We start from the raw sequence: 230,686 nt of genomic DNA on the forward strand, positions 1-230,686 counted from the left end.
CCTGAAGATTCAGGACCGTAAATTTCAACGATCCGCCCCATCGGCAAACCACCGGCACCTAAAGCAATATCCAGCGAAAGAGACCCTGTAGAGATCGTTTCAACATCCATGGCACGGTTATCACCAAGACGCATGATTGACCCTTTACCAAACTGCTTTTCAATTTGTCCCAGTGCCGCGGCCAGTGCTTTTTGTTTGTTCTCGTCCATTACGTTCTCCAGACAGTCACTTTCAAATATTAAGTCTATGGGTTGTATCCCCGAAATATGTTGGATGATTATACTGTAAATTCATACAGTGTCCAGACCTGTCGATGAATTTTCCTGACGGGTTTGAATCCTTGGGATCATATCACTTTCAGGTCATGACTTGATACGGCATGTCATTTATTCAATGCCATGAACAGCAGAAATCGGCAGCTCAAACAGTCGCTGTTTTTATGACTGTGGGGCACGCTCATGTATCAAATAATCATGAATCGTCTGCAAAGCATGGTAAACCGCTTGTGAACGAACTTGCGTGCGACTCCCTGAAAAATGTACAGTTTCAACCTTATTCCAACCCGAACGTGTTTTCCAAGCAAAACAAACCGTTCCCACAGGTTTCTCCACACTACCGCCGCCGGGCCCGGCAACGCCACTCACTGAAACGGCCAGCGATGCCTGAGAATGTAATAAAGCCCCCGTCGCCATTTCTAAAACGGTCTGCTCGCTGACAGCCCCCCACTGTGACAGCGTTTCCTGCCGAACCCCCAGCATTTGCTGCTTAGCTTCATTACTGTATGTGACAAACGCACGATCAAACCAAGCTGAACTCCCGGCAATCTCGGTAATCGCAGTGGCAATACCACCACCGGTACAAGATTCAGCCGTCACCAAAACATCGCCACATGCAACAAGTAATTCGCCGATACGTTGGCTTAACGTTTCATGTAATTCCATTCATGTCCTCTCTGTATTGCAATTGGATCATCCTAAGCGCTCACTCAATCAAAACTCTTGCTCTGAAATCGCCCCAATAAAAAATGGCAGCCTTTGCTGCCATTGACAAATAAATCCGGTCATTGAATAGGCTAGACCGGATATTGATGATATCCAAGTTGCTCAGAAATATTTTTGCCGGCCTGATGCAGTAACCCGACGTAGTAAGACATCCGTTTTTCATCGAAACGAATCGTTGGAAACGAGATCGACAAACCGGCAATAATATTCCCAAATCGGTCATAAACAGGTGCAGCAAGACAACGTAAACCAGATTCTTGCTCTTCATTATCTTCGGCAAAATGGCGTTCTCTGACATATGCCAATTCTGCTAATAACTGATCAACATTCTCTAATGTTTTATCGGTATGCTTCACAAATTCAACAGATTCGAGAACCTGACGAACAAAAGACTCATCTCTCTCAGACAGTAAAACTTTACCAATCGCGGTACTGTAGAGCGGATTGCGTCGCCCGATACGGGACTGCATTCTTAAGTTGTACCCTGAATCAATCTTATGGATATAGATAATTGCACCGTCATCCAGAGCACCCAAATGCACCGCTTCATTCGTTTTTTCAGAAATACAATTCATCTCTTTATCAGCAAGAGAAACAAGATCAACGTACTCAAGTGATTTTGCACCGAGCTCAAACAGTTTCAGGGTCAGCGAATATTTATCGGCCTCTCCTTCCTGAGAGATATATCCCAGAGACTTCATCGTCTGCAAAAAGCGGTAAGTCGTCGCTTTAGACATCATTAAACGTTGAGATAATTCAGACACTCCGATTTCTTTTTGTTCGCCTAATGCCTGAAGAATACTAAATACTTTCAATACCGAGGAAACGGCTTCTGGCTGGGTAGATTTCTGCATGAATAATCTATTCCTACAAGTTGGTCTTCTTCTCATTATAACGAAGAGATATCAGAGAGCCAGTAATTTAAAAAAGCCATTTCAAAAATTTAGAACCAGAGCCGGTCTATCACAAAATAAATACATGAATCATATTTTATGAAAAAGCGTTTCAAAAAAAATTGCCAGTTATATTTTTTTTGTGTAATGTAAATCATACAAAACGTGAACGATCATGATTCATTCGCGCTGCATGTTACCACTGGAGGAAGCAGAATATGATTCTCGATTCATTCAACCTGCAAGGAAAGGTTGCAATTGTCACTGGATGTGACACAGGATTAGGTCAGGGAATGGCATTAGGTTTAGCAGGTGCTGGCTGTGATATTGTCGGAGTCAACATTGCTCACCCCACAGAAACAATTGAAAAGGTTCAAGCACTCGGTCGAAAATTTGTTGCGATTCAAGCAAACTTAATGAAGCTGGATGATATTCCGAATATTATTGATCAAGCCGTCACTGAACTTGGGCACATTGATATCTTAATTAACAACGCGGGTATTATCCGCCGTAATGACGCGATTGAGTTTTCAGAACAAGACTGGGATGACGTCATGGACATCAACGTGAAATCAGTATTCTTTATGTCTCAGGCGGTCGCCAAGCAATTTATTGCGCAAGGCACTGGCGGCAAAATCATCAACATCGCTTCAATGCTGTCTTTCCAAGGTGGTATTCGTGTTCCTTCCTATACCGCATCAAAAAGTGGTGTGATGGGTATTACGCGTCTCATGGCCAATGAGTGGGCGCAACATCAGATTAATGTTAACGCGATTGCACCCGGTTATATGGCAACCAATAACACGGCAGCACTTCGAGCTGATGAATCGCGCAATCAAGAAATTGTTGAACGGATTCCGGCGGCACGTTGGGGACTTCCTGAAGATTTGGCCGGACCATGTGTGTTCTTGGCATCGCCAGCATCAGACTATATCAATGGTTATACCATTGCCGTTGACGGTGGCTGGCTGGCTCGTTAATTCGGAAAATGGGTAGAAGTAATCCACCGAATCGGGAATCGAAGCTGATTTCCGATTGATGGTCCTTCCGTCAAATGAAAGAGGGGAAACATGTTCATTTATAACCAAGACGTTGCGCTGGAAGATCTTGGGAGTGGCGTATCACGAAAAATTCTTGCCTACAGCGATAACATTATGAGTGTCGAAGTTCATTTTGAAAAAGGGGCTGTTGGTCCGATGCATAACCACCCTCACGAACAGCTCACTTATGTATTGTCCGGTGAATTTGAGTTTACGATTGGCGATGAAACAAAGATCGTCAAAGCAGGGGACGTCCTTTACAAAGAGCCCAATATTATGCACGGATGTGTCTGTCTCGAACCCGGTGTATTACTCGATAATTTCACGCCGATGCGGCAAGATTTCCTCAAATCATAAATCTACATTGCGGTATTGACCGCAGGAGCATAAACATGAAAATCGCGTTAATGATGGAAAACAGTCAAGCGGCTAAAAACGCTGTGGTACTGAATGAGTTGACTCAAGTCGTCACACCACAAGGTGACTCAGTCTACAACGTGGGTATGAGTGACGAAAACGATCACCACCTCACTTACATTCATCTCGGCATCATGGCAAGCCTGCTTCTGAATTCAGAAGCCGTAGATTTTGTTGTGGCCGGATGCGGCACAGGGCAAGGAGCGATGATGTCACTCAACATTCATCCCGGTGTTGTATGTGGTTACTGTCTAGAGCCGTCCGATGCATTTCTGTTTAACCAAATCAACAACGGTAATGCCCTCTCGCTGGCCTTTGCTAAAGGCTATGGCTGGGGCGCAGAACTGAATATCCGCTATATTTTTGAAAAAGCATTCACCACGGGTGAACGTGGGCAAGGTTACCCACTGGACCGTGCCGTGCCACAAAAACAAAATGCCGGGATCCTCAATCAGGTCAAATCTGCGGTTGTCAAAGATAACTACCTCGATTCGTTAAAAGCGATTGACCAAGCATTGGTCAAAACCGCAGTGTCAGGACCTCGCTTTCAGGAATGTTTCTTCGACAATTGTAAGAAACCAGACATTGCAGCATACGTACGTGACTTGCTGAAATAGTTTTCACTGATTGATCTACCTACCTACCGACTAAAGATTAAGAATCAGTTGTTTGTCAGCCTGCCATAGGCTGACTTTTTCTGTGCGAAGTTCCCGAAGCTATGCCATGTGAGTTTGGATGATGTTTCGTACCAAGCAATCAATAAAAAGATCTTAATCACATAAAAATGAAACATTATTTTATTTTTTATCAATAGAGAATAGAATTATCTTTTCACTCGGTTGTTATTCTCAGGAGCTTTTATGTTGCCAATAACTCAGGTCGCCATTATTGGTGAATGTATGGTTGAATTGCAGCGAGCCGATGGCCAAGTCAAACAAGGGTTTGGCGGGGATACGCTCAACACCGCAATCTATCTTTCGAGATTAACTCACTCGCGAGGGATCACCACCGCTTATGTCACAGGCTTAGGAAAAGATCCATTCAGTCAAGATATGCTCGACGCATGGCAGCAAGAAGGCGTTGACACCAGTTTGGTTGCCGTTTCCCCTGACAAATTGCCCGGTATTTATGCCATCGAAACCGCTGCTGATGGTGAGCGCAGCTTTTACTATTGGCGTAATGACTCAGCAGCAAAATACTGGCTACGGCAGCAGACCCCAACCGAGCTTGCAGCACGCTTAACGCAATATGGTTTAATTTATTTAAGCGGTATTAGTCTGGCAATACTGCCCACAGACTGCCGCGAAATTCTACTGGAATCCCTACGCCTCTGCCACCAAGATGGCATTGCCATTGCGTTTGATAATAATTATCGGCCAACGCTGTGGGAGAGTGCAGAAGATGCCCAATATTGGTATACCCAAGTATTATCTATTACCGATTTTGCATTTCTGACCTTTGATGATGAAGCCTCACTTTGGGGTGATACTCACGTTTCCCAAACACTAGCGCGCACGCGCAACCTCAATGTCAAAGAAATCGTCATCAAACAAGGGGGAGAAGCCTGCCTTGTGGCAAGTAAAACGGCCCAATGGTCAGTCGCACCGACGCCCATCGCACAGATTATTGATACAACAGCGGCCGGTGACTCTTTTAGTGCCGGATATCTCGCTGCTCGACTGCTGGGTAAATCTTGCGAATCATCGGCTCAATCAGCCCATCAACTTGCCGGACGGGTTATTCAACATCGTGGCGCCATTATTCCCAAACAAAATATGCCTGAGATTGAGACACCAGTTGATATGGAAACAAGGTAAACAGAATCGCTCGAAGATTCAGTATCGGATAATAAGGAAACAAGATGAAAAAACTCGAACAACAGTTAGAAGCCATCGGTGTCATTCCGGTGATCGCGCTAGATGATGCACAAAAGGCCGTCAAACTGGCACAGGTGCTCATTGAAAATGGTCTGCCTTGCGCTGAAGTGACTTTCCGGACAGCCCAGGCAGCACAAGCCATCGCCAGTATGCGTGAAGCATATCCGGAGATATTAATCGGGGCAGGAACGGTACTCACCCCAGCTCAGGTTGACGCTGCAATAGATGCAGGTGCGGACTTTATTGTCAGCCCGGGGTTTAACCCAACGACGGTGAAGTATTGCCAGCAGAGACAAATCGCTATCATTCCGGGGGTCAACACGCCCAGTCTGGTTGAACAGGCGATGGAAATGGGACTAGAGACACTGAAGTTCTTCCCTGCCGAGCCATCGGGTGGTACCGCAATGCTCAAAGCGATGTCAGCCGTCTATCCAGTGCGTTTTATGCCAACGGGAGGCATTAATCCTCAGAATGTGAAAGATTATCTGGGTATCCCAAGCGTACTGGCTTGTGGTGGTACATGGATGGTTCCTAATCAGCTGATTAATGAAGAAAAATGGGATGAACTGGCAGCACTCGTGAAAGAAGTTGCTAACATCATTCGCTAAACCCGCTGACTCAACAAACCATCGCGAATCGTTCAACACCGGTGTGAATCAATCCGGTGTTTTTCAGGCGAGGTTGTTACCGAGAAAGAGGTCTCTCTCACGCAATCGGCCCCGTTGACATCGCCATCTCAGGATAAGGTTGCTCGTAGATAACATCTCGGTCGTACACAACTTTGATCTCTCCGGCAATACGTTGTTCTCCATGTAAATAGCCACCAGTGGAAAACAATGGCGGGAGCTGCGCATCGCACTGTTGATAGGCCGCTTCTATCGCCACTAGAGCATAGGGAATCGGATCATCGAGCCGTGCATTTTCCTGTTGAGAGTGTGCCGTAAACAAGCCACTCTCCGCATGATAATGTCGCGTCAGTAAATTTTCCGCGACTGAATCGGCCAAATGTAATACCTCGGCGACGGGATGATGTTGATTCAGTTCTAACAGTGCAAAAATCAGATACGCCGATGCACATGTGGTCGTTTGGGCGAGACGGATGGGGACAAGCGTGACCGGATCAAGCGCGCCTAAATCGAATCGCGCAAACATGCGGCTCACCAGACGGTATAACTCAGGGTCCTCCGTCAGGAATGCCGCTTTCATCAACGGGAATAAATAAGCCGGATCAGCGGACTGACGCGACAGTGTCGTGCCTTTATTACCATAGTAACCATCCCGGACAAATGTATACCCTGTCATATCCTGACCGCTATTCCACATCGGGATCATCTGATTATTGTGTTCATCCCAAGCATAGCGAAAATAAGCTTTTAATCCGTCACAGACCCACGCAAGCCACTGCCGGTCACCGACTTGCTCCGCACAAGCCATCATTGCCAGCGGATTATCCATGATTAATGGCCAACAATCCCGAAACAATACATTGGCTTCACGGGCAATCGCGCCAAACTCCGGGCCAAACTGACGAGCCGCCCGATCGCCAAACCAAGAGTATGTTAAACGATCATTGTCCGGGACGGGCTCACGCTGTTGCGGAGAAGAAAACTGATAAACCGGCATCCCCGTCTCTGGATGACGAGCCAAAACAAACTGATGATATAAATGCTTTGCCCAGTTTAAAGCATCTTGATCACCGGTATAGCGATAGTAATGAACAGCCGCATAGATCAAATCGGTTGACGCATTCACAAAGGTCAAACCGACGGTTTCCGGTAGATGTGGCCATTGGCGTGGATCCACGACCGGTTCCGGCGCATGCTGTTGAAAAATATTCTCGGGAAACGGTCTACCATACTCACCGTGTCGTGTGAGATCCAGCTTTTGCCAATCGGTCACATGGGCAGCCCAAAATCCTTTCAGATAATGCTTTGTCACCTCAGGTCGAATTTGATGTAGCAGGTCGTAATAAGGAAAATGGTGCTTCAATTCATGCACACGGGCTTTGCTCTCCGGCCCTTCCGGATGACCTGAATTGAGATCAACAAACAGATGTCCGCCCCAGTGAAATAAGCCACTGTAATGATCAACATGGTGATCCAGAAAATAGGCCGTCGTTTCTTGTGCCTGTCGCAAAAAAGCGTCATCCCCGGTCACAATACTGATTGCCGTCAGCCCACGCATCAGGTTTTGCTGGCTGGCAAAATTACTCATCGCCACGCACCGACCATCCGGATAAGTCCAGCAAACCGGCTCCCCGGATGTCACATGAAGGCCATCGGCCAACAACGGAGAAAACTCGGAATGCGCCAATGTCAGCGCCTGTTGATAAAAGCGAGTCACGATAGCCAGCCGCAAGTGTCGAGATGCAGACATGTAAACCCTCCAATTCAAAATAGACAGAGCCCCGGGACCGGGGCTTTTATCGAATGGAAATACAAAATAAAAAAGTGCGATAACCTATCCGTCAGCAGGATCGCCCGTCAAGCAGGACAATGACGTTAATCAGCAATCCGTTTCAACACTCGGTTACCACGACGCAGGAAGTTTTTAGCTGCGCCTTCTACATCCGTCTGACCATAATCCAGTTGCTGCATTGACTCTTCAAATAACTCCAGTAACTGTGCATTATCGGTATAGGGTGTCGGAATAATATGCTTCGGTAATTGCTGAGCTAAACGATAGCCCTGATAAGACAGGCTTTTATCATCAATCTGACCATCATCCTGTAAAGTTTTAAATCCTGTCAGACTGATCGGCATACCGCGAGCCAAGCCCATTGCTTTCACGCCCGCAGGATCGTTGAGTAAAAAGTCAACCAGCAACGCTGCTTCTTTCGGGTGCTTGGTGTTCCGCCCGATAGAGAACATCATCGAAGGTCTGGCCAACAATCCGGAGTCTGTCGCACCATCAAGCATTGGATAAGGCCCGAGTTCCAGCATCATCGGTGGGGCTAAGTTCGCTGCATATTTACCAATGGCAGTGTCCCACATGTACAGGCCACCAAAGCGACCATCGATCCACGGACGCATCTCATACATATTCCCTTTGCCGTAAGAAGCAAACTCTTTGGTTGATGGGAAAAGGTGATGTTTAACCTGATCGACATAAAGCTGGAAGAACTGAGCCATTTCTTCTTGGTTAAAGTTGATCAAGTTGGTGTCGTGATTGATGATGTCTTTGCCATATTTCTGAATAAAATAAGAACGGTTCATGGCAAAAATATCACGGGCTTCAATAACCAGCGGATAGTAATCCTCACCGAGCTTTTCTTTAAAAGTCAGCCCGACTTTCATCAGCTCATCCCATGAATGAGGATAACCGACGCCCGCTTTCATCCACGTATTGCGATTATAAAAGAACACGCGAGACGTCATACTGACCGGCAGACCATTCAATTTACCATCAATCGTTGTCAGTCCGAGAGCACCGGGGAAATTAAACAAATGCAGCGTTTCAGCTTGGGCATTCATGTCATAAAAGCCATTACCATCGCGGGAGAAAATCGGCATCCAGTTCCAGTTGGTCTGCATAACATCCGGTTCAGTATTACCGGCAATTTGCGTCGTCAGACGGGACAAATGCCCATCCCAGCCGGTATATTCGCCTTTCACTTTAATATCAGGATATTTTTCCTGAAATTTTTCCAGCGCTTTCAGCGTCGCTTGGTGACGGTTATTACCTCCCCACCACGACATCCGTAGTTCGGTTTGGGCCTGTACAGCCACAGAGGAAGTTGCAATAACAGCAGAAATCAGTGTAATCAGTACCTTGTTGTTCATGGATTCGTCTCCAAATAAGTTATTGTTATTCTCCGGTTTATTTATTGTTGTATAGAGATATTCTGTTCCGTCTCCTTGTCGAAAATGTGTGCTTTGTTCATGTCCACCACAAACGTCACGCCTTTCCTTAATTCCATATTGAGCTTATCCCGGACATCATCGATCGGGATTCTGGCAATGAATGGATGCTCTCCGACCAGAAAATGGACATACACTTCATGCCCCATGTTTTCCATACGAATCACATCCCCGATAATGGTCTGTTGATTGCTTCCCGGCTCCGTCAGCGCAAGCGTAATGCTATCCGGACGAATACCTAACACGGTATGCTGATAACCATGGCTACGGATGGTGGCCGCTTTATGCAGGGGGAGGTGTAAAATTTGATCATCAAGCTGGACTGCCATGTCATCGCCCTGTTCTAAGAGTGTGACATCACACATGTTCATCTCCGGCGCACCAATAAATCCGGCCACAAACATATTGACGGGGTTGTTGTATAGTTCATCCGGTGTATCAACTTGCATGATCTCGCCCTGCTTCATGACGCAGATGCGATCCCCCATCGTCATTGCCTCAGTTTGATCATGGGTAACATAAACCGCTGTTGCCGGATGATTTTCACGCTTCAGATGACGATGCAGATCAGTGATCCGAACCCGCATGGATGCCCGCAACTTGGCATCGAGGTTTGAGAGCGGTTCATCGAACAGAAAAACATCAGGTTTTTTGACAATCGCCCGCCCGACAGCAACACGTTGTGCCTGACCACCGGATAACTGCCTTGGCAAACGGTCAAGTAGTTCCTCGATTTCAAGCACATTTGCAGCTTCTTCAACGCGCTGGTTAATTTCATCCTTGGGTAGTTTTTGTAGTTTCAGACCAAAACCAAGATTTTCCCGTACCGTCATATGCGGATACAACGCATAATTCTGGAAGACCATCGCAATGCCCCGATCTTTCGGGGCCAAGTTATTGACGACCTGTCCACCAATCACGATTTCGCCACCAGTTACATTTTCCAGACCGGCAAGCATCCGTAATGTCGTCGATTTGGCACAGCCGGAAGGACCGACGATCACCATAAACTCACCGTCATGAATGGTTAAATCAACACCATGGACTGCTTTAAAACCGTTCGAGTAGACTTTCTCTAATTTGTTAAACTTCACTTCCGCCATTGTGATTACTCCTCAGAATTTAACCTTTAATACCGCTGCTGGTGACGCCTTCGACAAAATATTTCTGTGACATAAAGAACACCAGAATTGAAGGAATGATAGCGATTGAAGCCATGGCCAGAATTTCGTTCCACCTTGCACCTTCCGTCACATCAATGGACATTTTCAGCGCTAGGGCAATGGGGTACTTTTCAACGCTGGAAATGTAGATAAGCGGGCCAAGGAAGTCGTTCACCGACCACATAAACTGGAACAGTGCCACGGAGATAATGGCAGGACGAATGACCGGCACAACGACATGCCAGAGCACCTGAAAAGAATTACATCCATCAATCATGGCGGCCTCTTCCATATCAGTCGGAACCCCGCGCAAAAACTGGATCAGCATGAAGACAAAAAATCCCTGTGTTGCAAATGCAAAAGGCAAATAAAGCGGCAAATAGGTGTCGAGCAATCCCATCTCACGAAACATCAAATACTGTGGGATCAACAGAACCGATTGCGGCAACAAGATCGTCGCGATGAGCGTGGCAAACCAAAACTTTTTCCATGGAATGTCAAACCGGGCAAACCCATACGCGACAATGGTTGACGACACAACCGTCACGAAGACTTTCGGTAACACGTAAGCAAAAGTGTTGAAAATATAGTGACCAAATGTGTACTCCGTTCCGGTCTTCCACCCATTGATGAACCCATCGAGACGCCATTCACTTGGAATCAGATTCATCGACGAGAAGATTTCATGGTTCGGTTTCATGGCGGCAGAAAACATCCATAGCAACGGATAGAGCATCATGAAACCGACAGTGATCAGAATCGTATAACGAATTGCTGCATTGATTTTTTCACGGCGAATGGTGCGATCATTCTCCACATAGCTATGATTACTTTTTTCCTGTTCGGCAGAGACACCAACAACTGAAGCCATAATTATTTACCTCCCTTGTCACCTGAATAGAACACCCAGTACTTCGAAGAACGGAATGTGATTGATGTAAATATTGCGACGACAATAAACAGCGCCCATGCCAGTGCACTTCCGTACCCCATATCAAAAAACTTAAATGCTGTTTCGTAGATGTAGAGAGAGATCAGATAGGTTGACTTCATCGGCCCGCCACCAGTAATCACATAAGGTGCGGTAAACTCTTGGAAAGCCTGTGTGGTTTGCATAATAAAGTTGAAAAAAATGACTGGCGTAATAAGAGGCACCGTGACCTTGATAAACATCTGCCATTTGCTGGCACCATCAATTAATGCCGCTTCATACTGAGATTGAGGGACATTCTGCAAAGCCGCCAAAAAAATCACCATGGCCGACCCAAACTGCCAGGCGCGCAACAGCGTGATCGAAAATAGCGCAAAAGATGGTTCACCAAGCCAGTTCACTGCATCGACACCAACGAGGGCTAACATGCCGTTTAATACCCCGTCGATGGCAAACAATGCCCGCCATAAAACTGCAATGGCAATACTACTCCCAAGGATTGAAGGGATATAATATGCCGTTCTGAAAAAGCGAATCCCTCGTAACTTAAAGTTCAAGATAAATGCAATGAATAAGGCAAATGCCAACTTCACTGGAATAGTCAGGAACACATATAAAAATGTGACACTCATTGATTTCCAGAACAGGTCATCTTCCGTCAACATATACCGATAGTTTTCAATACCGACGTATTCTGGTGACGTCATCAGATCGTAATCGGTAAAACTCATCAGAAATGACGATACAAAGGGAAATGCAGTAAAAACCAATAGCCCGATAATATAAGGCGACAAGTAAGCAAGTCCCAGCTTACGACTTTCATACATATTGCTTTCGTCCTCTGAAAAAAAACAGCAGTGGCCGAATGGTCAATTCCGGTAAACATCTCATTCGGATTCATTATTTCTATTAAACTGAATCCCACCTGAACAACCAGTATCCAACCTCATATTTGTGATCTCGAATACCATTTTAAGCCATTAAAAACAAAAAATGTGAAATACAGTTTCATTTTTATATTTAAAATAACCATGTAGATTCGTGATTTAAAAAATAGCACTTATATGCTGACTATTGGATATTAAAAAAGTTAATATGAACGCAAAAATACGAAAAAACGATGATAAAAACTAAATAAAACTTCAGTCCGGTCCTAATACCACACATCGAACAATAGGTAAAAGACGAACAAAAAATAAATATTATCAATTAGATAAATCCATAAACATTAAAAATCATGTCATTCTGCCTTTTCATGAACACAAAATCACCGAAAAAAATCCTACAAATATTAAAGAGATCACGTTTATTGACATATTTATATTAAAACACCGCTTTACAGATCACGTTATTCATACCAACCAGTTCAAAGATATTAGGATTGTATATAAATTAAACCTTTATATTACAAATAACAAAACGGTGTTTTAATATGAACAACAAGCTAATCATCTCTGCTCTACTCCTTGGTTTAACCGCAAGCGCAGCACATGCGACTTCACTGAATGTCCGACATGAATTCATTCCTGAAGCCGGTGAAAAAGCAGCACGCCATCGCGATCGATTAATAATTTCACATCGGTTCGATAATGGCATTGGCATTAGCGAAGAAGTGAAATGGGGCTACGAAAAAGACAGCGTCAATTTCGGTGAGATGAAGAGTGTCGGTCACGAAACGAAAATCGGTTATAACTACACCATCAATGAGGATTTTAAACTTCAACCTGCCTATGCGCTCGACTCATCTTCCAGTGCCATCGTGCATAAGTTTGATCTGAAAGGCGTCTATAAAATCAGTGACAACTGGAACGCCTCCCTTCGCTATCGCTACGGGATGAAAGTACCGTCCAACGACTCACCGAATTCACATTACAGTCAGGTCAACTTCGTAACCGCATATAAAATGGCACAATACAAAGTGGGCGTTGACTTCGAAGGCAAGTTCGAACAATCCGCATCCAGCGGCTACGACGGAGATAACAATTACCTGAATCTGGTTAATCTGTTCGCTGAATATCAGGGGTGGGACAACGGCTGGTGTCCGTTTGTTGAATTTGGGCTGACATCTCAAAATACGCACCAAAGCACGGCAGGCAAAGACCAATACGTCCCACGCTACCGGGTCGGTTTGAAATACAACTTCTAAATATCCGATTTTGAACATTGGTCATTCAGGCAGATATCGAATCAGCACTGCACTCGGGATGCGACCACCCAGCAACAAGGACTGCGCCGCATTATATCGATATCTGCCTCCCCAAAGTGGCGCTTCGGAAACGCATCCGCAGCAAAACAATAGCACCACCACTCATGCATCAGGCTGCCACATGGAGACATGTGAAGATGTCACACGGCTTCGGATTCAGCCTTTTCTTTTCAATACGAGGTTCACCATGATGAAACTGTACAGAACGACATTACTTATGACGTCGATTTTGTCTTTATCTGCCTGCTCACAATATAGCGCCCTCCCCGCGCCTCAGGATTTAACTTGGCAGGCGATTACCTTCGGTCAGTCAACCGATCTGAATTTTGCATCAACGATTTTACCGGAAAAAGTCGGGCTCAATGCTGTTACTTTCAATGGCCAATCTGTACAACCAGGCCCACTGCTCAACACATTTACCATTGAAAGTCGTGGTGGCAAACTGGCGAATTCACATGAAGGCATGACGTACTACTACACCAAACTCCCGGCCAACGCGAACTTCACCTTATCAGCAACGGTCATACTCAACCAACTTGGCCCGGAAACAGGCTCAACCCCGAACCGTCAGGAAGGGGCTGGCATCATGGTCCGTGATATTCTGGGCTCTCCGCGTTTAGATCCTCAGCCTCCCGGCGCAGAAGAATTCCCCTCGGCATCGAATATGGTGATGCATACACTACGCGCCAATAAAAAGAAAAACAACGGGCGGATCAATGTCAATGCCACCTACCGGGAAGGGGTTTACCAACCATGGGGAACCAAAGGAAACCACATCGTCCGGAATGAATTTGTCAAAGGGGTTCCCTATGGGAACACCATCGCCTACCGGATGTCACTCAGCCGGACGAATGCTGGCTATACTGCGACCTATCATTATGGTGATATCAGTGAAAGCCATCACATCAAAGGCGCGAATACCAATATCATCGCCATGCAGGATCCAAAGCATCAATACGTTGGTTTTTTTGCTTCACGTAATGCCAAAGTCACCATCAGCAATGCTCATCTGACGGTTCAGTCGGGGACGCTGACCAATGCACCGGCCTATCACCCTCAATCGGCACCGCCGGTACTGCAACCGGCATCTCCCAAGCAGTCAGCCACAACGGATTATCTGTTTCAGTCACGCGCCAGTGACACCGGTGAATTTACCCTCTACCAAGACGGTAAGTTACTGGTTAAAAATCAAAAAGTTACCGCAGGTCAACTGTTCAGTGTGAACACCGACCTAGCAACACCAAAAACACGATTTTCGCTCCATTTCACCCCTGGATCCGGCTCAAACCATGCCCCTCAACAGTATCAACAAACCGTGACTAAAGTGGCACTCAAAGATCCAATGCATCTTCTCGTCAATCCCAATGGCGATCATGGCCGGCTCACCCTCACTGATGCGATTCGATTGCTCCCTCCGGGTGGCACGATCACACTTGAAGATGGCGAATATGGGGCACTGAGCATTCCACTGACTGCAAGTGGACAAGCGAATCAGATCAAAACGCTGAAAGCCGGTGGGGATCATGTTCGTTTTACGGGGGACATTACCCATCATGCAAACTACTGGCATATCTCTCACCTTGAAGTTGCTGGTGCACGTTATCTTGTCTATGGCAGTTACAATACATTTGATCGCATTATCACTCATGATGCATCAGATACCGGTTTTCAAATTACCTCACCGGCAAAATCTCCCCGTGCATTTTGGGCAAGTCATAACCTTGTACAAGACAGTCAAAGCTATAACAACATGGATCCGTCCCAGATCAATGCCGACGGTTTCGCAGCCAAAATGCGTATCGGTAACGGCAACACCTTCATTCGTTGTATTTCTCACCACAACATCGATGATGGCTGGGATCTGTTCAATAAAGTAGAAGACGGACCCAATGGGGTTGTCACCATCATCGATTCGATCGCTTATAAAAATGGTCAGACGCTACAAGTGAAAGCCAGAGGCGGCAGCCGAGGAAACGGATTTAAACTTGGCGGAGAGGGATTACCCGTCGCACATATCATCAAAAATAACCTTGCTTATCAAAACAATATGGACGGTTTTACCGACAATTTTAATCCGGGCCGTTTAACTCTTGAAAACAATGTCGCCATTGATAATAAGCGCTTCAATTTCCTGATCAGAAAGAGCCCTTATACCGAGACTCAGAAACAAGGAACCTTCGTTGGCAATCGTTCTTATCGCTTCTATTCTGCCAGCCCATATGATGATGTCATTCATGCGGATACCCGTCGGAACAATACGCTGATTGTCGATGGTCAACCGACCGATGATAACGGAGAGCACCCTGCGCATGCGCTGCTATCGAAATTGAAACAAGCTGCCAAAATTTCCTCTCAAGAACCAATCCCCGGTCAAATGGCCGTTCACAACATCCAGACATGGCTGCATCAGCACCCCTGATCAACCTCTTGCCTAGTTTGATGCGATTTGTCGGGTTTCACCCAGAAACCTGACATTCATCGCAAATGAGTCAACATAACCATATGATTTATATAGACTATACATCTATTTCCACTAAGGTGTTCTACACTCATTGAGTCATGGCTCATGAGCAACCGCTTCATTCCTCCGGTGATAGCACACATCTTCGGTTATGCCATTCTGCTGAGTGAATCCCCGTCAGCCCCCCTCTCTTAATCACGACACACATCACACTTAATTATAAAAAAACAAAATTGAACCATCGTTTTGATATTAATCACACACCTTTTTATTTTTTTGTTTAAGAATAGACATATCAAATATTCATAAAGGGATAAGTAATGCAATATGATTATCTTGTGATTGCAGGTTACTTCATACTGATGATCGCGATCAGTCTACTGTTTAAAAAGATGGCGAGCGCCAGTACCAGTGACTACTTCAGAGGTGGCGGTAAAATGCTATGGTGGATGGTGGGTGCAACTGCATTCATGACTCAGTTTTCTGCCTGGACGTTTACCGGTGCTGCCGGAAAAGCATTTAACGATGGGTTCGCGGTTCTGGCCGTTTTCATCGGTAATATGGTGGCTTATGTTTTTGCACACTTCTATTTTGCCCGCCGTTTCCGCCAAATGCGTGTTGATACACCAACCGAAGGCATCAAACGCCGCTTCGGTAATGGAAACGAGCAATTTTTTACGTGGGTAATTATTCCACTGAGTGTCATCAATGCCGGGGTATGGTTGAATGGGCTTGGTGTTTTCGCCTCAGCGGTCTTTAACGCTGATATCATTACCACCATTTATGTCACTGGCGCTGCGGTTTTAATTATTTCGCTGCTCAGTGGGGCTTGGGGCGTGGTTGCATCAGACTTTATCCAAACCCTCATCGTGGCCGTTATTTCTGTGGCCTGTGCTGTCGTCGCGCTTTACTTTGTCGGTGGCCCGGGTGAAATTATTCGTGAATTCCCCGGTGGGTTTGTTTCTGGCCCGGATATGAATTACCCACTGTTGTTGGTTTGTACATTTATCTTCTTTGTCGTCAAACAGTTACAAAGTATCAACAACATGCAGGAGTCGTATCGTTTCCTCAATGCCAAAGATTCACGTAATGCGAGTAAAGCAGCATTAATGGCGTTAATCATGATGATGGTCGGTGCCGTGATTTGGTTTATTCCGCCTTGGGCATCCGCCATTCTTTATCCCGATGCGGCAAAAGCCTATCCAGAGCTCGGTGCGAAAGCCAGAGATGCGGTGTATTTAGTTTTTGCCAGAGAAACCATGCCGGTAGGCACCGTCGGGCTACTGATGGCAGGTCTGTTTGCCGCCACCATGTCATCGATGGATTCAGCATTGAACCGAAATTCAGGGATCTTTGTCCGTAGTTTCTACGCCAACATTGTCCGTCATGGTAAAGCGAATGACAAAGAACTGCTGCGCGCCGGTCAACTGGCTTGTCTGGTGAATGGTATTCTGGTCATTTTGATGGCTCAGTTCTTTAACTCACTGAAAAGCTTAAGTCTGTTTGATTTGATGATGCAGGTTGCAACGTTACTGCAATCTCCGATACTGGTGCCATTATTCCTTGGTATCTTAATCCGCAAAACACCGAAATGGGCACCTTGGGCAACGGTTGTGGTCGGTATGTTTGTGTCTTTACTAGTTGTGAAGGTATTCACCCCACAATTTGTCGCCGGCTGGTTTGGTATTGAGACACTGACCGGAAGAGAAACCAGTGAAATGCGGACAATGATTACTATCGCTGCGCACTTATTCTTGACTGCTGGGTTCTTCTGCCTGACAACGCTATTTTACCGAGAGGCCAACGACACCAATAAAGTCGAAACGGACAAGTTCTTTGCTGATGTCGAAAGAGAATGTGTCGTGACTGATAAAGATCAGGATCAATTTGACCGGATGCAACGAGCCAAACTCGGCACTTTGGTCACCTATATGGCTTGTGGTCTGACACTGATGGTTCTCATCCCGAATCCATTGTGGGGACGACTGATGTTTCTTGCCTGTGCCGGAGTCATCTTTATCGTCGGATTTGCTTTGAAAAAAAGTGCCCGAGTGGAACGACTTCAAGGAAAAGCGATTCCCGCTCGTTAATCACATCATGAGGACTGCCGGCATCGGCAGTCCGACTATAACAGGAGAACATTCATGGCCAAAGGTGATGTAATCAACCTTGATTTTGAAAGCTTCATCGATTCAGATACGCAAGTCAAGGTGACACGACTGACCCCCAAGAATGTGATATGCCATCGCAACTATTTTTATCAGAAATGCTTTACCCAAGACGGGCAGAAATTGTTATTTGCCGGAGATTTCAACACCACTCGGAATTACTATTTGCTCGATCTCACCACCCAACAAGCAACACAACTGACAGAAGGCAGCGGCGATAACACCTTCGGCGGATTTATTTCATCCGATGAGCAGAGCTTCTTCTATGTCAAAAATGAACGCAACTTAATGAAAGTTGATTTCGAGACCCTCGAAGAAACGCTGATTTACGCTGTAGATGAGGCATGGAAAGGTTACGGTACATGGGTGGCAAATTCAGACTGTACCAAACTGGTGGGCATCGAAATTCATAAAAATAGCTGGCAACCGCTCACCTCATGGGAGAAATTTGCTGAGTTTTATCATACCAATCCGACCTGCCGCCTGATTCAAGTCGATATTGCGACAGGTGATGTCAACGTCATTCACCAAGAAGATGCCTGGCTGGGTCATCCGATCTATCGCCCGTTTGATGATCAAACCATCGGGTTCTGCCATGAAGGGCCTCATGATCTTGTCGATGCCAGAATGTGGCTGGTGGACGGGGACGGCAATCATGTCCGCAAAGTCAAATCTCATGCGCCGGGAGAATCCTGTACTCATGAGTTCTGGATCCCGGACGGCAGCGCGATGGCGTACGTGTCGTACCTAAAAGGGCAAACCGAACGGGTCATTTGTCGTGTCGATCCCCAAACGTTAGTCAATGAGGTTGTGATGGAAATGCCGCCGTGTTCTCACTTGATGAGTAACTTTGATGGCTCACTGATGGTCGGTGACGGATGTGATACACCACCAGATGTGAACGATACCGATAGCTACAACATCGAGAATGATCCTTTTCTCTATGTTCTCAATACACGCAAGAAAACGTTCGCCCGATTAGCAAAACACAGTACTTCTTGGCAAGTGCTCGATGGTGATCGCCAAATCACTCATCCCCACCCGTCATTTACACCCAATGATCATGGGGTGTTGTTTACCAGTGACTTTGAAGGTGTGCCGGCAGTCTATATTGCTGATCTACCCAGCGAACTAAAATAACATTCACTGTTTCATAGCGAGGTGTCATACCTCTCTTGCCCAATACAATCAGAGCGCTCAAATGTTTCACTTCCCCCAATTCGAAGCGTTTGTTGCGCTCTTCATTGCAGGTTTGCTATTCTTTTCCCCCACTGCTCAACACTCGCATATGATTATTTCGGGTGCAAAGCACTCATCATTCGGGCCACCAGCACATTCAACAGAATCAAGTCTTGCGGTGAGCCGTTTTATCACGACCTAATTGGCATTGAAATATAAAAAATGATCGATAATCCCACCTCAAATAAAGCACCAGAAAGTAAACATACGCCCATGATGCAACAGTATCTGAAGCTCAAGGCCGAAAATCCTGATATTTTGCTGTTTTATCGTATGGGGGACTTTTACGAGCTATTTTATGATGATGCGAAACGCGCTTCTCAATTGCTTGATATTTCACTGACCAAACGGGGCGCATCCGCAGGAGAGCCCATTCCGATGGCCGGTGTTCCTTTCCATGCCGTTGAAGGTTATTTAGCCAAGCTGGTTCAGCTCGGTGAATCGGTTGCAATTTGCGAGCAAATCGGAGACCCCGCCACCAGTAAAGGTCCGGTAGAGCGTAAAGTTGTCCGTATCGTGACACCGGGAACCATCACTGACGAAGCCCTGTTGCCGGAACGACTCGATAACCTGATTGCTGCCATTTACCAACAAGGTCAACAGTTCGGCTATGCCACACTTGATATGACTTCAGGTCGTTTTCAGCTCTGTGAGCTGGATAGTGAAGAGTCGATGGCGGCAGAATTACAAAGAACTGCACCGAAAGAACTGCTCTTTCCTGAGGATTTTCAGGCCGTTCACCTCATGGGAAACCGGAAAGGAAACCGCCGTCGCCCGGTATGGGAATTTGAACTGGACACCGCCAAACAACAGTTAAACCAACAGTTCGGCACCAAAGATTTAGTGGGCTTCGGGGTCGAGACGGCCGAGAAAGGATTGTGTGCCGCGGGCTGTCTGATTCAGTATGCCAAAGATACGCAAAGAACTGCGCTCCCTCATATTCGCGCCCTGATCTATGATCGCCAAGACACGACCGTGATTATGGATGCCGCCACCCGGCGTAATCTGGAACTGACCCAAAATCTTTCCGGAGGAACGGAACACACGTTGGCCGAAGTGCTTGATCACTGTGCGACCCCGATGGGAAGCCGAATGCTCAAACGTTGGTTGCATCAACCGACGCGTCAGATTGAAGTGCTTAATCATCGGCTTGATGCCATCGGTGAACTCAAAGAACAAGGCGCTTTCAGCGACGTACAGCCGATATTGAAACAAATTGGTGATATCGAACGGATTTTGGCTCGCTTAGCCATTCGTTCAGCTCGTCCCCGAGATCTGGCTCGTCTGCGTCACGCCCTGCATCAGTTACCGACGTTGCAGACAAGCCTCTCATCACTGACACATCCACACTTGCAGCAACTGGCCCAATATTGTCAACCGATTGAGTCGATCGCAACCTTACTAGAACAAGCAATAGTAGAAAATCCTCCCGTGGTGATCCGCGACGGTGGTGTGATTGCCACGGGCTATCACGCGGAACTGGATGAATGGCGTAATTTGGCCGATGGTGCAACCGAATATTTGGCACAACTGGAACATGACGAGCGAGAACGTCATGGCATCGATACGCTGAAAGTCGGTTATAATAATGTCCATGGATTTTATATTCAGGTGAGCCGGGGACAGAGTCATCTGGTACCGCCTTACTATGTGCGCCGTCAGACGCTGAAAAATGCAGAACGCTACATCATTCCGGAACTCAAAGAACATGAAGATAAGGTGCTGAATTCAAAATCAAAAGCACTGTCTCTGGAGAAGCAGCTCTGGGAAGCATTATTTGATCAATTATTGCCTTACCTGGCGCAACTTCAAGAACTCTCTGCTGCCATATCGCAACTTGATGTACTACAAAACCTAGCGGAACGGGCGGATACGCTAGATTACTGTCGTCCGGAGCTTACCACAGAAGCAGGGATTCATATTCAGTCAGGTCGTCATCCGGTTGTCGAACAGGTGATGCAAGACCCCTTTATTGCCAACCCGGTAGCACTACATCCTCAACGGAAAATGCTGATTATTACCGGTCCGAATATGGGCGGTAAATCAACCTATATGCGCCAGACAGCGCTGATTGCATTGATGGCACATATTGGTTGCTATGTCCCTGCGGAATCCGCCAAAATCGGCCTCATTGATCGCATCTTCACCCGAATTGGTGCATCGGATGATCTGGCTTCGGGCCGTTCAACCTTTATGGTTGAGATGACGGAAACAGCTAATATTTTACACAATGCCACCCAATATAGTTTGGTGTTGATGGATGAAATCGGGCGCGGCACCAGTACCTACGATGGTCTTTCTCTGGCATGGGCAAGTGCCGAGTGGCTGGCAACGGAGATAGGCGCACTGACACTGTTCGCCACACATTATTTCGAATTAACCGAACTCCCTGAATTACTGCCGCATCTCGCCAATGTCCACCTCGATGCTGTCGAACATGGCGATAGCATTGCATTTATGCACGCAGTTCAGGAGGGGGCAGCCAGTAAATCTTACGGATTAGCCGTCGCCGGACTGGCCGGTGTGCCGAAAGCGGTGATCAAAAATGCGCGAATGAAGCTATCTCAGTTGGAGCAAAACCACCAGTTGGATGGAAAGCGGACAGGACAATCGCCTGTGGTTGATGTCGCCAATCAACTGAGCTTGATGCCGGAGCCATCCGAAGTCGAGAAACAACTCGCAGAACTCGACCCTGATAGCCTCACACCGAGACAGGCGCTCGAACAACTCTATCTACTGAAGCGTTATCTCTAAATCAACCGTTACCTTGAATCAACCGTCATCTTAAAAATTAAGCGCAGCCATTGAGCTGCGCTTTTCAATCTTATCTTCTCATCGATTCGTTATACTGTAGGCATGTACGACTGACTATCGTCATATTCCTGAAGAATCCGGAAAAAGTCCGCTTGTCGGCGCTCAAAAATATCTACCAATTGTGGATCAAACGTCTCACCCGAATGTTTATGGATATAAGTGACGATCTCTTTTTCACCCCATGGTTCTTTATAACAACGCCGACTTGCCAATGCATCAAAGACATCCGCCAACGCAACAATACGACCATAAATATGAATATCCGTGCCGGATAGACCTCGCGGATAGCCGAGACCATTCCAGCATTCATGATGCTGACTGGCAATAATGGCCCCGGCTTGCATGACCGGCTGATGCGAGCCTTTCAAACAATTCTCTCCCACGGTGGTATGCTTTTTCATTAGTGTTCGTTCTTCATCATTTAATTTGCCCGGCTTATTCAAAATATAATCAGGGATGCTAATTTTGCCGATATCATGGAGGGGGGCGGCATAGAATATCTCTTCACACTGAGCCGGACTCAAACCAAGCTCTTCGGCCATGAGTCGGGAATAATAAGCAACACGACGAACATGGTTACCTGTTTCTTTAGAGCGGCTTTCAGCCAAGCCACAAATCGCATAAACAATCTCTTTCTGAGTATTCCTCAAGCTATCATTGAGCCGTAAGTTGTCCAAAGCGATAGCCATGTTATTACAGAACATAGCAATCAGATTCATATCAACATTTTTAAACTGATGCTTGCCGGTAATATTCAGGATGGTTTCCACACCGTTGATATTAGAAATATGGTAAATATTGTCTTCTTGATAATGAAGTGCTTGGTCACTATCCCGAGCAACATTGAAATTTTCCTGAGAGATTGACGCTTTGAACGCTTGTGTGGAGATATCCCCAATCTGAGCCAATACATGTATATCATCGATATTTTTTTCAGCCAATCCCCCTTCGATTTCAGACAGCATTGTGCCATCTTTCATATACAGCAACGATGAGACTTGCTCCAAGACATCCTGAGCAAAACTATCCATTGATTTGTGTTTGAGGATATTGGCTGTCGCACCGATGACTTTTTCCAAACCAAGCTTATGATTCTCCAAAGCAGATATATCACGGTAGGAACGTATTGCCGTATAAACCGTCGAATGAAGTTTACGTTTGGTCAGTTCGGTCTTCTCCCGATAATCATTAATATCATATTGTTCAATAATATCTTTTTCCGGAACGGTTCCCGGCTGACCAGTACGCAAAATAATCCGGACCAGATGATTGCCTTGCACATCACGAATATATTCAGCCACCTCCAAACCCGCTTCTTCCGTTTCCATCACCACATCCAATAGGACCACCGCGATATCATTTTCAGATGACAGAATCTCTTTTGCCTGAGCCACATTATATGCACTGAAAAATATGAGCCCTTTGCCGTCGAATTGAGTTCGATTCAAAGCCAGTTTCGTGATTGTGTGCATGCCGTCTTCATCATCGACAATCAGTATTTTCCACCTCGAAGGTTCGTCTTTACAGGTGTTAATTTGAGATGATTGACTAAGATTTCCTGACTCATCAAATAGCATATCCTGCTCTGACATTTCCTTCCCCTCTCTGATCCCAGCTGAACCTGACTGTTTTTATTTATCCATTCACCATGTGTGAACTTGATTTTCACTACTTTACCAATCAATTTTAGTATATGAATAAACTTTTACATATATGAATAAAAAGCAACTAGACTCTTATCACTCTCAGTAGTAATCATTGGAGATAGCACATGTCTATCTATTATCGAATTACAATTTTTTGCTTATTTCTGGTTTTTCTGTGTATGGGAGCATTTGGCTACATCTCAAATCAAGCAGGTGCAAACCTGTTGAATCAATCGGTGAATAAACTCTTAAATGCAGTTGCAACAAACCAACAAGACCGACTCCATAATCTCATTCACGCTTGGAAAGATCGGGTTGCATTGATCGCCAGCAGAACGCAACTACGCCTCAGTCTCAATGATTATTTGCTCAATCCAAATCAACAATCATTAAAAAAAATGGGCAGTATCATCCAAGATGCCATCAGCTCCGTTACAAAAGTGAAGTTTATTCAACTGAAAACAGTCAGTGGTGAAACCATCATCCAAACAGCACCAAATCAAGCCAACAAAGTAGCGGCCACACTTACACTGACCGACAACAGTTCAACTGATATTGTATTAAAAAGCATCACTCGCGATTTGAATGGGGGACTGTATATTCACATCGAAGCGCCCATGCGCCTTCAAGGTAAACAAATCGGTGTGATGGTGGTAACACTAGCAGCCGATGAATTACTGAACAGCACTCAAAGCTATACGGGAATGGGCGTATCCGGAGAGACGATTCTCTTCACCAAGAATCAAGCCGGTCAATTCGTCTATATTACGCCACTCCGTTACCCTCAACATTTAACAAAACCTGCAGATACAGCCTCTTTTGCTCTCGTAAACGATGATGCACTCGTTCAAGCGATTGAATATCATACCCAAGACATCATTCAGTCGCGTGATTATCGAAATACAAATGTGACTGCTGTGGCTCGTTATTTACCAGAGCTGAACTGGACGATTATCGTAAAGGTGGATCACCACGAAATGATGCAGCCGATGAAACATTATCAATATTTACTGGTGATGGCTGCCTGTGTGCTGGGTATCATCGCGATCATCATTGGCCTGGCACTGGGGAGAGCAATTTCATCACCGATTATCAAACTTGCCGCCGATAGTCGCAGAATTCGTCTCGGAGAACATCAGTTGAGAGCGAAAGTCAGCCCGACTCAGGCAAAAGAGCTCAATGAACTCGCTCACAGTTTTAATAACCTGGCCGAAAACCTGCTCACCACCAATAACGAACTGGAAGATAAAGTTGCCGAAAGAACTGTTGCGCTGCAAGAACTGAATGAAACACTGGAACAGCGAGTTGCAGCCAGAACGGCTGATCTACAACGAGCCAATCAAGAAATACAAGAAACACTTGAAGATCTCAAGCGGACTCAGCGTGAACTTGTGGAGTCTGAAAAAATGGCAGCACTGGGGGGGTTGGTCGCAGGCGTTGCGCATGAGATCAATACACCACTAGGCATTGCCATTACCGGAACCACTCACCTCCATGAGGAGGTTCAGGAAGTTCATACCAAAGTGCTATCAAACAAATTGACCCGGGATGAACTAGAAGGTTTTGTCGAAGACGCCAGTCAAGCCACTGGCTTAATGTGTTCACAGTTAAAGCACGCTTCAAAGCTCATCTCTAATTTTAAAGAAATTGCCGTTGATCAATCGAACCCGGACTATCGGAGCATTTCCGTGCAAGAATATCTCTCGAAGATCGTCGCAACCATGCAACCCAACTTTAAGAAAACACCGCATCGCCTCTCTATCAACATTGAGCAGGATCTTCACTTGGTCACCTGCCCCGGCGCACTGGCGCAAGTGTTAACCATTCTGATCACCAATAGCCTCATTCACGCATTCTATTCACCTGATCGCGATCAATCCGACACGATCAACGGGGAAGTAACGATTTCAGCCCAAAAATCACAAGGAAAAAATTTAATCATCGTCACGGATAACGGCACGGGTATCCCTCCCCAAGATTTGCCCAGACTCTTTGAACCGTTTTTTACCACCAAACGCGGTCATGGCGGCAGTGGCTTAGGACTCAGTATTGCGCATAATATTGTCACAGATATTCTGCACGGGAAAATACACTGTGAAAGTCAATTCGGTCAGGGGAGCACATTCATTATCACATTACCGGATCAGCCGGTGTCATCTCACACAGTCGAGCAATCCGCATAGTGTATCCACATCATATATCGAGTGACTCACGATAATACCCGCCATTCAGACAGGCACATCGACGGCTTTCATCCCAGCGGCCCGGCAACAATTGTTTCTTTGAGCCCCTCGATAATATGCAGTCCCGTTTCGGTTTTTAATGATTGATACCAAGCCAACGTCTGCTCCATCTGTTTGCCATGAGTCAGATCACACCGTTTTCTTGCTTTTAAAACCAGATCCCTCACCCGCTCTAATCGTTCGTTTTGGTAATGAAGTAACGCTGTTTCAATATCATGATGCTGTGAAAAAGATAGTCCTAAAACGACCGCATCTTCCATCGCTGCACATCCCCCCTGACCAATATCCGGCGTGGTACTATGCCCGGCATCGCCCAGTAATGCGATCCGACCGTTAACCAATTGTTCAAAAGGCTCAATGTCATGGATCTCAATTCGGTTGGTTGTTTCAGGATTGATCTGCTCAATCAACGTCTGAACCTGAGGCGACCAATCCCGAAAGTAACGATGCAAATCGGCTTTCAGCGTCGTCCGATCTTCCGGTAATCCTTTCGGCAAAGGCACATCGAAAAAGAAATAAAATCGGTTGTCCGCAATCGGCATCACCGAAACCCGCTTTCCCTCGGCGACAAAAGTCGTCCATTGATCCGCTGGTGCAATGGCCGTATCGATCTCAACCAACCCATTCCAGTTGACATAACCGGCATATCTTCGTTCAACCGAGTGCCCTAAAACCTCGGCACGAACTACCGAGTGTGTGCCGTCCGCAGCAATCATGAAATCGCCTTCGGCAACAGAGCCATCGGTAAACCAAGCCGTCACACCTTCGGCGGTTTGTTCAACCCGCTCAACCCGCTTATCAAAATGAATTTGCTCACGTCCCCACCAATCAAGCATACTGGCTTGCAAATCAGCACGGGAAACCGGACAAGGTCTTGTGCCGACCGCATCAATCAGCGGCATCAAACTGAAGCGAGTCATGGTGGTACCGGAGAATCCATCCTGATAAGACATATAGTTCATCGCCCCACCCAGCTTATCCATGATATGGCCCATACCAAGATGTGTCATACATTTCACCCCGTTAGACCATACCGAAATAGCCGCTCCTACCGGTTTAATCTCTCTGACCGCTTCATAGATTTCACATGTGATTCCATTTTTTTTCAGTGCAGCGGCGGCAGACATGCCACCGATTCCAGCCCCGATAATAAGCGCTTTCATAACTTCACCTTATCCTTATTATTGTGCTAAGCAATAGATGATAAGCATTATTTATTCCACGGCGACCTTGGCACTAATAGGACATAATTAATTGTTTTTAAATATAAAAATAATAGAGTATTTGCCGCAATTTGCACTGTGATTCAAATCTGTGCAAGTGACGGAATAAACGTTTTAGTTTGGTGCATACTCACGACTCGTTCCCCGTCTGTAGGCCATCACCCAAACAGCGACATCATCAACGCCACAATTTATTTCATATATCGATAACGCTACGACATGCAGCAACATTGCAAGTAACAGAAATGAGAATTTCATAATAAGATGATCGCTGTTTTAATAATTAAAACATTGTTTTGTATTTTTTAATACCAAGTGTTAATAGTATAAACGAGCGTTTTATTTGCTCAGCGTGTTTATGATAAGAATCGATATCCTGTCCATATAAAAACCAAGAAGGGAACATATAATGATTCATCGAACAACAGTGGCTTTACTTTCATTACTGTCATGTCAGTTTGCAATGGCGAGTGACTTGACACTCATGTTATATCAGCAAGATGCACAAACCATCCTGAGCTGGTCATCCGATCAGGATAGTATCGTTCGTCAAGAAGTTTACCGAAAATCCACATTGTCAGACGAAGGAGAAAGAATTGCGGTTCTGACCCCGGATGAAAGAACGTTTGAAGATACAACAGCAGATGGCTATACCGATTATTACTACCAAATCAAGGCAGTAGACGATCAGGATCACACCTTTATTTCCAATGATTCCAGTACAAACAGCAGCGAAGCAAATTATTTAACCACCAGTCTAGCGGCTGCCAGATCATCTGAGTGCTACGCTGGCGCCGTGATTAGCAACAAAACAGTTGACTGCGGGGGTAAGACTATCGGATTAAGTTGTAACGGGGATGCAGAAGGTCAAAAAGCCGTGCTTACCTTACACAACGCAACGGTAAAGAATGTCCGCATTTCCCGAAATGGTGGTGCCGATGGTATTCATTGTGAATCCGGAAACTGCACCTTACAAAATGTCATTTGGGAAGATATCTGTGAAGATGCAGCCACCAACAACGGCAAGAGAATGACCATTATCGGAGGGGTTGCCTATAACAGTACCAATGGCCCGGGAGGTAAACCTGATAAGGTGTTCCAGCACAACTCGAAAAATAGTACCACCGAAATCCGCGGCAACTTTACCCTCACCGGCCAACACGGGAAACTATATCGTTCTTGCGGAAATTGCACTAACAATGGTGGGCCCAGATATCTCTCAATCAATGGCGTTAAGGTGGATGCTAAAATCGGTTCAATTGCCGGTATCAACGGCAACTATAGAGATTCAGCGACCATCAGAAACCTGAAAATCAAGAACTACAAAACCGGCAAACCCAAAGTCTGTGTCGAGTATGTCGGCATTCAGAAAGGTCAGGGTGAATCGAGAAAAATCGGTGAAAAATGGAATACCAGTGCCTGTAATGTATCCCATTCAGATGTTCGAAAGCTGTAATCCATATTGAACTGAAGAATGAAAACAGAAACCCCGTACAAACGGGGTTTCACTTAAAATGATCGGTTACTAATTTTTAGATAATAAATGACGTCTTATTCTTCACTCTCTACATCGAACAAAGATTCCATATTCAAGCCTTGTTTCAGTAGAATTTCTCTTAAACGACGCAGGCCTTCGACTTGGATTTGGCGAACTCGCTCACGGGTTAGATTAATCTCTTTCCCAACTTCTTCTAAAGTGGATGGTTCATACCCGAGTAAACCAAAGCGTCTTGCCAACACTTCTTTCTGTTTCGGATTTAGTTCATCTAACCAATGTAAGAGTGAAGATTTGATATCATCATCTTCTGTCGAATATTCTGGGTCATAGTGTTTGGCATCAGGAATGATATCCAACAATGCTTTATCACCATCACCACCAATAGGTGTATCAACAGAACTAATACGTTCGTTCAGACGAAGCATCTTACTGACATCATCAACCGATTTATCCAGCTCAAACGCAATGTCTTCCGCTGTTGGTTCATGGTCTAACTTCTGTGATAGCTCACGTGCTGTCCGCAAATAAATATTGAGTTCTTTGACAACGTGGATAGGTAAACGAATCGTTCTGGTTTGATTCATCAACGCCCGTTCAATCGTTTGTCTGATCCACCAGGTTGCATACGTAGAAAAACGAAATCCTCTTTCTGGATCAAACTTTTCAACGGCCCGAATCAACCCGAGGTTACCTTCTTCGATTAGATCCAGCAAAGCCAGACCACGGTTACTATATCGGCGCGATATTTTAACAACGAGACGTAGATTACTCTCAATCATTCGCTTACGAGCGGCCTCATCTCCCCGAAGAGCCCGACGAGCGTACAGGATTTCTTCCTCTGCGGTTAACAAAGGTGAAAAACCGATTTCGCCTAAATAGAGTTGAGTTGCGTCTAAGCTCTTGGAAGTTACTTCATAATCTTCTCGAGTTTCAACGGATGTAGCGTCAGAACTGACCTCGTTGTCCAATGTATTGAGATCAAACGCTCCTGAATCAAAATCAAATTGATCGACCTTAGTTACTGAATTGCTTTTACTCATGATGCCTCCCCCTGGCGAGCTAGCAAGACACTACTACTTTTAATGTCGCTATATGGTGCTTACGCTTATCAATTCAAATACTTATGGTAAGTAGCGTTTTGGATTCACTGGCTTACCCTGATAGCGGATTTCAAAATGTAAACGAACACTGCTGGTACCGGAACTTCCCATTGTCGCGATTTTCTGACCAGCTTTTACACTTTGTCCCTCACTCACTAGCAACCGATCATTGTGCGCGTACGCGCTAAGATATTTATCATTATGCTTGATAATCACAAGATTTCCGTAACCTCTTAAAGCATTGCCCGAATAAACCACGGTTCCTGCTGCCGAAGATACGATGGACTGACCTCGCTGTCCCGCAATATCAATCCCTTTATTTCCTTGATCAATAGCCGAAAATTGCCGAATAATCCTCCCTTTTGTTGGCCATAGCCACCTATCAATTTTTGTGGCATGTGCTAAATTAGTAGTTAGTAAATCAGAATTAACATTTTCTTTACCTTTGGATTCACCATACCCCTTTGATTGTGAAGATTCAATACTTTTACCTGGCGGTTTTTTAACTTTGTCATATTTATTCTCTAAATTATTAGAGATTTGCTTATTCTTAGAATCTTTTAATGAGACGTTAGTTAACACGGCATCAGAACCTTTGATCCCTATCCCATTTTTTCCCGTGGCAACGGACTGAGACTTCCCGTAAGAAGGTGGCGTATAAGCGGGTTTCCACAAGTGTATTTTTTGACCGGGATAGATAATATAAGGGGGGGAGAGATGATTATAACTGATCAAATCTTCTACATTTCTGTCGGTCAGGTAAGCAATAAAGTAAAGTGTATCTCCTTTTTTAACTTGATAGTAACTCCCACGGTAACTTCCCCGTGAAGCCTTCTTTACGTCAGACACCGGCGCGGGTGATATCGCGGCACATCCGATCAGATATGTTGATAAAACTGCCAAAATTAAAAGTCTGATGCTGCTTCTCATTGTTAGGCTAAATCACCTGCAACTAAAGGAACGAACCGGACCATTTCAATAATTTCTGAATGAAACGACTCATGATTCCGGGTTATTCTCAGGAGCTGCTGCTCATCGCTACCAACAGGAATCACTAATCGTCCCCCGTCAGCCAACTGATCCAACAACGCCTGAGGTATTTCAGAAGCAGCAGCTGTCACAATGATGGCATCAAAAGGTGCCTTGGTGCGCCATCCCTGCCAGCCATCGCCATGTTTCATGGATACGTTGTAAATATCCAGTTGTCTCAGACGACGCTTTGCTTCCCATTGCAACGTTTTAATTCGCTCAATCGAACACACATGCTCAACTAGACGAGCCAATACTGCAGTCTGATACCCAGAGCCGGTTCCGACTTCCAATACCCGGCTTGTCGGTGTCAGTGCGAGCAGTTGGGTCATCTTGGCAACAATATAAGGCTGAGAAATTGTCTGCCCCAACCCGATTGGTAATGCGTTATTTTCATACGCCTGATGAACCATGGCCTGTGAAACGAAATTCTCTCTCGGTAGTTCACGCATCGTGTCCAGAACACGTAAATCTTCAATGCCGTTTCTGACAAGAAAGTCGATCAACTTATCAGCGAGTGAATTTGACATGTCTACTACCTTTCTAACCAATCTGTCACTGCATTGATCGACTCATGGGCGGTCAGATCCACTCGTAATGGCGAGAGCGATACAAAGCCATGATCAACGGTGTAAAAATCAGTGCCTTCCCCGGCATCCTGTTCTTTACCCGGCGGTCCCAACCAGTAAATATCATGTCCTCGCGGATCTTTTTGCCGAATCATACTCTCCGCATGATGTCGCGCTCCCAAACGAGTCACTTTCATGCCGTTAATACGTTCCAACGGCAGATCAGGGATATTGACATTCATCAGTCGATTAGTCGGGATTGGAGAATGCAAGTGCTGTTTGACAATCTGGCGGGCAATATGAGCAGCGGTGTCAAAATGAGTCTCACCCACCAGAGAAAATGCAATGGATTGAACTCCTAAAAAATGTCCTTCCATTGCTGCGGCAACTGTCCCTGAATAAAACACATCATCGCCTAAATTCGCACCGTGATTAATACCGCTCAAAACCAAATCAGGTAAAGCATCTTTCATTAATTCATTCAAAGCGTAGTGAACACAGTCCGTTGGTGTTCCTTGGACAGAGTAAACCGCCGGTGCGATTTGCTGAATACGCAGGGGTTGCTCCAGTGTCAAAGAGTTAGAAGCCCCGGAGCGATTTCGATCCGGAGCCACAACCACAACTTCAGCCAAATCAGACAATGCTTCAGCTAAAGTATTAATTCCCCGAGCATAGACACCATCATCATTGCTCAACAAAATTTTCATCAATCAGAACTCCCTTTCCACAGGTATTTCTTCGACTAGCTCTCGTAATAAAGAAGTCGCAAAGCATCCCGCATCAAGCGAAAAATCCAATATAACCTCATTTTTTCCCAGCTTCCAATCCAGTTGCTGAGGTTTGAGAGCAATATTACGCCTTTCATGCTTCATTCGGTTCCCCCGAATCAATTTCATCAAGTCTGGTTCATCATCAACAAATCTCTGTTCTAAAGCGAGAGCTTCATGACGGGTCGGCAGCGCATTGTCTCCGGCCAGTGCCGCTGAAATGCCAGCTTGGCGCTGCACAACTGATGATTGCCACTGAACGAGCATATCATCACCTTCAACGAGGATCTGTTCATTGCCTTGAAGCACGATGTCTCCATCAATCAAATGATGAAAACAATCCTTTGCAATCCGTTCAGAAACGATCTGGTTAAAAATCCAAGAGCGAGCTGTAGACAGATAGAGACTACGCTTATTCTGGTTGCGAGTGCGGACATTCTCCCGTCCCCATCGCCGAGCCTCATTTAAATTATTGCCCTGATGACCAAAACGTTGAGCACCAAAATAGTTCGGCACGGCCTGTTCACGAATGATGTTCAACCGTTGCTCAACATCTGCGATGTCGGTGACTTCTGTTAACGTAATCTGAAAATGATTTCCTCGTAGATCTCCCGGTCTCAATTTGCGCTGATGGCGAGTCGTTTCAAGGATTTCAATGTGAGGGTAGCGCGCTTGAAAAGCAGAAAAGTCCGGGGTATCCCCTTTTGGTAAGTGAACGCTCAACCATTGTTCGGTGACAGCATGGCGATCTTTTAAACCCGCCCAACTCACATCTTTCGACTTCACACCACATGCTTTGGCTAACTCATTGGCGACAAAGCTGGTATTTTCTCCGGTCTTGCGAATGCGAACCATCAGGTGCTCACCCAATCCATCCAATGGAAACCCGAGATCTTCCGTGACAATAAAATGTTCTGGTTTTACTTTGATTTTTGCCTTTGCAACTGGTTTTCCATATAAATAGGCCAGATTGGCTAAAACATCATCCATTCGGATATCCTCGTTATGATGGTCAAGCCATCCCCCTCACGGGGTTATTTACAACTAAACTCACGACTAAAATCAGTGAATTACTTCATCAATAACACAACAGCTTCACAGGCGATTCCTTCCTTACGTCCGGTAAACCCCAATCGTTCTGTCGTCGTCGCTTTCACATTGACATGGCTGATATCGGTTGCCAAATCCTCAGCAATCAAAGCTCGCATCTGGTCAATATAAGGTGCCATTTTCGGCGCCTGCGCAATAATCGTAATATCTGCATTGCCCAATCGGTAGCCATGCGCAATCACTTTCTGATAAACACTCCGCAGCAGCGCTCGGCTATCGGCGCCTTTCCACTGTTCATCCGTATCGGGGAAATGGCGTCCGATATCTCCGGCAGCAATGGCGCCCAGTAATGCATCGGTTAATGCGTGCAAAGCAACGTCGCCATCGGAATGAGCCAATAGCCCCTGTTCATAAGGAATCGAGATACCGCCAATGATGACGGGGCCTTCACCGCCAAACTTATGAACATCAAACCCATGACCAATTCTAAACATAACCATTCCTTACTGCTTTAATTCTGTAGGGTATTATTCTCGGCCGAGATAAAACTCAGCCAGTGCTAAATCTTCGGGTTGTGTCACTTTAATATTATCGGCACGGCCCAAAACAATACGTGGCTTGTCACCATGCCATTCCATCACCGAAGCTTCATCTGTCACCGCTATATGCTGATTAATCACCCGGGATAAAGCCCGATGCAATTCAGCAGTTCGGAACATTTGGGGGGTCAATGCGTGCCAGAGGTTCTCTCGCTCTACGGTAGCGATAATATCTTGACCGGAATTTGAACGCTTCATCGTATCCCGAACCGGTGTTGCCAATATTCCGCCAACATCATGTGATATGACGGCTTCGATCAAGCGATCAATATCACTCAAACGAACACATGGACGCGCCGCATCATGCACCATTACCCATGTTGTCGGGTGATGCTTTACCACATAATCAAGTGCTGCAAAAACAGAGTCTGAACGTTCCTGACCACCGGCAACCCGAATAATCTCAGGATCAGAGGCGAGGGATAACTGACTGAAATAAGGATCATCATCACTGACGGCAATCACGACTTTGCCAACCTGTGGGTGGCCTCGCAACTTTTCGACGGTGTGTTCCAGAATGGTTTTGCCGTGAATCGTCAAATATTGTTTCGGCTTATCGGTTAACATCCGACGGCCGACACCAGCCGCTGGAATAACCACTGAAATGAGTTCCTGTACCATTTAGGGGCGATCCTCATTAATCACACGGTAAAATGTTTCACCTTCTTTTACCATGCCAAGCTCATGCCTTGCTCTTTCTTCAACGGCATCCAGCCCCTGACTTAAGTCATCTATTTCTGCATACATTTCTTTATTTCGTTTTTGTAAATTCACATTCACCGAACGCTGAGTTTTGATTTCATCAGAGACACGATGAAAATCGGAAATGCCATTTTTGCCAAACCACAGAGAATATTGGAGCACGATTAAAAATAGAGTCAGTGTTAAAGCAAATACTCGCATGACGCTCACTTGTGATTTCAAATAGGATTTCGGGGAAGTTTATCAAAAATGACTGAAAAGAACTTCCCCCTTATATTATAAGTCCGTTCAGGACCGACTTGCTGACCGGTAGATCTCACAATACGACGGTTCACCAAGATTAATAAGCCCAATACAGTAAAAAGCCACCGAACACGATACGATAAATACCGAAAGCATTGAATGTAAAGCGGTTCAGAAAAGCGAGAAACAGCTTCATGACAACCCAAGCAGAGATATAAGACGTGATAAAACCAACAATCAGAGGTAACGCACTTTCACCTTGAAAATCCTGATAATTTTTCAATAAATCCAAACCACTCGCAGCGAGCATCACAGGCAAAGCCAACAGAAATGAAAATTCAGCACTCGCTTTACGGCTGACGCCCACGAGTAAAGCACCGACGATGGTTGAACCGGCCCGGCTGGTTCCCGGCACCAAAGCAAACACCTGAGCAATCCCGATCCAAATCGCTTGTCGATAGGTAATTTGATCCAATGTTTCAGCCGTCGGAGCATGATTTTTCAAGAAGCGCTCTACAATCAGAAAAATAATCCCCCCGATAATGAACATGATCGGGACAACCTGAATGTTAAACAGCGCTTTTACTTGATCTTGGAACAAGAAACCAATGGCTGCGATGGGTAAGAATGCGATGCATACTTTCATCCATAATGCAAAATATCGAGGATGGAATCGCTCTTTATAATTCGTCAGCACAGCTAAAATAGCGGAAAGCTGAATAATGACTTCAAAAGCTTTATTACTCTCTGTTTGAGAGAGACCAAGCCAATCGCTGACAATAATTAAATGTCCGGTTGATGAGATTGGTAAAAATTCGGTGATACCTTCAACCAGTCCAAGTATAACACTTTGAATTAAATCCATTCTTTACTCTTTACATTGGGAAAAATCAGTTTCAGTGAACCAGGATTCTACAGGCTTCAAAACTTCCAGATTGTCAGCCTCAAGCCAAATTTGTCGAACACTTCGTCCATCGCCCGGCAATAAAAGCTCAGGGCACAGTTCAAAAAGCGGCTGAATCACAAACGGATAGTGATAAATATCTTGACGAGGCAACTGCGGCGCTTCAGCACTGACAACATTACCAAATAAGATAATATCCAGATCCAACGTTCGATCCTGATATTTTTGGGCATCGGATTGTCGCCCCCAGTTCAGCTCGATATCCTTAAGCATTCCGGTAAAAGCTGCCAGTGAAAGATCAGTATGCATTTCAATCACTAAATTGAAAAATGCTCCACTCTGAAACCCTTGTGACGGAGATTCATAAACCGTTGAAAGACGAAGTTGATCTCCCAATTTTTTCAGTTCACTAACAGCGGCTTCGACATGCTTATGTCGGTCGATATTGGAACCGACACCGACATAAACCAACGTCATAGCTGGCCCCTTTCAATCACCACACCGACGCCAGCCGCCTGAGGCACCGCTCCCGGTTTCGTCAGACGAATCCTGAGCCAAGGCACAGCAAAAGTCGACATGATCAAATGAGCAACCTCTTCAGCGACACGTTCTATGAGTAAAAATCTTCCATTTTCAACATATTGAATGATTTGTTGGCTCACCTGAGCATAATCCAATGCATCAGTGACATTATCACTCTGACCTGCCGGGCGATTATCATGCGCCATTTCAATATCGAAAACGAGCTTCTGCTTGATCTGCTGTTCCCAATCGTAAACACCGATCGTTGTGACAACAACTAACTGCTCTATAAATACTTTATCCATCAATTATCTCACCACTCTTCTATCCCAAATATCGAATTGAGATAAAAAATCATCCTGTATTATCACCAAACATGAGCTCAAAGACGCTCAGAAAGAGAGCGTCATCAGATATACAACAAATAATTCTGTTTAAACCTATATTTTAAGATCATTTTGGCATATACCCAAGCCTCCTTAGGATGACTTAGGTATAGTGATTATCATATACTTAAATGATTTCAATATGCGAAATTAATATAGATTTTTATAGATCGAATCATACAGTTAAACTTGCACACAACTCAGGGCCCAAATGACGCCATTGATACTACTGATCATTATTTCAGCTTACCTGCTTGGCTCGATTTCAAGTGCGGTGCTCGTGTGTCGTCTATTCCGGCTTCCCGATCCCAGAGAGTCAGGCTCTCATAATCCGGGCGCAACAAATGTTCTAAGGATCGGCGGCAAAAAAGCAGCCGCTATTGTGCTGTTATGCGATATGCTGAAAGGCACAATACCTGTCTGGGGAAGCTACTTTTTGGGTGTAACCCCCTTCCTGCTTGGCGTGATCGCTATTGCCGCTTGTTTAGGGCATATTTATCCGATTTTCTTCCATTTCCGAGGAGGAAAAGGCGTCGCGACAGCATTAGGTGCAATCGCACCGATCGGGCTCGACTTAACGGCGGTAGTCATGGTGACATGGCTGACAACCTTGCTGATCACCCGATATTCTTCGCTGGCAGCATTAATCGCCGTGTTACTCACACCCCTATACACTTGGATGATCAAGCCCAACTACACCCTGCCTGTCGCGATGCTATGTTGTCTGATTGTTTTCCGACATCAAGAAAATATGAAACGTCTGCTCAATGGCACAGAGCCCAAAGTCGGTGAAAAAAACTGATCTGATAATCAAGGCCAATGTACAAAGACAGTGGCCTTTTGCGATTGATCAGATTGATTGAGGAAGGCGTTGAGATTTAAGGCGCAAGTGACTCAAAGAAATCTTGCAACGCTTGTGTGACAAACTCGGGTTGCTCCAGATTACTGATATGACCCGCTTGAGGAATCACAACCAGTCGACTCCCCGCGATAGCATCCAGCATCAGATGAGACTCTAACACCGGCCGAGGCTTATCCTGCTCTCCCACCATGATCAGCACAGGCAGATTCAGATCATCAATGTCATCCATCAGATCCCGACGATCAAACACCATCTTGCCGATTCGCCCTATATCCGCAATCTGTGGACCCGAGGTTTCCAGCAAGAACGTTCGAAACGCCGTAACAAAATCGGGTTCAGCCGTTTGCCGTAAAGCGTGGTCAGAGAAAAACATCGATACGACTTGTGAAATCATTGGCTCAGGGAAAGACTGCGTTGCAATTGCCGCATCGATCATTGCAAAATATTTGGCATGCATCACTTCAGGCTCAAGCCCGATAAACGTATCCATCAAAACCAGCGCATTCACTCGCTCTGGTGCGATCAATGCCAACTCAGTTCCCCACATGCCACCGACAGACAATCCAATGATTGAGAATGACTCAATCGCAAGATGCTCCATAAGTGCCAACATATGCCCGGCATAATCTTTTAGCGAATGCATGTCGTCAGGGGCTGCATCAGATTGACCATGCGACCATAAATCGGGAACGATACACCGATAATTCTGGCGCAACGCAGCAATTTGTGGTTGCCACATTTGGCTATGCCAAAGGTAACTATGGCCGAACAGTAGCACCTCGCCAGTACCGATATCCTGATAACGCATCGTTTTGCCGTTCACTGTAAATGATTTCATTCGTTGGATGACCTTCTAGAGTGATTCATACTATTGTTATTGTTTAATGCTCGATGATTGTATAAGCACTGACAGAAAAACAGCCCAAGTTAGCTCTATTCAGTCGAATCCAGCAAGGAAAACGGGTTGAGCGTAATATTTAGGCTGCTGTTATTGAGAATAACGTTCAGGAATGAACGGCCTGAAGCTGATCAATTGGCCAGCGGGGCGTCGCCTGCACAGCAAGGCCGGATACTTCACCATTTTTGAAGCGTTGCATACCGGCATAAGCGATCATGGCACCATTATCGGTACAGAATTCAGTCCGCGGATAATAGACCGCACCACCGACTTTCTGAGCCAATTGCGCTAAATCGGCTCTCAACCGTTGATTGGCACTCACCCCACCGGCAATGACGATCCGTTTTAATCCGGTTTGTTCCAGTGCCCGACGGCATTTGATCATCAAGGTATCACACACGGCTTCCTGAAAAGCATAGGCAATATCGGCACGCGTCTGTTCATCATCACCATGTGCGGCAATCGTATTGGCAGCAAACGTTTTTAAGCCGGAAAAACTCATATCCAGCCCGGGCCGGTCAGTCATCGGACGAGGAAAACGAAATCGACCCTGAGTGCCTTTTTCAGCTAGACGAGCCAATAATGGTCCTCCCGGATAATCCAGTCCCATTAACTTCGCCGTCTTATCGAATGCTTCTCCGGCGGCATCATCAATCGACTCACCGAGGATCTGATACGCACCAATCCCTTGGACTTCGACAATCATGGTATGTCCACCCGAAACCAACACGGCAACAAAAGGAAACTCAGGCGGATTTTCTTCCAACATCGGTGCCAGTAAATGTCCTTCCATATGATGAACCGGTACTGCCGGTACATTCCAGGCATAAGCGAGACTACGCCCGATCGTGGCACCAACCAACAAAGCACCGACTAACCCCGGGCCGGCAGTGTAAGCCACCCCATCAATATCTTCCGGGCGACAATCAGCCTCTGCCATTGCAGCTTGAATCAGAGGAATTGTTTTCTTGACGTGATCCCTTGAAGCAAGTTCCGGGACAACGCCACCATAATCAGCATGAAGTTTTATCTGACTATATAATTGATGAGCCAATAAGCCTTGTTCATCATCGTAAATCGCAATCCCCGTCTCATCACAAGAGGTTTCAATACCTAATACACGCATAATTTTCCGGAAAAATTCCATCTCGACATCAAAATTGACGCCATGTTACCTTGCCTTCACGGGACAGACAAATTTTGTCCGGCGATTCATCCATAAAATACTTTACAAAGCCTTTCCATTCGGATTAAAATTCCGCACCATTTTTGATTGTGCTGGTAAGTACCGGATATATTCCGACTGAACGAGACCAGCGTTAACGAATATCCCCTGAGGTGAAAGGCATATGCCAGTAGTTAAAGTACGTGAAAACGAACCGTTCGACGTCGCTCTGCGTCGTTTCAAGCGCTCTTGTGAAAAAGCAGGTATTCTTTCTGAAGTGCGTCGTCGTGAGCACTATGAAAAACCAACCACTGTTCGCAAACGCGCTAAAGCAGCGGCTCAAAAGCGTCACGCTAAGAAGCTCGCTCGCGAAAACGCTCGTCGCGTTCGCTTGTACTAATAGCTCCTTCGGAAAGGAATGAGTTATGGCTCTGATTGACAAGCTCAAAGAAGAGCAAAAACTTGCGATGAAAGCCAAGGACAAAATTCGCCTTGGCACTATTCGTTTAGCCATGTCAGCAATCAAACAACGTGAAGTCGATGAGCGGATTACGCTAACCGACGATGATATCGTTGCCGTTCTGACAAAAATGGTTAAACAACGTCGCGATTCTGTCGCACAATATGAATCTGCGGGACGACAAGACCTGGCAGATGCGGAAAGCAACGAAATCACAGTGCTTGGGGAATTTATGCCTCAACCATTAACTGATGATGAAGTGCTACAACTCATTGATGACGCAATTACCGTTTCTAGTGCTCAAAGCATGCAGGATATGGGTAACGTCATGGCTGTATTGAGACCGCAAATTCAAGGGCGTGCAGATATGGGAAAAGTCAGCGGCTTAGTTAAAAGCAAACTCACTTAACCCACTCCTCTAAACATCAAGCCGTGCTATTCTATATGGCACGGCTTGTTTGTATACACGCTAACATGTAAATTAGCTATCCACAGTAACATTAGCTATCAGGTCTCATGGCTGGGTATATTCCTCGAAATTTCATCAATGATTTACTCGCTCGACTGGATATCGTCGATGTTATCGACGCTCGCGTCAAACTTAAAAAAAAGGGAAAGAACTACAGCGCCTGCTGCCCTTTTCACAATGAAAAAACCCCGTCCTTCAGTGTCAGTCAAGACAAACAATTTTATCATTGCTTCGGCTGTGGTGTGCATGGGAATGCCATCGACTTCATGATGGAATACGAACGTTTAGAGTTCGTCGAAGCCATTGAAGAACTTGCAGGCTCACTTGGATTAGAAGTCCCGAGAGAACAAGGCACAACCCCGTTCGATGCCCAAAAATCACAGGCGCGTAAAGAACAAAAACGCACCTTGTATGATTTAATGGAACAGATTGCGCAGTTTTATCGCCATCAACTCAGACATCCAAGCAGCAAGGTGGCAATCGATTATTTAAAAAATCGCGGGCTATCTAAAGATATCGTCCAAAAATTCGGTATCGGCTATGTCGCTGATGAATGGGATCTGATCCATAAAAATTTCTCCCGCACGCCAGAATCAGAACAGATGCTCACCGCGGCAGGAATGCTGGTTGAGAATGACAACGGGCGTCGCTATGACCGTTTTCGTGGTCGGGTGATGTTTCCCATCCGGGATCGCCGTGGACGTGTGATTGGCTTCGGCGGTCGAGTTCTCGGGGACGGAACACCCAAATATCTCAATTCACCGGAAACCGATATTTTCCACAAAGGAAAAGAGTTATATGGTTTATACGAAGTCCTTCAGGCGCATCGTGAGCCCCCACAAATTCTGGTAACTGAAGGTTACATGGATGTCGTGGCACTGGCTCAGTATGGTGTTGACTATGCGGTTGCGTCTTTGGGGACATCCACAACCAACGACCATCTACAGGTACTTTTTCGACAAACCAATGCTGTCATCTGTTGCTATGATGGCGATAATGCAGGACGACAAGCTGCGTGGCGAGCATTAGAGAATGCGCTCTCCCTACTCAGTGGTAATAAAACCCTGAAATTTATGTTCTTGCCGGACAAAGAAGATCCGGACTCATACATCCGCCAACGAGGTACAGAAGCATTCGAACATCAAGTTCAACAATCGATGTCTTTCTCTGATTTCCTGTTTCAGGGATTAATGTCGCGTGTGGTAGATAACAGTAGTCGGGAAGGCCGTTTTCGAGTCATCCATCTGGCCGAACCTTTAATCAATCAGGTTCAGGACGAGGCGCTAAAAATTTACCTATGGGAAGAATTGTCATTGCGCACCGGCCTCAGCGCAAATGCGATTCAATCGGCATTGAATAAAAAGCAAGTTTCGGAACACACACCGGCGATTCGCCCACAAGCGGAAATGAAGCGTACACCAATGAGAGAAGTTATCGCTTTGCTTCTGCAAAATCCGAGCTATGCTGATAGAATACCGGATCTTTCAAGTATCGCGACACTTGATATTCCCGGCTTGAGCTTATTTATTGAGGTCCTTGAAAAATGTCGAAATTACCCCAATGTAACAACAGGTCAGCTACTTGAAAACTGGCGAGGCCATCGAAATGAACCTCTTCTATCACGTCTTGCTAGCTGGGATATCCCACTCGTAGAAGACAATCAAGAAGAAATATTTTTAGACTCACTGGATAAGATCATTACCCAGTGTGTTGAAAAACAAATTGAAAATCTGCAGGCAAAAGAGAGAAGCGTTGGTTTATCAGCTGACGAGAAAAGGGAACTACTAGCATTGATGCTAGATTTAAAAGCGTAATCCCTTATTTATAGCCAACAAATGATTAATTTGTTAGAATACGTGGTTTGCATTCTGCATACTAATTCCGCCACTAGAAATGAAGTTGGATACCGTCTATGGATCAAAATCCGCAGTCACAGCTTAAATCACTTGTCCTCAAGGGCAAAGAACAAGGCTATCTGACCTACGCTGAAGTCAATGACCACCTCCCTGCAGAAATTGTAGATTCTGAGCAGGTAGAAGACATTATTCAGATGATTAACGACATGGGTATCAAGGTAGTCGAAACTGCACCTGATGCTGATGATCTGGCACTGAATGATGATACGAACATTACGGATGAAGATGTTGCAGAAGCAGCCGCAGCAGCTCTCTCCAGTGTTGAAAGTGAAATTGGCCGTACGACAGACCCAGTCCGTATGTATATGCGTGAAATGGGAACTGTCGAGCTTCTCACTCGTGAAGGTGAAATCGATATTGCAAAGCGCATTGAAGAAGGGATTAACCAAGTTCAAAGCGCTGTTGCCGAATATCCGGGAACCATCCCTTATATCCTTGAACAATTCGACAGAGTTGAAACTGAAGAGTTAAGACTCACCGATTTGATTTCAGGCTTTGTCGATCCAGATGCTGATGAAACAACATCACCGACAGCGACCCATATCGGTTCAGAACTGACGGGGTCGGATCTGGAAGACGAAGATATGCCTCTTGCATCAAAGGATAAAGATGATGAGGATGAGGAAGACGAAGAAAGTGGTGATAACACTAGTGATGACGATGATAGTGACGACGATGTCGGTATCGATCCTGAACTAGCACAAGAGAAGTTCAATAACCTTCGTAACAAATATCGTGATTACCAGTTAGCACTGAATGAATTCGGTGAGTCTAACAAACAAACGTCACAAGCATCTGAACTTGTTCTGGATGCCTTCCGTGAGTTTCGTCTGACGCCAAAACAGTTTGATAATCTGGTTGAAACACTTCGTGGCTCAATGGATCGAGTCAAAACGCAAGAACGCTTAATCATGAAGCATGTGGTTGAACATGCCAAAATGCCGAAAAAAGCGTTTATTACTGCATTTACCGGTAATGAGTCTGACGAAAACTGGCTGGATACAATTTTATCATCCGACAAGCCTTATGTTGACAAGATTCGTAAGAGCGAAGAAGACATCCGCCGTTCGATCCAAAAACTTAAAGCCATTGAAGAAGAAACGTCTTTAAGTGTTGTGCGTATTAAAGATATCAGCCGTCGCATGTCAATCGGTGAAGCGAAAGCACGTCGAGCCAAGAAAGAGATGGTTGAAGCGAACTTACGTCTGGTAATTTCAATTGCGAAAAAATACACCAACCGAGGCCTACAATTCCTTGATTTGATTCAGGAAGGGAATATCGGTCTGATGAAAGCTGTTGATAAATTTGAATACCGTCGTGGTTACAAGTTCTCGACTTACGCAACATGGTGGATCCGTCAGGCGATCACTCGCTCGATTGCCGATCAGGCCCGGACGATTCGTATTCCGGTTCATATGATCGAAACAATCAACAAGCTGAATCGGATTTCTCGTCAAATGCTTCAGGAAATGGGGCGTGAGCCACTACCGGAAGAACTGGCAGAACGGATGCAAATGCCCGAAGACAAAATCCGTAAAGTGCTGAAAATCGCCAAAGAGCCAATCTCAATGGAGACACCAATCGGTGACGACGAAGATTCGCATCTGGGTGATTTCATTGAAGATACTACGCTGGATCTGCCAATTGACTCAGCAACCGCGACCAGCTTAAAAGCTGCGACACGTGATGTTCTGGCTGGCCTGACGCCTCGTGAAGCCAAAGTGCTTCGGATGCGTTTTGGTATCGACATGAACACTGACCACACCCTTGAAGAAGTGGGCAAACAGTTTGATGTAACCCGTGAACGGATTCGTCAAATCGAAGCCAAAGCACTACGCAAATTACGACACCCAAGTCGTTCAGAAACGCTGCGTAGCTTCTTGGATGAGTAGACTGTTCAGATTCAATGAACAAAAGGTGAGCAAATGCTCACCTTTTTTATGCGCTATGATTTAAGTGAATAAAATATAAGCATATTTAGTCACCATTGAGGCTAGACAGCATAGGACGTATCCCCTATAATCGTCCGTCTTAAGGGGCCTTTAGCTCAGTTGGTTAGAGCATCCGACTCATAATCGGCAGGTCCTGGGTTCAAGTCCCGGAAGGCCCACCAAATATCAAGGACTTAGGTGATTTTCATCTAAGTCCTTTTTCTTTGTTTTCTATTTATAGCATATTTATAGCAAAATTATTTATAGCACCACTGCTATAAATCCGGCTGCTATATTCGGTTCCCGGATAAGAAAAAAGGCCGGAGTATTCCGACCTTTACAACAAGTTACAATCATCAAATGGTTCACTGAATTCTCTACTTCATCCGCATCAATGCAACCTCTAATTTGTTCTGAATCGGCTGTAGCAGGAAAAACAACGATTCCCCGCTTAAATGTTCCATAGAACCTTTCTGAGCGATTGCCAAGGCCGACAATCCTAAAACAATTTCGTGAGCTTCATGAATGAGATCGGAAGGGTCTTTAGATGAATCACAATGACACATGATGAATTCTCCATGCGCCTTTTGGTTATCTCGGGGTTCCTAAGCTCGGCACTGGATTTTGCCAGTACACGGGTAGATGAGTTCTGTTGGAGGGAGGTGTCAAATGATGTTTGTATGGACTGAAATCAAAGAAAACGTTCAGCAATAACAGAAAGCCAAAAGATAAAGAAACTGTAGAAACAGGCCGAGTTCAGGGCCATCAAAACCCGAAAACCTTTAGATGTTGTCGTCATCCGGTGATAAATGAACGGATACGCAACACAATAACGATTAAAACGCCCACCTATGGCAAAAAATGTCATGTGAAAAGGCTTTTCATAGACTTCATTAACATCTTTCGCCAACTGCTCATCTATAAACAGAATACGCTTTGAATTACCTAATGAAATACTGATAGATTGAATTCCCAAAGGAACAATCCAGACTATAAAAAAACCGCCCGAAATCAGTTGTATCCAGTCAATGAGATTCACTATTCGAGTCCTTCCATCATTTTTTCATAAATAATATCAACTGTAGCTTTACCTGCCATAGATCCAAATGTACCGCCAATGAATCCCCCAGACGCCAGCAATCCATCCAGAGAAAAAGCCTACAACTTCCCTTGCAGTTGTTTTACCACACTCCCCTCTACCATCGACTGAACAAGCATCGTAAATATTATTTACTCCACTAGCTGCTGCTAATCCAAGGCCTAAATAACCAACACCTCTAGCCCCCCAAACACCAACTGAAATATTGGCAATTCGTTTGCCAAGGTTCGGGACGACGCCACTCTTAATAATGTCATCCGCATTATGAATTACAGATTTGGTAGAAAGCCTGAGTGATTTTTTTACCTGCCGAAAAGCTGGGATGTTTATAGCGCGGCTTGAAAAGCGGGTAAATGACTGGTCCAGTTTATTGAGCAGTGCCGCACGCTCGGCAACAAAAGAACCATAATTAATCCCACCTGTACGACTTGCCATAGCCACTTGGGTTACATAAAGAGAATTTATTTCCTGAATGATACTACCGACATGCTTTAAGTGACTTTCAATCCCCGTCGCAACGGCACTAACACCGACTGATGCATAAGCATATTGATCCGAAGGTAAGCCGTTATCCCGGATATATTTCAAACCGTTCGAAGCATAATAGTCTAATAATTCAAAATGGCGGTAAACAGTTGCGACCTCTTCATCACTAAGCTTCGCTAATTCGGTACTAGCTGCTTGCGCCTCTTCCTGTAACTCAGTAAGCGACTGCTTCTCTTTATCGGTCGTAGGCTCCGTGGTTGGTAATATAACAATTTCGCCCTGACAAACAGGTTCATTCAGATGAGTATTATACTTTTTGACTAATTGCTTTTGTGTCGTGGCCGTGTCAGAAGTGAACAGACTTGTCCACAAATCTTGCTGAGATTGAGTTGATTCGACCTGCATCCATCCCAGAGAAAATTGCTGTTCCTGTGCCTTTTCCTGAGCTTTTCTTTCCTGAAGCATCGCCCACGTTTTTTCACTATTGAGATGGTTCTCCTGACATTGCTTCTCATAACGCTCTTTCAGGAATAATTTCACGGGTTCAGGCTCAATGTAAGGCTCGGTATAAACCAACGCATTGACACTCCCTGAATAGAATGAACCGACCCCATGATTCACCAATCCCGCTCTCTCGGTATAGGCTTTATGGGCCAGAGAATCGAGATTGGATTCAACCACAGGATTGACCCGCCAGTATAGATTGCCCCATTCATCCCGATCCCGGATTAGCAAAGGAACAGACGGAACATCAGTAAGCAACACCTGATGCCCGATGCGGAGCTGTTCAAGAAAGGCTGGAAAGGATATCCCGAAGGGAATTACAGATTTCACATCGGACTCACGCAGGAACATGAAATCCCCTTCAACCTGAGTGAACTCATAAGCCATCAGGTTGTAAACTTGAATGGTTCGGTAACTCATTAACGTTGTTTGTGTTTGTGGATTTTTTATTAAAATGAGCGCGTATTATACAGTGGTGGTAAGAGAGATGCAGTTGTAGATATGAAACTAGGGAATTAATTTGATTTTGGTTCCATCTTGGGAGCATTCTTTTGTCCATAGAGTCAGTACAACTTAGCTGACTCATTTATGGACAGAAACATTTCAATGCTATACTCCTAAAATTTTTATTAGGATTATAAAAATTATTTAAATCCTTATACGTTTATTAATGGTTCTATCATTAACCCATTTTCAAGCAAGCAACTGATTACAACAATATTAATTTAAACTCATATCTTATATCCCCCTTATAAAAACAGTCTTACATGAAAATTATCGGACACCACAGAGTACTGTCGTTCAATCAGAATTTATTTTTGCTAGGGCATATTTTTTTCCACTCAATACTATTTTCTTTCGATAACTCTGAAACAATTGCATTTACTAAGGTAACATTTCCAGGAATTGGTAAATACATACCAACAATCCGAGGTCGAGCAGCTAAATTAGCTTGATATAGCATAGACTTGATTTGAGCAATTGATACAATAGCATTTTGAGCTGTGGTCCTATTTAACTCACTTTGAATTGGTAGTGCTGATGAAACAGATTCACCATTTATACCCAGAGTTTGAATTATTAAATCTCCGTTAAGAGCATTAGACTCAGCCTCCATACCAATGACGCCTAATCCAGATATGTTTGCATTCGTCTTAATAACATTCACATTGGCTGTAACTCTTAAACCTATTCCCACATAGATGGGTATATCCAGTGTAACTTTAGGAATAACTCGATTGTTTACGAAACTTTCTTCCGTTTTAGATGTACTATCTGTTGGTTTACAAGCCTCATTATCTGCATTTGTTACACAAGGTAGCGTAAGCTTGGTTGCTATTGAATAATTAAATTTCGGATTTGTGACAGCGTACGCTGATGCATTCTCATTACTTGAAACACTTTTTCCTGTTTTCAAACTAGTAGACTTCCGAGTTCCTGCACTAGCTATGTCAATTGTTTTTGTGACATTATAAACAACAGAAGTCAAATCATAATCCCTACTATTCAAAGTTCCTAAAGGATTAACATATTCTTCTTTATTTGTAGTTTTTGATCTTGCCAATTTACTAATAGTAACTGGAACACTTACTACATCCGACATAATATAGTCTACTATAACTCGGTAGCTACCAGTACTAACACCAGCTTTACTGGAACCATACGTTATATTACCATCAGCATCAAAACTTTGGATCGACATTCTAACTGCATTATCTGGGAGAGCACTAACTAATTTTTTATCAGTATCATTTGAATTACAGCTAGGGTCATTACTATCGATTTTTATAGGTAATGGTTCTAATGGAATATATGTATAGCCTGAATTTTTTTCCGCTTCTGTTCGGAGGTTCTTGATACTACTGCATCCAACTAAAATATAAAACACAGCTAAAAACACAATAATATTTTTTACATTTGTTTTTTTCATAAAAAAACCATACATTGCATTTAAAATATCAATAATTTAAATGACAAAGCCTTTTTATCCGATAACGTTTTCCTAAAAATACACTTATTCACAGAACTCCAAGTTAAAAGATGTCGCGAGCTGAGATTCAATCCGCCACGCAAAAACACGGGTGATGAATTCACGTCCGGCAGTCATCACCCCTTTTAACACTCTTATGAGTTCATTTTCACAGTATAGACTGGTTTTCACCGCTCCGGTGTCTTGGTCGATGGAAAGTTCATAGTAAGGTTTGAATACCTGCGCTTTACGTTCACAGAACACACCGCCCATTTGCAGCGTGTAAGTCTTCCAGTCGCCTTTGTCGGCAGCTTCGATGATTGTTTTGGCTCTTTCCGGTAAATCCATGATGTCCTTTAATCTGCGCAGCTCTCGCCAGACGGTAACGGAACAGCCGCCCAGTTGCTGAAACTGACGAATCCTCCAACAAGCCGCCCATGCATCCACTCTGGCCGCAGCTTCTAACGGGTCTTCGCCATAGATACCACATTCGAGGTTTTCACCGTCGATATTTTTAGAGATGTATTTGGCAATGTATCCGGTCGCTGAGCCTTCGTTCGGGTCGATTTTCACTTCGGTAAAGCGGTGCTTGTCGGCTCCGGCTTCATCACCGTCTTCTCTCAGGACATAGTCACGCATGACATCAACCATCTTTTGATATTGATGCTTTTCGACAAATAACAGTAAGTGCCAGTGCGGTGTACCGTCGTGTTGTGGCTCCGCCACCCGGAAGCCATAGAAGCGGATATTCAGGCGGTTGAGTTTCGCCCGGATTAACTGCCACAGGTTATTGAGATAAGCTTGCCCGTCGAACGGGGTGAAGCCCTGCCATTTGGGATTGATATCGCCAGATTTGGAATAACTGCGGTGATATTTTGACGGACAGGTAATGGTAAGAAAAGCGGCTTCATGGCCGGAGTCCTGCGCTAATTCTTCAAAGCCTCTGGCCCGAAGCATCAATTCGCCCTTTCTGATTTTCGGGTCAGCCACACCTTTTTGTGACAGTTCCAGCAAAGAAAATCGCTGTCCCAGATTATTGACAGCAAAGGTATTGGAGAGATATTCATGTTGATAGGCTTTTTGTCTGATGCGGGCTTTCAGCGTCAGACGAGAACAATACAGACTGGTTTTCTTGTTGACCTGATTGAGATGATGCAGCACCGTTTCAATATTGCGTCTGAGCGATTTTCTCAGCTTACGCAGCCACCATTTTGCATCACCGTAGCGACCCATTTCACCATTGAGGAAATAGGTTTCTGTGGGAGTAATGCCTTGCTGACGGATAAAGCCGCGAACGGTTTCAAGGGCAAGTGCATCATTGATAAATTGACGACGCAAAGCAAAATACAGCATTCAGCGAGTCATTTATCGGTGTCAATTGGGGAAAAACTCCGTTTCAACGGCATACAGACCCGATTATAAATGCTTCCTGGAATATCTATTCGCCCGTGTATCCCATAACCCATTCTCATTATTAAACTTTTATTACCTCATTTAAATCAACATTGACACATGAATAGGTGACTCCTAGACTTCAGAGGAATCACCAAATATGCATGAGTATTATTTGCATTTATGTGCATATTTCCGGTTCGCCTATATCAACATCAGGTGTATGGTAAAACCAGGTCTAAGAAAATGGGTTGTATGTGATTGATTTTTAATCTATAAAATTCAATGTAGGCCACGACAACATGGTTTTCTGTGAATACATCTATTTTTGATGCTTACCATGTTCGTGTCTACAAGACGAAGTACAGACAGGAAAGTAAAGATCAGCTTTTCATAACTTCGAGGATCAATTCATGTCTCAAATACAACAACGTCAGTTTGGCGAGCTTGTCATCTGTTTTACCGATCAATTTACCCTCCGCTGGAACGACAAAGGGAGTGGCGCCGATGATGATGGTGCGTATTGGCATCCAATCCCTGCGGCAGGATTTTTTGCCCTGGGCAGTGTCGGTGTCAACAATTACGGTGATATAAATAATAACCGGGCTGCGATGACCGTGAAAGCTGCGGATGCAAACTCCGATGCGTTGGCACGTCCGACCGATTATACATTGATATGGGCGGATCATGGTTCCGGTGCTGACCGTGATGGTTCGTGCTGGCGTCCTGTTGCGCCTGATGGGTATGTTTCACTCGGGGATGTCTTTGCAGATGGTTACGGCAAACCATCATTAGATGACGTGATGTGTGTGCGGGCTGATCTTGTCTATATGGCGGATATTGGTCCGCAAATCTGGGCAGATCACGGGTCTGGCGCAGATAAGGACATTGACACATTTGCAATCATAACGCCACCGACGTACCTCGATTCAAACAGAGGCTTATTTGCCGTCAACAGTTTCGTTGCGAATAACAAATACGACAAACCGAAGGGAGCGCCGGTACTACATGTCTTGAATCTGCCTTTCCCGACCGAATCTCATCCGGAACCTCAACCACCGCATCTGGACAGCTTCTCTCCGCCATCAAGTCAGACGACTCCGGTATTAGATCATTCTGTCTGGGTTCCTTTCACCGCAATTAAAGACGATGCCAGAGATACGGCCTGGAAAGTACAGAATTCTCCGTTTTATCGGGTGGATCGTTACGCTGCTTATAAAACTGAGATATATGATCATAACCAAACCTCTGTGACTCAAAAAATCACTGAATCGATCACGACCGGGATCAGTAAAAGTAAAGAAGAGTCGTTCAGTGTGACGACAGGAATCTCGGTTACAGCGACAAGTGGGGTCAGTTTCCTGGGGACGGGGGGTGAAGTTTCGGCGACTGTCTCCGTTGAGTTGGGCTGGCAGCGTTCAACCAACATCACTCAGTTCCGTGAAGAGACTCTGGAATATTCGATAGAAGTTCCTCCGGGTAGAGCACAGGCAATATGGTCAACCAATTATGAATTGCAGGTTGTTCGTGAAGATGGTTCCAATTTACCGACCCGTTTAATTTTCGATGTCGATTATTTTGTTCACAGTGAATATCCAAACGGAGAAACGACCCGGGAAATTCCAGCCAGAAGAGAGCGGCTAAATTTCAATTAAGCGATTGTTCCGCCCACGGATCCGCTTGCGGGTCCGTGAACCCATCCCGGATCAGAACTTGGCATGGAATCCGGAATTTCTCCAATCCACAACAACGATCACGAGCCTTTTTCCATCATTTCTAACACAATCAGCACTAATTCCTGACCTGAAATTTGAAATGACTCAATACGCTTTCATTACAATAAGCTCTATTAAATTGAACGGGTGAGAAGGATCTCACACTTAATATCTAGCTTAAAAAGAATACTCTTTACTAAAAAATTTATTGCAATGCTAAACAACAGTGAAACCAATACAATACCAGTTTCATAATTAAAATACATTATCCTCTCAGTGTATTTTTGCTCCTCCCAAAAATACACTTATTCACAGAACTCCAAGTTAAAAGAAGACGCTAAGCCGGACTCTATCCGCCATGCAAAAACACGGGTGATGAATTCACGCCCGGCAGTCATCACCCCTTTTAAAGCCCTGACCAGTTCGTTGTCACAATATTGGCTGGTTTTCACCGCTCCGGTGTCTTAGTCGATGGAAAGCTCATAGTAAGGTTTAAACACCTGCGCCTTGCGCTCACAGAACACACCGCCCATTTGCAGCGTGTAAGTCTTCCAGTCGCCTTTGTCAGCGGCTTCAATAATGGCCTTGGCTCTTTCCGGTAAATCCATGATGTCTTTTAATCTGCGCAACTCTCGCCAGACGGTAACGGAACAGCCACCCAGTTGCTGAAACTGACGAATCCCCCAACAAGCCGCCCATGCATCCACTCTGGCCGCAGCTTCTAACGGGTCTTCGCCATAGATGCCACATTCAAGGTTTTCACCGTCGATATTCTTGGAAATGTATTTGGCAATGTAGCCAGTCGCTGAGCCTTTGTTCGGGTCAATTTTCACTTCGGTAAAGCGGTGCTTGTCGGCTCCGGTTTCATCACCGTCTTCACGCAAGGCATAATCACGCATGATATTGACCATCTTTTGATATTGATGCTTTTCGACAAATAACAGTAAGTGCCAGTGTGGTGTCCCGTCGTGTTGTGGCTCCGCCACCCGAAAGCCATAAAAACGAATGTCTAACCGATTGAGCTTGGCTCGGATGAGTTGCCACTGTTTATTGAGATAAGCTTGCCCGTCTAATGGGGTCAATCCTTCCCATTTGGGATTGATATCCCCTGATTTGGAATAACTGCGGTGATACTTCGACGGGCAGGTGATGGTTAAAAAGGTCGCTTCATGTCCTAAGTCTTGCGCCAACTCTTCAAAGCCTCTGGCTCTGACCATCAGCTCGCCTTTTCTGATTTTCGGGTCTGATACGCCTTTTTGTGACAATTCCAGTAATGAGAAGCGCTGGCCGTGCTCATTGACAGCAAAGGTATTGGAGAGATATTCATGTTGATAGGCTTTTTGTCTGATGCGGGCTTTCAGCGTCAGACGAGAACAATACAGACTGGTTTTCTTGTTGACCTGATTGAGATGATGCAGCACCGTTTCAATATTGCGTCTGCGCGATTTTCTCAGTTTACGTAACCACCATTTTGCATCACTGTAACGACCCATTTCACCATTGAGGGAATGGGTTTCTGTCGGAGTAATGCCTTGCTGACGGATAAAGCCGCGAACGGTTTCATCCCGATCTAAGGGAGCAACCACATCCTTTTTACTATCATAGAAGTCATGTTTGTCCAGGCTGATACCAATGGAAATTACGAGGCTCAATAACCGCTTATTTCAATTCACCACCTTTATGAAGTAGCAATAAATCAGCTATTGAAGAACCGAACTGTCCAAATCAGCCATCGCCTCATACTGACTGATATATACCTTGCCTTTGAAGTGTTCAAAGAAGTCTGACTTTTGCATATCGTCCATGATCGGGCCTTTAACTTCTGATAAGTGCAGTTGAATCTCGGATTCTTTCAGACGGTCGTGAATTAACGTCAGGCTTTCCAGCGCACTGGCATCGATCATATTTACCCCGGATAACATCAAGACCAGATGTTGGGTTTGCGGGTACTGTTCCATATATTCCGGTATCTGATCTTCAAGATAGCGAGCATTGGCGAAATATAAGCTTTCGTCAATCCGCAGGCTGAGTACCGTTTTACTTTGGATTACATTAAAGCGATGTATATTGCGGAAATGTTGGGTTCCCTCAATTAAGCCGACCACTGCAATATGTGGCCGACTGGTGCGCCATAAAAATAGTGCTAGAGAAGAAGCTAGTCCCACCAGTACGCCAATCTAAACATTAAAGATCAGTACACCGATAATAGTAAGAAACATGGCAATAGCATCACTTTTAGCACTTTTCCAGGTATGGATGATGGCTTTCACATCAATCAGTGCCGATACAGCAACGATAATAGTTGCCGCTAGTACCGCATGTGGCAAATAAGTGAACAGCGGGGTGAAATAAAGCACGGTAATACCGATCCCGATTGCGGTAAATGTGCCCGCCAATGGCGTTTCAGCGCCAGCATCATAATTGACGACTGATCGCGACAGACCACCGGTAACCGGAAATCCCCCGTTAATAGCCGAAGCGATGTTGGCACCACTTAAGGCAATCAATTCCTGATTTGGCTCAATTCTCTGGCGACGTTTCGCCGCGAGTGTCTGGCCAACCGAAGCTGATTCGACAAAACCGATAATACTCAGCAGAATCGCGGCCGGAAGCAGGTCGCCAATTAAGGTGAGATCGAGCGATGGCAATGAAAAACTGGGCAAACCGCTTGGGATCTGGCCGACCACGCTTACGCCCTTTTTGTCCAGATCAAACAGGGCTACCAGTACAATACTCAGTATCATCACCATCACTGGAACCAGTTTGGTTACATGACCTGCAAGTTCTGATGAAAGTCCCAATTTGATTAAATTGGGTTTGAGGCTCTTACGTGCATAGCTCAGGGCAATCAAACAGGATGCCCCAATCAGCAACGTATAGAAATTAGTTTGGGGCAACGCAAGAATCAAGTTGGTCAGGCGTTCTATCACATTTTCTCCGTGCAGAGGCACGCCAAGAATATGTTTAAACTGACCGATAGAGATAAGAATACCGGAGGCGGTCATAAAGCCGGAAAGCACCGGGTGGCTTAAAAAAGTGGTCAGAAATCCCAGTTTTAGTACCGACATCAGCAATAGCACGATACCGGAAAGAAATGCCAAGGTTGCCGCGGCCGTGATATAGCCTTGGCTACCCGTTTCAAACAGCGGAGCAATGGCTTCTGCGGTCATTAACGAGATGACCGCTACCGGACCGACGGCCAGTGTTTTACTGGTACCAAGCAGAGTATAAGCGATCAGCGGCAGGATACTGGCGTACAGACCAACAACGGGTGGCATGCCAGCGACCATGGCGTATGCAAGGCTTTGTGGGATCAGCATCAAAGTCACGATAATAGCAGCTAAGCCATCTTTCGTGGCGTCATGACGCGAATAATCAGGCAACCAAGACGATATCGGCAGCCATTTCAACCAAGAATGTTTCATGCTTTGATTATCCTAAGCAATGTGTAAATTCGGTTAATCGGATGGCTTAACCCAACTCAGGTCAAAACCCATTTCGGCGGCTTGGGCAATGCGTTGATCAAATGAACCCAATTCGTCGCTGCTCATTGCCCAGAGTGCGCTACAACGTGTTCCGGTGCGACAGAAAGCAAAAATTGGTTTAGGAGCCTGTGCAAAGAGCTGACCAAACTGTTTGCCCTGCTCTTGAGTAATATTTCCGGAGATCACTGGTAGGTGAAAATAGGCTAAGCCCTGTTCTTTAGCCAGTCGTTCAATTTCTCTATTCAGAGGCTGACTATTTTCTTCCCCGTCCGGGCGGTTGTTGATGATCGACTTAAACCCCATTGCAGCCAGACGTGCTACGTCGCTGGGCAGAATTTGTGGTGAAACGGTCATTGAATCAGTTAAATAGATTGGTATCAGCATAACAGCAACTCCATTTCAGACTTTATTCAATGGTATTTTCAAATAGCGCACACCGTTATCTTCTTCCGGTGGCAATTCTCCGGCACGCATATTGACCTGAACCGAAGGCAAAATCAGGGTCGGCATATTCAGCGTGGCATCACGACCTTCACGCATTTCAACAAATTTCTGCTCAGAAATATCTTCTTTGACGTGGATATTGTGTAGACGCTCATCACCGATCGTCGTTTCAAACAGATACTCTTCGCGGTTTGGTGCTTTGTAGTCATGACACATAAAGACGCGTGTTTCATCAGGCAGAGAGAACAATTTCTGAATTGAGTGATAGAGGGTAGCTGCATCTCCTCCGGGGAAATCGCAACGGGCAGTGCCATAATCGGGCATGAATAAGGTATCGCCAACAAATACGCAATTACCAATCACATAAGCCATACAGGCAGGAGTGTGGCCCGGAGTATGGATTGCGTGTGCTTCAATATGACCAAGAGTAAAGGTTTCCTGATCGGCAAACAGATGATCAAACTGGCTGCCGTCCATTGCAAAATCACTACCGGCATTAAACAGTTTGCCAAACGTATCCTGTACCACCGTAATTTTGTCACCAATCCCCAATTTACCACCGAGTTTCTGCTTAATATAGGGAGCCGCGCTTAGATGATCAGCATGAACATGAGTTTCAAGAATCCACTCAACCTTTAAGCCACTCTCCACTATAAACTCAATCAACTTATCTGCTGTTTCGTATGAAGTTCTACCAGAAGCGGGATCGTAGTCTAGCACCGAATCGATAACGGCACATTGCTGGCTGTCTGGATCCACGACAGCATAGCTGTAGGTGGAAGTTTTCGGATCGAAAAACTCATAAACATTGGGAGTCATATTTCCTCCTTGGTTTCGTAAAGGATGAACCATATATTGTTAAAATAACGGGGGCTGGAAAGCACCCGTTCACAAAGCAACTCAGTGTCAGGTTAACAAGGGTTGCTGATTACAGTGATTTTTTGCTGAAATACCAGTCAACGTAGTTGTAACCTTGATCTTTACGCACTTCGGCTTCTTGAGCGGTTGCAGGTGGTGGAACAATTACTTCATCGCCAGGAGTCCAGCTCTCCGGAGTTGCACACACGTTTGCATCGGTAGTTTGTAGTGCTTTAACCAGACGCAGGATTTCTGCAACTGAACGACCGTTACTCATTGGGTAGTAAAGCATCGCACGTAGTACGCCTTCAGGGTCGATAACGAAAGTGGCACGAACCGCAGAAGTATCACTTGCACCTGGCTGAACCATGCCGTAAGCGCCAGCGACTTTCATATTCAGGTCAGCGATAATCGGGAAGTTAATTTCAACACCAAAGTTATCTTTAATGCTCCGAGCCCATGCGATGTGTGCATGAACGCCATCGATAGACAGACCCATCAGTTCACAATTAAGGGCTTTAAAGTCTGCACTTGCCTGAGCAAATGCCATAAATTCAGTCGTACATACCGGAGTAAAGTCTGCTGGGTGAGAGAAAAGAACCAGCCATTTGCCCTTGTAGTCTTCCAAGCTAAGCATACCGTGAGTGGTTTTTGCGGTGAAAGCCGGAGCCGCTTCATTCAGACGTGGCATTGCAACTACAGTTGTTTGTTCAGTCATATTGTATTCCTTTCATGTATATTAGAGTTTAATTAATTAGCATTTGCTAATGGAATTAATTTAATGACATTCGCCACTAAGAACAAATAGAAATGAACAATTAGTTTGATAGGGTATAGCGATTAGGAAACTTTTAAAGTCGCTCATGCTCATGGATAATTTATAGCTTATGCTAAATAATTTAAGAAGGTGCAGTTAAAATTCTGAGTGTCATCTCCCAGAATTTGAGTGGTCATTTTAATGAGTAATTGCACTTAAAGATCTGCTCAAGCAAAACTGGGCTCTTCACTAAGTGATATTTTTCTGAATTCACGAGACTCAACACTGATACATAAAGCCAGCTTTTGGACTGCTTCCCAATCCGCTTTTTTAAAACAGACAATTGAGGAAGATACCGATTGGACCGAGTTGGTGGATCAACTCGATGTCATGCTGCGAGACGAATGAGTGATTGAGTCAATATCCTCCCGAGAAGGAGGATATTTTAGTCGTTCTGAGAAGTAATTTGTTTTAGAAACTCACCGCCGGACATAGCTTCAAAGCCTCTTGAGCACGAACATATCGGGCTTTCGTAGCATTTAATTTTTCTCGCGTAAATTTGATCTGGTCGAGCAACTCGTTTACATCATATATGGACTGTTCGAGCGTAGACCTTGACTCTGTGTTCTCCGAATCACTCTGACCTTTCTGTGCGCTGACAATCGGCTGAAAAATCGCATCATACATCCCCTCTTGTGATGCAGATTTGTGGATATTGGTCATTTGGGTATTCAGGTTCGCAATGATGGTATTGATATCCGGACGATTGGATAACAGTTGATTTGTTACCGCAAGATTGGCGTCTTTTGTTGTGCAGCGATGTTTAACGGCACAAGTCAACAAGTATCGATTCGTAGTAAAAACCCAACAGCTAAAATCTATGTGAATGAAGCATATCTTGACGATGGTAATGTCGTTACCGTATTCAAGAAAAATCAAAACTATACGATTCGCGTTGAAGAAGATAATTGCCACTCAGTTTCTATTCCTGTGACGAAGTCATTCGATCCGACCACATTGTTGGGCATACTCATCGACTTTGGCCTCGTTTCTATTCTAGTCGTCGATGGCGTAGGTACTGGCGCATGGCAAAAATTTGACCAAACAAGCTACATCGTCAATGCAAATTGCTCAAAATAAAAAACTTCAGGCAGTATCATATGCCGCCTTTTTTATACCTTTAAATCACACTTCTTTGAGACCCCCCGTCGACCCGATTCATCGCTCATTCTATCGCTTATGGCCAAGCGCGTTTTTTACCACCGTTGGCTTTAATCAGTTCAATCGCTTTCTTCGACTTATCTTCAATCGAACGTAAACTACGCGTGACTTGCTCCTGAAACTCAGCCTTACTCTGACCATACTGCTCAGGCGATGGGGATAACGCTTGTGATTGTAATTGGTGGATCATCTGAACCAATTGCTTATTCTGAGCTTCGAGTGACTTCACCTTAGCAGTCAACTCTCGTAGCATACCATGCTGCTCTTGGATTCGAGATTCTATATTATTGAAAGACTGGAGTATTTGTCCGATATTTTGATCTGGCATCGATATATCCAATTAGACCTACATCCCTCAAGTGTAGGTCAAACTTGACGATTTATTAGGGCGATGTGAACGATTGCCACCATGATAATAGCAACCCCGTCAATCATGACGGTCAATCAAATAGATCGTTTGTTTATGGGGGAAAGACCTGTACGGCCCTCCCCCGAAAAATTCGCCATATCTGAGATTAGTGATAATCCTTTTGCGCTTGATAATAGTCGTCCTGAAAAGCCAGACTGCCCCACATTGCATAGGCGTGGGCTCTTTCTACGACAGACTCAGCCACAGGATGGTCGGTTAATGTGTCGTGTTGCGGATCATACTGATACGTTGTAATCCCCTGCTCAGGACGAATCACGACCACTTGATTATCGGCCGTCATCCAACCAAAGTTCTTATCCCGTTGCATCAAGGCCCGCTGCTTATTGACCGGCACTGTTTTGGTCATATCATTGCCGACCATCGGATTGATACTACTGATCCCCGCCAGAGATAATAGTGTCGGTGGTAGATCGATCTGACTGACCAACCGATCATCCAGTCGGTGTTCAATGCCACCACCAAAGATAATCGCCGGAATTTTAAAGTGACCGATAGGCACCGGTAAGTTACCACTGGTTCGGGCATCATGGTCAGCCACAGCGACAAAGATCGTGTCATTCCAATATGCAGACTGCTTCGCCTTCTTCACAAATTGACCTAAAGCGTAATCGGCATACTTCACAGCATTTTCTACCGTATTCTTCGGCTGGTTATACCGTTCAAACGGGCGATCCGGAAACTCATACGGCGTGTGATTTGATGAGGAGAACACCAAACTGAAGAAAGGTTTATGCTGCGCATCCAACCGGGTAAACTGCTCATCCGCTTTTTTGTACAAGTCACTATCGGAAGCCCCCCATGATCCCACAAATTCAGGGGACTTAAAGGTTGGAAAATCCTGCATATCTACAAAGCCATTGCCAAGGAAAAAGCTCTTCATATTGTCAAAATGGCTCTCTCCACCGTAAATAAACTGCGTATGATAGCCCTGCTTTTTCAAGAGATCGGCAATCGTGAAGAAGTTCGTCTGACTCTTACCCAATTTCACAACCGCACGCGCCGGCGTCGGTGTAAACCCAGTCGTCACAGCTTCGATCCCACGGACAGAACGGGTTCCCGTGGCATACATCCGGGTAAAAGCCCAACCTTCATCGATTAAACGGTCTATATTCGGGGAAGCATTAATGCCCCCAAGACGGCTGACGAACTGAGCCCCATGGCTCTCTAATAGTAAAATGACAATATTTTTCGGCTTGCCCTGATACTGTGCCTGATGGCGAGCCAATGTCGGTTTATCACCCGGCACAAAATCTTGCGACTGAACATTCATCGAGGCTTTCACTTCTTCGATAATTTTGTCTTTGGCCATTTTCGGATAAAACTGAAATGCACTGGCTTCAGAGCCCATCTGTTTGGCAGCAAAAATCACCGAGTAAGAAGAGTTCAACGCAAAATCATTCATCAATGGGTCACTGGAAAAAGCGACCATCGCCGGATTCATCGGACGATGCTCAAAGCTCGAACGAGCCCCCATCACACCCAAAGCAACCACGACAACGGCAATCACCGGACGCCAGTACCAGCGCGGGAAAGAAAGTCCTGTCACCAATGTTTTCGACCAGCGCCAACCAATGAAAATGGTTACCACCGATGTAATCAGACCAATCAGCAGCTCCAGTTTATAGCCGCTCCAAAGCATCCCAAAAACTTCTTTCGGATAAATCAGGTACTCGACAAATAATCGATTCGGACGAAGATCATATTCTTGAATAAACGGAACGGTTGCCACTTCCATATACACAACCAGCCATAATCCGGCAGTCAACCAGATACGGAGAATCACGTGCCAGAAACGCCCAACCAGATGATCGCCTGAAAGGAGTGCAGAAAGAAGTGCAGGTAAGATCAACAAGTAACAGATCGACGACACATCAACCCTTAAGCCCCCCCAAAAAATATTTCCCCATCCTTGGGCATCATTCACACGTTCAATCTGCCATAGCGACAGACCTAAACGAGAAATCGTAAAAAGAAGAATAAAAACAACCGCAGCGCTAACAATCGGATATAACGGCCCCAGCAAGGCTTTTATACCAATCGCACTAATTTTATGATCTAATGTCAACTTCAATAGGAGCTGATATGATGACCTCTGACTTCCCAAAACTTATTCGTGAAACATCTGATGCTAGGATGCGTACGAGACTTCTTGCTATATCTCATTTCGTGGATGGAAAAAGCCGCACTCAGATCGCCAAATATTTAAAAGTCAGTCGTACCAGTGTCAATAACTGGGTGGTGACTTATTTGAAGAACGGTGTTGAAGGCTTAGTAGAAAAGCAGCATACAGGCCGTCCTCCACGACTGACTGAAGACCAGCTATCTCAGTTAAAGCTGTACATAACTTCCAATGCGATTAAGCCTGAAGGTGGAAGACTACAGGGAACAGATATTATTGAATTCATACATGAGGAATTTGGCCTATCGTACAGCTTATCAGGTATCTATAAAATATTGAGAAAGCTTGATTTAGTTTGGATAACAACGCGTTCAAAGCACCCAAAGCAATCTGTAGAAGCGCAAGAAGCTTTTAAAAAAATTCCAAATCGAAACGATCCTTAAGATCCCAGGACATGTGGCTTTAAAAGATGTTCAAATCTGGTTTCAAGATGAAGCCAGATTTGGCCAGCGCAACACAACCACCCGAATATGGGCAGAAAAAGGGACTCGCCCCAGAGCGGTACAACAACAGCAATTTGAGTATGCGTACCTCTTTGGAGCGGTGTGCGTTAATACCGGAGAAACTGAAGCTATTGTTGTGCCGATGAGCAACATGGAAGCAATGAAAGAGCAACTCAGGCTCATTTCTCAATCAACACCCACGGACAAACATGCTGTCGTCATCATGGATCAAGCCAGTTGGCATCAAAGTTATCTTGCCGATTCATTCAAGAACGTGACTATCATTCATATACCGTCCTATTCACCGGAACTGAATCCAATAGAGCAGGTATGGAGTTGGTTACGTCAGAACGAAATAGCCAATAGGTGTTTTGAATGTTATGACGATATTGTCGACAAGCTGTGTAGTGCTTGGAATCGTTTTTGTGCAGACAAAAGCAGAGTCATTTCACTCTGCTTTAGAGATTGGACCATGTTGACCAATTAATTAGTGCGATTGGTATTACTTTATACAATGTCAATTCCCTCAAAGATATAGTGACGCTTCGCTCTGACAAAAATGACCATCAAATCTTTACCTGAATCATCTTTAAACCAGAATCCAACACCTAATTTCCATTCGACCAGCAAATCTAAAATAAATTCAGATAAATTTATATATAAAAAAAATATCATATTGATTTTAGAGGCAAAATCGACCAAGCACCGCTGTTCACAATATTCATTGGAATATGTAAAACATTTCTAAATATAGAGAAGCTTGAGCAAAATACAAAGATACAATCGATGTGTGGGAGATTTTCGCAGTAGCATCACACTGCCATTCCTCCATGATTTACCTCTCAATATAGATGAAGACTCACCACCGGATCACATCAACGGGCATGAATGGTCTGATGGTTGGTTGGAAAAATCAGGCTTTGCGGATTCTTTCTTCAACGATAAACGGTTCAACGATAAATGGTTCAACGATAAACGGTTTGATGATCAACGATATGAAAGTGAGTATTTGAATTATATGTGTGAAGTGGGAGAACCGAAAGAAAGATAAGCGAACCGACCTTAAACATCACCGGAGTACATCTCTCCGGTGATGTAAATGACAAGTCTGTCAGGTCAATTGATCAGTCCTGATTGACATCGACAACCACACGCCCTGCCACTTTGCCTGCCAGTAAGGCTTGTGCGGTCTCAATCACTTCCGACATACCAATTACACGGCTGGCCTGTGCAATGAGGTCCGAATCAACCAACTCGGCAATTTTTTCCCATGCCATATGTCTTTCATCCATCGGACACATCACACTATCGATCCCGACTAAAGTCACCCCCCTTAAAATAAACGGTGCCACACTGGCAGGGAAATCCATCCCCTGAGCTAATCCACATGCGGTAACGACGCCACCATATACCGTTGACGCACAAGCATTGGCTAATGTGTGACTACCGACAGAATCGATTACTCCAGCCCAACGTTCTTTTGCCAGCGGTCTCCCCGGTTGAGATAAACTCTGCCGCTCAATAATCTCGGATGCGCCGAGCGCATAGAGCCGATCCGCTTCTTCAGGACGCCCCGTCGAAGCCACAACCTGATAACCGAGTTTTGCCAAAAATGCGACCGCAAATCCACCGACACCACCATTGGCCCCGGTCACCAAAATCGGTCCGTTCTGCGGTAATACGCCTTGTTTCTCTAATGCCAGAACCGAGAGCATCGCCGTATAACCGGCCGTCCCAATCGCCATCACATCAAAATTGCTGAGTGTCGCCGGCACCGGCAGTAACCATTCACCCGGAACTTTCGCTTTTTGAGCCAGACCGCCCCAGTATTTCTCGCCCAGTCCCCAGCCATTGATCAATACCCGTTGACCAACTGAAAAATCAGGGTGCTGGCTCGATTCAACGACGCCGGAGAAATCAATCCCCGGAACCATAGGAAAAGAGCGGACAACCGGTGAGCTTCCGGTAATCGCCAATCCGTCTTTAAAGTTCAGCGTGGAATAATCAACCCGAACGATCACATCACCATGTTCAGGAAAATCCTCATCCTGCAGGGTTTTCAGCGCACATTGATAATCATCACCTTGTTTGTCGATATAGAGAGCTTGGAACATAGTTTTCCCCTAATTAGTATCTCTTGATTCGATGTAGAAAGATTATAGCTTGAACGTCTAAAGCAGTCATAAAACCATAAGATAGTCAGTCTCTTACTTCACGGTAAAAGCTTCAAGCAGAAAGCCTGACCACAGGCACTAAGCTACCTTTTTTTTGAACTAAATCAAATGGCGTTCATTATCTTGTTACAACAAGGTCATCAGAACTTCACCGGTATGAAATGAAAGTCTCATAAAACTGAAGCGAGCCTGCAACAAATCCTCCCTAGCATGAAGATCATCATCATGATTCGAGGTTAATATGCTAGCGAACAGTCCTTTTAAGCTCCCCAAAAAGACACCATTTGGTGTCGGAGAACACATTGCGGAATGGGCAACAGGCTTAACCAAATTAGATAAGTTTTATGCGCAGCGTCCGGCAAACTGCAATACTCAGGACTTTTTAAGATTCACCCTGGAAATTTTAGGGATCGACTATCGGGTGATTAAAGGCAACTTGAATTATATTCCCGCATCCGGCCCGACCGTCGTGGTCGCCAACCATCCACTCGGCTGCGTTGAAGGCGTGATTCTGGCTGAAATGCTGCTACAAATTCGTTCTGATATCCAAATTCTCGCCAATCATTATCTGAAAACCGTCCCCGAGTTAGATTCGCTATTTATCGGCGTCGATGTTTTTAACACCAGCGAATCACAGCAGGCGAATCTGAAAGCAATGCGAGCCGCCCATCGTCATCTGGAACACGGTGGCCTGCTGCTGATTTTCCCTGCCGGAGAAGTGTCTCATCTGGTCGATATCAAACAACAACGGCTACAGGATAAAGCGTGGAGCACATCTGTCAGCCGCTTAATTAAAAAACACCACGCAACGTCAGTGCCCATCTTTATTAATGGGCAAAACTCCAAGCGTTTCTATATGGCAGGGAAAATTCACCCGCTATTGAGAACGCTGATGCTCGGGCGGGAACTACTCAATAAAAAATCCTGCTCAATCGAGATCGCCATCGGTCAACCGATTCAATATAAAGAAGTCACCCCACTCAATGATGAGCAATTAGTCCACTACCTTCGCTTTAATACCTACCTGCTCAATCCGGCGACCCAAAAACAACGCAATAAGCAAGATGGCGATCTCACCCTCCCCCCTGTCGCACCTCGTCTGCCGCTTGATGATCTGAAAAGTGATCTAGCTCGGTTATCCGCAGAAGAGCACCTATTGCAATACAATGAATTTGATGTGTATTGCGCCAAAGCAGCCTCAATCCCATGCATCATGCACGAAATCGGCCGCGTTCGGGAGATCAACTTCCGTCAGGTCGGGGAAGGAACCGGACTGGCACTGGATATAGATAAGTTCGACCGTCATTACTTCCACTTGTTTATCTGGGATCGGGAAGCCGATGAACTGGTCGGTGCCTATCGCTTGGGTCTGGTCGACCAACTGATGGCGGAACACGGTCTGGCCGGGCTGTATTCCAGTACCTTGTTCAACTATGACCCGCAGTTTATTCATCAAATGGGTAAATCGATAGAGATGGGCCGCTCCGTGGTCGCACAACCCTATCAGAAAAGCATGGCATCACTGCTATTGCTCTGGAAAGGGATCGCCACCTTCGTCACCCGTCATCCACAATATACGCATCTGTTCGGCCCCGTCAGTATCAGTAATGAATATAGTGATGATGCCCGTCAACTAATGGCACAAACCATGACTTTGAATTACTACGATCCAGAGCAGGCGCAGCTCGTTAAACCGACCAATCCACTACCGACCCACAAATCCCATGACTGGAGTATTCACCTGCTCAGTGCCTTGGCGGACTTACAACTGCTGTCCAAAGTGATTGCCCGAATCGATGAAGGGAAAGGTGTACCGGTGCTATTGCGGCAATATTTGGGACTGAACGGCAAATTTGCCTGCTTCAATGTTGACCCGGATTTTCATGATTCGCTCGACGGCCTGATCGTGGTCGATCTCCGCCAAGTGTCAGAAAAGACTTTAACCCGCTATATGGGTAGCGCTCCGGCCAAAGCTTATCTGGCGCACCATGCTGTATAAAGCCATACATGTATAAAATCAGGCTTGTATTAGCTCAGTCTTGCATAACATCCCCAGAGTCAATCCGTCTCTGGGGATGGCGTTGCGGGCATGGGCTCATCACACTCGATACGGATCGTTTGCCCCGAGGACTCTGAAAAATGCAGCGACATTTTGACTGGTGTATTGTTTGACCACCAGTGGGCTTTTTTAGATAACGTCACCTGTGGCGCAACCGCGGTTGTGTCATCTCGGTCACGTTGTTCAAGGTAGGCATTCAACTCAAGTGACAAACTCTCAACTTTGAAAAAACGACACGGGCACAACATGTATAACGGTATCCATTGAATTTGGTAACGAATGCCCTCATCAGTCACACAAGGCATTTTGATCCCGACCGGTTTGGCCGTCATCATCGCATCGTCATCAATGGAAAAGTAATCCTGAAGCGGTGAGAATTTTTCATCTTCCGTGCGTGCTTTGGCTCGGAGAATATCTCGCATCAACCACTCAGCCAACACCCCGGGAGATTGGGATTGTGCCTTTGTAGACTTACTCTTCATCACGCATCCCTTTATGTCAGTTAGCTACGATTAAGTTGGGTACGATTAAGTTAGCTACGATCAAGCTTCGGCCGCTCGCCTTCTGCTTTCAGCCCGTGAGTCACCATTTGATACTGGCGATACTTATCTAACCCCTGACGATAAACAGGATAACTACTGATCGACAGCGCCACCGAGCTATGGCAAACCGGACACGAGAAATGCGCACCGGATAATAACAATTCAGGCTCAATATAAATGATGCTTTTCTTACCGTTTTCAAGGCAAGTCGGACAAGGTAACTGAATATTCATGGCAACACCTCTGTTGAGATAAAGACAAACATTGTCATAGAGAAAAAGGGCCAACCCCAGGGCATAGACTAGCAGGCTGGCCAAGTGAGGTTATTTCATCACGATGATGATTTGTTTTCAGTTACCATAATCGGTGCAATATTGTCGGTGTAAGCCTTAATGATCACACCAACCCCTTCAGGCAACGGCAGTTGACCGGCATGAACTTTAACGTCATAACTCGCTTTATTGCTCTTTTCATATTTTTCTGTGTTGCTGTTGCTCTTTTCAGAAGATTTCGAAACGCTACCACTCACACTGGCAGAAAACGGGCCGTAACCGATCTTCGCTTCAAAACTCCCCTGAGCGCTCATATTCTCTTTCTCTTGCTGACTTTGCTCATTCGAGAAGCTGGACTTCACTTCCATATTGAATTCGATACTGACATCATCAACCGCCAGCGCATTCAAAGGAAGCAATGTCAGCAACGGAATCGAAATCGATGATTCCGCGGTATCGGTACTAACGGTCGAGTCTCCTTCTTTTTCACCTTTGGTGGTCGTAATCACGGGCCGCTTGAGTTTCAAATCAACCATCACCGGCTGATATTCGGAACCTGATGACTGATCGTCACTCCCACCTTTGACAGCCTGTTTACTGAAACAGGTATCAAGCATGAACTTCACCTGCGTCATCGCCATTTTATTGTTCGCATCGGCAGCTGCCATAAGCGGCCCGCCGATCAAATCTCCCATCGGGAGACCACTGAATTGTTGCGCCATTGAGACCAGACCCGGCCCGGAAGAGACTGCCATAAATACTCCTTATCTGTGTGTAAACATCTGCTTTTCACTCATCAGAGAGCACTCAACCCCGTGCTCGACGTAATAACGGTCAATGACGGTCAGTCACTGTCTGTTATGGTGATTAATCGGATTTCTTCTTGATTAATCACGATTTCATTCATGAATTAACCCGGAACCTGCGCTCTCAACGCTCTTTCATAACCATCAACGATATATTTCAGCCCGTCCGGCGTCTCCATCGCTGCGATTTTTACCTCCAGCTTGGCTTTACCACCATGCCCCTGCTTGGCGCCTTCTTCTGCCATTTCTTTGGCTTTGAGCGTTCGTTTAGGAAATGAAACTTGCAGTGCATCACCGTTGACACTGAGCTCCAATTCAGTAGAAAAACTCATTTCCCGGAGTTCAACCTGAGATAACGGAATCAGAGTAATCAACGGAACATTTACAGTTTGGATACCCGGCCCGTTGCGAGTCACCGTCGGATACTGCATTGCGACCATTTTCGGTTTAAGAATCGGAATCTCGCCCCCGTATTCACCATGCATGAACAGCTTCGGTGCATCATCCGACGGTGGTTCTTTTTTCTCACCGCGCTTCAGTGTCTTGCCTTCAACTTTGGCATCTGAACGGCCGATTTCTGCCATATGTGTGATGTCTTCATCATCGTCATCCGCCGGCTCAAAAAATCGCTCCAGCAAATCAAGATTTTTCTGAATGAGCGCTTCTCCGGCTGAAGCCGTCGCCACATGAATCGAATGAACAAACTCTTCTAAGTTGATCATGCATCTCTGTTCCGTTAGTTCACATGAACCCAGTATTGTTGACTCTGCCGAAAAGTTATCGGCCTAACACAGGGACTTTCAGGTCAAATCGATGAATGGCTATTTTCTCTGCATCCGAGATTTCAGGCTCAGTCATGGTGCGTGATTTCACCGTCAAAAAAACGATTTTCGCCAAGCACTTGTATTACGAATACGCTGTGATCAATGCAGAGATTGAAAGGAAGATATCAATGAAACCATTACTGGAAAAGTTGAAGACCAAAAGTCGGCCGATATTGTTAGGACTAGCAGGTATTGCATCGGCATCAGTGATCCCAATCTGGCAAATTTATTTTGTCGAAACATCGGATGTCACATTAGAAATCACCGGCATTCAACGGATCGAATCCGATCACCTCAAAACCACACTCGATACCGATGAACTCCAATTACTTGAACCTTATATTCCTGAACAACTGCGCTATGAATACAATCCTCAGGGGGAAAAGGGAGATAAAATCGACTACCCTGAATTCACCGTATCCACCTTAACTGATGCATATAATGCTGCCCGTCAGGATCTGAAAAATATTGCTGAAACTCGCGCCAAGCTAGAGCAATACATTGCGACCATCAATGCCTATCTGGATCCGAAAGATCACGAACATCAGCTCAGTGAATTCAGGGTCAGCGAAATGAAACAGTGGACGCTCAGCAACTATATCGATGATTCTGAAGCCCACTACTACGAACAACAGGTGCTGACGATCACCCGCAACTATGCCGAGTTGAAATTTACCGGGAAACAGACACCCCAATTTAATCTGCCGGCTCTGAAGTTTTTGCTGTCCGATGTGAGAGATGATCTCGGTGAAGTCATCAAACAAAATAATCATCGGCTGGAACAGTTGCGGGACAATATTCGCGGTATCGAAGCGCAACTCAACAAATTAAAAGCCGAAAAATATCACCAATATAGCTATTTCACCCTCGACGTTGTTGCTGGGAATACCGGCCGGGTCAGTACTTCACTCCGCCCTGTGGCGCTAATGCGGGTACAAATCAGTGACAATAACTATGTCGATGTCCGTTTGCTGATGGAGGATTATCAGAATAACGCAGAGCTACCACCGGCATCGACCAAAGTCCTCCATTATCGTTCTGCTGAATTAAATCATCTGCCCAATGATGATCGCACGCTCGTGAACACCTTCTGGGGCAGTACCGGCCTTGCCAGAATCGTCACGCTCGATACCGGCGAACATATTTACGCCTCAAATACCATCGCTTTTGCCGATAATCAGAACCAGAAAGTGATGGTCGATAGACTGAAAAAAGCCGCCGGGTATTTTTAAACGGATTCCCCCGACTCTCTGCTTGATTCCCCCAATACTTATCCGGTGTTGTCCACTACTGTGGCCTTGTATTCACCCATATTATACAAGGAGCGAACCATGCAAGAGCTGGAACTGACGGCATCAGTCGGCAACGGTGCAGACAATTCCCCGGAAGATGTATTGAATATCCAGAAGGCGTTGAATCAGATTGCCGGCAAGATCGGCCTGCTAACGCCCTTGGCAGAAGACGGACAAATTATCGATGCCCCGGATCAATCGCCGACCTGTCAAGCCATCGGTCTGTTACAAACCACCCTATTAGGTTATCGTCATCCCGATAATCGGATCGACTGCGGTGGCAAAAGTGAACAAGCACTCAAGCAAGCACTCCTGCCGACTCCGGCTTATATTCCCGATCTGGCGTTACCAGAATCTGCGCCACAAAGAGGACTCAGCGAACAGGATTATCAGGATGCCAGCGAACTACTCTCATGTGACGTTGCTGCGATCAAAGCGGTCTCGGATGTCGAATCGTCCGGCAGTGGATTCTATGCATCCGGTGCCCCCTGCTTATTGTTTGAAGCCCATCAGTTCTCTAAATATAGTGACCATCGATTTGATGACTCCCATCCGGATATTTCTTCGCCAAAATGGAATCGGGCGCTGTATGCCGGCGGAGAAAAAGAGTATGATCGACTACAACAAGCCCTGACGCTGGATCGGGAAGCCGCTTTGAAATCAGCGTCTTACGGACGATACCAGATCATGGGATTCAACCATCAAAGCGCAGGCTATGAAGACGTCGAAAGCTTTGTTCGGGATATGTTTTTGGCAGAGCGTCATCACCTGATGGCTTTCGTTCATTTTATTCAATCCAATCCAAAACTGCTCAGTGCCATTCAATCCCTCGACTGGGCAACCTTTGCCCGGTATTACAATGGCCCGGGTTATGCTGAAAACCACTACGATGAAAAGCTACAACGGGCTTATGAACACCATCAAGGATAAGTCAATCCGTCTGATATACCGCACGGTGATATTCACTCAGGGTATCTGGATAGTACCGCCTATCAGTCGCCATGAATCAACCACTGGTGGTGATTCACCATATGCAAGGAAGGCAACCCAATTGCCATCACGGACTCAATGATAAAAGGAGACCACCCGTGTCAAACACTACTTTAAAAATACATCCTCTCTGCCAAGAGATTCTGTCAACCGATCCTTTAGAAAACGCCAAGATGGACGAGTTCTGGGACAAACTGAATGATTTGCAAATGAAGCTTTATCTCCAAATTTCCGGGCTGGATTTTCGCGGGGAGCCAAACAACAATGAGTCTGTCACCATTACCAACCGAAGCCATGCCATTTGGGACATCAGTCAATTCCGTATCAATGCCGGTTCTCTCAGCCAGAACTACGTTTTCCCCGAGAATACCCTGATCCGTAGCGGTGAATCGATAACCGTTTATACCCAGCCCGGAGCCCAGTATAGTTTCAACTCCAATCGCCCAGTTTGGAATAATCATGGCGATACCGCCACACTACTCAATAGCAAGGGTGACGTCATCTCAACTTGGATTTACGGCAATGCCGCTCGCGATTATGTCCTGATTAGTTATCTGCACTATGACGGTCATGAGTCCAGAACAGAAGGGGACGAATATGTTGAGTTAAAAAACTTATCTGAATATTATATTGATCTCGCTGGTTGGCAGCTCAGGTCAGAGCTCAATGATCACACTTTTACCTTCCCCTCAGGGTCAACATTTGCACCATTGGGTACGGTTCTGGTTTATACCAATCGTCTCCCCACGGCCGATAACGAATATAGTTTTAATAACCCGACAGCGCTCTGGAACAATACCGGAGGCCGGTGCACCCTGCTTGATTATGACGACAATGAGGTCGCTTTTTATGCATATTAAACATTAAACGATGAGTGAGTATTCCGAAGCGTCATTCAGTCACACCGTTCAATACAGATAAGTGCCCATTGATATGGTTATTCGCGCATTCAGCCGTCGCTCCTCCGGGAGCGCGGCGTCCGTACCGCCATCAAGTGTAGATAAAACAGCACCACCGCCAGCGCTGACCGAAACACAAACGCTGATCAACGATGGCATTCGACTGTTACATTATGTTGCCCGTTCGGGAAATTTGAATGTTGATCCGGACATCGCAGCAGGCATTATCAACGCGCAAAACAACCTGCACAGCCGCAATTGGGGTGAAGAAGACGAAAACCGCTTATTGCGTTGCTATGACAAACTCGCCACTCAGGTCTGGCCGGTGACCGTCGAGAGTATCAAATCCGTTGTACCCAATGCCGTGAACGGACAAATCGAGTCTCCCCGTGCCAACCGCACGATTATCTGGTATCGCCGTTATACCGTCTTTACCTTAATCATGCTGCTCAGTGTTCAGATCTATTATCTGTTCGGTTACGGATTAACCCAAACCCTGTTGCAATATACGCATTTGCCCATGTCATCAACCTCGGTCGTGCAAGCGCAACCCGAATCTTCTTCTTCTCAAAACGACAAGCTCTACGAAAATCATCTCCGCGCCAGTTATCAGTTATTACAATATTGGAATCAGGTCTGGATGCTCGGCAACGACTTTCAACTGGCACCGACCGATCAGTTGATCCCGCCCGGTCAGGAAGAACGAACCATCCACTTTGCCACCCATTTGATCGCAGCTCAGTCCGTTCTGCAAATGTTACAAAACTATGTTCTGCCCTTAATGTACGGTTTGTTGGGCGCCTTTATTTTCGTCCTGCGGAGCCTATTACAACAAATCAGAACCCTGACCTATACCGCCAGCCGTGAAATCGGCTATCGACTACGACTGACTCTCGGCTGTCTGGCTGGCATGATCACCGGTTGGCTGCTCAAACCAGACATAGGCACAATGACACTGTCACCTATGGCGCTGGCCTTTATTGCCGGTTACAGCATTGAAGTACTTTTCAGTGCACTTGATATGATCATCGATAATATTCGCAAGAAAACTCCGGAAACCAAAGATTCAACCCCACTTTAATCTCCATCATTAGTTCATTTTATGATTCGCCGTGTGTTTATCGTCTCCATACGCAAACAACGAAATAAAAAACTTAAAAAACACTTCGATTAAGCATATAAAACCAGTTTATCTAATTATGATTAATTCTTTATTTCACAAATATATTATTTTTAAAAGTGATAATAACTCATCCAGTATATAATCCACTCAAATGTAACAAAATATTTCTTGACTTCTAAATGGAAACGTATAGTTTATCAAACCAATTGAAATAAAACTATATGCATTATATATTACTTTAACAATAACTTTCATCCTGACTTGGGTTACTTATCCAATAATAATGATGATGTATGCATACATTTATTATCAATTAAATGAAACCAATTATGTTTTTTATTTATATTATCAATAAACACATATACGGACACATTATTAGTATACTTGTATAGTTAAATTTAAATCAATTATTTAACAATCACAATACTTAGTAGAAAGGCCCCCCTCAATTGTAATGGTTATCTATATCAGATTAATAAATGTATTTGCACATGAAATATTATTAATAAATCATAACAATTGAAAATATAAAAATTAGATTTACAGGAATTCGTCAGTATGATTAGTACCGAAGGCTATGTCGTTTCATGTGCTCAAGAAGCCATGTGGTTTGTCGATGGGGTTCATTCAACCAGTCGGGAGAATGAAATCAGGATCGCGTTTAAACTAGAAAAACAAACAGATATAACAGGTTTATGTCAAAAATTCATGGATATTATCAATCAAAATCCTGAATTAAGAAGTCATTTCAGACCCAGCGACTCCGCGTTATTGAAATATAAAACGCCACATTTTAGTATTGATGAAGTTGTTAAATTACATGAAGAAGAAAATGAAGAAAGATTCATTAACAATGTATTAACAGAAAAATTTGATTTAAAAAAAGATTACTGTTTAATCAATCTTCACATCAATCAAATTAATAACAAAAATCTCGTTATAATTAGAATACACCATATCATATCTGACTTTCATCTTATTGAAACTATCATTAAACAGTTATTTGAACATGATACTAAATATTCATTTCCTTCAACAACACTGAGTGAATTACAGTGTGAATATATCGATAGTGATGAATACCATGATGATATTCATTTCTGGGTAGAGCAGTTAAAGCAGAAGAAAACTGCGCTTGAACTATTACCGAATACGCCACCTCACAATGACTTCAATGGCAGTATTGGTAAAACCCAGATTCAAGGATCACTATATTCCAACATCAAACACTACTGTGAGCGCACAAGTATCAGCCCGGCACGGTTACTGAGTCAGATATTTGCGATGACGTTATATCGGCTGAGCGGGCAAAACGAATTCTGTATGGGCTTATCTGTCAGTCAGAGAAAAAGCTTCCCGGCTCTCGGTTTAGGTTATGCTGTCAATGTGCTACCTATTCCATACCATTTTTCACCGGATCAAACCGTCAGCGATACGCTCTCAACTGGCAATGAGATAATACTCGACGCACTCCGTCACAGCCGTCTCCCCTTGAAACACATCGTCGAAACCTGTGCACCGGAACGCTCACTGGGGACCAACCCGCTATTTAATGTGTGCTTCAACTATCAAACACTTTCCCAACCCTATCAGGGCAGCCTGTCTTCTTTATTGTATGGTTCTCAAGGGCAATCCATCACAATCAATCAGACAACACTTGAGCCTTTCAACATCGATCAGATCGATTGTCAGTTTGACTTACTGATGGTGGTGGAAGAAATCACGGACGGATTTGATGTTTTTCTTCTCCATAAAGATAACGTGATCAGTCATGCAACCGCTGAAGGTATTTTGGCTAACTTTGTCCACTTTTCTGATGTCTGCCTGCAACAGCCAGAACGTGCACTCTCCGAATTTGGTTTCACGCCGAATCAGACCCAGCATCCGTTGGCTCCCCAATCCGGCAGCACCAATCGTACGCTGATTGACTGGCTGAATGAAACCGCAACAAAATATCCCGATCATCTGGCAATTCGCTACAACGATACACAACTCACCTATCGGTCATTATTCAATCTGGCCGACAATTTGGCTCATCAGCTCATCGGATATGGCGTTAAGCGCGGTGACAAAATCCCACTGTGCTTCAATCCCGGCCCCGAGATGATTGTCGCGATCCTTGCCGTGTTGAAATGCGGTGCCTGTTATGTGCCGATAAATCCCGCTTACCCCGACAGCCGCGTGGGTGATATTTTATCCGATATTCAAGCGGTAAACGGCTTGATTGAAGAGAGCCTCACCGCAAGATTTGAACCACTGCTGGCACACGTGATCGTGCCTGACCTCGATGCATTGGCACAAGAGACGTCGACCGGATCGCTGACATCATATCTGCCGGACAGTGAAGATCTGGCCTATATCATTTATACCTCGGGTTCGACCGGTAAACCCAAAGGTGTTCAGATTTGCCACCGCAATGTCGTCCGCCTATTTACCACCAGCGACGATAGCTTCCATTTTTCTGCAGCAGATGTTTGGACGCTATACCACTCATTTGCTTTTGATTTCTCGGTCTGGGAGATCTTCGGTGCGCTGCTCTACGGGGGCCGTCTGGTGATTGTGCCTTACCTGATTTCACGCAGCCCTGAAGAGTTCGCACAGTTGGTCGAGCAAGAACAGGTCACTGTCCTCAATCAGACCCCGACTGCATTCTCCCGCTTTAGTGAGAGTTGTATTCGCAATCAACTTCCACTGAATCAATTACGGGTGGTCGTGTTTGGTGGAGAAGCGCTCAATTTGGCGAGTCTATTACCTTGGTACAACACCTACGGTGAACGCGTCAGCTTGATCAATATGTACGGCATCACTGAAACAACCGTTCACGTGACCTATCGCAAGCTCACGCAACAAGATTGTCTTGAAGACCGGGGCAGCCTGATCGGAATGCCTCTGAATGACTTAGGCGTCGTGGTCATGGATACATTTGGTCACCCATTACCAATCGGTTGGGCGGGAGAAATGTATGTCGCCGGTGAAGGGTTAGCCAAAGGATATTTCAACCGCCCTGAACTCACGGCAGAAAAATTCATTGAAAAATCGCTGGGAGGAAAAACGCGACGTTTGTATCGCTCCGGTGATCTGGCGCGCTTTATCAGTGAGCAAGAAATTGACTATCTGGGTCGCATCGACCATCAGGTCAAAATACGCGGATTCAGGATTGAGCTTGGTGATATTCAAGCCAAACTATCTCGCATTGCGGCCGTGTCTCACGCATTTGTCACGACCCAAAAAACCGATAGTGACACGATTCTCATCGCTTACTTATTGGTTAACGCTCCGATTGATTACGAAGAGATTGTTCAAGAAATCGCAGCCGACCTACCGGAGTATATGATTCCGCAACAATTCTATCTCACCGATGAAATTCCACTGACCGTCAATAACAAAGTCGATATGCAACGGTTACATGACATTTCAACCAAGTTATTGCCGACTGTCCGAAATCAGGTCGCAGAGTCAGCAACAGAAGTCACCATCTTGTCGATTTGGCAGCAAATTCTCGGCCTCGACGAAATCGATCTGGAAAGTGATTTCTTCACCATGGGAGGAAACTCAAGCTCTATCTTAAAAGTGTATCAACAACTGAATCAACACTACCCCAATCAGCTATTGGTTACCGATTTATTTAAGTACAGGAACATCCGGAGCTTAGCTCGATTTTTATCCGATAAAACCACAATAGCGCCCAACACAGAGACCGGACCGAAAAAGACGGCAAGAGCGCAGAAAAGAATCAATCAATTAAAAAACAGAAGACAACGTCAACCCCAATTAAATGGTGCATAAAATGGAAAAAAATGGCATAGAGGTAGCAATCGTCGGAATTGCAGGCAAATACCCACAAGCCGATAATGTTCAGGACTTTTTTGATAACCTTAAACACGGCAAAGAGTGCTTAACCACATTCACTGATGAAGAGTTACAAGCAAGTGACCCTTGGTACACTCAGGATGCAAACTACGTCAAACGAGCGGGCATCATCAATGACGCAACCGGATTTGATAATAAGTTTTTTAATATCTCGAACCGGGACGCGCTATTAACTGACCCACAACAGCGGATCTTTTTACAAACCGCATGGCACGCATTGGAAGATGCCGGGTGTGATCCATTCACCTATCAGGGGGATATCGCCCTGTATGGCGGCAGTAGTTCAAATACGTATCTGTCTCACCATATTTTTAATTCAGATTATCGCCATGAAATCAATCAATACCCCGTTGTCCTCGGCAATGAAAAAGACTTTCTCTGCACGCGAGTCTCTCACGCCCTGAACCTACGTGGCCCGGCGATGACCATTCAGACCGGATGCTCTACCTCTCTGGTTGCCGTTCATATGGCCTGCCAGAGTCTACTCAACGGCGAGTGTGATATTGCCATGGCTGGCGGTGTGACCATTCGCTTCCCCGTCAAAGCAGGCTATAAATATCAGGATGGCGGTATCTTATCGCCTGATGGTCACTGTCGCCCGTTTGACCAAGATGCCTGCGGTACCGTGGTCAGTGATGGCTGTGGTATTGTCGTGCTGAAATTACTCGAAGACGCATTACGTGACCGCGACCAGATCTACTGTGTGATCAAAGGATCATCAATCAATAATGATGGTCAGGATAAAATGGGGTTCACCTCCCCCAGCATTTCCGGACAAGCTCGTGTCATTGAAGATACGTTACAGTTATCCTGTATCGACGCCAGTCAGATCAGCTATGTAGAAACCCATGGCACCGGCACTAAGCTGGGCGATCCGATTGAAATCAATGCCCTCAAAGAGGTTTATAGCGGTCATCAAGGTCAGAAAGTCAAACTCGGCTCAGTCAAAGCCAATATCGGCCATACCGATAGCGCCTCAGGCATCAGCGGATTGATCAAAGTCGCACTGATGATGAAACATCATACCTTGCTGCCCCAGATTCACTTTAATCAACCCAATCCACTGCTTGAACTTGACAACAGTCCCTTGGAAGTCAACACCCAACTGGCCGACTGGTATGATCATGACACCGATATACGCTATGCAGCCGTCAGCTCTTTCGGTCTGGGGGGCACCAATGCCCATATGATTGTTGAGTCTGGCGATATCTATCTGTCCCCTTCATCACACACACCATCTAAACCACAACACATCTTACTGTCCGGGCGGACAGCACACGATTTGATTCGCAATAGTCAGCAAATCGCTGCAGCGGTTCAGCACGACACCGATCAAGATTTGGCAGATATTGCCTATACACTGGCAACCGGAAGACATCACTTCCCATATCGTCAGTGGGTTCAGGCCGAGAATGTTGACGAGTTACATCATCAACTCGCAGCGCTCACCGAAAATACGGTTTATCAGCCCACCGGAATTTGTCGGATTAAAATCTACCAGACTCAGGATCTGACCTTATCAGAAACTTTCGTCAATAGTGCCAACTATTTCAACTTTGCGGAACTGCCAGAAAAACACCGTTTCCTTGCAGAATTATGCGAACAAATGGTCGTCGAACCATTAGAAGTTGAAGTGATCTATACCAATGAACTGATCGATAAAGTAATGATTTATGCCTACAACGCAGACATCAAAAAAGTGGCGGAGACCGACTGCGAAATTTCCTATCTGGGCAACGACGATATATTCAATATACTTTGCTGGTTATGGCAACAAGGCCTGACTATCCATTGGGAAAAATTCTACGCAGTTCAGCCCGTTCGGAAGGTATCACTGCCAGGTTATGCGTTTAATCAAACCGTCTTTGAAATTGAGCCGACCAATACCAGCAACGCGCTCACCACCCAACCGGAGGCTGAACAGCCCACTTCTGACGACTCAGCAATAACATTGGAAAGTATTCAAGACAAAATCCGGCAACTCTGGCTCAATGACTTAGGCGAAACGATCCCTTCAGCTGAAACCACTGACATCTATGAGTTATGCGGTGACTCATTTACCGCACTCCAGATGAATATTGAGCTGGAAGATTTCTATGAAATATCTTTATCGAATAAAACTTTCATTGAAAACAATACGTTAAATAAAATATCCGAAGTGATTTATCATCTCAAACATGGCAATGAACATTCTACTTTTGATGAGCATATTGTCTGTTTCAATGACCAAGGAGATCTTGCCCCGGTATTCCTGATTCACCCGGCAGGCGGCACCGTCATGGGCTATAAAGAAGTCGCACGTAGCCTGCCAGAAGGTCACCCCGTTTATGGGATTCAGTACCCCTTTCGCGATGAAGGCAATGACATTGTCTCCATGTGTGATTTAGCCCGTCATTATAACGAGAAAATCACCGCGCTTTACCCCACCGGAAATCTGATCCTTGCCGGTCATTCATTCGGGGGCAATGCTGCGCTGGAAATGGCGCTTCAGTTCGAACAAGCGGGCAGAACCATCGAGCAAGTCATTATGTTTGACAGCCATCCGCCACAAGCATACTTCTCAAACACGGTCTTCAGCGAACAGCAGTTCCTGGCGTCATTTCCCGTCATCTGCGGCATGTTTTTTAACACCAAAGAACCGCTCAATGATATGAAAAGTGACACGCTTGAAGACGTGGTCGATTACCTCAAACAGAAAGGCTGGGTTCCTTGGGGATTCAGTACCGAAGAATTCAAACTGTACTACGAATTATGGCGCAGTAATCACAATACCTTGAGAACACATATGCCATCCGAAAAACTCAAAGCAGATCTAATCTTCTTCAAAGCGGCAGTGTTCCAACCCCAAGAGATACTGGATGTACTGAACATCTCCTTGGTTGAAGGCACCGAAATCGCACAATGGCAATGCTTTGCTCAATCCACAATCAAAGAGTTCGTCGTTCCCGGAACCCATTACACTATGCTGGACAAAGAAAACGTCGATGTCATTGCTGACATCCTGCATGAATTGCTCACCGTAACCGCCGCAGCTTAGGAGAAATCATCATGACTCAACCACGCCCATTACCAAAAGGACAAACACCGGCCAGATTAAATGCCCGGGGTATCGATTTTTCTGATTATCAAAAAATCGACTACCGCGTCAATCGTAAAGGTGAAGACTGCGTCGAAGTCTGCTGCTCACTGGCAGCGCACCTCGATGAACTCGCCTGCGAAAAACTCGCCGCCGGACATCAACTGAGCGCCTGCCGATTCTCATATAAAGCAGCGGCTTTATACCGAATTGCCCATTACGGGCTGCTAGAATTTGATGAAGAGAAAGCAGCGTTATATCAGAAAGAATTAGACATTTTCTCCCGGGCACTGGCGCTCGATAACCGCTTTAGCGCAGAAAGAACCGAAATTCCCTACAAAAACGGGCAATTGGTCGGCTGGCTGATGAAGCCATTGAATTGTAGCGATGATGTCCCCGTTGTAATTGCAACCGGGGGCATAACCGGCTTTAAAGAAGAAGTCCATTATGTGATTACCCATTTTCTCGAACGGGGAATCGCGGTCTTAAATATTGACGGTCCGGGACAAGGAGAAACTTTCTACCAATATAACATCAGTGTTGAACCCGAATCAGAACAAGCCCATGAGGTGATGATTGATTACTTGCTCAATCGCGATGACGTCGGCAACGATATTGCTCTATATGGTTTATGTATGGGCGGATTATTAATGGCCAGAACCGCAGCGGTACATCAGGATAAGGTCAAAGCGATTATCTCGATGGGTGGCGGCTATGAGCTGTCAAGCTGCATCAAAGAACATCCTCAATTTGAAGCGGTATTTGCCTATCGTGGCAATATAGCCATTGCCGATGTCCATCCATTTATCGATCGTTTCGCCATGAATACACTGTCCACGACCATTGATTGTCCGCTGTTGATCATTCACAACCGCCCGGACTTTTTAATTCCGTCATCGAACGTTAAGCGCATTTATGAAGAAGCAACCACCACCGATAAACAACAGGTCTTCTTTAAAGGTGCGGAACACAATGCACATAATGCCAATGCAGAAGCTTGCGCGCTGGCTGCCGACTGGCTGGTGGAACGATTACTCAATCGTCAGGAAACCAGTGATGCTCCGGCACAAGCCAGACAAGCCGATTTAGTGGCTGGATAACCAATGAACATAGGATGAGCCTATTCGCAAGGCTCATTTTTATATATCACCAATAATCCATCACATGATGCAATATCAACTGAAATCTCATCCTAGGCATGACAAAACTGTGCTACCATATAGGCATATGATTGCATAATTGTGAGTTCAATTTAATCCCTGACTCAAACTCATCTATTCTCTTTTAAGGCATCTTGATCATGATATGGGTATTTTTACCACTGATGATTGTACCTTTTCGCTGGAAGTCATTTGATATCTCACAATGGCGCTTTACGGTTTACTATCTGTTGTATGCAATCTCTTTCATGCAATTTTATCACGCTCCCCTATCACCTTACCTCGGCAGTTTCTATCTGGGCATTCCGGCAATTTGTTATGTCTCTTTTCTGTTTCCCAATTTGCAGAACTACTATCCGGAATCAGCGGTCAGAATGCTCAGTATCATGGGACTCTCGATGGCCTTTGCTGCTTTGCTTTACAGTTTGCTCATCAACGGTACTTGGCGCTAAATCATCCGCCGTTGGATCATTCTCTGCACCTGAACCATGCTCGTCTGAACTCGATGTCAATCCGGATGTTGCCTGCGTGATTTGTTTGGGGATTTGTTGAATAAAGGTTTTGATCAATTCCTGAATCAACTGATCCGATTCATCTTTCACCCGATCCAGAGTCGCCAGTTTCAGTCTGAACAGATGAATCGATGACTTCACCTTCGCCATCTGCGCCAATTGCTTCGGCGTTAGTTTCTGCTGCTGTTTCGGTGGCTTCGGTTTAAACGCTTTTTCGATTTGTCGTAAAATCTTATTCGTATCGGTCATCAGGGAGTACTCTTCAATACAGCCTACCATTGATATTAACGATTCATCCTCACGGAATATCGGTGAAACAACGGAAATATTCACTCATTTCACTGAGTATTCCGGCTCAGAAATCACATAATCAAAGCTCGTTTTATTTTTCGAGAAGATCCTATGCTCAAAATACCTTCACGTTGGCTTTTCATCCTGTTCTTCTTACTATCGGGATGTTCCGTTCAGCTCGTTGCCGACTATGATCCACAGACGATGTTGAAAATTCAGCAAATCAATAACCAAATCGACCTGCTGTACATGCAGATGTCAGTGTTACCCGCCAAAGAACGCCGTTATGACCAATTTCAGCATCAGTACTTAAATATTGATGTCGAGATTCGGGGATTTGTCCGGTTACAGAAGTGGCGAAAAATGAATGAAGAGACGTATAAACAAGCGGAAATTCTGGCCAAGCTCTGGCAACAAGACATGGCGCAGCATCAAAAGAACGGTTATCTCTCAGATTTTCTGCTCAAACGCCACCGCGCGCAGTATCAGCGGTTGCTCGACACGATCGCTCAGGGTGAACTTGCGAAAAATACCTCACATTCCTGAACATCAATCATCACTGGCCTTGACGAACTCATGGCTATGATTCACCACTGACAAAGGAGTCCTTATGCCCTTTTCTATTGATATGATCGTCGATCAGGTTGCCGCACAATTCGGGCAGTCCCCCTTAAAATCAACCATCGAAAATACGCTCAAAGCCAGCCTGAATCAAAAACAGGGAGAATTTGAGGCACTACAGACCGCATTACAAAACGGAGAGCTGACGCAAGAAGAGTTTCAAATCGAAATCGAACGGGAAAAAGCCCTCCTGACCGCAGAGATGGAAACCCTCAAGATCATCGCTAAAGCCGAGGTCCAAAAAATAGTCAATCAGGTATTTCAGGCCATAACCAGCCAATTGAAATAACCCGGCACCGATCATTGCCCATACAAGAATCATTACAGGTACGGTCAGGCAGCACAGGTACAGGAGGATAAACCATGAGACGCGTTCGAATCACTCGTATTATTTGGGTTCCGTCCGGTTACCACATCGTCCGCCGTACCGCGAACCGGACGGCAAAACCGCGTTCAAGCTCGAAGATAGCAACCTCTCACCACACGATCTCGCAGCCGCAGCAAGCGGCTGAAGCTTTGACGCGACCAACCGAGCCGGATACGCCGCTTGTTACACCATCCGAGACGCAAGTCTCACCAGAGAGCCACGCCCAAACGGGGGGCTATCAGACAGAGACAACATCGAGTGCAATTGCTTCATTTCCCGAACAATGTAACCCTTATCGTGAGTTTTTACAGCATTTACCCCACTATTTGGATGCTATGCCAACAGACACATTTGTGACGCATTCTCCTGCACAAGCGCCTCACTTATCGCCAAGTCCATCCGGTTTACCTGAAAATACCGCTCTGCCACCCCCTCCGTTGACAGAACGCCCGAGAGAACCCCGTGACACGCCGGCACAATCCTCAGACAGCGATTCAGCGCATCAATCCGATGATGAGAATGACGATGATGAAGCTCACCGACACCTGACCAAGCACAGATGGCCTATCCCACACCTCCGCCACCTAACCGGTATCCGCCATGTGTTGCGGGCATCAGCCGTTTGTAATCCTGCATCATTACCGGCAACCACCTCAGCACCGATACACACAACTTCATCAGAAAACAGTCATTACGCATCCATTCAGCCAAGTTTCTCAACATCAGAAACTTTAGGATCACTCTGTCATGACTCAACTTGGAGAAAGAGAATGAGACAATTGCTATTTCGCTTATGTGAAGCCGCTGATGGCCGTCACTTTGCTTTCCTCACTGATCAGCCAGATGTTGAAGACTTATTCGACAACGGCTACAAAGTTGCCTATAAAAGCCACGATAGGACGACCGGTAACGGTATACTGGCGCGCTGGAAAAAAGCCTACTCGGTAAAATCAGTCAATTACGAGCAGTTGCCAGAACAAGACGGTTTACCGGATGGTGTGCAAAGTGCCTTCGATATGATGATTCGCAACTTAATTCCCGGTGTTGATATTTTCTTCTGTGATTACAATTTGGCCATTGAAGCCGATTTACCCATCTGTAACCATATGATGGAACAATACCGCTCAACTGACTTTGTACTCTTTTCCTGCGAAGAGTTGATCGGTAATGATCCCACCACCCAACCTTACATGGTCTCTTATGCTGCACCTCGCTATCAAAATGGCGGTAATACCAGTAGTCAGCATCGAATTTATTGTAAAACCGACGCTTTTGCTTTTTGCCAATCCATTCATGCCATTGTGGTTCAACGAGAAAAAGATGCCCTGAGCGGTGGACATATTCGCACTGAAGTCGATAGCTATGTTGGCGAGCCACCCGTCGAAGCCGCAGTTGCCGAACAAGTCATCAATCGATTTGTCGAAGCTCTGCCGCAATACAATAGTTCAGTCAAAGCGCTGAAGGCGCCACAGACAGAATAAGTTCTGGAGAGGGTATGAAAGCAGAACGACTGTATTATGCGGCCTTAAGTGCCGCATTAATGGCAAAGGCTGAGCCGGCACTCGCCCAACAACTGGCCTACCAACTCGCTTATCTCACCGCCAACCCGAAGTTGCAAGGACACTCGGTGAGCACGCCATCACATGATGCCGCGACGGAGCAACAGCCAGTCAATGATGCGACTCAGACACATCAAGCATTTGCTTCATCGGCTCAGCAATCACCGCAACGCTGGCCGATTAATCCGCTCAACCACGTCGATTGGCTCGGTGGCGGCCGCCTGAATGAACGCTGGCTCAAACAACAGAAGTTTGCCACTGGCAAACAACCACACACGACCACACGCACAATACGTCCACCGTCTCAAGGCATCCTACCCGCCACGTCTCCCGCAGGCGAGGAACGAGTTTTTAATCGCATCAACGATGCCATCATGCGAGCATTGGTTCAGTCTGATCCTGATGCGCAGCATAAATTTGCGGTAGCACTATTTGCCTGTCTTTGTCATTACCGCTGGCCCATACCTGACGCTGAACGTGGAATCTACTGGCTGATCATGCATTCGGTCCGTTGTTACCTTTACGGCACCCGACTACAATGGGGCAAAGCGTTCGTCGATAATACAGAGGCCAGAGAGTGCCGAAATCCGATGTATCAGATCGTGTCGGAGTGCCTAAATCATCCACAACCTGAACGCTCGCAAATCGCGCTTAAGCAAGTGATGATGCAACTGAACCTGCTGCCACCGATCCTTCAGATACAATGTTTGGATCTCGGCATTGTTTATCGGGATCCCCATGCAGCCGCAACGGATAAATGCAGCGTGTTACATGATGTGCTTAATCTATCGGCACTGAATGCAGCCTTGGGGTGGTTTTGGGGGAATGATTGTTGAGCGCTGTCATTTGGTGAACAGTCGTTTGGTGAATAGTGAATGATCGACTATGACATGCTTAAAATCATCTTTGAGCATGTCATGTCGCTGAAAGCTAAATTGTGCGTCTAACTTCGATGCTGGAGGAACAACTGTTGATTGTGTCACCCTATTTCCAACTCATCACACTATCGTAGTTCTCACAGTTCTCTACAGCATCAGATGCATTGGTGATAAAAACTTGCTGCTTCTCCGAAACCGGATAACTGAGATATTCAGAACACAAGGCACTTTGACCATTACCGACAACAACTTTCGTGCCTGCCTTCAATGTACATTTCACCAACTTATCGAGTGGTGACCATTGATAACAAATCTCATAATCTTGTCTATATGTCGCTGTATTGCCTGACGGAAATTGAAATGACCACCACTGACCAAACTGACTGTGAGGATTAGTACTATTCCATGCACGATAGACTGTAACTTTACCTGTGCTTTCATAAACTTCCCCCTGACATAACTTCCCCTTCAACGGCTCACCAATGGCCTGAGCAAGCAGCGCTGAGTCTTGAACCAACTTAAATCGGCTACTTAAATCACCAGTAATGATAGTACTACCGACACAAGATGACGGTGAAACTTGTTCGGTGTTCTTCGGTTCATTCGCACACCCCTGTATCGCAATGATCAATGCACCAATTAAAATCCTTTTCATGTAAATTCACCTATATTTGATTCATAGTCGCCAAGGCATCACAGCGTCTTTTAACCAGACTGTGCCTGTATGATTTTGCAGAAGATAAAGCATTCATATTCATATTAGTCTGTTTTGGCGCACAGAACACCGGTGCTTCTGAAATCGGAGAAGTTAATTGTGCGTCAAATTTGGAGAGCCGGAGGCTGGGAGGGATATAAAAATTGAGGTGCAGTGATTTGGTACGCAATGAGTTTATTAATTTCTGTGGCATCTGATGCACGCGCCCCAGGTACTTTTGGCGTTCCAAAAGTACCCAAAAGAACGGTTTAGTTCGTGGGCGCTGGCCGGGTCGGATTGATTCGCTCCTGCTCAAGCAATCCTGAAAAATCGTCCATGATTTTTCACCCTGAGTTCAGTGACCAAATTGACGTTTTAAGCATGTTTCACCGCACGCAAATCAACCCCTCAAAAAAAGTATCCACCGGCATAGCCGGTGGTTTTTCATATGCGCCTATAAGGCTCTCCTACTGGCTGCGCCCTAGCAGGCGCGTAGTGATCTGACATTTGCATATGACTAATTCCTGCGGCCCGTAAACGGGCTACCTGAATACGGGATCGACAATTGCTCTCCCATTTTATCCTGCTCTAGTTGGTGCTTGATGTAATTTTGTATCTTGCTCGTATTCTTACCTACCGTATCTACATAATAACCTCGGCACCAAAATTCTCGATTTCTATATTTAAACTTCAAATCCCCGAATCGTTCATAAAGCATTAAGCTACTTTTACCTTTCAAATACCCCATAAACCCTGAAACACTCATTTTGGGTGGTATTTCTAAAAGCATGTGGATAGATCCGCGCAACATTCCGCTTCAAGAATGTTCACATTTTTCCATTCACATAGTTTCCTCAATATTTCACCTATTGCTCTACGTTTTTCTCCGTAGAACACTTGCCTTCTATATTTCGGTGCAAAGACTATGTGGTATTTACAGTTCCAGCGCGTGTGCGCTAAGCTCTTTTCGTCCCCCATTGGGACCCCCTTTCAATTCTTAATTAACTCTTGTAGTTGCCAGACCACAAGACGTTTTTATCAAATTGAAAGGGGTTATATAACTGACTTATAGCTGTAAGCTTTACGGAACCCCCAGCCTAGCTGGGGGTTTTCTCTATACAAGAAAACCATTCATGGAAGAATGGTTAGGCTTTTCCGGGCAGGACGCCCGTAAAAGGCGGTTCTGGACAACGTGCGACGCCGTCAAACAAAAAGATTTTCTGGTTCGTCTTTCATCTCTGAAAGATGAACTTGCGCACCGTGCACCGATGTTTCTGAAATCGAGGAACGGATTGTGCGTCAAATTTCTGGGCCGGAGGCTGGGGAGATAAAAATAATAGGCTGCTGGTTTGGTGCGCAATCACTTTCCTCGATTTCAATGGCATCTCCGAAAGCGCCCCAGGTACTTTTGCCCAGCAGCAAAAGTACCCAAAAGTGCCTTGAGTTTGAGTTCAGCGCGTGTAATCAGGGTCGGATTGATTCGCTCCTGCTCAAGCAATCCTGAAAAATCGTCCATGATTTTTCACCCTGAGTTCAGTGACCAAATTGACGTTTTAAGCATGTTTCACCGCACGCAAATCAACCCCTCAACAAAGAAAACCATTCATGGAAGAATGGTTAGTTTTTTCCGGGCAGGACGCCCGTAAAAGGCGGTTCTGGACAACGTGTGACTTCGCCAAACAAAAAGATTTTCTGGTTCGTCTTTCATCTCTGAAAGATGAACTGGCGCACCGTGCACCGATGCTTCTGAAATCGAAAAACGTAATTGTGCGTCAAATCTGGAGAGTCGGAGGCTGGGAAAAACAAACACTGATACCGTAGCTCCCTCCAATACTTTGAAATCACTCGCAAAAAATGACAAACCAAGTCTTAGAAAAGTATGAAATTCAACAACATCACTCGCGTTTTACACTGCGACGACTCGTCAACATCCCTGATACCACTTACGCTACGCAAGCACCAAAAAAACGGTGTCGGGATTGGAACACCGATAAAACTCGATAGCACATCATATGCTGAACTTGTCTCAGTGTTTTTTTATGTGTAGCCTTGATTCGCTCAAATTATGGTGAGCTGGCAAGGCAGCGTATGCTGGCCGTACTTCGAGGCGGTTGTTCCAACCTTGTTCAGCCCACCACCTAAAGATTGGAACCTTTGCGTGGTGGGGAAATTCATATTCTCGAAGAGGCTTTCCATGTCAAAAAACAACCTCGATTTACACCTGACTGCTCGCAACTGTCTGATTGATTGTCTTGTCACCAATTCGCACCCCAGTATCGATCAAAATGAACTGCGAGAGGTGCTCCTGTACCTCAATAATCTGATTACCTTTGATGAAATGAATCTGCGGAAAGAAGAAATCATGCTTGATGAGTAAACCAGAGTCTGACGCCGGGCATGTTCGAGTGCCCGGCGGCGAGTTTCTAAGCTGCCTATGCGGCAGTGAACATGAGTACAGATAAAATCAAAAGGGGAATTATTTTCTAAGCTGCCTATGCGGCAGTGAACAGAAAAAGGCATGTGCGCCTACACCGACATGCTTTCTAAGCTGCCTATGCGGCAGTGAACCGGTGGCACATCCATGGCTATTACTGGTCTAATTTCTAAGCTGCCTATGCGGCAGTGAACAAAACCCGGTCTTCGATATGCTTGCGGAGATTTTTCTAAGCTGCCTATGCGGCAGTGAACAATGAACATATCATGAAAAAATAAACGGCAGCAAGCGGTTAGCGGCAAAAACCCTTTTTTACCTTGTTAAAATCGCCCTTCTGTATCTTGCTGTTTTTATTGATTATTTTTTAGGGGCAAAAAAAGAAGGTCTAAACAACTTAAATTTTACCCTGAGCGCATCGATCAAATTGGCTTTTTGCTATGTTTCACCCAATCCAAATCAACCACTGAACAAAGAAAACCATTCCGGGAGAATGGTTAGGCTTTTCCGGGCAGGACGCCCGTAAAAGTCGGTTCTGGACAACGTGCGACACCGTCAAATAAAAAAGATTTTCTGGTTCGTCTTTCATCTCTGAAAGATGAACTGGCGCACCGTGCTCCGATGCTTCTGAAACCGAAAAACGTAATTGTGCGTCAAAATTTGGGGCCGGAGACTACTAACCCCATGCAACAGAAAATCACGCCCCACACTTCAAGCCCCCAACACCAACCGAAACCTGAGTTTTAAGAACTCAGGGAAAAACACCGAGATCCGACACCCCCAATCACTTACAGTCATCACTGTACACCACACCATCATCGATGAATCCATCATATAAGGAGCACAGATGAACGCCCAACAACTTCTCGCCTTTTTTGCCGAACATTATGATTTTCAGCGAGCCAATCAGTATCTTGCCGATCCAGAGATCCGCGCCTTCGCGAAATCCTGGCTGACGGTCGAGCTGGGGCAGACGCTGCAACAACATCATCCGAATTCACAACTCACCTATACACCACGCTATACCGCCGGCGACAACTACCTCCACTACCAAGAAAAGGCGGATCAAATTGAAGTGTGCAGTAAACGGCAGGCTTCTTACGCTGATTTCGGTATTCGACAGGAACATAAATCCGTTTGGTATGAAGTATTCTCAATGCATGAGCAACAGTTTCGTCACGCCCGTGAGCGGCAGAGAATGCACATGAATATGGCGCGAGTTACGACCTTTCAGCGCTATTTACAAGGTGATCAAGTCTGTTTACTGAGTGTCTTGTGGGGGGCTTTTAATACCCAAGATGCCGCAATGCTGGCCGAGTTTGATCATCGCACACGCTGTACCTATGCCTTGGATTCGCAGCGGGCGGGGAGCGGGCAGGTTTCGCGGTTATGTCAGATTGATAAGCAAGCCAAACCAAGACTGATTCTGGCGGCCTATATGCCTAAGTAATATGCCAAGTCATGTTCAAACTCTGTCACGTTCAAAACCAGATCATCCGCGACTGAAATGAGGAGTGCTGCCTCAATCGAATTTCTTCGCGACTTCTGCCGCTTTATTCCCCAGCTCAGAAAAATTCGCAGTCCCTTTTTCCATCACTTGCTGAGCTTGTTCGATAACCTTGATATATTTTTCATCACCGGTGGCCAACAACTGTGACAATGCCACCCCAATCGCAGTGGTACTGATCGTATTGAGGTTGCGGAGATTATCGACAGCATCCTGAACGGCAATCGCCGTTGACTGTGCAACGGACTGTTTCGCCTTGTCAGTGGTTGCTCCTTTCGACATGGTTCCTCATCAAAGCATCGCGCTAAATCAAGATAGTGCGTCAAACTGCGACGTCACTCATCATCGCTTAACCTTGTTGTAAAATCAGGGCGCAAGCGGTGGATGTTGAAGCGTTACTGATGGCTTGCATCCCCTGTTGAATCGTCACTGCATTTTGCATATGCAATCCCATGGTATCTGACATGGCAGATTCGGTCAGTTGGTTGATCATCTCATCGACCTGTTCCAGATCGGTATTTTCCTGTTTTGCCATGATGTGTTCTCCGTGGATGAAAGAGGAACGGCTGGTTTAAAGGGGATTCGCCATTCACACGCCTTGGTTTGAATGGCTGCCCCTTTTGTTGACCAATACCAATGACTAACCTTTTTCGACGATATCTTCGGCCGCACGACCCAATACCGCAGTGCCGATAGCCGTCAGTGAGTTAATCCCCTGAACCGTTGCCGATTGCATCGTGATGCCGGCCTGTTGCTGTGCCGATGTCGCATTATGGTTGAGATTCGACATCGCCAGACTCATTGCAGTGTAGAGATTCCCCATCGCATTGGCTGGAGAACTCGCCAGTACCTGCGTATTGGTCTGAGTGATTGAATCCGTAATTTGTTCGTTCACTTTTTTAGACATAATTTCCTCGTTTATACCTGCTGCTCAGGCAATACCTGCTGAAGTTGCTGATTGATTTTTTGCATTTCCTGCTCGATCTGGGTGTGAACATCTTCAAACATCTGGTTCACTTCCTGATGAACCTTTTGGATATTTTCGCCCATCTCCAATGCCTCAAATTGATCCTGATTCTGGCGAACCATTTGCTGAATCTCTTGCATCTGGTTTTCCGTGGCTTGCTGAATCTGGTTCAGTCGCTGCTCGATATCGGTGGATGATGGTTGATGACTCATTCTTGTGTTTCCTCCGGCTGTTGTTTATTCCGTTTTAAAAACTTGAATAAGTTAAAACGCTTGGTTGTTTTGGTGTCTACCGCGGTATTGTCTGATTCACCGGCATCCGGAGATAAACGATCCGAGCCATCGACAAAAATCGCGGGCTCGGCATGTGAATCTTTTCGGGGTGGCGCTGACATCGCGGGAGACTGCGTTTGCAGCAGCCGGGCACAAGCATTGGTCACCGACGCTGCGGTTGTCATTTGTGACTGTTGTTGATTGGTGATCGCGTTATACATCGACAGCCCCAACGTATCTGCCAATGTTGTTTCCAACAGGCTGGTCGGCTGGGCGGTATATACCTGCAATGTATTGAAATGTTCAATCGTCTGCTGGGGTAACTCTTGGCGCGATTCATTTTCATAGCGGGGATTCTGCTCTTGCATCATCGTCACTCCTTGATGGTTGCTGATGATCCTGATTTGCGATGAGGAAAATCAAAGATCATGACGTGGATTGAATCAGGATCTATCACTCATATCTCTTCCCTTGCATGGCTTCGATACGGGATCGTCGTATTGGTCGCAACGATTATTTGGAAGAGTCGTACAGCACGGTGGCAATTTTTTCCCCGACGACGCCAAAGTTATCCGCACCATGGGTCACGACTTTTTGAGCCTGCTCAATGATATCGGCATACTTCAAATCGCCGGTCTCTAACATCTGACTCAATGCGGAACCTATTGCCGTGGTACTGAGCGTGTTGAGGTTACGCAGGTTGTCTGTCGCATCCGATAATGCCAGTGCAGTCGATTGAGCGACCGACTGAAACGCAGAATTGAATGCACTTTGATCCGGCTCAGGAGGGCGTACAGTGTCTTTCATCCTATGCTCCTTTTAAGTACCTTTGCCGGCGAATCCGGCAAAGGTAGTGAAAGCATGATTAATCTTTCTCAATAATGCCTTCAGCGCTACGACCAACAACCGAGCCACCGATAGACATCAATGAGTTGACGCCCTGCACTGTGGCAGCCTGCATCGTAATTTGCGCTTGCTGCTGAGCAGCCGTTGCATTATGAGCAGCCGTTCCTAACGCTTGGCCGGTTGACATCAGTAAGTTACCCATTGCCATAGCAGGTGTTTCACCAACGACTTTGGTATTGACTTGTGTGACCGAGTCAGTCACTTGTTCATTTACTGGCATTGTGATTTCCTTTTACGAGTTAATTAATAAAATGGTGTTCTGCTCATGCCACTATTGGATTTTCACCATAATCGGATATCAGGCAGAACGAGTTAACACACCATGGTGTTAACCTTTTTCAATGATGCCTTCAGCACCCCGCCCAATGACGGAAGAACCGATGGCCATCAAAGAATTGACGCCCTGCACGGTCGCGGCCTGCATGGTAATTTGAGCCTGTTGTTGAGCCGCTGTTGCATTATGTGCTGCATTACTTAATGCATGGCTGGTTGACATCAGCAGGTTGCCCATTGCCATCGCGGGAGTTTCCCCGACAACTTTTGTATTTACCTGTGTTACTGAATCGGTAATTTGTTCATTCACTGGCATAATATTCTCCTACGTTCACTGAATTAGCTTTTCTTCTTGCTACTTGGTTCTAGAATGAGCTCGACACTACGACCGACAATTGCACTACCGGTACTCAGCAATGAATTGACACCCTGTACTGTCGAGGTCTGGTGGACCAAAGTTCCCTGCTGGTTCGCGCTTACACTGCTGTGCGCTGTCAGCCCCATCGCATGGCTCGTGGAAATCAGCAGATTCCCAATCGCCGCAGCCGGTGTACTGCCAACGGCTTCCGTGTTGACTTGGGTTACCGAATCGGTAACCGCATCATTTACTGGCATAGATATGCTCCTCTTAGTCATGAAAGATGACGATTCATCTTTCAAAGCCGATTCAGGACGACGAACTTTTCAGTGCAATGGCGTAAATCAAACTCGAACTTAGTGCAGTGTTGGTTACGACAATTGTCTGTATCTGCTGCTGAACCTGAGTTGCATTCTCTGCGGCCCGGCCAAGTGAGGCTGCAACCAGATTCAACTGCGTGTTTCGTGAAACTTTGGGTGTCAATTCGCTTAATAACTTCTGAACATCAATTTCCATCTTCCAGCTTCCTGACGCCATCCTGTGTGACTGAGTTTCATATTAGAAGTAAGGCGATTGGATAACTTGGCTTAACGGATGAATAATCACGGCTGATTCAGCAATAAATCGGTGATTAATGGGCGACGAAATAATCGTGTTCCCGGCGTTGTTCTTGCCGGTACTCTCTTGGTGTACAACCGGTATAACGTTTGAACATTTTTTCAAAATGACTGAGATCGCCAAACCCGGCACTCATACACACATCGGTGATCTTGATCAGTGGATTGGTCATGATCAGACGTTGGGCTTCACGAATCCGGAGCTGACACAACATCGTTTTAAATGAAGACCCCAGATGTTCTCGGAACAGATATGATAAATGAGAGGCACTGGTATAACTGGCGGCGGCGATTTGGCTCAAAGAGATGTCTTCGTGGAAGTGTTCACTTAAAAACAGTAATGCTTTGGTTAATGCAGGATGCATATTGTTCCATGATGATTGGTCATGGTGGAGTAAATGCTCGATCAAATCTATTTTTGGCGTTGCTTTTTGACAGAGTCCTAAACGCGTCAGATCATCAGCCGTGATCTCTGTCTGATCCAATGAGGTAATTAACAATAATATATTTTGTAACTGACTAATATTGCCAGGCCACTCATATTCTTTCAGTTGTTCTTGAGCATCATCAGAAAATAAAACCTGTCGTTCAAAGCGACTCAAAATGTATTGAATATGCTGTTCAATATCTTGTTTCCTCTCACGTAATGCTGGCAAGTGAAAATTAAACTGAGGCACTGAAGAACCTAATATTTTGGCAATAAACTGCTGTTCAGAAGGTAAGTTATAAAAAGGTTCAGTACAGGAAACAATTAAACGAATTCTATTTTTTCTTAATGCATCTTGAAATGAATCTTGTGTTAATAAGAAAATCAATTCGTCTTTGAATGAGGGGTCTAATTTATCGACTTCTTCCAGATAAATAGAACCGTTCCCAATTTGCTCAATACAATGACAGAGATAGTCACGATAAGTTTGCGCATTATGAAGATTCGCGGGAACACAGATGAACGGATCTCGAGAGCGAGCACTGTGATAGTGGATGTTACATGCCACATCTTTTTTTTCACAACCCGCCTCACCGGATATGAAGACAGGAAAGTTAACTTCTGAGGCAAAGCGAATTTGTTGTTTAATCCGCTTCATTAAATTCGAATCACCAAGAATAGGATAGAAAAAATTTTTGTCGTGATTAAAAGTTACAGAAGCATGAGATGTAGATGAGTCGTATAAGTGATGTGTCTTATTTATCATTGTTTAATTCCTTTTATTTACCATTGACGTCAGAGTTTCATGCTAGACGGGACAATCTGGTTTATATTGGAATTTACAATGATCTTTACGGTTTAAATGATGTTCATAATATTTTTACACAATACACTCTCGCGCTACTGACTATTATCAATAATATTTAAATTATTAATATTTTTCATCAAATTTGTGATTAGTGATTTATTATTTAGCTAATTTATCATTAGTGATAAATTCATTAATTTAACGTTTACAGAACTATTCTTCTCTCAAGTCAATACGATCAATGTGCCTTTATGACATTGAATTAAAAGCAGTATTTATTTTGATGTAATAGATACAATAACACTTTGAATTGATCATTTTTTTATCGTTTATTCTCATCATATTAATCGCTAATATTCATAGTATTTTATCAGTGTATACTTCGTTTTGAGTAGAAAAAGGCTTTTTAATCATAACAATAGGGCTGGAATTAATATTGATAAGTCAAGCTCAGACACTGACTCGCCCACTGATTCAAGTTCGTCACCATCATCAAGTGAGTATTACACATATCATTAAAGCCAACTCAGATTTAGGTGGAAACGACCAATCAAGCTCAACACTCAATCGGTCTGAAGATATTCAATCTCACGTGAGAAATACCAGACAAAGTGAGTACGCGGTATGATGTTTCAAACACTTCAATCATACCGCCTCTCAAATTAAATCAGAAACAAAAAATCATCTGCTCTGATTCTTCTCATCCACTATTTTTCCGCCGATGCAGGCACCGGGTCGGCAAGTTTCTCGCCACGTGGTTCACCGAAAAAGAAAGTCAGCCCGGCGGAAAGGACAATCCCGACAACCGAACCGACCATTGCAGCCCAAACGGATGCATCCACACCTGTTGCAGGAATATATTGCGGAAATGTCAGGATACTGGGCAATGAAAATGAAAACACTTTGGTCTGATACAAGCCAATAATCCCACCACCGATTGCACCACCGAAACACCCAAAGATGAATGGCCGTTTACGCGGTAAAGTCACCCCATAAATCGCAGGTTCAGTAATACCGAACAAGCCGGTGGTAAATGCAGAACTGGCCAGTGCTCGGGTTTTCGTATCCCGCGATCTGAGGAAGACACCCAATGCAGCACCGGCTTGTGCCAATACCGCGGCCAGACAAAGTGGCCCGATGGTATCAGCCCCCAGCACGCTGAGGTTGTTGACCATGATCGGTACGAAGCCCCAATGCAGACCAAAAATTACGAATACCTGCCAGAAAGCACCAATCACGACTCCGGCAATCATTGGGCTAGCACTGTAAATCACCTCAAATCCGCTGGCCAATAAGTGGCTGACCCAGGTTGCCGCCGGACCGATAAGCAAGAAAGTCAAAGGCGTGGTAATCATGATACATAGCATGGGTGTAATCAGATTTGTGACAGCACTGGGAATGCGATGTTTCAAGAGTTTTTCGAGTTTACAACTCACAAACGCGGCAAAAATAATCGGCATCACTGAAGATGCATAATTCATAAATGTTACCGGAATGCCGAGGAATTCGATGCCTGCGGCATCGGGTAATTGCTGCGCGTGAAAAGCAGCGAGCATTGACGGATGAACTAATGCGCCACCAATCGCCATCGTCACAAATGGATTACCACCGAATTTCACACCGGAGGTGTATCCAAGGGCAATCGGGAAAAAGAAGAACAGTGCATCACTGGCCGCATTGAGAATCTGATAAGTACCACTACTCGTTGTCAGAACCTGTGTTGCAACGCCTAATGCCAGCAAACCTTTGAGGATTCCCGAAGCCGCCATAATACCCAGTAACGGCGTAAAAATACCGGAGACAATATCAATAAACGAACTCAGAATACTCTGTTTTTCTTTCTCGGCGGCGTCAGATGTTGCTTCCCCATCGACTGGCAGAACCCCGCCATGCTTCAGGAAAGACTGGATGGCATTGAACACATCACCGACATGGTTGCCGATCACAACCTGAAACTGGCCGCCACTTTCTACCACGGCGATCACCGCTGAGTTCTCTTGCAGCAACTCGCGATTCGTTGCCGACATATCAACCAGTTTAAATCTCAATCGAGTCGCACAATGGACCAGACTGTCAATATTTGCAGCGCCACCGACCGACTCAACGATCTCGGCAGCAAGTTTTTCATAAGCCATAAATAAGCCTCACATTATTTATCAATTCACATACCGAGGAGCAAAAAAAAACCTGAAAGAGTACGTTCACATGTCAATGAACCAACTCTTTCAGGTTTTGCCCGCTTTCACGGTAACAATCCAATATGAATACGTTTTACCTTCTCTTATTCAATCAAACAATGAAGAACAATAGCGATTGTGATACGGATCAGTTAAAGATTTAATTTCTTAGCCATTGAGCGATGTATTTATCGCGCAGAAGCCTGCCTGCTTGCCCCGTTATACTTTATATTGTGCAATCTCATGGAACAGTTGCTTTGAGAGCTTCTCTAGCTTATCCGCTTGGGCTATCCCCTGAGTTGATTCCTGCTTCAATTGGCTTGAAACAGTCTTAATCGATTCTAGCTTCTGACTGACATCCCCAGTCACATGAGACTGCTCATGTGCCGCTGAAGTAATCTGTATTGTCATCTGACTCATTTCTCCAACCGACGTATTAATCTGGTCAAGACACTGACTCGTCGAAACAACATCATCAACACACCGTCCGGTCAAATCGTAGCTGTTTTGCATCATACTCGCGACTCGATTGGTTGAACGATGAAGCTTCTCAATTTTATCTTTAATTTCCTCGGTAGATACATGTGTCCGTTGGGATAGCACCCTGACTTCATCTGCAACCACAGCAAAACCACGGCCCTGTTCACCGGCTCTGGCCGCTTCAATGGCTGCGTTCAATGCCAATAAATTCGTCTGTTCAGCAATATCGCGAATCGTGACAAGAATCGATTCAATTTGCTGACTATCTTGTTCAAGCAAGCGAATATCATGAATTGAGTTTTCCAGTTCCGTAGATAACTGTTGAATCGATGTTTCACTCTTAGACATTAATCCGACACCATCGTTACACATTCCTACACATTGGTGGCACGACCCCGATGTCAACTCGGCATTTCTGTAAACCTCTAAGGCTGAACTGGATAATTCAGAAACGGCTGTCGCAATTAAAGTAATATTTTCTTCCTGACCGGCAATCTCATTTCCCTGATGCTCCGAAGCATCCGAAATGTGATGTGATTCTTCAGTCAACTCTCGTGTAACTTGATTGATATGCTTGACCAGTGAATGAATCCGATCAATGAACGCGTTGAAATTGGCAGCAAATTCACCGACTTCATCCTGATTATCGATCGGAATTCGCTTGGATAAATCTGCATCTCCGGAAGCAATATCCATGAGCGCCTCATTCACTCGGTCAAACTTTTTGAAAATGCCGAACACAAGTAAACTTAACCCCAGAGTACCAAATAGAATTATCCCCCCCGCAATAAATAACTGCTTCATGAAATATTCATTCACAGGCTGATAGATCAATGAATCCTCAACAGTAAAAACCAGCACCCAGTCCATATCAGGAACAATAAAAGGAATCAGAGTAAAAACCCGGCCTTTTTTAGTCACCGATTTCCGAAAACTATGCTGCTCTGCTTTTACAAATAATTTTTCACCTGTTGACGTTGAGTTAAAACTAGATAGGTTCCTCATCACCAGTTCATATTTAGGATGAAAAATAATAAAACCATCCCGGTTGACGACCATCGCATCACTTCCGGTTGGAACTTTTATTTGAAAAGCTTCTTTCATAAAACGTTCTAAAGAAAACACCCCGGCTACCACACCTGAAAACTGGCCATTGATATAGAGCGGTGTGGAGAGCGACATCGAAAAAGTATTCGAATGTCCATCTGAATAAGGTAAAGAAATCAAGTCGGATCTGGTATTCAGTGCTTGTTTGACCCACTTCGTATCACCGGAAATCGACTCTCCCCCTTGGCTATATTTCACATCTCCGTTAGCATCAATTAAATACAGACTATCGAATCCCAGTTGTTTAAAGTGATGCTTAAATATTGCATCAACTTGTTGATCGGGTTGGCTGATTGAATCACGGACGATCGCCAAATTATTCTGATGATATTTAAACCAATTGGATATAACCTTTGAATGCGTTTCCAATAGACTTCTACTTTGCTCCAATACAGCTTGATTACGATTTCGTTCAAAAGTCCCATGACTTAAATAAGTTAAGATCAATGTCGTGGTAATAATAAAAAAAGTCGATGTGAAGATTATTTTTGATTTCAAATTGAATTTAACTATATGAAAGAAATTCGCATTCATCGCTCTTATCCCAATGTCGTTAAGCTGTTTACATAGGTGTCAGTTGGCACAAAAACCAACACACAATCGATAATCAAATACAATCAAGCTATTAAAAACAAATAAAAAAACCCAAACAAAAACATTCCAAAAAAGGAACTTTGTTTGGGTTTTGCCTGATTGAACAGTAACAATCCGATGTGTGGTTACTTAACCCTAATGATAATAGGCAAAGCAACTAAATTGTGTCTGAGTTTTATCACAAATGATCACAAGGTCAATAACCATCCCATAAAAAGTGATCCTAAACACCATCAGGAAGCACAAAACCAAGATTAATATCACACTTTATTTAAATTTTATGTAAAAAAAATGAGAATTGTCATCAATAAATCAGTATCCGCAGCGGGATGAGCCTACACGGGAAAAATAATAATGGTGATACCGAGTTCATCGATTCAATATGTCATCTCCAAATATCGAGAATGATTACAATACAAAAACGTCGAGAGAATTGAGATATAGGACTTACATCACAATTAATATAATTAACAATTGATATTTTTAATACAGACGCGTAATTTTTGTGAGTCAAGGATTGTAACTACGTTCTGTAGGTAGGCAAAACCTGAACCTGAATTTCTTCATCTACGAGGAGATTCAGGTTCAGGTTTTTTTTTGCCTTAATCCATCAGAATTCTATTTCTATTATGTTGTACAAACGATTGTCGCTCTATTTTCTTCAATGCAATACACCTTGCACTACAAGAATCATGTAAAGAAGGTATCACTATGAAAAATATGAAAAATCTTGCTCCGACACTAATTGCCTTGGCCTGTTCTCAGGCCATCGGTAATTATGCAACTGCTGCTACACAACCCTCGGATTCATCATCAGCAAAACGCCCCAATATTGTCTACATCATCGTCGATGACCAGCGCTACGATGCGATGGGTTTTATCAATGATGAGGCGGTTACGCCCAATATGGATAAACTGGCTAAGAATGGCGTATATTTTAAAAATGCCTTTGTGACTACATCTTTAAGTGGCCCGAGCCGAGCAAGTGTTCTGACCGGGATGTACGCTCACAATCACGGTATGGTGGACAACAATAAAAATCCGGATGTTTACAAACTTCACTATTTCCCTGAAGAACTCAAGAAAGTCGGTTACCAAACCGGTTTCTTCGGTAAGTGGCACTTTGGTGGCGTAGAAAAAGAAGGCAAACCGGGATTTGCCGGTTTTGATCGCTGGATCAGCTTTATTGGCAGTAATTCTCAAGGGAACTACTATCCGGTTGATATGCTCGGTAGACCTTCGATGCTCAATGTTGACGGCAAAGAAGTCAAACAGAAAGGTTACATTACGGATGAGTTAACCGATTACGCAATCGACTGGCTTGATCATCGTGATAAGAGTAAGCCTTTCATGCTTTATCTTGGTCACAAAGGGGTTCATGCCGACTTCCTGCCCGCACCGCGTCACTATGGAAAATTAGCCGGAAAAACATTCAAAAAACCAGATACTTATGCCAATACTGAAGAAAACTATAAAGGCAAACCGCGCTGGGTCAAAGACCAACGCAATAGCTGGCATGGCGTAGATTATCCGTATAATAGCAATCTGGATATGGATCAGTTTAAACGAAACTATTACGAAACCCTGATGTCCGTTGATGATAGTGTCGGCCGAGTTCAGCAGTATCTGAAAGACCATAATCTGGATAAAAACACCGTGATCATGGTAATGGGAGATAATGGATTCATGTTCGGAGAGCATGGCCTGATCGACAAACGCAATGCCTATGAAGAATCGATCCGTGTACCTCTGATTGCCGCAGGTCCCGGTTTTGATAAAGGCCGTGTTGTTGAAGATGTCGTTGCCAATATTGATATCGCACCGACCATTCTCGATGCCGCTCACATAAAAGTTCCGAGTAATTATGATGGTTCCAGTTTCTTACCACTCGCCTCAGGAAAAAAACCGGCAACCCCTCGGAGCAAATCGTTTGTCTATGAATATTTCTGGGAATATAAATTCCCTTATACACCAACAACATTTGCGATCCGCAATGAGCAGTATAAATATATCCAATATTACGGTTTATGGGACACCGAAGAACTCTATGATCTTCAGGCCGATCCGCATGAGAAACATAACCTGATCGATTCTCTGGACCCTAAACTCATTAACACTAAAGTAGCCTTACGCCACGAGTTGTTCCAGAAGCTAAAAAATCACCAAGGCAAAAATGTTATTCCATACAATACCAGAAAATCGCAAGGGCAAGTGTTCCGTTACAAAGCCACTGGTCAGAAAGCTGCAGACTTCCCGGATCAATGGATGCGTGATTATGATCCGAGTGACAAATACTTTGGTCTGCGACCTGATATGGTAGACAAAGCCAAGAAACTCGCACCACTTTCCGGTTCTTTAAAGCGCACGAAAGAATACATCAAGACGCACTATATGATGGACCAGAAACAAGAAGCAACTGAGAAGTAACTGAGTAAGTAACTCACCCCCAATCGCCCCTCTCCGGAATATCCGGGGAGGGGCTATTATTTATACCATCCGATGGTTTTGTGTCGCTCTCGTTCAAGGGCTCACCGACTCAAACCACGACAGTCGTCCAGCCGCTCCTTAGCCCAAGAACACTAAAAAGGACTGCCGCAGCAATCCTCCTCTCTAATGATTGAAACCACAAATATCGGTAACCTTATACCTTATTTACTTCGCTAACCGAGGATACATAACCGCGATCAAGGTTCCCGTCTGACCATTACTCAATGTCACCGAATCAATACTCACATTCGGTATATTCAGGTAATCCATTGGGTAATGACCATGTTCAACCTTTTCCTGTACCAGCACGATCGCCGTCTCATATCGAATCGCTGTATATGATGGCAGCTTTTCCCGGTAAAACTGGAGCACCTGTTCAACCGAACTCTCAGTCAGAAACGTCGCAAAAGGCAGTGTTTGATCTAAATCGTCAAAATTGATGCCATGATACTTATGGACAACCATCAGCGAACCGGGATAAATAGGCAGCGCAACTGCGCTCATCGGTGCATCTTTTATTTCAGGATTAATCCCCATCATCTGACGTAGCATTGCTCTGGATGTTTCCAACACCGGAGAGACAGCAGTTTGCTTCTGTGATGTCGGTTCAGGCGCTGTTTCGTCTTGCGCTGCAGCAATGCCGGACAGACTCAAAACCCCGAGTAAGGTGAGACTTGCGGTATATATTCGTTTTTTCATTGATTCTCCTTTACTACCATTTTATCAGTGGTCAATCATCCAATTAATTCTCTTGCACCACCATCAACGTTATGACTCAAGTACCTTGCGGATAATCGCCCGCATGTGCGGGATACAATGGCTGAAATGTACTTTGTAACCATCACACAGGTAATTTTTATTCGGAATACCATTCGAGGAGAGTGAAAAACGATGTTTCGGACACCCACCATGGCAAACTTCTTTCACCGAACACTGGAGACAATCAACGGAGATATCCTTCGATTTACTTTGAGAAAACTGGATCTGCTGCTCACTGTTGACCATTTTCAGCAGGTTATTCTGATGGATATTGCCCAGTTTGTTGTCCGGAAAAACGAAATGATCACATGAATACACATCACCGTTCGCTTCTAGTGCCAGATTTGCGCCACATTCTTCAGAAAAAACACAAATCCCTTTTCCGCCAACGAGCTGAGTCATGGTCTGTTCAAAATTCATTACAAAATACTGACCAATGTCCTTTTCCGCCCATTCGTCAAAAATCGTATTTAGAAAACGACCATAAGCTTCCGAAGGCACCGTCCACGGGGCAACCTGACACGGCTCTGAAAAGTCAGGCTTAATCAGAAACAGGCCATTCGAATCTGGCTGGCTGGCAATCCGTTCGACCAGTGGAATAAACTGCATGTAATGACTGCCAACGGCTTTCAAAGCGCGGTAGACTTCCAACGGCTCATGGACATTATGCTCACTGACAACCGTCAGTGTATTAAATTCGACTTGATATTTTTTCAATAGCTCAATGGCTTCAATCACTTTGTCATAAGTATCTTTGCCTGATTTAGACCGTCGGTAGCGATTATGATGCTCGGCGTTGCCATCAATAGAAAGGCCGATCAAAAATTGATGCCGGTGAAAAAATTTCGCCCAGCTCGGTGTCAGATTCAGGCCATTAGTCTGGAAAAAGTTATTAATCTGTTTTCCCTGCCCGTAGCACTGTTGATACGCAACCGCTTTTTCAAAAAACGCCAACCCTGCCAGCGTCGGTTCCCCACCCTGCCAGATAAAGTCGATGACAGGTGCAGACTGGGATTCAATATTGGTTTTTACATAGTTTTGCAGCGTCTCTTCATCCATTTGCCAGTTCTGCTTGCGGCTCGGATAGAGTTTCTCCTTCTCCAGATAGAAACAGTATTCGCAATCAATGTTACACACGGAACCGGTCGGCTTCGACAAGAGCTGAAAATTCTCAATCTGGTTTTGCATCACAGTGCCCTCTCGTATTCGATGAAATAGGGCCGTCGCACTAACGACAGCCCTGATTCGTTTTTTATTAATATTTATCGTTATTGAAATGTGTAGCTCTGGTTTTCACTTTCTTTCCACCCATATCTTACGGATTTAAATTCAATTTTATGCACCCCTTGCGGGACTTTGAGTGCCTTGGTGTACAACAGCCAGTCTCCGTCATCAAATCGATAACCGATAGATGCGTTCTGAGTCCGGTTCACAATCGAAAATGTCTTAAACAATGAGTTGTAATGACCAAACGGTGCTTCTGTCACTCGCTGTTTACCGTCTTTATCCAGAATCTGTTTAACCATTTCAGACTCAGGCATCAGTGACATATCCACGGCACTGCCATCCCACGCAACCAAAGCCTGACGCATGGTTTCAAGTACCGCTTTATATTTAGGGTCTTGTGCCAGATTATTCAGCTCATATGGGTCATTGACCTTGTCATACAGCTCTTCCTGAGGGCGAGGCTCAAACCAGATTTTTTGCTGTTTGTTCAGATGACCGGCTTCATTCTCCGCCTTCATCGATTGCATGATTCCCAGATTGTTACGGAAATTATTGTCATATCCACCGGGGATTTCCGTATGCTCGTTATACACATAACTATAGCGTGCGTTCCGAACACTTCGCCCATATTGAGGTACGCTATCGAAACGATCCCGCCCGGCATAGACATATTCACGTACAGTTGCGTTATCTTTCGATAAATCAACCCCGGTCATATAGTCCGGAACTTGGCTACCGGAGAACCCAAGAATGGTCGGGGCTAAATCTTCAAAAGAGACCAGACGACTTTCTGTTTGACCATTTTGTTTCCACCATAAGGGGCGATATTGCTTCGGTACATGTACCATAAATGGCACTTTCAGCCCCGAATCATAGAGATCGCGTTTATGTCGGGGAATACCATCACCGTGATCCGTCGTCACGATCAAAATGGTGTTGTCCCAGAGTCCGTCTTTCTTCAGCCCCTGAACGATCTTGCCGACCATCTGATCCATCACCTGAACATTGTCGTAATGTCGGGCAATATCACGTCTGACTCTCGGCGTGTCGGGATAATAGGGTTCAAGTTTGATATCCTTCGGATCCGTTAGCTGAATATTGTAATGGGCCCGCAATTTATCCCACCGATTAACCAACCTCTCCCATTTCTTATCCAACAGATCTTCCTTGCGGAAAATCCCTGACTCATGCGTAATCTGTGGATTGAGATGTAAGAAGAATGGCTTGCCATGAAGATCGTAATTCCGCCACGCTATCGGAGCCATAAAATCATCCATATTTTTATATGAACCATGTTGATCCCACAACGTAAATGGCCCGATATTCATTGGCCCCCCCGAAAACTGATAGTCGGTTTTGGTATCATTGTAAGTGAAATACCCGTTGGCACGGAGCAGTTCGGGGTAACCTTTGACTTGTGATTCAGGCACGCCAATATATCCACCACCGGGATAATTGGTCGTGCGCATATGCTGTAAGCCTAAAGTTTGTGGAAATCTGCCGGTAATCACACCAGCCCGACTCGGAGCGGAAACGGGAGCCATCGCATAAACCTGTTGAAAACGGACGCTCTCTTTTGCCAATGCATCAATATTCGGGGTTTTTGCGACAGAGTCCCCATAGGCACCCCACCTCGGGCTCAGATCTTCAGCCATAATCAGAACGATATTCGGTTTTTCAGACTGTTTCTGTGGTGTAAAATCAGCCGCATTGACCGTACTGCTGATACTGGCAGCTAACAATGTTAAAGCTAGGACATTTTTCTTCATTTCCTATTCTCCTGAAAGTCAGCAATTTGCATCGCCCAGAAATGAAAAAACCCAAGCAGAGATATTTCTACCTCTGCTTGGGTCTTGCCTGTCGAAACAGTAACAATCCGTGCGAATACAGTCAGCCTACTTTTCTATTGTGTAAATAGCAATTACAAGTCGTTCTATCTGTGATTGCTATCGCCTTCATTGGCGAATAAACCATGATGAATCAAGCCACCGAAATGAACAACTTCCGGCGGCAATCATCTCAGTACGCCGATAGAACTTAAAAATTAAACAGAGACTCGAGATACATCTGATCATCACCTTTATCGCTCATGGCTTCAGAAATTGCGATAGTGGTTCTACGATTGATATAATATTTCAGTTGGAATTCAAAAGCTTTATCAAGCTCATCCAGATTCACAATGATCGCCGGAGAAAATCCTTTGCCGTTTTTAGGGAGCAGCCTGTAGGTTACATTTGCAGATGCACCTAGACCTTTGGTGGCATATCCTTGGTTACGGATGATATCGCCATTTTCATTATCATCCATTTTCGAGTAAGAAAAGTTCCAAGACATACGTTGTGCCATTGCAAACTGCTTATACCCATAGAATGTATAAGTCAGCAAATTCTTATCGGTCCGCTCATAGTTAGTATCAGAATTGGAGTGATAAGAATCTTTCGTCTTCGCACCGCGGTTCCCCCAAATTCCTTTACTACCGACAAAAAGACCCGGCTGACCATTATGAACCGCCAGATAAGCACCGAAGGAATCAGCTTCACGCGAATAAATATCTGCCGTCTGATAACCGAAATCCATCCCCATAATGTCAGAATCCATATCATAGGAAGCATAAACATACAGGTTATTGTCATAGTGGCTGTCGTAAATAATTTTCCCTGCATTTTTTCTCCCTCTTTCTGACTGGTTGTTATACAAACCCGTAATAGCGACATCATTGGAGAACGATGACATCGTCGCGGTGTATTTACCATAACCCAGAAAGCCCCAGACCGAATCTTCAAAACCAACCCGGAATTGGTCAATCTTCTGATCATCATCAAAATCATCGAAACGATCAGTTACCTTATTATCATTATCAGCCCAGACTTCTTGGGCCTCCATCCGCAAATCACCGACAAACCCGATCCGATCCGTAAGGGCTGTGTAGCCCCTCATGCGCATCATCACTCTAAAATAAGCTTTCTCATAATCAGTGTGATCCGTTGATGTGTTATAACCGCCTTTTAAGAAGCCATTAAAAAACCACCGTGAATTTTTATCCAGATTTGTGAATGATTCGATTGTTGAACCCGCTTTCTTATAATTTTCGACCAGATCAGAGTCCCACGTTGTCGTGTCACTCTTTGCATAAACATTATGGCTTAACCCACATACTATCGCTATTGCTAAAATTTTAATATTTTTCATATCTTTCAAACCCCTATTAATAAAAAAACCCGCCAGACCATTATAAATAACGGTCTGGCGGGTTTTGCCTGAAATTCAGTAGCAATCCAACGCCAATAATAAATAATTATTACAAAATAAAAACCAATTGATACTTTTAATGTGACCAAACTCAATAAATATTTTTATCAATATGAAAAATAAATAAATCACACCTAAAAAAATTTATGCAAATAATAGCTATAGAAAAAAATGAGATGCACAGTCTCATTATTTTTATGATAATTAAAGTTAACTATTGGGATTAAATAATGGTGCTTTAGGTTTTGGCATATTCTCTTTAAATATCTTCGCCGCAGACACAACCTCAGTCAGAATTTTCGGTGACCGTTGTGCAAGGTTTATCGTTTCATTCGGATCTTCTTTGAGATTATACAATGTCGGCTCATTCAGCCACACAACCCCTTTTCTACCTTTGCGCTCTCCGAAGACAACTTTATAGTCTCCCATCCGAAATGCCGTAAACTGCCCCAGAACATAATAAGGCATGATCGTTCTGGCACTCTTATCCCCTTTCAACCATGTTTTACTGATATCAAACCCATCGAGATCTTTGACCGGATGATGGGTGCCTGTAAGAGACATAATCGTCGGCAGGATATCCAGCGTACTGCCGATGCCATCAACGACTTCATTTTTCAGATGACCTTTCCAGTTAACGATAAACGGCACTCTCATTCCGCCTTCATACTGGGTACCTTTCGCATCTCTCAAGTCTCCTTTTTGACCGGCCAGCCCCCATTTGTTCCACATCCACCAAGGGCCGTTATCTGAAGTGAACATCACAATGGTATTATCCGCAATCCCTTGTTTTTCCAATTGATCCATAATTTGCCCGACCGACCAGTCAATTTCCAGCAAGATGTCACCATAGCGGTTATGACCTTTCCCAACAAACTCAGGAGAACCAAACAATGGTGTATGTGTCTGGGGATAAGACATGAACATAAAAAACGGATTTTTTTGGTGCTTATGTTCGGCAATGTAGTCTTTGGCACGACTGGTAATATTTTTGGTAAAGGTTGCCTGTTTCATACCACCGGGAACCTTATAATCAATGTATTTACCGTTGATGGTATCTTTGGCCTCATAAGACATATACAAGGGCACATCCCAATATTCTTGCTTCGGCAGAATATAAGCAGGCATTCCCTTAACCCAGGCAGCATGTGCTGCTTTGGGATCATTTTTCATCAACGCATTCATTTCTAACTGATTTGGTGTGATCGTTGAATAACGGTCATTACTGGCAGGAATACCATACCACCAATCGAATCCGTGACGAGTCGGGAATGAATCGGCATTGGATCCCAGATGCCATTTACCGTACATCACAGTGTCATAGCCATTGGTCTTCAGTGAGTCAGCGATTGTCACTTCTGTTTTCGGGAAACCATCCGGATCTCCTTCAATAAAGACCCCCGGCGCGGTTGTACCATACAGGCCTGTTTTGGGCCCTAATCGTCCAGTTAACAAACCACCACGGCTGGGAGAAGAAATAGGTGAACTCACATAAAAATTGGTCCAGCGCTGACCTGTTTTGGCAAGTTTATCTAAATTTGGGGTTGGTGTTTTACTACCTTGTAAGCCAATATCTGCCCACCCCATATCGTCAGTAAATAAAATAATAACGTTGGGTTTTTCTGCCGAATGTTGACTTGCCACAGCCAAAGGAGTCATCCCAGTCATACTCGCGACGGCAACACTGACACCAATTGCAATATTTTTTATCTTCATGTTTTATGCACCTTATTTCCTTCATGTTATATCAATTTGATACCAATTCTTATTAAGAACCATTGATATATGCTCACATATTTAAACAATGAAATGGATGAAATAGAGTACAAACAGAACACTGTCAAAAAATAAAACGCATACCCAAAATACTATTTATAAAATAGTCCATCTAGCATCAATAAGTTTATCCTATGATACTTATATTATATATATGTATCTAAACGATGATGTACTCTTTTACATCCCTTTATAAAAAATTAAGCAGTGACTCAATACTATCTCATAGTTCCCTAATTATATAAATACTCAACAGTTGTACTCGAATAGCCACGAGATTATAAAAAATGATGCATGCTGTTTTTATTTATATTCTCCTCATTTTTAACATCATATTATAACGAGCGATATGTTTGTTTTATTCAAAAAAAAACCTAAATCCAATCAAATCCGGATAATAACTATCAACTAGATCTGATTGGATTTAGGTCTTGCCTGCAAAATCGCAGTAACAATCCACATTGCCAATGCATATATTTTTAAAATAACAACTATTTTAGACTAAGCAAATACAATCTACCAGACTGTGATATATATCGATAAACATAAAAGAAAGCTACAATTAATGTGATCATCCCCATGTTTTAGCCACAATTTCTTGAGTGGTCTATTGAGAAGATAAAGTTGTTCGCTTTATTTTCATAAGTAAGCAACATCCGTGTCCTAACCATGTTTACATTTTCGGCAACGACACAAACGGACAACAGCGAGCGGTTACCGATTCATGCAGCACTTCTTATATTTTTTGCCACTGCCACATGGACATAAACTATTTCTTGATACTGTCTTTGTGCTTTTGGGTAAGTGGCTCTGATTAAAGTCGATATTTTTCAATATCATAATGTCATTGACGGGTTGACCGTTAAAAATCAAACCTCGAATTTGTCCCATCGTTTCAGCAATATGACGGAAGTAATGTTTGTACCCCGCACAAAAGTAATTATGCTGAGGAAAACCGGATGGGGAGACATTAAACCGGTGTTTTGGACACCCCCCATTACAAGCAAACAGAAATTCACAATGCCTACAGTCTGGTGTGAGTGACTTTTTCTTACTTTGGCCAAACTCAATCGCCTGTTCACTATTATTCATTTCAAAAATAGAGACATCATGAATGTTGCCTAGTTTATGTTCCGGGTACACAAAGTGGTCACAATTATATAAGTCACCATTAGACTCTAGTGCAAACGCATGACCGCAGGTTTCGGCAAAGATACAAATTCCGGCAGGTTCTCCACACCAGGATGAAATGGCGTTATCAAAGGTTTGCACAAAGATCTTACCGACATCTTTCTTGACCCACTCATCAAAAATAGACGTCAAAAATTGACCGTATTGAAGGGGGGTAACCGACCAAGAGGTCACGCGTGCTTCTGTGACATCAGGAGAAACGAAACTGAGCCCGTCTGCCGTTTTCTCTTCAATTTCACGTTCTACCAACGGGATAAACTGCATATAGGTAGAACCGATTTGTTTCAAGAATTGATACACGTCTAACGCATAGTCAGCATTTGCATCACTCACAACCGTTAAGGTCGTAAAATCCACGCGATGTTTCTGTAATAACGCAACGGCTGCGATAACCTTATCAAAACTGCCTCTTTGCGCTCGATTCAGGCGATATTTATCGTGCAGATGTTGAGGGCCATCAATGGATAAACCAATCAGAAAATCATGTTTGATGAAGAATTCACACCATTCATCGTTGAGTAGAACCCCATTGGTTTGGAAAGCATGCGTGATTTGTTTCCCCGCGCCATATTTGTCACAAAACGCAATGACCTTTCTGAAAAAGTCGATCCCCATTAATGTCGGTTCACCACCTTGCCAGACAAACTGAACGTCAGCCCCGCTTTGCGCTTGAATATATTGACGAACATAAAGCTCGAGCGTCTCCTCGGTCATTTGCCATTGACTCTGATCCGGATACAACTTTTCCTTCTCCAGATAAAAACAATAGCGACAATCCAAATTACATTTTGAGCTACTCGGCTTACTCATCACATGACATTGATTGACGATTTGCATAGATTCCTCAAATTTGGTTTATGACTGTATGAAACGTAAGCAAATATTTAGCGCATAGAATAAAGCAGCAAAGACCAATACTCCGCTAAGCCCCTGTTTTTGAATGATGAATGGCCCATATGAGGAAGCGGGGGTTCCTTTAATATTCCGGCTCAGCTCAATGGATGTGAATAAACTGAATAGCATAGTGCTGATCAGTAGAAAAACGGCAATGACCACAAGTAGAGAGTTGGATGATAATAAACCGATACGACAAATGGCCGCGACAATCACTATCGACGACAACATCGTTCTCCACCATGACAATAGCGTCCGTTCATATTGAAGACCGGGCTTTTCCATAACCGCCTACCCAGCCACGATGAACAACATAAGCACGAGCGAGATCAATCCAAAAATAAGACTGACGACTTTCATTATCCACGGATAATTCAGTGGCTCTTGACTGCGCATCGCTCGCTCATTCTGGGCCCATCTTGTATAGGCCCAGCCGGCAATCACCGCAGAAAACCCACATAGCGTTACAGACAATGCGATTCTTAGTCCCGGTGTGGCTAAATCCAATGACAGTTGGTCAATTGCGATGGCCCCTGCGAGAATCGCAATCGCAGTACGAATCCAAGCAAGGTAAGTGCGTTCGTTCGCTAATGAGAAACGATAATCTGGATCGACACCATTTTTCTTCCAGCTCATAATTAATTAATCTTACTCCTGATATTAATTTTAGAAGACTTAACATTTTCAAAACAATGCTTCAGTGTTTCCGTATACAAGATATCTAACAAATACATTTGCGAAATCCGTGTGCCGATTGAATCCCCTTGGTAAAGTTCGCCTTGTGAGCTATTTTGCAGCACGATATGCGATAATTTACCGATGGTAGAGTTCGCATTTTGCGTGATCGCGACAATGGTTGAGCCATTCTGCTGAGCGGTTTGGGCCGCTTTAATCATATCTTCGCTTTCTCCGGAGTGAGAAATCACAACGACAAAATCATCGGGTTTAGTATATTGAATTTTGTAGTACATCGTATGCTTTTCGTTAAAGCTATTGGCATCAAAACCAATCCGATTGAACTTATACCCAGCTTCAATCGCTGATAACCCTGAGCCACCCAGTCCAATAAAAAACAGACGATTGGCTTTTTCTAATGCGTCTACCGCTTGCTGCAAAGACTCGGTCACGAGCAGTGCCTTCGTATCCCGAACACTATAGTTAATGATGGATTCAACTTTCTCGACCGTGCTGTCTAAATCATCTTCAATATAAATGTCTGGAGAAATCGCCCGTTTTTCACCTTGAGAAGAAATCATCAGCTCTTTGTGCAACTGCGCCTTAAATTCTTGATAGCCTAATGCACTGTATTTCTGACAAAAACGGATGACAGAAGCATCACTCACACCCGTAGAAGTTGAAAACTCACGTGCTGATGCTCTGACAAAATAGCTTGGGTTTTCTATAATTTTATCAACGATCAAGGACTCTGCTTTTGTCATTGAAAAGCGAGAATTTTTAAGTTGCAGCAATAAAGGAGAAGGAGGCATAAAAAGTATCTCTCATGTTTCATGCAACCATCTTACCATATGGAATGTAGCATACACTACATTAGCTTAATCTCATTTACCGTCGTAAACCTTTCCCCCGATGCCAGCCTGATGATGCCGGGTTTGTCAGTAAGTGCTAATAAAGTGTCTTGACTTGAAGGCGCGGTAATGCCGAAACACGGCTCGATACAGATAAACTCACACGCGGGCTTCTTCCAAATCACAAGATAAGGCACATCGGGAAATGATAGACCTAACGCTTTCATCCCATCGTTTACAACGATGCATTGCGCTTGAGGCTCTCGGATATAAATCGCACCTCTGGAAAAATCAACATCGGACAGGGACAAAGACAACCCCATATCTAAGTGCGGCTGCGAAACAAAATCAACAAAGCCTTGATTGCCGTAGCAATAATGCTGCGGCGAATCTTCAAAGATTAAATCAACATCATGACTGACGGAAAAAGCCGGATGAAAACCGAGAGAAAATAGCAGCGCCTCTTCCTGATCATTAACCACATCAAAGCGAACTTTGACGGTGTCTTTATCTAAGGTGTAACTCACGGATAAATCAAAACAATATGGGTAAACCAAGCGACTTTGTTCGCTATCGCGCAACCCTAAAACGACACGCTGCGAATCATGTGTTCTCAATTCAAACCGTGAGTTTCGGGCAAACCCATGGCGGGGCAGTGCATAAGTCTGCCCTTTCGCTTGATACTGACCGTTAGGCAGGTTACCAACAATCGGAAAGAGAATCGGCGCTCGACCCTGCCATGCCTCTCCCTGCCACAAAAGCTCTTCATGACGGGTCTTGGACCAGATAGATACAAGTTCAGCACCCAACTGATTTATGCTGACACGCAGACACTCATTTTCGATACCGTAGGTCATTGCCATTAGTCATATCTCATGGCTAGATTGAGCTGATAAATGGCTTTTTTAAGTAACTCATCCTGATACAAAATTCTGGCTAGCTCATAGACACGTTCAGGCGTGATTTGCCCGTTGTCATCAATGTGTGCTAATAAGTTTTGCTTATCTTGTGCTGGGTTATCGGAAATATGTCCAAGGACTTCTAATCCTTCAGCGACACAATGATGGCTTAGATTATAATTTTGATAAGCAGAAAGCTGATACTGCTCAAATTGAAGCTTTTCTTGGCGAATGTTCTGAAGTGTTAGGTCCTCCAGAGCGTAGCGTTGATATAGCTCCTCAGGCGCTTCATTCTCAATCAACAAGGCTTTAATTTTCTCCAGCAGAGACAACGCTAACTCATCATTATCAAGCGGATGAATTTGCTCCGGATCCGCGTCAATATCAAATAGCTTGTCACCAAATCGATATGAATTGGTGTAATTAACCGACGTTGGAATTCTCAACACTGGCGTCTCATTGGTAAACGCAAATCCGTCACACAATGTCGCCCCTTTTAACTGCGCTTGAGTAAAACGACTATCAATTGCCGTTGGCATCAAGGTGTACTCATACTGAGAATTGTGACGTTCTTTCGGTGAACGCATATAAACGTATTGACCATCCGTAATGTTGAGGTGAGCGCCATAATAACCGTATAACGCATGTGAACGGATGGGCTGATTATCACGTAATGCAGAATAAAAAGAACGGCCATGCATATGCGGGGGAACGTCATGACCAAAGAAATCCAGTAATGTGGCAGGTATATCAATCAATTGCCCCAAGAAGTCTGTTTTCACATCTTTCAACTTCAAACGTGGATCCCAATAGAAAAATGGCGTATGTGCGACTTCTTCGTATAAAGGCATGATGTTTTTGCCCCACCAGTCATGCTCTCCTAACAAGAATCCATGATCAGTACAAACCATCAACATGGTATCGTCCCAAAGCTGATTGTCGTCAAACATATCTAAGACTTTACCAAGATAGTCATCACACATCGTCAGTAATGCTTTATAGAATTTTTGAATCAGTTGTTGTTTCTCTGCTGAATCCGTATTGGCGTTGTAGTACATCCAACCATTAAAGTCAGACTGGGTACATCCATACATCTGTAGATATTTTTCCGGCACAAAGAAGGGTTCATGAGGATCGAAACATTCGAGTTGTAAGAACCAATTGTCTTGATCCAAGTTAGTCCTGATGAAGGACAATCCCTCTTCAATCGTCCGGCTTAGCGTGTGCTCCAACTCGGTTTTCATGTACTCACGATTGATCATATCTTGCGCAATGCGTCTTTTGCGTCGCTCTACAACAACTTGCTGCTCTTGCCCTTCGGCATCATAGACAACGTCAGGTTTCTCAACGTGCCCTTTCCAAGCGTCACCTTCCTGACCACGAATGAATTCAAAAGTCGTATAACGCGTATGGTAAGTTGCCCCACCATCACGCCAATAATGTTTATGATCAGTAACGAGATGCGTATGAATTTTATTTTTAGATAAATATTCAGGCATTGAGAAATCAAAAGGTTCGATAGGCCCCCAGCTACGATGAAGGAAATTGTACCTGCCAGTGTGCAGGTCCCTTCTCGCAGGCATACACGGCATGCTGCCAACGAAAAACTTATCAAACTGAACGGTTTTTTTCGCTAAACGTTCAAAGTTCGGTGTAATGGCATCACCACCATATGTTGATAGATGATGACGAGTTAACGTATCAAACATTAATACAACTGCTTTCATTTTTTTCCCTTGCTCATCTCAATGAAAAGAATGAAAAGGATGGTGCGGTATACACCATCCGTCTCACTAAGCGCTGTGAATCATATATTCATCAAGTTGATTTTTAATAACGGTCACCTGAGGGCCAAATATAACTTGAATCCCAGTATCTTGAATGACGGTCGCTAATGCGCCATAAGATTTAAATTTCTCATCCTGTACAAGGCTTGCGTCTTTTACATTGACACGGAGTCGTGTCGCACAGCAATCTAAATCCAGAATGTTGTCTTTGCCACCGAATGCCTGAATGATGCCTTTTAGTTTCTCGTCACCCGTTACAGAAGCACTCCCTTCACTAGCATCGTCTTCTACATCATCTCGGCGTCCCGGTGTATTCAGATCTTTCCAAGTAATCAATGTTCTAAAGACTAAGTAATAGTATGCGAACATGAAGGCACCGACAGGGAACATCAGTAAATAGTTCGTTTTATCATTGCCTTGCATAATACCGAACAGCGTAAAGTCAATTGCGCCACCAGAGAATGTCATCCCCACGGTGATATCAAGCATATGACAAAGCATGAATGCTAAACCAACACCGATAACGTGGAACACATATAGAATTGGAGCGGTAAATAAGAAGATGAATTCCAGTGGCTCAGTGATACCAGTAATAAAAGAAGTCAGTGCAGCTGACAATAAAATCCCAGCGACTTTCTTACGATTTTCCGGTTTTGCACAATGGTACATAGCCAAAGCGGCACCTGGCATACCAAACATAAAGTCAGCAAAACGTCCTGACATGAACCGAGAAACACCTTCAAAATATTTCACTGTATGAGGGTCTGCGAGCTGAGCAAAGAAGATGTTCTGTGTCCCTTGCACCAATTGACCATTCACAACCGCTTCACCACCGACACTGGTAAACCAGAACGGCATATAGAAAATATGGTGAAGACCTAAAGGAAGCAGTGTTTTCAGGATTGCACCAAATGCAAACGTTCCTACATAACCCGTTGTTTCAACTAAGCTTCCCAGACCTGAAATACCTTGCTGAAAAAACGGCCAGAAGAAGTATAAGAACACACCGAGAAAAATAGACGCAAATGAAGCGACGATAGGAACAAAACGTGAGCCACTAAAAAATGCTAATAAAGAATGGAGTTCGGCTTTGTAGTATTTCCCATGAACAACGGCAACCAATATACCGCATAAAATACCCCCTAAAACACCGGTTTGTAAGGTCTGAGTCCCTAACACCATAGCTTGACCGGCTTCTTTTAAGTTTGAAGCTTCTAAGGTCCCGGTAATGGTTAGCATCGCATTGATTGTCACATTCATAATCAAAAATGCTAATACAGCAGCCAGCCCGGCTGTACCTTTATCCGATTTTGCTAAACCAACAGCCACACCGACACAAAACAATAGCGACAAGTTGCCAAATACGACAGCTCCCGCACTTCTCATCAGTATAAACAGAGACTGCAAAAATTGAATATCCAACATTGGATACATTTCGATGGTATGTGGATTCGAAAATACGCCGCCTATCCCGAGGAGTAGACCAGCAGCAGGCAGAACTGCAATAGGAAGCATAAATGCCTTCCCCAAGTTCTGCGCTTTTGAAAACAATTTTGAGTTTTTCATATCAGACCTTTTGCTTCGTTATGTTTTTTTTCTCTTTATGAATAATACGTCAAAAAGTAGCGAGTGCTACATTTTGTAATCAAAAAAGTGACGATTGCTACATTTATTTTTATAATATTATCAGTAGCGATCAGCCGCGCTCGATGAGAAACCACATAAAAATATAATAATAATCAATATGTTAGGATAAAAATTTGCATGGAATTATATGATGATGGTAAATAAACATTTAGATAGGAAATCGGAGCGATACTGCTACATCAACGATGAAGCTGGCGACACGATGTGCAAACGAGGCTCGATAAAGGGAAAACGCTCAAGAGTCATGAGCGTCTTCTTTTCATTTTTTGTATTGATCATAGGGGCTTTGCCTGACGTTATGACACATTTTTAACCTCAATCATATTGCTGTCTGTTTGGGCTGTATTGTCGATTAATCCGTCAATTTTTCTCATTTTTTCAAGCTGAGCCTGAAGTTTCAATGACAACTCACTCAGCTCCGAGGCAGAGATGGATGTCTCTTCCGCAGATGTTGCCGTCGAGTGGACCACCTCATCAATTTCTGACATACCCTGATTGACCTGACTCAATCCGGTCGCCTGACTTTGCGATGCATTATCGATCTCTTCGATGGTGTCGGTGATAGTTGCCACATGCTTAACAATCTCACCCAATGCACTCACACATTTTTGTGATATTGCATTACCCTTCTCGATATTTCCTACTGATATCTGAATATACTCCGCCGACTCACTCGCAGCGGTTGAACTGCGCTCAGCAAGCTTTCTGACTTCATCGGCTACCACAGCAAAACCGCGCCCCATTTCGCCGGCCCGAGCAGCCTCAATGGAAGCATTCAGTGCCAGTAGATTAGTCTGAGATGCAATATCATCAATGACATTAATAATTTCACTAATCGCATCGCTTGAGCGATTAATTTCCTGCATCGCTTGCTCAAGTTCTCTTATTTCATCGGAGGCCATGGTCGCCGCTCGCTGTGCTTCGGTCGAGACAGCACTAGCTCTTGATGCACGCTCGGCATTGTCATTAGCCTGAGTAAGAATTTCATTAAGCGAGCTACCGATTTGGGTAACAGAGGCCGCTTGCTGAGTTGACCCGACGGTCAGCGCATGGCTGGCATCATTCAGGTTCTTTGCCCCTAATGTAAGGTTTTCACTGATAGCATCCACATCTTTGTACACGGATTTTAGCGCAACCTTTTCTGATATTTCCTGTACATATTCAACATGGCCTATCTTGTTGCCATTTAATCCATTGATGTAAAAAGTGTCGACACGAAAATATTTGTCCCATTGGTGAAAGGATGTGGTCTGTTTGCCTTTTCTTAAACAGTTCACCCCACAGTCTTCGGTGTTACAGATATTTGCTCCCCAGTTTGAACAGTGCATTCCAAGTACGTCCCCACGTTTGACTCCCAGAGGATCGGTAGCAGCGCGATTGACAAACGTCCACTTCATATCCATATCAGTGACAGAGAGTGGATTTGGGATAGTATCGAGGATCTGCTCATAAAAATTGAATTTCTCTTTTGCTAAACGTTCCATCTTCATTAGGCAACCGAGCACCCCCGCTATCGCTACAACCAAAATCAGCAGGTTGGTGTTTTCTATTGCGAATAGTAAAGCGACAACTATAGATGCGATGCAGATACCTAATGCTAGACGGTAGTATTTGTTCATATGCTTTCCTCTATCCCCGATTCTCTCAATCATTGTCGATTAAATTGTAGGCCACATTAAGAGCAAAATCACTGGAGGCAGAGACGCACACTGACATTCCTAACCGTGGTCACAAATCCAATATCGGGCACCTCGCTTTTACGGGCAACAAATACTATGCTAGTTATCAGTTAAACCCATTGATTTAGTTTGTATCGTGGGTTACTCCTCCCCCAAAAGTAATCCCCAACGAGACGAAGTATGTGGTTGGTCCCGAACCAGCTCAGTTCAGAGAACATCAGCGCACAACAAACCTTCTTCATTTCCCGGTGACTCTCGGGAGAATCTTTCCTTAAACCCTTGGTAAGATTAGTGTAGTGTGGGAATCAATTTGTTATCAAACCGTTTAATGATAAGCAGGCACCTATGACTCCGACCGAAACGCTCAATACTTTAAACCACAGCTACCTCGCAATTCATCGCAAGAAAGAGGATCTGTTCTGGTCAACCTATATGGGAACCAGTGATGCCCACGACCAATCCGCCCAAGCACAAACCGAATGGACCAATTATCTCAGTAACCCACAGAAAATTGCTGACCTAAAACAAGCGATTACTGAAGCGGAAAAGCTGATTGACCCGCAGGAACGAGAATCAACACTGATCGGGTTGCAGGGCTGGCTGGCGATGTTTCAGGCGCACGCTATCGAAACTCCGGAAGGCAATCAACTGAAAGAAAAACTCATCAATTTTGAAGCAGACCTGTTTGAGAAAAAGCAGCAACATGTCATGACTTATCACGATGAAAAGGGCAATGAGGTTGAAGGGTCATTGCCTGTACTCAGTTCCGTGATCCGCACGAATGATAATGAGCAAGTGCGTCAGTCTGCGCATCAGGCGTTAATGGATCTGGAACAGTGGCTACTACATAACGGATTTTTGGATCTGGTGAAACTGAGAAATCAATTTGCCCGCACTCTCGGCTTTGATTCTTTCTTTGATTACTCGGTAGTAAAAACTGAGCAGATGACTTCCGAGCAGTTGTTTACCATTCTGGATGATTTTGAACAGCGTACCCGACCAAACCACCAGAACAGTCTGGATAACCTTGCTAAAGAGAAAGGCGAACAGGCATTACAGGCACATAATTTCCCGTTTTCTTTTGCCGGAGATGTCATGCGACAATTGGACCCTTATGTCCCCTTTTCTCAGTCACTTCGTCGTTGGGTGGAATCATTCGGTCGTCTGAATATTGACTATTCCGGTGCGGAGTTAACCCTTGATCTGCTTGATCGTAAAGGAAAATACCAGAATGGCTTCTGCCACGGTCCAATTCCATCTTTTATCGATCAAGGGAACTGGATTGCGGCACAGGTGAATTTTACCAGTAACGCCAAACCGGATCAGGTCGGTAGCGGTTACGACGGCATAAACACCCTGTTCCACGAAGGAGGCCACGCCGCCCATTTTGCCAATGTAAAAATGAACTCGCCCTGCTTTTCTCAGGAATTTGCCCCGACCTCAATGGCTTACGCTGAAACTCAGTCGATGTTCTGTGACAGTTTGCTGACCGATGCCGACTGGTTAAAACAGTATGCGAAAAACGCCGCTGGCGAAGCAGTACCGGATACCATCATCAAACAGATGATTGATAGCCGTCAGCCTTTTAAAGCCTACACAGAACGAAGCATTCTGGTTGTACCATACTTTGAACGGGCACTGTATCAGTTAAGCGATGACGAACTAACGCCTGAAACAGTGACCAAACTGGCGCGAAATATGGAACAGCGCATTTTAGGATTGGCATGTAGTCCCAGACCGTTAATGGCAATCCCACATCTTTTATCGGATGAGTCAGCATGTTCGTATCAGGGCTATTTGCTGGCACATATGGCGGTGTATCAGACCCGAGCATATTTTACCCGAACATTGGGTTACTTGACTGACAATACGGAAATTGGTCCTTTACTTGCGAAACACTACTGGTCTAGAGGCAATCATCTTTCACATAATCAGACCATTGAGAGCCTGACTGGAGAACGATTTAATGCCAAATATCTCGCCGACGCATGTAACCTTTCAGCAGAAGACGCATGGAAAATAGAGCAACAGAAAATTGCCGACTTATCTTCCCGGAAGCGATCTGACGTCGCACCGCTCAATGCCAGAATAAAAGTCGTGGATGGTGATACAGTAATCAGTGACAACTTGGTATCTGACGAAGATTTGTGTCGTCGGTTTGAAACTTATATTGCTGAGGAATACGGTTGTTAGTGAATTGAATCTGGCTAAATTCTTTGTCAAAAAATAGGAAAATGGGCCGATAGATAGTGATACCTTTCCCTTCATCTATCCGGCCGATTTTTTATTTGAGTATCATGTGGCTAAGTCGGGTCATATCGCGTACACAAGTTTTGCGATTTTCATCCTTAGGGTAAATAAAAATAAAAATAAACCTATCTTTAATCTTTTAAACCTGTATAGTCGACCTTGCTCTGACAAAGAGTTGTTTCAAGATAAAAAATATAAAGTAAGTTTTCAGCGTTATCCCTAGCAAGTTTTTCTCTGTATCTCCCTTAATTCTCTATCCCAAAAATAATGCTTATGTTCAGTGCACCTTAATTTTAATTTAATAAGGGGCATAATATGTCTAATCAAGTCATTGGTACAGTAAAGTGGTTTAATGAAACGAAAGGTTTCGGTTTCATTTCTCAAAATAATGGTGACGATCTTTTTGTTCACTTCCGAAGCATCGTTGGTGATGGGTTTAAAAAACTCATTGAAGGCGACAAGGTTTCTTTTACCGTAGGTAGAGGACCTAAAGGTTTTCAAGCAGAAAATGTAACGACACTTCAGTAGTCTTACAAGTTTTGTCTTCCTTATCACGCCTAGAAAGTGATAAGGAAGTAGTCGCTCTGACCAAGCGTTGTTTCAGATAAAAAGTATAAAGCCAGTTTTTCCAGTGTCATCTTTAGCATGTTTCTCTGCAATCACCCTTCATTCTCTATCATAAAATAACACATGTTCAGTGTACCTTAACGCTTAAATAAATAAGGGCATCATATGTCTAATAAAAATACCAATTCGATAAATATTTCTGATAAAAAAATTAAAACAAAGAAAATTTCACATAATAAGAATTCAGTAAACAACCTACTTCAAAGAATAGCAGGTGGTCAAAGCGGTGTAGTTTTAGAGGTGTTATTTTGAATAATAATGGCAGAAAGAAAATTTGGTTTAAGCTTAAAAAAGAAAGATCAAACAATGAAAATCAAGTCAATGACTGATGTTTGCTTTGAATATAAAGCTCATTGTACAAACTAGAAAAAATAAGCTCACACCATGGGTTTTAAAAGGCTGAATTATCAGTCTCTCTTTCGTTGTTCTGATAGACTTTAGAACATCAATATTAAAGAAGGCAGCGTATCGATGAGATCGCTGCCTTTTTAGTGTGCGACTTTAATATGCTTCGACAATTGTTGTCGTATGATTTTGGTGAGGTTGGAAAATAAAGTCTCATACTGGGAAAGTCCCAAGTTTCGTTAAGCCAGTTCTGGCATTCCTCCTCAGAATTTTCGCCTTCGGTTATTGAAATACTTAAGCTAAATGTAAATCCGTCAACAATTCTTCCGACACCGTTAAAGTGAGTAATGGCATCGAGATTACCCCTGTGTTTTTCCGAAACCATGCCAGTAAATAGGCCATCCATCTTTCACGCCATAATTGTTAACAAGTGACGCAATAAGAACTAGAAGAACACTACCAACAAGCACGGGTGTAAATAAGAATGAAAGACCCACAACAGATTTTCCTGCAAGAATAATTACGATTGGATTTGCGCCAGCCGGTGGGTGTACCGCACGTAAAAACTGCATTGCCATTATTGCCACGCCTACCGCAACCGACATAACGATGTAGGAATCACCCAAACCATATAAGGCAGCCAGGCCGACAGAAGCTGTTATAAGATGTCCACCGATCACGTTACGAGGTTGAGCAAGCGGCGATGTCGGGGCAGCGAACAAAATTACGCATGTGGCACCAAATGGAGCCATTAACCAAGGAACACCTGAGTATTGACCTAGTAGACACAAACATAGAATGCCGAGAGTTCCTCCAACAAGACCTTTAGAAAGCTGGAGAAGAGATGGACGTGGAGGTAACGAACCGCCACCTTTTAGTTTATTCATCATAAATTCCTTAAAATAAAGATCTCAATGGAAAATGTGTTACATTGGTTTGGTACAGATCTGTACCAACGAGTTAAAATGATACAGATCTGTACACTCAATACAACCAATTTATTTACTATTTGGAAAATTATTTTATGAGCACCAAAGATCACATCCTCGATACCGCTGAGTCATTGTTTAATAAGAATGGTTATACTGCCGTTGGAGTAGACCTGATTCGAGATACCGCAGGCGTATCAAAAACATCCATGTACCGGCACTTCGGTTCGAAAAACAAACTTATCGTCGCGGTACTTACTCGAAGACATCTAAGGTTCGAAGAGAAACTTGGTGGAGTCATTACCCCCAACATGAACATTGAGGAAAAACTGGAGGCTTTAATCGATTGGCATTTTAAGTGGTTCGGAACCACTGATTTTCACGGATGCATGTTTATGCATGCCATGTCTGAATTTAAAGAGTCAGACGATTCGATAGCCAATTCAGCACTAATGCATAAAAAATGGCTCAAAGGGCTGATCAAAGAAATAATATCCAGTAACCCAGAATTGAATGAGAAGCAAATTGAGTCTAAATCTGAAGCGATCATGACGTTTGTAGAAGGCATGATTATGCGTGCCGAATCTAGCGACATAACCGAATTTAGGCTGATTTATAGAATAGCGATACAAACGCTATCCAAAACGAATTTTTAAAAAGGAGGACAACAATGTCATTGACGAGTGGAACACATCATATTGGCTGAGCAGTTTCAAAACTTGAAGAAAGCGCTGAATTTTTACCAAACTATTAGAATGGAAAGAAGTTAAGCGTCGTGAAGACTATCCCGCAATTTCAATCAGGCATAATTAAATCTCCGTGGGTATCATTTCTGTGATTTCTAAGTTGGAGTGTCAAAGACAATGAGCGTGATGAAACGTCATGAACGACAGATAAAGAAAGTGTGCGATTTTATAGATGGTAACCTAGATGACGAGTTTTCGCTTGAGCAGCTAAGTGCTGTAGCAGCCAGTTCAAAGTACCACTTTCACCGTATCTTTAAGTCGTTTATGGGGATCAGTGCGATGCAATATGTGTTGCTGGCACGAATGAAACGCGCTTCTTTCAGGTTAGCGTTCGAGTCAGAGTACAGTGTTACTGATATCGCTTTTGAAGCCCGCTTCGAAAGCCTAGAAGCCTTTTCCCGTGCTTTTTCTAGGATATTTGGACAATCACCTTCCCAATTTAGAAATCAGCCTGAGTGGCGCTCTTGGCACTCAAAGTATGAATATCGTCCACCGATAACAGGAGAAAGTGTAATGGATGTTCAAATCGTAGATTTCGAAAAAAGAAAAGTGGCATTGATTGAACATAAAGGTAGCCCGCGACTGATATACGAGACGGTAGCCAAGTTCATAAATTGGAGAAAATCAACAGGTTTGTCTCCAATCAAAACCAGCGAAACATTTGGAATTCCTCACTCTGACCCAAGCGATACGCCAGATGATGAGTTCCAGTTTGATGTCTGTGGCTCACACGAAGGAGAGGTTCCAGCAAACGCCTATGGTGTTAAAACTGGAATAATACCAAGTGGCAAGTGCGCCATGGCGATCCATAAGGGAAGCCATGACAGTATTGGCAACACCGTGTATCACTTGTATCAAAAATGGCTGCCAGATAGCGGCGAAGAATTGAGAGACTTCCCTTGTTTCTTCCGTTACTTAAATTTTATTCATGAAGTAGAAGAATGTGAGTTGTTAACGGAGATCTATCTACCGATTAAATAGTAAGCAGATATGAGCGGTGGTCAGCATATTGATACAAAAACAAACCACCGCCGATTTGTTACGCGTTGCTTGGTTTTGGGAATAAATAAGCATCGTCATTCCGCTGCTTAACATAACCATAAGTATTGAAAACCAGTCGTGAAAGTTATCAGCCCAAAATTTCGCCGGAACACAATGGGGCATCAACATTGAAGAAAAGGCAGCGTATCGATGAGAGCGCAGCCTTTTTAGTATGATACTTTAACACTCAATATGAGACTTTACTCTTATCACACATTTCTTTGAGCCAACGTCTATACCGAGTCTCCGACGCCGCATATTTATTTTTTGCCATAAAAAACCGCTATCCCATGCAGATAAAACAAGCATAAGGACAACGGTTTGAGTATGCAACTCTATTACTTATCTTCTGTGAAGATCTATATCAGCGTTTCACTTCTATGAATCAACAGGATTTTTCTGAAAGTCTATCAAATCTGTACGTTTTACCGATTTTATTGATTTGTTTTGGATCTAGAACAAATTGCTCATCGTTATAACGACAATAAACGACCCAATGCCAAGTGTACTCGAACTCACGATAGTTGATCGCTAAAATAGCCAAATCGGGAAGTGAATTCATACTCTTGAACTTTCTACGGCGACCACTATTTCAAGATTAAATACAGCGTCTAATTTCCTTAAATCAGACGCTGTTGTATAGAAAACGTCATCATTTCCAAGAGTTAAAACATCGAATGCAATTTCCTTAACTGTTTGGTATTTTGTACTCGCCAATATTGCGATACATGCATCACCCACTTGCTAATCCAATTCTTCTGTTGAAGCTGTCATTTTTACCACTTTATAAAACTTAACCCCCAAATCTCGGTCTAATTCAACATGATAATCTTTATTGACTTCATCACAGTTTTCATCCTTTGATATATCACCAAATAAAACATAATTTAAACCTCCATCTCGCTGTGATGACCCGAATATGATGCCATGAAAGAACCCATTCTTATAATTGCGAATAGTTTCCGCAAACATCTGGGTCTCTATATAACTTATATCGGTTGCCCTGAATGGTCTAGAAATCAGTTCATGGATAGACCCCAATAGATATCTGTTTTGAAAGGATTTGTCATTTATTGGATCATCAAGAATATTAGCGTCTTTGGGGAGCATTTTATCCAGAAGGGTAAAATCAAAAAAGTTGAGGTCTTTGGTGCTCACGAATTCCCCGATTGCAATGGTGTCATTAACATAGGGACGAAGCTCTGCTATCGCTGTTTGAGGATCACTTGCAGTATACATAAAGGATATTCCTGAAGGACTCATTCGATTGTTTGCAGCAAGAAAGTCTGGCGGTGCACCAAGTTCTACCTCTGGATTTGAAGAGATAGCTCTTTTGTGAGAATCATCCTTGGCTAGACGTCCCCGATAGAAAATATTTCCTTTTTTTATTGTTTTCAACGCTGAGTTGAATTCTTCATTTTTCTCCACAGAATACATACATGCTCCAATCAAATCTTCATAAAATCGAGAGGCACCTGTATGGGTGAAACGGCGGATATGCTTAAGCTCTCTGGAAAAATTATTCCATTGCTCAATGGATTCTTTTTCGCATTCTTCTTTAAATACATCATCCACAATACTTATATAGCGCCCTTCTAATTGGAAATAAGACCCATTTTCCTGACACAGCAAGTGAGCGAGTTTTTTGAGTACTTGCTCATTATCATAAGTAAAGCGCTTCAAAACTTGATTAAGCGATATAGCTTCAGACATTTCGTCTTTAATTAGTTTATAATGGTTTTTGAGTTTACGTGTTAGCGTAAACACGAAATCCTCTAAAAGAATGCCATTGCATTTATCTTTCGAGCATATCAGACAATGTTTTTCAGAAAAAAAATCTCTATTTCGTGTATTAAAATAGTACGCTTTTTGGTTGCATTCTCCACAGATAACACCAACAGAGTCTCTAATCTCATTCAAATTATGTTCATACATTATATTTCTTAATCTCTTCATGGTGCTACAAATACTCCTATCGTATTAAAATACCATGATATCAAGGTTTTTCCCTTCATCGTCCTAGACAACTTTGGGTCGTCATTGAGTATCTTAATTAGTTTAATACGAATACTTTTTATATGGAAAAGAGCTTTAGTGAGGTGAATGCTTGGAGGCACATACGTGCTAGATGTTTGGAATCAATCTGACACGTATATGAACAATTTTATTTGAGCAACGGCAGTGTATAGATTATTGATTACCGCCATTTCAGGATGACACTTTAATACTCAGTATGAATCTTTATTAAACTAAACTATAAATAAAAAGTTTAAAATAGAGCATAATCAATACTCTTTAAATTGACAAAGTTAGAGTGATAGCTAAACTAATAATTAGATAAAAGGGATTTCATATGACTAGTCAATATCATTTAATTGCAACCAGCAGCGACCTGAACATCGGGAATGTAAATACTTTTCCAAACGAAGATGGGGAGCTTTCATACTCCGTCGATAAAACAAACTCTTATAAAGGGGTAAGCTTGTTGTTTGATCCTGTCGGAAATCCAATTTTTGAAGTTAATGCTTTTATATTAAGTAGGAGAATCATTGAAGGGTTAAAGGACACTAAACCCAGCTCGTTTGCCATGTTGTCTTACTTTCGTTTTCTAGATGCAAACAATATTAAGTGGGATGAATCGAATCATCATCTGAAACGTTATCCAATTTTCCTTTTCAGAAATAATCTTGAGAACCAGATTGCAAAAGGAAATTATTCACGAGAAACAGCTAAAGCATTCCTGTCGGTTGTAAGACGCTTTTATATGTTTTGCTACCGTCACGGATACATTTCCGAATTGCCATTCGATATACAAGGTGTGACCAAATATGGACAAAACATTACTGATTGCTCGATCCGCGGAGGATATAGCGGAACAAAATTAAGACCATTGGATGATCTCGACATTAGCCATGTCAGGAAAAACTGGGAAAACAATGGGCTATCTTATGAATTTCGTTTAGCAGTTTCTCTCTCCATTACGACAGGGTTAAGAGCAGTAGAAATATCAGATATCAAAAGAGATCACTTTTGTATACCCAAAGGCTTTGACGGAAAAACATTAACAGGAATACGTATCGGGCCAAGTAATGACTGTAAGACGAAATATGATTTAAATCGTGAAATATCTATGCCCGTATGGTTGATGAAAGCTTTCAACAGTTATCATGAAACAAGTAGGTACAAAAACCGGGCAACACTGTTTTATCAAGCAACAGGTAGCACCAACATTCCCGCATTATTGACTAAATCAGGAAATCCATTTAACACACAGATGCTTAATGTCTTGTGGGGTAAGCTACGTAAAGCCATTCGTCAACATGACAACAAACATTTCTCTCATCGTTTGCATGATTTACGGGCAACTTTTGGTGCCAATAAACTAGAAACATTACTAAATCTTGGTTCGCTGACAACAACTCAAGCACTAGCCCAACTAAAAAGTGAGATGGGTCATAAAGATCTCGCTACAACCATGAGATACCTGACCTATTGGGAAGGCAATCCTGAAAAAAATATGGTTCCGGAAGTAATGACCAATATACTTGATGGTATGACACAGCAGTTATGAAGAAAGATCAAATTAATAACAAAGCATTTAAGCATCGATACCGTTCTATACCGATTAAAGATATGTTAGTTGATAATACTGTTGAAAATATAACTCAGTATGAACAAATTTGGAAAAATGGTAGTGGTATCAACCGTAAGATTAACTTCAAAGAGTTAGAAAAGTACGCTTCATCTGAGCACATTAAATGGTTGATTACAAGATTTGAATCTTCAGGTTGGTCTGAAGCAAGTAAAGTATCGAACTATGGTTATATTAAAAGAGTATTCACTTGGAAGTATTCAATTAATGGTTCGAAAGATAATATCTGTTTTTCAACAGATATTTGTTCGGATTTTATTCGCTCAAACTATCTCTCTATGTTAGCTAATGGTGTTGGTGTAAAAGGCGAACCTATTTCAGGGAAAAGCCTTGGTTCTCTAGCTGCCAAACTTTCTTGTACTTTGACTAAACTGGGGCTTAGAGCGATACCTAAAGAGAAAAGAAATTTAAACACAAGTAGCGCTAAACTGGATAGTGATAACTACTCAAGTTATGAACTGAAACGTGTTGGGAGAGTGCTTCTTAAAGATCATAAGCTATTACTTAATAAATATACCAATGAACCATTAACAGAAAAATCTAAACAAATAACCTTTAATCGATTAATTTATAATGCAATATTCTTAACTATTTATTATCTCGGTACAGGTCAGATGGAAACCATCAATATGTATATTGATGATAATTTTAGAATAGATAATCTTGGCAATAATCGCATATCCATCATTGGAATAAAAGGTAGAAACAATTACAAAGAAAATGAATATTCTTTTATACCAAAAAAAAGTTGTAAGTCGTTCTTCGATTCGCATCTATCTTTTTCTAAAACGCACATTAATAGATTAGATTCAAATAAACATTTTTTGTTTAAAAAATTTGATGGTAATAGCCCTTCTTCAAATAATTTATACTACTACGTAAAGTATTTACGTAGTACATATGAAGAACTTGAAATATTATATAATCAGAACTCAGCATTTTCTCTTAACTGTGAATCCTTAAAATCAACGATAAAAGAACGGATGGAAGTTGAAAAAGGTCGTCTTCATGCTTCACTAGCTACGAGAAATTCACCTAGTACTTTTGATGCAGCAAAATATAGTAAGACAACTGAAACGGATGCTAAAAGGCAACTAGCCATCGGGGTGACTACCCTTCAGTACTTAGGTGAAAATCCATCAGGAGGAACAAAAGTAGCCATTGCACGAACTAAAGAACTAATCGGTGAAGTCTTAACGCCAGAAGAATTTAATCTTCTTAAAAGGAAAACAGAAAGTCATGTAGAACGGATAGCAAACGGTGGGTTTTGTAAAGGGAATGAATCCCCACAACGAAATGAATTTCAAAAAAATATGAATAAAAATGAGCTTCTCAGTGATGATGATAAATCACATATGGGATGTGGATTCGTTGTGAAGTGTTTCTCCTGCAAAAACTTTGGTGTGGTTGATGATAGTAATGATATCTGGCGTTTACTATCCTTTGAGCAACGACTAAATGAGGCAATGACACTACATAAAGATCTTTCTCACTTCATTCAAAACTATGGCGAGATTAAGCTAAATATTGTTGAGTTAAAAAAACGCTTTAAAAAGTCCCACCTTAAAGCAGCAGAAATGAAATTAAAACGAGAAATCCATCCTCTTTGGGATGAAAACTCTATTGAAGACATTCTAAGGGGATAATATGTATAGCGTTGCTTTAAATCACACCGATTTTGACGTGTATTCTTTACCCGATGGTGACTATCCAATGCCTGCAGATGATACAGTGGTCAGTCTCGATAAAAGTTTTTCTCCGGTTTCTTATTTCAAAGATGAAAAATGGGATTTCAATGATTTTTTCAATACTAATGGTGCACCAAAATCACAATATATATTCAGATTTCCTAAAGGAAAACACAATGCAAAGCTGCTTCTTGAACTCAAACAACGAGCGTATTTTTTAGTTTGGGGTGGGAAAGGAAGGCTGCTTGATGTAGGAAATCCATTTCGAAAAATTGAATCATGTTTCAATATCATAAGATACACAGAAAAAATCTTACGATGTTTTAAAAACACGCAAATAAATCACCTTTCAATGCTAAGTAATGAACTGGTTTTTAATCAGGTATTACAAGAGTTGTCGGTAAAATCTGAAGCAGTTTCATTACTAACACTGAAACAGTTAAACATATTAAGTAGCCTAAATAGTTATTTCCCCGAAAATCGTCATTACGAGCTAGGTATTCCTGAAGGGAAAACAATCAATCAGGTTGCAAAAAAATATTCTTTAACAGGGAAAGGGCATTATCCGACAGTTATTCCTGTGATTTATGAGCAATTAATGGGGCATCTAATCAATGATGTAGAAGCTGCTTTTCTTGATCTTGATATATTGAATAATGTTAAAAAATTTGCTCAAAACAAGAACATCACAGAACGAAAAGCCGTAGAAACTTTTAAAGTATACGAGAGTGCTTGTTTTGTTACTTGTAGTGCTTTCACTGGTATGCGGATTAGCGAATTACAATGTATTACTCACGATTCATACAAAGAGATCGAGGTTGAAGGTATTACCCTGCCAACTCTTCGCTCATGGACTAGGAAACTAGAAAAAATATCGCGAGAAGATGTATGGGCCTGTTCGCCAATATGCCAAAAAGCTTTGTCTGTACTAAGAGAGTTAAATAGCGACCATCGTTCTGAAAAAAATAACATTCATATCAGTCCACGGTTTTCTTTCGAGAGCCAAGCCAAAACAGGTAACAATATAAAGTGCTCAAAAAAGGAAGTTTTACTCAATACAAAGGGTTTGAGTGATTTATTTAAATTCTATTCAAACCATATAAATATTCAGTATATACCTTCAACAATGAATGAAGCTTATTCGCTACTAAATCCGGTTATATCTGAACGATATGAACCGCGTAAGCAGAGAGAAGATGAAACGATTTATTGGCACTTTTCATCTCACTCACTTCGACGTTCGTTTGCTCATTTCGTTGTAGGTAATGGTCTGGTTTCGCTTGCCTCATTGAAACAGCAATTTAAACATATCCACTTGTCTATGACCGCCATTTATGCCAGCCACAGTGACGTATTAACACTACTTGGTATAGAGAACCAAGCCAGTATTAAAAGAGATATTGAGCAAGCGGAGGAAGTTGCTCATATCAAATACTTAAAAGATATGGTTGAGCATCCAGAGGAACAATCAGGTGGTTTTATGAAAGCGTTTGAAGGTGATCCAAGGGTAATGACTGAGAAAGAATTTGAAGCTCTTGCCAAGAAAACAAAAGGAGCAAATAAAACCACTGGTTATGGCCGTTGTTTTGCTGGAGTAAAATGCAAATTAGCGCATATTTTTGAACCATCGAACTGTGTTGCTGAAGATTGTGAAAATCTAAATATCAATAAGGAAGAAGCATTCCGGTGGCAAAAAAGGCACCGTTCACTTTGTTTCAACATTGAAAAAATGAAAAAGCTTGGACTATTTAATCGAAATACATTGGCTCGTGAGTTAACAGATATACGTGCTGCTGAGAAAGTTATGTTTGAGCATGGTATTGATTTTAACCGATTCGAGTTAGGGAGTCTTTAATGTCACGAGTAAAAGAAAAACTGTTAAAAGCTCTGGATGAGTTAAGAGGTGAAGGTAGAAAAATCAGTCCCTTCGCTGTAGAAAAACGCGCAGGTGTCGCCAATGGTTCATCAAAATACCATCCTGATGTGTTGGATGTTATCTTAGCTGAAAAGGCAAAGGCAACGCTCTCTAGCGAATCAAAAGCCCCAAAAAATGCACTTAAGTCAAAACAAGAGAAAGCTCAACTAACGAAAGCAAAAGAGCAAATCGAAAAGTTAAAATCGGACAATGCTGCTCAAAAGATAGAACTTGAGGCTTCGACTAATGCTATAGCTCAGCTCACATGGGAGCTACACCGTTATAAAACCAAAACAAATCAAGACCATGTTATACCACTCAAATCGTAATGGTTACATTCGATATACAGATAATTTCATAATACCTGAGTGACAAAAATGAACAAATCTAAAACAGAAATGCCTCTAATCATTTTGGTATTGCCTCTCCGGCATCATTTCTCCTCGAATATTTGACCTAATTTGCCTAATGTTAAAGCGTGAACGAGACATTGTTGATCATTACATTGTTGGCAATTTACAACTTAATAGGCTGTTGCATGGAGGGGAAAATGAAGACAATGACTATCGAATGGCAGCGTTTGGTTGATAGCGATGGACAAACGTGCGAGCGGTGTTCTAGTACTGGTGACGCAACAGATGTTGCATTCGGCAAACTTAAGCGCTGTATGGCAGAAGTTGGTATCGAAGTGCTCATGGAAAAGCGTTCTATCAGCCAAACAGTTTTCGAGGAAAAGCCACTAGAATCTAACAAAATTTTGATCGATGGTCGAACCATCGAAGAATGGGTCGGTGCAACTTCAGGACAAAATACTTGTTGTGGTCCTTGTGGCGATAATGAATGCCGGACCATTAATATTGGAAACCAGATGTATGAAGCAGTTCCCGAGAATATGATTATTCGCGCGGGATTTCTAGCCGCTGCTGAAAAATTGAAATAACTACCCCAATGACCCACAGGCTTGATATCAAGCAGCTAAAACTAATGTGTTTGACATGGTTGCGTAACGCATATCTGCCCCAAAACGTGTTTCGACTGCTACAAGCTATCATTACCAAACCTAATATGAATCTTCAATATAGCTTTATGCTTAGATTGTAGAATGACAGTTCTTTTTTAATAACAAGTGACTATTCAGATAAATCCAATGGCATGTATTGCGATTACTTAGCCCTGTTGAGTCAATGTGATTGTTTTTTAAGTCTAAGTTGCTAGTTTGAATCGTTTTAGATTGATGTGCATCTGATTTAGTAGCACAATATTCAAGTTTAAGTCGTAGACAAAGAGTTGTGCAAAAGACAATCAAAGTGGATGGAATGAGAAAAGTTACAAACACAACATGGGATGGTCTTCCATTTCATGACTTTAGAAATAGATTTTTCGTGGAAGTCTGGAAAGAAATTTTATATGTAAATACACCATCATTTTATCAGTCAAAAACGATGAATGTTATGTCGGGAGCTGAGGAAATTATAGAGGCAGTTGACGATTATTTGGTGGATGAGAAAAACGGTAATTTTTTATTAACAATTTTAAGCGATTATAAGAATGTCCTCAAGAGTGATAATATAGCAAGGATTTTATTTACAAACCTTTATCCTTTATTAATTAATAAAACGGATTTAAACAAAGAATCATTAAGCAATCATAGAGCAATGGAAATTAAAACGATTGTGAGTTTGGTTCTAAATAAAGAAGATGAATATTACAATGAACTTAAAAAGCAACTAAAAGCTAGTGTTTTATCTGCTGTAGATTTAACGAAGAAAGCTAGAGTTATGGAGGAGATTTATAAGTTGACCAAGATGTATATAGGTCATTTACTTTGGAAAGGTTACTCTCCTACATATCTCTATAACCGTATGGAATATCTAACAAGAATAACAAACTATGGTTCTAGAGACTTTTCAGCTCAATTAAATAGCTGCCTTGATAAATTAACAGTTAGAGTAAGTGACTATAATGTATATTTCTTAGTAGCTCCTTTAAGTAAGTACCTTATCGAAACGAAAAATATTCTTGGTGTTGAATTTGTAGACCGTAAACAATTCATTACTGATGATAACTATAAAAAAATATCACAGGGCTTTGAATCTTCAGTTGTTGCAAAAGTCGTGGTTAATACTACTGATTATGTATCAGCTGCCTGGCAGGCAAATGAGATTCTTGATAAAGCTATAGATTTTTTAGGTATTGAAAAACCGCAACATAATTTCAAGTATTCCCCTGTTTGTTTGACTGAGTTTAATTCAGGGGCTCATGTTCATAAGCAAACAATTAACATTGGCAGGTTAAAGCAATTCATAACAAGCAAAGATACAGGTGCTTTAGAGTCTATCCCTCAGTCTATCAAGTTCTCATTCCGTGAATCAATAAAATTAGAACGATATGACGTATTAACTAGATCATTAAGGTATTTGCGAGTAGCTAAGGAATCAACGTCTTTAGAGCAGAAGTTGTTAAGTTTATGGATTGCTCTTGAATGCATATTTGAAAGTACGGAAGGTAACATAATTTCAGGTATTACTAATTATGTACCTCTATTTTACAGCTCTCAAAGCCTTGATATTAGATTAAATTACGCAAAGTCATTACTAGAAACACGTTTGTTTTATTTACCTACAAGTTGGAAAAATCTTGTAAAAAACAACGAAAGTAAGTTTAATCAGCTTAGCCTTACAGAATTCTTTGATATCATGAAAATTGAAAAAAATAGACATAGTGTTTATTCAGATTTGACGAAATTAGGTGAAGAATTTGTTGTCTTTAGAGTTATTCATATTTTTGATTGTTTTAAATCATCAGCAGCCTGCGAGAAAAGAATAACAGACACTAAAGTAGATGTAGAAAAACAACTTCATAGAATTTACAAAGTTAGAAATAAGTTGACGCATCGAGCTTTTTATGGACACGTTCGACCTCAGCTTGTTGATAACCTTTTGGGCTACTTACTAAGTGCGTACAATACTTTGATTTTAGGCTGCATATATGACGACATACCTGATTTCAAGTCGCAAGACTTATTTAATGTGTACAAGTCTGCTTATGGAGCCATGATTCATAATATGAAAGGGACAAAAAAGGACTTACCTCAAATTAAGCATCATGATTTCATTGTTACAGAACAGTTTTAATTTAGATATTAATGGTTAAGAACCCTGAAGCCAACAGCACTCAATACAATGTTGCAACAGGCCGATGTCTATAACGAGTTGGTTAGGTGAAACAAATAGCTCTGTTGTTGTAGGCATTGCTAGTTATTTGCGATACCCACGGTAATCCTAAGAAAGCTAAATTAGTAGATGCCCTGACACAAAACTGTCCATCTCTGATTCAGCCCAACCGTTCGGCCAAACCATGATAGTTTGCGTAAGCTGCCAGATAATGCATGAATTAACACGCTCCCTAAGATAACGTTATATCCCCTCGGCGAACGAGCATGCAGAAACGCGAGTAGTCATGGCTATAAACGAATACCCTATGAGGGACGCTAGATCCGCTCATAAATGAATCGAATGCTGAAAGAGTGGCTTTCGGTAACGATGATGGATCAACAACTTTCCAGGGAACGTCTGGCAGTTCGAATTCTTCTAATGTCGGCAATAAGTTTAAGTATGGGTCAGTCATGCATTTTATCCCTGCTTATAGTGTAAGATTAATCAGTAGTGCTTAAATTTATTTGGTTTAGGTTCTAGATGATTTCAATTCAATGGATTCTCGCCACTGCCGTGATTCCTTAACACTACGCTCAAGGTGATCGTCACTTTTAAGATGCAAACCGTTTCGTCGGTTACGAGCGACACGGTACAAGATAGCTCTGCGTTCTTTCTCGGTCATAACACCTCCCATCCACCAATTTGCCAGTATGATTCTATTTTTGCTATTCCTATGTTTATGAAAGTCAGTTTTGAACTTCCTAACATAACAAAGTTCACAAAGGTAATTTGTTCAACTCTCCGTATTTATCATTGATAAGATAAGCCACTTCTCTATTGCGCGCATCCTTAGATAGTAGCAACTCAGCAATAGTTAGTAATGCCAACGCAGGTTGACCAATTTTTAAAGACTTGCCCCAAAATGGCTTTATTACTTTAAGAGGTGGTAACTCTTTATGTCCGATAGAGTACTTGACCGGTTGATGTCGGCTAAACAATAGTAGCTCGTGAGGGTGGTTATATTTTGTAAGCTGAGTCGCGGCCACTTCTCCCCCCCAAACATCTCCTGGCTGCAATAAGATATCTTTCCAATTGTCAACAGGAGGATAAGTCGTCACCTGATGATAGCGAGCTAAAATGTGACCATAGCTTTTCAACCATTCATAACGCAGCTCTGGCTCATTTAAAAATCTTCTTTGGCGTTTACTCTTTGCTATATGGTTGTTTTCAATAAGGTACTTCATTGCCTTTGTAACCATACCAACCGAAATGTCTGCTTTAGATGCAATATTCGCATAGGTCTCATTGATAAGGTCTTTTTCAGCGAAAAGAGCAAATAAGCACTTCATGATACCGATAGTCATAAACTGGTGAGATTTATTTTGTTTTATCGGAGGTCTATTGCCAATGAATATGCATATGTCACCAGTCATTACTCTTACGTTTCCGGAGTCATCGGCATAGTTGATATTTGAGTCATGGCATAACTGCCTAAGATAATCGCTAAGGTGATTACAGAAAAGTATGTCGTTAGCTTTTGGTCGTCGTTTTAAATAGCTTTTAATACTTTCTTTACGATGTATATGAGCATAAAAAATATTAAAAGTTATCGGCTGACCATTAACTGTCATTTTAAGCTGCGGCCTACCACCCATTTCTCCAAGCGTATAGACAGCGTTGAATTCTGACGGTAAGCCAATAAGATTGGGTTCGTTATGAAGTTGCATCATCGTAAATACACGCCTTATACATTTTTCATGATTCATGAAAAAAATAAAACCATAGAGTTTTATAGCTTAAAAACTTAAGATTTTCGAGAAAAATGAAAAAAACAGTAAATTTAACCAAAAAAATTTCATTAAAATCAATAAGTAGGATTAAAAACATACATTCACTACGCATTTCTTGAAAGTATGAATACAACAATAGGAGGAATGATATTTTTATTATAATAATCAATATATTAGTTATATTTTGGGGTCATTTTTTGTCATGCAAAACCCACTTTATTTGAGAACCATTAATATTGACATTTATAATTTAAAATCAATTACTTATGAAATTATGAGTACTTGGGAAAAGGGTTAATTCAAACTTTCAGTACGTACTTTCAAACTTTCAGTACGCCTATTTTTATTATGTTGAGCAATAAACTACCGCTGAGCTGAAAAAGAAGGCTAAAACTCTTCATAACCCAAAGAGCTCAGACAGAGACTTTAACGGTTGCCCATGTACTCAATACTATCTATCATTACCCCAGACCAAGCATACGCCCCTTGGTCTTAAAATATGAGGCATACTTTGTATGTGGGTCCGCGCAGCACTGGTCACAGTCAGTTCGTAAGGAACAAAAGGTGGCATTGAGATGGCAGCGGCATCTCTAACTTTTAGCTGTAAAATTCTTAATGGAGTCGTTCTTGGTTCCATCTTCCAATTTATTCACTTATCCGCTTTGGTTGAAACGTTTCTGCCCCAAAACTGTTTATCTCAAGATTCCTGACCACTTTCTCATGTCAGTTCTTGACCTACATATACTAATAGCAGATTATGAGCCTAGTTGAGCACTTATGATTATACAGACATGTTCTGCAATTTATGAGTGAAAGGAAGAATAAGACTTATAGAACAGTATGTTGCTGCTATGGTGTCTGTATTTTCTGAAAATATTATAAAGACAATGTCTGCTGAAAAAGCACTGTTAAGCATATCAGTAATATTCGATAAGGAATTGTAGTTTGACTGACCCAAGAATAAGACCTGATGTATCAAAGTTTCTTGTTCATTTAACTAGGAATTCAGGAGGAAATTCAGCAGAAGATAATTTAATAAACATTTTGAACTCTAAGGTAATAGAAGCAAGGAATCACCATTGTTTATTTAGTCCAAAATTGAATAATATGAGATTGTCAGAAAGGCTAAAGAAATCTTTTAATACAGTGTGTTTTACTGAAACGCCGTTAGACCAAATTAAAAAATTAGCTGCTGAAGATTTTCCTAGAAAAATACGCCTAAAGCCTTACGGTCTCGTGTTTTGGCGAGAAGATATGCTTGATTATGGAGCTAATCCGGCTGTATATCTAAATGGATATGGTAGCTCTTTACGTAATTATTTATTGTCTGAATTTGATAGCCACTTTAATGATATTTCTTCTATCAAGACCTTGAAATGTAAGCAAGAATTTTATAACGAAATTATTAGCTACTATTCTCTTATAAATGTTATGAGTGAACGTCATGATTTTTCTTGGGAAAGAGAGTGGAGGCATAATGGTAATTTTAAATTCAAATATCATGACTTGGTAGCTATAGTTGCAGATGATCCAGATAATTTCTTAGAAAAGTGCGTCAAAGTTTTGAATAAGAGAAAAATGTCGTACCTAAAACGAACCCCAATTATTTCTGCACATTGGTCATATGAGGATGTAGTTGAAGAAATGGCAATTAAAATTTGGCAAAAGAATGCTTAACAAGAGCAAGCATCAGACTAACTAATCGCTTTGGCTCTTAGTTAGCTGCTGTTGCAAGCGTTGTGTAAAGGAGTAATTCAGCAATGTCTCTAGAGTTTTATGATGAGTTACTCAAAAGTGAGCGTTTCTGTGAAAGCTTGGGGCGATTGTTATTGATATCTGGAAAGTTGGAATCGGCATTAAAGTCAATTGTTCTCGCGAGTAGTATTAAAGTGCGATACAACCTTAGCCGAGCTATGTTAGGTCAGCTTGTTGGGAGCTGTAAAGAACATGAATTGGCTACTGAGGAACTTAGTGAAGTTTTGGAGTTTATACTGGTTCGCCGGAACTACCTTACTCATAATCTTTACCCTTTGTTCAACGATGAAATTGAATACACATTATTGCCTAAAGATAACTTACACCCTGATGATGCTGAGTATTATTTCCCTAAGTGCGTTGAAGAGTTAATAGAATATATAGAATTTGCAATCGACTATATCAACGATATGGAATTAAAACATAACAAGAGCTAAAGACTTCAACATACTTTCCCTAATCCGACAGAACAGCTTTAGAACATCAGATCTAACGAGCTTCTGTCCATCTTCGAGTCAGCTTGATCTGACTCATTTGTGCCCCTTTATGCGCTAGATCTTTGACTCATTCACATCCTGTTCATTCACTTTTGCCCTAGTAAAAGTTATCCATTCTTCTAGTGCTGTTCGCTGTGAATCCCCGTGATGTACTACGGGGTACTTTCAACGGTCACATGAAGTCTGAGTGGTTATTGGAATTAAAGTCGTTGAGTGTACAATGAAATTACACTGGTAATAATAAGACATTAGGGATGGTAATTGTATGAATCAACGAATAATTAAAGCTATAAATACGTCAGTTGCAGAAGGCAACATACAGCAACTTACTCTATGGATAGCGGAAGATGATTGGCGTAATTATGCAAAGGCATTCGGAGCATCATATAATTCAATAAGATTAGCGAATCTTATTGAAGAAGCACATCCTAGGCTATCTTCTTCAGCATTTCGCGCTGGAGGGCATGGTGAAAAAATTAATGCATTGTATTTGGCGAAATGGCTAGTTTTAGCTGCTTCTACGGTTGGGGCAGAACTTGCATATTCGTCTTTGCTAGAACTTGAATCTTCATCAGATGTTGTTATTTATAATCTGTCACTAATTAGTGGAGTTGATTTTAAAGGGAAAGCAGAATTAATAGATGGTATTTATTTTTGTAATTTTGAAAATTTACCCAATACAATCAAGGAAAATGTAAATAACAAATTAATGAAATTATCTTCAAGTCTTTCATCTAGTGGTGGAGTTCACCCTCCCTATACATTTTTATGTCAACCTATGGAAAGCACACTACTTTCAAATGGTCTTAGTGATTCTAATATTAATACTATTCAAGGTTACGTAAATAAAGAATTTTTAATAACTAATTTTCTATCTTTATTCGCTTCTGATCACGCTCCCTGCGTTGAATTACGTTGGTGTATTTTGGAAGACACTACACCTCTTTCTGGCATAATAGACACACATTCGACTCAATACTTAGAGGTGATTAAGCCTAAACATTATGATTCATGGAATGGTATTGACGCTGAACAAATTACTCATTTATTGGAAAAATACTTATCTATGAATGAGAAACTTAGATTGCCTTTAGATATTTCTTTAGCTCGTCGCAGTCAGGCTATGAACACTTGGAATGAAACAAATAAAGCTATTGATTTAGGTATTGCCCTTGAGTCGATATTAACAAAACCAGATACTAATGGAGAGCTAACTCTCCAGATAAAAATTATTGGTTCCAAGTTGGCTTCTTATGACCTTGAGAAGCGGAAAGAAATATCTTCTCTATTAAATGCAGCATACAGTATACGCTCCTCTGCTGTTCATGATGGGATTCTTAAAGATTCTTACAAGGTTAACGGTCGAGGTAAATTAAGTCCTAGTATTATTATGGGTGAAACTTTTCCTATTCTGAGGGATTGTTTGGTGAATATTATTGAAAAAAATGGATTAACTAAAGATGACTATGAGGAATTGTTTTTGTCGTAATTTTAGCTCTATATATATTTTATATTCAGTCAGCTTCTGCATGGTTAGATCATAAGTTCGGGAGATATTATGGATTATGCTAATTTTCGCGAAGAATGCTTCGTTTTTGATTCGGATGGTGAGTGTTCGTATGTGAGCAGTACGTTGGCAACCTCTAAACCGCAATTTAAAATTATTGGTGTTGATAGATGGTTGCTAATATTAAAAGAAACGTCTAACACCTCCGTACTTAAAAAAATACCCAAAGTTCATATAGTTAATTATGATGAAGACGCTTTAAAAGAATCAAATCCAGAATTCTTCGTTTAACTTTGTTATCCAAGCCTTTAGTTGAGTAATCAATCCAATTAAGTATGGCCTGTTATAGATAAGGTTCAAATTGTCAGTGCACTTTTGACTTCCCTACCGCAGTTCTGGTCAGCTAAATTTACAATACTTGACCTAATCCGAATTTTCTAACTTACGTGTTATTGTTAAACTCACTTTTGTCCAAAAGTGATTTAGGAAGGGGCGAAATGACTGAATAATCAAAATTTCATTCAAAGAGCAATGTGCAATCAGCTAAAATGCAGAAAAGTTAGAGAAAATTGGTTCAGAAAGCATCTAAAAAATTAGTGCTACTCAGCCAGAAAGATTCTACATATTCAAGCATTTTTAGAGCAAAAATCATAAAAGTTAGAGTATCGCTGCTTAGCCCTTTCGCTATAAGGATTTTCTAACTTTACTCTAACTTTTAAGTTATATTTATTTTATTCCTCTCCTACAATTTATTCTTCTCCGGTATCACCCCTTACTCAACGGTAACCGCTTTTGCTAGGTTACGCGGCTGATCGACGTCGGTGCCTTTAATCAGGGCAACGTGATAAGACAGGAGCTGCATTGGCACCGTGTAGAATATTGGAGCAGTGACTTCATGGACGTGGGGCATCTTGATGATTTTCATGCCTTCACTCTCTTCAAAACCGGCTTTCTCGTCAGCGAAAACATAGAGTAATCCGCCACGCGCGCGAACTTCTTCAACATTCGATTTCAGCTTTTCCAACAAATCGTTATTCGGTGCAATCACAACCACTGGCATATCGGCATCGATCAATGCGAGCGGGCCATGTTTTAACTCCCCGGCAGCATAAGCTTCCGCATGAATATAAGAGATTTCTTTGAGCTTTAATGCGGCTTCCATGGCAATCGGATAATACTCGCCACGTCCTAAGAATAGGGTGTGATTCTTATCCGCAAAATCTTCCGCCAACGCTTCAATCGCCTTATCAAAGGCTAAAGCGCTTTCAATCTGAACCGGTAATTCGTGGATCGCATGCACAATGTCGGCTTCTTTTTCAGCATCGATATGGCCTTTCTGACGTCCCAATCCGACAACCAACATCAGCATCGCTGTCAACTGAGTGGTGAAGGCTTTGGTGGATGCAACACCGATTTCAGTGCCGGCACGCGTCATAAATGCAAAATCGGATTCACGAACCAAAGAAGAGCCGGATACATTACAAATCGTCATTGCAGCCATATAGCCTTTTTCTTTCGCGATGCGTAAAGCTGCCAAAGTATCAGCGGTTTCACCGGACTGAGATAAAGTGATCAGCAAGCTGTTCGGACGAACAACAAAATTACGGTATCGGAACTCTGATGCAATCTCGACATCACAACTGACCCCCGCCAATGACTCAAACCAATATCGGGCTGCCATTCCAGAGTTATATGAGGTGCCACAAGCAATGATCTGCACGTGTTCAACTTTGTTCAGGATCTCTTTCGCACTGCTGCCAATACTGTCGATGATGACCGAGTTATGCGTCACCCGTCCTTCCATTGTCTGTTTCAGCGCGTTCGGTTGTTCAAAAATTTCTTTTTGCATAAAGTGGCGATATTGACCTTTATCACTCGCATCATGTTCAGCACTCGATTCGATGATCTCACGTTCAACCTGATTGCCTTGTCCATCAAAAACGGTAACGCTTCTGCGAGTAATCTCAGCGACATCCCCTTCTTCAAGGTACATAAAGCGGCGTGTGACACTTAACAAGGCCAGTTGATCTGAAGCCAAGAAGTTTTCACCGACACCAAACCCAATCACAATCGGACTACCTGAGCGCGCTACAACCAAACGGCTTGGATCACGTCGATCAAGCACAACAGTGCCATAAGCGCCTTCGAGCTGCTTGGCAGTTTTTTGCAGCGCTTCAACCAGTGATTTACTTTGGCGTAATTCCCATTCAACTAAATGGGCAATCACTTCAGTGTCGGTCTGAGACTCAAAAACATACCCGCGACTTTGAAGCAGTTCTCGCAGGGCTTCATGGTTTTCAATAATACCATTGTGCACCACGGCAATATCACCGGAAGCATGTGGATGAGCATTGATTTCAGAAGGCTCGCCATGCGTCGCCCAGCGTGTATGGGCAATACCGGTTCCACCGCGCACATCGGCAGCATTGACGGCATCGGCCAACGCCTGCACTTTACCAAGGCGGCGAATCCGGGTGCAGTGGTTGTCTGCATCAACAATCGCAACCCCAGCTGAATCATAACCACGGTATTCCAGACGACGTAACCCTTCGACCAATATTTCTGCGATATCACGCTGTGCCACAGCACCAACAATTCCACACATAATTTATGACTCCACTTAAATCTCAATATATCCAGCCCCGACAGAAAAGCCTCGATTCAGGCACTTTCCTGTCCGAACCCTTTAATTCATTTGACTTTGTATCACTCTCACCTGGTTAGCTTCGATCATTGCCACTTGCTCATCGGTAATCTTGCTATCGGTGACCAGTACATCGATCTGATCCCACCCCAGTTCCAGATTTGGGATCTTACGACCAATTTTGTCCGATTCAGCCATCACAACAACTTCCCGGGAAACTTCCGCCATGACCCGGCTCAGCCCCGTCAGTTCATTAAATGTCGTTGTTCCCCGAGACAAATCAATCCCGTCACATCCGATGAACAACTGGTCAAAATCGTAAGAACGTAACACGGACTCGGCAACCTGCCCCTGAAAGGATTCAGAGTGCGGATCCCAAGTGCCCCCGGTCATTAATAGTGTCGGTTCGTTTTCCAGTTCATGAAGCGCATTGGCAACCTGAAGCGTGTTCGTCATCACAACTAAGCCACGTTTTTCATTTAATTGTTGGATTAACGCTGTGGTTGTACCTCCGCTATCGATTACGATCCGGTGATGATCCCGAATCAATTTTGCGGCTTCCTGAGCAAGCGATATCTTTTGAATCGAAACATTTTTATCAAATTCATCAGCAACAACTTCTTTCGGCAACGAAATCGCACCACCATAACGTCTGAGTAACAGCCCATTTTTTTCTAGAGATGAGAGGTCCTTGCGAATCGTGACCTCAGAGGTATGAAATCGTTCGGAAAGCAGCTCGACGCTCACCTCCCCCATCTGATTGACGAGTTGAACAATTTCATGACGTCTGACTTGCGTATTTCGTTTCAGCATAGATTAAAAGATAATTAAGTTTCGATATGAAATATATAGTAATCAATTCGAAACATTTTTGTCTATTTATTTCGATAATAAAAATTAATCTTTCATGCTAAAACATTGTCCTAAGACAACTCTTAGACCGTGATATTCCATTCATTCAGTGTTAGAATTCTGCTCGGCAAAAGTAAGAAAATTACAAAATTGAATGTGTACTTACTGAAAAACCACCTCGCGATGGCGAAAATACCAGAGCCTTGCGCGGTTTTTACGCAAAACAAGCGGTTGTGTGTAGTTATAAAATAACCGTTTTGTTGAAAGAGTTTCAGCTTTAAAGTGTATTTGACAGCGAGAAATAATCCGGCACTTCAAGAGAAAAAGACAAGGGCCACTGACTGCACTTTACGGCACTCATTATCTTTCAAATTGATACAATTATCGGAGAGTATTTTCCATGAAGAAGACCAAAATCGTTTGTACGATTGGCCCTAAAACTGAATCCGTAGAGAAGCTAACAGAACTTGTCAACGCAGGCATGAACGTCATGCGTCTCAACTTCTCTCACGGTGACTACGAAGAGCATGGAACTCGCATTGTGAACTTTCGTCAGGTGATGAAAAACCTTGACAAGACATTGGCAATTCTACTGGATACCAAAGGACCGGAAATCCGTACTACGAAGCTAGAAAATGGTCAAGATGTCGATCTCGTCGCAGGACAAACGTTTACGTTTACAACAGATACAACCGTTGTCGGTAACCAAGAGCGGGCAGCTGTGACTTACTCAGGTTTTGCACAAGATTTAAGTGTGGGTAATACCATCTTGGTCGATGACGGCCTGCTCGAAATGAAAGTGCTTGAAAAAACAGAAACTGAAGTGACTTGTCAGGTACTCAACAATGGTGCTTTAGGTGAAAACAAAGGGGTTAATTTACCGGGTGTTTCAGTCAAACTACCAGCGCTTTCAGACAAAGATAAATCTGACCTGAAATTCGGTTGTGAGCAAGGTGTTGATTTCGTTGCCGCTTCATTTATCCGTAAGGCAGACGATGTCCGTGAAATCCGTGAACACCTTGCTGCACACGGCGGACAAGATATTCAGATCATCTCTAAAATTGAGAACCAAGAAGGTGTCGATAATTTCGATGAGATTCTCGAACTTTCTGACGGTATCATGGTTGCTCGTGGCGATCTGGGTGTTGAAATCCCAGCAGAAGAAGTCATTTTTGCTCAAAAGATGATGATCGAAAAATGTAATCGAGCCAGAAAAGTGGTTATCACTGCCACGCAAATGCTGGATTCAATGATTAAAAACCCACGTCCGACTCGCGCAGAAGCAGGCGACGTTGCAAACGCAATCATGGATGGGACTGATGCGGTCATGCTTTCCGGTGAAACTGCAAAAGGTAAATATCCGGTAGAAGCTGTACGTATGATGGCGCAGATTGCAACTCGGACAGACCTTGCACAGAAAGCTGAGCTTGGTTCTCGTTTAGACAGCCCTCGCCTGAGAATTACAGAAGCCGTATGTAAAGGTGCGGTTGATACAGCAGAAAAACTGGCTGCACCACTGATCGTGGTTGCCACTGAAGGCGGTAAATCAGCACGTTCTGTCAGAAAATACTTCCCGACAGCACACATCATCGCTTTGACGACTAACCAGAAAACTGCAGCGCAATTAGTCTTAACGAAAGGTGTCACACCGATTGTCGTTGATTCAATCGCGAGTACAGATGACTTCTATATCTCTGGTAAAAAATTAGCGCTAGAAACAGATCTAGGCCGTAAGGGAGATATCGTGGTGATGGTTTCTGGTGCACTCGTTGCTTCAGGCACGACCAACACTGCATCGGTTCATGTACTGTAATTGTAGATTCTACTGAAAAAGCAATAAACAAACGGGGCGCAGAAGCGCCCCGTTTTCTTTGACTTTCGTCTAACTTACCAACCGAAAAATTCTTTATTATGTGTATTCAACAACAACACCATCGGTAAAAAGTACAACGCACTCAATTTTATACCGAGGATCACTAAAGAACTGATCGTTAATCTCACCAGAAAATGATTCAACATACCACTTAGCCTCATTTGCCCAGTAATTTGATTTCCTTATAGTTTTCTTTTACTTCTCTTTAGATGGGTAAAATTGTTATTCCGGTCAACGCTGGGGCGACAATTCAAGAAGAGTGGTAGTATACCAATTCTGACAGATTGCTCAATATTCAACCAACATTAAACTTTCGTCTAAGTACGATAAAGTTAACCAACCCGGTTAATTCAATCGATATAACACATCAACGCTGTCACTGATCACTATCGTCTTGTCCTGATAGTCCTGAAAACCTTCTTTCTGGTTCATAGACACAGCACGCATCATCATCGGTTTCGCTTGCTGGGAGTGGTAATCAACTTGCCACACCGGGCCGAGTGTACGTTTAAATCCTTTCGCGATCGAGAGTGCTTTGGTTGACGCATCCTGAATGGCTTTGTCTCTCGCCTGTGCCTGATACTTTTGATGATCTTTCACCTGTAGCGTAATCCGATCAATCCGGTTAATACCGGATTCCAACGCGGCATCAAGATATTCATTCAGCTTATCTAGTTGTTCAACGGATACGGTGATACTGCGACTTGCCCGATAGCCGACCAATTCAGGCTTTCCTTCGTCAGGATAATGATACTGGGGAGCAAGCGATAAATTAGAACTGGAAATTTGTTCGGCTTTGGCCCCCAATCCCTGCAATTGTTCTGAGAATTGACGCACAACCGAATCGACACTCTCTTTCGCCTGTTCAGCATTGAGTGTCGATTGCTCAACCTGAACAGAAAAGACCGCGCTATCCGGCACCACTGTCACTTCACCAAATCCGGTTACAGATATATGTGGGAAGTTCACTTCCGCTGCATAACTGTGTAGACAAAACATCATTAAACTCAGGATCATCAACCGCATAATCTTTACTCCCACATAAGCATATTAAGGGTTATTGCCAAATCGCAGAATTCATACGCTGAATCCTTATTTTGAAATCACTTAAGTATTCAATCATAGGATAGTTTGATTGTAATTAGATCTGATTGTGACAAAAATTACAAAACGCTAACGACAGGCTAAAATAGCAACAAATTGTTCCGATGACTGAATATATGGCGTCTCTTTTACTTTGAATGGATCACAATCATCATCAGTCGATTCACTGCCGGAAGAAAGAGTAACGCCAAAACATTGATACCATATTTTAGTCATAAAAAAAGCGGTGTATGACGACACCGCTTCACTCAGGAAAGTGTTAATCGACTTGATTAACTTTGTTCAAATGAACGCTCATTTGTGGGAATGGAATTTCAATACCATTCGCGTCAAGAGCTTCCTTAATATTCAGCATTAAATCGAAATAAACAGGCCAATAATCAGCAGTTTTCACCCAAGGGCGAACGACAAAGTTTACCGATGAATCCGCTAAAGTATGAACACCGATGGTTATATCCGGGTCTTTCAAAATACGCTCATCACGTTCAACCGTTTCACGCAGAATTCGTTTGGTTTCCTGTAAATCAGCGGAATAGGAAACGCCGATCATCAGGTCAATTCTCCGTGTCGCATGGCGTGAATAGTTGGTGATCGCCCCACCGATAACAGAAGAATTCGGGACAACAACCATTTTATTGTCCGGTGTTTTCAATATCGTTTGAAAGATTTGAATGCTTTCAACTGAGCCGGCGACACCAGCCACTTCAACATAGTCACCGGATTTAAATGGGCGGAATGCCACAATCAAGATACCGGCGGCAAAGTTTGAGAGAGAACCCTGTAGCGCCAAACCGACAGCTAAACCCGCAGCACCAATGACGGCAACCACCGATGCGGTTTGTACCCCGATTCGTCCTAGTGCAGCAATCAGAACGATCACAAATAATAAATAACGCACCAAACCATGGATAAATTCGACAACAGCCGGATCCATATCCTTTTTACGCAAAACCTTCGCAACACTACCGGCAATGACTTTGACGAAAATGTTCCCGAAGAACAGAATCAGAATCGCTGCGATAATATTTACACCGTACTGCAGTAAGATATCCGAATTATTTTCTAACCATCCATTTATCCGGGATAGACTATCAGACAAAGGTATTGCTCCATTCACGAGCGATTCTCCAGCCATCTATATTGCCTCTTTTTATTGTCAAACTATTTATTTTTTACGAAATTAACTAGGGGCTGTTGACCTTTCATGGTTGAATTTTGTTCAATCTGAACGGGTATTGATCGCGGCGCGGGGCATGCCGCTTAGCTATCCTAAGCAAATGACCCGTAACAAAGAGCAAGACACGTTCAGATGAACCCTCTGGGCAGCATTTGTCGCTCATTTATCCAGCGTTAGGTCATAGTTCATGTAGATCGCTACACTTCACATGACCTGCCTTGACTAAATGCACGACAAATTGCTGCAAAAACCATCACGAAAGGTCAACAGCCCCTAACAAACAGGTTATATCTACATCATCTGATTATATCAGCTATAAAAAAACCCGCTCATCAGAACGGGTTTTCTAACAATAATTTGATATAAATTCAAATTATAATACGTCGATCGCATTCAAATCTGAAAATGCTTTTTCAAGACGAGCCACCATAGAAGCTTGACCAGCACGTAACCAAACACGTGGATCATAGTATTTCTTATTCGGTGCATCTTCACCACTTGGGTTACCGATTTGGCCTTGCAGATAATCGTGGTTGTCGGCTTCATACTGACGGATACCGTCCCATGTCGCCCACTGTGTATCAGTATCGATGTTCATTTTGATAACACCGTAGCCGATTGATTCTTGGATTTCTGCTTCGCTAGAACCAGAACCGCCATGGAAAACAAAGTTCAGCGAGTTTTCAGGCAGACTGAATTTCTCAGAAACATATTTCTGAGAATCACGTAGAATTGTTGGCGTCAGAACAACGTTACCTGGTTTGTAAACACCGTGAACGTTACCGAAAGAAGCGGCAATCGTGAAACGATGGCTAACTGCGTTCAGTTTTTCGTATGCATAGGCAACATCTTCAGGAGACGTGTACAGCTCAGAAGTATCCATATCTGAGTTATCAACGCCATCTTCTTCACCGCCAGTACAACCCAATTCGATTTCAAGCGTCATGTTCATTTTTGCCATGCGCGCTAAGTACTTGGTAGAAATCTCAATGTTTTCTTCCAGCGTTTCTTCTGACAAATCAATCATGTGAGAAGAGAACAGTGGTTTACCTGTTTCAGCGAAGAATTTTTCACCGGCATCCAGCAGACCATCGATCCATGGCAGGAGTTTCTTCGCAGCATGGTCAGTATGCAGAATGACAGGAACGCCATAAGCTTCAGCAACCGTATGGACATATTTTGCACCAGCAATCGCACCCAGAACCTGCGTTTGCTGACCTTCAAGTTTCAGACCTTTACCGGCAAAGAAACCTGCGCCACCGTTAGAGAACTGAACGATAACCGGAGACTTAACTTTTGCAGCAGCTTCAAGTACCGCATTCACAGAATCAGTACCAACACAGTTCACTGCTGGTAATGCGAATTTATTTTCTTTCGCTACTTGAAAGACTTTTTGAACATCATCGCCAGAAATGACTCCTGGTTTTACAAAATCGAAGACCTTAGACATGGATTTGATCCTATTCTCTGTCGTTTAAAATAAAACAATTCAATAAATTACAAATATATGCTGTAAATGTTTCCCTATCATGGCAACTATTCTAGCAAATAACCATCGTTCTTGCACAATCGCTGCCGAAGGCAAACTGAAAGCGGGAGTCTTGTTCTCTCCCGCTTCATATCATTATGCTTTTGCGCGAGCTTCCAGCATTTCAACCGCAGGTAGAACCTTGCCTTCAACAAACTCAAGGAATGCACCACCACCAGTCGAGATATATGATACATCGCCTTTAATCCCGAATTTATCGATTGCAGCAAGCGTATCACCACCCCCTGCAACAGAGAATCCATCTGAATCCGCGATCGCTTGAGAGATACCTTTTGTACCGGCTTCAAAGTTCTTGAATTCGAATACACCGACAGGACCATTCCAAAGAATTGTTTTTGCTTCTTTCAGAATTTTTGCCAGTGCCGCTGTTGAATCAGGACCTAAGTCGAAAATCATGTCATCATCTTGAACTTCAGAAACATCTTTGATTTCTGCTTCTGCATTTTCGTCAAATGCTTTTGCACAAGCGACATCAGTTGCAACCGGGATTGCACACTCGTCCATTAATTTTTTCGCAGTATCAACCAGGTCCGCTTCATAAAGTGACTTACCAACATTATTGCCAGCTGCGGCAATGAAAGTATTCGCAATACCACCACCGACAACCAATTGGTCAGCAATTTTTGATAAAGATTCAAGCACTGTCAGTTTTGTGGAAACTTTTGAACCACCAACAATGGCTACCATCGGGCGAGCCGGGTTGTCCATTGCTTTACCCAAAGCATCCAGTTCATTTGCCAGTAAAGGACCTGCACATGCAATCGGAGCGTGCATACCCACACCGTGAGTCGATGCCTGAGCGCGGTGAGCCGTACCGAATGCATCCATCACAAATACATCACACAAAGATGCATATTGCTTAGATAGGGCTTCGTCATTCTTCTTCTCGCCTTTGTTAAAGCGAACATTTTCAAGTACAACTAATTCACCGGTATTGAGTGTTAGGCCATTGAGGTAATCTTTGGCGAGCTTCACTTCACAATCCAGTGCGTCTTGTAAGTAGTTCACAACCGGTTGGAGTGAAAATTCTTCAGCGTATTCACCTTCAGTCGGACGGCCGAGGTGAGATGTCACCATGACTTTTGCGCCAGCCGCAATACAGTGTTTAATTGTTGGCAATGATGCCAAGATCCGTGCATCTGATGTTACTTTGCCATCCTTTACCGGCACATTCAGATCGGCACGAATAAATACGCGTTTACCTGCTAAATCCAGGTCAGTCATCTTGATTACAGACATGGTTGTCCCCTCAAATTGCAATATTGGAAAATATTTTGACAGTTCCGCAACCCTGCCGAACCATCGTTTATCTTGATACTGTATTCACCCGCAGAAGATCATCTTATTTATTTCACTCTAAAAAATAAATACATCTTCGTTCTCGTAAACTTCTACTGTAGTGAATCCATTGCCAAAGCCGTATCCAACATACGGTTTGCAAAGCCCCATTCGTTATCGCACCAGACTAGCATTTTTACCAAACGTCCGTTACTAACTCTTGTTTGTGAACCATCAACAATGGCGCTATGCGCATCATGATTGAAATCGGTCGAAACAAGTGGCGCTTCAGTATAGTCAACAATGCCCCGTAATGTACACTGAGAAGCATCAATTATGGTTTGATTTACGTCATTAACTTTAACATTTGTATTGATTGTGACACTTAAGTCCATCGCGGTTACGTTGACTGTCGGCACCCGCACCGAAATCGCTTCAAACTTATTCAAAAACTTGGGAAAAATTCGCTCGATCCCTTTATGTAACTTGGTGTCTACCGGAATAATCGACTGACTGGCCGCCCGGGTTCGACGCAGATCATGATGATAAGCATCAATCACGGGTTGGTCGTTCATCGAAGAATGAATCGTGGTAATCGTGCCGGAATCAATACCAAAATTTTCATCCAGTACCTTGATAATCGGCACAATACAGTTGGTCGTACACGAGCCATTTGAAACGATGCGATGCTCTGCTTTTAACGAATCATGGTTGACCCCGTAGATAATCGTGTTATCTAAATTATGTCCACCGGGGTGTGAAAAAAGAACCTGCCGCGCACCGGCTTCCAAATGGGCGAGACCATCATCCCGACTGCCAAAAACACCGGTACAATCGAGTACAATATCAATGTCCAGATTACACCACGGCAGGAGTTTCGGCTCAGACAAGTGAAGAATCCGGATCGCATCAGAACCACCATCGTCATGGCTAATATATAAATGTTCTTGATCGTAGCGAACCTTTTTAAAAAAGCGACCATGACTCGAATCATACTGAAGAAGATGAGCCATCGCGTCAGGTTGTGCCAATTCATTGACGGCCACGACTTCAATTTGCTGATTCTTGCCACTTTCATAGACAGCCCGCAAAATATTCCGGCCAATTCGGCCAAAACCATTGATGGCGATTCTTAGCATTCTTCTCTCACCTTATTGTTCTTCTTCATTTTAAATTAGATTGACGATAGTAGCGGATTGTACAAAAAAATAACATTGGTAATCGCCTTCTATCACCGCATGACGCCAAATACAGATAGACTTGCTGGACACATCCAGCATGACAGACCAATCATCCGACCAAAAAATGCCGGACATCTGGTCCGGCATTCAATAGATGATCAACAACTGTACTTATCTTTACCCTAAAGACAGTGCCACTTCCACGACATTGTCCACGGTAAAGCCGAACAATTTGAACAGTTCGCCAGCCGGTGCTGACTCACCAAAGCTGTTCATACCGACAATGCGACCATTGAGGCCGACATACTTGTACCAGTAATCCGCAATACCCGCTTCAATCGCAACGCGAGCAGTCACTGAGGCTGGTAGTACCGCTTCACGGTAAGCGGCATTCTGACGGTCAAATGCATCGGTTGACGGCATGGAAACCACACGAACCTGCTTGCCCTTCGCGGTCAGTTCCGCTGCTGCTTGAACGGCTAAATCAACTTCAGAGCCGGTCGCGATCAGAATTAAATCCGGTGTGCCCTGACAATCTTTCAGGATGTAGCCACCTTTGGCGATGTTTGCTACCTGTTCTGCATCACGCGCTTGTTGCGCCAGATTCTGACGAGAGAAAATCAGTGCCGTCGGGGCATCTTTGCGTTCAATCGCCAGCTTCCAAGCCATCGCGGATTCAACCTGGTCACAAGGACGCCATGTACTCATGTTCGGCGTCAGACGCAGTGAAGCAATTTGTTCAACCGGCTGGTGGGTCGGCCCGTCTTCACCCAAACCAATTGAATCATGGGTGTAAACCTGAATGTTCTGCACTTTCATCAGCGCAGCCATCCGCATGGCATTGCGCGCGTATTCCATAAACATCAGGAAAGTCGCGCCGTAAGGAATGAAACCGCCATGCAACGCAATCCCGTTGATGATAGCCGTCATCCCAAATTCACGGACACCGTAATGAATATAGTTGCCGGACGCATCATCTGGCGTCAGTGACTTCGAGCCAGACCACATGGTCAGGTTAGAAGGCGCGAGGTCAGCCGAGCCGCCCATGAATTCAGGCAGTAACTTGCCGAAGGCTTCCAAAGCATTTTGAGACGCTTTACGAGAAGCGATTGTGGCCGGATTGGCTTGCAATTGTGCAATGATTTGGTTGGCTTGTGTTTCCCAGTCTGCTGGCAGTTCACCATTGACCCGACGCTTGAATTCAGCCGCCAGCTCAGGGTAAGCCGCCTGATACGCTGCGAACTTCTCATCCCATGCGGCTTCTTTTGCTGCGCCGGATTCTTTCGCATCCCACTGCGCATAAATGTCAGCCGGAATCTCAAACGGGCCATATTCCCAACCCAGTTGCTCACGTGTTGCTTTGATTTCATCCGCACCCAGTGGTGCGCCGTGGCAATCATGAGAGCCGGATTTGTTGGGTGAGCCAAAACCAATCACAGTTTTGGTACAAATCAATGTCGGACGTGACGTTTCCGCTTTGGCTGCGGTAATCGCCGCTTCAATCGCCGCAGCATCATGTCCGTCTACCGCCGGAATAACATGCCAGCCGTACGCTTCAAAGCGTTTCGCCGTGTCATCTGTGAACCAACCGTCCACATCACCGTCAATCGAAATGCCGTTGTCATCCCAAAACGCAATCAGCTTGCCCAGACCCAAAGTACCGGCCAAAGAGCACGCTTCATGAGAAATCCCTTCCATCAAACAGCCATCACCGAGGAAAGCATAAGTGTGATGGTCAACGATATTATGCTGGTCACGGTTAAACTGCGCGGCGAGCGCTTTCTCCGCAATTGCCATACCAACCGCGTTGGTGATGCCTTGTCCGAGTGGCCCGGTTGTGGTTTCAATGCCCGGTGCATAACCGTACTCCGGGTGGCCCGGTGTTTTCGAATGCAACTGACGGAAGTTCTTCAGGTCGTCAATCGACAGATCATACCCCGTCAAATGCAACAGTGAATAAATCAGCATCGAGCCGTGGCCGTTAGAGAGCACGAAACGGTCGCGGTCAGCCCAATTCGGGTTTTGTGGATTGTGGTTCAGGTGAGAGCGCCACAGCACTTCAGCGATATCCGCCATCCCCATCGGGGCGCCGGGGTGACCTGAGTTGGCTTGTTGAACACCATCCATACTTAAAGCGCGGATTGCATTCGCGAGACGTTTTTGGGAAGACATGTCAGCTCCTGAAAGTCATAAAGCAAAAAATGAATGTAGATTACGACGAAATAACACCGTATTTGCAAAATACCATATTAAAAAAAGCACTATATTGTCGCAAAGCCCTTTACTTGGCGCAATCGATTTACTGTGCCGATAAGTGCGCGATCTATCGCAGATTTATCGGTTATTTTCCCGAAATGAAAAACACTGTCATTTCCAATAAGCATCATGATGTTTATTAATCATAAAAAAAAAAGCTTGTAATTCCATTGACGCAGAATAGAATAGACGTCTAGATGTAAAAACATCTCTTGCGTTTAGCGCTTGTTTGCAAATAATTTCGAGTAAGTGTTCAGTACGACTTGCTCATCATCTGAGTGGAGTTCTCATGACAAAGCATCTGTTTACTTCTGAATCCGTATCAGAAGGACATCCTGATAAAATTGCCGATCAAATTTCCGATGCCGTACTTGATGCGATTTTAGAACAAGACCCAAAAGCGCGTGTTGCCTGTGAAACCTATGTCAAAACAGGCATGGTCATGGTTGGTGGCGAAATCACGACATCAGCTTGGGTAGATATTGAAGAATTAACCCGAACCACTGTTCGTGAAATTGGCTATACCCATTCAGATATGGGATTCGATGCGGACTCTTGCGCAGTTTTAAATACCATCGGCAAACAGTCTCCGGATATTAATCAAGGTGTCGATCGCGCCGACCCGAAAGAACAAGGCGCCGGTGACCAAGGTATTATGTTCGGTTATGCAACCAACGAAACTGATGTCCTGATGCCAGCCCCGATCACTTACGCTCACCGCTTGGTTCAACGTCAGTCAGAAGTGCGTAAAAACGGCACACTGCCATGGTTACGTCCGGATGCAAAATCTCAGGTAACTTTCCAATATAACGACGGCAAAATTGCCGGAATCGATGCCGTGGTATTATCCACGCAACACAGTGACTCCATTTCAACCGAGTCATTGAGAGAAGCGGTGATGGAAGAGATCATCAAACCGACGCTGCCAGCTGAATGGTTAAACAAAGAAACCAAATACTTTATCAACCCTACCGGTCGTTTTGTTATCGGTGGTCCAATGGGTGACTGTGGTCTGACTGGTCGGAAGATCATCGTTGATACATACGGTGGTGCAGCACGTCACGGTGGCGGTGCCTTCTCCGGAAAAGATCCATCTAAAGTTGACCGTTCAGCCGCCTACGCAGCGCGTTATGTTGCCAAAAACATCGTTGCAGCCGGTCTGGCTGATCGTTGTGAGATTCAACTATCTTACGCGATTGGTGTTGCGGATCCGACCTCAATCATGATTGAAACATTCGGCACAGAAAAAGTTGCACACGATATCATCATTGAAGCCGTTCGTCAGTTCTTCGACCTTCGTCCATACGGACTTCAGGAAATGTTGAATCTGCTTCAGCCGATCTATAAAAAGACTGCTGCTTATGGTCACTTCGGTCGAAATGAATTCCCATGGGAAGCAACCGATAAAGCTGCATTACTACGGGACTTCGCCGGCCTCAAATAAGTCAGCCTGTTCATCAACAGCATTATCTTGAATTCATAGCCCTCCACTCGGAGGGCTTGCTTCTATATACAGAAACCGACATGATAAATAACTTGGATTGCATCATTAAATGCAATCAGTTTCATACAAATTTGCTGTGAGCTAAAAATTGCTTTTAACCGAAAAGAAGAGCCAAACAGATAAGGTAGAACAACGTGTCAGCCTCACCAATATCAGCTGAACTTCATACCCAAGTCACCGCTCGGATCTTGTCTTGTATTGAGCAAGCATCGCACTACTTTCAACACCCCTTCCCGCAACCAAGTCTTAGCTATCAACTGCGTGGTAAAGCGGCCGGAAAAGCTTATTGTCATCGCTGGGAAATCCGTCTGAACCCGGTGCTGCTGGTTGAAAATCAAAGCGAGTTTTTACAACAAGTGATTCCTCACGAGATAGCTCACTTGCTGGTTCACCACCTATATGGACGAGTAAGACCACACGGTTCAGAATGGCAATCGGTGATGACACAGGTTTTCAGTTTGCCCCCTCAGACAACCCACCAATTTGATACACGTTCCGTAGCCGGAGAAACCTTCGCATACCATTGCCAATGTCAGCAATTTTCGTTGTCGATTCGTCGTCACCGGAAAGTACAGCGTCAGCAAGTCATCTATCGTTGTACACAATGCCACCAGCCACTGAGATATAATGGCACCGGATATGAATGACAAACGAGGTTTTTCCCTTTTGTTTTCAATGATCCCTCTTGTAATTTCAGTTTGCAGCGCCCATCTTATACCCAATAAAAGCGACAGGCCTTGATTGATAGGAAGCTTGGATTGATGGGAAGCTTGTTGAGAACCATCCTGTTCACAGATCGGTTTAAAGAAAGTCGGTTTAGAGAAAATTGTCTGAGAAAAAATCGATTGAGAAAAAGTCCGGTTCAGGAAATGTTGATTTAGGAAAATTTATGAGAATGCCCCGTATTTATCATCCGGAGAAAATCTCCCCCGCTCGTCTGGTGACATTAAGCGAAGATGCGGCCGGTCATGTCGGACGTGTACTGAGAATGCAAACAGGGCAGGAAATCTTATTATTTGATGGTAATGGCTCAGAATATCCGGCCGTGTTGACCGAAATCAGTAAAAAAGCAGTCACCGTGCAAGTCGGAGACGCTGTTGTTCGCGACAATGAATCCCCGCTGCACCTTCATCTGGGTCAGGTCATTTCTCGCGGAGACAAAATGGAATTTACCATTCAAAAATCCGTGGAGCTCGGCGTCAATACCATCACCCCTCTGCTGTCAGAACGATGTGGTGTCAAACTGGATCAAAAACGCTTTGAGAAAAAATTGCAGCAATGGCAAAAGATTGTGATTGCGGCCTGTGAACAATGCGGACGTAATACGATTCCTGAGATCAGACCGATCATGTCACTGGCAGATTGGTGCAGTGAAGAGACAGACTCACTCAAACTGAACCTTCATCCTCGTGCATCGTATTCAATCAACACCCTACCGGCACCAAACAAAGGCATTCGTCTGCTCATCGGTCCGGAAGGGGGACTGTCCGCTGAAGAAATTCAGATGACGAAAAATTATCAATTTGAAGAAATATTACTCGGTCCCCGCGTGCTCAGAACAGAAACGGCAGCCTTAACGGCGATCACCGCACTACAGGTGCGTTTTGGTGACCTTGGCTAAGAGCCAACTCAAGACTTGGAGAATAAAGAATGATTAAACTAGGCGTTGTGATGGATCCAATTGAAGGGATCAACATCAAAAAAGATACCACCTTTGCGATGATGCTTGAAGCACAGCGTCGTGGCTATGAAGTTCACTACATCAAAATGGATGGACTGCATTTAGATCAAGGCGTCGCTTATGCCGACACCCAAATTGTGCGTCTTCAGGAAGATCCGAGCCACTGGTTTGATATTCAGTCAAGCCAAAGCATTGCGCTGTCTGAGCTGGATGCGGTGCTGATGCGTAAAGATCCGCCATTCGATACTGAATATATCTACGCCACCTATATTCTGGAAAGAGCAGAAGAACAAGGTACTCTGATTGTCAATAAACCGCAGAGTCTGCGTGATTGCAATGAGAAGCTGTTTACGGCTTGGTTCCCGGAATTGACACCGACCACCATCGTGACCCGCAAAGCGGAGAAGATCCGCGCATTTCAGCAGCAGCACGGCGATATTATTCTCAAGCCGTTAGATGGGATGGGTGGCGCGTCGATCTTCCGAGTGAAATCAGGTGATCCGAACCTTTCCGTCATTATTGAAACGTTAACCAACCAAGGCCAAAATTACTGTATGGCACAAACTTTCGTGCCGGACATCAGCAATGGTGATAAACGTATCCTTGTCGTAGACGGAGAGCCAATGCCGTATTGTCTGGCCAGAATTCCACCCGAGGGTGAAACGCGAGGCAATCTGGCAGCCGGAGGCACTGGAGAAGCCCGGCCACTGACAGAAACGGATCGTCAGATCGCTGAAAAAATAGCACCGGCACTGAAGGAAAAAGGGCTAATTTTTGTCGGTCTCGATGTGATCGGTGATAAACTCACCGAAATCAATGTCACCAGCCCAACCTGTGTTCGGGAAATTGAAGCAAAATACAATATTTCAATTACAGGAAAGCTCATGGACGCTATCGAACGACGCGTAAAAGCATAAATGGTGTCAGAATTTCTCTCTGAATAATGAGGGCTCATCCGATGAATTTAACCAATCATTTTCTTGTGGCAATGCCGGGAATGCAGGATCCTTATTTCAAAAATAGTGTGATTTACATTTGTGAACACAATGAAGAAGGTGCCATGGGGCTGATGATTAATGCCCCTATCGATATCACAGTAGAAACCATGCTGAAACAGGTCGAGATTGACCCGCTTTATCCGCAGGAAAAAACCTATAGTCTGAATAGCCCTGTCTTTAATGGTGGGCCGATTTCTTCTGATCGGGGCTTTATTTTGCACCGCCCCCAAGATCACTATGAATCCAGCCTGCAAATGACGGATGAGCTGAGTGTCACAACCTCAAAAGATATTCTGGCTGTGCTCGGCACTGATGCCGAACCCAGTCATTATCTGGTTGCTCTTGGCTATTCCGGTTGGGAAGCCGGACAACTGGAGAGTGAATTGGCTGACAATTCCTGGCTGACCATTGAAGCCGATCCGGAAGTCATTTTTAACACACCGATTCATGAGAAATGGAATCGGGCGGTCAAGAAACTGGGCATTACCCCAGCACAGCTATCGACGATGGCGGGACACGCTTAACCCCGTCGTGGCTGAAGCGCATCAACAGAGTGAAAATAAATATGTCCAGAACAATCATGGCCTTTGACTACGGCACAAAAAGTATCGGCAGTGCGATCGGGCAGGAAATTACCGGTACCGCATCCCCTCTGAAGGCTTTTCCGGCGAAAGACGGGATTCCCAGATGGGAGGATATAGAGAAGCAGATTCAGGAATGGAAACCGGACCTGCTTATCGTCGGTTTGCCGACTGATTTACAAGGCAAAGATTTGGAGACCATCACACCCCGAGCCAAAAAATTTGCCAACCGCCTACATGGTCGTTTCGGTTTACCGGTTGAACTGCATGATGAACGTTTATCTACGACAGAAGCCCGCAGCACACTGTTTGAACAAGGCGGCTTTCGGGCGCTGAAAAAAGGCAATATAGACTGTCAATCAGCCGTTATCATTCTGGAAAGCTGGTTTGAAACCCAGTGGGGGTGAGCCCCTCACTGGTTCTCTATCTTTCATTTCTCTAGCGCCTTCCCGAGATTCAATAACCGCTGCCGATCTTGCATCATGGTTCTCATCCCACGCTCGGCTCCTGCCTGCATGACCGATTCAATCTGAGGCAGTCGATTTTCCCGGATCAAATTCCGCACCGCTGAAGTCGCTATCAACACTTCATAACAGCCGACCCGACCGCCCCCGACTTTGGGCAATAAGCGCTGGGCAATCACTGCCTGTAGCGATTCGGCCAGCACAGTACGAACCCGGCTCTGCTCATCTGCGGGAAACACATCAATCATCCGATCAATTGATTGTGCAGCACTACGGGTATGCAGTGTTGCCAACACCAAATGTCCGGTTTCTGCTGCGGTCAAGGCCAAGCGAATCGTTTCCGGATCGCGCAATTCACCGATCAGCAACACATCCGGATCAGCCCGTAATGCAGCGCGCAGCGCCTCGGCAAAAGACGCACTATCGCGCCCGATTTCCCGGTGATGCACCAAAGACTGCTGAGAGTGATGGACAAACTCAACCGGATCTTCAATCGTCACAATATGCTTCTCATCTCGGCGGTTAATTGCATCGACCATTGCAGCTAAGGTTGTTGATTTGCCGGAACCGGTCGCCCCGGTAACCAATACCAACCCCTGACGATAACGACAAATATCGGCAAGAATATCCGGTGATTCAAGGGATTGGAGCGTCGGAATATCACTCGGAATATAGCGCATTACCGCAGCATAGCCACGGCTTTGCACAAAACGATGAACCCGAAAACGACCATACTCACTCTGATAACACCAGTCCGCTTCTTGGGTAAGCTGAAACAGCTCTCGCTGTGCGACGGTCATCATCGATTCGGTCAGAGACAGGATCGTCTGGCTGGATAAAGTTTCACATGCCACCTTTCTCAATCCACCATCAATTCGTAACATCGGCGGATGATTTGCAGAAAGATGTAGATCAGAGGCGTTCTGTTTTACACTAAGAGCCAGTAACGTTGATATATCCATGAGTTGATTCTGCCATTCTGTTTTTCATCGGGAAAATACATCAATTTAGTATTTATCTGTTGATGGTGTTCTGCTTACAATGAACGGTTTACAATGAACCTTCTACAACTACCTGTTTAGACAAATAACTATGAGTACGATTGCACAAAACATTCAACATATCATGTCAGACATCGAGCGGGTTCAGGAAAAGTGTGGACGTACTCGAAATTCTGTTCTTTTGCTGGCGGTCAGCAAAACCAAACCGGTCGAAGCGATTGATGAGGCAATTCAAGCCGGTCAGCTTGCTTTCGGTGAAAACTATGTGCAGGAAGGGGTCGAAAAAGTACAGTATTTCGCCCGACACGCACAGGACAAACCTTTAGAATGGCACTTTATCGGCCCGATACAGTCCAATAAAACACGTCAGGTTGCAGAGCACTTTGCATGGGTTCATACCATTGATCGAGAGAAAATCGCCCAACGTCTCAACGATCAAAGGCCAGCTGACATGCCACCGCTTCAGGTGCTGATTCAGGTCAATACCAGCGGGGAAGAGTCAAAATCCGGAGCTGGGGAGCAAGAGATTTTTCAGTTGGCTGCATTGATTTCTGCGCTGCCAAACCTCACCTTAAGAGGATTAATGTCGATTCCGGAAAACGTGCCGGACTATGATGCTCAACTGGCTGCGTTTAAAAAATTGACTACATTGAAAGTGAAACTACAAGAAATCTATCCCGAAGTGGATACGCTTTCCATGGGAATGAGTGGAGATATGGAAGCTGCGATTGCAGCGGGTAGTACCATCGTCAGAATCGGAACCGCTATTTTTGGTGCCCGAGATTATTCGAATATCTGACGCCAAAAAACTAAGGAAAACTATCTATGGAACAAAGACAGATCGCCTTCATCGGTGCCGGAAATATGGCAAAAGCGATCATTGCGGGCTTAGTTGGTAGCGGATACCCCGCGACACAAATCACGGCAACAGCGCCGACAGATCGGCATTTGCTACCACTGGCGAACGATTATGGTATCCGAACATCACACGATAGCCATCAAGTCGTCCAGCAAGCAGATGTGGTCATTCTTGCAGTGAAGCCTCAATTGATGGCTGATGTTTGCCGTCATTTTCAGGATATTGATTTGTCCCAAAAGCTAGTAATTTCTATTGCAGCCGGCATCACTTGTCAGCGTTTGAGTGATATGCTCAACACGCCGAATCTCAACCTAATTCGGGTTATGCCCAATACGCCATCCCTGATCAATCAGGGTATGAGCGGATTATTTGCCTCCGCATCAGTAACGGAGACGGATCAAGCGTTTACAACCGAACTGTTTCAATCCGTCGGAGAGGTTTGTTGGATCAACCATGAATCTCAGATGAATGGGATTATTGCCGCAGCCGGTAGCGCACCCGCTTATTTCTTCCTATTCATGGAAGCCATGCAACAAGAAGCGATCGCCCAAGGATTTGATGCCGAGACAGCCCGTCTGCTGGTTCAACAAAGTGCAGTCGGTGCAGCAGCAATGGTCAAAGCAAATCCGGACACCGACTTCACAGCACTCAGAGAGCAGGTCACTTCAAAAGGCGGGACGACCGCTGAAGCAATCCGAACCTTCAATGAACATGATCTCGCTGAAGTGGTTGCACAAGCAATGCAAGCTGCGGTAAAACGAGCCGAAGCGATGGAAAAACAATTTTAATCATCATGACGGATAGACCGAGACGGCATATCCACGAATTAAGGGCAACTTATGAATTCAATGAGTTTTCTAATCTCTACCCTGTTTAACCTGTACATCATGGTCGTACTGATGCGTCTCTGGCTTCAGGCCGCTCGCGCAGATTTTTATAATCCGTTTTCCCAGTTTGTGGTGAAAGCAACACAGCCGGTCGTCGGTCCGCTGCGCCGTATTATTCCGTCAATTGGTAGCCTTGATCTGGCAACGGTATTATTTGCCTATGTGCTGTGTGTCCTGAAATTTACCATACTGGTGATGCTCGCTTCCGGTGGTGCGGCAGGATTCAATACCTACTTTTTATTTCTGGGGCTTCTTGCACTAATAAAAGCAGCGGGTGGATTGTTGTTCTGGGTATTGTTGATCCGTGCTATTCTGAGCTGGGTCAGTCAAGGCAGAAGCCCGATAGAATATGTCTTCATCCAAGTCACTGAACCTTTCCTGATGCCGATCAGAAAAATCTTGCCTGATTTAGGGGGCATTGATTTGAGCGTACTGGTCGTCTTTATTCTGTTGCAGTTCATGAACATCATGGTCGGTGACTTTATCGGTCCGTTATGGCATCAGCTATAATGCCCGCCATCTGTCAGGAAGAGCTGGATATAATCCTGAGGCTATATATCCAGCCCAAAGCCAGTCGTGACAATATTGTGGGATTACATGGCGATGAACTCAAAATCGCCATTACTGCCCCACCGGTCGATGGCAAAGCCAATGCCCATCTGATTAAGTTTTTGTCCAAACAATTTAAAGTCGCGAAAAGTAGTATTGAGATTGAAAAAGGCGAGCTGGGCAGACATAAACAAGTCCGGATTCACTCCCCAAGCCAAATTCCTCAGATGATCCAATCTTTGTTGTAACCTTACCGAGCCCGCCGACTGCGCAACATCCAGTCCCGCGATCAAATCATGGTGTCACATCAGCTGTCACATTCACGACAGCAATGCAATAACAATATGCATTACAACACATAAATAAATTGTTCGTATACGAACATAGTAGTACACTCTTCAGAGAGAAATAAACACCATTCACTGTGACTCTATGAGGTAATGACGTTATGCAACGCATAAAAGACCTTCGTCAATATATTGAAAAACTGGAACAACTCGAAGACATCCGTCACGTAGACAGAGCTGTTGATCCCCATCTTGAAATGGCTGCGATTACACGACGCGGCTACGATCTTCACGCCCCTGCCCCACTCTTCAGCAATATTCTCGGTACTGATAAAGGCATGAGAGCGATGGGTGCACCGGCGGCAATCAGCTCAGTTGCAGGTAAACCGGCTGCGCGTGTCGCCCTCTCTGTCGGATTGTCTGAAGATGCTTCGTGGCAAGAGATTGTCGAATGTCTGGCGACATCAACCAAAGCAGAAGGTATTCCACCGAATATCGTCGCAACCGCCCCCTGTAAACAGAATATTCTGCACGGTGCCGATGCAAGCCTTGACCGATTCCCGATTCCTTATCTTCATGAAGGTGATGGTGGCCCTTACTGCAATACATGGGGCACGATTGTGGCGCGTACACCTGATGGCAAATGGACCAACTGGTCAATCGCCCGAATTCAGAAGTTAGATGCACATCGCATGACTGGGCTGATCGTGCTGCCACAACACATTGCCTGTGTATGGGAAGAATGGCGTAAAATTGGTAAGCCGATGCCTTACGCATTGGTGCAGGGGTGTGAGCCAGCTTTACCTATCGTCTCATCGATGCCACTCGACGATTACGAAAATGAAAGTGACTACCTCGGGGGACACTTTGGCGAGGCGATAGATGTTGTACGGTGTGAAACCATCGATCTTGAAGTGCCGGCAAGTGCTGAAATCGTCATTGAAGGACATATTTCGATTGAACGAGAATGTGAAGAAGGCCCGTTTGGCGAATATCCGGGTTATATGGTGACCGAAACCAGTATGCAGCCGGTCTATCATGTTGAGTGTATTACTTATCGTGATGATGCAATCTGGCCATTCATCCCGGAAGGCCGCCCGATTGACGAATTCCATACTGCTGTCGGGGTCGCAATGAGTGCAGAAGTACTCTCAATGTTACGTGAAGCCGATTTACCGGTAACGACCGTCTGGTCACCGCTGGAAACAGCCAACCATTGGCTATTTGTCACCGTCCCCTGTGACTGGCGTGACAAGCTGCCCGGTGTGAACAGTGAAGCATTCGCCCATCAAATTGCACAAAAGATCTGGCAGACGAAGTACGGAGCAAACTGTCCGGTTATCTATGTACTGGATGATGATATTGATCCGACCGATCCGGCCGATTACCTCTGGGCACTACCGACGCGGACACATCCCACCAAACGTCGCGTGATTGATCATGGTCCGATTCTGCCGTTACTGGCCTGTTATACCGATGAAGAGTGTCAGGAGCATACTGGAGATCGCGTCGTGCATGACTGCCTGCAACCCGCACCGGATCGCGGACGCCTGCGCCATAGTTCATTTGAAGGGGCTTATCCGGAAGAGATTCAAGCGCGTGTTATCGAGCTATGGGATCAGTAAAGCAATTGAGCAAAACAAAACGAATTGAGCAAAACAAAAGCAACTAATCAAAAACAACAGCTTTGAAAAGCGCCGAAGCATTCGTCACTCAACGATTTGGGGGACTGCAAATATGAATTGGGACTTTTCAGAGCTCAACGCTCCAATCAGTGATTCGGTCAGTCTTTGTCCTGATCCGCAGACGGAAAAGAGGCTTCATGGAAACCTTCGTCCCGGTAGGTTCGGGCGGTCTCCTTAAACTGCTGTTCAATAGCCAGAAAAGCCACCACTATCTCGGGTTCAAAATGTGTTCCTTTGCCTTTTTTGATAATGCTGACCGCTTTTTCATGAGAAAATGCCGGTTTGTAGACCCGTTCAGAAATCAGTGCATCGTAAACATCAGCGAGCGCCATCAAACGAGCGCTAAGCGGAATCTCATATTCTTTCAGTCCCTGCGGATAACCCGTGCCGTCCCATTTTTCCTGATGACTCATGGCAATTTCCTTGGCAAATTGCAGAAAATCACATTTGAAATCAATCGCTGACTCCACAGAAACAATCACATTCCGCCCAATCTCAGTATGTGTTTTCATGATCTCGAATTCATCTTCCGTCAGTTTGCCCGCCTTCAAGAGAATCGCATCAGGGATCCCCACTTTACCAATGTCATGTAAAGGTGCGGACTTAAACAAATTCTCAATCGTCTCGGGGGTCAACTGTTCGACATAAAGCCCCTGCCGGACGAGTTCTTCCGCCAGATATTTAATGTAACGTTGGGTTCTACGGATGTGATTACCGGTTTCGTTATCTCGGGTTTCAGCCAGTGAGGCCATCGCTTCAATCGTTGCATTCTGCAAGCTTTCCAAATGATGAGTACGCTCTCGAACCCGTTGTTCCAAAATACGGTTTTGGTTCGCAAGCTCTGACATTGCCTGTTTCAGACGTAGATGTGTATGCACTCTGGCAAGCAGAATCGGTGGGCTGATCGGCTTGAGAATATAGTCAACGGCACCGACATCAAATCCCTGTTGTTCGTCTGCTATCTGTGACTTCGCCGTTAAAAAGATCACCGGAATCGCCTGTGTTCGATCATCCGACTTCAGACGGCGACACACTTCATAGCCATCCATTTCCGGCATCATGATATCGAGCAGCACAATATCAGGCAGATGTTTCTGACACACGGTGATCGCCTGTTCACCTCTGGTTGTAATCAAAACATGAAAATAGGGCTTTAAAACTTCGCCTAACAAAGCACGATTCTCAGCATTGTCATCAACAATTAATACCGTATTTTTTTCATCATCCATTCTCTCCCCCTGTCACCGCTGAAAGATCAAGTGGATAAATACTGACTGCTTTTCTGAGCGTTTCACTTGCCGCTTCAAAATCACAGTCGTGAATATACTGGCAACAGGCGTCAAACGACGCGGATGTTAATACCGCTTTGAGGAACGGATAATGCTCATCAAGATACTCAACTGCCTCATTATCATATGCTGCTAAAAGAGAGGCTAACTGCTCAATCACCGCGATGTGTGCTGGTGTCAGAGAACCACCCGGCTGCTCTGTCGGCTCCGGGCGCTTGAGTGTCTGACATAATGCAGGAACCAACTGTGCGATGTGTTTTTCAGCTTCACACAATATCGCAGCCAGCGCCTCATCATCTTGTTCATGCTTAATTGCCATTTCAATCCGGGCTGCAATATCGGAAAGCAGCATCAGCCCGAGGTTAGCAGCAGATCCTTTCAAGGTATGTGCCATTAGCGTCGCTTGCGTCCGATCCTCCTGCTCTAGCGCAGTTTGAATACGCGGAACGATATCATGTTCTTTATCGATCAACTGAGAGAGCAACCGCTGATAAAGCTGCTCATTGCCAGCCAATCTCATCAGCCCATTGCGGTAATCTAAAAAAGAGAGGTCACCGAGCTGAGGCGGAGATGATTGCGTTAAGGCGGACGTGTCAGCCGAAGCTTGCTCTAGCGCCTGCGGAACATCAGTTGCAGCAGACTTTTCGCTATGACACCATTTTTTAATGGTACTCAACAGGACATTTGGATCAATGGGTTTAGAAATATGATCATTCATTCCCAAACCGAAACACCGCTCCCGCTCCTCAACCATCACATGTGCCGTCATCGCAATCAGCGGAATGTCATCATAAGCAGGAATACTGCGAATATGCTCACTGGCTTCATAGCCGTCCATCACCGGCATTTGCAGATCCATAAAGATCACATCAAATCCTGCCCCCTCATTCAGAGACTCTGCGAGCAGCGAGAGCGCTTCCCGGCCATGGCTTGCAACCGTCACATCCATCCCCCACCCCGCCATCAACTCCTGTGCAATCTGTTGGTTGATTTCATTATCCTCAACCAGCAATACCCGTATCCCGGTCAGATCATCCTGAGGTCTGACACAATGATCTACCGATGAACGACGGGATGGATGTTCTGAAGACCCAAACAGTGTCACCAGTAAATCAAACAATTTCGATTGCCCGACAGGCTTAGACAGATAACCGGATAATTGCAGCTCTTCGGTAACATGGGCAAGTTCATCTTTATCATAGGCTGTCACCATGACAATATGAGGCTGATATTCTAACGGCACGGTCTGGCGAATCTTGCGACAGGCCTCAATGCCATCCATGTCCGGCATATTCCAGTCCATCAAGACCAAATTGATCGGTTTCCCTTCAGCTATCGAGGCATCAATTTGTGCCAGCGCTTTATCAGCATGATTCACTAATGTCGGCGGATGCGATAGCACATCGAGCATATCGCCCATGATCATTAAGGCATGATCATTGTCATCAACCACCAGCGCCCGAATACCATCCAGCGTATTGGGCAACCCATCAGAAACAGTCCGAGCCCCCTGCTCTGCTTTCAGCCAGACATCAAAAATAAAGTGACTCCCTTGCCCCAACTCACTTTCAACCCGAATCGTACCGCCCATCAACTCAACCAAACGCTGACAGATAGATAACCCCAAACCCGTACCGCCATACTTGCGAGTCGTACTGCCGTCAGCCTGAGTAAATACGGTAAATAATTGTTCTATATGCTCAGGCGTCATGCCAATCCCTGTATCGGAAACGATAAACTCCAACTGAATTTGCTCCGCTTGGCGCTTCACTTCTCTCACAGAAACTGAGATCTCCCCCTGTTCAGTAAATTTCACCGCATTGTTAACCAGATTAATAATCACCTGCCCCAATCGCAGCGGATCACCATACAACTTTTTCGGCAATCCTCGCGGCACGGAGAATAGGAGTTCTAATCCTTTATCAAATGCTTTCTGACCGTTTAGTATGGATACATTGTGAAAGATATCGTCCAGTTCAAAACTGACATTCTCAATGGTCAGCTTCCCAGCCTCAATTTTACTGAAATCCAGAATATCATTAATAATCCCCAATAAGAGTGAGGCGGAATTATGGATTTTAGACAGATAATCATGCTGTTTGGTCGTTAAGTTGGTCTTTAAAGCTAAATGAGACATGCCGATAATTGCGTTCATCGGGGTTCTGATTTCATGGCTCATATTGGCCAGAAACATCGATTTAACTTTCAGTGCCTCTTCTGCTTTTTCACGCGCGTCATACAACTCATTTTCGACCACCTTACGCGCAGAAACATCACGTAAAAATAAAGCCGCCTGACAACGCTCGTTGAGGACAAAAATCGTCACCCCCAAATCCACCGGAATCATCACACCAGACTTGGTATACGTTTCAATCTCGAAAAACTCACCATACACTTTTGCCTGATCTTGAATGGCGAGAGGAGGCTGTAAGATCTCCGCCAACGAATCCGGCATTACTATCTTCAGCAATGTAATACAATTCTGCCCTAAAACATCTTGGCTTTGATATTGATAAACCGCTTCGGCCGTTTGATTCCATAACAGAATGCTGCCCTGTTCATCGATGATCACCACGCTCGATGGTGCACCGTCAACAATCGTCCGGGCAAAGACTTCACTGTCTTGTAAATCCTGTGTTCGCCGTGCGATTTCTTGCTCTAATCCAACCTGATGTTGTGCCAGTTGCTGATTTTTATGCTGAAGTTCATTCATCAGCTCATCACGACTCTTCTCTCGTAATTGATCTGCCAATTGTTCGAATTCAAACTCTGTCGGCAGATAATTCGCAACACATGGCACCACCCAACTGATCGCCTGACTATCCTGTTCAATTATCAGCCCGGGGACAGTCAATGTTCTCGATTCGACAGATTCAGGAATCGAACAGCTCACTGTAATCCGATCCTGCTGAAAGACAAAATCAATGACGCACTCCCCGAAAGCCTCAAGCAACCGCAACACAAATTCAGCACTCATCAGCATGAAATAATCCTGCTGTTCGGGACTAAAACGGTAGCAACGGAAGATCGCCTGAAATTTGTGTCGGATCACCAGTTTACTGATGTTGTCGTGATAAACAGGGCAGTGGATCGATTCATTCATACGTTGTACTCCAGCACGATCACGGTAATATCATCATGTGGTTTACCGAAATGTTCGACCAAAAATGAAGCAAACTGCTGAAGTGGGCGATACTGAGCAAAATGACATAGGCCTAGATCTAAATTTTCCTTAATCCCATCGGTGGTCAATAAGAAACGTTCATTGTCGCCAAATGGGCCTTGGAACACATTCAATGTCGGGATCATCTCACCGACAACCCCCGGCTGAGAAAAATAAGTACGCCAGTCATCACCACACTTTCTCATCAATGTATTTCCGACACCAACCCCCTGAAAACATCGCGTCTGAAGGTTAAAAAAAACCAATGTCACGGCAGCGCCCAAACTGCCATGAAAATGATCATGCATCTGCTCAAGTAACTGCGGGAGTTCATCCGCTGACTGGGTATGAAAGCTAGTGTCGGCATGAAAACGAGCGTCGAGATAACCTTCCATCTCTCGAGCCAAATGAGCGGCTTGCGGCCCATGTCCTAACACATCAATAATCGCAACCATCAAACCCCAGTCATTTTCTCGCACGAACACACCATCTCCGGACTCAGACTCTCCCAAATAAGGAACGCAGTGAGAATACCATTCAAACGGCATCGTCATTCCCCCATTTGATGACACTCACAATGGTTCCGCGCTTCTCGGTGTCAGACGCTTCGGTAAATGACTGGATCTCAAATTGATCCACCATTCTTTGCACGCCCGGCAACCCCATTCCTAAAGAACCGCCGGTCGAAAAATGCTCCGCCATCGCCTGTTCAATATGTGCAATTCCCGGCCCGAAATCCCGGGCAATGACCCGCATACCGTGTTGCGTTTTTCGTTCAAACTTGCGCAGTATTTCGGCCAGTTCGATACGCCCACTTCCAGCATACTTAACAATATTCGTTGCCAACTCAGAAACAATCGTGGCGATTTCACTTGTCGCTGTCGGAGAAAAATCAAGCTGCTGGGCAAATGTAAATGTCCCCATCACCGCCATCATGACATCCGCTTCACAATCAATCGTATAAACATCACCCAGCGCTTTTACCGATACCGGTTCATCCATTCCAGCGCTCCTGTGACTCCCGGAGCAATACAAGCCCTTGCTCCAAATCTGCAGCACAACATAATGCCGACGTATCAACCCCCAGACTCATCAATCCCATCACAATGCCCGGTCTGAAACCGACAAAGATACATTGCCGCCCCATGACCTGAACATTCAGGGATATCTGGATCAATGCTTCAATATCTTGTCGATCCAACGTTTTTACGTCAGACATATCAATCAAGACACCGTGGAGATAATTTTCAGCAAGTTGACTCAAAAGTTCATGGCAAAAATCAGCCAGAATACCCGCCGAAAGATCCGCCTGTATAGAGGCAACAAGTGCATGTTTGAGCTGACTAATCGCAATCGATTCTCGCATGACTGCGCTCCTGAATTATTCCGAAAACTGATTCAACGATGTCACATTAAGACCAATCATCTGAAAAGCGTATTCAAGCGCATCCCTGAGTGTCGCATTGGCTTGCACCTCTCCGACATTAACGCCCAACTGAACCATGGTCTGAGCAATCGAAGGAGAAACCCCCGATACCAAACAGGTACACCCCATGAGTTTGGTTGCTTTGGTGATTTTAATGAAATGGTTGGCAACTGCGGTATCGACAACCGCCACCCCGGAAATATCCATGATGAAGATCTTGGCCCGGTTCACGGAAATCTTATTCAAAACCGCAGCCATAATATCTTGGGCTCGTTTGGAATCGATAATGCCCACCAGCGGCAGCATCAGAATATCCTGCCAAATCATTGTGACGGGTGTTGACATTGCCATCAGCGCCTTACTCTGTTCGGAAAAACGTTTATTCGTCAGGCGAGAATAAGTCTCAACGACAATCGTAGTATCCATATGGAGCAATTTCATAAATGCGGTCACATAAGCGTTATATGTTTCCGTTTCCATCGAATCATCGTATAACTGCTGGGTAAAAATCAGCATTGAGGTATTCATGCCGGCAAAATAGATCGGGAGCGGTAAACCAACGCGAGCATGAACTTCTCCCACCTCTCGGCGCTCCTGAACATAGTCGTCGTCAATATTCGCTTTGAAAAAGGAGGTCCAGTAGCGAACCTGTGAATCCTGAACATAGCGTAATCTTCCGGGGTCACCGAAAAATTGAGCATATTCAGGGAGTTTTTCCAGCCAGATATAAAAACATTTAACATATTCACCCAGCTTCGGGATCATCATCTGCCCGAACTGGCGAATGAGATCTAAATCCTCATCCGTTACGTCATGCAAGCGCAATAACGATTGCGCGTCTTTCATCTGAGTAAGTTGAACATCCGGTGACATACGTAGACTCCCTTGCTCATCAGTATTCTTCTATCCTGTATTCGTTCAACACAGCCCTTAACCACAGGTAGAGTCACATGTACAGACTTTAATCATAGTCGATAAATTCATCCCCCAAATACAAATGGGCCACATGTCACCAAAAAAATAGGTTACATATAAAAAAATAGGTCACATATAAATTGACTCATCCTACCACTCGATATTTTTTTGATATTCTGTCACATTGATTACTAATAATTCACATGAATAATTACACTAATATCAATAAAGTGATGTATATTTTTTAAGCTCTCCCAATAAGAAAATTATTTTCATAAATTGATAGAACTTATAGAGAAAAACCTTCGATAAAAAATAATGCCCTTGATACAATTTAAATCGAAACAATAATGAAACATTATTTTAAAAAACAAAGAGCGTTTATTATGAAATTAAAAACAACCGTTGGCTTAATGAGTTTATATTTAATTTGCCAGCCAGCTTTTTCGGCAATTCCTTATCATGGCTATCAGTATGATTACACCCAACCGAATGGCGATGTCATTACGCTTACGCTTGAAGGTAATGATGATTATGCCGAGCAGAGAACCCCTTCAGGTCAGCTTGTCATTTTTGACAAGCAATTGGGCGGCCTCGCTTACGCGAAGGTCTCTGATGACGGTACAACCCTTGTTTCTAAAGGAGAATTAGTCACTCAAGCAAAAGAGCAGCTAGAACAAAATCTGAGAAGCAGTCTTCACGCCACCATTCTTTCTCAGACTGAACAGCAGCCCGGTTTGTCCGCCAAAGCGAGAGCAAAATTAGCCCAAGAGAACCGCGATAAATTATTACATATCCCGGAAGATGTCAGTCGAATTGCGACATCTCTTGTCCAAACGGCCGATTCATCCAGTCATATTACGGGTAATGTTCGCGGGTTAACCATATTAATTGATTTCCCGGATGATCGTCGAGAAATTAGCCGTTCAGACGTCAACAGTTTTTTAAATGATTTAAATTATAAAGGATACGGAAATTTTCAATCCATTCGTGGTTATTTCCGTTCTGTATCGGGTGGCAAGCTGGATTATACCAATACAGTCAGTACTTATTATACGGCTAAACACAACAAATCTTACTATACCGACCCCAATCTTGAGTTCGGTGTCCGGGCACAAGAACTGATTCATGAAGCATTAGAGTGGATGGAATATCAACAAGGATTTGATTTCTCCACCCTGACGACCGATCGCTGGGGCCGTATCAGAGGGCTTAACTTTTTCTACGCCGGTAATTCGAACAGTTCCTGGTCAACGGGTCTGTGGCCACACATGGGTGGCGTGAACCCACAATTCTGTGCTGATGGTGTTTGTACTAATGCGTCACAAATATCCGACATGGGAAGCAGCTTATCGATCGGTACTTTCGCACATGAATCAGGACACCTGATCGCAGACTGGCCCGATCTTTACGACTACGACGGCAGCTCAAACGGTTCTGTTGCGCAGTACGGTATCATGGGTTACGGCAGTACCAATGCCCGCTCCATGCTACACCCGGTGCCACCGGTTGCGCCACTGCGTGATAAGGCTGGCTGGGAAACCGTCATTGAATTAAACCCAGCGGTCGATCCGAATGCACCGACTGGCCGTATCTCTGCAACATCCGGCAGCAATACATCCTACAAGTGGTCTAACCCGGACAATCCGGCTGAATCCTTCTACATGGAAGCGATTTATCAAAGCGGACAAAATACCGAGCAACTGGGTAGCGGGCTGGCGATCTGGCACGTCGATCCGAAAGGCAATAACTCCGACGAATGGCATCCTTACATTCAAATGGAACATGCGGACGGCAACCGTGATCCGGAATACTTGCGTAACCGCGGCGATGAGTACGATGTTTATGGTCAATACGGTGAGTTCTCTGCAATCTATCCGAATGATTTGACATCTCGGGGAACAAACTCATTATGGTGGAATGGCCGTGATTCAGGCCTGAGCATCAGTGATATTTCCCAACCGGCGCAAACAATCTCGTTTGCTATTTCAAAAGACGGCAATGGCGGTGGCGATAATGGTGGTGGCTCTTCAACCGAAACCCAAGTGTATACCAACACCATTACGCAAGGCGGATACACTGCCGAACCGAACAACCAAGCATTCCGCTATGAAGGCGGCACCATCAACGCGACATTGGTCGGCCCTGACGGTACAGACTTCGACCTGAAACTGATGCGCTGGGATGGCAATAACTGGCAACAAGTTGCAGCGTCTGAAGAACCCGCATCCAGAGAGCAGATCACTTACACTGCTGATGCGAATTTCTACTACTTTCAGGTTTATGCATACAGCGGTTCAGGCCAGTACAACCTGACCATCTCGCTCACTCACTAATCACAACAATCGGATAATATAACCCCATCAAAACGCGGTGTTCAGCACCGCGTTTTTTATTCGCACACCCCGACGAATCAGCTATGATCATCACATCATCGATGATTCCGGTGATTCACACCGAGCAAAGAATAAACACACACAATCAAAAGGAACGGTTATGAAAAAATTGCTGCTGATGTTGGTGACTTTCACATTAACGGGTTGTCTTGGGATGCCCGAAACCGTTCAACCCGTCTCTAATTTCAATGTTCAACATTATTTGGGCAAATGGTATGAAATTGCCCGTTTAGATCATTCATTCGAAGAAGGTCTCACCCATGTCACCGCAGAATATACACCCAAAGATGACGGTGGCATTACGGTGCTGAACCGCGGCTTTTCCGCGGCTGACAACAAGTGGGAAGAAGCCCAAGGGAAAGCCTATTTTGTCAATAGTGACTCAGAAGGCTATTTGAAAGTCTCATTTTTTGGCCCTTTTTACGGCTCCTACGTCATCTTTGCCCTCGATGACGACTATCGCTATGCCTTTATCTCCGGCCCGGACACCGATTACCTGTGGTTATTGTCCCGCACCCCAACCGTTGATCAACAAGTGATCGAGCAGTTTATTCACATGGCGAAAGCTCGCGGTTTTGATACCGATCGTTTAATTTTTGTGGATCAACAATAAAAACGTTGTCATTACAGGGATGTTTGCAATGAAGTGCTATTTTCATCTCGCCATCATGGTCTTTCTTTCCAGTGGCGCGAGTATACCGCTCAAGAAAGGCCGTTATATGTAATCAGAAGTCAGGAGAGAAGAACGTTCACTACTTTTATACCTTATTGTTCACTATATTCAATATGGTGCATTTAATTTTAAATGTTAAAAGGAGTTTGAACGTGACGAACAGAACCGACATTACAAGAAACAACTTTTTTGCGTGGTCCTTATACACTGCCTATCGCAATCCGATGACAATAGGCAATTGGGTTGCCGCAGAGTGGCCCGGTAAACCAATTGCCAATGCACAAGATATGCAACTCGATATCGATTTTCGAATCGACATGTTGATTGAAGCTTTAAATATTGCGATTGCCGGCACCGCCAACTGCAACGGCTGGGTACGTTATTTTGTCGTACCTGAATTTTTTTTCCACAGCGCTCACGGCCCCTACCCGGGTCTCACGATCAATAATCAATCCGCCTTTGAATACATGACGAATCAGCTCACGACACGTATCAAAGAGACCCTGACTCATTCTCCAGATAGTAACCGTGATTGGGTGATCTGCACGGGTGGCGTCTTGACAACTCATGTCACAGATATAAAGCATTTCTTAGCCGGTGCGGAAGTCCAACATCGTTTGACGACACTGAATGCGGCTTATGCCCATGCGGTGCAGCGAAACGCGGTATCCAAACCAACATCACATATCGGTTTGATGCGCCTTAAATCATTCGAGGCTACCACCCAAAACAACACTCAGTTTGATGAGTTAAACGCGCTGGTAAATCAATATCGCCAAGACCCGCTTTGCACTGTGCGTAATCGTGCCGGCATTCTCGTCTATAACGGCAATTCCACTGGAGACATCATACGCTACAGCGTTGAAAAACAGAGTGAATCAACTGTTGACCTCACTTTAGGCGTCCTTCAGAACGGGAAGATTGACACGGGCGGGCAGATTACCGAATGGCTGGCGAACTATCCCCCCGTCAGTATTATTAACGGAGACAATCAGGGAACAGGCACCGGTCTTTACCGCAACCCCGGTGCCCGAATGCCGATTGTTTCTTATCATCAGAACGTTGAACTGGGAGCTGAAATTTGCCTCGATCACCGATTGCAACGCTTACGCCGCACCGTAAACATGACAGGCAACAGCCCGCTCGACATTCAGCTTGTCCCTTCAGGCGGAATGCAACTGCTGGACTATAGCATTGCCAGTGGAAGCAGCGGGGCGATCTTTAACGCCGACGGCTGCGATTATATTCTCGATCAATACAACAGCGACGGTAAACCTGTCATCACCAACAAAGGGAAACCCAGCAGCGGTACCACCAAACAGGTCATTACCGGGGTTTATACGGCTTCAGCCCAAACTCGCTCTGAAGGGTCTGATGACACGCCCTATTTCAGTCATAGCCAACTGGCCTATCGTACAACCGATGCCGGCCCCAGCGATTATATTAACCCCGAGAGCACCGATAATCCCGGCGGCATGACCTACACCGGTGATTCCTCTCATCCGGCCAATCCATACCTTGACCTCTACAACTCCCCTGTTGTTTACGTGGTGACTTCCTCAAATCATGACGTTGATGATTATTTCACCGCTGGTTTGGGAGAAGTACATCAATATTCTTTGCCGATCTGATTGTTCCCTGAATGCGTATCACGGGCCCTTCCTATTGAGCAATGACACATGGCAAATTACACCAGCGGACGGCGAACGCCGCCGCTGAGTTTGGTGATGAGAACAATTTCACGAATTGGCATGTCAGAAAGATGAATCAGGTAACGCTTGATACATTCAATGACTGAGGCTTTAGCGCGAGAATCTTGACTCAAGTACGTCATCACATAAAGATGTACTCAACGAAAGCACTTCAATGGATGCATTCAACGTCCGTTGTTTGCGATTTGGAATGAAGAATTAAATGTAAGTTCATGGGAATCATTGGGTTTAGCGTTAGGCCCGCGAATAAATAAGGCTACAAGGATGCGAAAATCAGATCGACTCTTTCAGTTAGCGAATATTTTACGTAAGCACCAACCCATTACGGCAAAACAATTGGCTGAAAAATTGCTGGTGTCTGAAAGAACAATCTATCGCTATATTGATGATTTATCTTTATCTGGAATCCCCATCTATGGGGAACCGGGTGTCGGATACCGATTGTCTGAGGGATTCGAACTACCACCATTGCAATTATCATCGGGTGAGTTGGAGGCACTGGTCACCGGGGTAAGTTTAACTGCATCTTTAACGGGAAAAAATCTTGCTGCGTCAGCACATTCACTATTATCAAAGATCGAAGCGGCACTGCCGAATGAATTAAAGCTGATTTCAAACGAAGATAGAGTGGTCAGAGTGCCCGTAAGCAACCATCGTGAATCTGAAGCGTATCAGGTGTGGGAAAAAGCTCATTCAGCGATAGAGAAAAAACGTTGGTTGAACATTGTCTATCACTCTCTTGCAGAGGTTGTCACATCGAGAACCGTATTTCCTTTGGGGCTATTCTATTGGGGTGGCAGATGGACGCTGGGCGTTTGGTGTGCGATGCGTGGCGAATACCGAGACTTTAGGATTGATCGCATTATCAAGTTAGAACATGGTGAATATCCGGGTGCCTTGCCAGAAGGTGTTTCTCTATCAGCCTACATTGAATTAAAAAATACAAAAGTAGACTGACACAACGCTGTCAGTAGTAAAGCCTTAGAGTAGCCATTCAACAAACAACTGAGGCATGAACATGATAAAAAATAGTAACATTGATCGCATTGGTGGCATGGAGTTCGCGACTTTCAAACTTAAAGAAGGTGTGAAAGAAAGCACACTCGTAGCACTATCAAATCGACTCGAGCTAGAGTTTCTTAGCCAGCAAGAAGAACTGATCATGCATTTTCTAGTCCGTGGCGAAAACGGCATTTATGCTGATGTGGCTATCGCCAGTTCACAGGAAAAGGCTGAGGCGTATTGCCAGCAGTGGTTAAGTAACACCGTGGCGATGGAATACTTGGAGCTTATCGATACAGAGTCGGTAAATATGACGTTCTGGACCAGAATTAACTAAAGGACGAACAACAAACACAACCGTGACCGCTTTTTAGCCTCGTGCTTTTAAGCGGTCACGTCTCTTTTAACCTCACTCGATTCGGACTTGTCCATCATTTAGGGCAACGTTAAAGTAAGTCACTATCTGATAGTTCATGACATGGGAAAAGAGAATTGTGTCGCAAAGTGACCCTGCGAGCCTCGCCACTGCCAACAAAATCGCTCACGATACCAACATTGAATCACAGCAAGGTATCATCATGATAAAACTGGCAATGTTCAGCAGAAACAACACCGCTCGACGCGGGAATGGTTTGTTTTACCCACGGCTCATAGTAGGATAGCCACGATGAAAACAGCACTCGATCACCTCCCTGAGCGGAAACAACAAGAACTTCACACCATCACCACTGTATTGCGCGATACGCTGGATGATTTTCTGCGCAACAAAAACGGCAGCAAGGCTGAATTTCGCATTCTTAAAATTATCTTGTTCGGCAGCCATGCCAAAGGGACTTGGGTTAGTGATCGGCCCAACGGTTATATCAGTGACTACGACATTCTGGTGATCGTCAACCGCTCGGCATTGGTCGAAGAATACGCGGTGTGGCACAGTGCCGAAGAGCAGATCGCGCGTCGGGTCACCTCTGCCCCGCTCGGCCTGATCGTCCACACACTCAATGAAGTCCATCAGCAACTCCAGCAAGGTCATTACTTCTTTGCTGATATTCGTGAACAAGGCATTGAACTGTTCAACGCCGATAAACGGGAACTGCCCACGCCGGGGAATTTAAGTGAGGCCGAGCGAGTTGCAATTGCCAGTAAGCATTTTCAACACTGGATGAAAAGCGCTCAGTCTTTTTTGATCGATTTCGGCCACTGTATCGATCGTCAGGATTTCACAAAAGCGGCTTTTGAACTCCACCAAGCAGCCGAACGCCTGTTCGCCTGCACCCTGTTAGTGTGTACCAACTACCTGCCCAAAACCCACAATCTCGAAAGCCTGCGCTCAATGTGCGCCCAGCAAGATCCGGCCTTTGCCGAACTGTTCCCGATGGACAGCAAATTCCACCGCCGCAGCTTCCAGCGCCTCAAACGCGCCTACATCGATGCCCGCTATTCCGAGCATTACGAAATCAACGCAGAAGAATTGGTCTATTTGCAGTGTGAAGTGGAGAAATTGCGGGAGATAACGGAACAGGTTTGTCGGGGGAGGGTTGAGGTTTAACGATATGGAGCAGATGCTCCATATTATGTGGTTATAAGAATCTCCATTTATGTCGTACGACATAATTAGCACTTATTCACTTAAATATACATTTGGCCCAGTGAATTGAATATGTTCACAATGGAAAGATATTTCTACATCACCATCTTCACTAAAAAGATGAATTTTATTTTGATCCCCAAGACTTATTTCAACATTACAAACCATTGAACATTTTATGTTTTTAACTAAGAGATTATAAACACCACTACAATTAATACCACACTGACAACGATTAAAATTTCCCCATTTTTTAGGAGGAAGATCAGGAACCTGCCCTATTAAATCAAATCGAATAATAATTGTAGGTCCATCTCGTTTCACACAAAAGTCCATAAGATCAATTTTTTCAACCTTGACTGGATTTGAAAATACTTTACTCAATAAAATTGTTCCATCTAATTCATTCCAATACATTTTTTACCTTCTAAATTCATAATGAGGCAAAGTTCCACTAACTTTACCTGTTCTAGTATTTTCTATTGGTCGAACATTAAAGTGAGAACCTTGGTCACCAACACCATTTTCTCCAAAGTAATGGCCAGCAGAATGATCCTGAATAATTACTTTTGAGCCATCACTTCTAGTAAATTGATACTCTCGAGTCCAGATAGGCTGTCCATCTTCTCCAAGTATTGATTTACCTGAAGAGTCCGTCATTTTCACTTGATTATATTGACTCATTCGGCCAGTTTTCTCATTTAATACCTTATCAGGAGTTTGGTTTACTGGGATTCCTGAATCCCTTTTAGCTTGTTTGAATGCACCTTTCCGACTAGTTTGACACCCAGCCAACCCCAGCGGATCCACCCATTCCATCGGGTTATGCACATACCCCTGTGGCCTCAATCCACCTGCAAATCCAATAGGATCGGGGCTGAGATACTGGCCACTATCTGCATCGTAGTAACGATTGAGGTTGTAGTAAAGTCTGCTTTCTTTATCTTCGATCTGCCCCTGATAACGCAGGTCACAGGTCAGCGCTTCGTTGGCGGCATCTTCTCGGACTAACTCTTGCGGCGTCCCGGCATGGTCGGTAACACTGCACACAAAACCTCAGAAATCCAGCCGGGAGTTCACCTCTGATAGGGTAATTTTATCCGGGATACTGGTGTTTTTATCTCTTCGGGTAACTACCTGTGAAGTCAACAATTCTTATAAATCAGGAAGAACATTCACGGATGAATGTTCAGGTTTTTCAGCACAGGGAGGTGCTTAAAAACCGGTTCCGGCCAGCGTTCAAAACAGTCAAAAATTCAAAGCAGTTTTGGTTCCTTTTCCTGCGTGAAAAGGAACTGGGGCGCGTGAACCACAAGCCACCTGAATCTGGAAAACCAATCGCGCACCACACGCTCCCATTCCAGTTGGGCTCTTCCGGAAAAAACAACATCTAGAGAGAAGCCCCACGGCGACCCCGGGTATTCATCTCAAGGGCAAGTGGCTGCGCGAGGCCGGGTTTGAGACCGGCCCCCCCCCGTCACCGTTAAGATCGCCGGGGATTGTATTGTGCTCGTCCCCGACAGCCCGCAGGAGCGGGCATTGCGGACGCAACTGGGCAGTTAAAAGCGACGCCGGGATGATGAATAAAAAGCAGGAAGGACCGAGAGGGATTCTTCCTGCTTTATTTTTCTAAGAAGTCGGGATTTCAACAGAAAAGTCAAACCCGATTAATCCAGCTTCTTCAACACGCTGTTTAAATTTGTCTGTCACAAAAACACGACTAATATCTTCTTCAATCGAGAACAGATATTCATCAGTTATATTCTCAGCAGTGAGAACAGGTTTTTCTATCATTAATCCATTTGGATATTCACGATAAACTGATTTTTCTTTATCAAAGCAACCTTTAAGAGGATTTGTGGGATAATAACCAAAAAATTTTTTCTTTTTACTTTCAGTAATAACCGGGAGTATTTCACCACGTGGTTTTAAAATATCACTCAGCTGATCTAATGCCACATCACTCATGACAAAAAATGGATTTAATGCACCACTAAAATCAAACTGATAGTTTTTCTTCCCAGCATCATTTTTACGTAATTCAAGTTTAATTTCACTATATTCATCTCTAAATGGATGCCACCAATTATCCCTTGAGATCCCCATTATACTTTCCTCACCTATTGGATAATCCTGAATAAAAGAACAAGTATTTTTTGAGGTGGACCTTAGTAAATAGATTTTTTTAATCATAATATTGTATACCAACTTGAGTCTCGTTCAGCATTAGAAAGAATATTCTTAATATTTTTTAATTCATCAAGAACACCTTGTTTTCCACCAATTTTATCAGCATCCGATATACGATTGTTTACAGCAGTTATATAATCATTAGGGTGCTTACCATTATGTAAAATTCCTGACATATTACTGGTATTGTTCCTATTCGGTAGAAAAACTCCGTTATCTGTACCATTTACATCGATTTTATGTTTTTTCAGAACATCCCTTGCTGGCTGAGCACCTTTTGCAGTCTCTGGGACAATATGATGCGCCGCGGAGTCTTTTGGCCTTGGTGTACCATTGTCTTCCATTGCTTTAGATAATTGACAACTCGTCAACCCCAACGGATCCACCCATTCCATCGGGTTATCCACATACCCCTGCGGCCTCAATCCCCCCGCAAATCCTATCGGGTCGGGGCTAAGATACTGCCCACTGTCTGCATCGTAGTAACGATTGAGGTTGTAGTAAAGCCCGGATTCCCGATCTTCGATCTGCCCCTGATAACGCAGGTCACAGGTCAGCGCTTCGTTGGCCGCATCTTCAAGATAACCGCATTGAATTTTGAGGTTAAACTGTTGCTGCTGGAATTTACCCCATAGCGCCTGCTCACCGCGCCATTCGATATCGCCGTCTTCTCGGACTAACTCTTGCGGCGTTCCCGCGTGGTCAGTGACGATATAGTGCAGATCTTGGCGGTTGCTGTTGTGGCGGGTGGTGATATGGAACGATTACTCCATATCGGATTTCCTAAATGGGTTTGATCCAGACTTTTGAACAGTCTCTCTCGAAATTTTTCATTGTATAATCACTACCACCGAACATCTTCATATGCCTCAACATTTCTTATTGTTAAATACTTACAGATACATTCAATTTCAAATGTATCAGTTATTAATTTAATACTTTTCTCCGAATCCAGACCTGAGCCTGAAATAAAAAAATCGTCAATCCATCCCAGACCTGCTCCATTGTATTTAAGGTTTACAATATGACCAAAATCAATAACCACATGAATTGCGTTGAATTCTTTTTCCATCCACTTCTTTGGGTAAGACTCTGGAATTTTATTACAATTAAGTGAAATTTTCACATCACTACCAGCTATCAAAATAGAAGATAGTTCTGGTTTTCCTAGTTCAAAACCAAGAGGAAACATTGAATCAATCATTTTCCTATTTGTTGCAAACTCATACCACATAATTTATCCCAATCTAAAAGTTATAATGACCATGTGTTCCTGGAAAATTTGAAGTGTTCAACACTTCGCCTGTATGTTGATCAACTTGCCTTACATTAAAATGAGGTTCTAAACCATGCAAAGGAGTAACTTTCGTATGACCTAGACTGTGCTCCTGAATAACAACATGCTCTCCATTCATATTCGTATAATGGTACTCCCTTGCCCGAACAGGTAATCCATTTTTATCTAGAACTTTTTCACCATAGCCATTGAGTAAATCAACATGTTCCACCTTAGGCTGTTGGCTCATTGGAACACCAGCATCTCGTTTTGCTTGCCTCAATGCATCCTTTCGACTTTCCGCTTCATATGTGGTTTTTTTATTCTTACATCCCGTCAACCCCAACGGATCCACCCACTCCATCGGGTTATGCACATACCCCTGTGGTCTTAACCCGCCCGCAAACCCAATGGGATCAGGACTGAGATACTGGCCACTGTCTGCATCGTAGTAACGATTGAGGTTGACCTGTACATGATTTATTTAGATTTTTAGAAAATATCTTAAATAGAGATATAAGCTCATCAATTGATGAAACTCATTCTCATTATAAATACAGATATATTCATTGTACTTATCTGTCTACAATTTAAACTCTATTATCATTTTTTACCTTAATGGATTTTTATATAATGGAACTCATGTGCAAATATTTGTGTCATAATACATCCTGAGCTTAGCAATCATTGTGTCTAGCTCAGATATGGATATATATATTTCCTTTATTTCTTCATCATGAATAATATCATCAACATTAGCTCCTAATATTCTGATAAACTCTCCATTGCTGACTGAAAAAATGTAACAGCTATTATTTTCAATTTCACCAAATCTACAGGAATAAATATAGTTATTATCTTCATCAATGTCTTCCGGAAATGTAATGCTATACAATTCTTTATATGCATCAAATTTGTTTTTTTTAAATAAATCGTTGTTGATAGGTTTAGTTAGTAATGATGATTCATTCTTCTGAAAAAAAATATAGAGTTCACTGTTTAATGTAGTGTTAACTAATTCTTTTGGGAAAACATTTCCAGATATGGATAAATAAAATAAACCAGATATAAATCCATTTGATGACCAATCATCAATGATATCAATCATAAACGAAAATTTATGAGGATCACCAATCACCATATTATTACCATCCTTTCCTTTTCAAATTAAAATGCCTAATCATATCATTGCCAACTTGTCCGCTTGTTAAATTTGGTCTGGGCGATATCTGTCCTGTTGACCCATTCCAGTGCCATGAACCGTCATTTGTTGACGCGAATCTATGTATGTTACCTTCAGAATCAAGAGCGAATCTGCTTCCATTTTTTCCTTGAACACTGTTTTCGAATAGTTCTAATGAATTTCGTGGTTCAATACCTGCTTTCAAGCTATTACCTGTACCACCTAAAGTATGTTTAGGATTGGATCGATAATTTAATCCATTAGCCGCTAGGGTTGTTTCTGGAACAGGAGATGAGCACCCAGCTAACCCCAACGGATCCACCCACTCCATCGGGTTATGCACATACCCCTGTGGCCTCATCCCACCCGCAAATCCTATGGGATCAGGGCTGAGGTATTGCCCGCTGTCTGCATCGTAGTAACGATTGAGGTTGTAGTAAAGCCCAGATTCCCGATCTTCGATCTGGCCCTGATAACGCAGGTCACAGGTCAGCGCTTCGTTGGCGGCATCTTCAAGATAACCCCGTTGGATTTTGAGGTTAAACTGTTGCTGCTGGTATTTACCCCATAGCGCCTGCTCACCGCGCCATTCAATTTCACCGTCTTCTCGGACTAACTCTTGCGGCGTCCCGGCATGGTCAGTAACGATATAGTGCAGATCTTGGCGGTTGCTATTGTGGCGGGTGGTCACCTGCGCCATCGGGCGAAAAGAGCCCGGCTCGTAGAGATATTCGGTGCTGGTCAGCGCCGTACCGTCGGCGGTGATTTGGCTTTGTTGTACCAGCGTGCTGCCGTCCCACAGATAATGGGTCTGTTGCTGAGTTTGCAGACACTCTTTGGCAATGCGTCGCCCGAATGGGTCATAACGGTAACGGTAACGTCGCCCGTCCGGTAGCTCGATATGAGTCAGGCGGTCTTCATCATTCCAGATAAATGCTGTGCTCTGCGGGCGGAAGCCGTCTTTCGATTCGCTTTTCTCTATTACCCGACCGCATTGATCGTAACGATAGGTAAAACGCCCGACTTTCGTCACCCGTCCCGCTTTATCATAATCACGTTTCTGGCGCTTCATCCGTTCGTCAGCCAGTGACACCACATTGTCACCGTACTCGCTGCCGAAACCTTCTTCATTGAGATTCAGCTCGCTGTCATATCCGAACAGATGGACGAACCCGGCTTTGGTCTCCCACGATTTACGCTGGCGTACTGCGGTAATCTGACTGTTGGGGTTAAGGGTGAATTCGGCACTGCCGCGATGGCTATCCTCAATCCCCGTTAATCGATCTAAGGCATCATAGCGATACCGGCGTAGCGATTGATTGCCGAGTTGCTGCCCAAGCAATAATCCGGTCGCACTCCACTCATGTTGCAGATTAAACCCGGTATCCGTCTGGCGGGATTGCTCCTCACCGCCCGGCAGATAAGCAAACTTCAGCGGATTGTGGTGACCGACTTGCAACTCAGATAACCGTTGCTGCTGCCATTGATAGCTGCGCTCGGTCTGTGTGCCGCTAAACTGGATGCGTCGCCCGGCTGCATCGTACTGGTGGGTCAGTTCAGTACCGTTGATATTTTCATTCAATAATTGCCCTGCCGGGCTATAGGTGAGAGCAATCCACGCATCACCGTTTTCTGCGTAGGTCAGCCGTGAAGCCGCATCATATTCATACCAGCTTTTCCCGGTCGCATTGTCTTGATTGTCGAAGCTTTCACTCTGGAGCAAGCGCCCGCACACATCGTACTGATAGCGGAAGGTGTGACCGTCCGGTTTGCTGCGCTGCACCAATCGCCCGGCCGGATCATAGGCGTAGGTTTCAGTGCGACCGTCGTAGTGACGCTCACTTTCAATCCGCCCCAGTTGGTCAAATCCGTACAGCCACTGCTGCCCGTGACTGTTGGTCACCCCGGCAAATTCGGCTTCGACATTGTAGTGATACTGCGTGGTTGCACCGAGCGGATCGGTGACAGCTTTGAGCTTATCGAAGGCGCCATATTCAAAGCGCTGGGTTTGACCAAGCGCATCGGTAACCGAAATCAGATTGCCCTCAATATCGTAGCTAAAATGCGCTTCACTGCCGTCTTCGTAGATAACTTTATCGGGAAAAGAGTTTGATTCGTGGTAATGCCACTGACGGGTGAGATATCCCTGACTATCGCGCTTGTCGCTGACCCGTTTCACCAGTCGATCAAAGCGGTCATAATGGAAGGTCATACCATAGCCAGTTGCCGGATCCAGCCTCATCAGCAGACCGCGTTCATTGTAGGTATAGCGTGTCACGCTGCCGTCCGGCTCGGTCACGGAATCACGCAAACCACGCTCGGTATAAGTCATTTGCCAGACCCGGCCTTGTGGGTCGGTAACCTGAATCACATCACCCTGCGGATTATGTTCATACAACCAACTGGCACCCAGAGGATCGGTATAACCGGTCAGCCAGCCCTGTTCGTTATAACTGTAAACATGTTCTGTCCCGTCCGACAGAGTTATGGTTGTCAGGTTGCCCCAGTCGTCATAGCTATAGCTCGAAACATCTCCGAGTGCATTGGTCTCGCTAATCAGTAAATCATTCTGCCACTGCTGTTCAATCCGGTGACCTGCCGCATCTACAATGGCTGTAGCGCGTTGATGTTCATCAAAATGGAACGCTCTGATGCCACCAAAAGAGCTTTTGTGATAGTGAATCCGGTTATCATCATCGTAGCGAACCTGACCACTCCAATAGCCTTCCGCACAGCGGTTCGCAATTGCCCGCCCCTGTTCATCATAATCGTGCTCAACCCAAGTCTGTGCCAAATCCTCCCAGCGGGTTAAATACCCTTCTTTGCTGTAGTGATAATCGAAATTGCGACCGGATTCTCCCCGCACTGAAAGCAGTCTACCGAATTTATCGTACTCATAACGGGCCAACTCCCGCAACGGTGTCCGGTCGGGCTCACACAGGGTTAGTTGCGTGATACGGTTACGTTCGGTTTTCACCTCAATCAGTCGTTCATCACTCAGGATGACCCATTTGAGTGTACGGCGCTCATAGACAAACTGAATGGTATTGCCATAGGTATCCGCCATCTTTGACAAACGCAGCGTCGCGCCAACCGCATGGCCAAAATAGTAGGCTAGACCTTCTTTACTTTTGAGGATCAACTCCCCTTGCTCTCCCCGATGGAGTCGCAACTGTGGTTTCTGAACTGATGCGGTCGCTTCATCAGGGTAAGGCAGTTCAAACACACCGACCGAATAGTCCAGATCGGTAAAAGTTGCCTGTCTGCCACTGATAGCCAGACTGATATCCCAGCTACTGCGCCAGAAATGCCCCATCAATCCGGTATCACGATGTCCAACCGAACGGTAATAACGACTGTGTTCTATCGGAAGAAAACCTCCCAGAACAAAGTCTTGTCGATTTTCAAATACCGCCCCGGTTGCCATATCGACCGGGTCATCAATACAGTTACCATTATCCATTTTCCCGGAACTGCCGGCATCACTCTGATTATCCCCATGGTGTGAACCATTTGGTTTATCACCATGAATATCACCTTTCCCGGCATTGAGATTATCCGCATCAACCACGGTATTTTTCGGATGGGGTGTGCCGGTTTTGCGGGTCACGACTTTACCAATAAATTCGTCGACTTTGGCACTGATTTTACCGACCATTTCGTCGATTTTCTTTTCCAGCGACTTCATCGCATTGACCAGCATCTCAAATGAGTTGCTCAGCAGTTTGACCGCCCAGCTTTTGCTGTTCTTAATCGCTTTGGTCAGCCCATCAATAATGTCATTGAGTAATTTTTTGGCTTTGTTGGCGTACTCAGACAGTAAGCCACCGAACTTCTTCAGGTACTTGACCAGATTGCCGTTCGACAGGCTACGTAGCATCTTCATCGCCTTTTGAATGGTGCGCGAGTCTGCTTTTTCCAGTGCATTGATAATGGTTTTGCCGGTTTTCTTGGTTGCATCCCCCAGCCCCGGCACAAAACCAATCACCACCAAGGCACCCGTCGCCCAGTGCCAAAAACCCAATTCATCTTTGGTACAAGTGTCCCAGCCCCAGCAGCCTAAGTCATATAAGTCCATCGCCTGCCCCACTACCGGGACAAAGCCGAGTGCAATTTCACAAAACAGCAGAATCGCAGTATTGTCCTGCGCCATCCCCGCCATTTCTCCGGCCAGACTGTGGTGAATTTTGTTGACCGCTTTTCTCAGTTCGAGCGGGCCATGGTTGATCTCTTTATCCAGCTCCCAGAAGCGATCATAAGCCGCTTTGTAGTCACTATCGATCCAGGTAAACAATTTGCGATCAACGTCCACAAAGCTGTCAGAGCTATCATCTTCATCATAAGTCAGATAACCCTTTTTACTCAGCAGAGTATACAGGGCAAAATATTCTCCGGCTTTGGCGGCATACTCAGGGTTGGATTGAATCACCGGGTTATTTTCTGCCGCTTCTTTGGGTTCAAACTCATCGCTCCCTTCACCGAGCAGAATTTCAAAACCGCCACAGCCCATGTTCTGGACTTTGCACATACCCTGCTTGTCGGTTTTACCTGAAATCTCAGTTTTGTTGCTGTCGGTCAGCACAAAATCCGCTTCCGGCACTGGCTTGTCATCGTCATAGTGATAACGGATAAACACTTCACAGCCACACTCGACACAGCCACCATCAAGGACGTTGTCGGTTGAAAAATTCTGGGTTGCCGCTTCCGCACTGGAGAGTAAGTCGGCTTTTTTGTTGTCGCTCATGATTGTTCTGGCTCCTTATCCAGTTCGGATAATCCGCGCTCAAATAACTGATCCATCCGACTTTGCGTGCCCTGATAATCGGGAGATTTTAAAACCTGTTTTGCCCACGTCTGAGTCGTAAATTGCTCACCAAAAACCACCGTCAGGCTCAGATAGCGAACAACATCGACCGGCTGGGAAAATCCCAGTTGGTTGGCCTGTGAAACATGTTGGTGAAGATACGCATCAAACTGTGACTGGTCCCATGCCTGCGTTTCGCTGTGGTGAGCCTGTAGATGATCCTGATATTGACGGTAGATCTGTCGGTTACCCCAAATATTGAGCGCCTGATATTGTGCTTTCGATAAACGTTGGGGGGAGCGGTGTGGCAAGGTCGATATTTTTTGTTCCCGCCGAGTGATGACTTCAACATCCGTCTCACCACACTGCCAAAAGACAAATTGAGCGACAGGGCCAAAAATTGCCTGAACTTCCTCGTCACTACTAGCTTCAAGTAACACCTTCAATATCGTCCAGTCAGATACCCGCAGGAGCATATCTTCCTGCTGGGGAGAGATGATCATGCTCCACTCTCTTAAGTGCTCCATCAGTAACTGTGCAGCCTGTGGATGGTGCCGATAGTTTTCCGTTAGACGAATTAACACTCCCCAGTTAGGCTGCATCGCAATCTCTGCGGCAAAACTATCCCAATCCGTCAGCGGAAACAGATAAGGTGAAATCGAAGCATGGACTTCCCCCATATTTCCCCAATACAAACGAAAATCGTCAACATCGGCAGACTCTGGCAGCATCGAGAGTACCTCAGTATTGATCGCTGCTTCTGCAAGGAAAAAATCCGTTCCTTTTCCGAGACCTGCTTGCCACACTTCGAGGGATTGCTTAAACACTTCTATCGGCTGACGTTCCGCCATGGCTACTCTCCCGATGACATCGGTGTGACCTGAAGAATAGGCCGATGGATGTATAAGCGAATTTTCTCGTTTTTCTCGTCTAGACCTTCGATGACAAACTGCTCATCCGGCTGTTTGATAAAGCTGAAAATCTGTTGAAAGACCAGAGAATCATGGACCGGCAGCCATGCTTCATCCTGCCAGACGGCCCATACCAATGGGGTGCGGCTCTCTGAGGCAATCGTGAGCCGATAAAGTCCGTCTGCCAACGTTGTGTCAACAATGGACTCGACTCTCATCTCTCCTATAATCGTGATTTGAAAATCTTCAGGAATCACATCCTGCAGTTCAATATCCGGAAAATTACGTTCCCCGAGAATTTCAAACGGTAGTATTTCCACGACCTATCATCCCTCTGTTCTGACGAATCAAATATTAGGTGTATCAAACCGAGCCAGCCACTGACCATAAGCCTCTTCAGTAAACCCGTCTTCTTCATAATGAGGTTCATAGAGTGTGGTACTGCGCACTGGCGCCAACAGAGCACCCAATTGGTAATAACTCGGCGGTATTTTCGCCAACGCCGGTTGCTCTGCCGCCTGAACGAGCGTGTTATCACCCCGTTGCCAGACTCGGATACCGGAAATCGTTTCGAGCGCAGACAATCCCCCAATACTATCGAGATGCGTCTGATTAATAATGGTCAGCCAGTTCACCCCTTTGATCTGCTCTTTCAGATGTAATCCATGACCAATATAATCAGGAATGTCTAATCCCGGATACTGCTCAGCCAGTTGGACTTCTAAAGATTCATATTCATGATCATCAAAGTGGTTGTGAGTCGTACTGATTGCACCGTAACCATGTAATGGCTGCAATGCTTCGATCCAACGCAACGCCACATCTTGAAAAGTCTCAGTGGAGGTGCTGAAAAAGTTCAGTGGGAAATTGACGGTTACCCACCCCAAGTCACCGTGTTGTTCTTGCCAAGATGCCTGACCAAGCACTAAAAACCGAATATCAGAAGCATCACGGTGATGCTGTCCGCCGTGATAAACAAATTCCCATTCCTGATCGGACAGCTCAGGTAGCCAGTCATGCGGTGCCTGATAAGGCTTTTTCCGAAGATCTTTCCAACTACCGGTCTGTGGGTTGGTGGTAAAATTAAGTTTACCCTGCATCATCTGTTGGTATTCAGTTAACATTGCCAAAATGGCCTGACGCTTTTCCGGCGTGTTTCCACCACGGAAAAACATCGTCAGATTCAGGCAGACCGTCATCAAGACTCGCTGGCCTTTCGAGTCCATTAGCCGAAGCTGCTGTTCAAGGGTCGGATCCATTTGCATTCTCCTATTATTTTTATTCAATCATCAATTCAGTTAATGCATCACCTACACATAACTGTATGCAGTTTACGGGGCCAGCACGGGGACGGCTACGGGAACAGAAAATGCTCTGGCAAATCCTGCAATCGCCCGGGATGCAGCAACCGAAGCACTACTCCCTGCTACCGGAATTAAAGCATCATCCGCCTGTGTGGCTCCGGTGGGTAGCAGATCATCAAGAACCAAAGCAACAACAGCCAGCCCAGCAACAACGGCAATGCCAACATCCCGCCACGGCGTCTGCTGCTGCAACTGCTGCTGACGATCCCGTTCCTTATCCCAAGCATCCTGAAGTACCTGATGGGGCACCGCAACCGGTTCTTTTTGATCGGTTTCATCACCACAACCACAACGATTCGGAGATAATTCTTTCACTTTCCGACTCTTACCAGCAATCTTCTCATACGCTTTTTTTTGGCCAATTCCCCATTTATCTCCAGGAAACTTAATTTCTACTATTTGTCGGATATTATCCTGTGTCGGTGCCTTGGTCAGATCTTCAGTAATCACAATATCAGGAATACGAATCCCCCCACTTTCATATGACTGTCCCTCCGGTAAAGATTTCAGCGTTCGGTTATACCGATGTTGCCAAGATCTGATCGGCTGAGTTGGATCATCACTCATCATCAGAGGCTCAGGGGGTGATTTATACATGTTATACCCCACTTCCGGCAGAATATTCTTTCCCTGCTGTCCTCGATGCATCCATCGGATCCCTTCGTTAACACACTGCTGTTTTAAATTTCTGTCACCACCGGTGCTTTTCAGTGGTTTTTTATTACAAACACAGATTAAAGAGCAGATCACCGCCAGTTCAGACATCCCCTCGGGGTCAAACGGCGGACAGCTACTGCAACTGGGATTACTCATATGTGCTCCTGTGATAATTGTCTGAGCCAGTCGGCATCGTGATAATCTTGCTGAACGATCTGTTGCCAGTCGGGACGTTGATTTAATTCATACAGTGCCTGTCCAAGCGAGCTGGTTTCAAGGACGATTTGAAATTGCGGCAGTTGCCAGAAATGGCTACCGTAAATAAATCGGCTGAAAGCAAAAATTTTACGTTCCTGAAAACTGGCTCTCGGGTAATAAGCTGCTTTTTTCAGGCTATCATCCAGCCCCAGAATCACGTCATCATATCCAAGACTCATGCAAGTGCCGGGCGTCTCATGAAACAGTTCGATGGCTAAATCAGCCAATGTTTGATCGTGGTATAACGCTTCGATGGCGGTAAACAGATCGTCTTCCATATAGAACCATTCTCCCTGAGATAAGGGAGACGGGCGGGCCTCGGGTTGACAAAACAATACGTCATAAACCAAAGGAGTGTTGGTTACAGTAAGCATCTGCAGGAACGGATCGGTCAGACGTCCCCGATCAGCATCATCCACAAACTCCGTCTGTAGAAACAGTTGCAGAATGCGCGGAGAATAAAGACGAAACAGACTTTCCTGCCCATTGGGCAGATAAATCGTCATCCAGCACTGCCAGTGCTTGAGCAATGCATCCAGAGAAAAGGGAGAAACAAACAGGCATCCCCAATTTGTATCCGGCAGAAATTGCAGAATGTCATTCCCCACATTGCCGTCCGTCACCCGAATCAAAATGGGAGAGACAGATTTTAAATGGTCAAATGACGTCTGATGATATAAATACTGCCACTCCGGTGCCTGTGCTAATAATCGCGATTGCCAGTGTTGCCAGAAATTGTCTTGCGTCGCGACATCCAGCATCAGATACAATGTACTGTCTTGAGCTTCGGTATATTCCAATAGCTCAATGAGTCTGAGTTCAGAGACATGCTCCATCTGTTCTGCCTATCCTTTGTTGAGCAATTTCTCGCAAACAGGGACAAATGCTTTGTCCTGCTTCGCGGCTTGAACAATCGCTTTTCCCTGAGCTATCGATTGCTCAAACGTTTTCCCCCACACGAATGACAAAGGTTCGGCCAGCGGCGTGATCTGTAGAAATGGATTCTTACTACACACAGCCCCTTCGCCACACTTATGAGTCGGCGACTTATATGGCGTATCACCGATAAATACATTGCCGGAACCCGCGGCGACGGAGCCGCCGCAGTCGATCGCATCACCGACCCGGGCAGCGGGTTTACCGTTGATAGAGACGTTCGACGATCCTGCGGAGATACTACGACCGTGGATCCCATGGGGAACCTGCGGGCACGGACAGGCGTGCAGTAAGATTGCATCCCCTTTACGAGCCGCTGGTTTACCATTGATGGAGACATCTCCGCTGCCGGCAATAATCGGCGTCGCAGGAAAACAACCATGCCCTGAGCCGTTGTCACCGAGTCGTGCTGCTGCTGGCATGGTTATCCCCTCCGATCCGGTGCTTCCGGCTCTTGCGGTTTGTTGGTTTCATCCGGTTTCACCATAGTTGGTGCGGTACCTTTATCCGGTGAACCCCCTTCGTTGATTTTGACTTTCGTGCCGGAAATTGTGACACCACCCTTGTCAATTTTGACAAACCCACCCGGCCCGTGAATCGTCAAAGAATCTCCTGCATCCAGAATCACTTTTTTAGCCTTCAGATAGCTTTCATTGTTGACCTCAACCCGTTGATTGGCGCCAATTTTTTTCTCTTCTGAAGCCGTCATTTCAGCGACCCAAGCCCCTTCGATCTTTTGGATGATCCCACCGGAAATAAACTGACTGAGCTTACCGATGATGCGCTGAACGACATTACGCCCGACTTTCTGATGGTGATCCTGACCGAATTCCTCAGTAACGCTTTTACCAACCAAACGATGGACATTTTCAGTGATCATCTGATACAGGTGTCGCCCGACGCGTCGATGGCTGTCTAACCCGACTGATTCACGATGAATATTGTTGATCACAATGTCTTGATCTTTCTGCGCGTGAACATAGATCTGCTCGACACCCGATTGATCTTCAAACCGAATTTCGTTGGAACCTTCACCTTGGTGAGTCTGCGTTTTCAGCACAGTACGGGTTTTATGATTGGGCAAAATATAAGGGGGAACATGGGTGGCGTGATAAGTCCGCCCGGTGATAATCGGTTGATCCGGATCGCCGTTGAGGAATGAAACGATCACTTCATGACCAATCCGAGGTATCGCCATAAACCCATACTGAGCACCGGCCCAGCCCTGTGAGACCCGCACCCAGCAAGAACTTTTTTCATCGGATTGATCGTAGCGATCCCACGGGAAATGCAGTTTGACCCGACCATGCTCATCACAGTAAATTTCTTCGCCTTTGGGGCCGACAACTGTCGCAATGCAAGGGCCGTCGACTTGCGGTTTCGGTTGTGGTGTCGCTCGCCACAGGGTCTCTTTCGGGATGACGGTAAATTGGTTGGCATAAGTCGTCGCGCCATGACCACCGGCTTCTTCCAATGCTTGTGGTTGGCTGCCTTGATGACTGACGGAAACCGCGAGCCACTCACGGTTCATCGCTGCATCGATATGTTCTTTGAGCTCAAAACGTACCCCACCTTGCACGCGGGCATCATTACTTTTGCCGCTGGCGGTATGTGTGGTACGCCGTAGGTATTCCAGTCGGATCTGGCTGAATGCTTTACCATTGGCGTCGTCTTTGAAGCGCCCCGGATAATCAAAGTGTTCATAATCGGATAGCTGATAGCTGAGATCAGCCCCGTCCATTGACTGGGCGAAGTTATAGTCCGGTTTTTTAAAGCTGTAGTCTTGCATCAACACCGAGCTCACTTCCGACTGATAATGCTCCGCCATAGTCGAAACATAGGGCGTCGTCATATGTCCGCCGGAAAGTGCGTTGTAAGGGACCGGAGACCCTAACGGCACAAATCCTTCACTGTTATCCGTCATCACCAGCGTATGTTTGCCCTTCTCATGCGTGAAGGTATACATCAGGCCTTCTTCAGCCGCCAAACGATGGAAAAAGTCGAGGTCAGATTCTCGGTACTGAACACAAAACTCGCGCAGGGCACATTCACGTTTAACCGAGAAGACATAATCGGTAATGTTCATCTCCTGAAATAGGATCTTAAAAATATCGAGAATATTTTTTTCTTGAAAAATCCGACTATTGCGACGTAATGAGAGACGTTCTAATGCCGGAACTAAAGTGACGGAATAAAAAGTGTGAGAGTGTCCGGTATCCCCTTTACTGAAATGGCGCACAATGCCGTGAACATGCTGAGTCACCTCTCCATTTTGAATCACTTCCAGCAATGCGGTTTTATCGACAATTTGCTTGGCGGCTAGATCTGCATTGCGACTGGCCAGTTCGATTTGATAGCGAAAGCCGTAGACCCGTTCTCTCGGTCCGCTGAATGAGTCTGATACCGACTCTTCTCCTTGGTATTCACGAACCACCAGCGTCTCATCATGCACACCATCAATCGTGAAGCGAAAACCTAACGTTGTCATTTGAATTGCCTTTTGTCTTATTGAGAATTACCCCACCCCAATATAAGCAACAGAATGCCTATTTGTTGGTTTGATTTTCAACTTGTTGATCTCTGTTCCAAATCAGATCAACCTTTCTATTCAATAAGATAAGTTCAGCAACAGTTGTGCCAACCACAACTCTACAACGAAATCAATTCATTATATTATGTGATTGATTATTACAGGCAACTTGTTGCCCGGAGGCGAGCAAAAAGTTGCCCGACGAGCAAGAAATTGCCTGAAGGAAATGGGGGGCATGTCACAAGTTCGAGGCGCTGATATCAGTGCTCTGATACGTACTTGGATAAAAATAGTCTGATGAAAACAGTTTGATAAAAATAGCTCATCCGCTGTTTTACGACGACAATGCCGCCCTTTTGACACAGATATCATCCAGCCATTGATGGAAGTGAATGAGGCAAGGTACACTATGCCCCCAATTCGCCTATCTCAGAAAACGCCTCTATCATGCAAAAAATTGTTTTAGCGACCGGAAATCCGGGAAAAGTCCGGGAAATGTCTGACTTATTGGCCGATTTCGGCTTTGAAGTGCTTGCACAAACTGATCTCAATGTCTCCGACGTTGCAGAGACGGGAACCACATTTATTGAAAATGCAATTATTAAAGCACGCCATGCTGCCGCAGCAACCGGATTACCCGCCATTGCTGATGACTCAGGTCTTGAAGTCGATGCGCTCGATGGCGCACCGGGTATCTACTCCGCACGTTATGCGGGTGCGGGTGCGACCGATCAGCAAAACATCGAAAAGTTACTGACCGCGATGGCGGATGTCCCCGAACAACAACGCAGCGCACGCTTTCACTGTGTATTGGTCTTCATGAAACATGCCGCGGATCCGACCCCGCTGGTTTGTCACGGTGTCTGGGAGGGGTCCATTCTGCATCAGCCCGATGGTGAGCATGGGTTTGGCTATGACCCGGTATTTTGGGTTCCCACCGAGCAATGTGCGTCGGCAGTATTGCCGCCGACCCGGAAAAAGCAACTCTCCCATCGCGCTCAGGCGCTTCGCTTATTGATGCAACAGTTGAATGAGCAACAACCATGCTGATACCGCCGAAGTTGAGTCTGTATATTCACATTCCTTGGTGTGTACAAAAATGTCCTTACTGTGACTTCAACTCCCATGCTCTGAAGTCCGGCATTCCTGAACAGGCTTATATCGATGCGTTGCTGGAAGATCTTGATCAGGATCTCCAGCGCTATCAGCTCAGCGCACCGTCGGCTCACGGCCAGCCGCGGAAGCTCCATTCCATTTTCATCGGTGGCGGAACGCCAAGTCTGATCAGCCCCGGTGAGATCAAAAGACTGCTGGACGGTGTACAAGCAAGACTGGCTTTTCAACCGGATATTGAAATAACCATGGAAGCCAATCCGGGCACCATCGAAGCAGAACGGTTTGCCCAATACCGACAGGCAGGTGTCACCCGAATTTCCATCGGTGTCCAGAGCTTTGATGATGAAAAACTCACCCAGCTCGGCAGAATCCATGGCTCGGAAGAAGCGACCCGCGCTGCCCGTCTGGCTCATCAAATTGGTTTAACAAGTTTTAATCTGGATTTAATGCACGGTTTACCGGGCCAGACACTGTCACAGGCAATGGCGGATTTAGCTCAAGCGATCGCTTTAGATCCACCGCATTTATCTTGGTATCAGTTGACGATCGAGCCAAATACGCTGTTTTATTCCCAGCCGCCTCGTTTACCGGATGATGATCTGTTGTGGGATATTTTTGAGCAGGGACATCAAAAACTAACGCAAGCCGGCTATATCCAGTATGAGATTTCCGGGTATGCGAAACCGGGATTTCAGTGCCAGCACAACCTCAACTATTGGCGTTTCGGTGACTATCTCGGTATTGGCTGTGGCGCGCACGGTAAAATCAGCTTTGCCGATGGCCGTATCATTCGCACGACCAAGGTCAAACATCCCAAAGGGTATTTGAATTTACTCAAACCTTATTTGGATCATGAGACGGAGGTGTTGGCAAAAGATCGACCGTTTGAGTTTTTTATGAATCGATTTCGCTTGATAGAGCAATGCCCAAAACAGGATTTTCCGGATACGACCGGCTTACCAATCGCAACGGTTCAGCCCACTATCGATTGGGCGAAACGGCAGGGTTTTCTGGATGAAACCGAACAACACTGGCAAATCACAGAACATGGCAAACTCTTTCTCAATGATTTACTGGCAGAATTCATGGCTGATGAGGAATAAGGATGCTCCCGTCATCAGCACATGGCTCCCCTGAAAATATCCCGACTTAAAAAATAGATCGCCCGATACGCCCGGAAAGCAGCTCCAGAGCTTTGCTGCCAGCCAACGAGTTACCAGAGCTGTTGAGTTCAGGCGACCAAACGGCAATGGTCATCTCTCCGGGTACAATTGCGACGATGCCGCCACCCACACCGGATTTCCCCGGCATTCCGACCCGATAGGCAAACTCTCCGGCTTCATCATACAGACCACAAGTCGCCAGCAACGCATTCATCTGTTTGGCTTGAACAGCAGTAATCACCGACTTGTGATTCAACACGGAAACGCCCTGATTCGCCAGATAACTGAATGTTTTGGCCAACTGGACACAACTCATTTTCAATGCACATCCGTGGAAATAGTTTTCCAGTACCGGCAGCACATGGTTTTCAAAATTACCGAACGAGCGCATCAGGTAGGCAATCGCTGCATTCCGGTCGCTGTGTTTCATCTCTGAGCGGGCGACCACTTTGTCATACACAATATGAGTATCACCACTTAATGCCCAGACAAACTCCAGCAACCGTTGACGAGGCGCAGACAGACGCGTCTGCAACATATCGGCGACGACAATCGCACCAGCGTTGATAAATGGATTACGCGGGATACCGTGCTCAACTTCCAACTGGATCATGGAGTTGAATGCTTGTCCTGAGGGCTCTTTCCTCACTCTTGACCAGATTTCATCCGGAGTATAAATCCCCATCGATAGGGTGAGGTTAAGCACCTTGGAGATGGATTGGATGGAAAAGCCGTCTTCTGCGTCTCCGGCTTGAAACAATTCGCCTTCATTGGTCAGGACCGCAATCCCCAGTTTATCCGCCTGAACTTGCGCAAGCGCTGGAATATAATCAGCCACTTGACCTTGTCCGAGCAACGGACGCACTTCATCTAATATTTCGCTCAGTATCTCGTTTGTTAGTTTCATTTGGGTTACTTCACAATGCATGATGGTTCGACAGAAAAAGCCAGCATGATGGTACATGCTGGCTCTTATCGTTTCACAGACTCTATAACGAAAAACAACGCTTATCACGCCAAACAATGGCCCTCATCCCAATACCGAGAAGATGAAGCGCCATCAGACAGGACGAAGCTGTTTTTACGGAGGATGCCGTTCCGCAGGTTCCGGTCTTATGCTACACAGCGAAACTGGATATCCCAGACACCATGTCCCAAACGCTGCCCACGTTGCTCAAACTTCGTCAACGGACGTTCGTCAGGCCGAGGGATAAAGTCACCATCGGTCGCGACATTGACATAGCCGGGCGCCTGATTCATCACATCAATCATATGTTCCGCATAATTTTCCCAGTCCGTTGCCATGTGGAAAATACCTTCTCCGATGATCAACTTCTGACGTACCATCGCGGCAAATTCAGGCTGAACAATCCGACGCTTATGGTGACGCTTTTTATGCCACGGATCGGGGAAGAATAGCTGTAGCCGATGCAGGCTATGATCAGGGATCATCTGTTCGAAAACTTCAACTGCATCATGACACATGACCCGAAGATTGGTGATACCGGCCTCCCGTGCAGACGCCAAACAAGCCCCGACACCCGGCCCATGCACCTCAATGCCGATAAAATTTTGATGCGGCGAATTTTTAGCCATTTCAACCAGCGATGATCCCATACCGAATCCGATTTCCAGAATGACAGGGTTATCATTGCCAAATACCGACTGCCAAACTAATTTTTGCGGCTGGAAATCGATTCCCATCAGAGGCCAGCACTCATTCATCGCGGCTTCCTGACCTTTGGTCAGACGCCCTTCGCGGCGAACAAAGCTGCGAATTTTACGCATGACTTTACCATCATCAGTATATTCGTTGGTTGTTACTTCACTCATGGTTCTCGCCTGTTTTCCTACTCCCGGATATAAGGAGGTGTGATTATCCAAAGAATACGTATCGGTTCAAGTCCTGAACTGAAAATTATATCGAATCATGTATGATTTATGTGTTTTACAACGCAACTTTTCTGTGCTGCAATCAGCGGTGTTTCATCAGGATCTGCATCAATCGTCGCATAAGATGAATACAATTGTGGACACTGTCATTCATAGAAAATCATTCATTAAAAAGTAAAGTCAGCCATGCAAATGCAATCTCCAATATCGCCACAACAATTTCAGCAACACTTGATCGATTGGCAACGAGCTCATGGGCGTCATGATTTGCCATGGCAACAAAATCCATCCCCGTATCGTGTTCTTGTTTCAGAAGTGATGCTGCAACAAACGCAGGTCGTAACGGTCATTCCTTACTTCGAACGTTGGATGACGAGTTTCCCGACCATCGAAGCGCTCGCCAGCGCCACGGAAGATGAGGTCATGAATCATTGGCAAGGTTTAGGTTACTATTCCCGGGCCAGAAATCTGCGCAAAGCAGCTCAATACATCATGACACACCATCAGGGGCAATTTCCGGATTCACTCGAAACGTTGCTGGATATTCCCGGTGTCGGACGATATACGGCCGGTGCGATTCGTTCATTTGCTTATGACCGCTACGGCCCCATTGTTGATGGGAACGTCAAACGGTTGTTTTGCCGTTTTTTTGCCCTCGATGGTGTTCCGGGAACGTCTGCGGTCGATAAGCAACTCTGGCAACTGGCGGAAACCTTCACGCCAGAAACCGATAACCGAGTGTTTGCTCAGGGCTTACTCGATATCGGTGCCACAATTTGTAAACCAAAGAACCCCGATTGCGAGCTGTGTTGCTTCCAAAAAAACTGTCTGGCTTTTAAATACGACAGAGTGCAAACATTACCGACGCCGAAACCCAAAAAGACGATTCCAACCAAAGCCGGGCAATTTCTATGGGTTGAATCGGACCATAAAATTCTGCTGGAAAAACGGGCCAGCGATGGGATTTGGGGCGCTCTCTGGTGTCTGCCACAGATTCATCTACAACCCGAACAGTTTGGTGAACATATGCAGCTCAAAGGAACATTCAAACACACCTTCACCCACTATAAACTGGATGCCAATGTGTGGATGATCGACCGTTTGGGCGTCATGGAACCTCAGTTACAGTGGGTCGAAAAAAGTGAAGTGTTCAACCTTGGTCTCCCCACCCCGATAAAAAAATTCCTGACACGTCACCTTGAGGGCTGCTGAAGTGGCAGGAAATTGGACTCTCTGGTATAACATCAGTAGTTTTTAACGCCGAACAATGAGGATATCCTTATGGGTCGCACTGTTTTTTGTGCTCGTTTGAAGAAAGAAGCCGAAGGGATGGATTTTCAACTTTATCCCGGTGAATTAGGGAAAAAAATTTTTGACAACATCTCTAAAGAAGCTTGGGCAGAGTGGCAGCATAAACAGACCATGCTTATTAATGAGAAAAAACTGAATATGATGGATCCGCAGCATCGCCAGTTACTTGAAACAGAGATGGCGAATTTTCTGTTTGAAGGGAAAGAGGTCCACATCGAAGGATACACACCACCAAGTGAGTCATAAGTTGTTATTCACACAATCACCAGTCACGGTGATTGTGTGAATGTTTCCCGCACAGGTGCCATGGATGACCAATCTGATTCGACACATGTTTTCAATGTACAGCCTAATGCGCTGCGCTTATCTCAAGCAGCGAACCGCCCGACTCAGCACTCTGCTCTTGTTCGTCATTCCGCTATTAACCGGCGGTTGTAGCCGTGAATTGATCGAAAAAATATACGATGTGAACTACGAACCGACCAATCGGTTTGCCAAGCATTTAGCGCCCCTTCCCGGCCAGTTTATGAAAGATGCAGCAGCATTAGATGCTCTCATCAGTAGCTTCACCGGTAAAATAGAACATCGCTGGGGAACCAAAGAAGTTAAAATTGCCGGCAAAACAAACTATGTGAAATATATCGATGATTATCGCAGCCGTGCCGATGTCAATTTCAATCAAGGACAAATCACCGTCGAGACGGTCGCAACAACCGAGCCGTTGGTACATTTGAAAAAAGCAATCGTCACCACCCTCCTGACCCCGGACGATCCTAAACATGTCGATTTATTTTCATCGGAGAAAATCGTCCTCAAAGGGAAACCGTTTCTTTATCAACAAGTCGTCGATCAAGATCATAAGGCAATTCAGTGGAGTTGGCGCGCCAATCGATTTGCGGATTACCTGATCAAAAATAAGTTACAAGTCAAACAGGTCGATTTTAAAAAATCTTACTATGTTGAAATCCCGATGGTGGAAGATCAAGTTGAAATTCGCGGCTATAAGTATGCCGATATTATCCGCCGAACCGCTCGCAAATATGGCATTCCGGAAGATCTGATTTACGCCATTATCAAAACCGAGAGTAGTTTCAATCCTTATGCGGTGAGCTGGGCCAACGCGTATGGCTTAATGCAAGTCGTGCCGAAGACCGCAGGAAAAGATGTCTTTCAACGCATCAAAAAACGCTCAGGTCAACCCTCACCTGAATATCTGTTTAATCCGGAGAATAATATTGATACCGGAACCGCCTATTTCTATATCTTAAAACATGACTATTTGAATTCAGTGGCCAATCCACTGTCTCTCGAATACAGTATGATCTCTGCATATAACGGTGGTGCCGGCGGTGTGCTGCGAACATTCAGCCGCAGTAGAAAGACGGCACTGAGTAAAATCAACCGCCTGAAACCCAACCAAGTTTACTGGGCGCTGACGAAAAAACATCCAAACGCAGAGTCACGCCGCTATCTGGAAAAAGTCACGCACTACAAACAGATGTTTAATTCGGGGAAACTATAAATCAATCTTGCATGTTTGAGTCGCTTGGATTGTGAACAACAAGGTTAAAAACCATGCAAACAGTCACTTTTTTCATAGAAACATGAAAAACTAGTTGACGATTGGCGTGTAAATCCGTTTAATAGCGCTCCGTTGCCCGGATAGCTCAGTCGGTAGAGCAGGGGATTGAAAATCCCCGTGTCGGTGGTTCGATTCCGCCTCCGGGCACCATGATTGATTTAATCTGGTGTTGTAAATATCTGATTAAATAAAAGTAAAAGAAAAGCATTGAGAATAAATATCGTGCCGGCTTAGCTCAGTAGGTAGAGCAACTGACTTGTAATCAGTAGGTCGCCAGTTCGACTCCGGCAGCCGGCACCATTTATTCCATGCCTCGATAGCTCAGTCGGTAGAGCAGGGGATTGAAAATCCCCGTGTCGGTGGTTCGATTCCGCCTCGAGGCACCATCTTTTCCCCCTTAGTTCAGTTGGTAGAACGGCGGACTGTTAATCCGTATGTCGCAGGTTCGAGTCCCGCAGGGGGAGCCATTTTCAAGAAGCCACAGCATTTGCTGTGGTTTTTTTTGTCTCTATTATGCGCTTTATCATCAGCTGCTTTACCGTTGTCCCCTCCCCCAGCTCTCTCATTTTTACATCACCGGAATAACCAGCAATCCGCTTTCCATATGTCAGGATTGACTTGACCGAAACAAACATCGTTATCCATATCCAAGCAACCATCATCGCCCTGACGATTCAAGCTTTACACCGCAATGACAAACCTCACTTTTCTCCATTTTTATCCTCCTATCTTCCGATAAAATATTGCTTTAAGCCTGTATTTCTAGGGGACTTGGGTATAAAAGCAACAAACGATACTTTTTTTGCATTTTATTGTTGACCTTATCTGAGAAAAACTTTTTAATACACCCCGTTGCCCGGATAGCTCAGTCGGTAGAGCAGGGGATTGAAAATCCCCGTGTCGGTGGTTCGATTCCGCCTCCGGGCACCACAAATTATTTGAAAGTGATTATCGCCGACTTAGCTCAGTAGGTAGAGCAACTGACTTGTAATCAGTAGGTCGCCAGTTCGATTCCGGCAGTCGGCACCATCATTTTCAATAGGCAGAAATGCCTGAAGGTTTATTCCCCCTTAGTTCAGTTGGTAGAACGGCGGACTGTTAATCCGTATGTCGCAGGTTCGAGTCCCGCAGGGGGAGCCATATTTTATATCGCCGGCTTAGCTCAGTAGGTAGAGCAACTGACTTGTAATCAGTAGGTCGCCAGTTCGACTCCGGCAGCCGGCACCATATTTTGTATAGGCAGCGATGTCTAAAAAGTTTATTCCCCCTTAGTTCAGTTGGTAGAACGGCGGACTGTTAATCCGTATGTCGCAGGTTCGAGTCCCGCAGGGGGAGCCACTTTCCAAAAAAGCCACAGCATTTGCTGTGGCTTTTTTGGTTTAATGCCGGCCTTATCCTGAGATCAGTTTAAAAGCCTTTGGCCTTTTTGATCAGATCATAAGCCTGTTGAATTTCCTGCGATTTTTCTTTCGCCATTGTCATCATTTCCGGAGGCAGACCTTTCGCCATCAGTTTATCGGGATGATGTTCATTCATCAGCTTCCGATACGCTCTTTTTACTGTTTTTGCGTCTGCACTTTCATCAACACCCAGCACATGATATGCATCACTCAGATGGTTCGAAGCATATGATTGTCCGAAACTGCCCTGCCGATGATCTTGATAGCTTCCTTGCCCGGAATCCGCATGATGTTGAAATCGAAAAGCCGCTTCCTGCATTCTCAACCGTTGCTCAAGCTGCTCTTCTGAGAATGCCAGTCCTCTGGCTATCTTATGCAGAATATCTCGCTCACTCGGATGCAACTCTCCATCGGCAAAGGCTGCGGAGATCTGTAATTCTAGAAAAAATTGAATTAAATCACGTCGCCCACCGGTTGAACGCATCACCTGCTCAAGCACTTCTTCTAAAGGAAAGCCAGATTCTTTCCCTTCACGAAACGCCTCTTGTGCCGCGCGTTGCTGCGCATCGTTCAGGTTCATCCGATCCATCATAATCGTTGCTAGACGAATCTCTTCTTTCGTCACCTTTCCCTTGGCTTTCGCAACATGCCCCATCACCGAGAAAGCGGCACGAAAGAATTCATCTTGACGCGCTTCCTGAGATGCGCCCCCATTCCCCCCGACAGAGAATGGTGAACCTTGATACTGTCTTCGGGCTTTATCAAACTGATGCCCAAGAAAAAGCCCGAAAATGGCCCCTATCGGACCACCCAGCAATAAACCAAAAAAAGTACCCAAAATTTTGCCGAAAATATGCATTATTGACTCTCATTCAGTGAATTTTTTACGAGTTGCGCAGTCTACTAGTGCTGTATGATTGAATTTCCATTATGATTAGAGACATTTTTAGTTCAACTGATGCTGATCATCCGAATCAACTCAATTTAACAGGATAACACAACTAGATGTCAGACTTTCCTCGTTCGTTGCTAGCTGCTTCGATCTGTGCAGCGCTTTTTATTCCATATAGTTATGCAGAAACAGCTCCGCAAAGCAATACGGTTACTATCGGTCAGTGCCGTGCCGGAGACATCGAACCAACCAACCAGAATGAGCAACCCATTAATGTTGAAGCGGATAAGCTTGAAGCAGTTAATGGCGATAAAGCGACATATGCTGGTAATGTTGTCGTGGTTCAGGGCAAAAAACGGATGACTGCCGATACCGTTACCCTACACCAAAAAGATAACATTGTGGTCGCACAAGGGAATGTCAAGTTCGATGATGGTGAAGTTCAAGCAGTTTCAGAGCGAGCAACCAATAATCTCAATACTAACCAATTGACGCTGGAAAAAACCAACTATCATTTTCTCTGCCAACCGGGTCGGGGAGATGCGGTTTATATCGCCAAAACAGGTCAGGCGATGTATGAAATAGAAGATGGTTCGATCACGTCCTGTCCTGACGGAGATAACGCCTGGCGTTTAAAAGCCTCCAGTATTTCGATTGATCAGAATGAAGAAACCGCAACATTTTACAACCCGCGAATGGAAGTGCTGGGCGTCCCCCTACTCTACTTACCAATGCTCACGGTACCGATCGGAGATACGCGGAAAACCGGATTTCTTTATCCGACATTTTCTTTCGGTTCAAAAGATGGCTTTCAACTCAATGTCCCGATCTACTGGAACCTTGCCCCCAACTATGATTTGCAAACCGATCTGAAATACATGGAAAACCGGGGAACACAACTGAACAGCCATTTTCGCTATTTGAATGCTTTCGGAAGTGGCAACATCAATTATGAATATCTGCCGGACGATAAAAAATATCCGGAAAAGGATGACCGCTGGGGATTCCAACTCACTCACTACGGTATTTATGATCAATCCTGGGCGCTGGCGATCAATTACGCTGAAGTCAGTGATATCGATTATTTTTCTGATTTAGGTTCAGAAATAGGCACCCGACAAGATGGTCAGTTAACCCAAGAAGCAAGTATCTCTTACCGTTCAGCCAGTTGGGATCTGTCTCTGCTCACCCGGGATTTCCAGATCCTGACAGAGACAGGCAATCAACCTTACAGACTCATGCCTCAGGTTGCCTTTAACTATTATGCCCCTGAGCTGATGCGTTATCTTGATTTTGACTTGATTAGTCATGTTTCAAGATTCGATACCGATGAAAATGGCGCACCTTCGGCAACCCGGGTCCATGTTGAACCGGGTATCAAGATTCCGTTAGGAGCTACTTGGGGAACCTGGACAACAGAGGCACGATTACTCTCAACCTATTATCGACAAGATTTAGAAGGGGTTGATGCTTCAAAGGGTTATAAAGAAAATGTATCCCGAAATATTCCTGAATTTCGCTCGAATGTCGGCCTGATCCTTGAGCGGGATACCGTCGTTTTAGATGGTTATACACAAACGTTAGAACCTCAGGTACAGTATCTTTATATTCCCAAAAGAGATCAAAGTGACATCGCCCGTTACGATACGACGCTGTTACAGACCGACTACTATGGTCTGTTCCGGAGCCGTAAATACGGTAGTGTTGACTATATCGCCCCGGCTAACCAAATTAGCTATGGTGCAGCCTCGCGCTTTTTCGATGATCAATATAAAGAACGCTTAAACATCGCTTTTGGGCAAATATTCTATTTGGATAAAGGTCTAAAAGATAACTTTAATCGTTCAACCTCCGAAAACTCAGATTATTCAGCCTGGGCTGTCGAAATGGATTTCAATTATGACGATACGCTGTTCTATCATGGGGGTATCCAATATGACGTTGACACGTCTCGAATGCAACTGTCGAACAGTACCCTTGAGTACCGACATGATAAAGGCTTTATCCAGACCAACTACCGTTATGTCACCCAAGACTATATTGAGGATACCGTTGGTGACACTCTGGACGTCAATTCTCTGACTAAAGATGGAATTTCACAACTCGGTGTCGTTGCACAATACAACCTCAGCCCAAAATGGCAAACGAAGGCGCTCTACTATTATGATCTCACCACAGATAATCCACTAGAGTGGCAGGCGAACCTGACTTATATCTCTGACTGCTGGTTTATCGGCCTGACGTACAGCCGGGAGCTGGATAAATGGACGCCGTCGTTCCAACAATATCCTGATGCCGAAGCAAGATATGAGAACAACTTTAGCGTCAATATCGGCATTATCGGCTTGGGAACTAATATGGCGTATAGCAATAAAGTAACGTCGAATGCAATTGGTTATGGACGGCCCTTCATGCTCAGTAACTAATGACTAGCTACAATAACGAAGCTGATGGTCTCATTCGTTGCATTCATCTCGGTGTTTGTAAATCATTATATTTTTTGAACAACAAGTGGCATGCAAAATATGCCCAATCAATAGGATTCTCGATGAAACTGTGGCAATACTTTCTAATCACAATCATCAGCCTTTATAGTCTGAACATTAGTGCAACCCCGGTCGAGCTCGATCGTATCGCCGTGATTGTCAATGACAGTGCGATTTTAACCAGTGATATAGACACGGAGATGAAGCTGTTTAAAGCAAATGCAACGCATCATCATCAAACCCTTCCGTCGGACGATGTTATCCGGGCACAGGTTATCGATAAACTCATTTCAGACACACTGCAAAAGCAGGAAGCTGATCGTATTGGGGTAAAAATTGATGACAGTCGTTTAAATCAGGCGATTGAAGAGATAGCCAAACAAAATGATCAAACGGTGCAGGAACTCAGAAAGTCAATCGAACAGTCTGGCGTCAGCTACGGTACATTTAGAGAAAAAATTCGTGATGAGATAGCCATTTCAGAAGCGCGTAATGCACTCGTGCGCCGTCGAATTAATATTTTACCGGCAGAAGTAGATTCGCTGGCAGATATCCTCAATCAAGAAACAGATACTTCCGTTCAGTACAAAATCAGCCATATTCAACTCCGTATTGATAGTGATAATGACAAGTCTAAAGTCGAAGCACTGGCAAAATCGTTAGTTCGCCGACTTGCCAAAGGCGAAAGCTTCAGAACATTGGCTCTTACCTATTCAAAAGGCCCAAAAGCGCTGCAAGGCGGTGACTGGGGCTGGATGAGAAAAGAAGAAATGCCGACCATTTTCGCAGATCAAATCAAGATGCAAAGTAAAGGGACGATTATTGGCCCATTTCGTAGTGGCGTCGGACTCCACATTTTGAAAATTGATGATGTGAAAGGGCTACAAACCGTGTCCGTGACTGAAGTTAATGCGCGTCACATTCTGCTCAAACCCTCCATTATTTTAAGTGATGACGGTGCCAAAAAAGAGCTTAATTCTTTCATTCAGAAGATTCATAACAAAGAAGCGACTTTTGGTGCACTTGCTCAGCAGTACAGTCAAGACCCGGGCTCAGCATCACAACAAGGCAATCTCGGCTATCAATCACCGGATATTTATGTCCCTGAATTCAAACATCAGATTGAGACACTACCGGTAGGCCAAATCAGTAAACCATTTAAAACCGTTCACGGCTGGCACATTGTCGAAGTATTGGGACGCCGTCAGGTGGATAAGACCGATGCTGCGCAGAAAAACAAAGCTTATCGAATTCTGTTCAATCGCAAGTTTAATGAAGAATCCAGTACCTGGATCCAAGAGTTAAAAGCGAGTGCCTTTATTGAACGACTCAAGGATAATTCGAATGACAATTAAGCGTATTGTAGTCACCGCAGGTGAACCAGCGGGGATTGGCCCGGATCTGGTACTCGCACTCTCTCAGGAAGATTGGTCACACCAAATCGTCGTCTGTGCAGATAAGTCGCTGTTACAACAGCGAGCAACTCAGTTGGGTATCGAGGTTGAACTCAATGATTATGATGCGACCCAACCTCCGGTGGTTCAAAAAGCAGGCTCACTCGTGGTAGAACATATCGCACTAGCAACCCCGGTTACCGCAGGACAGCTTGATGCATCCAATGGTCGCTACGTTCTGCAAACGCTGGAGCGGGCGGCTGAAGGATGCCTGAGCGATGAATTTGATGCTGTCGTTACCGGCCCGGTTCATAAAGGAATTATCAATCGTTCCGGCGTGGCCTTCAGCGGACATACCGAATTTTTTGCCGAGAAATCAAATACACCACTGGTGGTGATGATGCTTGCGACAGAGGGGCTCAAAGTTGCTTTAGTGACCACACACATTCCACTTGCTTATGTAGCCAAAGCAGTTACGACCGAACGTCTCCAAAGCATTATTCGTATTCTTCATCACGACCTGAAAGAGAAATTTGCGATTGACGACCCACATATTTATGTGTGTGGACTCAATCCTCACGCCGGTGAAGATGGATGTTTAGGCCATGAAGAAATAGACACGATCACACCAGCGCTGAATGAGCTGAGAGATGAGGAAAATATGCACCTCACCGGTCCTCTGCCTGCCGACACGATATTTCATGACAAGTACCTCGAGCAAGCAGATACAATTTTAGGTATGTATCATGATCAGGTGCTTCCTGTACTAAAATATAAAGGATTCAGCCGTTCGGTTAACATTACGCTGGGGCTGCCTTTTATCCGCACTTCGGTCGATCATGGTACCGCCTTGGATCTTGCTGGCACCGGAACTGCTGATATAGGCAGTTTTAAAACGGCGTTACAACAAGCTATCGAATTAGTCAATAAAAGAACAAAGTAGTTAATGATGATGAAAAATGATGTCCACTTAGGACACAAAGCCCGAAAACGCTTCGGTCAAAACTTCCTCAATGATCCTTATATCATTGATGGTATTGTTTCTGCGATCAACCCGAGGCTCGGAGAAAATCTGGTTGAAATCGGCCCTGGTCTGGGGGCGTTGACAGAACCCGTCGGAAGAGAAATCGATAAACTCAGCGTCGTCGAACTCGATCGTGATTTGGCTGAGCGACTGAGAAATCATCCTGACTTAAAAGACAAGCTATCGATTTACGAAGCGGATGCGCTAAGCTTTGATTTTAGCCAATTGGTGCAATCTCAGAACAAACTGCGTGTGTTTGGTAATCTGCCATACAATATCTCCACCCCCTTGATGTTCCACCTGTTTGAATTCCAGAATCAAATTCAGGATATGCATTTCATGTTGCAAAAAGAGGTTGTCAACCGACTCGCAGCAGGGCCAGGAACAAAAGCCTATGGACGCCTGACGGTGATGACCCAGTATTACTGTAAGGTCATACCGGTGCTGGAAGTACCACCGGAGTCGTTTGTACCGCCACCGAAAGTAGATTCGGCAGTCGTCCGACTCGTACCACATCAAGAGTTACCTTATCCGGCAACCAGCCTCAAATGGCTCGACAGAGTCTGTCGGGAAGGATTTAATCAGCGGCGTAAAACCGTTCGTAACTGCTATAAGTCGCTACTCGATGTTTCAATCTTAGAAGAACTAGGTATCAATCCGACTAGCCGTCCGGAGAATCTATCCCTCAGCCAATTTGTCGCCATGGCAAACTGGCTGGACAGCAACAGCTAACTAACTGCATCATGCCGCGGTATCATCCGCGGCACGGCCGAGTAAGGAGGTTATATGGATATATCCAAGCCATGCATTAAAGTGCAAGTTCATACCAAATATATCCCCGATCAATCACTCCCAGAACAAGACCGATATATTTTTGCATATGTGATTACGGTGAAGAATCTCAGTCAGGAAACGGTTCAGTTGATCGGACGTAGATGGTTGATTACGGATGCCAATGGAAAACAGATGTCCGTCGAAGGTGATGGTGTTGTCGGAGAACAGCCGTTTATCGCCGCCAATGACGAATATACCTATACCAGTGGAACCGCCCTCGAAACACCGGTTGGCGTCATGCAAGGACAGTACATCATGCATGATAGCGAGGGAGAAGAGTTCACTGCGGAAATTGAACCTTTCCGCCTCTATGTTCCGCATATTCTCCACTGAGCGTTAAACGAATTGACTGAAATGAATTGCTTTCAGTGAAGCGTTTTAAACGCGTTGCTTTCAACATCATTACTTTTTTAAACACAATTACTTTAAACATAATTGCTTTAAACAAAAAGGGACGATCCAATTGGCGAATTATATTGTTGGCGATCTACAAGGGTGTCTGGACGAACTCGAACGACTCCTTTCTCAAGTTGACTTCCGCCCTCAGCATGATCAACTGTGGGTTGCTGGCGATCTGGTTGCCAGAGGTCCGAAGTCACTGGAAACACTGCGCTATATTAAAGCATTGGGAACATCCGCCAAGACTGTATTAGGCAATCATGATCTCCACCTACTGTCGATTGCACTGGGGATCCATCCTCTGAAAAAGAAAGATCGTACCGCTGCCATTTTTCAGGCGCCAGATAGAGACGAACTGCTCGAATGGTTACGACACCAACCTCTCCTGCAGGAACATTCTGAATTTGTCGTCTGTCACGCAGGCATTTCTCCCCTATGGGATCTGCCCACAGCGCGTCAGGCAGCTCAGGAAATCGAGTCTCTGCTCCAAAGCGATCAATGGCCATGGATTATCGAGCATATGTATTCAAATATGCCCAATCAGTGGCACGATTCACTATCCGGTCTGGAACGCTATCGTTATATCATTAACGCCTTTACCCGAATGCGTTTCTGCACCCCCAGTGGGGCCTTAGATATGGACTGTAAGTTGCCCCCTTCCGCTGTAGATCCCGCTCAACTACGCCCATGGTTTGATTTCCCAAGGGTGACACCAATCGAGAAACGTATTATTTTCGGTCACTGGGCAGCATTAGAAGGTTGTGTCAGAGAAGATGTTATCGGACTTGATACGGGGTGTGTCTGGGGGGGAACATTAACGATGATCCGTTGGGAAGATCAGCAACTGTTCAGTCAACCTGCGCTGACTGAAACTCAGAGGCGTTAATCTCCTCTGAGCCTGCAATCCGGTTAATCTTGATTTTGCTCCAGTATCACAAATGACATGTCATAGGCATTCTTTTCATCTTGTGGATACTCTTCACGATAGGTCTCGTACCACTCAACACCGAATTCAGGGAAGCAAGTATCCCCATCAATATCAGCCTGAATATAGGTAAGATACAATCTTGAAGCCATCGGTAAGCTCGATTGATAAATACTTCCCCCGCCAATAATCATGACTTCATCAGCCTGAGCAGCTAACGCCAATGCATTTTCAAGGGAGTCTGCCACCTCAACCCCAGTTGCACAAAACTGAGAATTGCGAGTGATGACGATGTTTTGTCGTCCGGGAAGCGCCTTACCAATCGATTCGAAAGTTTTTCTCCCCATGATGATTGGTTTACCCAACGTACAACGTTTGAACCAAGCAAAATCCGCAGGTAAATGCCAAGGCATCTGATTTTCTTTACCAATCACCCGGTTCTTCGCCATCGCTGCAATCATACTAATAATCATAGAAATACCGCCATCACATCAAAAAATAAGCTGCCATTCTATCGAGATTCAAACTTCAAGCAATCTAAACGACAGGCTTTCTACGGTAAAATAATAAGCCGGGAACCGCTAAGCCAACCGCCAAGCCAGCAATAATAAACATTGCCTTCAGAAAATTTTCCATCAACACTGAAAATAGATCTGGTGTAAAACCGAGATGATTAATTTCAACCATGGCAATCATGGCTCGATAAGTAAAAACGCCCGGAACCATCGGAATTAATGCGGCAACGGTAAATACTTTCGGATGGGCCAAAAAGCGATGAGACCAGTGAACACCGATCATACCGACGAGTGTCGCGGCAAAGAATGTTCCCCACTCAATTGGCATGCCATATTTCATTAACAGAAAACGGCAACCGTGACCGATTGCACCACCCAGCGCACAATATTTCAATGCTGGCGCTGGAACGTTAAAGACCAAGGCAAAACCGACAGCTGGAATTGATGCAAAAAACATGTCGTTCAACAATCCCAGCAATAACGTCATGATCATCTCTATATTCATCATTACCACCCCGAAACACCTGTCACAAACATAGCTGCAATAATCCCTAAACATGTTGAAAGGGTCAGGAGCGATGCAATCATAAACCGAGCAATCCCCGTGTTGGCATACCCCTTCAACATATCAGCCACTGAATTAATCAGCGGAAAACCCGGTACCAGCATTAACACAGAGCAAGCCATCACTAACGTTGGGTTATTTCCCCATTGATAGCTGACGGCCTGTGCTGAAATTAAAGAGGTGACAAATGCCGTGGCGGCAAAATTAAGTAGCGGATTGAAATGGCGATGACCGATTTCCTGCCTGACACACATACCGACAGAAGAAGCCACGAAAGTGGCGGCAAAGATGACCCAGTCTCCGCCGGCAAGGCGACTAAATGACGCACAAGACAAGCCAATCATCACCAGAACCAGCCAACGATTATATCGTTGCGGGGTAATCCGATTTAGTTTTTGTTGCGCAAGCTGATAATCAACGATGCCTTTTTCCATCATGATACAAATCCGTTGAATATCAGTCACAACCTTCATGTTGATGCCACGATCCTGGCATCGACGTGCCGTCGTTATACAATGCGCCTCATAAACAGTGGTCACCACCAGTGAATTCGCCGTAAGTGCAACTTCGACTTCATCCATGTCACTGGCTATCCCTATCCGTCTCATGATATCCGCGACTAAAGTGCTCTCTGCACCATGAGCTAACAACATCTGCCCCGCCTGAGCAATCAGACGAGAAACTGATCTCTGTTTCGATGTCATGATTCCATTCCCAACCTAATCCATTCGTCAATAGCATACGAAACTTAGAGTTTGCCCGAAAACTGTACGTTGAAAAATGATTTAGACAAAAAAAACCGCAATAAAAATCGCGGTTTAAAAAATTAAATACATTGATTAGTCTCGAACATAGATTACATGACCGTCATCATCATCATCATCATCGTCGTCGTCCCAATCCTCGTCATCCCAGTCTTCTGTAATCACATCAGGACTATTCATTGCCGATTGATGGTAGTCATCCCACATAAACTCGACTTTTTCTTCTTCAGTTCGTTCTGGCATTTCTTTTGGTAAAGATTCCATAAAGTCAGCCAACTTCATACAGAGCTCACGCGTTCCCTGTTTATTGATGGCTGAAATCCGGAAATATTCACCTTCCCATTCAAGCTCATCCAGTACAGATTGAATAATCTTGTCAGATTCATCTTCAGGGAGTAAATCAACTTTGTTAAATACCAACCAACGAGGCTTTTGTGACAAATTGTCATTGTATTGGCTTAATTCGTCGACAATGATCCTAGCATTTTCAGCCGGATCACTTTGATCAATTGGCAACAAATCGATCATATGTAGCAATACACGGCATCGCTCAAGATGTTTCAGGAATCGAATCCCCAGCCCTGCACCATCTGCAGCACCTTCGATCAATCCTGGAATATCGGCAACGACAAAACTCTTTTCGGGAACAACACTGACAACACCGAGACTCGGAATCAACGTCGTAAACGGATAATCCGCCACTTTCGGTTTTGCAGCCGAGACCGCGCGAATAAATGTCGATTTTCCTGCATTGGGTAAGCCCAACATACCAACATCAGCCAACAATAACAGCTCTAAACGAAGTTCCCGGACTTCGCCTTTCGTTCCCATCGTTTTCTGTCTCGGGGCACGATTAACTGAAGACTTGAAGCGGGTATTGCCTAAACCATGCCAGCCGCCTTTGGCAACCATTAGCTTTTTGCCATGCTCAGCGACTTCACCAATCACTTCATTGGTATGGATATCGACTGCCCGGGTCCCGACAGGAACACGAAGCACTTTGTCTTTTCCGCGTTTTCCCGTACAGTTCCCGCCACGTCCATTTTCGCCACGTTCAGCGTCATAAAAGCGCTGAAAGCGATAATCAATCAGTGTATTTAAGTTTTCATCCGCAAGAATATAAATATCCCCGCCATCACCGCCGTCACCACCGTCAGGGCCGCCTTTTGTGACAAATTTTTCACGCCAGAAGCTGACAATGCCGTTTCCGCCATCACCCGCCTGAACCTTTACGACAGCTTCATCAACGAATTTCATCTTTCACTCCGCATTACTTGCGTTGCAACATTACTCGAATATCATTGCTATAAACTTTAGCAGAACTCCGAGTAAATCATTCATAACATTCTTCAGCGGCTCGTCTCCGGCTCAAAACAGACATAATACCTGCTTACCGAAGATCACAACCGAAGTCGATCACTTTAAGCTCTTGTTTTAGATAGCATTCAGCATCAGAGCTGATGCGCTAAACACGTAAAAACCAAACTGACAGACTTGAAATAAACAAAAAACCCCACCAAATGGCAGGGCTTTTAAATTCATCAGGAAACTAAAATTATTCAGCTTCGATACTAACGAACTTACGGTTTTTAGAACCTTTTACTTCAAATTTCACTTTACCATCAGATAAAGCAAAAAGAGTATGGTCTTTACCGATACCTACGTTAGTTCCAGCATGGAATTTTGTTCCACGTTGGCGAACGATGATGTTACCTGCTAATACAGATTCACCACCAAAACGTTTTACACCAAGACGTTTACTTTCTGAATCGCGGCCGTTACGAGTAGAACCACCAGCTTTTTTGTGTGCCATTGTTAAACTCTCCTACTTAAGCGTTGATTGCAGTGATCTTCACTTCAGTGAACCACTGACGATGACCTTGTTGCTTGCGAGAATGCTTACGACGACGGAACTTAACGATTTTTACTTTATCGCCACGACCGTGTTGTACAACTTCTGCAGTTACTTTTCCGCCATCAACAAGAGGCGCACCAACAGTGATTTCTTCACCGTTAGCAACCAGAAGAACTTTATCAAATTCAACAGTTGCGCCAGTTTCAACGTCTAATTTCTCTAAACGAAGTGTTTGACCTTCGCTTACTCGGTGTTGTTTACCACCAGACTGGAAAACAGCGTACATATTTTACTCCGCTCTTTCCGCACAGCCATCCTACTATTTGAGTAATTTTGGGTGTGCGCTAAACTAATCATCAATAGGGCGCAGATTCTACGCGAATGAAGTTTTTAAAACAAGCTCTATTTTTAAAAAATTGGCGAAAAACAACTCATCGGACAAAAGTCTCTCGAGCCCAGCATTATAGCATGTATTCATCCCTGTTTTTTAGTGTATTATGAACAGATTCAAAGAACATTATGCCCTTATAAATATTGAACTTCAGCCGGATTTACAATGGATTTTAAAGCTATCCAAGCACTCACTGCCGATGACATGGCAAAAGTTAATGAGACAATACTTGCCCAACTTAATTCTGATGTTTCATTGATCAATCAGCTTGGTTTTTACCTTATCAATAGTGGCGGTAAACGCCTTCGCCCTCTGCTGGCAGTGCTCTCTGCCCGTGCTCTAGGTTACACAGGTGACGCACATACAAAAGCGGCTGCGTTTATTGAGTTTATACACACTGCGACGTTACTTCACGACGATGTAGTTGATGAATCAGACATGAGACGGGGCAAAGCCACAGCCAATGCAACTTTTGGCAATGCTGCCAGTGTGTTGGTCGGTGACTACATTTATACACGTTCATTCCAAATGATGACGCAACTGGGCTCACTCCGGGTGCTAGAACTCATGAGTTACGCAGTGAATGTGATTGCGGAAGGCGAAGTCCAGCAGTTGATCAACTGTAATGATCCGGATATCACCGAAGAGAACTACATGCAGGTGATCTATTCCAAAACAGCTCGTTTGTTTGAAGCAGCGACTCAGATCGGGGCGATCCTGAGCGACGCTGATTCCGATACAGAACAAGCATTTCAAGATTATGGCCGTTATCTGGGAACAGCATTTCAACTCATTGATGATTTGATGGATTACACATCAGATGGTGATGAAATGGGTAAAAACGTCGGAGATGATCTTGCTGAAGGAAAACCAACGATCCCATTATTGCATGCCATGCGCACTGGAACTCCCGAACAAGTCCAGATAATTCGGGATGCCATCGAAAAATCAAATGGTATGGAACACTTAGAAATGATCCTTGATATTCTGGAACAAACCGGCTCTCTCGCTTACACCCAGCAGAAAGCTCAAGAAGAAGCCGACAAAGCAATTCAGGCACTCGATATTATTCCGGACAACGAATACAAAGAAGCGCTGATTGCACTGGCTCATCTCGCCGTTCATCGAACGAAATAGAGCCCTTCAATCATGATAAAAAAAGCTGGCTAAGCCAGCTTTTTTTATTCTAACCAATAGACTGAATGGTTATGACGCAAAATCAACACCAAGCTGAATGTCGCCATTCAATGTATCCAACATTCCTTCCAGTGCTTTTTGTTCAAACGTACTCAATTCACCATAGCTCAGCACTTCTTCAATACCGTCTTTACCCAATCTGATAGGTTGAGCAAAGAAAGGTGCAAGTCCACCATCACTTTCAATATAAGCGCACTCGATAACATTGGCTTCACCCTGAAGCGCTTTCACGAGCGACAAGCCAAAACGACAAGCTGCCTGCCCCATTGATAATGTTGCACTACCACCGCCCGCTTTTGCTTCAACAACTTCAGTCCCCGCGTTTTGAATGCGGTATGTTAAAGCAGCGACTTCTTCATCAGTGAAAGTGACATCTTTGACCTGAGAGAGTAACGGTAGAATGGTCACACCTGAATGTCCACCGATCACAGGAACATTCACCTCCAGCGGATTTTTCCCTTTTAATTCACCAACGAATGTTTCTGAACGGATCACATCCAACGTCGTGATACCGAACAGTTTACGCTGATTATAAACACCCGCTTTTTTCAGGACTTCAGCAGCAATAGGAACAGTCGTATTGACAGGGTTGGTGATAATCCCGATACATGCTTCAGGACAAACAACCGCAATTTTTTCAGCAAGAGATTTAACGATCCCAGCATTGACGTTAAACAAATCTGAACGATCCATGCCCGGCTTACGAGCGACACCCGCAGAAATCAACACGACATCCGCACCTTCAAGGGCTGGTGTTGGATCTTCTCCTGAGTAGCCATTGATTGAAACAGGCGTTGGGATATGACTCAGATCTTTTGCCACACCCGGTGTCACAGGTGCGATATCGTAAAGGGCAAGATCAGAACCAGCAGGTAGATGATTCTTCAATAACAGAGCAAGGGCTTGACCGATACCACCAGCGGCACCAATAACAGCGACTTTCATTTGTAATTCTCCTTGAGCGTTCTCTCGATATTTCTTTTATAGGGTAGTTATGCAACAGGAAAAGCTATAGCAATTACAACTTGATTACAATTGACTCTCACTAGCTTTGCGAAGTGACGCAAGAACCAATATGAAGCATTCACCGGAGCAATTATTTCCCACCGTATTTTTAGCGATTATACAATACGTTATGCTTTATATATTCATTGACAGCAAATCGCTGATAACTGACCTTTCTACACTGAACTTTAAATCAGTTGGAGCATTGTGCATAACTATGCGAAAATATTCAAAGGATACATAAGGTCTCTCTTCACCTTATGTAGTAATTTTGATAACTATGAGGCTAATGCCGCCCATCGGTGAAAAGGCCTTTGCTAAGTAAATTATGAAAAACGTAGATAAACAAGACCTGTTAGTCCGCTCATTTAAAGCGTTGCTGAAAGAAGAACGTTTCGGCTCTCAAAGTGATATTGTCGAAGCACTACGCAGCGAAGGATTTGAGAACATCAACCAATCTAAAGTCTCTAGGATGTTAACAAAGTTCGGTGCCGTCCGGACTCGGAACGCCAAGATGGAAATGGTGTATTGTCTTCCTGCTGAATTGGGGGTGCCTACCGTTTCAAGTTCTTTACGAGAGCTTGTTCTTGATATCGATTATAACCCGGCCTTAGTGGTGATTCACACCGGCCCCGGTGCCGCGCAGCTCATTGCTCGTTTATTGGATTCACTCGGTAAGTCAGAAGGGATTCTTGGTGTCGTTGCCGGCGATGATACCATTTTCATCACCCCGACCCGTCAAATTTCCGTTGAAGAGTTACACCATTCCGTGTGCGAACTTTTTGAATATTTCGGATAATTTTTGCAGCACAAAACACTAGTGATAAAAAGAATATTATTCTGTTTACCGAACGATTTAACGTGATTTATATCACATCTTCAACATCTCTAGTGTTTGATTTTACTCATGTTTAACCTATTGATTCTACTTACCAATTCGATTGCCGCTTACCAAATCTTTCTCTGATATTTTTATCATATGTATAATTTTCATTAACAATATTTCAGTTTTGTGCCAAATTTTTGATATTATCAGCCCACTTTTCGAGTCATGTGAAAAGTTACTGTTTCTTCAATAGGAATGCTCTTCAGTCTATATTCACTGAGAGACAACAAACAAAAAGGAAGGAATATTCATGGTATTGAATAAAATTATGAAGCTGAGCGCTATTGCTGCTGCTGCCATCGGTGCAAGTGCGGTCGTTAGTGCGCAAGAATTCATTACGATAGGAACAGGATCTGTCACTGGTGTCTATTACCCAACTGGCGGTGCAATCTGTAAACTCGTGAATAAAGATCGCAAGGAACACAATATTCGTTGCTCCGTCGAATCAACTGGCGGATCGATTTATAACGTCAATACAATTCGCTCCGGTGAACTTGATTTCGGTATTGTCCAGTCAGATTGGCAGTATCACGGCTACCACGGGACTAGCAAATTCGCTGAACAAGGTCCTTACAAAAAACTACGTGCAATGTTCTCTCTTCATACAGAACCATTTAACGTCATTGCCCGTACCGACGCCCACATCAACAATATCAAAGACTTAAAAGGTAAGCGTGTCAACATCGGTAACCCAGGTTCCGGTGACCGAGCTACGATGCAAGTTGTCATGGAGAAAATGGGTTGGACGAAAGATAGCTTTAAACTCACATCTGAGTTGAAAGGTTCAGAACGTTCTCAGGCACTGTGTGATAACAAAATCGATGCATTTATCTACGTTGTTGGTCACCCGAATGGCTCTATCAAAGAAGCAACCACATCATGTGATGCGAAACTTGTTCCTGTAACCGGTCCAGAAATTGACAAGATCGTAGCAGAAAACCCTTACTATACTTATACCGATGTACCAGCGGGTATGTATCGGGGAACCGATCAGGACGTGAAAAGCTTCGGTGTCGCAGCAACACTAGTCACCAGTGCTGATGTCCCCGACAAAGTTGCTTATAACGTTGCCAAAGCTGTGTTTGAAAACTTTGACACGTTTAAGAGACTTCATCCGGCATTTGCGCACCTGAAAAAAGAAGACATGGTGAAAGCGGGGATTTCCATTCCGCTCCATCCGGGTGCAGTCAAATACTATAAAGAAGTTGGCTTACTCAAATAAGAATCTCCTCAGGCTAAAGCTTTGATAAATCATGAGGAGGCAGACGCCTCCTCATTTTGTATTTTGGTATTGCATAAATCACTCATTTTAATTTCGCAATATCTTTTCTGACTTTCCGTAGATGGGAAAGCCATGATGTAACTTCATCATTAGACCATCAATAATAAGGATAACGTACATGACGCAAGCAAATGTACAGGATATGGTGGCACAGGCAGATACAGGTGCCCGGAATCCAAAGGGCTTTGCAGGCCGGATTCTCTGGGTTGTTCCGGTCTGTTGGTCATTATTCCAACTTTGGTATGCCTCACCGCTACCATTCATTTTTAATTTTGCCGTTCTCAACGACACACAGGCTCGCTCCATTCATCTGATGTTTGCAATATTCCTTGCATTCACAGCATATCCGGCCATGAAGAATTCTTCTCGGGATCACATTCCCCTGATGGACTGGATACTGGCATTACTCGGTAGCTTCTCCGCTGCTTATATTTATCTATTTTATGAAGCCTTGGCAGGACGCTCAGGAGCTCCGACAACCGTTGACATTGTGGTCTCGGTTATCGGTATGGTATTACTCCTCGAAGCGACACGTCGAGCTTTAGGCCCACCATTGATGATGGTTGCGATGGTATTTCTCGCTTATACCTTCGCCGGGCCATATATGCCGGATGTCATTGCTCACAAAGGCGCGAGCCTAAGTAAAGCGATGTCCCACCTCTGGCTAACGACTGAAGGGGTCTTCGGGGTTGCTTTGGGCGTTTCAACCTCATTTGTCTTTCTGTTTGTTCTGTTCGGTGCGATGCTGGAAAGAGCCGGTGCCGGTGCTTATTTCATTAAAGTCGCGTTCTCATTACTGGGGCACATGCGAGGCGGTCCGGCTAAAGCTGCGGTTGTTGCGTCCGGATTATCCGGCTTAGTCTCCGGTTCTTCGATTGCGAACGTGGTGACAACCGGCACATTTACCATTCCGTTGATGAAGCGAGTCGGCTTTCCGGGCACCAAAGCCGGCGCCGTAGAAGTTGCCGCATCCACCAATGGTCAGCTGACACCACCAATCATGGGTGCAGCCGCTTTCCTAATGGTCGAGTATGTCGGTATTTCTTATGTTGAAGTGATCAAAGCCGCAGCACTGCCTGCCATCATCTCTTATATCGCGCTGATTTATATTGTCCATCTCGAAGCCTGTAAAGCTGGTATGGAAGGACTGCCGCGTCGTAAAACGGTCACACTACTGCAGAGCATTTTGTCTTTTACCGGCACCATTCTGGCGCTCGGAGCAATCAGTGCTATCGTCTATTACGGCGTCGGTTGGACAAAAGCAGCCTTTGGCTCAGCAGCAACGCCGATCGTCACCTTGCTGCTCCTCGCATCCTATATCGGTTTGGTCAAAATCTCCTCCCGCTATGCCGGGCAGACTATGGATATTGATGAGGACTTGCGTGAAGTACCTGATCCGGGACCAACGCTGAAATCAGGTCTGCACTTCCTGCTGCCGATTGTTGTGTTGGTCTGGTGTTTGACCGTTGAACGTTTTTCTCCGGGATTATCTGCCTTCTGGGCAACCGTATTCATGATCTTTATTCTGCTGACCCAGCGCCCGCTAATGGCTTTCATGAATCGCTCCGGTGACATTGCTGCACAGGCAAAAGTCGGCTTGAATGATTTCTTTGAAAGCTTGGCGTCCGGTGCGCGTAATATGATCGGTATCGGTGTCGCGACGGCTGCCGCAGGGACAGTGGTCGGTGTGGTCACTCTGACGGGGATCGGTCTGGTGATGACTGACTTTGTCGAATTCATCTCCGGTGGCAGTGTGATCATGATGTTGATCTTTACCGCGGTGATCAGTTTGATACTGGGGATGGGTCTACCGACAACGGCAAACTATATTGTTGTTTCTACGCTGATGGCTCCGGTGATCGTCACGCTCGGGGCACAACATGGTCTGATCATCCCACTAATCGCAGTGCACTTGTTTGTGTTCTATTTCGGTATTCTGGCAGACGACACGCCCCCTGTGGGTCTCGCGGCTTTTGCTGCTGCAGCGATAGCCAAATCGGATCCGATTCGAACCGGTATTCAAGGTTTTACCTATGATATTCGGACCGCCATCTTACCATTCATGTTTGTATTCAATACCCAACTGTTATTGATTGGTATCGATACTTGGTGGCATTTAATGCTGACCATTTTCTCTGCCATTACCGCGATGTTGCTGTTCTCTGCTGCAACGCAGGGATGGTGGTTTACTAAAAATAAATGGTGGGAAACCGTCTTACTCCTCGCACTGACCTTCACATTCTTCCGTCCCGGATTCTGGTGGGACATGATCTATCCTGAGCATGAACTCTATCCGGGAACCGATATTTACCAGGTCACAGAGAAACTTCATCAGGGAGAAGCATTGGAGCTGGTCGTCTCAGGCGACAAAATGAATGGTGAACATGTGACGAAAACGGTTCGGCTACCATTCGATGAGCGCGCCAAAACCGCTGAAGAGAGAGTCCGTTCGATGGGCTTGATGCTGACCGAGCAAGGGCAAAATATGATGGTCGATATGGTTGAATTCGGTAGTCCGGCAGAAGCCTCCGGCATTGATTTTGACTGGAAAATTGATGCCATCATCGTCGAATCTGAGCGCCCAATGAAAGAGTGGGTATTTATTCCGGCATTGTTCCTCACGTTATTATTAATCTGGAATCAAAAACGCCGGATAAGATCATCAAAATAGATGCCACATCAATATGCCTGATTCCAGTCAGGCATATAATGGCCCCGATTCTGGCTAGAGAGGTTATATACCCATGTACAAACATATTCTTGTACCTGTTGATTTAAATGAACAAGGCTTTGCCGATAAAGCGGTAGAAATCGCAGTCTGGCATGCAAAACATTCAAATGCCGAAATACATCTGCTCAAGGTTTTGCCCGGTATTCATATGTCCATGGTTTCGACCTATTTCCCCAAAGATGCGGCAGCAAAAATGAAAGCTGACGTCAAAGCGCAACTCAAAACTTTCGCAGAAACCCATATTGATGAAGAAGTGGTCTATCACCTCCACATTGCTGAAGGCAAACCTTATAGCACCATTTTGGATTATGCCGAGAAACTGGGCTGTGACCTCATTATTATGCCAAGCCACAAACGTTCCAAAATTGATAAGGTGGTATTAGGCTCAGTCGCCAGTAAAGTCGTACAGAGCTCCCCGATTCATGTACTGGTTGTCAAACCTCAAGAGTTCTAACCTCAACAACCTGAGTCATGCTTAAAACAAGACGAAAAAGGTGCAGATTTACAATCTGCACCTTTTGTGTTTTTTATCGTCAGCTTGAACGGAACTGCAATTAATTCGACACCACTACGTCATCATCAAAGCGGAAAATGAGTCACACAAATGCCTTCACTCAGACCAATCTGACAACTTTCTTCCTGCCCGTCCAATTGCACGGTTAAAACATACAAATCCTGAGGATCCGGGTGCTGAGGATCAAAATAGCGGGGGGCATCCACCTGAAAGACCGCACTTGCCTGATCACTTCTCATATCGATGGGGATCTGATAACTCATCCCATCAAATTTAATCACCGCAGAGACCAATCCGGGCTTTAACATGTCAAAATAAACATGCACCAACAGCTCACATCCCCCGCCATGATGCCATACCTGCTCAGTTGCCAAATGCGTCAACCGGACATGGCGGATACATTGCAGATAAGGTTCTCTCCAGATGCCGACGCGTGAGTCATAATGACGAACCGGCTCTTTTCCCAAAAAGCAGAGTGGGTGCTGCTCGACATCAACCAATGGCTCATCATCGGGGTCGAGAAAAAGAATCTCAAACCGATTCCGGCCGGGCTGAAGTAATGGTTGAATATCTTTACGATATATCGATGACAATCCGTCACAATCAAACAGCGCAACGCCATTGAGACGGATCTCGGCATAATGGTCGATCCCTTCTAAAACGAGATCGATCCCCGCATAACTCAGCAACGCATCATCGACTTCAATATCGTGCATGAGGTGCCATTCCTGTGCTGCAATCTCTGTTTCAGAAAGCGTGACAGGGAGAATTTCGCTCAATGGCGCGGGAAAACAGATATCATTCTGAGGAACAGTGAGATCAGTCAGCGGTGAAAGCTGCCAATAACCTGCCAATGAATATTTCATATGTCACAACTTGTTCTCGATCAATTTTTCATTATCTCAGATTAGCGACCATTTGGGAAAAATCAAATGTCGGTGCACAAAAAAAAGCCGCTAAATAGCGGCTAAGTCAATCAACAGCAAAGAACGTAACTAGGTATAGATAAATCATTTATTTACTGGTGTAAAATGCCCGTTTCAAAGCAAGTTCAACACCTCGAATCTCAGCCAGTCCTTTCAAACGCCCAATACAGGAATAGCCCGGATTCGTTTGTTTTCTCAAATCGTCAATCATCTGATGCCCGTGATCCGGCCGCATCGGGATACGACGTACATCTCCTTGTGTTTCACGTCGGTGCTCTTCTTTAAGCAGCGCATGAATCACATTGTACATATCCACATCACCCTCTAAATGTGCAGCTTCATGGAAACTCATGGGATTGCCTTCTTCACGCATGGTCGAACGTAAGTGAGTAAAGTAAATTCGTTCACCATACGTCTCTATCATCCGCACCAGATCATTGTCTCCGCGCACACCGTAAGAGCCGGTACACATGGTAATTCCATTCATCAGACTTGGTACCGCGGTCGTCAGTGCTTCGATATCTTCAATGGTTGAGACGATCCGAGGTAAACCAAGAATCGGACGCGGCGGATCATCCGGATGGACAGCTAATTTAAGGCCGTATTGCTCACATACCGGCATCAACTCTTGTAGGAATAACACCATATGTTCACGCAGTTTTTCTCTATCTATGTCCTGATACGTATCAAGACGCGCCTGAAATTCTGCTAACGTATAACCTTCTTCCGCACCGGGTAAACCGGCAATAATATTGGCGGTTAACTTCTCAATTTGTGCCTGAGACATCTGTTCGAAACAGGCTTTCGCTTGTGCTTGTTCCTCTGCGGTGTAATCGGCCGCTGCATTCGGCCGTTTGAGAATAAACAGTTCAAATGCTGCAAATTCAATCTGATCAAAACGCAGTGCTTTAGAACCGTCAGGTAACTGATATTCCAGATCGGTACGTGTCCAATCAAGTACCGGCATAAAGTTATAACACACGGTATCAATGCCGCATTCCGCCAGATTGATTAATGACTGTTTGTAATTTTCAATCCATTGGGCATAGTGACCGGTGCGCGTCTTAATCTCTTCATGTACCGGAACACTTTCGACAACGGACCAATTAAAGCCTTTCTCTTCTAACAGCGTTTTGCGCTTGAGGATTTCATCTTTGCGCCATACTTCACCATTCGGAATATGATGCAATGCAGTTACAATTCCCGTCGCGCCTGCTTGTTTAATATCATCTAAAGACACAGGATCGCTTGGGCCGTACCAACGCCAAGTTTGTTCCATAATTATTTCCTAGTTATTCGTTTTGTAATGATTCATTGTTGAACCATACTGCATGTGTGCGACATGGCTCGATTCAGAGAGTTAGCGAAACAGATAACCATCAAATAGCGGATCATCCATATCGGATAATTTAAACAACGTCTGCTTCACATTTTCGATGTGCTGCCACATCGCTTGTCTGGCACCGTCCGGATCACGCTTTTGCAATGCCAATAAGATTCGTTCATGATCTTCTAACCACTGACAACGGTAAGTATTACTCTTGATACGTGAATGCAGTTGTTGCCACATAGGACTATCGTTGCGTCGCTCCCACAAGTCATGAATGATGTCACTCAAGACACTATTTTGAGAGGCTTCAGCGATCGTCAGGTGGAAGAGTCGATCATATTCGTAATCCTCGGTATTATTTTCCAGATTGATGCGCTCTTGATCCAAATAGTATCGAAGACGAGAGATTTCATTCTTCGTGACGTTCAATGCAGAAAAACTCGCAATCTGACTTTCTAATACCTGCCGTGCTTGTAACAATTCAAACGGGCCGACATCGCTACTGCGATTTAACTCAGGCCCCTGCTCTTCTTGTAATGTGTCCGGCAATTTAATGACATAAACCCCCGACCCTTTGCGAACCTCAACAAACCCTTGCAGTTCTAACATGATAATGGCTTCCCGAACGACGGAACGACTCACATCAAGTTCCTCTGCGATCTCTCGTTCAGGCGGCAGTCGATCACCGAGACCAAACTCCCCGGATGTAATCCGTTTTTGCAATCCAAGGCCTATTGTTTGATAAAGGCGCTGTGGATGAGTCATATCAACACGAACACTCAAGTTTGTTTGAATACCCATATGATCTCACTTAGTTACGACCGTTAGTCTGGAGGCAGGGATTGTTGGATAATAGTGCTACGACATCCCCCCCCTAAAAATTGGTTGACCAAGATACATTGGTCAACCATTGATGTCATTGCTTAATTTGATGCCAACGCATCAATTTCTTTCACGTATTTTGAAATTGCTTTATTATTTAAAGCTTTATCATGCATTGGTTTAACCGCATCGATAAATGGCTGTTTCTCAACCTTCACGAAAGAAACCCCCATCGATTTGGCTTTTTCTTGCGCTTCTGCAATCATTTTGGTCCAAAGATCTTTGTGATACATCATGGACTCTTTCGCGGCTTTACGAACAGCAACTTGTTGATCCGGCGTGAGTTTATTCCAGGATTCTTCACTGATAACAAGCACATCGGGAATCATGGTATGTTCATCCATGCTGAAGAATTTAGCGACTTCACCATGACGAGAGTTGGTTAAAGCCGTTTCATTATTCTCAGCACCATCGACCACACCTTGTTGCAGCGCTGTGTACAATTCACCATAAGCCAGTGGCGTCGGTGAACCACCCATGAGTTTAATCATGTTGACTGCGGTAGGACTCGGTTGCACACGAATTTTCATGCCTTTCAGATCAGCCGGAGACTTGATCGGTTTCTTCGCATAGAAGCTACGGGCACCACCATCATAATAAGTTAAACCAATGAAGCCTTTTCCTTTAGACGCATTTAAAATATCGTCCCCGACCTTACCGGTCATCACGCGGTAAAAGTGGTCGCGGTCATGGAAAATATAAGGAATGTTAAATGCACCGTAAGCGGGTTCAAACGACTCCAGCTCACTCGCATTTGATTTTGCGATATCCAAAGCGCCATTTTGCAGCAATTCCATCGACTCACGCTGCGTCCCTAACTGGCCATTCGGGTAGATACGAATTTTCACCTCACCGTGCGTATACTCTTTCACTTTTTCTGCCATATATTGCATCGACTTGTGAACAGGGTGATTTCTGTCTTGGTTATGGCTCAACTTTAAAATGGTAGTCGCTGATGCTGTAAAAGAAATTGAAGCTGCCGCCACACAAGCCATCAGGGTAGACAGCGTTTTTTTATTCAACCGCATAATATTCTCCATTTAGAGTGATGTTGTTTTCATGCGTTATCTTTCAGATTATCGGATGAGCACTCCATGCCTAATTTGTCTCATCTCTAGTAGGTCACCGTTAACTTAGCTGCCAATGCAGACCAATTTCAACCAAAAACTTCCAATTGGTTGACCAACTTCATAAAAAATACGCCCAACTGTTCAGACCAAATGTTAATGAGAGTTCGATCACAGGCTGTTTCTGTGTGACATGCTCTAATGCCAAGCGATTTTAAGGAAATAGTTTACCCCTATATGCTTATATAACAAAAATTGGTTTACCAGGAGTCATTATGGACAAGTTAATAGGCGTCATTAATCGAGGACTATCGATATTCTGTATCGGGTTATCCAGCGTCCTCGTTATTTGCGTCGTCTGGCAAGTTTTCTCTCGGTATGTGTTGAACACACCCAGTACAACAACAGACGAACTCGCTCGCTTTCTTTTTATATGGGTCGGTCTGATGGGCGCGGCATATACATTGGGGCAAAAACGCCATTTAGCCATTGAATTACTTGAACAAATGTTAGAGAACAAACCAGCTAAACTCAGTATTCTTCGTCTTATTATTAATATAATCAGTTTCCTGTTTGCCAGCGTGATCATGGTTTATGGCGGTGGCAAACTCATGCTGCACGTCCTCGCAACCGGTCAGATATCTCCGGCTCTTAGCATCCAGATGGGATATGTTTACGCAGCGATTCCCCTCAGTGGCATGTTTATGTTGATTTATCTATCCACTGACTTTTTGACCAACCTGAGAACCCTAATGTGCAGTAAATCACATAAAGTGGATTCTGTGGCTAACCAATTAAAATAGGAACCAACTCATGGATTGGCAAATTATTATTGTTCTGTTTGGCACCTTCTTTATTTTCTTAGGATTAGGCGTACCAATCTCATTTGGTATCGCAATCTCATCACTGTTGACGGTGATGCTGTCACTCCCTTTTAATGCCGCCATTGCGGTTATTTCACAGAAGCTGGCATCGGGTCTTGATAGCTTCTCTTTGCTCGCCATTCCCTTCTTTATCCTTGCGGGGAATATCATGAATCAGGGGGGGATCGCCCTGCGACTGATTAATTTTGCCAAAGTGTTGGGTGGCCAGTTACCGGGCTCATTAGCGCACGTTAATGTCCTCGCAAATATGATGTTCGGTTCGATTTCAGGCTCGGCCGTTGCATCCGCTGCGGCGGTGGGTGGCACGATGTCTCCCCTGCAAAAGAAAGAAGGTTATGATCCGGCATACTCTGCGGCAGTCAACATTACCTCTTGCCCGACCGGATTACTGATTCCGCCCAGTAACACGTTTATCGTCTACTCATTAATTTCTGGCGGGACGTCGATTGGTGCACTGTTCCTCGCAGGTTATATCCCCGGCCTGCTCATGGGATTGAGCTTGATGGTCGTCGCGGCGATTATCGCCAAAAAACGTCACTACGCCGTATCCGAAAAACCCACCAGTCAAATGGTACTGCAAAGAACATTAGATGCATTACCGAGTCTTGGTCTCATTATCATCATCATGGGAGGCATTATCGGGGGGATTTTTACCGCAACCGAAGCCTCTGCAATTGCTGTGGTTTATACATTGATGCTGGCCGTGGTGTTCTATCGTGAAGTCTCCATCAGACAACTCCCCGGAATTATTTTAGAGTCAGTCATGACAACATCGATTGTACTGTTGCTGATCGGTGCATCGATGGGGATGTCTTGGGCGATGGCCAATGCTGATATTCCTTACATGATCAGTGATGCGCTGATGAATGTATCAGAGAATCCGCTGGTCGTGCTTCTCATCATTAACCTGATTCTGTTAATCGTGGGAATCTTCATGGATATGACGCCGGCCCTGCTGATTTTCACACCGATCTTTTTGCCGATTGCGATGGATCTGGGCATGGATCCGGTTCACTTCGGGATCATGATGACATTTAACCTCTGTATCGGTATCTGTACACCGCCGGTCGGCAGCGCACTATTCATCGGTTGCTCCGTGGGTAAAGTGAAAATTGATAAAGTCATCAAACCGTTACTGCCGTTCTATGCAGTCTTAGTTCTCGCGCTGATGCTAGTCACCTATATTCCGGAAATCAGCTTAGCACTGCCTCAAGCCTTCCTCGGCTATTAATCTCGCTTGTATGCTTAGGGGTGTCGAAAGGTACACCCCAATGTAAGGATTAAATCATGAAAACATTGAAACATTGGGAATGGGATTCAGCTCGGGGTAACGAAGTGATTCTTCGCTGTGATGCGAAACATACACTGCATGTTTTTGTCCTCGAACAAGACATCTTCCGGGTGTTAGTCAAGAAAAACGAAAGCTTGCGCCTCGACAGAACCTGGACGGTATCACCGTCAGCCGATGATATCGACTGGCATGGCCGGGCCAGAACCTCAACACAAGGCTATTCACTGCCCGATTATCAGTTAAAGCATGATGATGATGTGGTTGAAATTGCCACTGACCGTCTTAAGCTGACGATCACACAACCTTTGCAACTGCACTGGCAGCATCGTTCCCAAGGTGAATGGCATCCCCTCGCCCATGATCGTAAAACCGGTGCGATTCAACTCGCCACACGTTCGGAGGGGGTCGCCCACTTCATGCATCGGGGCGATGACGAGCATTACTTTGGACTTGGAGAAAAGACCGGGAACCTCAATCGTGAAGGCCGTCGCTTCGAAATGCGCAATCTCGACGCCATGGGATACGATGCCAGCTCAACCGACCCGCTCTATAAACACATCCCGTTCTACATTACCCGAACACCACACAATGTCAGTTATGGCTTGTTCTACGATAACCTTGCCAGTTGCTGGTTCGACTTGGGGAATGAGCTCGATAACTATCACGTCAAATATCGCAGCTATCGCGCTGAAGATGGCGATCTGGATTTCTATTTTATCCTTGGCCCTCAAGTCATTGATGTAACCCGCGCGTTCGTCAAATTAACCGGTGGCACAATCTTCGGCCCGAAATGGAGTTTAGGTTATAGCGGTTCGACAATGCGTTATACCGATGAACCCAATGCGCAAGAACTGCTGGAGAGTTTCGTTGATCAGTGCGACAGCCATCAAATCCCATGTGACTCTTTCCAACTCTCATCTGGGTACACTTCGATTGGCGATAAACGTTATGTGTTTAACTGGAATGACGACAAAGTGCCCAACCCGACGGCCATGTCAGATCATTTCCACCAGCATGGTTTGAAGCTCGCAGCCAATATCAAACCCTGTTTACTGCATGATCACCCGATGTATCAGTCCGTCAAACAACAGGGGCTGTTTATTCAGGATTCAGAAAGTGATAACCCGGAAATCTCAGTCTTCTGGGATGCCAATGGCTCTCACCTCGATTTTACCAATCCGAAAACTGTGGACTGGTGGAAAAGTAATGTCACAACGCAGTTGCTTGAAAAAGGCATCGACGCAACCTGGAACGACAATAATGAATACGAAATATGGGATCGCGAGGCGCGCTGTTACGGATTCGGCGACGCGATTCCTGTCGGTTTAATCAGACCATTACAGCCACTCCTGATGATGAAAGCGTCTTACCACGCGCAACGAGAATCCGCACCGCAATTACGGCCTTACCTGATCTCCCGTTCAGGCTGTCCCGGCATGAACCGATATGTGCAGACTTGGAGTGGTGACAACCGAACCAATTGGACCAGCCTGAAATACAACATCAAAATGGGCTTGGGGATGAGTTTATCGGGCTTGTACAACCTCGGACATGATGTCGGGGGGTTCTCCGGAGATAAACCCGATCCGGAACTCTTTGTTCGCTGGGTTCAAAACGGCGTCATGCACCCACGTTTTACCATTCACTCATGGAATGATGATGGGACGGTCAATGAGCCGTGGATGTATCCCGAAGTCACACCGATTATCCGCAAAGCGATCGCGCTGCGTTACCAATTGATGCCCTATCTCTATGATGCGCTTTGGCTGGCTCACCACGCTCATGAACCGATGCTCCGTCCGACGTTCCTCGATCATGAACATGATGCCAACACTTGGTCAGAGAATGATGACTTCATGCTGGGTCAGTCACTGCTGGTTGCCTCTGTCGTTGAACCGAATCAACGTCAGCGTGATGTTTATCTCCCGGAAAATACCGTGGGATGGTATGACTTCTATACGCACCAATGGTTTAGTGCCGGTCAAACCATCACGCGCCCGGCCGCATTAGAAACACTGCCGCTCCTTGTCAAAGCTGGCTGTGCATTGCCACTCAATCCGGAAGCGGGTGTCCCCAACACGCAGCATGACAACCAACGCGTCATTTTGATTTTCCCGGCTCAAGGCTGCCATCATTTTTCTCAAACTATTTTTGACGATGACGGTGAAAGTTATGCCTATCAGGACGGTCACTATTTAGAACTGACCGTGACAGTTACGAGCGATGCCAAAACAGTTCAGGTCTCTGTCTCGAAGTCTGGTGACTTTGCTCCTGATTACGATAGTGTCGAGATTCGCCTCCCGATAACAGAAAACCG

At 44.5% G+C, this 230,686-nt stretch carries 210 protein-coding genes, 10 tRNA genes, 5 pseudogenes and 1 CRISPR repeat array (2 of these 226 running past the window's edge); of the genes and pseudogenes, 102 read left to right on the forward strand and 123 right to left on the reverse strand.

All coding sequences use genetic code 11. The features are described from left to right. The 3 genes from recA to kdgR form a co-directional block, all read right to left on the reverse strand. Positions 1-209, reverse strand: partial view of a recombinase RecA gene (recA, locus tag MKS89_RS12325; protein ID WP_072955898.1) — the 5' portion only. It extends 838 nt beyond the left edge of the window; the window shows 209 of its 1,047 coding nt (coding positions 1-209); the start codon lies at positions 207-209; its stop codon lies off the left edge, out of view. Positions 210-437: 228 nt separating this feature from the next. Continuing rightward, a complete protein-coding gene (pncC, locus tag MKS89_RS12330; RefSeq protein WP_072955895.1) occupies positions 438-941 on the reverse strand; it encodes a nicotinamide-nucleotide amidase in 504 nt (167 codons plus the stop codon). Positions 942-1,072: 131 nt separating this feature from the next. Then, positions 1,073-1,855, reverse strand: coding sequence for a DNA-binding transcriptional regulator KdgR (kdgR, locus tag MKS89_RS12335; RefSeq protein WP_072955892.1), 783 nt, complete (start codon positions 1,853-1,855; stop codon positions 1,073-1,075). Between the two features lie 257 nt (positions 1,856-2,112). Between kdgR and kduD the strand changes: the two genes are divergently transcribed. The 5 genes from kduD (at position 2,113) to MKS89_RS12360 (ending at position 5,836) form a co-directional block, all read left to right on the forward strand. Then, a complete protein-coding gene (gene kduD, locus MKS89_RS12340; RefSeq protein ID WP_072955889.1) occupies positions 2,113-2,874 on the forward strand; it encodes a 2-dehydro-3-deoxy-D-gluconate 5-dehydrogenase KduD in 762 nt (253 codons plus the stop codon). A gap of 90 nt (positions 2,875-2,964) precedes the next feature. Further along, positions 2,965-3,291 carry a cupin domain-containing protein gene (locus tag MKS89_RS12345; RefSeq protein WP_072955886.1) on the forward strand — a complete coding sequence of 109 codons (327 nt, stop codon included), beginning with the start codon at positions 2,965-2,967 and terminating at the stop codon, positions 3,289-3,291. 35 nt (positions 3,292-3,326) lie between these two features. Beyond that, complete coding sequence (locus MKS89_RS12350; RefSeq protein WP_072955883.1) at positions 3,327-3,968, forward strand: RpiB/LacA/LacB family sugar-phosphate isomerase; 642 nt, start codon at positions 3,327-3,329, stop codon at positions 3,966-3,968. A gap of 243 nt (positions 3,969-4,211) precedes the next feature. Continuing rightward, positions 4,212-5,168 carry a 2-dehydro-3-deoxygluconokinase gene (gene kdgK / locus MKS89_RS12355; RefSeq protein ID WP_106406923.1) on the forward strand — a complete coding sequence of 319 codons (957 nt, stop codon included), beginning with the start codon at positions 4,212-4,214 and terminating at the stop codon, positions 5,166-5,168. A gap of 44 nt (positions 5,169-5,212) precedes the next feature. Then, complete coding sequence (locus MKS89_RS12360) at positions 5,213-5,836, forward strand: bifunctional 4-hydroxy-2-oxoglutarate aldolase/2-dehydro-3-deoxy-phosphogluconate aldolase (RefSeq protein ID WP_072955882.1); 624 nt, start codon at positions 5,213-5,215, stop codon at positions 5,834-5,836. 97 nt (positions 5,837-5,933) lie between these two features. Here the strand turns inward: MKS89_RS12360 and MKS89_RS12365 are convergent, their stop codons facing one another. The 5 genes from MKS89_RS12365 to MKS89_RS12385 form a co-directional block, all read right to left on the reverse strand. After that, the gene (locus tag MKS89_RS12365) at positions 5,934-7,604 is read right to left on the reverse strand and encodes a pectate lyase (protein ID WP_072955879.1); all 1,671 of its coding nucleotides are present in this window, start codon (positions 7,602-7,604) and stop codon (positions 5,934-5,936) included. A 125-nt stretch (positions 7,605-7,729) separates the two neighbouring features. Then, positions 7,730-9,010: an ABC transporter substrate-binding protein gene (locus MKS89_RS12370; protein WP_072955876.1), complete on the reverse strand. Its 1,281-nt coding sequence runs from the start codon at positions 9,008-9,010 to the stop codon at positions 7,730-7,732. 41 nt (positions 9,011-9,051) lie between these two features. After that, on the reverse strand, positions 9,052-10,191 hold the full coding sequence (locus tag MKS89_RS12375; RefSeq protein WP_072955873.1) for an ABC transporter ATP-binding protein: 1,140 nt from the start codon (positions 10,189-10,191) through the stop codon (positions 9,052-9,054). Positions 10,192-10,210: 19 nt separating this feature from the next. Continuing rightward, complete coding sequence (locus MKS89_RS12380) at positions 10,211-11,122, reverse strand: carbohydrate ABC transporter permease (protein WP_205409188.1); 912 nt, start codon at positions 11,120-11,122, stop codon at positions 10,211-10,213. Positions 11,123-11,124: 2 nt separating this feature from the next. Continuing rightward, entirely contained in the window at positions 11,125-12,009 is an 885-nt protein-coding gene (locus MKS89_RS12385; RefSeq protein ID WP_072955870.1) for a carbohydrate ABC transporter permease, read from the reverse strand. Between the two features lie 605 nt (positions 12,010-12,614). On the opposite strand from MKS89_RS12385, the gene MKS89_RS12390 reads away from it, so the two are divergent. The 5 genes from MKS89_RS12390 (at position 12,615) to mutS (ending at position 22,010) form a co-directional block, all read left to right on the forward strand. Next, positions 12,615-13,328, forward strand: a complete 714-nt coding sequence (locus MKS89_RS12390; protein ID WP_072955867.1) for an oligogalacturonate-specific porin KdgM family protein — start codon at positions 12,615-12,617, stop codon at positions 13,326-13,328. 250 nt (positions 13,329-13,578) lie between these two features. Continuing rightward, positions 13,579-15,807 (forward strand): right-handed parallel beta-helix repeat-containing protein, encoded by a 2,229-nt coding sequence (locus tag MKS89_RS12395; protein WP_072956428.1) that lies wholly within the window; start codon positions 13,579-13,581, stop codon positions 15,805-15,807. Between the two features lie 362 nt (positions 15,808-16,169). Next, positions 16,170-17,939 carry a sodium:solute symporter family protein gene (locus MKS89_RS12400; RefSeq protein ID WP_072955865.1) on the forward strand — a complete coding sequence of 590 codons (1,770 nt, stop codon included), beginning with the start codon at positions 16,170-16,172 and terminating at the stop codon, positions 17,937-17,939. 54 nt (positions 17,940-17,993) lie between these two features. Next, on the forward strand, positions 17,994-19,157 hold the full coding sequence (locus tag MKS89_RS12405; protein ID WP_072955863.1) for an oligogalacturonate lyase family protein: 1,164 nt from the start codon (positions 17,994-17,996) through the stop codon (positions 19,155-19,157). Positions 19,158-19,418: 261 nt separating this feature from the next. Continuing rightward, a complete protein-coding gene (gene mutS, locus MKS89_RS12410) occupies positions 19,419-22,010 on the forward strand; it encodes a DNA mismatch repair protein MutS (RefSeq protein WP_072955861.1) in 2,592 nt (863 codons plus the stop codon). An 89-nt stretch (positions 22,011-22,099) separates the two neighbouring features. Here mutS and MKS89_RS12415 read toward each other — a convergent pair whose 3' ends face one another. After that, positions 22,100-23,662, reverse strand: a complete 1,563-nt coding sequence (locus MKS89_RS12415; protein WP_072955858.1) for an HD domain-containing phosphohydrolase — start codon at positions 23,660-23,662, stop codon at positions 22,100-22,102. Between the two features lie 179 nt (positions 23,663-23,841). On the opposite strand from MKS89_RS12415, the gene MKS89_RS12420 reads away from it, so the two are divergent. Further along, positions 23,842-25,899 carry a sensor histidine kinase gene (locus MKS89_RS12420; protein ID WP_072955855.1) on the forward strand — a complete coding sequence of 686 codons (2,058 nt, stop codon included), beginning with the start codon at positions 23,842-23,844 and terminating at the stop codon, positions 25,897-25,899. A 68-nt stretch (positions 25,900-25,967) separates the two neighbouring features. Here the strand turns inward: MKS89_RS12420 and hpxO are convergent, their stop codons facing one another. After that, the gene (hpxO, locus tag MKS89_RS12425; protein ID WP_072955853.1) at positions 25,968-27,122 is read right to left on the reverse strand and encodes an FAD-dependent urate hydroxylase HpxO; all 1,155 of its coding nucleotides are present in this window, start codon (positions 27,120-27,122) and stop codon (positions 25,968-25,970) included. Positions 27,123-27,591: 469 nt separating this feature from the next. Here hpxO and MKS89_RS12430 point away from each other — a divergent pair, with 469 nt between their 5' ends. Then, positions 27,592-28,638 (forward strand): pectate lyase, encoded by a 1,047-nt coding sequence (locus tag MKS89_RS12430; RefSeq protein ID WP_072955850.1) that lies wholly within the window; start codon positions 27,592-27,594, stop codon positions 28,636-28,638. A 95-nt stretch (positions 28,639-28,733) separates the two neighbouring features. Here the strand turns inward: MKS89_RS12430 and rpoS are convergent, their stop codons facing one another. The 11 genes from rpoS to folB form a co-directional block, all read right to left on the reverse strand. After that, entirely contained in the window at positions 28,734-29,720 is a 987-nt protein-coding gene (gene rpoS, locus MKS89_RS12435) for an RNA polymerase sigma factor RpoS (protein ID WP_072955848.1), read from the reverse strand. A gap of 81 nt (positions 29,721-29,801) precedes the next feature. Further along, complete coding sequence (locus MKS89_RS12440; protein WP_072955845.1) at positions 29,802-30,710, reverse strand: peptidoglycan DD-metalloendopeptidase family protein; 909 nt, start codon at positions 30,708-30,710, stop codon at positions 29,802-29,804. A gap of 2 nt (positions 30,711-30,712) precedes the next feature. Then, positions 30,713-31,339 (reverse strand): protein-L-isoaspartate(D-aspartate) O-methyltransferase, encoded by a 627-nt coding sequence (locus MKS89_RS12445; protein ID WP_072955843.1) that lies wholly within the window; start codon positions 31,337-31,339, stop codon positions 30,713-30,715. Positions 31,340-31,344: 5 nt separating this feature from the next. Further along, positions 31,345-32,085, reverse strand: a complete 741-nt coding sequence (gene surE / locus MKS89_RS12450; protein ID WP_072955840.1) for a 5'/3'-nucleotidase SurE — start codon at positions 32,083-32,085, stop codon at positions 31,345-31,347. Positions 32,086-32,088: 3 nt separating this feature from the next. Beyond that, complete coding sequence (gene truD, locus MKS89_RS12455; protein ID WP_072955837.1) at positions 32,089-33,135, reverse strand: tRNA pseudouridine(13) synthase TruD; 1,047 nt, start codon at positions 33,133-33,135, stop codon at positions 32,089-32,091. An 80-nt stretch (positions 33,136-33,215) separates the two neighbouring features. Further along, complete coding sequence (gene ispF, locus MKS89_RS12460) at positions 33,216-33,689, reverse strand: 2-C-methyl-D-erythritol 2,4-cyclodiphosphate synthase (RefSeq protein ID WP_072955834.1); 474 nt, start codon at positions 33,687-33,689, stop codon at positions 33,216-33,218. Positions 33,690-33,722: 33 nt separating this feature from the next. After that, positions 33,723-34,415, reverse strand: coding sequence for a 2-C-methyl-D-erythritol 4-phosphate cytidylyltransferase (ispD, locus tag MKS89_RS12465; RefSeq protein WP_072955832.1), 693 nt, complete (start codon positions 34,413-34,415; stop codon positions 33,723-33,725). Then, the gene (gene ftsB / locus MKS89_RS12470) at positions 34,416-34,697 is read right to left on the reverse strand and encodes a cell division protein FtsB (protein ID WP_072955829.1); all 282 of its coding nucleotides are present in this window, start codon (positions 34,695-34,697) and stop codon (positions 34,416-34,418) included. Between the two features lie 139 nt (positions 34,698-34,836). Then, positions 34,837-35,604: an undecaprenyl-diphosphate phosphatase gene (locus MKS89_RS12475; protein ID WP_072955826.1), complete on the reverse strand. Its 768-nt coding sequence runs from the start codon at positions 35,602-35,604 to the stop codon at positions 34,837-34,839. 3 nt (positions 35,605-35,607) lie between these two features. Then, the gene (gene folK, locus MKS89_RS12480; protein WP_072955823.1) at positions 35,608-36,120 is read right to left on the reverse strand and encodes a 2-amino-4-hydroxy-6-hydroxymethyldihydropteridine diphosphokinase; all 513 of its coding nucleotides are present in this window, start codon (positions 36,118-36,120) and stop codon (positions 35,608-35,610) included. After that, positions 36,117-36,470: a bifunctional dihydroneopterin aldolase/7,8-dihydroneopterin epimerase gene (gene folB, locus MKS89_RS12485; protein WP_072955821.1), complete on the reverse strand. Its 354-nt coding sequence runs from the start codon at positions 36,468-36,470 to the stop codon at positions 36,117-36,119. Before folB ends, folK begins: the two co-directional genes overlap by 4 nt. Positions 36,471-36,762: 292 nt before the next feature. Here folB and plsY point away from each other — a divergent pair, with 292 nt between their 5' ends. After that, positions 36,763-37,353 carry a glycerol-3-phosphate 1-O-acyltransferase PlsY gene (gene plsY, locus MKS89_RS12490; RefSeq protein WP_072955819.1) on the forward strand — a complete coding sequence of 197 codons (591 nt, stop codon included), beginning with the start codon at positions 36,763-36,765 and terminating at the stop codon, positions 37,351-37,353. A gap of 76 nt (positions 37,354-37,429) precedes the next feature. Here the strand turns inward: plsY and MKS89_RS12495 are convergent, their stop codons facing one another. Then, positions 37,430-38,251, reverse strand: a complete 822-nt coding sequence (locus MKS89_RS12495; RefSeq protein WP_072955817.1) for an alpha/beta fold hydrolase — start codon at positions 38,249-38,251, stop codon at positions 37,430-37,432. A 166-nt stretch (positions 38,252-38,417) separates the two neighbouring features. Next, on the reverse strand, positions 38,418-39,437 hold the full coding sequence (tsaD, locus tag MKS89_RS12500) for a tRNA (adenosine(37)-N6)-threonylcarbamoyltransferase complex transferase subunit TsaD (RefSeq protein ID WP_072956427.1): 1,020 nt from the start codon (positions 39,435-39,437) through the stop codon (positions 38,418-38,420). 223 nt (positions 39,438-39,660) lie between these two features. On the opposite strand from tsaD, the gene rpsU reads away from it, so the two are divergent. The 5 genes from rpsU (at position 39,661) to MKS89_RS12525 (ending at position 44,434) form a co-directional block, all read left to right on the forward strand. After that, complete coding sequence (gene rpsU, locus MKS89_RS12505) at positions 39,661-39,876, forward strand: 30S ribosomal protein S21 (RefSeq protein ID WP_001145625.1); 216 nt, start codon at positions 39,661-39,663, stop codon at positions 39,874-39,876. A gap of 25 nt (positions 39,877-39,901) precedes the next feature. Beyond that, positions 39,902-40,345, forward strand: a complete 444-nt coding sequence (locus MKS89_RS12510; RefSeq protein ID WP_072955813.1) for a GatB/YqeY domain-containing protein — start codon at positions 39,902-39,904, stop codon at positions 40,343-40,345. Between the two features lie 107 nt (positions 40,346-40,452). After that, the gene (gene dnaG, locus MKS89_RS12515) at positions 40,453-42,219 is read left to right on the forward strand and encodes a DNA primase (protein WP_072955812.1); all 1,767 of its coding nucleotides are present in this window, start codon (positions 40,453-40,455) and stop codon (positions 42,217-42,219) included. Positions 42,220-42,317: 98 nt separating this feature from the next. After that, on the forward strand, positions 42,318-44,213 hold the full coding sequence (gene rpoD / locus MKS89_RS12520) for an RNA polymerase sigma factor RpoD (protein ID WP_072955809.1): 1,896 nt from the start codon (positions 42,318-42,320) through the stop codon (positions 44,211-44,213). A 144-nt stretch (positions 44,214-44,357) separates the two neighbouring features. Next, positions 44,358-44,434: transfer RNA gene (locus tag MKS89_RS12525), tRNA-Ile, on the forward strand. Between the two features lie 195 nt (positions 44,435-44,629). On the opposite strand, the gene MKS89_RS12530 is transcribed toward MKS89_RS12525, so the two are convergent. The 5 genes from MKS89_RS12530 to MKS89_RS12550 all read right to left on the reverse strand — a co-directional run bounded on the left by MKS89_RS12530 (position 44,630) and on the right by MKS89_RS12550 (position 49,663). After that, positions 44,630-44,818 (reverse strand): hypothetical protein, encoded by a 189-nt coding sequence (locus MKS89_RS12530; RefSeq protein WP_072955804.1) that lies wholly within the window; start codon positions 44,816-44,818, stop codon positions 44,630-44,632. 125 nt (positions 44,819-44,943) lie between these two features. Continuing rightward, positions 44,944-45,291: a hypothetical protein gene (locus MKS89_RS12535; protein ID WP_072955801.1), complete on the reverse strand. Its 348-nt coding sequence runs from the start codon at positions 45,289-45,291 to the stop codon at positions 44,944-44,946. Between the two features lie 48 nt (positions 45,292-45,339). Then, a complete protein-coding gene (locus MKS89_RS12540; protein ID WP_235862532.1) occupies positions 45,340-46,761 on the reverse strand; it encodes a hypothetical protein in 1,422 nt (473 codons plus the stop codon). A 385-nt stretch (positions 46,762-47,146) separates the two neighbouring features. Next, complete coding sequence (locus MKS89_RS12545; protein ID WP_131814875.1) at positions 47,147-48,271, reverse strand: hypothetical protein; 1,125 nt, start codon at positions 48,269-48,271, stop codon at positions 47,147-47,149. An 84-nt stretch (positions 48,272-48,355) separates the two neighbouring features. Beyond that, on the reverse strand, positions 48,356-49,663 hold the full coding sequence (locus MKS89_RS12550; protein WP_077316564.1) for a replication endonuclease: 1,308 nt from the start codon (positions 49,661-49,663) through the stop codon (positions 48,356-48,358). Positions 49,664-50,115: 452 nt separating this feature from the next. On the opposite strand from MKS89_RS12550, the gene MKS89_RS12555 reads away from it, so the two are divergent. Continuing rightward, positions 50,116-51,357, forward strand: coding sequence for a Vps62-related protein (locus MKS89_RS12555; protein WP_072955795.1), 1,242 nt, complete (start codon positions 50,116-50,118; stop codon positions 51,355-51,357). 524 nt (positions 51,358-51,881) lie between these two features. Here the strand turns inward: MKS89_RS12555 and MKS89_RS12560 are convergent. From MKS89_RS12560 to MKS89_RS12585, 6 genes are all read right to left on the reverse strand, one after another. Then, complete coding sequence (locus MKS89_RS12560; RefSeq protein ID WP_235862535.1) at positions 51,882-53,069, reverse strand: replication endonuclease; 1,188 nt, start codon at positions 53,067-53,069, stop codon at positions 51,882-51,884. Positions 53,070-53,117: 48 nt separating this feature from the next. Then, positions 53,118-53,582: an STAS domain-containing protein gene (locus MKS89_RS12565; RefSeq protein WP_205409197.1), complete on the reverse strand. Its 465-nt coding sequence runs from the start codon at positions 53,580-53,582 to the stop codon at positions 53,118-53,120. Positions 53,583-53,594: 12 nt separating this feature from the next. Further along, entirely contained in the window at positions 53,595-54,842 is a 1,248-nt protein-coding gene (locus MKS89_RS12570; protein WP_205409196.1) for a SulP family inorganic anion transporter, read from the reverse strand. A 33-nt stretch (positions 54,843-54,875) separates the two neighbouring features. Continuing rightward, complete coding sequence (locus MKS89_RS12575; RefSeq protein ID WP_072955792.1) at positions 54,876-55,286, reverse strand: protein tyrosine phosphatase family protein; 411 nt, start codon at positions 55,284-55,286, stop codon at positions 54,876-54,878. 15 nt (positions 55,287-55,301) lie between these two features. Next, a complete protein-coding gene (locus MKS89_RS12580) occupies positions 55,302-56,165 on the reverse strand; it encodes an MBL fold metallo-hydrolase (RefSeq protein WP_072955790.1) in 864 nt (287 codons plus the stop codon). A gap of 109 nt (positions 56,166-56,274) precedes the next feature. Continuing rightward, on the reverse strand, positions 56,275-56,922 hold the full coding sequence (locus tag MKS89_RS12585) for a peroxiredoxin (RefSeq protein WP_072955787.1): 648 nt from the start codon (positions 56,920-56,922) through the stop codon (positions 56,275-56,277). Positions 56,923-57,249: 327 nt separating this feature from the next. Between MKS89_RS12585 and MKS89_RS12590 the strand changes: the two genes are divergently transcribed. Next, the gene (locus tag MKS89_RS12590) at positions 57,250-57,369 is read left to right on the forward strand and encodes a DUF2789 family protein (RefSeq protein WP_235862536.1); all 120 of its coding nucleotides are present in this window, start codon (positions 57,250-57,252) and stop codon (positions 57,367-57,369) included. A 63-nt stretch (positions 57,370-57,432) separates the two neighbouring features. On the opposite strand, the gene MKS89_RS12595 is transcribed toward MKS89_RS12590, so the two are convergent. Beyond that, on the reverse strand, positions 57,433-57,804 hold the full coding sequence (locus MKS89_RS12595) for a hypothetical protein (RefSeq protein ID WP_072955784.1): 372 nt from the start codon (positions 57,802-57,804) through the stop codon (positions 57,433-57,435). A gap of 39 nt (positions 57,805-57,843) precedes the next feature. On the opposite strand from MKS89_RS12595, the gene MKS89_RS12600 reads away from it, so the two are divergent. Then, positions 57,844-58,101 (forward strand): hypothetical protein, encoded by a 258-nt coding sequence (locus MKS89_RS12600; protein ID WP_235862534.1) that lies wholly within the window; start codon positions 57,844-57,846, stop codon positions 58,099-58,101. Positions 58,102-58,198: 97 nt separating this feature from the next. On the opposite strand, the gene MKS89_RS12605 is transcribed toward MKS89_RS12600, so the two are convergent. Together MKS89_RS12605 and MKS89_RS12610 are read right to left on the reverse strand one after the other, a co-directional pair. After that, positions 58,199-58,510 (reverse strand): hypothetical protein, encoded by a 312-nt coding sequence (locus MKS89_RS12605; protein WP_072955778.1) that lies wholly within the window; start codon positions 58,508-58,510, stop codon positions 58,199-58,201. A gap of 187 nt (positions 58,511-58,697) precedes the next feature. Continuing rightward, positions 58,698-60,677 (reverse strand): LTA synthase family protein, encoded by a 1,980-nt coding sequence (locus MKS89_RS12610; RefSeq protein WP_370737060.1) that lies wholly within the window; start codon positions 60,675-60,677, stop codon positions 58,698-58,700. Positions 60,678-60,694: 17 nt separating this feature from the next. Between MKS89_RS12610 and MKS89_RS12615 the strand changes: the two genes are divergently transcribed. Next, positions 60,695-61,721, forward strand: a protein-coding gene (locus tag MKS89_RS12615; protein WP_252518332.1) for an IS630 family transposase whose coding sequence is annotated in 2 segments (ribosomal slippage) — positions 60,695-61,144 and positions 61,146-61,721 — 1,026 coding nt in all. Because the reading frame shifts where the segments join, the coding sequence is not laid out codon by codon here. 303 nt (positions 61,722-62,024) lie between these two features. After that, entirely contained in the window at positions 62,025-62,285 is a 261-nt protein-coding gene (locus tag MKS89_RS12620) for a hypothetical protein (protein WP_072963617.1), read from the forward strand. 73 nt (positions 62,286-62,358) lie between these two features. Here MKS89_RS12620 and acuI read toward each other — a convergent pair whose 3' ends face one another. Further along, positions 62,359-63,348, reverse strand: a complete 990-nt coding sequence (gene acuI / locus MKS89_RS12625) for an acrylyl-CoA reductase (NADPH) (protein WP_072963615.1) — start codon at positions 63,346-63,348, stop codon at positions 62,359-62,361. Between the two features lie 301 nt (positions 63,349-63,649). Between acuI and MKS89_RS12630 the strand changes: the two genes are divergently transcribed. Then, positions 63,650-65,407, forward strand: a complete 1,758-nt coding sequence (locus tag MKS89_RS12630; protein WP_072963612.1) for a bifunctional lysophospholipid acyltransferase family protein/GNAT family N-acetyltransferase — start codon at positions 63,650-63,652, stop codon at positions 65,405-65,407. A gap of 59 nt (positions 65,408-65,466) precedes the next feature. Here MKS89_RS12630 and MKS89_RS12635 read toward each other — a convergent pair whose 3' ends face one another. The 4 genes from MKS89_RS12635 to MKS89_RS12650 form a co-directional block, all read right to left on the reverse strand. After that, the gene (locus MKS89_RS12635; RefSeq protein ID WP_131814966.1) at positions 65,467-65,949 is read right to left on the reverse strand and encodes a hypothetical protein; all 483 of its coding nucleotides are present in this window, start codon (positions 65,947-65,949) and stop codon (positions 65,467-65,469) included. Positions 65,950-65,999: 50 nt separating this feature from the next. Further along, entirely contained in the window at positions 66,000-66,242 is a 243-nt protein-coding gene (locus MKS89_RS12640) for a hypothetical protein (RefSeq protein ID WP_072963607.1), read from the reverse strand. Positions 66,243-66,340: 98 nt separating this feature from the next. Further along, positions 66,341-67,036 (reverse strand): DUF2589 domain-containing protein, encoded by a 696-nt coding sequence (locus tag MKS89_RS12645; RefSeq protein ID WP_072963605.1) that lies wholly within the window; start codon positions 67,034-67,036, stop codon positions 66,341-66,343. A 155-nt stretch (positions 67,037-67,191) separates the two neighbouring features. Next, a complete protein-coding gene (locus MKS89_RS12650; protein WP_072963602.1) occupies positions 67,192-67,809 on the reverse strand; it encodes a DUF2589 domain-containing protein in 618 nt (205 codons plus the stop codon). Between the two features lie 95 nt (positions 67,810-67,904). Between MKS89_RS12650 and MKS89_RS12655 the strand changes: the two genes are divergently transcribed. From MKS89_RS12655 to MKS89_RS12685, 7 genes are all read left to right on the forward strand, one after another. Continuing rightward, positions 67,905-69,143, forward strand: coding sequence for a hypothetical protein (locus tag MKS89_RS12655; RefSeq protein ID WP_072963600.1), 1,239 nt, complete (start codon positions 67,905-67,907; stop codon positions 69,141-69,143). 99 nt (positions 69,144-69,242) lie between these two features. Beyond that, a complete protein-coding gene (locus MKS89_RS12660; protein WP_072963598.1) occupies positions 69,243-70,133 on the forward strand; it encodes an N-acetylmuramidase family protein in 891 nt (296 codons plus the stop codon). Between the two features lie 158 nt (positions 70,134-70,291). After that, complete coding sequence (locus tag MKS89_RS12665; protein WP_072963595.1) at positions 70,292-71,053, forward strand: lamin tail domain-containing protein; 762 nt, start codon at positions 70,292-70,294, stop codon at positions 71,051-71,053. A gap of 73 nt (positions 71,054-71,126) precedes the next feature. After that, on the forward strand, positions 71,127-72,173 hold the full coding sequence (locus MKS89_RS12670; RefSeq protein WP_072963592.1) for a hypothetical protein: 1,047 nt from the start codon (positions 71,127-71,129) through the stop codon (positions 72,171-72,173). A 600-nt stretch (positions 72,174-72,773) separates the two neighbouring features. Then, complete coding sequence (locus tag MKS89_RS12675; RefSeq protein ID WP_072963589.1) at positions 72,774-76,001, forward strand: non-ribosomal peptide synthetase; 3,228 nt, start codon at positions 72,774-72,776, stop codon at positions 75,999-76,001. 1 nt (position 76,002) lies between these two features. Next, entirely contained in the window at positions 76,003-79,122 is a 3,120-nt protein-coding gene (locus tag MKS89_RS12680) for a beta-ketoacyl synthase N-terminal-like domain-containing protein (protein ID WP_072963587.1), read from the forward strand. 11 nt (positions 79,123-79,133) lie between these two features. Further along, positions 79,134-80,261 (forward strand): alpha/beta hydrolase family protein, encoded by a 1,128-nt coding sequence (locus tag MKS89_RS12685; RefSeq protein ID WP_072963584.1) that lies wholly within the window; start codon positions 79,134-79,136, stop codon positions 80,259-80,261. A 422-nt stretch (positions 80,262-80,683) separates the two neighbouring features. On the opposite strand, the gene MKS89_RS12690 is transcribed toward MKS89_RS12685, so the two are convergent. Further along, on the reverse strand, positions 80,684-81,082 hold the full coding sequence (locus MKS89_RS12690; RefSeq protein ID WP_131814965.1) for a hypothetical protein: 399 nt from the start codon (positions 81,080-81,082) through the stop codon (positions 80,684-80,686). A gap of 153 nt (positions 81,083-81,235) precedes the next feature. Here MKS89_RS12690 and MKS89_RS12695 point away from each other — a divergent pair, with 153 nt between their 5' ends. From MKS89_RS12695 to MKS89_RS12710, 4 genes are all read left to right on the forward strand, one after another. Further along, positions 81,236-81,670 (forward strand): hypothetical protein, encoded by a 435-nt coding sequence (locus MKS89_RS12695; RefSeq protein ID WP_072963578.1) that lies wholly within the window; start codon positions 81,236-81,238, stop codon positions 81,668-81,670. 64 nt (positions 81,671-81,734) lie between these two features. Then, entirely contained in the window at positions 81,735-82,034 is a 300-nt protein-coding gene (locus MKS89_RS12700; protein WP_072963576.1) for a hypothetical protein, read from the forward strand. Positions 82,035-82,108: 74 nt separating this feature from the next. Beyond that, on the forward strand, positions 82,109-83,593 hold the full coding sequence (locus tag MKS89_RS12705; RefSeq protein WP_235862493.1) for a hypothetical protein: 1,485 nt from the start codon (positions 82,109-82,111) through the stop codon (positions 83,591-83,593). Positions 83,594-83,607: 14 nt separating this feature from the next. Next, on the forward strand, positions 83,608-84,507 hold the full coding sequence (locus MKS89_RS12710) for a hypothetical protein (RefSeq protein ID WP_072963573.1): 900 nt from the start codon (positions 83,608-83,610) through the stop codon (positions 84,505-84,507). Between the two features lie 148 nt (positions 84,508-84,655). Here the strand turns inward: MKS89_RS12710 and MKS89_RS12715 are convergent, their stop codons facing one another. Together MKS89_RS12715 and tnpA are read right to left on the reverse strand one after the other, a co-directional pair. Then, positions 84,656-85,204 carry a hypothetical protein gene (locus tag MKS89_RS12715; RefSeq protein ID WP_072963570.1) on the reverse strand — a complete coding sequence of 183 codons (549 nt, stop codon included), beginning with the start codon at positions 85,202-85,204 and terminating at the stop codon, positions 84,656-84,658. Between the two features lie 556 nt (positions 85,205-85,760). Beyond that, positions 85,761-86,221, reverse strand: a pseudogene (gene tnpA, locus MKS89_RS12720) (IS200/IS605 family transposase). 155 nt (positions 86,222-86,376) lie between these two features. Here tnpA and MKS89_RS12725 point away from each other — a divergent pair. Beyond that, on the forward strand, positions 86,377-86,574 hold the full coding sequence (locus MKS89_RS12725; RefSeq protein WP_077316346.1) for a hypothetical protein: 198 nt from the start codon (positions 86,377-86,379) through the stop codon (positions 86,572-86,574). A 44-nt stretch (positions 86,575-86,618) separates the two neighbouring features. On the opposite strand, the gene MKS89_RS12730 is transcribed toward MKS89_RS12725, so the two are convergent. Beyond that, positions 86,619-86,759 (reverse strand): hypothetical protein, encoded by a 141-nt coding sequence (locus MKS89_RS12730; protein WP_159439585.1) that lies wholly within the window; start codon positions 86,757-86,759, stop codon positions 86,619-86,621. An 89-nt stretch (positions 86,760-86,848) separates the two neighbouring features. On the opposite strand from MKS89_RS12730, the gene MKS89_RS12735 reads away from it, so the two are divergent. From MKS89_RS12735 to MKS89_RS12745, 3 genes are all read left to right on the forward strand, one after another. Then, the gene (locus tag MKS89_RS12735) at positions 86,849-87,064 is read left to right on the forward strand and encodes a hypothetical protein (RefSeq protein WP_072958408.1); all 216 of its coding nucleotides are present in this window, start codon (positions 86,849-86,851) and stop codon (positions 87,062-87,064) included. Positions 87,065-87,437: 373 nt separating this feature from the next. Further along, entirely contained in the window at positions 87,438-87,620 is a 183-nt protein-coding gene (locus MKS89_RS12740; protein WP_072958406.1) for a hypothetical protein, read from the forward strand. Positions 87,621-87,663: 43 nt separating this feature from the next. Then, positions 87,664-87,931: a CRISPR direct-repeat array (repeat unit 28 nt; unit sequence TTTCTAAGCTGCCTATGCGGCAGTGAAC). 590 nt (positions 87,932-88,521) lie between these two features. After that, positions 88,522-89,124: a hypothetical protein gene (locus MKS89_RS12745; protein ID WP_072958404.1), complete on the forward strand. Its 603-nt coding sequence runs from the start codon at positions 88,522-88,524 to the stop codon at positions 89,122-89,124. Between the two features lie 72 nt (positions 89,125-89,196). Here MKS89_RS12745 and MKS89_RS12750 read toward each other — a convergent pair whose 3' ends face one another. The 13 genes from MKS89_RS12750 to MKS89_RS12810 form a co-directional block, all read right to left on the reverse strand. Continuing rightward, positions 89,197-89,463, reverse strand: a complete 267-nt coding sequence (locus MKS89_RS12750; protein ID WP_072958402.1) for a RebB family R body protein — start codon at positions 89,461-89,463, stop codon at positions 89,197-89,199. 67 nt (positions 89,464-89,530) lie between these two features. Next, entirely contained in the window at positions 89,531-89,716 is a 186-nt protein-coding gene (locus tag MKS89_RS12755; protein WP_021019364.1) for a RebB family R body protein, read from the reverse strand. Between the two features lie 105 nt (positions 89,717-89,821). Then, the gene (locus MKS89_RS12760) at positions 89,822-90,088 is read right to left on the reverse strand and encodes a RebB family R body protein (protein WP_021019363.1); all 267 of its coding nucleotides are present in this window, start codon (positions 90,086-90,088) and stop codon (positions 89,822-89,824) included. 11 nt (positions 90,089-90,099) lie between these two features. Further along, the gene (locus MKS89_RS12765) at positions 90,100-90,360 is read right to left on the reverse strand and encodes a hypothetical protein (RefSeq protein ID WP_072958400.1); all 261 of its coding nucleotides are present in this window, start codon (positions 90,358-90,360) and stop codon (positions 90,100-90,102) included. Next, positions 90,357-90,791: a RebB family R body protein gene (locus MKS89_RS12770; RefSeq protein ID WP_235862494.1), complete on the reverse strand. Its 435-nt coding sequence runs from the start codon at positions 90,789-90,791 to the stop codon at positions 90,357-90,359. The genes MKS89_RS12765 and MKS89_RS12770 overlap by 4 nt, the downstream gene beginning before the upstream one ends. Positions 90,792-90,933: 142 nt before the next feature. After that, the gene (locus MKS89_RS12775) at positions 90,934-91,227 is read right to left on the reverse strand and encodes a RebB family R body protein (protein ID WP_072958397.1); all 294 of its coding nucleotides are present in this window, start codon (positions 91,225-91,227) and stop codon (positions 90,934-90,936) included. Positions 91,228-91,285: 58 nt separating this feature from the next. Next, positions 91,286-91,546 (reverse strand): RebB family R body protein, encoded by a 261-nt coding sequence (locus MKS89_RS12780; RefSeq protein ID WP_021019359.1) that lies wholly within the window; start codon positions 91,544-91,546, stop codon positions 91,286-91,288. Positions 91,547-91,654: 108 nt separating this feature from the next. Next, the gene (locus MKS89_RS12785; RefSeq protein WP_021019358.1) at positions 91,655-91,915 is read right to left on the reverse strand and encodes a RebB family R body protein; all 261 of its coding nucleotides are present in this window, start codon (positions 91,913-91,915) and stop codon (positions 91,655-91,657) included. A gap of 23 nt (positions 91,916-91,938) precedes the next feature. After that, on the reverse strand, positions 91,939-92,214 hold the full coding sequence (locus tag MKS89_RS12790) for a RebB family R body protein (protein ID WP_072958395.1): 276 nt from the start codon (positions 92,212-92,214) through the stop codon (positions 91,939-91,941). A 52-nt stretch (positions 92,215-92,266) separates the two neighbouring features. Next, positions 92,267-92,473 carry a RebB family R body protein gene (locus tag MKS89_RS12795; protein WP_021019356.1) on the reverse strand — a complete coding sequence of 69 codons (207 nt, stop codon included), beginning with the start codon at positions 92,471-92,473 and terminating at the stop codon, positions 92,267-92,269. A 115-nt stretch (positions 92,474-92,588) separates the two neighbouring features. Next, complete coding sequence (locus tag MKS89_RS12800; RefSeq protein ID WP_072958393.1) at positions 92,589-93,767, reverse strand: AraC family transcriptional regulator; 1,179 nt, start codon at positions 93,765-93,767, stop codon at positions 92,589-92,591. 749 nt (positions 93,768-94,516) lie between these two features. Beyond that, positions 94,517-95,944, reverse strand: coding sequence for a PTS transporter subunit EIIC (locus MKS89_RS12805; protein ID WP_072958390.1), 1,428 nt, complete (start codon positions 95,942-95,944; stop codon positions 94,517-94,519). A gap of 261 nt (positions 95,945-96,205) precedes the next feature. Continuing rightward, positions 96,206-98,107: a methyl-accepting chemotaxis protein gene (locus MKS89_RS12810; RefSeq protein ID WP_072958387.1), complete on the reverse strand. Its 1,902-nt coding sequence runs from the start codon at positions 98,105-98,107 to the stop codon at positions 96,206-96,208. Positions 98,108-98,878: 771 nt separating this feature from the next. On the opposite strand from MKS89_RS12810, the gene MKS89_RS12815 reads away from it, so the two are divergent. Beyond that, complete coding sequence (locus MKS89_RS12815; protein WP_072958384.1) at positions 98,879-100,594, forward strand: sulfatase family protein; 1,716 nt, start codon at positions 98,879-98,881, stop codon at positions 100,592-100,594. 225 nt (positions 100,595-100,819) lie between these two features. Here MKS89_RS12815 and MKS89_RS12820 read toward each other — a convergent pair whose 3' ends face one another. From MKS89_RS12820 to MKS89_RS12875, 13 genes and pseudogenes are all read right to left on the reverse strand, one after another. Then, complete coding sequence (locus MKS89_RS12820; protein WP_072958381.1) at positions 100,820-101,353, reverse strand: hypothetical protein; 534 nt, start codon at positions 101,351-101,353, stop codon at positions 100,820-100,822. 69 nt (positions 101,354-101,422) lie between these two features. After that, on the reverse strand, positions 101,423-102,601 hold the full coding sequence (locus MKS89_RS12825) for an anaerobic sulfatase maturase (RefSeq protein WP_072958378.1): 1,179 nt from the start codon (positions 102,599-102,601) through the stop codon (positions 101,423-101,425). 80 nt (positions 102,602-102,681) lie between these two features. Then, positions 102,682-104,409, reverse strand: a complete 1,728-nt coding sequence (locus tag MKS89_RS12830; RefSeq protein ID WP_072958375.1) for a sulfatase family protein — start codon at positions 104,407-104,409, stop codon at positions 102,682-102,684. Positions 104,410-104,677: 268 nt separating this feature from the next. Further along, positions 104,678-105,829: a hypothetical protein gene (locus MKS89_RS12835; protein WP_072958372.1), complete on the reverse strand. Its 1,152-nt coding sequence runs from the start codon at positions 105,827-105,829 to the stop codon at positions 104,678-104,680. Between the two features lie 270 nt (positions 105,830-106,099). Further along, positions 106,100-107,605: a sulfatase-like hydrolase/transferase gene (locus MKS89_RS12840; protein WP_083571261.1), complete on the reverse strand. Its 1,506-nt coding sequence runs from the start codon at positions 107,603-107,605 to the stop codon at positions 106,100-106,102. 774 nt (positions 107,606-108,379) lie between these two features. Next, entirely contained in the window at positions 108,380-109,693 is a 1,314-nt protein-coding gene (locus tag MKS89_RS12845) for an anaerobic sulfatase maturase (protein ID WP_072958369.1), read from the reverse strand. A gap of 18 nt (positions 109,694-109,711) precedes the next feature. Further along, positions 109,712-110,035 (reverse strand): DUF202 domain-containing protein, encoded by a 324-nt coding sequence (locus tag MKS89_RS20975; protein WP_072958366.1) that lies wholly within the window; start codon positions 110,033-110,035, stop codon positions 109,712-109,714. A 6-nt stretch (positions 110,036-110,041) separates the two neighbouring features. Further along, on the reverse strand, positions 110,042-110,386 hold the full coding sequence (locus tag MKS89_RS12850; protein WP_021019342.1) for a YidH family protein: 345 nt from the start codon (positions 110,384-110,386) through the stop codon (positions 110,042-110,044). A 2-nt stretch (positions 110,387-110,388) separates the two neighbouring features. Further along, positions 110,389-111,237 (reverse strand): MurR/RpiR family transcriptional regulator, encoded by an 849-nt coding sequence (locus MKS89_RS12855; protein ID WP_072958363.1) that lies wholly within the window; start codon positions 111,235-111,237, stop codon positions 110,389-110,391. Between the two features lie 56 nt (positions 111,238-111,293). Further along, positions 111,294-112,139, reverse strand: coding sequence for an aldose epimerase family protein (locus MKS89_RS12860; protein ID WP_072958361.1), 846 nt, complete (start codon positions 112,137-112,139; stop codon positions 111,294-111,296). Beyond that, positions 112,139-113,902, reverse strand: a complete 1,764-nt coding sequence (locus MKS89_RS12865) for a sulfatase (protein WP_072958358.1) — start codon at positions 113,900-113,902, stop codon at positions 112,139-112,141. Before MKS89_RS12865 ends, MKS89_RS12860 begins: the two co-directional genes overlap by 1 nt. Before the next feature lie 66 nt (positions 113,903-113,968). Continuing rightward, positions 113,969-115,477: a PTS transporter subunit EIIC gene (locus MKS89_RS12870; protein ID WP_207521957.1), complete on the reverse strand. Its 1,509-nt coding sequence runs from the start codon at positions 115,475-115,477 to the stop codon at positions 113,969-113,971. A 659-nt stretch (positions 115,478-116,136) separates the two neighbouring features. Beyond that, positions 116,137-117,228 (reverse strand): annotated as a pseudogene (locus tag MKS89_RS12875) (methyl-accepting chemotaxis protein); the annotation flags it as partial. A 405-nt stretch (positions 117,229-117,633) separates the two neighbouring features. Between MKS89_RS12875 and MKS89_RS12880 the strand changes: the two are divergent. From MKS89_RS12880 to MKS89_RS12890, 3 genes are all read left to right on the forward strand, one after another. Beyond that, complete coding sequence (locus MKS89_RS12880; RefSeq protein ID WP_072958347.1) at positions 117,634-119,481, forward strand: M3 family metallopeptidase; 1,848 nt, start codon at positions 117,634-117,636, stop codon at positions 119,479-119,481. A gap of 372 nt (positions 119,482-119,853) precedes the next feature. After that, complete coding sequence (locus MKS89_RS12885; protein WP_072958344.1) at positions 119,854-120,066, forward strand: cold-shock protein; 213 nt, start codon at positions 119,854-119,856, stop codon at positions 120,064-120,066. 204 nt (positions 120,067-120,270) lie between these two features. Beyond that, positions 120,271-120,417: a hypothetical protein gene (locus MKS89_RS12890; RefSeq protein WP_165614818.1), complete on the forward strand. Its 147-nt coding sequence runs from the start codon at positions 120,271-120,273 to the stop codon at positions 120,415-120,417. A gap of 452 nt (positions 120,418-120,869) precedes the next feature. Here the strand turns inward: MKS89_RS12890 and MKS89_RS12895 are convergent, their stop codons facing one another. Continuing rightward, positions 120,870-121,400 carry an HPP family protein gene (locus tag MKS89_RS12895; protein ID WP_072958342.1) on the reverse strand — a complete coding sequence of 177 codons (531 nt, stop codon included), beginning with the start codon at positions 121,398-121,400 and terminating at the stop codon, positions 120,870-120,872. A gap of 134 nt (positions 121,401-121,534) precedes the next feature. Between MKS89_RS12895 and MKS89_RS12900 the strand changes: the two genes are divergently transcribed. Further along, positions 121,535-122,095 (forward strand): TetR/AcrR family transcriptional regulator, encoded by a 561-nt coding sequence (locus MKS89_RS12900; protein ID WP_072958339.1) that lies wholly within the window; start codon positions 121,535-121,537, stop codon positions 122,093-122,095. Positions 122,096-122,302: 207 nt separating this feature from the next. After that, positions 122,303-123,166: an AraC family transcriptional regulator gene (locus MKS89_RS12905; protein WP_072958335.1), complete on the forward strand. Its 864-nt coding sequence runs from the start codon at positions 122,303-122,305 to the stop codon at positions 123,164-123,166. A gap of 804 nt (positions 123,167-123,970) precedes the next feature. On the opposite strand, the gene MKS89_RS12910 is transcribed toward MKS89_RS12905, so the two are convergent. Next, positions 123,971-125,161: an RES family NAD+ phosphorylase gene (locus MKS89_RS12910; protein WP_165614817.1), complete on the reverse strand. Its 1,191-nt coding sequence runs from the start codon at positions 125,159-125,161 to the stop codon at positions 123,971-123,973. A gap of 418 nt (positions 125,162-125,579) precedes the next feature. Between MKS89_RS12910 and MKS89_RS12915 the strand changes: the two genes are divergently transcribed. From MKS89_RS12915 to MKS89_RS12940, 6 genes are all read left to right on the forward strand, one after another. Continuing rightward, positions 125,580-126,797 (forward strand): tyrosine-type recombinase/integrase, encoded by a 1,218-nt coding sequence (locus tag MKS89_RS12915; RefSeq protein WP_072958327.1) that lies wholly within the window; start codon positions 125,580-125,582, stop codon positions 126,795-126,797. Next, positions 126,794-128,524 (forward strand): hypothetical protein, encoded by a 1,731-nt coding sequence (locus tag MKS89_RS12920; protein WP_072958324.1) that lies wholly within the window; start codon positions 126,794-126,796, stop codon positions 128,522-128,524. The genes MKS89_RS12915 and MKS89_RS12920 overlap by 4 nt, the downstream gene beginning before the upstream one ends. Position 128,525: 1 nt before the next feature. Continuing rightward, positions 128,526-130,421 (forward strand): site-specific integrase, encoded by a 1,896-nt coding sequence (locus MKS89_RS12925; protein WP_072958321.1) that lies wholly within the window; start codon positions 128,526-128,528, stop codon positions 130,419-130,421. Then, complete coding sequence (locus MKS89_RS12930; protein WP_072958319.1) at positions 130,421-130,810, forward strand: hypothetical protein; 390 nt, start codon at positions 130,421-130,423, stop codon at positions 130,808-130,810. Before MKS89_RS12925 ends, MKS89_RS12930 begins: the two co-directional genes overlap by 1 nt. A gap of 221 nt (positions 130,811-131,031) precedes the next feature. Continuing rightward, a complete protein-coding gene (locus MKS89_RS12935) occupies positions 131,032-131,421 on the forward strand; it encodes a DUF2703 domain-containing protein (RefSeq protein ID WP_072958317.1) in 390 nt (129 codons plus the stop codon). Positions 131,422-131,797: 376 nt separating this feature from the next. Continuing rightward, the gene (locus MKS89_RS12940) at positions 131,798-133,615 is read left to right on the forward strand and encodes a hypothetical protein (protein WP_072958436.1); all 1,818 of its coding nucleotides are present in this window, start codon (positions 131,798-131,800) and stop codon (positions 133,613-133,615) included. Between the two features lie 271 nt (positions 133,616-133,886). Here the strand turns inward: MKS89_RS12940 and MKS89_RS12945 are convergent, their stop codons facing one another. Together MKS89_RS12945 and MKS89_RS12950 are read right to left on the reverse strand one after the other, a co-directional pair. Then, the gene (locus MKS89_RS12945; protein WP_013868469.1) at positions 133,887-134,108 is read right to left on the reverse strand and encodes a hypothetical protein; all 222 of its coding nucleotides are present in this window, start codon (positions 134,106-134,108) and stop codon (positions 133,887-133,889) included. Positions 134,109-134,412: 304 nt separating this feature from the next. Then, positions 134,413-135,366: a type IV toxin-antitoxin system AbiEi family antitoxin gene (locus tag MKS89_RS12950; protein ID WP_072958314.1), complete on the reverse strand. Its 954-nt coding sequence runs from the start codon at positions 135,364-135,366 to the stop codon at positions 134,413-134,415. A 1,005-nt stretch (positions 135,367-136,371) separates the two neighbouring features. Here MKS89_RS12950 and MKS89_RS12955 point away from each other — a divergent pair. The 4 genes from MKS89_RS12955 (at position 136,372) to MKS89_RS12970 (ending at position 139,476) form a co-directional block, all read left to right on the forward strand. Continuing rightward, positions 136,372-137,103 carry a hypothetical protein gene (locus MKS89_RS12955; protein ID WP_131814890.1) on the forward strand — a complete coding sequence of 244 codons (732 nt, stop codon included), beginning with the start codon at positions 136,372-136,374 and terminating at the stop codon, positions 137,101-137,103. 83 nt (positions 137,104-137,186) lie between these two features. Continuing rightward, positions 137,187-137,618 carry a hypothetical protein gene (locus MKS89_RS12960; RefSeq protein ID WP_072958309.1) on the forward strand — a complete coding sequence of 144 codons (432 nt, stop codon included), beginning with the start codon at positions 137,187-137,189 and terminating at the stop codon, positions 137,616-137,618. A gap of 325 nt (positions 137,619-137,943) precedes the next feature. Beyond that, entirely contained in the window at positions 137,944-139,167 is a 1,224-nt protein-coding gene (locus MKS89_RS12965; protein ID WP_072958306.1) for a HEPN domain-containing protein, read from the forward strand. Between the two features lie 69 nt (positions 139,168-139,236). Further along, positions 139,237-139,476 (forward strand): hypothetical protein, encoded by a 240-nt coding sequence (locus MKS89_RS12970; protein ID WP_072958304.1) that lies wholly within the window; start codon positions 139,237-139,239, stop codon positions 139,474-139,476. Positions 139,477-139,957: 481 nt separating this feature from the next. Here the strand turns inward: MKS89_RS12970 and glmS are convergent, their stop codons facing one another. Both glmS and MKS89_RS12980 read right to left on the reverse strand, forming a co-directional pair. Continuing rightward, positions 139,958-141,790: a glutamine--fructose-6-phosphate transaminase (isomerizing) gene (gene glmS / locus MKS89_RS12975; RefSeq protein WP_072958301.1), complete on the reverse strand. Its 1,833-nt coding sequence runs from the start codon at positions 141,788-141,790 to the stop codon at positions 139,958-139,960. A gap of 81 nt (positions 141,791-141,871) precedes the next feature. Continuing rightward, positions 141,872-142,642, reverse strand: a complete 771-nt coding sequence (locus MKS89_RS12980; protein WP_072958298.1) for a DeoR/GlpR family DNA-binding transcription regulator — start codon at positions 142,640-142,642, stop codon at positions 141,872-141,874. Positions 142,643-143,081: 439 nt separating this feature from the next. On the opposite strand from MKS89_RS12980, the gene pykF reads away from it, so the two are divergent. After that, positions 143,082-144,494, forward strand: a complete 1,413-nt coding sequence (gene pykF, locus MKS89_RS12985; protein WP_072958296.1) for a pyruvate kinase PykF — start codon at positions 143,082-143,084, stop codon at positions 144,492-144,494. Positions 144,495-144,899: 405 nt separating this feature from the next. Here pykF and MKS89_RS12990 read toward each other — a convergent pair whose 3' ends face one another. From MKS89_RS12990 to tkt, 6 genes are all read right to left on the reverse strand, one after another. Beyond that, positions 144,900-145,580 carry an oxidative stress defense protein gene (locus MKS89_RS12990; protein ID WP_072958294.1) on the reverse strand — a complete coding sequence of 227 codons (681 nt, stop codon included), beginning with the start codon at positions 145,578-145,580 and terminating at the stop codon, positions 144,900-144,902. A 337-nt stretch (positions 145,581-145,917) separates the two neighbouring features. Further along, positions 145,918-146,793 (reverse strand): small-conductance mechanosensitive channel MscS, encoded by an 876-nt coding sequence (mscS, locus tag MKS89_RS12995; protein WP_072958291.1) that lies wholly within the window; start codon positions 146,791-146,793, stop codon positions 145,918-145,920. 415 nt (positions 146,794-147,208) lie between these two features. Next, the gene (fbaA, locus tag MKS89_RS13000; RefSeq protein WP_072958289.1) at positions 147,209-148,285 is read right to left on the reverse strand and encodes a class II fructose-bisphosphate aldolase; all 1,077 of its coding nucleotides are present in this window, start codon (positions 148,283-148,285) and stop codon (positions 147,209-147,211) included. 174 nt (positions 148,286-148,459) lie between these two features. Then, a complete protein-coding gene (locus tag MKS89_RS13005) occupies positions 148,460-149,623 on the reverse strand; it encodes a phosphoglycerate kinase (RefSeq protein ID WP_072958287.1) in 1,164 nt (387 codons plus the stop codon). 152 nt (positions 149,624-149,775) lie between these two features. Then, on the reverse strand, positions 149,776-150,801 hold the full coding sequence (gene epd / locus MKS89_RS13010; protein ID WP_072958284.1) for an erythrose-4-phosphate dehydrogenase: 1,026 nt from the start codon (positions 150,799-150,801) through the stop codon (positions 149,776-149,778). A gap of 219 nt (positions 150,802-151,020) precedes the next feature. Beyond that, entirely contained in the window at positions 151,021-153,015 is a 1,995-nt protein-coding gene (gene tkt, locus MKS89_RS13015; RefSeq protein WP_072958281.1) for a transketolase, read from the reverse strand. A gap of 373 nt (positions 153,016-153,388) precedes the next feature. Between tkt and metK the strand changes: the two genes are divergently transcribed. The 6 genes from metK to ruvX all read left to right on the forward strand — a co-directional run bounded on the left by metK (position 153,389) and on the right by ruvX (position 158,270). Next, positions 153,389-154,543, forward strand: a complete 1,155-nt coding sequence (gene metK / locus MKS89_RS13020; protein WP_072958279.1) for a methionine adenosyltransferase — start codon at positions 153,389-153,391, stop codon at positions 154,541-154,543. A 194-nt stretch (positions 154,544-154,737) separates the two neighbouring features. Further along, a complete protein-coding gene (locus tag MKS89_RS13025; RefSeq protein WP_077316377.1) occupies positions 154,738-155,250 on the forward strand; it encodes a SprT family zinc-dependent metalloprotease in 513 nt (170 codons plus the stop codon). A gap of 242 nt (positions 155,251-155,492) precedes the next feature. After that, the gene (gene rsmE / locus MKS89_RS13030; RefSeq protein WP_072958277.1) at positions 155,493-156,224 is read left to right on the forward strand and encodes a 16S rRNA (uracil(1498)-N(3))-methyltransferase; all 732 of its coding nucleotides are present in this window, start codon (positions 155,493-155,495) and stop codon (positions 156,222-156,224) included. Positions 156,225-156,253: 29 nt separating this feature from the next. Next, the gene (gene gshB, locus MKS89_RS13035; protein ID WP_072958274.1) at positions 156,254-157,201 is read left to right on the forward strand and encodes a glutathione synthase; all 948 of its coding nucleotides are present in this window, start codon (positions 156,254-156,256) and stop codon (positions 157,199-157,201) included. Between the two features lie 41 nt (positions 157,202-157,242). Further along, a complete protein-coding gene (locus tag MKS89_RS13040; RefSeq protein WP_072958271.1) occupies positions 157,243-157,806 on the forward strand; it encodes a YqgE/AlgH family protein in 564 nt (187 codons plus the stop codon). A 41-nt stretch (positions 157,807-157,847) separates the two neighbouring features. Beyond that, positions 157,848-158,270 (forward strand): Holliday junction resolvase RuvX, encoded by a 423-nt coding sequence (ruvX, locus tag MKS89_RS13045; protein WP_072958269.1) that lies wholly within the window; start codon positions 157,848-157,850, stop codon positions 158,268-158,270. Positions 158,271-158,293: 23 nt separating this feature from the next. Here the strand turns inward: ruvX and MKS89_RS13050 are convergent, their stop codons facing one another. After that, positions 158,294-159,289 carry a type IV pilus twitching motility protein PilT gene (locus MKS89_RS13050; RefSeq protein WP_072958266.1) on the reverse strand — a complete coding sequence of 332 codons (996 nt, stop codon included), beginning with the start codon at positions 159,287-159,289 and terminating at the stop codon, positions 158,294-158,296. A gap of 130 nt (positions 159,290-159,419) precedes the next feature. On the opposite strand from MKS89_RS13050, the gene MKS89_RS13055 reads away from it, so the two are divergent. The 5 genes from MKS89_RS13055 to MKS89_RS13075 all read left to right on the forward strand — a co-directional run bounded on the left by MKS89_RS13055 (position 159,420) and on the right by MKS89_RS13075 (position 163,535). Next, positions 159,420-160,127, forward strand: coding sequence for a YggS family pyridoxal phosphate-dependent enzyme (locus tag MKS89_RS13055; protein ID WP_072958263.1), 708 nt, complete (start codon positions 159,420-159,422; stop codon positions 160,125-160,127). Positions 160,128-160,153: 26 nt separating this feature from the next. After that, positions 160,154-160,975, forward strand: coding sequence for a pyrroline-5-carboxylate reductase (proC, locus tag MKS89_RS13060; RefSeq protein ID WP_072958259.1), 822 nt, complete (start codon positions 160,154-160,156; stop codon positions 160,973-160,975). Positions 160,976-161,026: 51 nt separating this feature from the next. Then, positions 161,027-161,584, forward strand: coding sequence for a YggT family protein (locus MKS89_RS13065; RefSeq protein ID WP_072958256.1), 558 nt, complete (start codon positions 161,027-161,029; stop codon positions 161,582-161,584). Further along, positions 161,584-161,871, forward strand: a complete 288-nt coding sequence (gene yggU, locus MKS89_RS13070; protein WP_072958253.1) for a DUF167 family protein YggU — start codon at positions 161,584-161,586, stop codon at positions 161,869-161,871. The genes MKS89_RS13065 and yggU overlap by 1 nt, the downstream gene beginning before the upstream one ends. 200 nt (positions 161,872-162,071) lie before the next feature. Further along, the gene (locus tag MKS89_RS13075) at positions 162,072-163,535 is read left to right on the forward strand and encodes a UbiD family decarboxylase (protein ID WP_072958251.1); all 1,464 of its coding nucleotides are present in this window, start codon (positions 162,072-162,074) and stop codon (positions 163,533-163,535) included. 158 nt (positions 163,536-163,693) lie between these two features. On the opposite strand, the gene MKS89_RS13080 is transcribed toward MKS89_RS13075, so the two are convergent. Genes MKS89_RS13080 through MKS89_RS13105 form a run of 6 tightly spaced genes read right to left on the reverse strand, consistent with a single transcriptional unit; the run spans position 163,694 to position 170,346 of the window. Then, positions 163,694-164,824: a response regulator gene (locus tag MKS89_RS13080; protein ID WP_072958248.1), complete on the reverse strand. Its 1,131-nt coding sequence runs from the start codon at positions 164,822-164,824 to the stop codon at positions 163,694-163,696. Then, on the reverse strand, positions 164,817-167,987 hold the full coding sequence (locus tag MKS89_RS13085; protein ID WP_072958245.1) for a hybrid sensor histidine kinase/response regulator: 3,171 nt from the start codon (positions 167,985-167,987) through the stop codon (positions 164,817-164,819). The genes MKS89_RS13080 and MKS89_RS13085 overlap by 8 nt, the downstream gene beginning before the upstream one ends. Then, positions 167,984-168,595 carry a SpoIIE family protein phosphatase gene (locus tag MKS89_RS13090; protein ID WP_072958243.1) on the reverse strand — a complete coding sequence of 204 codons (612 nt, stop codon included), beginning with the start codon at positions 168,593-168,595 and terminating at the stop codon, positions 167,984-167,986. The genes MKS89_RS13085 and MKS89_RS13090 overlap by 4 nt, the downstream gene beginning before the upstream one ends. Further along, positions 168,585-169,049, reverse strand: a complete 465-nt coding sequence (locus MKS89_RS13095; protein ID WP_072958240.1) for an ATP-binding protein — start codon at positions 169,047-169,049, stop codon at positions 168,585-168,587. The genes MKS89_RS13090 and MKS89_RS13095 overlap by 11 nt, the downstream gene beginning before the upstream one ends. Further along, complete coding sequence (locus MKS89_RS13100; protein WP_072958237.1) at positions 169,042-169,413, reverse strand: STAS domain-containing protein; 372 nt, start codon at positions 169,411-169,413, stop codon at positions 169,042-169,044. Before MKS89_RS13100 ends, MKS89_RS13095 begins: the two co-directional genes overlap by 8 nt. A gap of 15 nt (positions 169,414-169,428) precedes the next feature. Next, positions 169,429-170,346 (reverse strand): protoglobin domain-containing protein, encoded by a 918-nt coding sequence (locus MKS89_RS13105; protein WP_072958235.1) that lies wholly within the window; start codon positions 170,344-170,346, stop codon positions 169,429-169,431. A 428-nt stretch (positions 170,347-170,774) separates the two neighbouring features. On the opposite strand from MKS89_RS13105, the gene MKS89_RS13110 reads away from it, so the two are divergent. From MKS89_RS13110 to MKS89_RS13120, 3 genes are all read left to right on the forward strand, one after another. Continuing rightward, a complete protein-coding gene (locus MKS89_RS13110) occupies positions 170,775-172,724 on the forward strand; it encodes a M6 family metalloprotease domain-containing protein (protein WP_072958232.1) in 1,950 nt (649 codons plus the stop codon). Between the two features lie 160 nt (positions 172,725-172,884). After that, positions 172,885-173,397: a lipocalin family protein gene (locus MKS89_RS13115; protein ID WP_072958230.1), complete on the forward strand. Its 513-nt coding sequence runs from the start codon at positions 172,885-172,887 to the stop codon at positions 173,395-173,397. A gap of 212 nt (positions 173,398-173,609) precedes the next feature. Continuing rightward, positions 173,610-175,088: a hypothetical protein gene (locus MKS89_RS13120; protein WP_072958227.1), complete on the forward strand. Its 1,479-nt coding sequence runs from the start codon at positions 173,610-173,612 to the stop codon at positions 175,086-175,088. 56 nt (positions 175,089-175,144) lie between these two features. On the opposite strand, the gene MKS89_RS13125 is transcribed toward MKS89_RS13120, so the two are convergent. Then, on the reverse strand, positions 175,145-175,282 hold the full coding sequence (locus MKS89_RS13125; RefSeq protein WP_159439589.1) for a hypothetical protein: 138 nt from the start codon (positions 175,280-175,282) through the stop codon (positions 175,145-175,147). Between the two features lie 151 nt (positions 175,283-175,433). On the opposite strand from MKS89_RS13125, the gene MKS89_RS13130 reads away from it, so the two are divergent. The 3 genes from MKS89_RS13130 to MKS89_RS13140 all read left to right on the forward strand — a co-directional run bounded on the left by MKS89_RS13130 (position 175,434) and on the right by MKS89_RS13140 (position 177,717). Further along, entirely contained in the window at positions 175,434-176,126 is a 693-nt protein-coding gene (locus MKS89_RS13130) for a helix-turn-helix transcriptional regulator (RefSeq protein WP_072958226.1), read from the forward strand. A 61-nt stretch (positions 176,127-176,187) separates the two neighbouring features. After that, the gene (locus MKS89_RS13135; protein WP_072958223.1) at positions 176,188-176,508 is read left to right on the forward strand and encodes a hypothetical protein; all 321 of its coding nucleotides are present in this window, start codon (positions 176,188-176,190) and stop codon (positions 176,506-176,508) included. Positions 176,509-176,838: 330 nt separating this feature from the next. Continuing rightward, positions 176,839-177,717, forward strand: coding sequence for a HEPN domain-containing protein (locus MKS89_RS13140; RefSeq protein ID WP_072958219.1), 879 nt, complete (start codon positions 176,839-176,841; stop codon positions 177,715-177,717). 72 nt (positions 177,718-177,789) lie between these two features. Here MKS89_RS13140 and MKS89_RS13145 read toward each other — a convergent pair whose 3' ends face one another. Beyond that, positions 177,790-178,173: an Imm50 family immunity protein gene (locus MKS89_RS13145; protein ID WP_072958216.1), complete on the reverse strand. Its 384-nt coding sequence runs from the start codon at positions 178,171-178,173 to the stop codon at positions 177,790-177,792. Between the two features lie 3 nt (positions 178,174-178,176). Continuing rightward, positions 178,177-178,806: an HNH/endonuclease VII fold putative polymorphic toxin gene (locus MKS89_RS13150; RefSeq protein ID WP_072958215.1), complete on the reverse strand. Its 630-nt coding sequence runs from the start codon at positions 178,804-178,806 to the stop codon at positions 178,177-178,179. Positions 178,807-179,176: 370 nt separating this feature from the next. Between MKS89_RS13150 and MKS89_RS20980 the strand changes: the two genes are divergently transcribed. Continuing rightward, positions 179,177-179,389 carry a SymE family type I addiction module toxin gene (locus tag MKS89_RS20980; RefSeq protein ID WP_353844463.1) on the forward strand — a complete coding sequence of 71 codons (213 nt, stop codon included), beginning with the start codon at positions 179,177-179,179 and terminating at the stop codon, positions 179,387-179,389. On the opposite strand, the gene MKS89_RS13155 is transcribed toward MKS89_RS20980, so the two are convergent. From MKS89_RS13155 to tssI, 15 genes and pseudogenes are all read right to left on the reverse strand, one after another. Then, positions 179,386-179,949, reverse strand: a complete 564-nt coding sequence (locus MKS89_RS13155; protein ID WP_072958211.1) for a hypothetical protein — start codon at positions 179,947-179,949, stop codon at positions 179,386-179,388. The two genes, MKS89_RS20980 and MKS89_RS13155, sit on opposite strands and share 4 nt — an antisense overlap. After that, positions 179,946-180,341 (reverse strand): AHH domain-containing protein, encoded by a 396-nt coding sequence (locus MKS89_RS13160; protein ID WP_235862498.1) that lies wholly within the window; start codon positions 180,339-180,341, stop codon positions 179,946-179,948. Before MKS89_RS13160 ends, MKS89_RS13155 begins: the two co-directional genes overlap by 4 nt. A 33-nt stretch (positions 180,342-180,374) precedes the next feature. After that, a pseudogene (locus MKS89_RS13165) lies at positions 180,375-180,701 on the reverse strand (RHS repeat domain-containing protein); the annotation flags it as partial. A gap of 89 nt (positions 180,702-180,790) precedes the next feature. Further along, positions 180,791-181,180 carry an Imm50 family immunity protein gene (locus MKS89_RS13170; RefSeq protein WP_072958209.1) on the reverse strand — a complete coding sequence of 130 codons (390 nt, stop codon included), beginning with the start codon at positions 181,178-181,180 and terminating at the stop codon, positions 180,791-180,793. Positions 181,181-181,193: 13 nt separating this feature from the next. Then, a complete protein-coding gene (locus MKS89_RS13175) occupies positions 181,194-181,577 on the reverse strand; it encodes an HNH/endonuclease VII fold putative polymorphic toxin (protein ID WP_235862499.1) in 384 nt (127 codons plus the stop codon). A 42-nt stretch (positions 181,578-181,619) separates the two neighbouring features. Beyond that, a pseudogene (locus tag MKS89_RS20985) lies at positions 181,620-181,706 on the reverse strand (hypothetical protein); the annotation flags it as partial. A gap of 156 nt (positions 181,707-181,862) precedes the next feature. After that, positions 181,863-182,363: an Imm42 family immunity protein gene (locus MKS89_RS13180; protein ID WP_072958206.1), complete on the reverse strand. Its 501-nt coding sequence runs from the start codon at positions 182,361-182,363 to the stop codon at positions 181,863-181,865. Positions 182,364-182,367: 4 nt separating this feature from the next. Then, the gene (locus MKS89_RS13185) at positions 182,368-187,149 is read right to left on the reverse strand and encodes an RHS repeat-associated core domain-containing protein (protein ID WP_077316381.1); all 4,782 of its coding nucleotides are present in this window, start codon (positions 187,147-187,149) and stop codon (positions 182,368-182,370) included. Continuing rightward, a complete protein-coding gene (locus tag MKS89_RS13190; protein ID WP_072958205.1) occupies positions 187,146-188,060 on the reverse strand; it encodes a DUF4123 domain-containing protein in 915 nt (304 codons plus the stop codon). The genes MKS89_RS13185 and MKS89_RS13190 overlap by 4 nt, the downstream gene beginning before the upstream one ends. A gap of 2 nt (positions 188,061-188,062) precedes the next feature. Then, positions 188,063-188,440: a hypothetical protein gene (locus MKS89_RS13195; RefSeq protein ID WP_072958203.1), complete on the reverse strand. Its 378-nt coding sequence runs from the start codon at positions 188,438-188,440 to the stop codon at positions 188,063-188,065. 27 nt (positions 188,441-188,467) lie between these two features. After that, positions 188,468-189,379, reverse strand: coding sequence for a type VI immunity family protein (locus tag MKS89_RS13200; RefSeq protein ID WP_072958201.1), 912 nt, complete (start codon positions 189,377-189,379; stop codon positions 188,468-188,470). Positions 189,380-189,451: 72 nt separating this feature from the next. Continuing rightward, a complete protein-coding gene (locus MKS89_RS13205) occupies positions 189,452-190,297 on the reverse strand; it encodes a VRR-NUC domain-containing protein (protein ID WP_072958199.1) in 846 nt (281 codons plus the stop codon). Next, positions 190,294-191,235, reverse strand: a complete 942-nt coding sequence (locus tag MKS89_RS13210) for a DUF4123 domain-containing protein (RefSeq protein WP_072958198.1) — start codon at positions 191,233-191,235, stop codon at positions 190,294-190,296. The genes MKS89_RS13205 and MKS89_RS13210 overlap by 4 nt, the downstream gene beginning before the upstream one ends. A 225-nt stretch (positions 191,236-191,460) precedes the next feature. Beyond that, positions 191,461-191,757 (reverse strand): annotated as a pseudogene (locus MKS89_RS13215) (PAAR domain-containing protein); the annotation flags it as partial. Positions 191,758-191,759: 2 nt separating this feature from the next. Beyond that, the gene (gene tssI, locus MKS89_RS13220) at positions 191,760-193,823 is read right to left on the reverse strand and encodes a type VI secretion system tip protein TssI/VgrG (RefSeq protein ID WP_072958196.1); all 2,064 of its coding nucleotides are present in this window, start codon (positions 193,821-193,823) and stop codon (positions 191,760-191,762) included. 489 nt (positions 193,824-194,312) lie between these two features. Here tssI and MKS89_RS13225 point away from each other — a divergent pair, with 489 nt between their 5' ends. Beyond that, positions 194,313-194,915 carry an XTP/dITP diphosphatase gene (locus tag MKS89_RS13225; protein ID WP_072958194.1) on the forward strand — a complete coding sequence of 201 codons (603 nt, stop codon included), beginning with the start codon at positions 194,313-194,315 and terminating at the stop codon, positions 194,913-194,915. Further along, on the forward strand, positions 194,909-196,084 hold the full coding sequence (gene hemW, locus MKS89_RS13230; protein ID WP_072958191.1) for a radical SAM family heme chaperone HemW: 1,176 nt from the start codon (positions 194,909-194,911) through the stop codon (positions 196,082-196,084). Before MKS89_RS13225 ends, hemW begins: the two co-directional genes overlap by 7 nt. A gap of 46 nt (positions 196,085-196,130) precedes the next feature. Here the strand turns inward: hemW and glsB are convergent, their stop codons facing one another. Both glsB and trmB read right to left on the reverse strand, forming a co-directional pair. Continuing rightward, positions 196,131-197,051 carry a glutaminase B gene (gene glsB, locus MKS89_RS13235; protein ID WP_072958432.1) on the reverse strand — a complete coding sequence of 307 codons (921 nt, stop codon included), beginning with the start codon at positions 197,049-197,051 and terminating at the stop codon, positions 196,131-196,133. 206 nt (positions 197,052-197,257) lie between these two features. Beyond that, complete coding sequence (gene trmB, locus MKS89_RS13240) at positions 197,258-197,977, reverse strand: tRNA (guanosine(46)-N7)-methyltransferase TrmB (RefSeq protein ID WP_072958189.1); 720 nt, start codon at positions 197,975-197,977, stop codon at positions 197,258-197,260. 246 nt (positions 197,978-198,223) lie between these two features. Between trmB and mutY the strand changes: the two genes are divergently transcribed. The 12 genes from mutY (at position 198,224) to MKS89_RS13300 (ending at position 202,268) form a co-directional block, all read left to right on the forward strand. After that, positions 198,224-199,249, forward strand: coding sequence for an A/G-specific adenine glycosylase (mutY, locus tag MKS89_RS13245; RefSeq protein ID WP_072958186.1), 1,026 nt, complete (start codon positions 198,224-198,226; stop codon positions 199,247-199,249). Between the two features lie 69 nt (positions 199,250-199,318). Beyond that, the gene (locus tag MKS89_RS13250; RefSeq protein ID WP_021019798.1) at positions 199,319-199,594 is read left to right on the forward strand and encodes an oxidative damage protection protein; all 276 of its coding nucleotides are present in this window, start codon (positions 199,319-199,321) and stop codon (positions 199,592-199,594) included. Between the two features lie 64 nt (positions 199,595-199,658). Beyond that, complete coding sequence (gene mltC, locus MKS89_RS13255; RefSeq protein ID WP_370737051.1) at positions 199,659-200,870, forward strand: membrane-bound lytic murein transglycosylase MltC; 1,212 nt, start codon at positions 199,659-199,661, stop codon at positions 200,868-200,870. 134 nt (positions 200,871-201,004) lie between these two features. Beyond that, positions 201,005-201,080, forward strand: a tRNA-Phe gene (locus MKS89_RS13260). A 74-nt stretch (positions 201,081-201,154) separates the two neighbouring features. Beyond that, a tRNA-Thr gene (locus MKS89_RS13265) sits at positions 201,155-201,230 on the forward strand. 10 nt (positions 201,231-201,240) lie between these two features. Beyond that, positions 201,241-201,316, forward strand: a tRNA-Phe gene (locus MKS89_RS13270). Between the two features lie 5 nt (positions 201,317-201,321). Beyond that, a tRNA-Asn gene (locus MKS89_RS13275) sits at positions 201,322-201,397 on the forward strand. 387 nt (positions 201,398-201,784) lie between these two features. Continuing rightward, positions 201,785-201,860: transfer RNA gene (locus MKS89_RS13280), tRNA-Phe, on the forward strand. A 23-nt stretch (positions 201,861-201,883) separates the two neighbouring features. After that, positions 201,884-201,959, forward strand: a tRNA-Thr gene (locus MKS89_RS13285). Between the two features lie 35 nt (positions 201,960-201,994). Beyond that, positions 201,995-202,070, forward strand: a tRNA-Asn gene (locus MKS89_RS13290). 11 nt (positions 202,071-202,081) lie between these two features. Beyond that, positions 202,082-202,157: transfer RNA gene (locus MKS89_RS13295), tRNA-Thr, on the forward strand. 35 nt (positions 202,158-202,192) lie between these two features. Further along, positions 202,193-202,268 (forward strand) — tRNA-Asn (locus tag MKS89_RS13300). Between the two features lie 69 nt (positions 202,269-202,337). On the opposite strand, the gene djlA is transcribed toward MKS89_RS13300, so the two are convergent. Further along, on the reverse strand, positions 202,338-203,189 hold the full coding sequence (djlA, locus tag MKS89_RS13305) for a co-chaperone DjlA (RefSeq protein WP_072958180.1): 852 nt from the start codon (positions 203,187-203,189) through the stop codon (positions 202,338-202,340). A gap of 146 nt (positions 203,190-203,335) precedes the next feature. Here djlA and lptD point away from each other — a divergent pair, with 146 nt between their 5' ends. From lptD to apaH, 6 genes are all read left to right on the forward strand, one after another. After that, positions 203,336-205,648, forward strand: coding sequence for an LPS assembly protein LptD (lptD, locus tag MKS89_RS13310; RefSeq protein ID WP_072958177.1), 2,313 nt, complete (start codon positions 203,336-203,338; stop codon positions 205,646-205,648). A 122-nt stretch (positions 205,649-205,770) separates the two neighbouring features. Further along, positions 205,771-207,063, forward strand: a complete 1,293-nt coding sequence (gene surA / locus MKS89_RS13315) for a peptidylprolyl isomerase SurA (RefSeq protein WP_072958174.1) — start codon at positions 205,771-205,773, stop codon at positions 207,061-207,063. Next, positions 207,053-208,045: a 4-hydroxythreonine-4-phosphate dehydrogenase PdxA gene (gene pdxA, locus MKS89_RS13320; RefSeq protein ID WP_072958172.1), complete on the forward strand. Its 993-nt coding sequence runs from the start codon at positions 207,053-207,055 to the stop codon at positions 208,043-208,045. Before surA ends, pdxA begins: the two co-directional genes overlap by 11 nt. Before the next feature lie 9 nt (positions 208,046-208,054). Next, positions 208,055-208,858 (forward strand): 16S rRNA (adenine(1518)-N(6)/adenine(1519)-N(6))-dimethyltransferase RsmA, encoded by an 804-nt coding sequence (rsmA, locus tag MKS89_RS13325; protein ID WP_072958426.1) that lies wholly within the window; start codon positions 208,055-208,057, stop codon positions 208,856-208,858. A gap of 54 nt (positions 208,859-208,912) precedes the next feature. Then, entirely contained in the window at positions 208,913-209,293 is a 381-nt protein-coding gene (gene apaG / locus MKS89_RS13330) for a Co2+/Mg2+ efflux protein ApaG (protein WP_072958169.1), read from the forward strand. A gap of 130 nt (positions 209,294-209,423) precedes the next feature. Further along, positions 209,424-210,245, forward strand: a complete 822-nt coding sequence (gene apaH, locus MKS89_RS13335) for a bis(5'-nucleosyl)-tetraphosphatase (symmetrical) ApaH (RefSeq protein WP_072958166.1) — start codon at positions 209,424-209,426, stop codon at positions 210,243-210,245. A gap of 23 nt (positions 210,246-210,268) precedes the next feature. Here apaH and folA read toward each other — a convergent pair whose 3' ends face one another. From folA to rplU, 6 genes are all read right to left on the reverse strand, one after another. Further along, positions 210,269-210,757 carry a type 3 dihydrofolate reductase gene (folA, locus tag MKS89_RS13340; RefSeq protein WP_072958164.1) on the reverse strand — a complete coding sequence of 163 codons (489 nt, stop codon included), beginning with the start codon at positions 210,755-210,757 and terminating at the stop codon, positions 210,269-210,271. 64 nt (positions 210,758-210,821) lie between these two features. Beyond that, on the reverse strand, positions 210,822-211,307 hold the full coding sequence (locus tag MKS89_RS13345; protein WP_051116187.1) for a threonine/serine exporter family protein: 486 nt from the start codon (positions 211,305-211,307) through the stop codon (positions 210,822-210,824). After that, positions 211,307-212,068, reverse strand: a complete 762-nt coding sequence (locus MKS89_RS13350) for a threonine/serine exporter family protein (protein WP_072958160.1) — start codon at positions 212,066-212,068, stop codon at positions 211,307-211,309. Before MKS89_RS13350 ends, MKS89_RS13345 begins: the two co-directional genes overlap by 1 nt. Before the next feature lie 135 nt (positions 212,069-212,203). Beyond that, positions 212,204-213,385, reverse strand: a complete 1,182-nt coding sequence (cgtA, locus tag MKS89_RS13355) for an Obg family GTPase CgtA (protein ID WP_072958158.1) — start codon at positions 213,383-213,385, stop codon at positions 212,204-212,206. Between the two features lie 298 nt (positions 213,386-213,683). After that, positions 213,684-213,941 (reverse strand): 50S ribosomal protein L27, encoded by a 258-nt coding sequence (gene rpmA, locus MKS89_RS13360; RefSeq protein ID WP_021019784.1) that lies wholly within the window; start codon positions 213,939-213,941, stop codon positions 213,684-213,686. A gap of 16 nt (positions 213,942-213,957) precedes the next feature. Continuing rightward, the gene (rplU, locus tag MKS89_RS13365) at positions 213,958-214,269 is read right to left on the reverse strand and encodes a 50S ribosomal protein L21 (protein WP_021019783.1); all 312 of its coding nucleotides are present in this window, start codon (positions 214,267-214,269) and stop codon (positions 213,958-213,960) included. Between the two features lie 270 nt (positions 214,270-214,539). Here rplU and ispB point away from each other — a divergent pair, with 270 nt between their 5' ends. Further along, positions 214,540-215,511, forward strand: a complete 972-nt coding sequence (ispB, locus tag MKS89_RS13370) for an octaprenyl diphosphate synthase (protein ID WP_072958155.1) — start codon at positions 214,540-214,542, stop codon at positions 215,509-215,511. A gap of 69 nt (positions 215,512-215,580) precedes the next feature. Here the strand turns inward: ispB and mdh are convergent, their stop codons facing one another. Next, positions 215,581-216,516 carry a malate dehydrogenase gene (mdh, locus tag MKS89_RS13375; RefSeq protein ID WP_072958153.1) on the reverse strand — a complete coding sequence of 312 codons (936 nt, stop codon included), beginning with the start codon at positions 216,514-216,516 and terminating at the stop codon, positions 215,581-215,583. Positions 216,517-216,904: 388 nt separating this feature from the next. On the opposite strand from mdh, the gene argR reads away from it, so the two are divergent. The 4 genes from argR (at position 216,905) to MKS89_RS13395 (ending at position 221,929) form a co-directional block, all read left to right on the forward strand. After that, a complete protein-coding gene (argR, locus tag MKS89_RS13380; protein ID WP_021019780.1) occupies positions 216,905-217,375 on the forward strand; it encodes a transcriptional regulator ArgR in 471 nt (156 codons plus the stop codon). 337 nt (positions 217,376-217,712) lie between these two features. Then, positions 217,713-218,684 (forward strand): TAXI family TRAP transporter solute-binding subunit, encoded by a 972-nt coding sequence (locus tag MKS89_RS13385; protein ID WP_072958150.1) that lies wholly within the window; start codon positions 217,713-217,715, stop codon positions 218,682-218,684. Positions 218,685-218,862: 178 nt separating this feature from the next. Then, on the forward strand, positions 218,863-221,415 hold the full coding sequence (locus MKS89_RS13390; protein WP_072958148.1) for a TRAP transporter permease: 2,553 nt from the start codon (positions 218,863-218,865) through the stop codon (positions 221,413-221,415). A gap of 73 nt (positions 221,416-221,488) precedes the next feature. Beyond that, positions 221,489-221,929 (forward strand): universal stress protein, encoded by a 441-nt coding sequence (locus MKS89_RS13395; RefSeq protein WP_072958146.1) that lies wholly within the window; start codon positions 221,489-221,491, stop codon positions 221,927-221,929. Between the two features lie 125 nt (positions 221,930-222,054). Here MKS89_RS13395 and MKS89_RS13400 read toward each other — a convergent pair whose 3' ends face one another. The 4 genes from MKS89_RS13400 to MKS89_RS13415 all read right to left on the reverse strand — a co-directional run bounded on the left by MKS89_RS13400 (position 222,055) and on the right by MKS89_RS13415 (position 226,155). Continuing rightward, entirely contained in the window at positions 222,055-222,855 is an 801-nt protein-coding gene (locus tag MKS89_RS13400) for a glycosyl hydrolase 2 galactose-binding domain-containing protein (protein WP_072958142.1), read from the reverse strand. Positions 222,856-223,003: 148 nt separating this feature from the next. Beyond that, on the reverse strand, positions 223,004-224,194 hold the full coding sequence (gene uxuA, locus MKS89_RS13405) for a mannonate dehydratase (protein ID WP_072958140.1): 1,191 nt from the start codon (positions 224,192-224,194) through the stop codon (positions 223,004-223,006). A gap of 81 nt (positions 224,195-224,275) precedes the next feature. Then, positions 224,276-225,046, reverse strand: coding sequence for an FCD domain-containing protein (locus MKS89_RS13410; RefSeq protein ID WP_106406950.1), 771 nt, complete (start codon positions 225,044-225,046; stop codon positions 224,276-224,278). A gap of 122 nt (positions 225,047-225,168) precedes the next feature. Then, positions 225,169-226,155, reverse strand: coding sequence for a TRAP transporter substrate-binding protein (locus MKS89_RS13415; RefSeq protein WP_072958137.1), 987 nt, complete (start codon positions 226,153-226,155; stop codon positions 225,169-225,171). Positions 226,156-226,469: 314 nt separating this feature from the next. Between MKS89_RS13415 and MKS89_RS13420 the strand changes: the two genes are divergently transcribed. The 3 genes in view from MKS89_RS13420 to MKS89_RS13430 are tightly spaced (at most 56 nt apart) and all read left to right on the forward strand, a layout consistent with a single transcriptional unit that may run on beyond the window. Continuing rightward, on the forward strand, positions 226,470-226,997 hold the full coding sequence (locus MKS89_RS13420) for a TRAP transporter small permease (protein WP_072958135.1): 528 nt from the start codon (positions 226,470-226,472) through the stop codon (positions 226,995-226,997). A gap of 10 nt (positions 226,998-227,007) precedes the next feature. Beyond that, complete coding sequence (locus MKS89_RS13425) at positions 227,008-228,309, forward strand: TRAP transporter large permease (protein ID WP_072958132.1); 1,302 nt, start codon at positions 227,008-227,010, stop codon at positions 228,307-228,309. A gap of 56 nt (positions 228,310-228,365) precedes the next feature. Beyond that, on the forward strand, positions 228,366-230,686 hold the 5' portion of the coding sequence (locus MKS89_RS13430; RefSeq protein ID WP_072958130.1) for a glycoside hydrolase family 31 protein. The gene runs 55 nt beyond the window's last position; the window shows 2,321 of its 2,376 coding nt (coding positions 1-2,321); it begins with the start codon at positions 228,366-228,368; its stop codon lies beyond the right edge, outside the window.

Source organism: Vibrio gazogenes, assembly GCF_023920225.1.
Lineage (GTDB): Bacteria > Pseudomonadota > Gammaproteobacteria > Enterobacterales > Vibrionaceae > Vibrio > Vibrio gazogenes.

What these genes read in the sequence shown, in the direction of transcription:
- MKS89_RS12405 (WP_072955863.1), top strand. Translation starts at nt 17,994, where the DNA reads ATGGCCAAAGGTGATGTAATCAACCTTGATTTTGAAAGCTTCATCGAT.
- MKS89_RS12550 (WP_077316564.1), bottom strand. Translation starts at nt 49,663, where the DNA reads ATGCTGTATTTTGCTTTGCGTCGTCAATTTATCAATGATGCACTTGCC.
- MKS89_RS13350 (WP_072958160.1), bottom strand. Translation starts at nt 212,068, where the DNA reads ATGACATCGAAACAGAGATCAGTTTCTCGTCTGATTGCTCAGGCGGGG.
- MKS89_RS13090 (WP_072958243.1), bottom strand. Translation starts at nt 168,595, where the DNA reads ATGCCGTTTGAATGGTATTCTCACTGCGTTCCTTATTTGGGAGAGTCT.
- glsB (WP_072958432.1), bottom strand. Translation starts at nt 197,051, where the DNA reads ATGAAACTAACAAACGAGATACTGAGCGAAATATTAGATGAAGTGCGT.
- MKS89_RS13145 (WP_072958216.1), bottom strand. Translation starts at nt 178,173, where the DNA reads ATGTATTGGAATGAATTAGATGGAACAATTTTATTGAGTAAAGTATTT.
- ispB (WP_072958155.1), top strand. Translation starts at nt 214,540, where the DNA reads ATGGATTTTAAAGCTATCCAAGCACTCACTGCCGATGACATGGCAAAA.
- MKS89_RS12920 (WP_072958324.1), top strand. Translation starts at nt 126,794, where the DNA reads ATGAAGAAAGATCAAATTAATAACAAAGCATTTAAGCATCGATACCGT.
- MKS89_RS13170 (WP_072958209.1), bottom strand. Translation starts at nt 181,180, where the DNA reads ATGTGGTATGAGTTTGCAACAAATAGGAAAATGATTGATTCAATGTTT.
- MKS89_RS12885 (WP_072958344.1), top strand. Translation starts at nt 119,854, where the DNA reads ATGTCTAATCAAGTCATTGGTACAGTAAAGTGGTTTAATGAAACGAAA.
- MKS89_RS12800 (WP_072958393.1), bottom strand. Translation starts at nt 93,767, where the DNA reads ATGATAAATAAGACACATCACTTATACGACTCATCTACATCTCATGCT.
- MKS89_RS12555 (WP_072955795.1), top strand. Translation starts at nt 50,116, where the DNA reads ATGTCTCAAATACAACAACGTCAGTTTGGCGAGCTTGTCATCTGTTTT.
- ispD (WP_072955832.1), bottom strand. Translation starts at nt 34,415, where the DNA reads ATGGTACAGGAACTCATTTCAGTGGTTATTCCAGCGGCTGGTGTCGGC.
- MKS89_RS12440 (WP_072955845.1), bottom strand. Translation starts at nt 30,710, where the DNA reads ATGAGAAGCAGCATCAGACTTTTAATTTTGGCAGTTTTATCAACATAT.
- rsmE (WP_072958277.1), top strand. Translation starts at nt 155,493, where the DNA reads ATGAGAATGCCCCGTATTTATCATCCGGAGAAAATCTCCCCCGCTCGT.
- pykF (WP_072958296.1), top strand. Translation starts at nt 143,082, where the DNA reads ATGAAGAAGACCAAAATCGTTTGTACGATTGGCCCTAAAACTGAATCC.
- MKS89_RS12380 (WP_205409188.1), bottom strand. Translation starts at nt 11,122, where the DNA reads ATGGCTTCAGTTGTTGGTGTCTCTGCCGAACAGGAAAAAAGTAATCAT.
- MKS89_RS12850 (WP_021019342.1), bottom strand. Translation starts at nt 110,386, where the DNA reads ATGAGCTGGAAGAAAAATGGTGTCGATCCAGATTATCGTTTCTCATTA.
- MKS89_RS13085 (WP_072958245.1), bottom strand. Translation starts at nt 167,987, where the DNA reads ATGAATGAATCGATCCACTGCCCTGTTTATCACGACAACATCAGTAAA.
- MKS89_RS13425 (WP_072958132.1), top strand. Translation starts at nt 227,008, where the DNA reads ATGGATTGGCAAATTATTATTGTTCTGTTTGGCACCTTCTTTATTTTC.
- MKS89_RS12580 (WP_072955790.1), bottom strand. Translation starts at nt 56,165, where the DNA reads ATGACTCCCAATGTTTATGAGTTTTTCGATCCGAAAACTTCCACCTAC.
- MKS89_RS12545 (WP_131814875.1), bottom strand. Translation starts at nt 48,271, where the DNA reads ATGAAAAAAACAAATGTAAAAAATATTATTGTGTTTTTAGCTGTGTTT.
- MKS89_RS12755 (WP_021019364.1), bottom strand. Translation starts at nt 89,716, where the DNA reads ATGGCAAAACAGGAAAATACCGATCTGGAACAGGTCGATGAGATGATC.
- tsaD (WP_072956427.1), bottom strand. Translation starts at nt 39,437, where the DNA reads ATGCGTGTATTAGGTATTGAAACCTCTTGTGATGAGACGGGGATTGCG.
- MKS89_RS12760 (WP_021019363.1), bottom strand. Translation starts at nt 90,088, where the DNA reads ATGTCTAAAAAAGTGAACGAACAAATTACGGATTCAATCACTCAGACC.
- acuI (WP_072963615.1), bottom strand. Translation starts at nt 63,348, where the DNA reads ATGTTCCAAGCTCTCTATATCGACAAACAAGGTGATGATTATCAATGT.
- MKS89_RS12445 (WP_072955843.1), bottom strand. Translation starts at nt 31,339, where the DNA reads ATGTCAAATTCACTCGCTGATAAGTTGATCGACTTTCTTGTCAGAAAC.
- MKS89_RS12640 (WP_072963607.1), bottom strand. Translation starts at nt 66,242, where the DNA reads ATGAATATTCAGTTACCTTGTCCGACTTGCCTTGAAAACGGTAAGAAA.
- MKS89_RS12705 (WP_235862493.1), top strand. Translation starts at nt 82,109, where the DNA reads ATGAGACGCGTTCGAATCACTCGTATTATTTGGGTTCCGTCCGGTTAC.
- MKS89_RS20975 (WP_072958366.1), bottom strand. Translation starts at nt 110,035, where the DNA reads ATGGAAAAGCCCGGTCTTCAATATGAACGGACGCTATTGTCATGGTGG.
- MKS89_RS12390 (WP_072955867.1), top strand. Translation starts at nt 12,615, where the DNA reads ATGAACAACAAGCTAATCATCTCTGCTCTACTCCTTGGTTTAACCGCA.
- MKS89_RS12765 (WP_072958400.1), bottom strand. Translation starts at nt 90,360, where the DNA reads ATGAGTCATCAACCATCATCCACCGATATCGAGCAGCGACTGAACCAG.
- MKS89_RS13155 (WP_072958211.1), bottom strand. Translation starts at nt 179,949, where the DNA reads ATGATTAAAAAAATCTATTTACTAAGGTCCACCTCAAAAAATACTTGT.
- MKS89_RS13395 (WP_072958146.1), top strand. Translation starts at nt 221,489, where the DNA reads ATGTACAAACATATTCTTGTACCTGTTGATTTAAATGAACAAGGCTTT.
- MKS89_RS13410 (WP_106406950.1), bottom strand. Translation starts at nt 225,046, where the DNA reads ATGGGTATTCAAACAAACTTGAGTGTTCGTGTTGATATGACTCATCCA.
- MKS89_RS12360 (WP_072955882.1), top strand. Translation starts at nt 5,213, where the DNA reads ATGAAAAAACTCGAACAACAGTTAGAAGCCATCGGTGTCATTCCGGTG.
- lptD (WP_072958177.1), top strand. Translation starts at nt 203,336, where the DNA reads ATGTCAGACTTTCCTCGTTCGTTGCTAGCTGCTTCGATCTGTGCAGCG.
- MKS89_RS12895 (WP_072958342.1), bottom strand. Translation starts at nt 121,400, where the DNA reads ATGATGAATAAACTAAAAGGTGGCGGTTCGTTACCTCCACGTCCATCT.
- proC (WP_072958259.1), top strand. Translation starts at nt 160,154, where the DNA reads ATGGAACAAAGACAGATCGCCTTCATCGGTGCCGGAAATATGGCAAAA.
- MKS89_RS12700 (WP_072963576.1), top strand. Translation starts at nt 81,735, where the DNA reads ATGCCCTTTTCTATTGATATGATCGTCGATCAGGTTGCCGCACAATTC.
- mltC (WP_370737051.1), top strand. Translation starts at nt 199,659, where the DNA reads ATGACCAATCTGATTCGACACATGTTTTCAATGTACAGCCTAATGCGC.
- dnaG (WP_072955812.1), top strand. Translation starts at nt 40,453, where the DNA reads ATGGCTGGGTATATTCCTCGAAATTTCATCAATGATTTACTCGCTCGA.
- djlA (WP_072958180.1), bottom strand. Translation starts at nt 203,189, where the DNA reads ATGCATATTTTCGGCAAAATTTTGGGTACTTTTTTTGGTTTATTGCTG.
- MKS89_RS12945 (WP_013868469.1), bottom strand. Translation starts at nt 134,108, where the DNA reads ATGACTGACCCATACTTAAACTTATTGCCGACATTAGAAGAATTCGAA.
- ruvX (WP_072958269.1), top strand. Translation starts at nt 157,848, where the DNA reads ATGTCCAGAACAATCATGGCCTTTGACTACGGCACAAAAAGTATCGGC.
- rplU (WP_021019783.1), bottom strand. Translation starts at nt 214,269, where the DNA reads ATGTACGCTGTTTTCCAGTCTGGTGGTAAACAACACCGAGTAAGCGAA.
- MKS89_RS12770 (WP_235862494.1), bottom strand. Translation starts at nt 90,791, where the DNA reads ATGATGCAAGAGCAGAATCCCCGCTATGAAAATGAATCGCGCCAAGAG.
- pdxA (WP_072958172.1), top strand. Translation starts at nt 207,053, where the DNA reads ATGACAATTAAGCGTATTGTAGTCACCGCAGGTGAACCAGCGGGGATT.
- MKS89_RS12965 (WP_072958306.1), top strand. Translation starts at nt 137,944, where the DNA reads ATGAATCAACGAATAATTAAAGCTATAAATACGTCAGTTGCAGAAGGC.
- MKS89_RS12630 (WP_072963612.1), top strand. Translation starts at nt 63,650, where the DNA reads ATGCTAGCGAACAGTCCTTTTAAGCTCCCCAAAAAGACACCATTTGGT.
- MKS89_RS12855 (WP_072958363.1), bottom strand. Translation starts at nt 111,237, where the DNA reads ATGCCTCCTTCTCCTTTATTGCTGCAACTTAAAAATTCTCGCTTTTCA.
- MKS89_RS12880 (WP_072958347.1), top strand. Translation starts at nt 117,634, where the DNA reads ATGACTCCGACCGAAACGCTCAATACTTTAAACCACAGCTACCTCGCA.
- MKS89_RS13115 (WP_072958230.1), top strand. Translation starts at nt 172,885, where the DNA reads ATGAAAAAATTGCTGCTGATGTTGGTGACTTTCACATTAACGGGTTGT.
- yggU (WP_072958253.1), top strand. Translation starts at nt 161,584, where the DNA reads ATGCCCGCCATCTGTCAGGAAGAGCTGGATATAATCCTGAGGCTATAT.
- MKS89_RS13065 (WP_072958256.1), top strand. Translation starts at nt 161,027, where the DNA reads ATGAATTCAATGAGTTTTCTAATCTCTACCCTGTTTAACCTGTACATC.
- MKS89_RS12540 (WP_235862532.1), bottom strand. Translation starts at nt 46,761, where the DNA reads ATGAGTTACCGAACCATTCAAGTTTACAACCTGATGGCTTATGAGTTC.
- MKS89_RS12725 (WP_077316346.1), top strand. Translation starts at nt 86,377, where the DNA reads ATGGAAGAATGGTTAGGCTTTTCCGGGCAGGACGCCCGTAAAAGGCGG.
- mscS (WP_072958291.1), bottom strand. Translation starts at nt 146,793, where the DNA reads ATGGCTGGAGAATCGCTCGTGAATGGAGCAATACCTTTGTCTGATAGT.
- rpmA (WP_021019784.1), bottom strand. Translation starts at nt 213,941, where the DNA reads ATGGCACACAAAAAAGCTGGTGGTTCTACTCGTAACGGCCGCGATTCA.
- fbaA (WP_072958289.1), bottom strand. Translation starts at nt 148,285, where the DNA reads ATGTCTAAGGTCTTCGATTTTGTAAAACCAGGAGTCATTTCTGGCGAT.
- MKS89_RS12680 (WP_072963587.1), top strand. Translation starts at nt 76,003, where the DNA reads ATGGAAAAAAATGGCATAGAGGTAGCAATCGTCGGAATTGCAGGCAAA.
- MKS89_RS12795 (WP_021019356.1), bottom strand. Translation starts at nt 92,473, where the DNA reads ATGGAAATTGATGTTCAGAAGTTATTAAGCGAATTGACACCCAAAGTT.
- MKS89_RS12970 (WP_072958304.1), top strand. Translation starts at nt 139,237, where the DNA reads ATGGATTATGCTAATTTTCGCGAAGAATGCTTCGTTTTTGATTCGGAT.
- MKS89_RS13345 (WP_051116187.1), bottom strand. Translation starts at nt 211,307, where the DNA reads ATGATGAATATAGAGATGATCATGACGTTATTGCTGGGATTGTTGAAC.
- cgtA (WP_072958158.1), bottom strand. Translation starts at nt 213,385, where the DNA reads ATGAAATTCGTTGATGAAGCTGTCGTAAAGGTTCAGGCGGGTGATGGC.
- pncC (WP_072955895.1), bottom strand. Translation starts at nt 941, where the DNA reads ATGGAATTACATGAAACGTTAAGCCAACGTATCGGCGAATTACTTGTT.
- MKS89_RS12670 (WP_072963592.1), top strand. Translation starts at nt 71,127, where the DNA reads ATGGTTATTCGCGCATTCAGCCGTCGCTCCTCCGGGAGCGCGGCGTCC.
- MKS89_RS13040 (WP_072958271.1), top strand. Translation starts at nt 157,243, where the DNA reads ATGAATTTAACCAATCATTTTCTTGTGGCAATGCCGGGAATGCAGGAT.
- MKS89_RS12400 (WP_072955865.1), top strand. Translation starts at nt 16,170, where the DNA reads ATGCAATATGATTATCTTGTGATTGCAGGTTACTTCATACTGATGATC.
- MKS89_RS12865 (WP_072958358.1), bottom strand. Translation starts at nt 113,902, where the DNA reads ATGAAAGCAGTTGTATTAATGTTTGATACGTTAACTCGTCATCATCTA.
- plsY (WP_072955819.1), top strand. Translation starts at nt 36,763, where the DNA reads ATGACGCCATTGATACTACTGATCATTATTTCAGCTTACCTGCTTGGC.
- MKS89_RS12935 (WP_072958317.1), top strand. Translation starts at nt 131,032, where the DNA reads ATGAAGACAATGACTATCGAATGGCAGCGTTTGGTTGATAGCGATGGA.
- MKS89_RS12930 (WP_072958319.1), top strand. Translation starts at nt 130,421, where the DNA reads ATGTCACGAGTAAAAGAAAAACTGTTAAAAGCTCTGGATGAGTTAAGA.
- MKS89_RS13100 (WP_072958237.1), bottom strand. Translation starts at nt 169,413, where the DNA reads ATGCGAGAATCGATTGCGATTAGTCAGCTCAAACATGCACTTGTTGCC.
- MKS89_RS12570 (WP_205409196.1), bottom strand. Translation starts at nt 54,842, where the DNA reads ATGAAACATTCTTGGTTGAAATGGCTGCCGATATCGTCTTGGTTGCCT.
- MKS89_RS13415 (WP_072958137.1), bottom strand. Translation starts at nt 226,155, where the DNA reads ATGCGGTTGAATAAAAAAACGCTGTCTACCCTGATGGCTTGTGTGGCG.
- MKS89_RS13050 (WP_072958266.1), bottom strand. Translation starts at nt 159,289, where the DNA reads ATGGATATATCAACGTTACTGGCTCTTAGTGTAAAACAGAACGCCTCT.
- MKS89_RS13210 (WP_072958198.1), bottom strand. Translation starts at nt 191,235, where the DNA reads ATGGAGCATGTCTCTGAACTCAGACTCATTGAGCTATTGGAATATACC.
- MKS89_RS12365 (WP_072955879.1), bottom strand. Translation starts at nt 7,604, where the DNA reads ATGTCTGCATCTCGACACTTGCGGCTGGCTATCGTGACTCGCTTTTAT.
- MKS89_RS12475 (WP_072955826.1), bottom strand. Translation starts at nt 35,604, where the DNA reads ATGGATTTAATTCAAAGTGTTATACTTGGACTGGTTGAAGGTATCACC.
- MKS89_RS12710 (WP_072963573.1), top strand. Translation starts at nt 83,608, where the DNA reads ATGAAAGCAGAACGACTGTATTATGCGGCCTTAAGTGCCGCATTAATG.
- trmB (WP_072958189.1), bottom strand. Translation starts at nt 197,977, where the DNA reads ATGAGTGAAGTAACAACCAACGAATATACTGATGATGGTAAAGTCATG.
- MKS89_RS12350 (WP_072955883.1), top strand. Translation starts at nt 3,327, where the DNA reads ATGAAAATCGCGTTAATGATGGAAAACAGTCAAGCGGCTAAAAACGCT.
- MKS89_RS12830 (WP_072958375.1), bottom strand. Translation starts at nt 104,409, where the DNA reads ATGAAGAAAAATGTCCTAGCTTTAACATTGTTAGCTGCCAGTATCAGC.
- gshB (WP_072958274.1), top strand. Translation starts at nt 156,254, where the DNA reads ATGATTAAACTAGGCGTTGTGATGGATCCAATTGAAGGGATCAACATC.
- kduD (WP_072955889.1), top strand. Translation starts at nt 2,113, where the DNA reads ATGATTCTCGATTCATTCAACCTGCAAGGAAAGGTTGCAATTGTCACT.
- MKS89_RS12825 (WP_072958378.1), bottom strand. Translation starts at nt 102,601, where the DNA reads ATGCAAAACCAGATTGAGAATTTTCAGCTCTTGTCGAAGCCGACCGGT.
- MKS89_RS12385 (WP_072955870.1), bottom strand. Translation starts at nt 12,009, where the DNA reads ATGTATGAAAGTCGTAAGCTGGGACTTGCTTACTTGTCGCCTTATATT.
- MKS89_RS12990 (WP_072958294.1), bottom strand. Translation starts at nt 145,580, where the DNA reads ATGCGGTTGATGATCCTGAGTTTAATGATGTTTTGTCTACACAGTTAT.
- MKS89_RS12395 (WP_072956428.1), top strand. Translation starts at nt 13,579, where the DNA reads ATGAAACTGTACAGAACGACATTACTTATGACGTCGATTTTGTCTTTA.
- MKS89_RS12845 (WP_072958369.1), bottom strand. Translation starts at nt 109,693, where the DNA reads ATGCAAATCGTCAATCAATGTCATGTGATGAGTAAGCCGAGTAGCTCA.
- MKS89_RS12870 (WP_207521957.1), bottom strand. Translation starts at nt 115,477, where the DNA reads ATGCTTCCTATTGCAGTTCTGCCTGCTGCTGGTCTACTCCTCGGGATA.
- MKS89_RS12805 (WP_072958390.1), bottom strand. Translation starts at nt 95,944, where the DNA reads ATGGCTTATGAAAAACTTGCTGCCGAGATCGTTGAGTCGGTCGGTGGC.
- MKS89_RS13140 (WP_072958219.1), top strand. Translation starts at nt 176,839, where the DNA reads ATGAAAACAGCACTCGATCACCTCCCTGAGCGGAAACAACAAGAACTT.
- mutS (WP_072955861.1), top strand. Translation starts at nt 19,419, where the DNA reads ATGATCGATAATCCCACCTCAAATAAAGCACCAGAAAGTAAACATACG.
- folK (WP_072955823.1), bottom strand. Translation starts at nt 36,120, where the DNA reads ATGACGTTGGTTTATGTCGGTGTCGGTTCCAATATCGACCGACATAAG.
- MKS89_RS13075 (WP_072958251.1), top strand. Translation starts at nt 162,072, where the DNA reads ATGCAACGCATAAAAGACCTTCGTCAATATATTGAAAAACTGGAACAA.
- MKS89_RS12900 (WP_072958339.1), top strand. Translation starts at nt 121,535, where the DNA reads ATGAGCACCAAAGATCACATCCTCGATACCGCTGAGTCATTGTTTAAT.
- MKS89_RS12650 (WP_072963602.1), bottom strand. Translation starts at nt 67,809, where the DNA reads ATGATCAACTTAGAAGAGTTTGTTCATTCGATTCATGTGGCGACGGCT.
- MKS89_RS12730 (WP_159439585.1), bottom strand. Translation starts at nt 86,759, where the DNA reads ATGGACGATTTTTCAGGATTGCTTGAGCAGGAGCGAATCAATCCGACC.
- MKS89_RS12860 (WP_072958361.1), bottom strand. Translation starts at nt 112,139, where the DNA reads ATGGCAATGACCTACGGTATCGAAAATGAGTGTCTGCGTGTCAGCATA.
- tkt (WP_072958281.1), bottom strand. Translation starts at nt 153,015, where the DNA reads ATGTCTTCCCAAAAACGTCTCGCGAATGCAATCCGCGCTTTAAGTATG.
- MKS89_RS13385 (WP_072958150.1), top strand. Translation starts at nt 217,713, where the DNA reads ATGGTATTGAATAAAATTATGAAGCTGAGCGCTATTGCTGCTGCTGCC.
- MKS89_RS12950 (WP_072958314.1), bottom strand. Translation starts at nt 135,366, where the DNA reads ATGATGCAACTTCATAACGAACCCAATCTTATTGGCTTACCGTCAGAA.
- MKS89_RS12345 (WP_072955886.1), top strand. Translation starts at nt 2,965, where the DNA reads ATGTTCATTTATAACCAAGACGTTGCGCTGGAAGATCTTGGGAGTGGC.
- MKS89_RS13190 (WP_072958205.1), bottom strand. Translation starts at nt 188,060, where the DNA reads ATGGCGGAACGTCAGCCGATAGAAGTGTTTAAGCAATCCCTCGAAGTG.
- MKS89_RS13400 (WP_072958142.1), bottom strand. Translation starts at nt 222,855, where the DNA reads ATGAAATATTCATTGGCAGGTTATTGGCAGCTTTCACCGCTGACTGAT.
- kdgK (WP_106406923.1), top strand. Translation starts at nt 4,212, where the DNA reads ATGTTGCCAATAACTCAGGTCGCCATTATTGGTGAATGTATGGTTGAA.
- MKS89_RS13095 (WP_072958240.1), bottom strand. Translation starts at nt 169,049, where the DNA reads ATGGATGAACCGGTATCGGTAAAAGCGCTGGGTGATGTTTATACGATT.
- MKS89_RS13390 (WP_072958148.1), top strand. Translation starts at nt 218,863, where the DNA reads ATGACGCAAGCAAATGTACAGGATATGGTGGCACAGGCAGATACAGGT.
- rpoS (WP_072955848.1), bottom strand. Translation starts at nt 29,720, where the DNA reads ATGAGTAAAAGCAATTCAGTAACTAAGGTCGATCAATTTGATTTTGAT.
- MKS89_RS13135 (WP_072958223.1), top strand. Translation starts at nt 176,188, where the DNA reads ATGATAAAAAATAGTAACATTGATCGCATTGGTGGCATGGAGTTCGCG.
- MKS89_RS13130 (WP_072958226.1), top strand. Translation starts at nt 175,434, where the DNA reads ATGCGAAAATCAGATCGACTCTTTCAGTTAGCGAATATTTTACGTAAG.
- mdh (WP_072958153.1), bottom strand. Translation starts at nt 216,516, where the DNA reads ATGAAAGTCGCTGTTATTGGTGCCGCTGGTGGTATCGGTCAAGCCCTT.
- MKS89_RS12750 (WP_072958402.1), bottom strand. Translation starts at nt 89,463, where the DNA reads ATGTCGAAAGGAGCAACCACTGACAAGGCGAAACAGTCCGTTGCACAG.
- MKS89_RS12905 (WP_072958335.1), top strand. Translation starts at nt 122,303, where the DNA reads ATGAGCGTGATGAAACGTCATGAACGACAGATAAAGAAAGTGTGCGAT.
- folA (WP_072958164.1), bottom strand. Translation starts at nt 210,757, where the DNA reads ATGATTATTAGTATGATTGCAGCGATGGCGAAGAACCGGGTGATTGGT.
- MKS89_RS12960 (WP_072958309.1), top strand. Translation starts at nt 137,187, where the DNA reads ATGTCTCTAGAGTTTTATGATGAGTTACTCAAAAGTGAGCGTTTCTGT.
- MKS89_RS12675 (WP_072963589.1), top strand. Translation starts at nt 72,774, where the DNA reads ATGATTAGTACCGAAGGCTATGTCGTTTCATGTGCTCAAGAAGCCATG.
- MKS89_RS13080 (WP_072958248.1), bottom strand. Translation starts at nt 164,824, where the DNA reads ATGGATGATGAAAAAAATACGGTATTAATTGTTGATGACAATGCTGAG.
- MKS89_RS12645 (WP_072963605.1), bottom strand. Translation starts at nt 67,036, where the DNA reads ATGGCAGTCTCTTCCGGGCCGGGTCTGGTCTCAATGGCGCAACAATTC.
- folB (WP_072955821.1), bottom strand. Translation starts at nt 36,470, where the DNA reads ATGGATAAAGTATTTATAGAGCAGTTAGTTGTTGTCACAACGATCGGT.
- hpxO (WP_072955853.1), bottom strand. Translation starts at nt 27,122, where the DNA reads ATGAAAGCGCTTATTATCGGGGCTGGAATCGGTGGCATGTCTGCCGCC.
- MKS89_RS13160 (WP_235862498.1), bottom strand. Translation starts at nt 180,341, where the DNA reads ATGGAATGGGTGGATCCGTTGGGGTTGACGAGTTGTCAATTATCTAAA.
- MKS89_RS13105 (WP_072958235.1), bottom strand. Translation starts at nt 170,346, where the DNA reads ATGTCACCGGATGTTCAACTTACTCAGATGAAAGACGCGCAATCGTTA.
- MKS89_RS12775 (WP_072958397.1), bottom strand. Translation starts at nt 91,227, where the DNA reads ATGAAAGACACTGTACGCCCTCCTGAGCCGGATCAAAGTGCATTCAAT.
- MKS89_RS13250 (WP_021019798.1), top strand. Translation starts at nt 199,319, where the DNA reads ATGGGTCGCACTGTTTTTTGTGCTCGTTTGAAGAAAGAAGCCGAAGGG.
- MKS89_RS12575 (WP_072955792.1), bottom strand. Translation starts at nt 55,286, where the DNA reads ATGCTGATACCAATCTATTTAACTGATTCAATGACCGTTTCACCACAA.
- MKS89_RS13205 (WP_072958199.1), bottom strand. Translation starts at nt 190,297, where the DNA reads ATGAGTAATCCCAGTTGCAGTAGCTGTCCGCCGTTTGACCCCGAGGGG.
- MKS89_RS13055 (WP_072958263.1), top strand. Translation starts at nt 159,420, where the DNA reads ATGAGTACGATTGCACAAAACATTCAACATATCATGTCAGACATCGAG.
- surE (WP_072955840.1), bottom strand. Translation starts at nt 32,085, where the DNA reads ATGAAAATTTTGTTGAGCAATGATGATGGTGTCTATGCTCGGGGAATT.
- apaG (WP_072958169.1), top strand. Translation starts at nt 208,913, where the DNA reads ATGGATATATCCAAGCCATGCATTAAAGTGCAAGTTCATACCAAATAT.
- MKS89_RS12655 (WP_072963600.1), top strand. Translation starts at nt 67,905, where the DNA reads ATGGCTATTTTCTCTGCATCCGAGATTTCAGGCTCAGTCATGGTGCGT.
- MKS89_RS12815 (WP_072958384.1), top strand. Translation starts at nt 98,879, where the DNA reads ATGAAAAATATGAAAAATCTTGCTCCGACACTAATTGCCTTGGCCTGT.
- MKS89_RS12605 (WP_072955778.1), bottom strand. Translation starts at nt 58,510, where the DNA reads ATGCCAGATCAAAATATCGGACAAATACTCCAGTCTTTCAATAATATA.
- MKS89_RS12925 (WP_072958321.1), top strand. Translation starts at nt 128,526, where the DNA reads ATGTATAGCGTTGCTTTAAATCACACCGATTTTGACGTGTATTCTTTA.
- metK (WP_072958279.1), top strand. Translation starts at nt 153,389, where the DNA reads ATGACAAAGCATCTGTTTACTTCTGAATCCGTATCAGAAGGACATCCT.
- MKS89_RS12840 (WP_083571261.1), bottom strand. Translation starts at nt 107,605, where the DNA reads ATGAAGATAAAAAATATTGCAATTGGTGTCAGTGTTGCCGTCGCGAGT.
- rpoD (WP_072955809.1), top strand. Translation starts at nt 42,318, where the DNA reads ATGGATCAAAATCCGCAGTCACAGCTTAAATCACTTGTCCTCAAGGGC.
- rsmA (WP_072958426.1), top strand. Translation starts at nt 208,055, where the DNA reads ATGAAAAATGATGTCCACTTAGGACACAAAGCCCGAAAACGCTTCGGT.
- ispF (WP_072955834.1), bottom strand. Translation starts at nt 33,689, where the DNA reads ATGTTTAGAATTGGTCATGGGTTTGATGTTCATAAGTTTGGCGGTGAA.
- MKS89_RS12690 (WP_131814965.1), bottom strand. Translation starts at nt 81,082, where the DNA reads ATGACCGATACGAATAAGATTTTACGACAAATCGAAAAAGCGTTTAAA.
- MKS89_RS12910 (WP_165614817.1), bottom strand. Translation starts at nt 125,161, where the DNA reads ATGTATGAACATAATTTGAATGAGATTAGAGACTCTGTTGGTGTTATC.
- MKS89_RS12695 (WP_072963578.1), top strand. Translation starts at nt 81,236, where the DNA reads ATGCTCAAAATACCTTCACGTTGGCTTTTCATCCTGTTCTTCTTACTA.
- MKS89_RS13180 (WP_072958206.1), bottom strand. Translation starts at nt 182,363, where the DNA reads ATGGTGATTGGTGATCCTCATAAATTTTCGTTTATGATTGATATCATT.
- mutY (WP_072958186.1), top strand. Translation starts at nt 198,224, where the DNA reads ATGCAAATGCAATCTCCAATATCGCCACAACAATTTCAGCAACACTTG.
- MKS89_RS12745 (WP_072958404.1), top strand. Translation starts at nt 88,522, where the DNA reads ATGAACGCCCAACAACTTCTCGCCTTTTTTGCCGAACATTATGATTTT.
- MKS89_RS12370 (WP_072955876.1), bottom strand. Translation starts at nt 9,010, where the DNA reads ATGAACAACAAGGTACTGATTACACTGATTTCTGCTGTTATTGCAACT.
- MKS89_RS12835 (WP_072958372.1), bottom strand. Translation starts at nt 105,829, where the DNA reads ATGAAAAATATTAAAATTTTAGCAATAGCGATAGTATGTGGGTTAAGC.
- MKS89_RS12790 (WP_072958395.1), bottom strand. Translation starts at nt 92,214, where the DNA reads ATGCCAGTAAATGATGCGGTTACCGATTCGGTAACCCAAGTCAACACG.
- MKS89_RS12810 (WP_072958387.1), bottom strand. Translation starts at nt 98,107, where the DNA reads ATGAATGCGAATTTCTTTCATATAGTTAAATTCAATTTGAAATCAAAA.
- MKS89_RS12635 (WP_131814966.1), bottom strand. Translation starts at nt 65,949, where the DNA reads ATGAAGAGTAAGTCTACAAAGGCACAATCCCAATCTCCCGGGGTGTTG.
- tssI (WP_072958196.1), bottom strand. Translation starts at nt 193,823, where the DNA reads ATGACAACGTTAGGTTTTCGCTTCACGATTGATGGTGTGCATGATGAG.
- rpsU (WP_001145625.1), top strand. Translation starts at nt 39,661, where the DNA reads ATGCCAGTAGTTAAAGTACGTGAAAACGAACCGTTCGACGTCGCTCTG.
- MKS89_RS12890 (WP_165614818.1), top strand. Translation starts at nt 120,271, where the DNA reads ATGTCTAATAAAAATACCAATTCGATAAATATTTCTGATAAAAAAATT.
- MKS89_RS12510 (WP_072955813.1), top strand. Translation starts at nt 39,902, where the DNA reads ATGGCTCTGATTGACAAGCTCAAAGAAGAGCAAAAACTTGCGATGAAA.
- MKS89_RS12785 (WP_021019358.1), bottom strand. Translation starts at nt 91,915, where the DNA reads ATGCCAGTGAATGAACAAATTACCGATTCAGTAACACAGGTAAATACA.
- truD (WP_072955837.1), bottom strand. Translation starts at nt 33,135, where the DNA reads ATGGATGATGTTTTAGCCAATCTGGCCTATTTATATGGAAAACCAGTT.
- MKS89_RS13185 (WP_077316381.1), bottom strand. Translation starts at nt 187,149, where the DNA reads ATGAGCGACAACAAAAAAGCCGACTTACTCTCCAGTGCGGAAGCGGCA.
- ftsB (WP_072955829.1), bottom strand. Translation starts at nt 34,697, where the DNA reads ATGCGAGTATTTGCTTTAACACTGACTCTATTTTTAATCGTGCTCCAA.
- MKS89_RS12740 (WP_072958406.1), top strand. Translation starts at nt 87,438, where the DNA reads ATGTCAAAAAACAACCTCGATTTACACCTGACTGCTCGCAACTGTCTG.
- surA (WP_072958174.1), top strand. Translation starts at nt 205,771, where the DNA reads ATGAAACTGTGGCAATACTTTCTAATCACAATCATCAGCCTTTATAGT.
- MKS89_RS12585 (WP_072955787.1), bottom strand. Translation starts at nt 56,922, where the DNA reads ATGACTGAACAAACAACTGTAGTTGCAATGCCACGTCTGAATGAAGCG.
- MKS89_RS13420 (WP_072958135.1), top strand. Translation starts at nt 226,470, where the DNA reads ATGGACAAGTTAATAGGCGTCATTAATCGAGGACTATCGATATTCTGT.
- MKS89_RS12495 (WP_072955817.1), bottom strand. Translation starts at nt 38,251, where the DNA reads ATGAAATCATTTACAGTGAACGGCAAAACGATGCGTTATCAGGATATC.
- kdgR (WP_072955892.1), bottom strand. Translation starts at nt 1,855, where the DNA reads ATGCAGAAATCTACCCAGCCAGAAGCCGTTTCCTCGGTATTGAAAGTA.
- MKS89_RS12780 (WP_021019359.1), bottom strand. Translation starts at nt 91,546, where the DNA reads ATGCCAGTAAATGAACAAGTGACTGACTCGGTCACACAAGTCAATACC.
- MKS89_RS12660 (WP_072963598.1), top strand. Translation starts at nt 69,243, where the DNA reads ATGCAAGAGCTGGAACTGACGGCATCAGTCGGCAACGGTGCAGACAAT.
- argR (WP_021019780.1), top strand. Translation starts at nt 216,905, where the DNA reads ATGAAAAACGTAGATAAACAAGACCTGTTAGTCCGCTCATTTAAAGCG.
- epd (WP_072958284.1), bottom strand. Translation starts at nt 150,801, where the DNA reads ATGCTAAGAATCGCCATCAATGGTTTTGGCCGAATTGGCCGGAATATT.
- MKS89_RS13200 (WP_072958201.1), bottom strand. Translation starts at nt 189,379, where the DNA reads ATGGATCCGACCCTTGAACAGCAGCTTCGGCTAATGGACTCGAAAGGC.
- MKS89_RS12915 (WP_072958327.1), top strand. Translation starts at nt 125,580, where the DNA reads ATGACTAGTCAATATCATTTAATTGCAACCAGCAGCGACCTGAACATC.
- MKS89_RS13110 (WP_072958232.1), top strand. Translation starts at nt 170,775, where the DNA reads ATGAAATTAAAAACAACCGTTGGCTTAATGAGTTTATATTTAATTTGC.
- MKS89_RS12820 (WP_072958381.1), bottom strand. Translation starts at nt 101,353, where the DNA reads ATGAAAAAACGAATATATACCGCAAGTCTCACCTTACTCGGGGTTTTG.
- MKS89_RS13225 (WP_072958194.1), top strand. Translation starts at nt 194,313, where the DNA reads ATGCAAAAAATTGTTTTAGCGACCGGAAATCCGGGAAAAGTCCGGGAA.
- MKS89_RS12735 (WP_072958408.1), top strand. Translation starts at nt 86,849, where the DNA reads ATGGAAGAATGGTTAGTTTTTTCCGGGCAGGACGCCCGTAAAAGGCGG.
- MKS89_RS12420 (WP_072955855.1), top strand. Translation starts at nt 23,842, where the DNA reads ATGTCTATCTATTATCGAATTACAATTTTTTGCTTATTTCTGGTTTTT.
- uxuA (WP_072958140.1), bottom strand. Translation starts at nt 224,194, where the DNA reads ATGGAACAAACTTGGCGTTGGTACGGCCCAAGCGATCCTGTGTCTTTA.
- MKS89_RS12980 (WP_072958298.1), bottom strand. Translation starts at nt 142,642, where the DNA reads ATGCTGAAACGAAATACGCAAGTCAGACGTCATGAAATTGTTCAACTC.
- hemW (WP_072958191.1), top strand. Translation starts at nt 194,909, where the DNA reads ATGCTGATACCGCCGAAGTTGAGTCTGTATATTCACATTCCTTGGTGT.
- MKS89_RS12375 (WP_072955873.1), bottom strand. Translation starts at nt 10,191, where the DNA reads ATGGCGGAAGTGAAGTTTAACAAATTAGAGAAAGTCTACTCGAACGGT.
- MKS89_RS13005 (WP_072958287.1), bottom strand. Translation starts at nt 149,623, where the DNA reads ATGTCTGTAATCAAGATGACTGACCTGGATTTAGCAGGTAAACGCGTA.
- MKS89_RS12685 (WP_072963584.1), top strand. Translation starts at nt 79,134, where the DNA reads ATGACTCAACCACGCCCATTACCAAAAGGACAAACACCGGCCAGATTA.
- MKS89_RS12940 (WP_072958436.1), top strand. Translation starts at nt 131,798, where the DNA reads ATGAGAAAAGTTACAAACACAACATGGGATGGTCTTCCATTTCATGAC.
- MKS89_RS12430 (WP_072955850.1), top strand. Translation starts at nt 27,592, where the DNA reads ATGATTCATCGAACAACAGTGGCTTTACTTTCATTACTGTCATGTCAG.
- MKS89_RS12715 (WP_072963570.1), bottom strand. Translation starts at nt 85,204, where the DNA reads ATGAAAAGGATTTTAATTGGTGCATTGATCATTGCGATACAGGGGTGT.
- MKS89_RS12415 (WP_072955858.1), bottom strand. Translation starts at nt 23,662, where the DNA reads ATGTCAGAGCAGGATATGCTATTTGATGAGTCAGGAAATCTTAGTCAA.
- glmS (WP_072958301.1), bottom strand. Translation starts at nt 141,790, where the DNA reads ATGTGTGGAATTGTTGGTGCTGTGGCACAGCGTGATATCGCAGAAATA.
- MKS89_RS12530 (WP_072955804.1), bottom strand. Translation starts at nt 44,818, where the DNA reads ATGTGTCATTGTGATTCATCTAAAGACCCTTCCGATCTCATTCATGAA.